At 63.8% G+C, this 226,734-nt stretch carries 219 protein-coding genes, 2 tRNA genes and 2 pseudogenes (2 of these 223 only partly in view); 63 read left to right on the forward strand and 160 right to left on the reverse strand.

Annotation, left to right across the window (positions count from 1 at the left end):
* Nucleotides 1–731: the 3' portion of an aminoglycoside 3'-phosphotransferase gene (locus DVO78_RS01035; protein ID WP_120002949.1), read on the forward strand. Its footprint begins 1 nt before the window's first position; 731 of the gene's 732 nt are visible here — the last part of the coding sequence; the start codon is cut by the window's left edge — 2 of its three bases fall inside, at nt 1–2; the stop codon is at nt 729–731.
* 13 nt (nt 732–744) lie between these two features.
* On the opposite strand, the gene DVO78_RS01040 is transcribed toward DVO78_RS01035, so the two are convergent.
* The 3 genes from DVO78_RS01040 to DVO78_RS01050 form a co-directional block, all read right to left on the reverse strand.
* On the reverse strand, nt 745–1,089 hold the full coding sequence (locus DVO78_RS01040; protein ID WP_238385069.1) for a type II toxin-antitoxin system PemK/MazF family toxin: 345 nt from the start codon (nt 1,087–1,089) through the stop codon (nt 745–747).
* Complete coding sequence (locus DVO78_RS01045; RefSeq protein ID WP_120002950.1) at nt 1,082–1,309, reverse strand: ribbon-helix-helix domain-containing protein; 228 nt, start codon at nt 1,307–1,309, stop codon at nt 1,082–1,084. The genes DVO78_RS01040 and DVO78_RS01045 overlap by 8 nt, the downstream gene beginning before the upstream one ends.
* Before the next feature lie 287 nt (nt 1,310–1,596).
* Complete coding sequence (locus DVO78_RS01050) at nt 1,597–1,818, reverse strand: hypothetical protein (protein WP_120002951.1); 222 nt, start codon at nt 1,816–1,818, stop codon at nt 1,597–1,599.
* A gap of 148 nt (nt 1,819–1,966) precedes the next feature.
* Here DVO78_RS01050 and DVO78_RS01055 point away from each other — a divergent pair, with 148 nt between their 5' ends.
* Together DVO78_RS01055 and DVO78_RS01060 are read left to right on the forward strand one after the other, a co-directional pair.
* Complete coding sequence (locus tag DVO78_RS01055; protein WP_120003155.1) at nt 1,967–2,212, forward strand: hypothetical protein; 246 nt, start codon at nt 1,967–1,969, stop codon at nt 2,210–2,212.
* A 41-nt stretch (nt 2,213–2,253) separates the two neighbouring features.
* Nucleotides 2,254–2,655: a VOC family protein gene (locus tag DVO78_RS01060; RefSeq protein WP_157983791.1), complete on the forward strand. Its 402-nt coding sequence runs from the start codon at nt 2,254–2,256 to the stop codon at nt 2,653–2,655.
* 2 nt (nt 2,656–2,657) lie between these two features.
* On the opposite strand, the gene DVO78_RS01065 is transcribed toward DVO78_RS01060, so the two are convergent.
* Together DVO78_RS01065 and DVO78_RS01070 are read right to left on the reverse strand one after the other, a co-directional pair.
* On the reverse strand, nt 2,658–3,671 hold the full coding sequence (locus DVO78_RS01065) for a GNAT family N-acetyltransferase (protein ID WP_120002953.1): 1,014 nt from the start codon (nt 3,669–3,671) through the stop codon (nt 2,658–2,660).
* Nucleotides 3,672–3,764: 93 nt separating this feature from the next.
* Nucleotides 3,765–4,076 carry an MTH1187 family thiamine-binding protein gene (locus DVO78_RS01070; protein ID WP_120002954.1) on the reverse strand — a complete coding sequence of 104 codons (312 nt, stop codon included), beginning with the start codon at nt 4,074–4,076 and terminating at the stop codon, nt 3,765–3,767.
* Nucleotides 4,077–4,181: 105 nt separating this feature from the next.
* Here DVO78_RS01070 and DVO78_RS01075 point away from each other — a divergent pair, with 105 nt between their 5' ends.
* Together DVO78_RS01075 and DVO78_RS01080 are read left to right on the forward strand one after the other, a co-directional pair.
* Nucleotides 4,182–4,910, forward strand: a complete 729-nt coding sequence (locus tag DVO78_RS01075) for a PIG-L deacetylase family protein (RefSeq protein WP_120002955.1) — start codon at nt 4,182–4,184, stop codon at nt 4,908–4,910.
* Between the two features lie 64 nt (nt 4,911–4,974).
* The gene (locus tag DVO78_RS01080) at nt 4,975–5,349 is read left to right on the forward strand and encodes a helix-turn-helix domain-containing protein (protein WP_120002956.1); all 375 of its coding nucleotides are present in this window, start codon (nt 4,975–4,977) and stop codon (nt 5,347–5,349) included.
* On the opposite strand, the gene DVO78_RS01085 is transcribed toward DVO78_RS01080, so the two are convergent.
* The 3 genes from DVO78_RS01085 to DVO78_RS01095 form a co-directional block, all read right to left on the reverse strand.
* Nucleotides 5,328–5,960 carry a ClpP family protease gene (locus tag DVO78_RS01085; protein WP_120002957.1) on the reverse strand — a complete coding sequence of 211 codons (633 nt, stop codon included), beginning with the start codon at nt 5,958–5,960 and terminating at the stop codon, nt 5,328–5,330. The two genes, DVO78_RS01080 and DVO78_RS01085, sit on opposite strands and share 22 nt — an antisense overlap.
* Nucleotides 5,957–6,610: a ClpP family protease gene (locus tag DVO78_RS01090; RefSeq protein WP_120002958.1), complete on the reverse strand. Its 654-nt coding sequence runs from the start codon at nt 6,608–6,610 to the stop codon at nt 5,957–5,959. The genes DVO78_RS01085 and DVO78_RS01090 overlap by 4 nt, the downstream gene beginning before the upstream one ends.
* A 212-nt stretch (nt 6,611–6,822) precedes the next feature.
* Complete coding sequence (locus DVO78_RS01095; RefSeq protein ID WP_157983792.1) at nt 6,823–8,094, reverse strand: serpin family protein; 1,272 nt, start codon at nt 8,092–8,094, stop codon at nt 6,823–6,825.
* A gap of 81 nt (nt 8,095–8,175) precedes the next feature.
* Here DVO78_RS01095 and DVO78_RS01100 point away from each other — a divergent pair, with 81 nt between their 5' ends.
* On the forward strand, nt 8,176–8,679 hold the full coding sequence (locus DVO78_RS01100; RefSeq protein ID WP_157983793.1) for a DUF2505 domain-containing protein: 504 nt from the start codon (nt 8,176–8,178) through the stop codon (nt 8,677–8,679).
* 188 nt (nt 8,680–8,867) lie between these two features.
* Here DVO78_RS01100 and pth read toward each other — a convergent pair whose 3' ends face one another.
* From pth to DVO78_RS01150, 10 genes are all read right to left on the reverse strand, one after another.
* Nucleotides 8,868–9,446: an aminoacyl-tRNA hydrolase gene (gene pth, locus DVO78_RS01105; protein WP_120002960.1), complete on the reverse strand. Its 579-nt coding sequence runs from the start codon at nt 9,444–9,446 to the stop codon at nt 8,868–8,870.
* A gap of 29 nt (nt 9,447–9,475) precedes the next feature.
* Nucleotides 9,476–10,111 carry a 50S ribosomal protein L25/general stress protein Ctc gene (locus tag DVO78_RS01110; protein WP_120002961.1) on the reverse strand — a complete coding sequence of 212 codons (636 nt, stop codon included), beginning with the start codon at nt 10,109–10,111 and terminating at the stop codon, nt 9,476–9,478.
* Between the two features lie 153 nt (nt 10,112–10,264).
* Nucleotides 10,265–12,256: an acetoacetate--CoA ligase gene (locus DVO78_RS01115; protein ID WP_120002962.1), complete on the reverse strand. Its 1,992-nt coding sequence runs from the start codon at nt 12,254–12,256 to the stop codon at nt 10,265–10,267.
* A gap of 78 nt (nt 12,257–12,334) precedes the next feature.
* Nucleotides 12,335–14,143, reverse strand: a complete 1,809-nt coding sequence (locus tag DVO78_RS01120) for a helix-turn-helix domain-containing protein (protein WP_120002963.1) — start codon at nt 14,141–14,143, stop codon at nt 12,335–12,337.
* A 21-nt stretch (nt 14,144–14,164) separates the two neighbouring features.
* Entirely contained in the window at nt 14,165–14,581 is a 417-nt protein-coding gene (locus tag DVO78_RS01125) for a Zn-ribbon domain-containing OB-fold protein (protein WP_120002964.1), read from the reverse strand.
* A gap of 50 nt (nt 14,582–14,631) precedes the next feature.
* Nucleotides 14,632–15,798: a thiolase C-terminal domain-containing protein gene (locus tag DVO78_RS01130; protein ID WP_120002965.1), complete on the reverse strand. Its 1,167-nt coding sequence runs from the start codon at nt 15,796–15,798 to the stop codon at nt 14,632–14,634.
* Complete coding sequence (locus DVO78_RS01135) at nt 15,795–16,934, reverse strand: CoA transferase (RefSeq protein WP_120002966.1); 1,140 nt, start codon at nt 16,932–16,934, stop codon at nt 15,795–15,797. The genes DVO78_RS01130 and DVO78_RS01135 overlap by 4 nt, the downstream gene beginning before the upstream one ends.
* Nucleotides 16,928–18,274 carry a CaiB/BaiF CoA transferase family protein gene (locus DVO78_RS01140; protein WP_120002967.1) on the reverse strand — a complete coding sequence of 449 codons (1,347 nt, stop codon included), beginning with the start codon at nt 18,272–18,274 and terminating at the stop codon, nt 16,928–16,930. Before DVO78_RS01140 ends, DVO78_RS01135 begins: the two co-directional genes overlap by 7 nt.
* Nucleotides 18,271–18,711 (reverse strand): hypothetical protein, encoded by a 441-nt coding sequence (locus tag DVO78_RS01145; protein WP_120002968.1) that lies wholly within the window; start codon nt 18,709–18,711, stop codon nt 18,271–18,273. The genes DVO78_RS01140 and DVO78_RS01145 overlap by 4 nt, the downstream gene beginning before the upstream one ends.
* Nucleotides 18,708–20,261 carry a sodium:solute symporter family transporter gene (locus DVO78_RS01150; RefSeq protein ID WP_157983795.1) on the reverse strand — a complete coding sequence of 518 codons (1,554 nt, stop codon included), beginning with the start codon at nt 20,259–20,261 and terminating at the stop codon, nt 18,708–18,710. The genes DVO78_RS01145 and DVO78_RS01150 overlap by 4 nt, the downstream gene beginning before the upstream one ends.
* Before the next feature lie 300 nt (nt 20,262–20,561).
* Between DVO78_RS01150 and DVO78_RS01155 the strand changes: the two genes are divergently transcribed.
* The 3 genes from DVO78_RS01155 to DVO78_RS01165 are packed head-to-tail and all read left to right on the forward strand — an operon-like array spanning nt 20,562 to nt 22,844.
* Nucleotides 20,562–21,707, forward strand: coding sequence for a thiolase family protein (locus tag DVO78_RS01155; protein WP_120002970.1), 1,146 nt, complete (start codon nt 20,562–20,564; stop codon nt 21,705–21,707).
* Nucleotides 21,704–22,543 carry an RsbRD N-terminal domain-containing protein gene (locus DVO78_RS01160; protein ID WP_120002971.1) on the forward strand — a complete coding sequence of 280 codons (840 nt, stop codon included), beginning with the start codon at nt 21,704–21,706 and terminating at the stop codon, nt 22,541–22,543. The genes DVO78_RS01155 and DVO78_RS01160 overlap by 4 nt, the downstream gene beginning before the upstream one ends.
* Complete coding sequence (locus tag DVO78_RS01165) at nt 22,512–22,844, forward strand: helix-turn-helix domain-containing protein (RefSeq protein ID WP_120002972.1); 333 nt, start codon at nt 22,512–22,514, stop codon at nt 22,842–22,844. Before DVO78_RS01160 ends, DVO78_RS01165 begins: the two co-directional genes overlap by 32 nt.
* A 7-nt stretch (nt 22,845–22,851) precedes the next feature.
* Here the strand turns inward: DVO78_RS01165 and DVO78_RS01170 are convergent, their stop codons facing one another.
* The 4 genes from DVO78_RS01170 to DVO78_RS01185 all read right to left on the reverse strand — a co-directional run bounded on the left by DVO78_RS01170 (nt 22,852) and on the right by DVO78_RS01185 (nt 26,281).
* Nucleotides 22,852–23,832 carry a ribose-phosphate diphosphokinase gene (locus DVO78_RS01170; RefSeq protein WP_120002973.1) on the reverse strand — a complete coding sequence of 327 codons (981 nt, stop codon included), beginning with the start codon at nt 23,830–23,832 and terminating at the stop codon, nt 22,852–22,854.
* Between the two features lie 38 nt (nt 23,833–23,870).
* Complete coding sequence (glmU, locus tag DVO78_RS01175; RefSeq protein WP_120002974.1) at nt 23,871–25,337, reverse strand: bifunctional UDP-N-acetylglucosamine diphosphorylase/glucosamine-1-phosphate N-acetyltransferase GlmU; 1,467 nt, start codon at nt 25,335–25,337, stop codon at nt 23,871–23,873.
* Nucleotides 25,338–25,368: 31 nt separating this feature from the next.
* Nucleotides 25,369–25,439 (reverse strand) — tRNA-Gln (locus DVO78_RS01180).
* A 311-nt stretch (nt 25,440–25,750) separates the two neighbouring features.
* Complete coding sequence (locus DVO78_RS01185; RefSeq protein ID WP_120002975.1) at nt 25,751–26,281, reverse strand: threonine/serine exporter family protein; 531 nt, start codon at nt 26,279–26,281, stop codon at nt 25,751–25,753.
* A 292-nt stretch (nt 26,282–26,573) separates the two neighbouring features.
* On the opposite strand from DVO78_RS01185, the gene DVO78_RS01190 reads away from it, so the two are divergent.
* Nucleotides 26,574–28,799 carry a vWA domain-containing protein gene (locus tag DVO78_RS01190; RefSeq protein WP_120002976.1) on the forward strand — a complete coding sequence of 742 codons (2,226 nt, stop codon included), beginning with the start codon at nt 26,574–26,576 and terminating at the stop codon, nt 28,797–28,799.
* A gap of 26 nt (nt 28,800–28,825) precedes the next feature.
* Entirely contained in the window at nt 28,826–30,202 is a 1,377-nt protein-coding gene (locus tag DVO78_RS01195; protein ID WP_120002977.1) for a hypothetical protein, read from the forward strand.
* A 24-nt stretch (nt 30,203–30,226) separates the two neighbouring features.
* Here the strand turns inward: DVO78_RS01195 and DVO78_RS01200 are convergent, their stop codons facing one another.
* The 15 genes and pseudogenes from DVO78_RS01200 to DVO78_RS01250 all read right to left on the reverse strand — a co-directional run bounded on the left by DVO78_RS01200 (nt 30,227) and on the right by DVO78_RS01250 (nt 41,029).
* Nucleotides 30,227–31,591, reverse strand: coding sequence for a serine/threonine-protein kinase (locus DVO78_RS01200; RefSeq protein WP_120002978.1), 1,365 nt, complete (start codon nt 31,589–31,591; stop codon nt 30,227–30,229).
* A gap of 470 nt (nt 31,592–32,061) precedes the next feature.
* Nucleotides 32,062–32,340: a hypothetical protein gene (locus DVO78_RS17855; RefSeq protein WP_238385070.1), complete on the reverse strand. Its 279-nt coding sequence runs from the start codon at nt 32,338–32,340 to the stop codon at nt 32,062–32,064.
* Nucleotides 32,268–32,642 (reverse strand): annotated as a pseudogene (locus tag DVO78_RS17860) (Gfo/Idh/MocA family protein); the annotation flags it as partial. The pseudogene DVO78_RS17860 and the gene DVO78_RS17855, both read right to left, overlap by 73 nt.
* A gap of 202 nt (nt 32,643–32,844) precedes the next feature.
* On the reverse strand, nt 32,845–33,393 hold the full coding sequence (locus DVO78_RS17865) for a Gfo/Idh/MocA family protein (RefSeq protein ID WP_238385071.1): 549 nt from the start codon (nt 33,391–33,393) through the stop codon (nt 32,845–32,847).
* Complete coding sequence (locus tag DVO78_RS17870; RefSeq protein ID WP_238385072.1) at nt 33,348–33,833, reverse strand: Gfo/Idh/MocA family protein; 486 nt, start codon at nt 33,831–33,833, stop codon at nt 33,348–33,350. Before DVO78_RS17870 ends, DVO78_RS17865 begins: the two co-directional genes overlap by 46 nt.
* A 190-nt stretch (nt 33,834–34,023) precedes the next feature.
* Nucleotides 34,024–34,647, reverse strand: a complete 624-nt coding sequence (locus tag DVO78_RS01215) for a TIM barrel protein (protein ID WP_120002979.1) — start codon at nt 34,645–34,647, stop codon at nt 34,024–34,026.
* The gene (locus DVO78_RS17385; protein ID WP_157983796.1) at nt 34,644–34,808 is read right to left on the reverse strand and encodes a hypothetical protein; all 165 of its coding nucleotides are present in this window, start codon (nt 34,806–34,808) and stop codon (nt 34,644–34,646) included. Before DVO78_RS17385 ends, DVO78_RS01215 begins: the two co-directional genes overlap by 4 nt.
* Before the next feature lie 149 nt (nt 34,809–34,957).
* Nucleotides 34,958–35,392: a Gfo/Idh/MocA family protein gene (locus tag DVO78_RS17875; RefSeq protein WP_238385073.1), complete on the reverse strand. Its 435-nt coding sequence runs from the start codon at nt 35,390–35,392 to the stop codon at nt 34,958–34,960.
* Nucleotides 35,277–35,810 carry a Gfo/Idh/MocA family oxidoreductase gene (locus DVO78_RS17880; RefSeq protein WP_338016548.1) on the reverse strand — a complete coding sequence of 178 codons (534 nt, stop codon included), beginning with the start codon at nt 35,808–35,810 and terminating at the stop codon, nt 35,277–35,279. The genes DVO78_RS17875 and DVO78_RS17880 overlap by 116 nt, the downstream gene beginning before the upstream one ends.
* A gap of 67 nt (nt 35,811–35,877) precedes the next feature.
* Nucleotides 35,878–36,435, reverse strand: a complete 558-nt coding sequence (locus tag DVO78_RS18275) for a LacI family DNA-binding transcriptional regulator (RefSeq protein ID WP_120002980.1) — start codon at nt 36,433–36,435, stop codon at nt 35,878–35,880.
* A gap of 244 nt (nt 36,436–36,679) precedes the next feature.
* Nucleotides 36,680–36,943: a LacI family DNA-binding transcriptional regulator gene (locus tag DVO78_RS01230; RefSeq protein ID WP_120002981.1), complete on the reverse strand. Its 264-nt coding sequence runs from the start codon at nt 36,941–36,943 to the stop codon at nt 36,680–36,682.
* 33 nt (nt 36,944–36,976) lie between these two features.
* Entirely contained in the window at nt 36,977–37,819 is an 843-nt protein-coding gene (locus tag DVO78_RS01235) for an SDR family oxidoreductase (RefSeq protein ID WP_120002982.1), read from the reverse strand.
* 11 nt (nt 37,820–37,830) lie between these two features.
* Complete coding sequence (locus tag DVO78_RS01240; RefSeq protein WP_120002983.1) at nt 37,831–38,892, reverse strand: Gfo/Idh/MocA family protein; 1,062 nt, start codon at nt 38,890–38,892, stop codon at nt 37,831–37,833.
* On the reverse strand, nt 38,889–39,773 hold the full coding sequence (locus tag DVO78_RS01245) for a sugar phosphate isomerase/epimerase family protein (protein WP_120002984.1): 885 nt from the start codon (nt 39,771–39,773) through the stop codon (nt 38,889–38,891). The genes DVO78_RS01240 and DVO78_RS01245 overlap by 4 nt, the downstream gene beginning before the upstream one ends.
* Before the next feature lie 32 nt (nt 39,774–39,805).
* Nucleotides 39,806–41,029, reverse strand: coding sequence for a Gfo/Idh/MocA family protein (locus DVO78_RS01250; RefSeq protein ID WP_120002985.1), 1,224 nt, complete (start codon nt 41,027–41,029; stop codon nt 39,806–39,808).
* A gap of 160 nt (nt 41,030–41,189) precedes the next feature.
* Here DVO78_RS01250 and DVO78_RS01255 point away from each other — a divergent pair, with 160 nt between their 5' ends.
* Nucleotides 41,190–41,393, forward strand: a complete 204-nt coding sequence (locus DVO78_RS01255; RefSeq protein WP_120002986.1) for a hypothetical protein — start codon at nt 41,190–41,192, stop codon at nt 41,391–41,393.
* A 601-nt stretch (nt 41,394–41,994) separates the two neighbouring features.
* Here the strand turns inward: DVO78_RS01255 and DVO78_RS17390 are convergent.
* From DVO78_RS17390 to DVO78_RS01310, 12 genes are all read right to left on the reverse strand, one after another.
* A complete protein-coding gene (locus tag DVO78_RS17390; protein WP_157983798.1) occupies nt 41,995–42,171 on the reverse strand; it encodes a hypothetical protein in 177 nt (58 codons plus the stop codon).
* Between the two features lie 453 nt (nt 42,172–42,624).
* Nucleotides 42,625–43,572, reverse strand: a complete 948-nt coding sequence (locus tag DVO78_RS01260; protein WP_120002987.1) for an ATP-binding cassette domain-containing protein — start codon at nt 43,570–43,572, stop codon at nt 42,625–42,627.
* The gene (locus DVO78_RS01265; RefSeq protein WP_120002988.1) at nt 43,569–44,627 is read right to left on the reverse strand and encodes an ABC transporter permease; all 1,059 of its coding nucleotides are present in this window, start codon (nt 44,625–44,627) and stop codon (nt 43,569–43,571) included. The genes DVO78_RS01260 and DVO78_RS01265 overlap by 4 nt, the downstream gene beginning before the upstream one ends.
* A 33-nt stretch (nt 44,628–44,660) precedes the next feature.
* Entirely contained in the window at nt 44,661–45,563 is a 903-nt protein-coding gene (locus DVO78_RS01270) for a substrate-binding domain-containing protein (RefSeq protein ID WP_338016549.1), read from the reverse strand.
* Between the two features lie 562 nt (nt 45,564–46,125).
* Nucleotides 46,126–47,088, reverse strand: a complete 963-nt coding sequence (locus tag DVO78_RS01275) for an NAD(P)-dependent oxidoreductase (RefSeq protein ID WP_120002990.1) — start codon at nt 47,086–47,088, stop codon at nt 46,126–46,128.
* On the reverse strand, nt 47,075–47,893 hold the full coding sequence (locus DVO78_RS01280) for an HpcH/HpaI aldolase family protein (protein ID WP_120002991.1): 819 nt from the start codon (nt 47,891–47,893) through the stop codon (nt 47,075–47,077). The genes DVO78_RS01275 and DVO78_RS01280 overlap by 14 nt, the downstream gene beginning before the upstream one ends.
* Nucleotides 47,890–49,884: a thiamine pyrophosphate-dependent enzyme gene (locus DVO78_RS01285; RefSeq protein ID WP_120002992.1), complete on the reverse strand. Its 1,995-nt coding sequence runs from the start codon at nt 49,882–49,884 to the stop codon at nt 47,890–47,892. Before DVO78_RS01285 ends, DVO78_RS01280 begins: the two co-directional genes overlap by 4 nt.
* A 78-nt stretch (nt 49,885–49,962) precedes the next feature.
* Complete coding sequence (locus DVO78_RS01290; RefSeq protein ID WP_120002993.1) at nt 49,963–51,426, reverse strand: aldehyde dehydrogenase family protein; 1,464 nt, start codon at nt 51,424–51,426, stop codon at nt 49,963–49,965.
* Nucleotides 51,427–51,514: 88 nt separating this feature from the next.
* A complete protein-coding gene (locus DVO78_RS01295; RefSeq protein WP_120003157.1) occupies nt 51,515–52,570 on the reverse strand; it encodes a LacI family DNA-binding transcriptional regulator in 1,056 nt (351 codons plus the stop codon).
* A gap of 5 nt (nt 52,571–52,575) precedes the next feature.
* A complete protein-coding gene (locus DVO78_RS01300; RefSeq protein ID WP_120002994.1) occupies nt 52,576–52,773 on the reverse strand; it encodes a hypothetical protein in 198 nt (65 codons plus the stop codon).
* Between the two features lie 40 nt (nt 52,774–52,813).
* A complete protein-coding gene (gene iolG, locus DVO78_RS01305) occupies nt 52,814–53,821 on the reverse strand; it encodes an inositol 2-dehydrogenase (RefSeq protein WP_120002995.1) in 1,008 nt (335 codons plus the stop codon).
* A gap of 114 nt (nt 53,822–53,935) precedes the next feature.
* Nucleotides 53,936–54,952, reverse strand: coding sequence for a LacI family DNA-binding transcriptional regulator (locus DVO78_RS01310; protein WP_120002996.1), 1,017 nt, complete (start codon nt 54,950–54,952; stop codon nt 53,936–53,938).
* 161 nt (nt 54,953–55,113) lie between these two features.
* Between DVO78_RS01310 and DVO78_RS01315 the strand changes: the two genes are divergently transcribed.
* The 5 genes from DVO78_RS01315 to DVO78_RS01340 all read left to right on the forward strand — a co-directional run bounded on the left by DVO78_RS01315 (nt 55,114) and on the right by DVO78_RS01340 (nt 59,772).
* Nucleotides 55,114–56,316: a Gfo/Idh/MocA family protein gene (locus DVO78_RS01315; RefSeq protein ID WP_120002997.1), complete on the forward strand. Its 1,203-nt coding sequence runs from the start codon at nt 55,114–55,116 to the stop codon at nt 56,314–56,316.
* Between the two features lie 32 nt (nt 56,317–56,348).
* A complete protein-coding gene (locus DVO78_RS01320; protein WP_120002998.1) occupies nt 56,349–57,353 on the forward strand; it encodes a sugar phosphate isomerase/epimerase family protein in 1,005 nt (334 codons plus the stop codon).
* Nucleotides 57,354–57,884: 531 nt separating this feature from the next.
* A complete protein-coding gene (locus DVO78_RS01335; protein WP_420799039.1) occupies nt 57,885–58,379 on the forward strand; it encodes a sulfite exporter TauE/SafE family protein in 495 nt (164 codons plus the stop codon).
* A gap of 82 nt (nt 58,380–58,461) precedes the next feature.
* On the forward strand, nt 58,462–58,584 hold the full coding sequence (locus tag DVO78_RS18280) for a hypothetical protein (RefSeq protein ID WP_420799040.1): 123 nt from the start codon (nt 58,462–58,464) through the stop codon (nt 58,582–58,584).
* 102 nt (nt 58,585–58,686) lie between these two features.
* Entirely contained in the window at nt 58,687–59,772 is a 1,086-nt protein-coding gene (locus DVO78_RS01340; protein ID WP_238385074.1) for a transaldolase family protein, read from the forward strand.
* Nucleotides 59,773–59,785: 13 nt separating this feature from the next.
* Here DVO78_RS01340 and DVO78_RS01345 read toward each other — a convergent pair whose 3' ends face one another.
* The 8 genes from DVO78_RS01345 to iolC form a co-directional block, all read right to left on the reverse strand.
* The gene (locus tag DVO78_RS01345) at nt 59,786–60,658 is read right to left on the reverse strand and encodes a sugar phosphate isomerase/epimerase family protein (RefSeq protein ID WP_120003001.1); all 873 of its coding nucleotides are present in this window, start codon (nt 60,656–60,658) and stop codon (nt 59,786–59,788) included.
* Between the two features lie 29 nt (nt 60,659–60,687).
* Entirely contained in the window at nt 60,688–61,704 is a 1,017-nt protein-coding gene (locus DVO78_RS01350) for a Gfo/Idh/MocA family protein (RefSeq protein WP_120003002.1), read from the reverse strand.
* A 14-nt stretch (nt 61,705–61,718) separates the two neighbouring features.
* Nucleotides 61,719–62,645, reverse strand: a complete 927-nt coding sequence (locus tag DVO78_RS01355; protein WP_120003003.1) for a sugar phosphate isomerase/epimerase family protein — start codon at nt 62,643–62,645, stop codon at nt 61,719–61,721.
* A 132-nt stretch (nt 62,646–62,777) separates the two neighbouring features.
* The gene (gene iolD, locus DVO78_RS01360) at nt 62,778–64,703 is read right to left on the reverse strand and encodes a 3D-(3,5/4)-trihydroxycyclohexane-1,2-dione acylhydrolase (decyclizing) (RefSeq protein WP_120003004.1); all 1,926 of its coding nucleotides are present in this window, start codon (nt 64,701–64,703) and stop codon (nt 62,778–62,780) included.
* Between the two features lie 13 nt (nt 64,704–64,716).
* Nucleotides 64,717–65,658 carry a 5-deoxy-glucuronate isomerase gene (gene iolB / locus DVO78_RS01365; protein ID WP_120003005.1) on the reverse strand — a complete coding sequence of 314 codons (942 nt, stop codon included), beginning with the start codon at nt 65,656–65,658 and terminating at the stop codon, nt 64,717–64,719.
* 81 nt (nt 65,659–65,739) lie between these two features.
* On the reverse strand, nt 65,740–67,248 hold the full coding sequence (locus DVO78_RS01370; protein ID WP_120003006.1) for a CoA-acylating methylmalonate-semialdehyde dehydrogenase: 1,509 nt from the start codon (nt 67,246–67,248) through the stop codon (nt 65,740–65,742).
* A gap of 79 nt (nt 67,249–67,327) precedes the next feature.
* Nucleotides 67,328–68,236: a class I fructose-bisphosphate aldolase gene (locus DVO78_RS01375; protein ID WP_162301550.1), complete on the reverse strand. Its 909-nt coding sequence runs from the start codon at nt 68,234–68,236 to the stop codon at nt 67,328–67,330.
* 2 nt (nt 68,237–68,238) lie between these two features.
* Nucleotides 68,239–69,192 carry a 5-dehydro-2-deoxygluconokinase gene (gene iolC / locus DVO78_RS01380; protein WP_120003007.1) on the reverse strand — a complete coding sequence of 318 codons (954 nt, stop codon included), beginning with the start codon at nt 69,190–69,192 and terminating at the stop codon, nt 68,239–68,241.
* A 183-nt stretch (nt 69,193–69,375) separates the two neighbouring features.
* On the opposite strand from iolC, the gene DVO78_RS01385 reads away from it, so the two are divergent.
* A complete protein-coding gene (locus DVO78_RS01385; protein WP_120003008.1) occupies nt 69,376–70,134 on the forward strand; it encodes a GntR family transcriptional regulator in 759 nt (252 codons plus the stop codon).
* A 39-nt stretch (nt 70,135–70,173) separates the two neighbouring features.
* Here the strand turns inward: DVO78_RS01385 and DVO78_RS01390 are convergent, their stop codons facing one another.
* Entirely contained in the window at nt 70,174–72,045 is a 1,872-nt protein-coding gene (locus tag DVO78_RS01390; RefSeq protein ID WP_120003009.1) for an ABC-F family ATP-binding cassette domain-containing protein, read from the reverse strand.
* Between the two features lie 106 nt (nt 72,046–72,151).
* Between DVO78_RS01390 and DVO78_RS01395 the strand changes: the two genes are divergently transcribed.
* Nucleotides 72,152–72,913 (forward strand): sulfite exporter TauE/SafE family protein, encoded by a 762-nt coding sequence (locus DVO78_RS01395; RefSeq protein ID WP_120003010.1) that lies wholly within the window; start codon nt 72,152–72,154, stop codon nt 72,911–72,913.
* A 14-nt stretch (nt 72,914–72,927) separates the two neighbouring features.
* Here the strand turns inward: DVO78_RS01395 and DVO78_RS01400 are convergent, their stop codons facing one another.
* From DVO78_RS01400 to rsmI, 5 genes are read right to left on the reverse strand one after another with little or no spacing between them, the layout of a single operon-like run.
* Nucleotides 72,928–74,007, reverse strand: a complete 1,080-nt coding sequence (locus DVO78_RS01400) for a 4-(cytidine 5'-diphospho)-2-C-methyl-D-erythritol kinase (protein ID WP_476638903.1) — start codon at nt 74,005–74,007, stop codon at nt 72,928–72,930.
* Nucleotides 73,973–74,980 (reverse strand): 16S rRNA (adenine(1518)-N(6)/adenine(1519)-N(6))-dimethyltransferase RsmA, encoded by a 1,008-nt coding sequence (gene rsmA / locus DVO78_RS01405; protein WP_120003160.1) that lies wholly within the window; start codon nt 74,978–74,980, stop codon nt 73,973–73,975. The genes DVO78_RS01400 and rsmA overlap by 35 nt, the downstream gene beginning before the upstream one ends.
* Nucleotides 74,977–75,951 carry a TatD family hydrolase gene (locus DVO78_RS01410; RefSeq protein ID WP_420799041.1) on the reverse strand — a complete coding sequence of 325 codons (975 nt, stop codon included), beginning with the start codon at nt 75,949–75,951 and terminating at the stop codon, nt 74,977–74,979. Before DVO78_RS01410 ends, rsmA begins: the two co-directional genes overlap by 4 nt.
* A gap of 52 nt (nt 75,952–76,003) precedes the next feature.
* The gene (locus tag DVO78_RS01415; RefSeq protein ID WP_238385076.1) at nt 76,004–77,860 is read right to left on the reverse strand and encodes an AMP-dependent synthetase/ligase; all 1,857 of its coding nucleotides are present in this window, start codon (nt 77,858–77,860) and stop codon (nt 76,004–76,006) included.
* Nucleotides 77,861–77,916: 56 nt separating this feature from the next.
* Nucleotides 77,917–78,840, reverse strand: coding sequence for a 16S rRNA (cytidine(1402)-2'-O)-methyltransferase (gene rsmI / locus DVO78_RS01420; protein ID WP_238385077.1), 924 nt, complete (start codon nt 78,838–78,840; stop codon nt 77,917–77,919).
* 34 nt (nt 78,841–78,874) lie between these two features.
* On the opposite strand from rsmI, the gene DVO78_RS01425 reads away from it, so the two are divergent.
* From DVO78_RS01425 to DVO78_RS01435, 3 genes are all read left to right on the forward strand, one after another.
* Nucleotides 78,875–80,545 carry a dolichyl-phosphate-mannose--protein mannosyltransferase gene (locus tag DVO78_RS01425; RefSeq protein WP_238385078.1) on the forward strand — a complete coding sequence of 557 codons (1,671 nt, stop codon included), beginning with the start codon at nt 78,875–78,877 and terminating at the stop codon, nt 80,543–80,545.
* A 1-nt stretch (nt 80,546) separates the two neighbouring features.
* Nucleotides 80,547–81,233 carry a 5-formyltetrahydrofolate cyclo-ligase gene (locus DVO78_RS01430; RefSeq protein ID WP_120003011.1) on the forward strand — a complete coding sequence of 229 codons (687 nt, stop codon included), beginning with the start codon at nt 80,547–80,549 and terminating at the stop codon, nt 81,231–81,233.
* 71 nt (nt 81,234–81,304) lie between these two features.
* On the forward strand, nt 81,305–81,640 hold the full coding sequence (locus DVO78_RS01435; protein WP_120003012.1) for an FmdB family zinc ribbon protein: 336 nt from the start codon (nt 81,305–81,307) through the stop codon (nt 81,638–81,640).
* A gap of 26 nt (nt 81,641–81,666) precedes the next feature.
* Here DVO78_RS01435 and cpaB read toward each other — a convergent pair whose 3' ends face one another.
* The 6 genes from cpaB to DVO78_RS01465 all read right to left on the reverse strand — a co-directional run bounded on the left by cpaB (nt 81,667) and on the right by DVO78_RS01465 (nt 90,175).
* Nucleotides 81,667–82,260 carry a Flp pilus assembly protein CpaB gene (cpaB, locus tag DVO78_RS01440; protein ID WP_157983799.1) on the reverse strand — a complete coding sequence of 198 codons (594 nt, stop codon included), beginning with the start codon at nt 82,258–82,260 and terminating at the stop codon, nt 81,667–81,669.
* A 399-nt stretch (nt 82,261–82,659) separates the two neighbouring features.
* Complete coding sequence (locus tag DVO78_RS01445; RefSeq protein WP_120003014.1) at nt 82,660–82,902, reverse strand: hypothetical protein; 243 nt, start codon at nt 82,900–82,902, stop codon at nt 82,660–82,662.
* The gene (locus DVO78_RS01450) at nt 82,869–86,798 is read right to left on the reverse strand and encodes a DUF4011 domain-containing protein (protein ID WP_120003015.1); all 3,930 of its coding nucleotides are present in this window, start codon (nt 86,796–86,798) and stop codon (nt 82,869–82,871) included. The genes DVO78_RS01445 and DVO78_RS01450 overlap by 34 nt, the downstream gene beginning before the upstream one ends.
* 42 nt (nt 86,799–86,840) lie before the next feature.
* Nucleotides 86,841–88,391: a glutamine-hydrolyzing GMP synthase gene (guaA, locus tag DVO78_RS01455; RefSeq protein WP_120003166.1), complete on the reverse strand. Its 1,551-nt coding sequence runs from the start codon at nt 88,389–88,391 to the stop codon at nt 86,841–86,843.
* 312 nt (nt 88,392–88,703) lie between these two features.
* Nucleotides 88,704–89,231: a DUF3817 domain-containing protein gene (locus DVO78_RS01460; RefSeq protein WP_120003016.1), complete on the reverse strand. Its 528-nt coding sequence runs from the start codon at nt 89,229–89,231 to the stop codon at nt 88,704–88,706.
* Nucleotides 89,228–90,175 (reverse strand): SURF1 family protein, encoded by a 948-nt coding sequence (locus DVO78_RS01465; protein ID WP_120003017.1) that lies wholly within the window; start codon nt 90,173–90,175, stop codon nt 89,228–89,230. Before DVO78_RS01465 ends, DVO78_RS01460 begins: the two co-directional genes overlap by 4 nt.
* A gap of 103 nt (nt 90,176–90,278) precedes the next feature.
* On the opposite strand from DVO78_RS01465, the gene DVO78_RS01470 reads away from it, so the two are divergent.
* Nucleotides 90,279–90,923, forward strand: coding sequence for a VOC family protein (locus DVO78_RS01470; RefSeq protein ID WP_120003018.1), 645 nt, complete (start codon nt 90,279–90,281; stop codon nt 90,921–90,923).
* Here DVO78_RS01470 and DVO78_RS01475 read toward each other — a convergent pair.
* The 4 genes from DVO78_RS01475 to DVO78_RS01490 all read right to left on the reverse strand — a co-directional run bounded on the left by DVO78_RS01475 (nt 90,913) and on the right by DVO78_RS01490 (nt 94,535).
* Nucleotides 90,913–91,701: a hypothetical protein gene (locus DVO78_RS01475; RefSeq protein WP_120003019.1), complete on the reverse strand. Its 789-nt coding sequence runs from the start codon at nt 91,699–91,701 to the stop codon at nt 90,913–90,915. The two genes, DVO78_RS01470 and DVO78_RS01475, sit on opposite strands and share 11 nt — an antisense overlap.
* On the reverse strand, nt 91,698–92,051 hold the full coding sequence (locus DVO78_RS01480; protein ID WP_120003020.1) for a PadR family transcriptional regulator: 354 nt from the start codon (nt 92,049–92,051) through the stop codon (nt 91,698–91,700). Before DVO78_RS01480 ends, DVO78_RS01475 begins: the two co-directional genes overlap by 4 nt.
* 151 nt (nt 92,052–92,202) lie before the next feature.
* The gene (locus DVO78_RS01485) at nt 92,203–93,447 is read right to left on the reverse strand and encodes a DUF1461 domain-containing protein (RefSeq protein ID WP_120003021.1); all 1,245 of its coding nucleotides are present in this window, start codon (nt 93,445–93,447) and stop codon (nt 92,203–92,205) included.
* Between the two features lie 98 nt (nt 93,448–93,545).
* Entirely contained in the window at nt 93,546–94,535 is a 990-nt protein-coding gene (locus tag DVO78_RS01490; RefSeq protein WP_202912047.1) for a stage II sporulation protein M, read from the reverse strand.
* 80 nt (nt 94,536–94,615) lie between these two features.
* Here DVO78_RS01490 and DVO78_RS01495 point away from each other — a divergent pair, with 80 nt between their 5' ends.
* Nucleotides 94,616–95,428, forward strand: a complete 813-nt coding sequence (locus DVO78_RS01495; protein ID WP_120003022.1) for an RDD family protein — start codon at nt 94,616–94,618, stop codon at nt 95,426–95,428.
* Between the two features lie 187 nt (nt 95,429–95,615).
* Here DVO78_RS01495 and ahcY read toward each other — a convergent pair whose 3' ends face one another.
* Complete coding sequence (gene ahcY / locus DVO78_RS01500) at nt 95,616–97,097, reverse strand: adenosylhomocysteinase (protein WP_120003023.1); 1,482 nt, start codon at nt 97,095–97,097, stop codon at nt 95,616–95,618.
* On the reverse strand, nt 97,097–97,261 hold the full coding sequence (locus DVO78_RS17680) for a Trm112 family protein (protein ID WP_202912048.1): 165 nt from the start codon (nt 97,259–97,261) through the stop codon (nt 97,097–97,099). Before DVO78_RS17680 ends, ahcY begins: the two co-directional genes overlap by 1 nt.
* 233 nt (nt 97,262–97,494) lie before the next feature.
* Between DVO78_RS17680 and DVO78_RS01505 the strand changes: the two genes are divergently transcribed.
* Nucleotides 97,495–97,863 (forward strand): DUF3499 domain-containing protein, encoded by a 369-nt coding sequence (locus tag DVO78_RS01505; RefSeq protein WP_120003024.1) that lies wholly within the window; start codon nt 97,495–97,497, stop codon nt 97,861–97,863.
* 32 nt (nt 97,864–97,895) lie between these two features.
* Here DVO78_RS01505 and DVO78_RS01510 read toward each other — a convergent pair whose 3' ends face one another.
* Genes DVO78_RS01510 through DVO78_RS18115 form a run of 3 tightly spaced genes read right to left on the reverse strand, consistent with a single transcriptional unit; the run spans nt 97,896 to nt 103,944 of the window.
* The gene (locus tag DVO78_RS01510; RefSeq protein ID WP_202912049.1) at nt 97,896–99,740 is read right to left on the reverse strand and encodes a DUF5719 family protein; all 1,845 of its coding nucleotides are present in this window, start codon (nt 99,738–99,740) and stop codon (nt 97,896–97,898) included.
* The gene (locus DVO78_RS17685) at nt 99,737–103,357 is read right to left on the reverse strand and encodes a glycosyltransferase family 2 protein (RefSeq protein ID WP_202912050.1); all 3,621 of its coding nucleotides are present in this window, start codon (nt 103,355–103,357) and stop codon (nt 99,737–99,739) included. The genes DVO78_RS01510 and DVO78_RS17685 overlap by 4 nt, the downstream gene beginning before the upstream one ends.
* Nucleotides 103,358–103,389: 32 nt before the next feature.
* The gene (locus DVO78_RS18115; RefSeq protein WP_120003026.1) at nt 103,390–103,944 is read right to left on the reverse strand and encodes a WhiB family transcriptional regulator; all 555 of its coding nucleotides are present in this window, start codon (nt 103,942–103,944) and stop codon (nt 103,390–103,392) included.
* 179 nt (nt 103,945–104,123) lie between these two features.
* On the opposite strand from DVO78_RS18115, the gene DVO78_RS01520 reads away from it, so the two are divergent.
* On the forward strand, nt 104,124–104,948 hold the full coding sequence (locus DVO78_RS01520; RefSeq protein WP_120003027.1) for a TIGR03089 family protein: 825 nt from the start codon (nt 104,124–104,126) through the stop codon (nt 104,946–104,948).
* Here DVO78_RS01520 and DVO78_RS01525 read toward each other — a convergent pair.
* From DVO78_RS01525 to DVO78_RS01540, 4 genes are all read right to left on the reverse strand, one after another.
* Nucleotides 104,941–105,468 carry a GtrA family protein gene (locus DVO78_RS01525; RefSeq protein WP_120003168.1) on the reverse strand — a complete coding sequence of 176 codons (528 nt, stop codon included), beginning with the start codon at nt 105,466–105,468 and terminating at the stop codon, nt 104,941–104,943. The two genes, DVO78_RS01520 and DVO78_RS01525, sit on opposite strands and share 8 nt — an antisense overlap.
* 96 nt (nt 105,469–105,564) lie before the next feature.
* Nucleotides 105,565–107,226, reverse strand: coding sequence for an LCP family glycopolymer transferase (locus DVO78_RS01530; protein ID WP_120003028.1), 1,662 nt, complete (start codon nt 107,224–107,226; stop codon nt 105,565–105,567).
* Entirely contained in the window at nt 107,223–107,840 is a 618-nt protein-coding gene (gene purE / locus DVO78_RS01535; RefSeq protein ID WP_120003029.1) for a 5-(carboxyamino)imidazole ribonucleotide mutase, read from the reverse strand. The genes DVO78_RS01530 and purE overlap by 4 nt, the downstream gene beginning before the upstream one ends.
* Nucleotides 107,837–109,042, reverse strand: coding sequence for a 5-(carboxyamino)imidazole ribonucleotide synthase (locus tag DVO78_RS01540; RefSeq protein WP_420799046.1), 1,206 nt, complete (start codon nt 109,040–109,042; stop codon nt 107,837–107,839). Before DVO78_RS01540 ends, purE begins: the two co-directional genes overlap by 4 nt.
* Before the next feature lie 228 nt (nt 109,043–109,270).
* Between DVO78_RS01540 and DVO78_RS01545 the strand changes: the two genes are divergently transcribed.
* Together DVO78_RS01545 and DVO78_RS01550 are read left to right on the forward strand one after the other, a co-directional pair.
* Nucleotides 109,271–110,395, forward strand: coding sequence for a S8 family serine peptidase (locus DVO78_RS01545; RefSeq protein ID WP_120003031.1), 1,125 nt, complete (start codon nt 109,271–109,273; stop codon nt 110,393–110,395).
* Nucleotides 110,396–110,416: 21 nt separating this feature from the next.
* Entirely contained in the window at nt 110,417–110,689 is a 273-nt protein-coding gene (locus DVO78_RS01550) for a hypothetical protein (RefSeq protein WP_120003032.1), read from the forward strand.
* On the opposite strand, the gene DVO78_RS01555 is transcribed toward DVO78_RS01550, so the two are convergent.
* The 3 genes from DVO78_RS01555 to DVO78_RS01565 form a co-directional block, all read right to left on the reverse strand.
* Entirely contained in the window at nt 110,633–110,923 is a 291-nt protein-coding gene (locus DVO78_RS01555) for a hypothetical protein (protein ID WP_120003033.1), read from the reverse strand. The genes DVO78_RS01550 and DVO78_RS01555 overlap by 57 nt on opposite strands.
* Nucleotides 110,924–110,971: 48 nt before the next feature.
* Entirely contained in the window at nt 110,972–111,331 is a 360-nt protein-coding gene (locus tag DVO78_RS01560) for a hypothetical protein (protein ID WP_120003034.1), read from the reverse strand.
* A 73-nt stretch (nt 111,332–111,404) separates the two neighbouring features.
* A complete protein-coding gene (locus tag DVO78_RS01565) occupies nt 111,405–112,010 on the reverse strand; it encodes a TetR/AcrR family transcriptional regulator (protein WP_120003035.1) in 606 nt (201 codons plus the stop codon).
* Nucleotides 112,011–112,133: 123 nt separating this feature from the next.
* Here DVO78_RS01565 and DVO78_RS01570 point away from each other — a divergent pair, with 123 nt between their 5' ends.
* From DVO78_RS01570 to DVO78_RS01595, 7 genes are all read left to right on the forward strand, one after another.
* Nucleotides 112,134–112,820, forward strand: a complete 687-nt coding sequence (locus tag DVO78_RS01570) for a YqeB family protein (RefSeq protein WP_120003036.1) — start codon at nt 112,134–112,136, stop codon at nt 112,818–112,820.
* A 19-nt stretch (nt 112,821–112,839) separates the two neighbouring features.
* Nucleotides 112,840–113,007 carry a hypothetical protein gene (locus tag DVO78_RS17395; RefSeq protein WP_157983800.1) on the forward strand — a complete coding sequence of 56 codons (168 nt, stop codon included), beginning with the start codon at nt 112,840–112,842 and terminating at the stop codon, nt 113,005–113,007.
* Between the two features lie 446 nt (nt 113,008–113,453).
* On the forward strand, nt 113,454–114,002 hold the full coding sequence (locus DVO78_RS01575) for a dimethylamine monooxygenase subunit DmmA family protein (protein WP_120003037.1): 549 nt from the start codon (nt 113,454–113,456) through the stop codon (nt 114,000–114,002).
* On the forward strand, nt 113,999–114,940 hold the full coding sequence (locus DVO78_RS01580) for a PDR/VanB family oxidoreductase (protein ID WP_120003038.1): 942 nt from the start codon (nt 113,999–114,001) through the stop codon (nt 114,938–114,940). Before DVO78_RS01575 ends, DVO78_RS01580 begins: the two co-directional genes overlap by 4 nt.
* Nucleotides 114,937–115,950, forward strand: a complete 1,014-nt coding sequence (locus tag DVO78_RS01585; RefSeq protein ID WP_120003039.1) for a heme-dependent oxidative N-demethylase family protein — start codon at nt 114,937–114,939, stop codon at nt 115,948–115,950. Before DVO78_RS01580 ends, DVO78_RS01585 begins: the two co-directional genes overlap by 4 nt.
* A gap of 57 nt (nt 115,951–116,007) precedes the next feature.
* Complete coding sequence (locus DVO78_RS01590) at nt 116,008–117,237, forward strand: ammonium transporter (protein ID WP_238385079.1); 1,230 nt, start codon at nt 116,008–116,010, stop codon at nt 117,235–117,237.
* Nucleotides 117,238–117,248: 11 nt separating this feature from the next.
* The gene (locus DVO78_RS01595; RefSeq protein ID WP_120003040.1) at nt 117,249–117,587 is read left to right on the forward strand and encodes a P-II family nitrogen regulator; all 339 of its coding nucleotides are present in this window, start codon (nt 117,249–117,251) and stop codon (nt 117,585–117,587) included.
* Between the two features lie 103 nt (nt 117,588–117,690).
* Here DVO78_RS01595 and DVO78_RS01600 read toward each other — a convergent pair whose 3' ends face one another.
* From DVO78_RS01600 to DVO78_RS01655, 12 genes are all read right to left on the reverse strand, one after another.
* A complete protein-coding gene (locus DVO78_RS01600) occupies nt 117,691–118,368 on the reverse strand; it encodes a helix-turn-helix domain-containing protein (RefSeq protein ID WP_120003041.1) in 678 nt (225 codons plus the stop codon).
* A 62-nt stretch (nt 118,369–118,430) separates the two neighbouring features.
* Nucleotides 118,431–119,564 (reverse strand): FAD-dependent oxidoreductase, encoded by a 1,134-nt coding sequence (locus tag DVO78_RS01605; protein ID WP_120003042.1) that lies wholly within the window; start codon nt 119,562–119,564, stop codon nt 118,431–118,433.
* Entirely contained in the window at nt 119,551–120,894 is a 1,344-nt protein-coding gene (locus tag DVO78_RS01610) for an FMN-binding glutamate synthase family protein (RefSeq protein WP_120003043.1), read from the reverse strand. The genes DVO78_RS01605 and DVO78_RS01610 overlap by 14 nt, the downstream gene beginning before the upstream one ends.
* 13 nt (nt 120,895–120,907) lie before the next feature.
* Nucleotides 120,908–121,603 (reverse strand): GltB/FmdC/FwdC-like GXGXG domain-containing protein, encoded by a 696-nt coding sequence (locus tag DVO78_RS01615; protein ID WP_120003044.1) that lies wholly within the window; start codon nt 121,601–121,603, stop codon nt 120,908–120,910.
* The gene (locus DVO78_RS01620) at nt 121,600–122,529 is read right to left on the reverse strand and encodes a class II glutamine amidotransferase domain-containing protein (RefSeq protein ID WP_120003045.1); all 930 of its coding nucleotides are present in this window, start codon (nt 122,527–122,529) and stop codon (nt 121,600–121,602) included. The genes DVO78_RS01615 and DVO78_RS01620 overlap by 4 nt, the downstream gene beginning before the upstream one ends.
* 15 nt (nt 122,530–122,544) lie before the next feature.
* Entirely contained in the window at nt 122,545–123,861 is a 1,317-nt protein-coding gene (gene glnT / locus DVO78_RS01625) for a type III glutamate--ammonia ligase (RefSeq protein ID WP_120003046.1), read from the reverse strand.
* Nucleotides 123,862–124,009: 148 nt separating this feature from the next.
* Nucleotides 124,010–125,368: an NAD(P)-binding domain-containing protein gene (locus DVO78_RS01630; protein ID WP_120003047.1), complete on the reverse strand. Its 1,359-nt coding sequence runs from the start codon at nt 125,366–125,368 to the stop codon at nt 124,010–124,012.
* A 6-nt stretch (nt 125,369–125,374) separates the two neighbouring features.
* Entirely contained in the window at nt 125,375–125,755 is a 381-nt protein-coding gene (locus DVO78_RS01635) for a cupin domain-containing protein (RefSeq protein ID WP_120003048.1), read from the reverse strand.
* Between the two features lie 44 nt (nt 125,756–125,799).
* A complete protein-coding gene (locus DVO78_RS01640) occupies nt 125,800–126,651 on the reverse strand; it encodes a hypothetical protein (protein WP_120003049.1) in 852 nt (283 codons plus the stop codon).
* Nucleotides 126,652–126,817: 166 nt separating this feature from the next.
* Nucleotides 126,818–127,591: a 3-oxoacyl-ACP reductase FabG gene (fabG, locus tag DVO78_RS01645; protein ID WP_120003050.1), complete on the reverse strand. Its 774-nt coding sequence runs from the start codon at nt 127,589–127,591 to the stop codon at nt 126,818–126,820.
* A gap of 13 nt (nt 127,592–127,604) precedes the next feature.
* The gene (locus tag DVO78_RS01650; RefSeq protein ID WP_120003051.1) at nt 127,605–129,614 is read right to left on the reverse strand and encodes a primary-amine oxidase; all 2,010 of its coding nucleotides are present in this window, start codon (nt 129,612–129,614) and stop codon (nt 127,605–127,607) included.
* Between the two features lie 15 nt (nt 129,615–129,629).
* Nucleotides 129,630–130,691: a phosphotransferase enzyme family protein gene (locus tag DVO78_RS01655; RefSeq protein WP_120003052.1), complete on the reverse strand. Its 1,062-nt coding sequence runs from the start codon at nt 130,689–130,691 to the stop codon at nt 129,630–129,632.
* A 141-nt stretch (nt 130,692–130,832) separates the two neighbouring features.
* On the opposite strand from DVO78_RS01655, the gene DVO78_RS01660 reads away from it, so the two are divergent.
* Together DVO78_RS01660 and DVO78_RS01665 are read left to right on the forward strand one after the other, a co-directional pair.
* The gene (locus DVO78_RS01660) at nt 130,833–132,176 is read left to right on the forward strand and encodes an aspartate aminotransferase family protein (protein ID WP_120003053.1); all 1,344 of its coding nucleotides are present in this window, start codon (nt 130,833–130,835) and stop codon (nt 132,174–132,176) included.
* 345 nt (nt 132,177–132,521) lie between these two features.
* A complete protein-coding gene (locus DVO78_RS01665; protein WP_120003054.1) occupies nt 132,522–133,391 on the forward strand; it encodes a putative RNA methyltransferase in 870 nt (289 codons plus the stop codon).
* A 144-nt stretch (nt 133,392–133,535) separates the two neighbouring features.
* Here DVO78_RS01665 and DVO78_RS01670 read toward each other — a convergent pair whose 3' ends face one another.
* Nucleotides 133,536–134,492 carry a winged helix-turn-helix domain-containing protein gene (locus DVO78_RS01670; RefSeq protein ID WP_157983801.1) on the reverse strand — a complete coding sequence of 319 codons (957 nt, stop codon included), beginning with the start codon at nt 134,490–134,492 and terminating at the stop codon, nt 133,536–133,538.
* Between the two features lie 56 nt (nt 134,493–134,548).
* Here DVO78_RS01670 and DVO78_RS01675 point away from each other — a divergent pair, with 56 nt between their 5' ends.
* The 5 genes and pseudogenes from DVO78_RS01675 to DVO78_RS01690 form a co-directional block, all read left to right on the forward strand.
* Nucleotides 134,549–135,499 carry an ABC transporter ATP-binding protein gene (locus DVO78_RS01675; RefSeq protein ID WP_120003056.1) on the forward strand — a complete coding sequence of 317 codons (951 nt, stop codon included), beginning with the start codon at nt 134,549–134,551 and terminating at the stop codon, nt 135,497–135,499.
* Complete coding sequence (locus DVO78_RS01680; protein WP_120003057.1) at nt 135,496–136,257, forward strand: ABC transporter permease; 762 nt, start codon at nt 135,496–135,498, stop codon at nt 136,255–136,257. Before DVO78_RS01675 ends, DVO78_RS01680 begins: the two co-directional genes overlap by 4 nt.
* Nucleotides 136,244–137,020 carry an ABC transporter permease gene (locus DVO78_RS01685; RefSeq protein WP_120003058.1) on the forward strand — a complete coding sequence of 259 codons (777 nt, stop codon included), beginning with the start codon at nt 136,244–136,246 and terminating at the stop codon, nt 137,018–137,020. Before DVO78_RS01680 ends, DVO78_RS01685 begins: the two co-directional genes overlap by 14 nt.
* A 718-nt stretch (nt 137,021–137,738) precedes the next feature.
* The gene (locus DVO78_RS17400; protein ID WP_157983802.1) at nt 137,739–138,239 is read left to right on the forward strand and encodes a hypothetical protein; all 501 of its coding nucleotides are present in this window, start codon (nt 137,739–137,741) and stop codon (nt 138,237–138,239) included.
* A 355-nt stretch (nt 138,240–138,594) separates the two neighbouring features.
* Nucleotides 138,595–139,668: pseudogene (locus DVO78_RS01690) on the forward strand (ISL3 family transposase); the annotation flags it as partial.
* A 16-nt stretch (nt 139,669–139,684) separates the two neighbouring features.
* Here DVO78_RS01690 and glpX read toward each other — a convergent pair.
* A complete protein-coding gene (gene glpX, locus DVO78_RS01695) occupies nt 139,685–140,725 on the reverse strand; it encodes a class II fructose-bisphosphatase (RefSeq protein WP_120003059.1) in 1,041 nt (346 codons plus the stop codon).
* 102 nt (nt 140,726–140,827) lie between these two features.
* Here glpX and DVO78_RS01700 point away from each other — a divergent pair, with 102 nt between their 5' ends.
* The 4 genes from DVO78_RS01700 to DVO78_RS01715 all read left to right on the forward strand — a co-directional run bounded on the left by DVO78_RS01700 (nt 140,828) and on the right by DVO78_RS01715 (nt 143,926).
* Complete coding sequence (locus DVO78_RS01700) at nt 140,828–141,451, forward strand: DUF4245 domain-containing protein (protein WP_157983803.1); 624 nt, start codon at nt 140,828–140,830, stop codon at nt 141,449–141,451.
* The gene (locus DVO78_RS01705; RefSeq protein WP_120003061.1) at nt 141,444–142,070 is read left to right on the forward strand and encodes a carbonic anhydrase; all 627 of its coding nucleotides are present in this window, start codon (nt 141,444–141,446) and stop codon (nt 142,068–142,070) included. Before DVO78_RS01700 ends, DVO78_RS01705 begins: the two co-directional genes overlap by 8 nt.
* A 4-nt stretch (nt 142,071–142,074) precedes the next feature.
* Nucleotides 142,075–142,590, forward strand: a complete 516-nt coding sequence (locus DVO78_RS01710) for a prepilin peptidase (protein ID WP_120003062.1) — start codon at nt 142,075–142,077, stop codon at nt 142,588–142,590.
* A gap of 91 nt (nt 142,591–142,681) precedes the next feature.
* Complete coding sequence (locus DVO78_RS01715) at nt 142,682–143,926, forward strand: ATP-binding protein (protein ID WP_120003063.1); 1,245 nt, start codon at nt 142,682–142,684, stop codon at nt 143,924–143,926.
* Between the two features lie 28 nt (nt 143,927–143,954).
* On the opposite strand, the gene galE is transcribed toward DVO78_RS01715, so the two are convergent.
* On the reverse strand, nt 143,955–144,896 hold the full coding sequence (galE, locus tag DVO78_RS01720) for a UDP-glucose 4-epimerase GalE (RefSeq protein WP_120003064.1): 942 nt from the start codon (nt 144,894–144,896) through the stop codon (nt 143,955–143,957).
* 53 nt (nt 144,897–144,949) lie between these two features.
* Nucleotides 144,950–145,801, reverse strand: a complete 852-nt coding sequence (locus DVO78_RS01725) for a hypothetical protein (RefSeq protein ID WP_157983804.1) — start codon at nt 145,799–145,801, stop codon at nt 144,950–144,952.
* 306 nt (nt 145,802–146,107) lie between these two features.
* Here DVO78_RS01725 and DVO78_RS01730 point away from each other — a divergent pair, with 306 nt between their 5' ends.
* The gene (locus tag DVO78_RS01730) at nt 146,108–146,557 is read left to right on the forward strand and encodes a Rossmann-fold NAD(P)-binding domain-containing protein (RefSeq protein WP_162301551.1); all 450 of its coding nucleotides are present in this window, start codon (nt 146,108–146,110) and stop codon (nt 146,555–146,557) included.
* 26 nt (nt 146,558–146,583) lie between these two features.
* The gene (locus DVO78_RS01735) at nt 146,584–147,084 is read left to right on the forward strand and encodes an NUDIX hydrolase (protein WP_120003067.1); all 501 of its coding nucleotides are present in this window, start codon (nt 146,584–146,586) and stop codon (nt 147,082–147,084) included.
* On the opposite strand, the gene DVO78_RS01740 is transcribed toward DVO78_RS01735, so the two are convergent.
* Genes DVO78_RS01740 through DVO78_RS01760 form a run of 5 tightly spaced genes read right to left on the reverse strand, consistent with a single transcriptional unit; the run spans nt 147,077 to nt 153,349 of the window.
* Entirely contained in the window at nt 147,077–147,934 is an 858-nt protein-coding gene (locus tag DVO78_RS01740; protein ID WP_120003068.1) for an HpcH/HpaI aldolase/citrate lyase family protein, read from the reverse strand. The two genes, DVO78_RS01735 and DVO78_RS01740, sit on opposite strands and share 8 nt — an antisense overlap.
* 2 nt (nt 147,935–147,936) lie before the next feature.
* Nucleotides 147,937–148,461 carry a MaoC family dehydratase gene (locus DVO78_RS01745; protein WP_238385080.1) on the reverse strand — a complete coding sequence of 175 codons (525 nt, stop codon included), beginning with the start codon at nt 148,459–148,461 and terminating at the stop codon, nt 147,937–147,939.
* Nucleotides 148,462–148,477: 16 nt separating this feature from the next.
* Complete coding sequence (locus DVO78_RS01750) at nt 148,478–149,641, reverse strand: acyl-CoA dehydrogenase family protein (protein ID WP_120003069.1); 1,164 nt, start codon at nt 149,639–149,641, stop codon at nt 148,478–148,480.
* A gap of 1 nt (nt 149,642) precedes the next feature.
* Nucleotides 149,643–151,745, reverse strand: a complete 2,103-nt coding sequence (locus DVO78_RS01755; protein ID WP_120003170.1) for an acetyl/propionyl/methylcrotonyl-CoA carboxylase subunit alpha — start codon at nt 151,743–151,745, stop codon at nt 149,643–149,645.
* Nucleotides 151,746–151,753: 8 nt separating this feature from the next.
* Nucleotides 151,754–153,349 (reverse strand): carboxyl transferase domain-containing protein, encoded by a 1,596-nt coding sequence (locus DVO78_RS01760; protein WP_420799047.1) that lies wholly within the window; start codon nt 153,347–153,349, stop codon nt 151,754–151,756.
* 100 nt (nt 153,350–153,449) lie between these two features.
* Between DVO78_RS01760 and DVO78_RS01765 the strand changes: the two genes are divergently transcribed.
* Both DVO78_RS01765 and DVO78_RS01770 read left to right on the forward strand, forming a co-directional pair.
* Nucleotides 153,450–154,094 (forward strand): TetR/AcrR family transcriptional regulator, encoded by a 645-nt coding sequence (locus DVO78_RS01765; protein ID WP_120003071.1) that lies wholly within the window; start codon nt 153,450–153,452, stop codon nt 154,092–154,094.
* 95 nt (nt 154,095–154,189) lie between these two features.
* Nucleotides 154,190–155,875, forward strand: coding sequence for an AMP-binding protein (locus DVO78_RS01770; protein ID WP_120003072.1), 1,686 nt, complete (start codon nt 154,190–154,192; stop codon nt 155,873–155,875).
* Here the strand turns inward: DVO78_RS01770 and DVO78_RS01775 are convergent.
* The gene (locus DVO78_RS01775) at nt 155,863–157,236 is read right to left on the reverse strand and encodes a class II fumarate hydratase (protein ID WP_238385098.1); all 1,374 of its coding nucleotides are present in this window, start codon (nt 157,234–157,236) and stop codon (nt 155,863–155,865) included. The two genes, DVO78_RS01770 and DVO78_RS01775, sit on opposite strands and share 13 nt — an antisense overlap.
* Before the next feature lie 190 nt (nt 157,237–157,426).
* On the opposite strand from DVO78_RS01775, the gene DVO78_RS01780 reads away from it, so the two are divergent.
* Nucleotides 157,427–158,203: a rhomboid family intramembrane serine protease gene (locus tag DVO78_RS01780; RefSeq protein WP_120003074.1), complete on the forward strand. Its 777-nt coding sequence runs from the start codon at nt 157,427–157,429 to the stop codon at nt 158,201–158,203.
* A 539-nt stretch (nt 158,204–158,742) separates the two neighbouring features.
* Here the strand turns inward: DVO78_RS01780 and DVO78_RS01790 are convergent.
* Nucleotides 158,743–160,077 carry a PhoH family protein gene (locus DVO78_RS01790; protein WP_238385099.1) on the reverse strand — a complete coding sequence of 445 codons (1,335 nt, stop codon included), beginning with the start codon at nt 160,075–160,077 and terminating at the stop codon, nt 158,743–158,745.
* A gap of 463 nt (nt 160,078–160,540) precedes the next feature.
* Nucleotides 160,541–161,401 carry a polyprenyl diphosphate synthase gene (gene uppS / locus DVO78_RS01795; RefSeq protein WP_420799042.1) on the reverse strand — a complete coding sequence of 287 codons (861 nt, stop codon included), beginning with the start codon at nt 161,399–161,401 and terminating at the stop codon, nt 160,541–160,543.
* A gap of 291 nt (nt 161,402–161,692) precedes the next feature.
* On the opposite strand from uppS, the gene DVO78_RS01800 reads away from it, so the two are divergent.
* Both DVO78_RS01800 and trhA read left to right on the forward strand, forming a co-directional pair.
* Entirely contained in the window at nt 161,693–163,543 is a 1,851-nt protein-coding gene (locus DVO78_RS01800) for an OmpA family protein (protein ID WP_157983806.1), read from the forward strand.
* 56 nt (nt 163,544–163,599) lie between these two features.
* A complete protein-coding gene (gene trhA / locus DVO78_RS01805) occupies nt 163,600–164,319 on the forward strand; it encodes a PAQR family membrane homeostasis protein TrhA (protein ID WP_120003079.1) in 720 nt (239 codons plus the stop codon).
* A 123-nt stretch (nt 164,320–164,442) separates the two neighbouring features.
* Here the strand turns inward: trhA and DVO78_RS01810 are convergent, their stop codons facing one another.
* The 6 genes from DVO78_RS01810 to mca all read right to left on the reverse strand — a co-directional run bounded on the left by DVO78_RS01810 (nt 164,443) and on the right by mca (nt 171,715).
* The gene (locus DVO78_RS01810) at nt 164,443–166,833 is read right to left on the reverse strand and encodes a thioredoxin domain-containing protein (protein ID WP_120003080.1); all 2,391 of its coding nucleotides are present in this window, start codon (nt 166,831–166,833) and stop codon (nt 164,443–164,445) included.
* A gap of 116 nt (nt 166,834–166,949) precedes the next feature.
* On the reverse strand, nt 166,950–167,348 hold the full coding sequence (locus DVO78_RS01815) for an endonuclease domain-containing protein (RefSeq protein WP_120003081.1): 399 nt from the start codon (nt 167,346–167,348) through the stop codon (nt 166,950–166,952).
* Nucleotides 167,349–167,400: 52 nt separating this feature from the next.
* Nucleotides 167,401–167,847 (reverse strand): hypothetical protein, encoded by a 447-nt coding sequence (locus DVO78_RS01820; RefSeq protein ID WP_120003082.1) that lies wholly within the window; start codon nt 167,845–167,847, stop codon nt 167,401–167,403.
* 251 nt (nt 167,848–168,098) lie between these two features.
* Entirely contained in the window at nt 168,099–170,162 is a 2,064-nt protein-coding gene (locus tag DVO78_RS01825; RefSeq protein ID WP_120003083.1) for a prolyl oligopeptidase family serine peptidase, read from the reverse strand.
* Nucleotides 170,163–170,259: 97 nt separating this feature from the next.
* On the reverse strand, nt 170,260–170,631 hold the full coding sequence (locus DVO78_RS01830; RefSeq protein WP_120003084.1) for a hypothetical protein: 372 nt from the start codon (nt 170,629–170,631) through the stop codon (nt 170,260–170,262).
* Nucleotides 170,632–170,704: 73 nt separating this feature from the next.
* Nucleotides 170,705–171,715: a mycothiol conjugate amidase Mca gene (gene mca, locus DVO78_RS01835; RefSeq protein WP_120003171.1), complete on the reverse strand. Its 1,011-nt coding sequence runs from the start codon at nt 171,713–171,715 to the stop codon at nt 170,705–170,707.
* Nucleotides 171,716–171,736: 21 nt separating this feature from the next.
* Between mca and DVO78_RS01840 the strand changes: the two genes are divergently transcribed.
* Nucleotides 171,737–172,174, forward strand: a complete 438-nt coding sequence (locus tag DVO78_RS01840) for a DUF4307 domain-containing protein (RefSeq protein WP_120003085.1) — start codon at nt 171,737–171,739, stop codon at nt 172,172–172,174.
* Nucleotides 172,175–172,302: 128 nt separating this feature from the next.
* On the forward strand, nt 172,303–172,809 hold the full coding sequence (greA, locus tag DVO78_RS01845) for a transcription elongation factor GreA (RefSeq protein ID WP_120003172.1): 507 nt from the start codon (nt 172,303–172,305) through the stop codon (nt 172,807–172,809).
* Nucleotides 172,810–172,908: 99 nt separating this feature from the next.
* Here greA and ilvA read toward each other — a convergent pair whose 3' ends face one another.
* From ilvA to DVO78_RS01990, 29 genes are all read right to left on the reverse strand, one after another.
* Nucleotides 172,909–174,180: a threonine ammonia-lyase gene (gene ilvA / locus DVO78_RS01850; protein ID WP_420799043.1), complete on the reverse strand. Its 1,272-nt coding sequence runs from the start codon at nt 174,178–174,180 to the stop codon at nt 172,909–172,911.
* Nucleotides 174,173–175,666: an AI-2E family transporter gene (locus DVO78_RS01855; protein ID WP_120003086.1), complete on the reverse strand. Its 1,494-nt coding sequence runs from the start codon at nt 175,664–175,666 to the stop codon at nt 174,173–174,175. The genes ilvA and DVO78_RS01855 overlap by 8 nt, the downstream gene beginning before the upstream one ends.
* A 97-nt stretch (nt 175,667–175,763) precedes the next feature.
* A complete protein-coding gene (locus tag DVO78_RS01860; RefSeq protein ID WP_120003174.1) occupies nt 175,764–176,663 on the reverse strand; it encodes a Bax inhibitor-1/YccA family protein in 900 nt (299 codons plus the stop codon).
* A gap of 107 nt (nt 176,664–176,770) precedes the next feature.
* Nucleotides 176,771–177,415, reverse strand: coding sequence for an energy-coupling factor transporter transmembrane component T family protein (locus DVO78_RS01865; protein WP_120003087.1), 645 nt, complete (start codon nt 177,413–177,415; stop codon nt 176,771–176,773).
* A complete protein-coding gene (locus DVO78_RS01870) occupies nt 177,412–178,140 on the reverse strand; it encodes an energy-coupling factor ABC transporter ATP-binding protein (protein ID WP_120003088.1) in 729 nt (242 codons plus the stop codon). Before DVO78_RS01870 ends, DVO78_RS01865 begins: the two co-directional genes overlap by 4 nt.
* Nucleotides 178,137–178,757: a biotin transporter BioY gene (locus tag DVO78_RS01875; RefSeq protein ID WP_120003089.1), complete on the reverse strand. Its 621-nt coding sequence runs from the start codon at nt 178,755–178,757 to the stop codon at nt 178,137–178,139. The genes DVO78_RS01870 and DVO78_RS01875 overlap by 4 nt, the downstream gene beginning before the upstream one ends.
* Before the next feature lie 46 nt (nt 178,758–178,803).
* Nucleotides 178,804–179,325, reverse strand: a complete 522-nt coding sequence (locus DVO78_RS01880; protein WP_120003090.1) for a TetR/AcrR family transcriptional regulator — start codon at nt 179,323–179,325, stop codon at nt 178,804–178,806.
* A 91-nt stretch (nt 179,326–179,416) separates the two neighbouring features.
* Nucleotides 179,417–180,088, reverse strand: coding sequence for a TetR/AcrR family transcriptional regulator (locus DVO78_RS01885; protein WP_274380724.1), 672 nt, complete (start codon nt 180,086–180,088; stop codon nt 179,417–179,419).
* On the reverse strand, nt 180,085–182,304 hold the full coding sequence (locus tag DVO78_RS01890) for a YhgE/Pip domain-containing protein (RefSeq protein ID WP_120003092.1): 2,220 nt from the start codon (nt 182,302–182,304) through the stop codon (nt 180,085–180,087). Before DVO78_RS01890 ends, DVO78_RS01885 begins: the two co-directional genes overlap by 4 nt.
* Nucleotides 182,301–183,083, reverse strand: coding sequence for a hypothetical protein (locus DVO78_RS01895; RefSeq protein ID WP_120003093.1), 783 nt, complete (start codon nt 183,081–183,083; stop codon nt 182,301–182,303). The genes DVO78_RS01890 and DVO78_RS01895 overlap by 4 nt, the downstream gene beginning before the upstream one ends.
* A gap of 149 nt (nt 183,084–183,232) precedes the next feature.
* Nucleotides 183,233–183,538 (reverse strand): hypothetical protein, encoded by a 306-nt coding sequence (locus tag DVO78_RS17405; RefSeq protein WP_157983807.1) that lies wholly within the window; start codon nt 183,536–183,538, stop codon nt 183,233–183,235.
* Nucleotides 183,539–183,605: 67 nt separating this feature from the next.
* Nucleotides 183,606–183,679 (reverse strand) — tRNA-Leu (locus DVO78_RS01900).
* A 58-nt stretch (nt 183,680–183,737) separates the two neighbouring features.
* Nucleotides 183,738–185,132 carry an NAD(P)/FAD-dependent oxidoreductase gene (locus tag DVO78_RS01905; protein ID WP_120003094.1) on the reverse strand — a complete coding sequence of 465 codons (1,395 nt, stop codon included), beginning with the start codon at nt 185,130–185,132 and terminating at the stop codon, nt 183,738–183,740.
* Between the two features lie 86 nt (nt 185,133–185,218).
* On the reverse strand, nt 185,219–186,694 hold the full coding sequence (locus DVO78_RS01910) for a S8 family peptidase (RefSeq protein WP_238385081.1): 1,476 nt from the start codon (nt 186,692–186,694) through the stop codon (nt 185,219–185,221).
* Entirely contained in the window at nt 186,694–187,683 is a 990-nt protein-coding gene (locus tag DVO78_RS01920; protein WP_202912051.1) for a Ppx/GppA phosphatase family protein, read from the reverse strand. Before DVO78_RS01920 ends, DVO78_RS01910 begins: the two co-directional genes overlap by 1 nt.
* Nucleotides 187,680–188,291, reverse strand: a complete 612-nt coding sequence (locus tag DVO78_RS01925) for a DUF501 domain-containing protein (protein ID WP_120003096.1) — start codon at nt 188,289–188,291, stop codon at nt 187,680–187,682. The genes DVO78_RS01920 and DVO78_RS01925 overlap by 4 nt, the downstream gene beginning before the upstream one ends.
* Nucleotides 188,292–188,302: 11 nt before the next feature.
* The gene (locus DVO78_RS01930) at nt 188,303–188,929 is read right to left on the reverse strand and encodes an FtsB family cell division protein (RefSeq protein WP_157983808.1); all 627 of its coding nucleotides are present in this window, start codon (nt 188,927–188,929) and stop codon (nt 188,303–188,305) included.
* A gap of 362 nt (nt 188,930–189,291) precedes the next feature.
* A complete protein-coding gene (gene eno / locus DVO78_RS01935) occupies nt 189,292–190,572 on the reverse strand; it encodes a phosphopyruvate hydratase (protein ID WP_120003098.1) in 1,281 nt (426 codons plus the stop codon).
* A gap of 103 nt (nt 190,573–190,675) precedes the next feature.
* Nucleotides 190,676–191,083, reverse strand: a complete 408-nt coding sequence (locus DVO78_RS01940) for a MazG nucleotide pyrophosphohydrolase domain-containing protein (RefSeq protein WP_120003099.1) — start codon at nt 191,081–191,083, stop codon at nt 190,676–190,678.
* Nucleotides 191,080–192,219: an adenosine deaminase gene (locus DVO78_RS01945; protein WP_120003100.1), complete on the reverse strand. Its 1,140-nt coding sequence runs from the start codon at nt 192,217–192,219 to the stop codon at nt 191,080–191,082. Before DVO78_RS01945 ends, DVO78_RS01940 begins: the two co-directional genes overlap by 4 nt.
* Before the next feature lie 10 nt (nt 192,220–192,229).
* Nucleotides 192,230–193,132 carry an N-acetylglucosamine-6-phosphate deacetylase gene (locus DVO78_RS01950; protein ID WP_238385082.1) on the reverse strand — a complete coding sequence of 301 codons (903 nt, stop codon included), beginning with the start codon at nt 193,130–193,132 and terminating at the stop codon, nt 192,230–192,232.
* Nucleotides 193,132–193,902 (reverse strand): glucosamine-6-phosphate deaminase, encoded by a 771-nt coding sequence (locus DVO78_RS01955; RefSeq protein WP_120003102.1) that lies wholly within the window; start codon nt 193,900–193,902, stop codon nt 193,132–193,134. The genes DVO78_RS01950 and DVO78_RS01955 overlap by 1 nt, the downstream gene beginning before the upstream one ends.
* Nucleotides 193,899–195,536: an ABC transporter ATP-binding protein gene (locus DVO78_RS01960; protein WP_120003103.1), complete on the reverse strand. Its 1,638-nt coding sequence runs from the start codon at nt 195,534–195,536 to the stop codon at nt 193,899–193,901. Before DVO78_RS01960 ends, DVO78_RS01955 begins: the two co-directional genes overlap by 4 nt.
* Nucleotides 195,533–196,669, reverse strand: coding sequence for a serine hydrolase domain-containing protein (locus DVO78_RS01965; protein WP_157983809.1), 1,137 nt, complete (start codon nt 196,667–196,669; stop codon nt 195,533–195,535). Before DVO78_RS01965 ends, DVO78_RS01960 begins: the two co-directional genes overlap by 4 nt.
* Nucleotides 196,666–198,384, reverse strand: coding sequence for an anhydro-N-acetylmuramic acid kinase (locus tag DVO78_RS01970; protein ID WP_120003105.1), 1,719 nt, complete (start codon nt 198,382–198,384; stop codon nt 196,666–196,668). Before DVO78_RS01970 ends, DVO78_RS01965 begins: the two co-directional genes overlap by 4 nt.
* The gene (gene murQ / locus DVO78_RS01975; RefSeq protein ID WP_202912052.1) at nt 198,381–199,301 is read right to left on the reverse strand and encodes an N-acetylmuramic acid 6-phosphate etherase; all 921 of its coding nucleotides are present in this window, start codon (nt 199,299–199,301) and stop codon (nt 198,381–198,383) included. Before murQ ends, DVO78_RS01970 begins: the two co-directional genes overlap by 4 nt.
* 2 nt (nt 199,302–199,303) lie before the next feature.
* The gene (locus DVO78_RS01980) at nt 199,304–200,206 is read right to left on the reverse strand and encodes an ABC transporter permease (protein ID WP_238385083.1); all 903 of its coding nucleotides are present in this window, start codon (nt 200,204–200,206) and stop codon (nt 199,304–199,306) included.
* On the reverse strand, nt 200,203–201,195 hold the full coding sequence (locus tag DVO78_RS01985) for an ABC transporter permease (protein WP_120003178.1): 993 nt from the start codon (nt 201,193–201,195) through the stop codon (nt 200,203–200,205). The genes DVO78_RS01980 and DVO78_RS01985 overlap by 4 nt, the downstream gene beginning before the upstream one ends.
* 39 nt (nt 201,196–201,234) lie before the next feature.
* Nucleotides 201,235–202,839: an ABC transporter substrate-binding protein gene (locus DVO78_RS01990; protein ID WP_120003106.1), complete on the reverse strand. Its 1,605-nt coding sequence runs from the start codon at nt 202,837–202,839 to the stop codon at nt 201,235–201,237.
* Between the two features lie 169 nt (nt 202,840–203,008).
* Here DVO78_RS01990 and DVO78_RS01995 point away from each other — a divergent pair, with 169 nt between their 5' ends.
* Together DVO78_RS01995 and DVO78_RS02000 are read left to right on the forward strand one after the other, a co-directional pair.
* On the forward strand, nt 203,009–203,908 hold the full coding sequence (locus DVO78_RS01995) for a MurR/RpiR family transcriptional regulator (protein WP_202912053.1): 900 nt from the start codon (nt 203,009–203,011) through the stop codon (nt 203,906–203,908).
* A gap of 13 nt (nt 203,909–203,921) precedes the next feature.
* Nucleotides 203,922–204,929 (forward strand): dipeptidase, encoded by a 1,008-nt coding sequence (locus tag DVO78_RS02000; RefSeq protein ID WP_120003107.1) that lies wholly within the window; start codon nt 203,922–203,924, stop codon nt 204,927–204,929.
* An 89-nt stretch (nt 204,930–205,018) separates the two neighbouring features.
* Here DVO78_RS02000 and DVO78_RS02005 read toward each other — a convergent pair whose 3' ends face one another.
* The 6 genes from DVO78_RS02005 to DVO78_RS02030 form a co-directional block, all read right to left on the reverse strand.
* The gene (locus DVO78_RS02005; protein ID WP_120003108.1) at nt 205,019–206,014 is read right to left on the reverse strand and encodes a phosphotriesterase family protein; all 996 of its coding nucleotides are present in this window, start codon (nt 206,012–206,014) and stop codon (nt 205,019–205,021) included.
* A gap of 161 nt (nt 206,015–206,175) precedes the next feature.
* Nucleotides 206,176–206,916 carry a DedA family protein gene (locus tag DVO78_RS02010; protein ID WP_120003109.1) on the reverse strand — a complete coding sequence of 247 codons (741 nt, stop codon included), beginning with the start codon at nt 206,914–206,916 and terminating at the stop codon, nt 206,176–206,178.
* A gap of 10 nt (nt 206,917–206,926) precedes the next feature.
* A complete protein-coding gene (locus DVO78_RS02015; RefSeq protein ID WP_120003110.1) occupies nt 206,927–208,243 on the reverse strand; it encodes a thymidine phosphorylase in 1,317 nt (438 codons plus the stop codon).
* A complete protein-coding gene (locus DVO78_RS02020) occupies nt 208,240–208,641 on the reverse strand; it encodes a cytidine deaminase (protein WP_120003111.1) in 402 nt (133 codons plus the stop codon). Before DVO78_RS02020 ends, DVO78_RS02015 begins: the two co-directional genes overlap by 4 nt.
* A gap of 54 nt (nt 208,642–208,695) precedes the next feature.
* Nucleotides 208,696–209,964 (reverse strand): amidohydrolase, encoded by a 1,269-nt coding sequence (locus DVO78_RS02025; RefSeq protein ID WP_120003112.1) that lies wholly within the window; start codon nt 209,962–209,964, stop codon nt 208,696–208,698.
* Complete coding sequence (locus DVO78_RS02030; protein ID WP_238385084.1) at nt 209,954–211,123, reverse strand: mannose-1-phosphate guanylyltransferase; 1,170 nt, start codon at nt 211,121–211,123, stop codon at nt 209,954–209,956. The genes DVO78_RS02025 and DVO78_RS02030 overlap by 11 nt, the downstream gene beginning before the upstream one ends.
* 164 nt (nt 211,124–211,287) lie before the next feature.
* Here DVO78_RS02030 and sdhC point away from each other — a divergent pair, with 164 nt between their 5' ends.
* The 4 genes from sdhC (at nt 211,288) to DVO78_RS02050 (ending at nt 214,843) form a co-directional block, all read left to right on the forward strand.
* Nucleotides 211,288–211,692 (forward strand): succinate dehydrogenase, cytochrome b556 subunit, encoded by a 405-nt coding sequence (gene sdhC / locus DVO78_RS02035; protein WP_274380725.1) that lies wholly within the window; start codon nt 211,288–211,290, stop codon nt 211,690–211,692.
* A gap of 1 nt (nt 211,693) precedes the next feature.
* Entirely contained in the window at nt 211,694–212,203 is a 510-nt protein-coding gene (locus tag DVO78_RS02040; RefSeq protein ID WP_120003115.1) for a succinate dehydrogenase hydrophobic membrane anchor subunit, read from the forward strand.
* 64 nt (nt 212,204–212,267) lie between these two features.
* Complete coding sequence (sdhA, locus tag DVO78_RS02045; protein WP_120003116.1) at nt 212,268–214,055, forward strand: succinate dehydrogenase flavoprotein subunit; 1,788 nt, start codon at nt 212,268–212,270, stop codon at nt 214,053–214,055.
* Complete coding sequence (locus tag DVO78_RS02050) at nt 214,055–214,843, forward strand: succinate dehydrogenase iron-sulfur subunit (protein WP_120003117.1); 789 nt, start codon at nt 214,055–214,057, stop codon at nt 214,841–214,843. The genes sdhA and DVO78_RS02050 overlap by 1 nt, the downstream gene beginning before the upstream one ends.
* 108 nt (nt 214,844–214,951) lie before the next feature.
* Here the strand turns inward: DVO78_RS02050 and DVO78_RS02055 are convergent, their stop codons facing one another.
* The 6 genes from DVO78_RS02055 to DVO78_RS02080 all read right to left on the reverse strand — a co-directional run bounded on the left by DVO78_RS02055 (nt 214,952) and on the right by DVO78_RS02080 (nt 221,249).
* Nucleotides 214,952–216,079: a YihY/virulence factor BrkB family protein gene (locus tag DVO78_RS02055; RefSeq protein ID WP_120003118.1), complete on the reverse strand. Its 1,128-nt coding sequence runs from the start codon at nt 216,077–216,079 to the stop codon at nt 214,952–214,954.
* 4 nt (nt 216,080–216,083) lie between these two features.
* Nucleotides 216,084–217,133, reverse strand: coding sequence for a tryptophan--tRNA ligase (gene trpS / locus DVO78_RS02060; RefSeq protein WP_120003119.1), 1,050 nt, complete (start codon nt 217,131–217,133; stop codon nt 216,084–216,086).
* 88 nt (nt 217,134–217,221) lie between these two features.
* Complete coding sequence (gene ald, locus DVO78_RS02065; protein ID WP_120003120.1) at nt 217,222–218,334, reverse strand: alanine dehydrogenase; 1,113 nt, start codon at nt 218,332–218,334, stop codon at nt 217,222–217,224.
* Nucleotides 218,335–218,485: 151 nt separating this feature from the next.
* A complete protein-coding gene (gene menC, locus DVO78_RS02070) occupies nt 218,486–219,628 on the reverse strand; it encodes an o-succinylbenzoate synthase (protein ID WP_120003121.1) in 1,143 nt (380 codons plus the stop codon).
* Nucleotides 219,629–219,634: 6 nt separating this feature from the next.
* Nucleotides 219,635–220,546 carry an exodeoxyribonuclease III gene (locus tag DVO78_RS02075; RefSeq protein WP_120003122.1) on the reverse strand — a complete coding sequence of 304 codons (912 nt, stop codon included), beginning with the start codon at nt 220,544–220,546 and terminating at the stop codon, nt 219,635–219,637.
* A gap of 127 nt (nt 220,547–220,673) precedes the next feature.
* Nucleotides 220,674–221,249, reverse strand: coding sequence for a hypothetical protein (locus tag DVO78_RS02080; protein WP_202912054.1), 576 nt, complete (start codon nt 221,247–221,249; stop codon nt 220,674–220,676).
* Between DVO78_RS02080 and DVO78_RS02085 the strand changes: the two genes are divergently transcribed.
* Nucleotides 221,242–221,667 (forward strand): hypothetical protein, encoded by a 426-nt coding sequence (locus tag DVO78_RS02085; RefSeq protein ID WP_120003123.1) that lies wholly within the window; start codon nt 221,242–221,244, stop codon nt 221,665–221,667. The genes DVO78_RS02080 and DVO78_RS02085 overlap by 8 nt on opposite strands.
* Nucleotides 221,668–221,718: 51 nt before the next feature.
* Here the strand turns inward: DVO78_RS02085 and DVO78_RS02090 are convergent, their stop codons facing one another.
* The 4 genes from DVO78_RS02090 to DVO78_RS02105 form a co-directional block, all read right to left on the reverse strand.
* Entirely contained in the window at nt 221,719–223,158 is a 1,440-nt protein-coding gene (locus DVO78_RS02090) for an MFS transporter (protein WP_157983810.1), read from the reverse strand.
* Nucleotides 223,159–223,305: 147 nt separating this feature from the next.
* A complete protein-coding gene (locus tag DVO78_RS02095) occupies nt 223,306–223,953 on the reverse strand; it encodes a hypothetical protein (RefSeq protein ID WP_120003125.1) in 648 nt (215 codons plus the stop codon).
* 72 nt (nt 223,954–224,025) lie between these two features.
* Nucleotides 224,026–225,336, reverse strand: coding sequence for an ABC transporter permease (locus DVO78_RS02100; RefSeq protein ID WP_120003126.1), 1,311 nt, complete (start codon nt 225,334–225,336; stop codon nt 224,026–224,028).
* Complete coding sequence (locus DVO78_RS02105; RefSeq protein WP_120003127.1) at nt 225,333–226,127, reverse strand: ABC transporter ATP-binding protein; 795 nt, start codon at nt 226,125–226,127, stop codon at nt 225,333–225,335. The genes DVO78_RS02100 and DVO78_RS02105 overlap by 4 nt, the downstream gene beginning before the upstream one ends.
* A gap of 188 nt (nt 226,128–226,315) precedes the next feature.
* Between DVO78_RS02105 and DVO78_RS02110 the strand changes: the two genes are divergently transcribed.
* Nucleotides 226,316–226,734 carry the start of an ATP-binding cassette domain-containing protein gene (locus DVO78_RS02110; RefSeq protein ID WP_120003128.1) on the forward strand. The gene runs 580 nt beyond the window's last position, so the window shows 419 of its 999 coding nt (coding positions 1–419); it begins with the start codon at nt 226,316–226,318; the stop codon falls past the right edge of the window.

The raw sequence follows: 226,734 nt of genomic DNA on the forward strand, positions 1-226,734 counted from the left end.
TGAACCAGCCGTCCGCATCTGTTCCCCAGGGTGAGGTGGAAGTACCTGAGCGTGTGCTCGAACGTGCCGCCGGGGACTCGATCAAACCGATCTGGCGCAATGAACTTGGCGGTATGACCTTCAGGCTCGCCGGAGCACACGGCACCAGGTACCTGAAGTGGCAGGACTACACCGGACTGGGCGCTGACCGACACGCAGAGGTGGACCTGGGCACGGAGGCGGAGAAGCTGGCTTGGGCCAACCGGTTCGTGACCGTCCCACAGGTGCTGGACAGTGGAGTAGACGGACAGGAGGCCTGGCTGCTCACTGCTGGAATCGATGCGTCGGCGGCATATCACCCGCGCTGGCGCGCTGAACCGGAGACTGCGGTGCGTGCGATCGCCTCAGGTCTGCGGCACCTGCATGATTCACTCCCAGTGGCGAACTGCCCGTTCACTGTGCCCTGGGCACATCCAGAGCAGGCGCCGGCGCCGGAGCGGCTGGTGGTCTGCCACGGTGACCCCTGCGTGCCCAACACCCTGCTCGATGATGAGGGCAATTTTGCGGCACATGTCGACCTCGGTGCGCTGGGAGTCGCTGACCGTTGGGCTGATCTGGCGATCGCCACCTACAGCATCAGCTGGGAAGTCAATTTCGGCCGCAACTACGATGACCTGTTCTTCTCCGTCTACGGGGTGGAGCCTGACCAGGACCGCATCGCCTTCTACCGGAACCTCTGGGATGACGGCTGAGGTCTGCCCACGGTCATAGCAGCGCCAGGAAGTCGCGGAGCCAGCGATCCACCTCGTGCATAGTCGCCGAGTCCACCACTCCGGTCTCACCGACGAACCGGTCACGCGTCACCGTCCGCGGCTGTTCGGTCATCGCGAAGGTCGGTTGCCGCAGGTCGAGCTGCGGACCGCGTAAGAGCACATGATTCGGCCACCCACGATCGTTGGTTGTCGCGGGCAGCACAATTGCCAAGGTATCGGCCTGCTCCAGGTACAGGTCGCTCGCAACCACCAGCACAGGTCTGCGCCCAGCCTGCTCGCGTCCTCGTACAGGATCAAGCTCCGCCCAGGCCACCGAGCCTCGGCGAAGCTCACTCACCGTTTCGGCCGTCGCGGAGCGTCACATCCCACGAGCGGAACTCGTCCCAGTAGCTTGCATCAGCGCCCTGGAACGCTCGTCCGAAGTCCTCCATGCGCCGCCTCCGCTCATAGGCGTCAAGCAGACCTTCAATGAGCCCAGCCGCGGTCACGCCACGCTCCCTCGCATCACGATTGATGCGGTCTCTCAATTCCTCGGGCACCTTGATCGTCGTCGCCATAAAATAAGTATACCGATAGGTATTCCAAGATGATCTACGCACCTCGATATATCCTGGCCTGTCCATCACTGCAGTCGACGTAGTCCAGCAGGCGTGGCCCGGAATCCTAGGGGTGGGGGGTCCTATCTCAGGCGAAGTCGCCACCCATCAAATAGTTGATGATCCGGCGGACTTCCCCGACGTCATAGCCTGTCCTCTCAATCTTGATGACACGCTCCAGGGAGACACTCAGAGGCTGCTCGCACATCGCCTGTGAGTTCGAACCAATGGGAACCCTCGTGGGCCATTCACGTCTCGCGGTAGTCAGGGGAACGGTGATCGCCATCTTCCTTGACGGCGGACTCGTAGTCCTCAGCGCTCACCTCAGCCATACGCCTCCAAAACTCTTTTTCCTCGGCTTCCTGGAGAAGCTGATCAAGATAGGCATGCTGAGACATCCGCTGCTGCTGAGCGAGCCGGCTGACCTGGTCGCGCAGTTCCTTGGACACTTTGATGCTCGTGAGAGCCATACCACTATGGTATAACCCTCAAGGTTTATGAAGGTTGTGGTCGATCGCCCAGACACTCCCGAAACACTATGCGGTGCTCTCCAGAGAGCTACATCGACGCGAACTTCCTTCGCCCCAACCACTACGATTTTCTTGAGAGGTGATCACCATGACTGAACAACCCACCCGAAGCGATATCGACGACTTCATCGACAGTATCGATCCTGCGAAAATGCGTGACGCCAAGAATCCGCGTGAGATCGCAGCCGCCCGCAAAGCTGTCGAAGAATCTCAGGCACACCTCCAGCGGGCCGTCGAGCATGCTCGCGAAGCAGGAGACTCATGGACAGCCATCGGCATGGCACTGCGCACCTCCAAGCAGAACGCTTACCGCAAGTTCAGCCAGAATGGCTGACCGGGCTCCCATACTCACAGAATTTGGGAAGGTGTTACTTTATGAGCGGCCGAGCTGTTATGAGCCAACCAAGCGTCGTGATGGATGTCAGGGACCTCACTGCGAGCGCCGCTTTTTGGGGCCGACTTCTCGGAGTCGAGCCTGGCAAACCTCGCAGCAATGGCGACTATCTCACGGTCGGCCCATTAGCCTCTGGGGTCGCCTTGGTTCTGCAGCGAGTGGATGATCCGCGCCAGGTGAAGAACCGCGTGCACCTCGATTTCACGGTGGACGATATCGAGTCAGCCGTGCAGTTGATCCTCGAACTCGGCGGGAGCCGACTCGAGAAACAGTTCACGGTAAGCGGCGAGACAATGGCAGACCCCGACGGCAACGAATTCTGCATCGCCGCCTACACCCGAGACGCTCAAGGCGAGCGGGTAGAGCCAACGTCAGGTCCATAGCCTCAGCCCAAAGCCTCGCCTGCCATGTCCACAGCCACCGGGGAGAAGCCGCGCCGGTTCCAGAACTCCTTGGAGAGCACATTGGACTCCACGTAGAAGAGGAAGGCATAGGGCACATCCCGGTCGGCGAACACACGCAGTGCTTCGCTGAGCAGGGCTGACCCGGCACCGCGCCCACGCCAGGACTCTGTGACTGACGTGAGCCCGATGAATCCGCGGCGGCGCGGCATGAACATTCCGATGGCCGAGTCCCGCGGCTGCTCATTGATGCGCAGAAACAGGCAGCCCACCAACTGTCCAGTGTCCGGGTCCTCCGCGACCAGACAGCGGGGGTGCACGACATCGTCGAACCCGCCGCTGACGTACCGGCGTGTGGGCTCCACTGCCTGATTCCGGCGGTGCGGAGCAGTCGTATGAAGGGCGTGGTACTCGTACTCCTCCATACACAGGGCGATCAGCTGCTCCTCATCCTCCGGCACTGCAGGACGGACAGTCACGGCATAGTCGGACTCCGGGATCTCTGCGGGAACCCGGCGCCCGGCCATGAGCTTCTCCGGCTGCAGCCCGTGGCTGCGCCAGAAGGAGCCCATGATCCAGTCGTGCGGACGCACCGAGACCATGAGCCGGCTGATGGAGTGCGCCGCGGCGTCGTCCCTGATCCGCTGCAGCAGTGCATCGAGATGCTCGATGGCTGCCTCATCCCGCGCTGCAGCATGGCCCAGGCCGATCTGGGCGAAGCGTTCGGGCAGGAAGCTGTATCCGGGATGGTCCTCATCGGTAATCACCAGAGAGGCCCCGAGCAGGGCAACCGCCGAGCCGCCCTCGTCCAGAGCAAGCCATCCACTGGCCATCTCCGTCTGCTCCGCATAGGGCTTGAGCAGCTTCTGCGCCGCTGTTGCGGGGTCAACCGGAGAGGTGTCGGCGACCAGCGGGGTACCGTGCTGGTCGGCGATCGACTCCGTAACAAGCTGCAGGGCGGCGTCGGGCGCCTGGTGGATAGGGAGAACAGTCACCATCTAGTCACGTTAGCATCCTGGCGACGTGACGATTCGGCTGCTGCGTCACATCATCCCAGCTGAGCCGATCGTCTCAACTTGCCGACACCGTGATCACTGGGTGCTGCCCAGATGCTCCTGGATCCGCTGGACCTTCTCGGTGAGCTGATTGGTGTGCCCGGGTCGGATATCGGCCTTGACCGAGAGACTCACCCGGGAGCTGGTGGTAAGGACCGACTCGGTGGCGCGCTTAATCACGCCGAAGACCTCATCCCATTCACCTTCGACGATGGTGAACATCGAGTTCAGCTCATACGGCAGACCAGAGTCTCTGACGACCTTGACCGCCTCGGCCACAGCAGCGGCAACCGAACCGTCGTCGTCCTCACGAGCGGTGGTCGGGGCAACGGAAAATGCGACTAACATGATGTGCTCCTTTCCCAGCGTTTCCGCTGATTCACCCAGGCTACGTGCCACAGCGTCCGCTTTGAACCCCTGGTGCGCTTCGGCTGGGGTACATACGCTGGAGCAATGACTACCCTGCCATTCTTCGACGACAGCGGGATCAGCCGGGTGCTGTGCATCGTGGCGCATCCCGACGATATGGAGTACGGCGGTTCAGCCGCTGTGGCCCGCTGGACCGCCATGGGCATCGAGGTCTCCTACCTGCTGCTGACCGCCGGTGAGGCCGGTATGCGCAGCCGAGACCCCGAGGAGGTCGGCCCGCTGCGCACCCAGGAGCAGCGTCAGGCGTGCCGCGAGGTCGGGGTCGAGGACCTCCTGGTACTGGACTTCCCCGACGGCGCGCTCGAGCCCACCCTGGAGACCCGCAAGCAGATCGCACGGCGGATCCGACAGTTCCGGCCCGACGCCGTGGTCACCCAGCCCTGGGACCTCGAGGTGGAGTGGGGGCTGAACCACGCTGACCACCGTGCGGCCGGGATCGCCACTGTCGACGCGATCCGTGACGCGGACAACCCCTGGGTCTTCCGCGAGTTGCGCGAGGACGAAGGGCTCGAGGCGTGGGGAACCCAGTGGCTGCTGGTGGCCGGGGCCGGGCCCACACATCTGATCGATGTCTCCGGTGCACCGGTGGAACACGCCGTGCGCTCCCTCCAGGCGCACAAGGCCTATCTGAAGGAATTGGGCGACCACATGGACCCCCAGGATGTGGTCGAGTCCATCACTGGTGAAGCCGCCCAGCTCGCAAAGGCAGGATCAGCCACCCACGCCCTGGGTGTGAGGGTCTACCAGATGTGAGGGGTCTCTGCTGTGGGCAGAAAGGGGTCCTCAAGCACTCCGATGCCTGGGTAATGTGTGAGCCATGGATGAGCTCGCACAGCATAGGCAAGCACGCAGGCAACATCAGTCCGCCCAGCCACTGTGGCGGGAGGTGCTGGGCGCCCGGCTGCGCAGGCTGCGGAAGCTACGTGGGCTCACACTGACTGACCTTGCCGCTGCGGCTGGAGTCTCCCCGCAGTACCTCTCTGAGGTGGAGCGCGGACGGAAGGAACCGTCCTCGGAGATGATCGCGGCGATCTCAGGAGCTTTGGGACTCACCTTGGTGCAACTGACCTCTCATGTGGCCGATGAACTGCAGCGGACCTCGTTCACCTCGCAGCTCTCCTCGACTCAGTCCCTGTATTCACCGGCCTCGCACAGCTTCAGCGGCTCGCCTCAGCTCTCCCTGGTGGCCTGAGGCCGTCCGCCCAGAAGCTCTGGTCTGCTCCGCAGCACCTCGTCGGCCAGGCCGTACGCTACTGCCGCCTCAGCAGTGAACACCCGGTCGCGGGAGGTGTCTGCGCGCAGTGTCTCCGGGCTCTGGCCGGTGTGCTCGGCAAGCACCTGCTCGATCTCCCCACGCACCCGCACCAGCTCATCGGCGTGCAGGATCAGGTCCGGGATCGGCGCCCTGCCGGCGTTCATGGCCGGCTGGTGCAGCACGATTCTGGTGTGCGGCAGCACTGAGCGGCTGCCTGGGGAACCCCCGGCCAACAGCACCGCCCCGGCCGCGAAGGCCTGCCCCACACAGGTGGTGGCCACCGGTGCCTTGATGTACTGCATGGTGTCGTAGATGGCCATCATCGCCGATGGATCGCCGCCTTCGCAGTTGATGTAGAGGTTCACCGGACTCTCCACCGAGGCAGCCTCCAGGTGCAGCAGCTGGGCGATCACCGTATTGGCCACTCCGGAGTCGATCGCGGTGCCTAAGTAGATGATCCGCTCGGCCAACAGCTGGGAGTAGACGTCCATCACGCGCTCGCCGCGGGAGTCACGGGTAATGACATTGGGAATGGTGTAGCTGCTCATCGCGACTCTCCTTGACTGGTCGAATCGGTGTGCTCCACTGCGGCGGTCAGACCCACCGGGTGCCTGCTCGGTGTAGGTGAGATCTCCGCGAAGCTGGAGACGATGTGATCGATGAAACCGTACTCCTTAGCCTGTCCGGCGGTGTACCACCGGTCGCGCAGCGAGTCATCGAAGATCCGCTCGATCGGCTGGCCGGTGTCTGAGGCGATGATGCCCAGGACTGTATCGCGCATATCGCGCAGCTCCTCGGCAGCCAGTTCGACGTCGGCCGCGGTGCCGCCGATGCCGGAGGAGCCCTGGTGCAGCAGCACCTTGGCATGCGGCAGGGCAAATCGCCGGCCGGGAGTTCCCCCGGAGAGCAGAAACTGCCCGGCGCTGGCGGCCATGCCCAGCGCCAGGGTGGAGACCTGGTTGGGGATGGTGCGCATGATGTCGCGGATCGCCAGCATCGCCGGGACCGAGCCACCGGGCGAGTTGATCCACAGCCATATCCCCCGGCCCGAGTCATCGGCGGCCATGGTCAGCAGCCTGGTCATCAGCCAGGCGCCGTTGTCATCCTCCAAGGCGGAGTCCAGCACCAGCACCCGCCGGTGTGCCAGCTCCTCCCGCATCTGACCGGTCACGTACCGGCCCGGGCTTTCTTCACTCATACGGTGTTCTTCACTCATGGACACCACCCTCACCCGGGCGGTTCAGCAGCAGCGTCTTTCTCTGCCCCCAGCGGCACTGCTCTGAGGTGATCCGCCCTGGGCAGATCGGCGCTGGGCTCACCGGCATCAGCGCCGAGTTCGTCTCATCCGTACCGCCCTAATGCGCGCAGTTCTGCTCTTCTGTGCTGAGCAGGAGGCTGAATCGACGAACCCTAGCCTGCGGTGGGGTCGTTGATGACCGCCATGAACAGCGGCCAGTTGGTCTCCTGGTGCACGATCCGCAGTGTGTAGGGCCGGTCCACGGTCATCTTCACGGTCTCCGGCGGGTCGACCGGCGCGGAGGTCACTCCCGCGATCTCGGTCACCGCAGCAGCCACAGTCCCCTGCTCATCGACGGTGAGCACCGCTTGATGCGCAACCTGGCTGATCTCTACCGCTGAGCCGATCACTGAGAAGTCGTTGCCGGCGATCACCTCCGCATACCCCATCTGCTCCAGCAGCGGCACCAGCTCCTGGCTGGTCTCCAGGTCCAGGGTCGGCAGGGCGAGCTCGACGGGGATGCGGTCACCACCGGCGAGGGCATCGTCGACCGCAGCCCAATCTTCAGCTGTGAAGTCCTCCGGTGCTGATCCGGCGGCGGGCAGCACCACGTCCATGGCAAATCCGTCAGTGTAGGGCAGCCGGATGACCTGGGCCTCGTCGTGCTCGGTGTAGGCCGTCTCCAGAGTCCGCTGCATCATCTCTGCCTGCACGCTGCCGCCGTCTGCAGTGGTGAAGTCGCGGTCCGAGGTGCTGGAGGGATCGAACTGGGTCTGCCACTGCGCAGCCATGAGGATCGCATTCTGCAGCACGAAGACCAGTGCGGCGTCGGGAGCCTGCACGGCGGATTGTTCGATCAGTCCACCGGTATGCTCCTGCACCCAGGCATCCAGCAGGTTCTTCGAGTCCTGGCTGCCGAAGTCGGTGGTCACCACACCGGCGTCGAAGTGCGCGGCCAGCGCGTCCAGGAAATCCTCCTCCGGAGTGGCCGACTCGTTGAGCACCAGCTGGTTGGCCAGGTGCAGCACGGGGGTATCTGGCAATTCGTCTTCCTGGACCACGGCAGGGTCGCCGTCGTATTCCAGCGCTGCGGCCCGCAGCGCATTAAACGCCGTACTGCGCTCGGCACCTTCAGCGCCCAGGAGTTCCTCCAGTTCTTCGGCCGCCGGTCCGCTGGCCCCTTCGGCGAGCATGGCCAAGGCCACGGTGATCGAGGCCGGGGACAGCACCAGGTTCTCCCCCTGGGCAAGCTCAGCCAGGGACTCTGCGCCGAACTCGGTCGAGGCCGCCACCACCTGGGCGATCGCATCGGCTTCGGCCAGGGAGGCAGGTTCGTATTCGACGTCCGAACGGAGGTCACCGTCTTGCTCGCCGCCGCAGGCTACCGAGCCGAGAAGAACGACGGCGCCCAGTGCTGAGTTCCGGAGCCACAGGTTAGGTTCCATGCCCCGATGATATGTGCAGACGCTGAGCAACAGTAGGATGACAGGACAGCCAGACCCAATGTCTACGCCGAGGAGCAAATAGTGGCAATTGAAGCCGAGAAGGTCATCCCCCAGCCGGTCGAGAAGATCGTTGAGGCCTACAGCGCTGAGGCCTTCCATGAGCATCTGGCTGCCAAGGTCGGTTCCGAGCTGAAGAGCTTTGAGGTCACCCGGTCAAATGATGGGTCATTGGTGATCAGCTCAGTGCAGGTCATGGGTGCTGAGAAGCTGCCCGAGCTGGCCCGGAAGGTCATCAAAGGCACCGTCACCGTCAATATCACCGACACGTGGGGCGCCCCGGACGCTGGAGGTTCGCGCCGCTCGGACACCCTGATCAATGTCAACGGCGCACCGGTCAAGGCATTGGCTTCGCAGAACCTCCACGCCCGCACAGACTCAGAGACGCTGGCCACCATCCGCGGCGAGGTGGATGTCAAGGTTCCGCTGATCGGCAACAAGCTCAAGGCCCAGGCTGAGCCCTACATGGCCAGGTTCGTGGAGCTGCAGGCCAAAGAGGTGCACAAGTTCATCACCTCCCAGGGCTGACCCGCCAAGACTCTCCCGCCTCAGGGCCTGCCCGGCCGTTCCTTCCTTCCTTCCACATCGAAACTCCCCAGCTGCATAGCGTGGGGACTTCTCAATGCGCGGAGAAGGAGAGCATATGAGGCGGGCACAGAGCCCTGACTGCGCCGGTGCAGAGACAGGGCCAGCAGCCCCTGGGCAACCTCTACGCGTCAGTGGAAGCGGTTCTGCGCGGTGGTCAGTCCCTCCAACAGGACTGATTCGACGGCGTCGGCGGCACGGTCGATGACTCCTGGGAGTTCCTTCTGCTCCTCTGCGGAGAACTTCTGCAGCACGTGGGCCGAAGTGTCCATTTGCCCGGGAGGCCGGCCGACCCCCACCCGCAAGCGGAGGTAGTCACGGTTGCCGTCCAGGTGCTCGCTGATGGACTTCAATCCGTTGTGGCCGCCTTCCGATCCGCCGCGCTTGAGTTTGAGCCGGCCGAAGTCCAGGTCAACCTCATCGTGGACCACCAGCAGCGTCTCCGGCGGGACATTGAAGTAGTCCATGACTTTGCGAATGGGCTTGCCGGAGACGTTCATGTACCCCTCGGAGATCGCGAAGATCGCCTTGGGACCGCCCTCCCCCAGCCTGGCGCCGACCGCTTTGGCTCCGACTTTGGTGCGAGTGTAACTCGCCCCCATCCGGTCCAACAGCTCGTCGAGGACCATCTGGCCAATATTGTGCCGGGTATGTTGATAGCGGGCCCCGGGATTCCCGAGACCCGCTATCAGCCATGCGTTGTCTGCCATGGGGACCAGTCTACTGATCCTCGGTGGACCTACTCGCTGCCGTCGCCCTCAGACTCTTCGTCTTCTGCGGCCTCGCCCTCGGTCGCTTCGCCCTCTGCGGCCTCGTCCTCTTCAGACTCCAGCGGCTGCTCCTGCGGCTCGTAGATGGATACGACCGGGGACTCCAGGTCGGTCAGGGCCAGCTCGGTGCCTTCAGGCAGGATGATGTGCTCGGGCAGAGCGTTCTCGTCGCGGCCTTCGATGTCCACCGAGACCGAATCGGGAAGGTTCAGCGCATCGGCCTCCACCGGCACGGTGGGCTGGTCCAGCATGTACTCGAAGCCCTCAGCGGGCTCACCAGTGACCTCGACGGGCACGTCCACCACGATCTTCTCACCCTTGCGCACGGCCAGCAGGTCCAGGTGCACAATGAAGGGCTTGATCGGGTCGCGCTGGATGTCCTTGGGCACCACCAGCTGCTCATCGCCCTCGATGTCCAGGGTGATCAGCGCGTTGGGGTTGCGCACGGCCAGCGAGGTCTGGTGGCCGGGCAGCAGCACGTGGCGAGGGTCATCACCGTGGCCGTAGATGACCGCGGGGATCAGATCAGCGCGGCGGGCGCGGCGGGCCGATCCCTTGCCGAACTCGGTGCGGGTCTCAGCAGAGATCAGAATCTTGTCAGCCATTGGGTTCCTTCTTCAGTAGGTGGTTTTCGCCAAGCTGATCAGAAGGAGAGAAGAACGACGACGCCGGATCCGGCCGTCAGAAACAGCTCCCTGTCGATCACGGGGCTGACATCAGATCAGATGCAAGCCCCCTCGCCTGGGCACAGCTAGCCACTATACCGCACTATCCTGGCGGTGGGCGAAGTCTTGGGCGTAGTAGAGGAACCATTCGAGGGTGCCGGGGTCGGCGGCGGCTTCACGGTCGACGGTGGCGGGATCCTTGCCCTGGAAGACCTTCTTGATCGGCACCTCCATCAGTTTGCCGGTGCGAGTGCGCGGCAGGTCGGGGGCCTGGACGATGGCGTCCGGGACGTAGCGGGGTGAAAGCTCAGTGCGGATGCGTTGGATGATGGCCGCTTGGAGCTGTTCGTCCAGGGTGCGGTCGGGCTGTGGGAGCACGAACAGCGGCATGTAGTAGCCCCCGTCTGCGAGTTCCACGCCCAGCACCATCGAAGCCTGGACCCCCGGGGTCTCGTCGACTACCTGGCAGATATCGGCTGAGCCCATCCGGATGCCGCCACGGTTGATGGTGGAGTCCGAGCGGCCATGGATGATCAGTGACCCGCCCGGAAGCTGGGTGGCCCAGTCACCATGGCACCAGACGCCTTCAAAGACGTCGAAGTAGGCCTCCTTGAACCTGACCAGCTCCGGGTCATTCCACAGGTACAGCGGCATCGAGGGCAGCGGCTTGGTGATCACCAGCTCCCCCACCTCTCCGGCGACCGGCTCCCCAGCCTCATTGAAGGTATCCGCGGCGACTCCCAAATAGGGGCCCATTAGCTCACCCCGGTAGACCGGGTCGAAGGGGTTGGACCCCACAAAGGCGGAGGCCACATCAGTACCCCCGGACTCCGAGCCCAGACGGAAATCAGGATGGACCTCCCGGTACATCCATTCCCAGCCGGCATCGGGCAGTGGGGAGCCCGAGCAGAAGACAAACCGCAGAGCAGAGAGGTCGTGGCGCTGGCCCGGGGAGAGCCCGGACTTCTGGATCATGGTCAGCACCGCAGCACCGGTCCCGAAGTAGCTGACCCCCTCCTGGGCGCAGATCGCCAGCTGCTTATCCGGGGCACCGTAGGCCGGGGCACCGTCGTAGGTGATCACCGTGGCTCCGCAGAACATGGCATCGACCATGATGTTCCACATCACCCAGGTGGTGGCCGCAGTGAAATAGACCCGGTCCCCCGGTCGGACATCGTACTGCAGCCCGTTGGCGCGCAGTGACTCCAGCACCACTCCTCCGTGAGAATGCACAATGCCTTTGGGTTTGCCCGTAGTGCCTGAGGAGTAGAGCACCCACAGCGGATGGCTGAACTCCACCCGAGTGAACTCAGGCAGCTGCGGGATGGCGACGATCTCTGTGAACCGGTGCGAAGGCACTCTGATCTCCGGCAGGGCTGCGGTCCTCGGGTTCTGCTCAACCAGGATGTGCTGCTGCACAGTGGGCAGAGCTTCCAGCAACTCGGGCAGCGCTGTGCCCTGATCATAGTACTTGCCGTTGAACTGGTAGCCGTCCACAGTGAGCAGCACTGTGGGCTCGATCTGTTCGAACCTGTCTCGAATGCCTTTGATACCGAAGTCCGTGCTGACCACGGACCAGACCGCGCCCACTGCCGCTGTGGCCAGCAGAGCCACCACAGTCTGCGGAATATTCGGCATCACCGCACAGACCCGGTCCCCGGGCCGGACTCCGAGACTGTGCAGCTTGGCTGATAGGGCGCCCACCTGCCCGACCAGCTGGTTCCAAGTCAGCGATTCGCGATGGCCCTCCTCGTGCAGGCCCACCAGGGCTTCCTCATCACCATGTTCGGCGGCGAAGCGCAGGAGGTTCTCAGCATAGTTGAGGTCAGCACCCGGATACCAGCGCACCCCGGGCATGGTCTCCCCGGCCCGCACTAGACCGGAACCGCGGTTCCCGATGACCTCGAAGTACTTCCACACCGCATCCCAGAACCGGTCGATGTCCTCAACCGACCAACGCCACAGCTCCTGATAGCTGGAGGCCCGCACATCATGCCGCTGCGCCACCCACTCCCGGAATCGCCACAGCTCGGAGCCCTCAGCCTGCTCCACCGAGGGCTGCCACAGCTTCACCCGCTCGGCCACTGCACTGCCTTTCGCCCATGATGTCAATCACAGGCTAGAGTACACTGGAAGAACCTTTAACTGTACGTCTCGCATATCTTAAGGATTGGTGGTTTTCCCGACCGCCCGGGAACTCTCAGCCAATGTCTGCGAGATCTCGTACAGATAGATTGCGGAGCCCACCTGGAGCGCACGGGGCATTCGGCTCCAACCTTCCCCTATGATACTGTCAACCCGTTGCAACCGTTGAGTCACCGTCTTCGGGTGAATTATTAATTCCTCTGCAGTTCGTTTGATATGCATATCGGAATCAAAATAAGCCTTCAATGTTCTCACTAAATCGGTTCTATGCTCGCTGTCATATCTAATAATTCCGCCGATCTCAGATTCAATAATACGATGAGGATCCTTTTCTCCTGAGCCAAGATGCAAGCCAATTAAACCGAATGATCGATTGTCAACAATACGACCATTAATATTTAATGATCGGGCAGCTGTAGCATAAACAGTTGCTTCTTCAATGAGGTGTGAGTAATGGAGGAATGAGCTACCTGGGCCAGCTTTTCCCGCATAGCCCCGACCGCCTTCCTGAAAGAATTCAGTGGCGATGGTATCCAATGTCTCATCGCTCGTCCACGAGGGAAGAAGCACGATCACACGGTCGCCCCGGTCTAGCATAAGCCCATGATGAGATCGGATATTTCTCATGACCTTGAGCCGGTACGGATTCCTCTGCTGAACCATAAGGGGGAGGATGACTAATGCAATGGCGCCCTCTGCTAAGCAACCCGCCCCTACTCGCTTTACTCGTTCTGGAAAGGACCGAAGAGCCCGACGAAGCATCACATCCTCGAGAAGCTCACCGCGCACCTGCTCGTGTGAGGCCGCCTGCGCTTCATCCCTGACCCGAGACCACGCCAGTACCAGTGCACCACGTTCGCATAGCTCATGCTCCCAGGGATGGAGCGGCTCGTCCCGACACACCATCAGAGAAGCGATCTGCTGACCGCCTGCGCCAATGGGTATAAAGACAGCTGACTCATCGGAGCAATCCGATTCCGAGTCCACCACCTTCACCATCGCGGAGAGGATAGTTCCTAGCCGTTGAGATATCTCCTCCACACCAGCCCCATCCAGGACAAGAACTGATAACTCGCGGTGAATCTCGGAGATGTACTTTGCTCGAGCGCGCTCCTCTTGCAGGGTGTCTGTCACTTCGGCCAAATGGTCATGCGCCCGGGAGAGCTTCTCCTTAGAGAGTGCCCGCGCAAACGCCGGGCCTGCGTGCATGGACAGGGCGCCGAGGATAGCTAGCTCTTTCTGAGTAAAGATGCGCAGCGACCTGGAAGCTACGAAGAGCACCCCAAGTATGTCGCCATCGACAATCATGGGCGCTGCGGCAATGGTGACAAACCCTTCCCTGCGTACCACTTCGTCCACCGAGGGGTCGTGCTGGATGTTCTTGTCTCTCCAATAGTCCGCCGTTGCGTATGGCCGGCCGGTTGCCATGACTTTTCCCCCGACGCCCATCCCATGGGAGAACTGGACAGCGGAGAATTGCACCTCAGCATCTCCTACGCTCGTTCGCGTGTAACTGATACCAGAAACGTCATCAAAGATGCTGATGTAGGAAACCTCACAGGAAAACGTCCGCCGAACCTGCTCACAGATGAACCGAAGCACGTCCTCAGGGTCGTCGAGCTTCGAGAGCTCCGTGACTGTATCGTAAAGAAGCTGCCGGTCGGTAGCCTGGGCTCTCAGTGCTTCCCATTTGGTCTGGAGCGTACGCAGTAAGTGATGAGTCCTGTCACTGGCGTCGGATTCGACCAAGGCAGAGGTAGCTTCATGCACAGCCTGGTGATCGCCCTGCACGAGACTCTCCACGAGTGTGAGCCACTGCTCATGCATCCCTAGGATGCCCTCTCCTCTCTACCGCGCCACCCAGGCCAGGCTCGAACCTGTCAGTGCTTGCTCGTCGAACTCCGCCTTGACAGTGATACCGCATTCAATGTCTTCAGCATGACCGAGAAAACGCCCTGGAAGCCGTACTGGACCCACATCAACAACAACGACTCCACAGGGAAGCTTGTCCGTATAGTATTCGCTAAAAGCCCTGTACATCACTGTATAGGTGTATACCGTGCCGTGGTCGGGGACCTCCTCCCACTTGAATTCAGTACTCTGGCATTCACGACAGAATGGCCGCGGGGGCCACTGCCATGCTGCGCAGGAACAACATTTTCTTGCATACAGTTTTTTCTCCTTCATAGCTCGGAAGAAGCCGCCATAAAGTTCTCCCTCGGCCTCCCACGGCAGCGGATATTCAACACCTGCTGTTGTCTGCATTTCCTTTACTCCTAGAAGTCTCCTGTTAGCACTTGTCAATAAAAAGAAGCTCAGCGCCCCATCACCAGCACAGATCCGTCGCCGAAGTCTCCGTATCCGGTCACCAGCCCGAGCCCGGCACCGTGAACCTGCCGTTCACCGGCTTCACCGCGAAGCTGCCGAACTGCCTCTACAACATGATTCATGCCAGCTACATGTGCCTCAGAGAGGAGGCCGCCATGGGTGTTTAGCGGCAGATCCCCACCAAGCTCTATTCGCCCATTGGCAACAAAGTCACTGGACTCCCCGCGCTGGCAGAACCCAAGCTCTTCTAGCTGGCGCAGAACGATGAAAGTGAAACAGTCATAGATCTGTGCAAAGTCAAAGTCATCTGGCTTCACTCCCGCCAGTTCCAAGGCACGAGGTCCGGCCTTGGTGATGCCCATATTCAACACGTCCGGGCGGGCCAGAATGTCATCGGGAGCATCCGCATGGCCCTCTGATCCGCTCAGAATAGAGACCCCGCGAGAGCTCTCAGAGTCTACTGCGGCCGCAGAGACAATGACAGCGGCTGCTCCGTCTGTCTCCAACGAGATGTCGAAGAGCCGAAAAGGTTTGACCAAGTACTTGGAAGCTTGGTAATCATCCGAGGTCAGGGTCCTGCCGCCCATATACGCATTGGGATTTAGGTTCGCATGTTTACGAGTGGCCAGCGCCACAGTTTCCATACCTTTTGGATCTGCCTCATATTCGTAGAACCAGCGGTTAGCATGAAAGCTGTACCACTGCATCGGCGCAAACAACCCCAATGGATACTCGATGTTCTGCCGAATCTCCTTACCAGGCATATTCGTCACGTTGGAGGATTCTTGAGCGCCGGAGCTGAGTCGGACAGGGGTGGAGTATGCATTCCATCCGGTGGCCACCAGCACCCGCGTAGCCACCCCAGTGGTGACGGCCATTGCCGCTTGGAGAACAGCTGCCGCTGGAGAGGCCCCGCCAATGTGAACATGGGCGTGGTACTTGAGGTCTTCGATGCCGAAGGTGTTAACCACATCTTCATTGGTGGGCGAATCCTTCCATGCCATCACTACCCCGTCGATAGCTTTGGGCTCTATCCCAGCATCTGCGCAAGCAGTCAAGGAAGCATCCAGAATTTGATCACGTTCGGAGCGGTCGGTGCCGCGAGTGTAGGCAGTCTCCCCGACCCCAGTGATCTGGGCTTTCAGCTGAGTCATTCTTCATGTCCTTTCTCTGCCGTCGCGCCGCTGATGAGGAACGGCAGACGAACTCTTCGGATTGTTCTCTCTCCCTCAGAAATTTCTTCAATGGTGGTACGATGACGAGTGAAATGACTGTCTTCCACACATTCGAAGGGCGTGTTGACCGGGGCCCAGGGAAGCTTTCGCTTCTGAGCTTCGATGAACATCCAACCGGAATCGTTGAGGGAGGCGAATCTGCGAATAGCATCAACGACGTCGAACATATGCAGTTCTCGTGTCTGGCTTCGTTGATACTTCTCGTCGTCGAGCCCATGGTCAAAACCCTCAGACTCCATCCACTCCTTCAACGCAGCAAAACGTCGATCGTCGATGTAGAGAGGCAGTGCCAACAGATGCTTGCCGTCTCCGCAGGGGTGCTGCCATCGAGGTGTCTGGCGTGGCATAGCATGACGCCCGGTGTGTCGGATGACCTCCTGACCGGTGTAGTCCCAGTAGGGAATGGCCATCTCAGTAGAGACTGCCAAGGCATGCTGCGCTGAGATGTCCAAAACCCGTCCGGAGGCTCTCGGCTGCTGCCCCTGCTGGAGTAGAGCCCCCAAGATAGCGATCGCGGCAATCATCCCCGTGACGTGATTGACCTGACCACCGGTCGCGGCAACAGGCAGACCGGCTTCCACACCGTCGTCGTAGCCGCAGGAGCCCATGAAACCTCCTGCGGCCAGCAAAGTGAGATCTGAAGCCGGACGGCCAGCCCACGGACCGTTCAGGCCATAGGGTGTGATGTGACATATCAAAACCTCGGGGTTCTTCTCCCGGAGCGCTGTGGCCTGTTGCGCACTTAGCACAGGAACCGAGGAGCCTCCTTCACATGCATTAATGACCACCTCGTGCTGAGACAGCAACTCGATGAGCGCAGTTGATTCTTCAACAGTTGTCCTCGTCTCGGCTCCAGCGGTGTAATGGGCCTGCCGTATTGCGCTATGGGCCTCCTCGGTGCGGCTATCAGTGCTCGGCTTCTCAGGCTGTACTGTGACAATCCGGGCTCCTAGGTCACCAAGGATGCGCACTGTGAACTCACTCAGATTTCCTCCGAGATGTGCTACTGAGATGCCCTTGAGGACCTCTGCTAAAGGATGCTGATGACTCACCACAACGACCTCTCAATCTTCATCTCACGGGGAACTCCTTCAGGCCAGAGAATGCCATGTGACTCAAGATGATCGATCTTCTCCTGGCTATAACCGAGCACTTCTCTGAGGACGGTACTGGTATCGGCCCCGAGGAGCGGAAACTGTGATTTCAGCTGCCATTCATCCTGTCCGTCAGCGGCAAGCACCGGAAGTGCCTGCACGCGGAAGTCGCCCAATGCCGGGTGCTCTGTGTTCTGCAGCAGTCCACGTTCAGCCAGTTGCGGATCGTTCTCCACTCTGTCCATACCTGCTTGCACCGGAGCTGCCGGCACTCCCGCCGTAGCAAGCAGTTCTGTAGCCTCATATTTCTCATACTCCAGGAAATACTCAGAGAGGGAGCTCTCAATCGCCTCAACCTGTTCGTGCAAAGCAGAGAAAGCCAGCTCCGCGTACTCGTCCAATGCCGGCGTAAGAGCCTTGAGCAGACCTTCCCACTGCTCCGGAGTCTCCACGGTGAGCGCTACCCAGTCGTTGTCCCCCTGACCTTTGGTGCGGAAAACATTGCTCAGTGGCGCACGATCACCCCGATACCCCACATCCCGTCCATAGGGATCAACGGAACGATTGCCCTCTGGGAAAGTCTCCGGTGGGGCTGCTCCAGTCGTGAGGTACTCGGTAAGAGCCGGCCCGATCAGCGAAAGCCCGGTTTCGACCTGGGAAAGGTCGAGCCTCGTGCCTTCACCGGTGCTCTGAGCACGCTTGAGCGCTCCCAGCACTCCGATCGCGCCCATATAGCCGGCTGTCACATCGAGGTATGAATAGCCCCAACCTGCTGGATCGCGTCCCGGCACACCCGAGATGGCTGTCATGCCGCTCATAGCTTGGGCGGTGGGGCCCCATGTGTTCTTCGGAGCATGCGGCCCGTTGTGACCGAATCCCGAAATGCTGGCGTAAACGATCGATGGGTTGAGTTCCTTCATCACCTTGAAAGACAGTCCCCAGCTCTTCATCACAGAGGACGAGAACGACTCAGTCACCACATCTACTTCACGGATCAGGTCCTTGATGACTTCTAGCCCCTCATCCGATTTCACGTTGATCGTGACCGATTCTTTGCCGACATTGAGGTTTGAGAAGAATGCTCCGTTGTTGTAGGTCATCTCCTTGGTGTCCTTGTGAAACATTGCCGTACGCATAGGATCTGGACCCTTGGGCCATTCAATTTTGATAATCCGTGCCCCCAGCCCTCCCAGATACCTGGTCATCGTGGGTCCTGCCACACTCCAGGTGAAATCGAGGACAGTTACTCCCTGCAGCGGTAACCCGGTCAGTTCAAAATGTTCGGAATGCTCAGCACTCATGACACCACCACATTAGGCTCGCCTTCAGAATGTTCTTCTTGCAGTTTCAAAATCCCGGAGATACTGGCGATATATGCGTACATCACACCTCCGACAACGCTGTAGAAGGGCCATCCGAACAAGAACAGCACAGCAGTACTGGCGGGAAGGCCAGCGAGCCATTGGTCAGTGTTATCTAGCGTCAGCAAGGCAATCAGCCACAAGGCCACCGAGATGACGTTGAAGGTATGCAGCGCCCCCATGATGGTTCTTCTGCGTGTGGTATCGGGAATGTCGCTGACCGAGAGGTAAAGAAGCACCGCAATAATCGCCGGCAGCGCTAGGAAAATCAGGAACGGAATGTTGGCCATCATCCCGATGAATCCCAGGATCATGACGATAGTGAGCGAATAGACCAACGCGTCGATCCGCCGGTGAGTGGCGACTGAGACACTCATTGGTCCTCCTTCTGAGTGGTTGAGCGGCTTGTACGATCAGCTCCAGCGCTGGGTATGTGCTCAGCAATAGCAGCAGCGGAAGCCGAGACAGGGGCGGGAGTGCGGTAAAGGTTCTCGTACTTCTCCTGATCCGCCGCGCTTTGCGTGAGAAGAGAGACCACCACATAGAGGACGACGCCGGAAACTATCACACTGAACCCCGGAAAGAACTGAGCTGGAGGCTGCCACCAGTCGAATATTCGGGGAGCCACAGTGATAAAGACATTCAGCCCGAGACTGCCAATGATGGCGGCCAATGCCCCGGTACTGGTTCCTTTGCGCCAGTAGAGACCCAACACGATTGGGCCCATAATGGCTCCAGCAAAAGCTGCCCACCCGATGGCACCGAGAAGATAGATGATCTGATCCAAGAAGAGCGCCACGGCCACGGCGGCAAAAGTGACTACAGCGCTTGCGATGCGGTTCCAGGTCAGTTCACGCTTCAAGGTGATACCGAGCCCACCCATAAGATCCCGAGTCGCAGCGCTTGCACCAATAGTAATGAAGCTACTTGCACTAGACATAATTGCCGCCAGCAACGCAGTCAAGGCAAAGGCCGCCAGCAGCGGCGTGGTGAACTCCACCAGGAAGAGCGGCGCCGTGTTATCCGGATCGCTGTATTCTTCCACCCCACCAATCTCTATTTGATTCCGGGCAGCAAGGCCGACGCCCAGGGAGAACAGTGTAGTAATACCGTAGCCAATCGCCGCCACTGTCGCACCCCACTTGAGCTCCCGCGGGGACCTGAGCATCAGGAACTTATGCACCAGCTGGGGCTGCCCTATCATTCCCACACCGATCATGATCGTGTTAGCCACGACCCACACTGCAGGTTGCACCCCGTCCAGAGCAATAAAATCACTATCCGCTTGCCAGAGAGTGTCGATCGTAGCGTTCCAGCCCCCACCAAGGTTCATGGCTACGAAGAAGACCACGATCGACATCGCGATCATGATCAGTCCCTGAATGAGATCGGTCCAGATAGCAGCGAGCATTCCGCCGGCTACCGTATAGGCGGCAACGATCCCTGCCCCGATGACTAAGGAAAGCTCGAAAGGCAGGCCAAGCAGGAGCATAGTGATAAATCCTGCGGCAACCACCTGAGCCGTCATGTAGCCGATGGAGCCGATGATCATGGCAATGGCCATCCAGAGCTGTGCAGATTTCTTCTGGTAGCGCACCCGAACCAGGTCCGGCACACTGTAAGCCTGGTGCCGGTGGGCAATTACTCGCAGTTTCCCTCCGAGCAGAAACCACGTCAGGGCAAAGCCAAAAGGAGCTAGGAAAGCACCGGCGAGAATGGCGCCGATACCCCATGTAGACGTCGAACCAGCCATCCCCATCATCCCCCATCCACTTTGGATGGAGGAGAAGGAGGCAATGGCCATCACGAAGAACCCCAGTGATTGGCCAGCAACTAGAAATTCCTTGGAGGATTTCATGCGTTTGTTGGCCCAATATCCGATCCCAAGCATTAACCCGAGATAGATCACCGCAATAGTGATGATCATAATCTGAGCGTCCATCATCGACACCCCGAATCTGTTGCTGTGTGCAATAAGGCTTGACGGTGTATCACCGGCACCTCCTCAGACATGTACATAGTGGACAAGGGGACGAGTTTCCTTCTCCACCATGGTCACCGTAATGTGCGTCACATTCATATAGCTCGCAGTGCTATAAAACCTTGATGTGAATATCTGAACTAGATATCCCCTCTGTGACCACGAGCACGTAGCCTTTACGGCATCGAGACTCAGTAGTTTGATTGTCCACATTGAAACTCAGTCGATACATGAAGAGGTGCTGTGATGAGAGAAGTGGTTATTGTGTCTGCCCAGCGAAGCCCAGTCGGACGGCGCAAGGGCGCACTGTCGGGCCTTCATCCAGCAGACTTGGCCGCCCAGGTGCTCAACGGCCTGATGGACAGCGTGGGCTTGGCCCCGAGCGTGGTGGACGATGTGATCTTCGGCTGTGTGACCCAGGCTGGAGAGCAGACCGGGAACATTGCCCGTACTGCTGTGCTGGCAGCGGGATGGCCCATTGAGGTCCCCGGGGTGACCGTGGACAGGCAGTGCGGCTCGTCCCAGCAGGCGATCAGCTTCGCCGCTGCTGTGATCGCCTCCGGACAGGCTGAAGTGGTGATCGCCGGTGGCGTGGAGTCCATGACACGCAACCCTCTGGGCTCATCCGCTCAGGATAAGGATCCGTTGGGCTCCCAGTTCCGCGAGCGCTTCGGTGTAGCTCCACATCAGGGCATCGGTGCGGAGATGATCGCTGAACAGTGGGGGTTCTCCCGTACTGCGCTGGATGAGTACTCACTGCGCTCACATTCCCGAGCCGCTGAAGCCTGGGATTCCGGACAGATCGGTGAGCAGATTGTGCCGATCACCCTGCCAGATGGAAGCCAATTCACACGGGATGAGGGGATCCGAGCTGGTGGAACCTTGGAGAAGCTCTCACTTTTGGATCCGGCATTCAAGGAAGACGGGGTGATCACTGCTGGGAACTCCTCGCAGATCTCTGACGGGGCGGCCTCGCTGCTGCTGATGTCGGAGCAAAAGGCGGCAGAGCTCGGTGTGAGACCGCTGGCCAGAGTACACACTTCAGTGGTGTCTGGCAGTGATCCAGTCATTATGCTCACCGGCCCCATTCCCGCCACCAAGAAGGTCCTCTCCCGCGCCGGCCTCTCCCTGGAGAGGATCGGAACCTTTGAGGTCAACGAGGCCTTTGCCCCGGTGGTCCTGGCCTGGCAGAAGGAGACCGGAGCCGATTGGGACATGGTGAACCCGCACGGCGGGGCGATCGCCCTAGGCCACCCCCTAGGCGCATCAGGTGCCCGGCTGATGACCGACATGCTGCACCGAATGCGCACCAAGAACATTGAGTACGGCCTGCAGACCATGTGCGAGGGCGGCGGGCAGGCCAACGCCACCATCATCCAACTCAGCGAATGACCTGGGCAGCACCACAGGCTCGGCAGATTCCCGAGGTTGTCTTCGAACGACTCCGGGAATCGGAGGACACGCTGATGACCGACGTGGTCTGTCACGTGCGCACCACGTATCAGACCTACTCCCTGGTGACTGATCAGGAGCTGCGATCCTCATTTCGGCAGAACCTGGATATCTCGATTCAAACCGTTCGAAGGGCGGCCCCGCCGGAGGCTGCCACCCTGGAACGCTATGCTCAGATTTCACGCAGTCGATTCGAAAAAGGTGTCCTAGTCGATGAGCTCATTCGAGCTTTCCGGTGGAGCATTGGAGTGATCGCGGATCAGCTGACTGTTATTCTCAAAGATCTGGGCGTCTCCGCGGAGTCAGGGGTGCACGCCTATCGACTGATCTGGCGAGCCAGTGACGACTACACCTCTCAGCTGGTCAGTGAGTACCGGCGTCACCAGATCCGGCTGGATTCGCAGAACCGTGAGATGAAGGCAGATATCCTCAGCCGCCTACAGTCCGGAACTGTGGATAAGGAGACGCTCCGGGTGCTCAGCTCTCGGTTCAACCTCTTGCAGGAGCAGTCGGTGTGTGCGTTTCGGGCCAAACCCACCGACTCCGCCTTAGACGTCCTGGATGTGATGGTCCAGGCAGACACTGCCCTGGTAAGAAGTCGTGGGTTCGCCGCGATCAAGGGAGACCACGTCGTCGGAGTCTGTACTGACCCGATCTCGATCAGCGGCCCAGTGGCCATCCCACACCTCGCTCACCGAGTTGCCGACCTCGTTCGCCAGTGCCAAGGCGGTGCTGTCTACCTCCATGGGCCAGGAGCCAGGCAACTACAGCCTTGAGGATGTCACCTGGCGCGCTGTTGTCGATCCAGCTGATCCTCTGATGCCGCATCTGGCCCGGATATTCCTGGAGCCGCTGATGGATCGGGTGAGCGATCCCCAGATTCTGCTCCACACAGTCCAGGCATATCTGGAGGCCGACCGCTCATACAACCAGGCGGCCAAACACCTCCACTGTCATGCCAATACCGTGCGCTACCGAATCGGTAGGTTTCAGGAGCTTACCGGAGTCGATGTGGACTCAACGGAGGTGATGACCTCGCTGATGTGGTTCTTGGAGGCCCGAGCTCGCACAAGCTGACTAGACGCTATGCCGAGCCGTCGAACAGGGTGGTCACCGACCCGTCAGTGAAGACCTCCTTGATGGCGCGGGCCAGGATCGGGGCGATGGAGAGCACGGTGAGCTGCTCGAAGCGCTTCTCCGGTGGGATCGGCAGGGTGTTGGTCACCACCACCTCGCGCGCTCCGCAGTTGGACAGTTTCTCGGTGGCCGGCGGGGAGAGGATCGCATGGGTGGCTGCGATGATCACTGAGGTGGCTCCGGCCTCCTTGAGGATGCTCACTGCCCCGGCGATGGTGCCTCCGGTGTCGATCATGTCGTCGATCAGCACACAGGTCCGGCCTTCGATCTCGCCGACCACCTGCTTGGACTCTGCCTTGTTCGGCTTGGTCAGGTCGCGGGTCTTGTGCACGAAGGCAAGGGGCACACCGCCGAGCCGGTCGGCCCACCGTTCGGCCACTCGCACGCGTCCGGTGTCAGGGGAGACCACGGTGACCTCCTCCCCTGCCACCTGCTCGCGGATGTAGTCAGCCAGCAGCGGAATGCCGAAGAGGTGGTCCACCGGACCGTCGAAGAACCCCTGGATCTGGTCGGTGTGCAGGTCCACACTCATGATCCTGTCCGCGCCGGAGGCCTTGTACAGATCTGCCACCAGGCGGGCGGAGATGGGTTCGCGGCCGCGGCCCTTCTTATCCTGGCGCGAGTAGGGGTAGAAGGGGCTGACCACAGTGATCCGCTTAGCAGAGGCCCGCTTCATGGAGTCGATCATCAGCAGCTGCTCCATGAGCCAGTTGTTCAGCGGTGCGGGATGCGACTGCAGCAGAAACACGTCCTTACCGCGCACCGATTCGGAGGAACGGACATAGATTTCCCCGTTGGCGAAGTCATAGGCGCTCATCGGCAGCAGCTCGGTGCCGATCTCGGTGACGATCTCCTGCGCCAGCTCCGGGTGGGCCCGCCCGGAGGCGATAACCATGGTCTTCTCGGTGCTCTGCCTGATTTCGTCCATGCGGCGTGTGTCCCTGTTCTTTCGGTCCTTGGCGGGGGTTATTCGGCGGTGGGGGTGTTGGTGTTGTTCTGGGCGTCGTCGGCAGCCTGGGCAGCAGCCGAATCAGGCCGTTTGGCCTGTACCCAGCCTTCGGCGTTTCGCTGCGGGGCGACTGTCAGGGCGAGCGCACCGGGGGGCACGTCTTTACGCACCACGGCACCGGCACCGGTGTAGGCGCCGTCGCCGATCTCCACCGGGGCGACGAACACAGTGTTGGAGCTGGTGCGCACATGGGAGCCGATGATGGTGCGGTGCTTGTTCTCACCGTCGTAGTTGGCGGTGATGTTGCCGCAGCCGATGTTGCTGTACTCACCGATGGTGGTGTCACCGGCATAGCCGAGGTGGGAGAGCTTGGAGCCGCGGCCCACGGTGACGTTCTTGGTCTCGTAAAAGGCACCGATCTTGCCGTCCTCGCCCAGGACTGTGCCCGGGCGCAAGTAGCTGTAGGGGCCGACGACGCCGCCGGCACCGATCACTGCCCCGGTGCCGTGGGCGCGGGTCACTGTGGCGCCCTGGCCCACGGTGACATCGGTGAGCGTGCTGTCAGGGCCGACCACGGCGTCGCGGGCAATGTGGGTGTCCCCGTGCAGCTGGGTGCCCGGCAGGATGGTGGTGTCCTCCTCCAGGGTCACGGTGGCATCGATCCATGTGCTGGCGGGATCGATCACGGTGGTGCCGGCACGCATGGCGGCGGTGACGGTGCGGCGGTTGAGCTCGGCGCCCAACGCCTGGAGCTGGACCCGGTCATTGGCGCCTTCGACCTGCCAGCGGTCCTCAGTGATCAGCGCAGAGACACGGCGCCCGGAGTCTCTGGCGATGGAGAGCACATCGGTCAGGTACTTCTCGCCCTGGGCGTTGTCGGCTGAGACTCTGCTGAGAGCCTCGGTGAGCGCTGCGGCCTCGAAGGCGTAGATACCCGAGTTGATCTCAGGGATCCTGCGCTGCAGGTCGGTGGCGTCCTTGTGCTCGACAATGCCGGTGACCTCATCGCCTTGGCGCAGGATCCGGCCGTAGCCTGTAGGGTCCTCAAGCTCGGTGGTCAGTACGGTGACGGCGTTGCCGGAGGATTGGTGCTCAGCGACCAGCTCCTGGAGCAGGTCTGAGGTGAGCAGCGGGACATCGCCGTAGGTCACCACCACGGTGCCGGAGCCTGTGTCAGCTCCTGCCTGGCGCAGAGCGTCCAGCCCGCACTCCACGGCCCGGCCGGTGCCGGGGACTTCGTCCTGGTCGGCCAGGAGCACGCCGGGGTCCTGCTGGTGAATATGCGCAGCGACCTGCTCGCGCTGGTGGCGCACGACGGCCACCAGGTGCTCCGGGTCCAGGGCGCGGGCTGCGGTGAGGGCATGGCCGACCATGGAGACCCCGCCCAGGGTGTGAAGGATCTTGGGGGTTCGTGACTTCATACGCGTTCCGGCCCCTGCTGCCAGTACGATGACGGCGGTGGGACGGACGGCGATCTCTGACACGTGGGCTCTCCTGGGGTCAGTTCTGGACAAGCTCCGCCACTAGGACTCGAACCTAGACTCTCGGTACCAAAAACCGGTGTGCTGCCTTTACACCATGGCGGAATATGCAGCCCCACTAGGGTACCGCAGGAGACACGACACTTCGGTGCGAGGAACCCCGACACTGCTGGCGGCTTAGCGAAGAGCGGGGCGTGAGCGCCGCAAGCGCGAACCAGTTCCTTAGGCGTGAAGGCGAGCGCACGCTCGCCGAGGCGGACCCCTGACGTCAGGGACCCGTGCAAACGCATGGCGTTTGTGCGGGCCACGTCAGGGACCGAGCGCGGCACACGCGCCGCCGGGACCAACTTCAGGCGCGAAGGCCCGCGCAAGCGGGCCGAGAGGCGGCGCGACCTGCGCGCGTCGCCGGGACCAGCTCAGAACAGGTCCTTGTGCTTGGCGTAATGCTCCACCGCCGGGTGCGCGGGGCCGGTGCCGTAGATGTGCAGCACCTCGGCAAGTTGGGGGTGGGCGCCCTGCAGGGCTTCGGCGGCGTCGCGGATCTCCGATCCGGAGGCCACCGCGCGCAGCAGATTTCGCATTCCCGCCACAATGGCGGCATCCGGTGCCTGATCGGCCATCACCTTGGTGGTCCGGCCCAGTGAACCCTTGGAGCTCTTGACCTGGTCCAAACGGTGAGGCACCTCTTCGGCGTCCACCTGACCTGCGGCAAGCTGGTCGACCAGCTCATTGAGCTGGTGTACACGCGAGAGCACGGCGGGGTTTCCGATCTTGACACGCTGAGCGCTGTTAAGCTGGGAGAGCATCGGTGCAGAGAGCCCGAGAATACCGGCCAGACCCGCCTGGTTGAGCCCGAAGGCCTGACGGATCCGGTCGAACGTCTCGTTCAGCGGTTCACCATAGGCCGCACGCTGGGCTTCGCGATTCGTCTGAGTCGTTGCACTCATCAGCCACACACTCCTTTGCCTGAAATTTGCTCTAGTAAAGTCTACGGCATGAGAGCGTAAAACTGGCCAGAACCGCGCACCCTACGGCCTCCGACCGCCAAGCCGTCGGACATGAGGGCGTCAGCATCCGCCATACTGGAAGGCACGTGATGACGAACGGGAGAGCAACATCGCATGTCATCAAGGACACAACACTTGACTTTGCGATAGCAACTCTATAAATTTGCTTACGCAAACATAGACGCGATGCCTGGAGGGACAGGCATCACTACGAGACTAAGGAACGGCAATCATGGAAATGCACAGCACCTCCAGTAATGAATCCAGCCGTACCGGGACCAGGCTCTCTGCTCCGCTACGCACCCTGACCGGCATGAGCCTGGCCGCCATCATGGTCGGAGCCTTCGCCCCCTCATCATTCGCCTCCCCGGCAGCCACAGCCTCTTACAGCTCTCACGAGCTGCTGCCGGCGTCGTCATCCTCCTCAGGTCAAGACGACGATCAGGACCAGGAGGACAGCGAAAACCACACAGGCGAAGACGGTGCCCCTGAGATCGAGATGGAAGGCACCGAGATGATCCTGGTGATGGACGCCTCGGGCTCTATGAACGCCGAGGACGCCGGAGACCAGACGCGGATCGCCGCGGCAAAAGACGCCCTGTCCAATGTGGTCGACTCCCTGGAGGACCACCAGAATGTCGGGCTGCGGGTCTTCGCCGGGGAGGTGACCGACAGCGAGGCGCCGGAGGCCTGCGAGGACTCCGAGCTGGTGGTCGAAATCGGCGATGACAACCGTGACGAGCTGAGGAGCGCGATTGACGACTACGAGGCCGTAGGTGCCCGGACCCCCTTGGCCTATGCCCTGGAGCAGGCCGCAGCCGACCTCGGCGATGAGGGCAACCGCACGATCGTGCTGGTCTCCGACGGAGAGGAGAACTGCGCGCCAGATCCCTGCGAGGCAGCTGAGACCATCGCTGAACAGGGCATTGACGTGGCCATCCACACTGTCGGTTTCCAGATCGAGGATGAGGAGGCCGCTGAGGCCCGCGAGCAGCTGCAGTGCATTGCCGAGACCGGCGGCGGCGACTACTACGACGCCTCCGACGCCGAGACCCTGACCCACACCCTGGAGCGGATCAGCCATCGGGCGTTCATGCCCTTCAGCCTGCACGGTGAAGAGGTCGAGCCCGGCTCCAACCAGGACAATGCCCCGGTGCTGGAGCCCGGAGCCCAGTACGTGGGCGCCTTCGAGTACGAGACCATGTACTACAGGATCCCGCGCAGTATGGAGAATTCCACCCTGCACGTGGGCATCGCCACCTACAACGATTCCGGTGACCACTACGAGAACGCCGAGATCGAGCTGACCACCATGGGCGACAACCGCACCTGCGGGCGCCAGCGCGTGCGCTGGTGGGGCACCACGGCCTCGAACCTCTTCCGCACCGCCCAGGTCGCGGCCGCACCGGTCTACGACTCCGAGGACAACGACGCCGGCTGCGGGGAGAACGACGAGCTGCTTCTGGCCATCCACTCCGGCGGCCGCTTCGGCGAGGGCGACGATATCCTCGGCCAGCCCTTCGAACTGCTCGTGGAGGAGGAGCCCGACCCGGTCAACGGCCAGGACTACTACAACGACTACCAGAGCAACGGGCTGCCCTGGGACGGCGATGACTTCGGCTGGATCGAGATGGAGCGCGACCGCGACTCGGAGGAGCAGACCATCGCCGGCTCATCGCTGAACAACGCACCCAAGCTGGAGGCAGGCACCACCTATGACACCGACATCCTCCCCGGGGAGATCCAGGTCTACCGGATCGACGCCGAATGGGGCCAGCAGCTTCAGGCCGAGGCGTTCTTCCCCGAACCCGACAGCAGGCTGAGTGACGAACTGCTCTCCAACTACACCAATGTGCATATGGATATCCTCAGCCCTTACCGTGGCGCTGCCACCCCTAGCCGCAACAGCGGCGGCTCAGACGTCGGCACCGGCCGCGAGCGCATCAGTCCGCAGAACGCCACCACGCTGCACCGCTACTCCCACCCGGTCTGGTGGCCCAACCGCTACAGCACCACCGGCAGCGACAGCGAGCACAGCGCCACTATCGACGGCGAGTACTACCTGGTGATCAGCGCCGATCCGGCTGACGAGAACACCAGCTTCTCCATGCCCTACCGATTGACTGCAGACACTTTCGAGGTCATCGACTCCGAGACTCCTCAGTACTCGCAGACCTCGTCCGATATCCAGGAGGAAGGTACCGCCGAGGAGGATCAGCCCGAAGATGTCAGCACGGAGACTGCCGCAGCCTCATTCGAAGGCCAGAATGACGACGCGGGGGTCGAGGAGCCCGGCGGCGAAGACAACGGTGAGCCGGTGGCCGCTGAGCAGACCGGGTTCTTCTCCGGCACCACCGGAGTCCTGGTGGGACTGGGCGCTTTCGCGCTGCTGCTGATGGCCGCTGGAGGGCTCTTCCTGGCCAGGGTCATCAAGACTGGTGGAAACGAGCAGGTCTGAGCCGGAGCGCGAAAAGGAGTCTGATCATGAAACAGAGTCGAGCGTCCAGCACATCGGCTGGATTCGGTCTGGCAGCGGTGCTGGCCCTGACGCTGGCAGTGCCGGCCACGGCGGAGACCTCCGATCAGGACGCCCCCCTGCAGGGTGAGCATGTCGAACCAGGTACGCATCAGGACAACGCCCCAGTGGTGGAGCCCGGCGACTACTACACCGGCAGCTTCGGCCCCGAGACGCTGTACTACCGGGTCGCCCGGACGATGGAGGAGTCCACCCTCCATGTGGGGCTGACCACCTACGACCAGGAAGGCCAGGCCACCGACGACGCTGAGATCGCACTGGGCACCTTCGACGGCAGCTCCTGCGACTCAGACAGGCTGGGCTGGGAGTCCGGCAGCGCGGGCAACCTGCTGCGCGGGGCTCAGATCCGGGCTACCGCCCCGCGTGACCCCGAGCACCACAGCGCTGTGCCGGAATGCGGCAGCAGCCAGGAACTGCTGCTGACCGTGGAGACTCTCGGAGATGAACTCACCGGGGAGGACTTCGAGCTGGTGATCGCCGAGGAACCTGATCCGGTCAACGGCGACGAGCTGCGCACATCCTTCGAGGATGACGCCGACCACTGGGGCCCTGACGGGCTGACCTGGCAGGAGCTGCAGCGGGATCGTGACGCGGACAACCCGATCGATCCCGGTGGTTCCCTGCACAGCGCACCGCAGGTGGAACCCGGGACCACCTACGACGCCGCCCTGGAACCCGGGGGTATCCACGTCTACCGGATCAGCGCAGACTGGAACGAGCAGATTCAGGCAGAGGTGTTCTTCCCGGAGCCGGACAGCCAGCTCTCCGAGCACCTGGGCCGCTGGTCCGAGGCTGAGGTCTCCATCATCAGCCCCTACCGCGGTGCCACAACGCCCAGTGGAAACCGCGCGCCGAATGAGCAGAACACCTCCAACCGGGTGGATGACACCGCTGCCACCACCCTGCGTGCTCAGTCCTACCCGGTCACCTGGACAGGGCGGTTCGCCGGCAACCAGGTGGGCGGGAATGCCCGTCATGCCACCGTCGCGGGTGACTACTATCTGGTGGTGACCATGGATCCTGCCGAGGAAGGGGCCGACGAAGAGGAGACCTCCTTTGAGGTCCCGTACCGGCTCACCGCTGGTGTGCACCCGGCCTTCGACGAGACCGCACCAGAGTACAGCCAGCCTGCGGTCACCCCGGCCGGCAGCAGCGATGCGGACACCGGCGATGAGCAGAGCGACACCGTTGCCACGCCTGATGAGCAGACCTCAGGAATCAGCGCCGGTCAGGGGCTGGCCATCGGTTTAGGGCTCCTCGGGCTGCTATTGATCGCTGGCGGCGGGCTCTTCCTGGCCCGGGTGATGCGCCAGCAGCGGCCCTAGTGCCGGCCCCTCAGCCGGTGCCGATCAGCTGAGCGCCAGAAACAGCGCTGCCGCCATCACCACCAGCCCCAGGCCGAAGAGGATCAGCGCGATCGCCAGCGCCTGTCCCCGGTTGGCGCGGGTTGTGCTTTGGGCCGCACGGCTCTTCTCTTCGCCGGAGGCATCAGTGTCGGAAGCTGCGTCCATCCGCGGTTGGACTGGAAATCCCGGTCGCTGCGGGGCAGCAGCGGCAGTCCCCACCGGTGCAGCGTGCTCAGGCGGGGCGTGAAACACATTTCCTGGTTCAGTATTGCGGTCTCGCATGCCCAGCTGAGGCACCGGCATCTGCCGCTGCGGCGGGAGATCCTGCCGCTGAGTAGGCTCAGCCATCGCGCCCGGGCCTGAGACGTCCAGCAGCTCTGTGGGCGGATCAGCCGGTGGCGCTTGTGAGCTCGCAGGGTCCGGTGTGTGTGGGGAGGGTCCGCCCGCCGGTACCTCAGAAGGTGCCGGCTGAGCTGCGGCGACGGCGCCCAGCGGCCCATGCTCACCCCACCCGTCGGGCAGCTCAGGGATGTGGTTGAACACCTCGACCTCGCCGAGGAGCTCCTCCGGGGAGGAGTGTTCCAGCAGCCCGGTCGCTTCCAGTGCGCCGCGGGCCTGGGCTGCTGAGGCATAGCGTTCGGTGATCACAGCATTCCCGAGCCGGGCGATGACCCTGATCAGCTCAGTGGGCACGTCCTCGGCCCGTCCTGAGGCAGAGAACGCCTGCAGGACATGAGTATCGGCCTCCGGGGCAACTCCGGTGAGCATCTCCATAGCGCACATTCCGGCGGCGAAGAGGTCTGCCCGGGCTTCGGGCTGCCAGCCGTGGTGGAGGCATTCAGGGGCTACGTAGCCGGGCGTGCCCATGGCGAACGGCCCCTGGGTCAGCCGTGGGGCGTCGTCGCCGGCAGCGATGCCGAAGTCGCCCAGCCACAATCTGGGAGTGCCGCGGCCGGTGGCGTCCAGCATCAGGTTGGCAGGCTTGACATCGCGGTGGACGATGCCTTCGGCGTGGATCGCTTCCAAAGCCGCCAGCAGCTGGTCCAGCAGCACCGCGGCCAGTTGCGGGGGCAGCGGCCCGAAGTCGTTGATCAGGGTGGAGACCGACCCTCCGCGCATCATCGGCATGGTGAACAGGACTTTGTCATCCTCTCCGGCCCAGCCGGTGGGCGCGAGCACATGGGGGTGGTCCAGGCGCATGGACTGCTCGCGCATGAACCGCAGCAGTGAGGCAGCGTCCACCTGGCGGAGCACTTTGGCCGCTGTGTAGTGCTGGCGCTTGCGGTCCCAGGCACGCCACACCACGCCGGCTCCCCCTTCGCCCAGAGGGTCCACCAGCTCATAGCGTCCTGCGAATACGTCACCCACTGGATGTCACCCTATACGCTATGCACCGTATGAACAGGTGAGCACAGGCCACACTGTGCGGCATCAGTACGGCTTAGGATCCGGCAACTGCGGAGAGCGCGCCGAAGCCTGCCCCGAGAATCAGCAGTGCAGCCAGCAGCAGGGCGATGATGCGCGTAACGGTTGTGACCTTCATGGTCTCCAGCCTACCCGCCGTGCCGAATGCGGGCACAAGCTGTCCCTCAACCCCGGCCCTGCTTCATGAGCGCGATCGTCGCAACGGTCTGGTCGAGCGTGCGCAACGGGGACTGCGAGAGACCCGCGTTGATTCAGCGCGCCACCTCGAGCGCCTCCCAGAAGAGCTGTGTGTGCGGCTTCGTCGGGTCCTCCTCATAGCGAATCTCCTCGCCGGTATCGTGAAACCGCACGGATACGGGGCCACCGTGGTAGAACGGGGCCTCGAGCGAAAGGGTCGACTCGGTTCCAACGATCTAGGCGGTGGTCGGGGTATCCGCCAGCATGGAGGCGCTGACGGTTGCTTGGCGATTCGCCGCATCGGCGAGCAGTGCGTTGAACTGTCCGATCGTACCCGGCCCCTCCACGCCGTCGACCGGGTGCCGCTGCCCGCAGGATGCGGTGACTCTCAACCCGGGCAGCACCTCGTTGGCGAACATCATGACGTATGTTCCGATGTCGTTCATCGCCCCACCACCCTGTGCCGGATCCATGGCACGGTGGTGGTCCACGAGACGCTCACCGAGCGTTCGCATACACCTCGACAACCTCGCCGAGCATGCCGCTGGCGAGCACCTGGCGCACTACAAGAGTAGCGAGGCAGCGCGAGCGACGACACTGCCTCCATCGCGAACAGCCCCTTTTCCCGTGCATAAGCGGTGAGTGCCCGGGCCTCGGAAAGCCGCGGTGTCATGGGTTTCTCGATGAGAACAGGCTTGCCCGCCTCCAGCCCAAGCCGGGCATGCTCGAAGTGATCGAGGTGACCGGTGGCAATGTAGACAACATCGACGTCGCTCGCGACAAGGTCGTTGTACGAGCCGTATGCGCGCTCAATACTGTGCTCGGCCCCAAACTCGTCCGCACGCCCCTGGCTTCTGGAGCCGACCGCGACAACCTGTTACTAATGAGTGCGTAAGTTGCCTGAAAGAACCAGCACATCCCTCCAGGTCAGCTCAGTGCAGATTTGGGGATGGTGTGCGGATCGGGTACGTCCGGGCGCGGAATGCGGCCGGTGACCGAATTGTGCTGAAACTGCTCGGTCATGCACTCGCCTCCACTGACACAAAGGCTCCGCCCGAGTGCATCGACTTGACGGCAGCGGCCGCAGCTCGCGTAGCGTCCCGCCCATCCTCAACGGTGGCCAAGCCTGGTGTGTGCCCCTCGTTCAGTGCATTCACCCACTTCTGCAGCTCAACGCGGTAGGACTCGGCGGAACGAGGGCGGAAATCAGCCAGGATACCGGTGCTGGTCGCAAGCTCGGAGGAAACAGCGACGCGGTGCGGCTCGGCAATCTCGATGGCACCGGTCTCGCAGACGACTTTGCAGCGCATGTCGTAGCCGTAACGGGCATTGAGGAAGATCTCGACGGTCGAGAGCACCCCATCGGCAGTACGTAGCTGGAGGAAAAACGGGTCACGCAGGTCGGTGTTCGAGCTCGTTGTCTCGGGGGCGTGCCAGCTGACCTCGGTGACGGGCGAACCAAGCAGCCACGGCACGAGGTCGAGATCATGGATCGCGGAGTTGAAGATGACCGTCTCGTCAGTTACGGCGGGACCGGAGGCGACGCCGCGGCCGGTTGAGTGGACCATGAGCGGGCGGCCGGAGGTGCCCGAATCGAGGAGGCGCTTCTGCTCAATTCGGGATCAAAGCAGCGCATGAATCCTACATGCACCAGCGGTGTGCCGTCGCCGACCGCAACGCGGTGGGCTGTGACGACCTGCTCGGCCTCTTCGACCGAGTAGAATAGCGGCTTCTCGCACAGCGTCGGCTTGCCTGCGGTAAGGCAGGCGAGCGTCTGCGCTGCATGCCGGAAATCAGGTGAGGCGATGACCACCGCATTGACGTCGGTGTGATCTATGAGCTCCAACGGCTCGGCGAAGGCTGTTGCCCCCACCGCCGCAGCGGCGTCCTTTGCCCTTTTGGGATCGGGGTCGGCGACTGCGGTGACCGTCGCGCCCGAGACTTCACGGTGCAGGCACTGGGCGTGAAATGCTCCCATCACGCCGGTTCCGATGATGCCGATTCTCATAGCCAACCCATTTGTTCTAACAAATAAGTCAGATCGAGTCTGGTCGAAGGCAAGGCCGGTGTCGATCCGTCAGCGGAATATCTCACCGGCCTAACAAGTTCACTGCGACACTTCCACACCTCCGCCTTGGTTCTCGACAGCAGTTCACGCACTTGCAGCTACAGCTGAGTAGATGAGGATGTAGATGAGCTCAGGCCTGCGCAGCCCCTTGAAACGCTTCGCGAAATCGATCCAGCGCGGCGTCGGGATCCCCCGAGGCCCACGCTTCGAGTGCAATAATGCCCTCATAGTCGGCCCCATGGAACGCGCGGGCAATTGCCGGGTAATTAATCTCGCCTGTGCCGGGTTCCTGCCGCCCGGGTACATCCGCAACCTGTATCTCTACCACCCACGGCAAGAGGCCAAGGATGCGCTCGATGAGGTTTCCTTCATCGATCTGTGCGTGGTAGATGTCATAGTTGAGGCGAAGAGCCGAGCTGCCGACCTCCCGCACGAGCCGAGCTGTGTCCTCGGAGCGCGCGAACGGGGTGCCGGGATGATCGACCCGTATTGAGATTCTCCAGGGTGAATACCTTCCCAGCCCGCTCACCGAGACGCGCCAACTTGCTGAGCGTCTTAAACGCTGCGATCCAATCGGAGCCAGAGATCGACTGGCGCGGATACACCGGCGACCCCCGTTGTCGAGGCCGGTTCCGTGCACATTCAGACGTGGGCAGTTGAGCAGGTGCGCCACCTCGAGCGACTGCTCAGCCGAGGAGAGAAACGCTACGCTCCCCTCATCGGTAGTAAGGTCTCCGGAAACATAGCCGGTCATTGATGAGAAACTGCACCCGTGCCGCGCAGTTCTTTGATGTCCTTCGCCGTCCAGTCCCAGATCTCCACCTGAAATCCTTGGTCATGAATGCGGGCAACGCGCTCCACGAAGAGTCGGTCGTGGTAAAGCATCTCGGCATCGGCTGCAAGCGTGAAAGTCATGATCGTGTCCGTTCACTCGTTTTTTGCGGTTGCCGCTCAGGCCACGGCACCGGCCTTGTCAAAGGAAACAGGGGCACTGCGGGTCACCGATTCGATACAAGCGAGGGCGATGGACAGGGCAGCTCGCGCGTCCTCTCCCTGAGCACCGGTCACCTCAGCACCACTACGCACCGCTTCGGCGAAGGAGATGAGCTCGCCAACACCTCACCACGCACGTCGTACCCGTAGGCAGCGGAGAAACTCGCCTCGGCGTCCGCGATCGCGCCGTTGTCATAACGAATCGTCACCATAGCAGTGTCAAGCAGGCCCGACTGTTTGAAATCGAGGTAGGCGAGTGCATCGGCCGCGGCGAACACCTCCACCGGACACGCGCCCGAGTTGAACCAGTTCAGCGTATCGAAATCGTGGGTTAGGGTTTCGAGGAAGATCGTCCACGGCCGCACCGCACCCGGATCCGGGATGCCGGGGTCACGGGTGAGGGAGCGCATGAGCTGCGGGGCGCCGATGCCGCCATCCGCAACCACAGCACGAGCTGCAGCGAAGTCGGTTGAAAAGCGACGATTGAATCCAGTCTGCAACACCACACCGGCAGCGCGCGTCGCCTCGATTGCGCGGTCCGTATCCTCGATGCGTGAGTGCCATCGGCTTCTCGACGAAAACCGCCTTCCCTGCCCCAGCAGCGGCGACTACGATCTCCGCGTGGGTGAATGCGGGTGAGGAGATCACAACACCGTCGACCTGGTCATCGGCAAGCAGATCAGCCGCGTCGAGGTAGGTCTTAGTCACTCCCAACGGTGCAGCCACCCGGTCAGCGGCGCCCGGTGTCGGGTCGGCTACGGCCTCAAGCACGGCACCCGGAACACGATTTGAAATCGTCTCGGCATGGAAAGCACCGATCCACCCCGAACCAATCAGGCCGAGGCGCACAGGCGATGCATGGCTGTGATGAGTCACGGATGGCTCCTTCGATCCGAAGACATGATCGTCGAACCCTAATAGCACGTTCTAGTTTCGGGCTGACACTTCAACAGTGACGCCGACGACAGCAGGTAAAACTAGAACGTGCTAGTTACCGCTTCAAGTTCCCACCTCGCAGTGCGGCCCCCGTGCTGCTTCGCACGGCGAGTGATACCATCACTCGGTGTTCCGTCACAGGGGAGGCAGGGTCTTCGATACGCCTCTCGGCAGCGTCTATCGCGAGCGCGGCCATGCGCCGCGGATCGGGCCGCACACTTGTGAGATCGAGAAACGGAAAGCGTGCAACGCTGCTGTCGTCGAATCCAATCACAGAGATATTACCGGGCACTTGGACTCCGGCGCGCACTAGCGTTTCGACGAGTCCGAAGGCACAGCGGTCGTTTGCGCACACCACGGCAGTTGGGCGCGGGTCAAGGTCGAGGAGTTTATGGGCCGCAGCGTGACCACCCGCCTCTGTGTATTCGGTTGAGATCATCACAGTCCGGTCCCCGATCCCATGTCCCTGCATGGCAAAGAGATACCCTTTCGTAGCGTTCGCCTGCATTCGGCCCTGCTTCAGGCCCGGCATACGCAATACTCTGATGTCCGAGTCCGACGAGGTGATCAACGGAAAGGCCAATGCCTGCCGCGTTTTCGACCCGCACCTCATCGAAGGAATCTGAGTCCGCCCGCGGACCGCCGAGCAGCACCACAGGTACGGTTTCGGGCAGATCGGAAATCAATCCAAACCCTTTCTCCGCGGCGAGCACGATGAGGGCCTCGATGCGTTGCCGCATCAGCTCGTCAAGCGCGGTCTGCTGTGTGCGCCCCGGCCCCATATGACTGAGCACAAGGCTGTACCCTCGAATCGCAGCCTCTGCGTAGAGGGCATCGACGAGATCGGCTTCGAACGGCTATCGCATAGTGAACAGCACACCGAGCAGCCGCGTCCGTCGCTGCCGAAGCAGACGAGCAGATGCATCCGGGTAATAACCAATCTCTCGGGCGGCTCTGAGCACGCGCTCCCGGGATTCGTCCGAAGCACCGGGCACCCCTCGCAGCACAATCGAGACAAGAGGGGGCGACAGCCCCACCCGGTCGGCCACATCCTGCATGGTGGGCCGGCGTGCTGCAGGGCCGACCTTGTCGCGGCCTATGGGGGTGTCAGGCTGCCTCATGCTCCTATATTCCCACGCGGGGAGGAGTCTGCCTCATCCGTCGTAGGCACCGGGCACATTCTGATCCCAGTCGATGATCGAGCCAGTGACCACACCACTTCGGTCACTGAGCAGGAACACCACCGCATCGGCAATTTCATCGGGCTGCCCAAGCTTACCCATCGGCTGAGCCACCTCAGCCGCAGCGAGCCAATCAGAATCGGCGTTGTGAAACGTCTGCTGTGTCACCGACTCCCCTGGTGTTGCCGTCCACCCGATGTTCAGCCCATTGATGCGCACACGGTCGAAGCGGTGGGCAAATGCAGCATTCCGAATCAGACCCGCGAGTCCCGCCTTCGAGGCCGCATAGGGAGCCAGATACGGCTGTCCGCCGTGCATCGACATCGACAGGATATTGACAATCGTCCCGGGAGCACTGCGCGAGGTCATGTCAGCAACAGCGGCCTGCATGGTCATGAACGGCGCAACGAGGTTCACCGCGAGGTGCTCGTCGAGCAGCTCGCGCGTCGTGTCAAGCAACGCGCCACGGCTAGTGGAGCCAGCAGCGTTCACGAGGCTGTCGATGCGTCCAAAACGCTCGATAGTCTCAGCGACAGTACGCTCAGCTTCGCCCGGCTTGCCCAGGTCAGCGATAATCGCCAGCACGCGACTGTCTGGAGTGCCGTCAGTGCCGCCGAAAGGAGCCCCATCCGCAAGTTCCTCACCGTTGAGAATGCGGTGGATCGCCGCCGTGGCACGCTCCGCTTTCTCTCGACTGCGGCCAACGATTGCGATGCCCTCAGCACCCTCACGCGCCGCGGCTTCGGCAACCGCTAGACCGAGCCCCTGTGTGCCACCGGTGACAAGCAGAACCTTTCCGGTCATCAATTGCTGCATAGTAACTCCTCTCAGTTGAGTCGGCCCGGACGCAGGGGGAGGCCGCAAGTCTCATAGACCTGGTCGATGAGCGCCATGGTGCGGCGAGAGCGCTCGAGTTCTACAGTGCTGCAGTCCCCCCTGCGCACCGCCTTTCGAATACGCTGCAGCTGGTAGGTGTATGAGGAGATCTTACCCATGTGTTCGACCCGTTCTTCCCAGTCGTCCGCGTTGACTGAACCGGTACCCCCTCGCACGATGAGCCGATCATCCTCCTGCGGCTTCACGAAGTTCGGCGCAAACACTGAACCGCGGGTTCCTTGGACTTCGAAGCTGAAGTCCCATTCAGGACTCTGCATATCTGTCCACATCTCAACCGGCACCGCACCAAGCGTGAACTCAGCACGCACTGCGGCATCGACACGGGCATCAGTCGCGTAGAGATCTGCTTGTGCAGAAATCAGCTGCAGGGGCGCGTCAAGTGCCTCACCTACTAACAGCAGAGCATTGATCGCATAGCAGCCGAGGTCCATGATGGCACCGCCGGCAAGGTCGAAGCTCCAGCGAGGATCCGTTGGGGGTGGTCCCGGCATGGTCATGGCCACCCGCACTCGGCCGACAGCGCCGATCTCGCCGTTGCGCACGATCTCGATCAGACGGGACATGAGTGGATGGTCGGCGTAGTGGAACGCCTCCCATGCCCAACCTGCCGCAGTCCCGGCCGCATCAGCGGCAGCAATCTCAGCCGTCAGCTTCGCAGCCATACGGTCGAACTCTGGCAGGTTCGAGGCGAGTGGTTTCTCGACAAGCACCGAGCGTCCCGCTTCGAGGGCTCGCACGGTCCACTCGGCGTGCAGTCCGTTGGGCAGGCCGATGTAGATGAGATCGAGTGAGTCATCCGCGATGAGTTCCGCATAGCTGTCGCGGATGCCGTGATAACCGTGCTCAGCCGCATAGGCGCGGGCGCGCTCAGGATCACGAGCGGCGACTGCGGCTCGCTCGTCACCGGTCTCCCGAGCGGCTTCGGTGATCGCCAATTCCGCGATGCGTGATGCACCAAGCAGGCCAATGCGCAACGGGTCCGAGCTGGTCATGCCGCCACTGCCTCGCGAATGAATTCGACGCTCAGGCGTGCGTTCTCGAAGGCACGTTTCGCATCGTCTTCGTTCTCGACGACGGTATCCTGCTCAAGCACATACCATCCGTCGTAGCCTGAGTCGCGCAGTGCCGTGATGATCTCGGCCACACGCGCGTCACCGACACCGAGCGCCTGATACATGCCCTGGCGCACGCCCTCACGGTAATCAATCTCTCCTGCGCGCACGCGTGCTGCAATGTCGAGGCTGACATCTTTCAGATGCGCGTGCACAATCCTCTCAGCGTGCTGCTGCACCAGTGCGAAGGGGTCGCCTCCGCCGAGGGTGTAGTGACCAGTATCGATGCAGAGGCCAATCCGTGAACCCTCGACGACTCGGGCCGTGGCCTGAGGAGTCTCGACGACAGTGCCCAAATGCGGATGCAGCGTCGCCACGACGCCAACGGCCGCAGCGGCATCGAGTGCGCGGTCAAGATTTGCGAGCAGGGTTCGCCATTCCTCTTCGCAAAGTTCGGCCGTGCCGTCATAGCCGACTTCCCCCGTCACAGCCGAGAGCACCATCGTGCCAGCTCCAGCAGCGACATAGGCCTCCAGTTCGCGCTCGATGATGGGCAGCGGATCCCCCTCCCTTCCGGGCTCCGCTGTCTTGTGCAGCACCACTGGGAAAAATCCACCGACGGCCTGAAGTCCGGCATCAGCGAGTGCGACGGCCCGGTCGGCTGGGTTGTCGGGGAGAAAGCCCTCGGGACCGAATTCGGTTGCGGTAATCCCTAGCGAGACCATCTCACCGAGCACACGCTCACGGTCAAGCTGCAGTCCCCAGTCCGGGACTTCGATGACACCCCAGCTGATGGGCGCGGATGCGATGCGTGCGTTCATGCTTACTCCCTGGTGCGTAGTTCTGATGTCGGCTAAGACTTGATCGCGGCGGTAGTGCCGGAGACTGCTGCGCTCGGCTCCCAAGCCCGGGTCTCAGCTGATCGTTCCGCAGCGGTGACAACTTGTGCGGCGGAGAGCGCATCCTGAATATTCGAGTTGAACGACTCGCGTCCCAACACCGACTGAACAAACTTTTTCGCCTCAATCACCTTGAGGTCGTCATAGCCCATCGACGTTCCTGAACCTGGCTGGAAACGACCGAAATCGCCCATACCCGGGTGCGCCATCACGCGGGTATAGCCCTGGTCTTGCGTCCCAAGTCCGCCGGAGATGTGCAGTTCGTTCATGCGCTCGAAGTCCCAGTGCGCCGAGCCCTCGGTGCCGTAGATCTCGATGCCGTAGCTGGAGCGCGGCCCCACAGAGACGCGCGAAGCCTCGAGGGTGCCTACTGCCTCTGGTGCGACCGCCTCGCCTGAGAGACGCACGAGCATCGCCGCGTAGTCCTCATTCTCAACAGGCTTCATCTCGCCGTCCTCTATGACAGCGAAGTGGGTGCCACTTCCCATAGGTAGCTCAGGGCGCTGCGTGTATACGGTCGAGGTCACAGCAGTCACCTCGGCAATGGGCCCCAACGCGTACTGAACAAGGTCGACCAGATGGCCCATGAGGTCCCCAAGAACACCGTTGCCGGCCAGAGCCTTCACGAAGCGCCACGAGAGTGCTCCGTTGGGGTTGGAGGAGTAATCAGCGAACATATGGCCGCGGATATTGGTGATGCGGCCGAGTTTTCCTGCAGCGATAATCTCGCGCAGATACTCAACCACAGGAGCGTGGCGGTAGTTAAACCCAATCGAGCTCACAACCCCGGCCGCGGCCGCGGCCTCGGCGACTGCGCGAGTTTCCTCCTTACCGCGGCCCACAGGCTTTTCGATCCAGAAGTGCTTGCCAGCCTTAGCTGCGGCGATGCCGATCTCGGCATGAAGAAAATTCGGGGCGCAGATCGAGACGACGTCGACCTCGGGATCGTTCAGCACATCGTGATAGTCCGCGGATGCCTTCTCGTAGCCGAGCACCTCAACGGCATCCTCAGCTCGCGCCGCGGCCGGATCAGCAGCGCGTACCAACCGCGGCTTGACCTTGAGGTCAGGGTAAACATAGCGCAGATTCGAGTAGGCGCGGCTGTGCAGTTGGCCCATCCACCCCACACTGATAAGCCCGACTCCGATCGTCGTGGTCCCGTCTTCATTGGTCTGCATAAACGATGCTTCTTTCCGGTCGAGGTGCGGCGCACCTATACGTCATTGTGGGCCAGTCTGCGAGCCGTTCAACCCCTTGAAACCCTGAGAATGGACCGGTCCAAATTCTAGAGATCAGCGCTGACAGGTGTCAACACACCACCAAATGAGAGAACTCTTTATGCCGAAGATCATTCGCGTCGCAGTTGTCGGAGCCGGCTTGGCCGGTCAAGCTCATGCGTTCGGATACCGCAACGCTGCGATGGCCGATGTCCTGAGCCGCGTGCGAGTCGAGCTCGACACTATCGTCGACCCGAACAGCGCACTCGCCGATGAAGTCGCAACGCGCTATGGATTCGCACGCACTCCCGCATCGATCGACTAGATCCTCGATGATACGCGCAGAGAAGCCAGTCGGCGCCACTGCCACAGAGGCCGCAGAAATGGCAGAGATCGCGGCAACACGGCCGGACCAGATCGCGGCGGTCGGATTCTCTTCCTACCGGCATATCCCTGCTACGGCTGCCGAGCGGTGGCCGAGGGTCGCATCGGCCGCCCATACTTCGGCCGCGCCCACTACTTCGCCGACTATACACTCGACCCACACAGTGCCCGCACCTGGCCTTTCGTCCAGCAGGCCAGCGGAGGAGGCACACTCATCGAGTACCCCATGCCGACCGGGGAGCATGGGGCGCTCTGCGACTGTCTCAGAGACCGAGTTCGGCGAAGCCAGCAACGATGACACGGCACTGCTCACTGTTCTCTTCGAATCAGGGGCAGTCACCTCATACGATGCGCGTGGTGCCGGCGGACCTGGACAGCTCAGCAGAGCGCCGTCCAGTGATCGTGGCACCGTATGATCAGTAGTTCTATGACTACCATCCCGCGCACCGTCACCATGGACTCCGTAGCCGAGGAGGCCGGGGTCTAGCGAGCCACTATGCCCTGGCTTATCACGGGGTAAAGGGACTGAGCCAGGCATCGATTCAGTGGCCACCGATGACCGTCTTGGCGGCATCATCGCCACGCAGCATTTGCTTGAGCTTGGCCACCGCAGCGTCACCCACCTCTCCCCTCCGAACGGCGACCTCGATCATGCACGCCGCGATGGGTACCGCGAGACGATACTCCAGGCCGGTATCGCCCCCGGACGAGATTGACACCGGGTTTTCGATCGATGACGCTACGACTACTGCCGTCGGGTTGCTGCACAGGGCAGACCGCCCGACTGCGATCTTCGCCGATAACGACGTAGCTGCTCCTGGGGGTGCTCACCGCAGCTGCCGACTTGGGTATCAGGGTTCCGCAGCAACTGTAGGTCGTAAGCTACAACAATACACAGGCTGCTTGACTTCCCGGCATCGGGCTCACACCCATCGACCAGCATGCGCTACGTCTCGGGCAGCTTGGAGCGGAGTATGCTCTCGAGGCACTGGGCTTGGGCAGCTCTGCGCGACCCGACGCCCCGAGACAGACTCTGCTGACTCCCTCGCCTTGCCATCGTTCTTCGATGGCACCGCCTCCATGAGGCAGCGCATCACGCCTATGGCCGGGGCACCTGCTTAACCTGTCCGGTTGAGCAGGTGCCCCGGTCACAACTCACCTCGATTGCGGAGTTAGCGTTCTTGTTCGGGTAGGTCCACGATCTTCACAGCCTCCGTGAGGGGCACTTTTCCGACCCCGGCTGCGGAGTCGTGCTGTACCTCATCGCGGATCGCGCGCACCTCGCTGGTGTCCGTACCCGCGTCACGCAGCTCGTGCACCAGCTGCTCAAGTTCGGCTCCACCAGCCATGAGCCCGGTGAGCTCTTCGAGCGTGATCTCGTCCTTCTCGTAGTAGCCGATGTTCTGGCCACGTTTGAGGAGCAAGAACCGGTTGCCCACCGGATAGGCATGGTGCGGGTTGTGCGTAATGAACACCACGCCCAGGCCGCGTTCACGAGCCTGGATGACGTACTTGAGCACCACACCCGACTGCTTCACCCCCAATGCTGCGGTCGGCTCGTCCAGGATGAGGACCTTGGCGCCGAAATACACCGCCCGGGCAATCGCCACGCACTGACGCTCACCACCGGAGAGGGTGCCGATCGGCTGCTCAACATCACGCAGGTCAATGCCCATGTCGAGCAGTTCCTTCTTCGCAGTCTCTTTCATGAAGGGGATATCCAGCCGCCTAAACGGACCCCATCCCTTCGTGGTCTCAGATCCAAGAAAGAAATTGCGCCACACCGGCATGAGCGGCGCCACCGCGAGATCCTGGTACACGGTCGCGATGCCGTAATTGAGCGCCTCACGCGGTGAGCCGAGCTTCACCGGCTCGCCCTCGATCTCAAATACACCTCCGTCGTGCTGGTGCAGGCCCGCGATGATCTTGATGAGGGTGGACTTGCCGGCGCCATTGTCGCCGAGCACGCACATCACCTCACCAGCGCCTACCTTCAAACTCACGTCACGCAGGGCGATGATGTTGCCATACCGCTTCTCGGCTTCACGAAGTTCAACAAGGGGTGGGTCAGCATCCCCGGCCTGCCTCGCAGACGTCACCTGTTCAGCTTGGGCGTTCATGTTTTCCTCCTGCCTCCTCCCTTGGCCGCTCGCCTCTGGAGCGAGAAGTTCAATACGGTAGCGCCCAGCAGCATCGCGCCAAGGAAGAACCGCAGCCAATCCGGGTTCCACTCCGCATACACCACACCGCTCAGCGCCATGCCATAGATCAGGGCACCAATGGCGCCACCGATGGCCGAACCATAACCACCAGTGAGCAAACACCCACCGACCACCGCGGCAACAATATAGAGGAACTCGTTACCGATACCCTCACCCGACTGCACAGTCCGGAAAGCGAACAGGTTGTGCATGCCCAACAGCCACGCGCAGAACCCGACACCCATGTACAGGCCAATCTTGGTGCGCCACACGGGCACGCCGACCGCACGGGCCGACTCGGGAGCGCCGCCAGACGCGTAGATCCAGTTGCCGACCTTTGTGCGGCGCAGAATCCACGTCGCAAGGATCACCAGCGCAATCCAATAGATCACCGTGATGCGCAGGTTCACCCCGAAAATCGGGACGCTGGAGGCAAAGACCGCCGCGGCCGAGTCAAACCCTGGCCACTGTGCAATCGAGGGCGAGGCCACCCCACCAGTGATCATTCTCGTGACCCCCAGGTTCAACCCTGTGAGCATGAAGAATGTGGACAGGGTAACGATGAAGCTCGCCAGCCTCGTCTTCATCAACAACCAACCATTGATGAAGCCCACGCCGAGTGAGAACACCAGGCCGAGAAGTACGCCGACCCACACGTTCGTGCCGAACCAGTACACGAACAACGACGCCGACAGCGCACTGGATATCACCGCGACGCCAGTCGAGAGATCGAACTCCCCACCGATCATCAGCAGTGACACACCCAGCGCCATGATGCCGACCGTCGAGGCACCATACAATATTGTTGCCATGGAAGATGGCTGGGTGAACTGCGGCGCAGTGATCGCGAAAATTGCGAACACCACTACCGCACCGGCTACTGCGCCGGCCTCGGGCTTCGTGAAGAACTTCGTAAACCAGTTCCCCGAAGCAACACGCTCATCTTTCGGTACAGTCTTAGCTGTGCTATTCATCAGCTGCCACTCTCTTTCAGCCTGGTATCCCGTCTAGCCCTCGTCCTCATCATCGGGTGCCTGCTCGTCCTCATCAGAATCCGAGTCAGCACCGTCCTCGAACTGGGCGGCGACCGTGTCCAAGTTCTCAGGAGTGATGACCGCCGGGCCGGTAAGCACGGCCTGGCCACCGCCAAGTATGTATCCCCCGGAGTCGTAGAGCCGGACCGCCTCGATACTGGAGTAACCCTGCAGCCAGGGCTGCTGGTCCGAGGCGAAAGCCATATCTCCGTCCCTAATGGCGTTATACACATCGCCGCTCACATCCGTGGTGGCAACTTGAGCATCGCTTCCAGCATCGGCAACCGAGTCGATTGCGGTCATGCCGAAAGGCGCGCCGAGGGCAACCACAAAGTCGATGTCGGAGTTTGTCTGCAGGCTTGAAGTGATCGTCGAGGCAACATTGGTCATGTCCTGACCATTGACATACACAACTTCGGACTGCCCGTCATAGGTATCGGCGAGACCCTCGCAGCGGGCTTCCAGTCCAACGTGGCCCTGCTCCTGGATCACGCAGATCGCGCGGTCCGATCCCTCTTCGTTGAGCTGCTCACCGACTGCCTGGCCGGCGATGTACTCATTCTGTCCAAAGTGCGCCAGGACTCCCATCTCAGCGTATTCATCTTCGCCAGCATTAATGCTGTACACAGGGATATCTGCGGCAAGCGCGTCCTGCACAGCACTTGACATAGCCTCTGGCGTAGCAAGAGTGACCACGATTCCGTCTACGTTCTGCTCGATTGCCTGGCTCACGAGCAGGGCCTGCCCCGAGGCCTCTGGGTCACTCGAGTACAGCAGATCGATATTATTGCGCTCTGCCGAGGCCTCGGCACCACTGCGAACAATATCCCAGAAGGTGTCACCAGGAGCCTGGTGGGTAATGAGGGCGACGCGCAAATCGTCTTCCTCGACGCCACCATCGCCTGCGCCACCTCCAGCACCTGCCGGACCACCGCCACACGCAGCGAGCGTCAAAGCTGCTACCGCGGCGATTCCTGCGAATCCAAATTTTGTCCAGCGCCGTTGATCTGACGTCGACATAGATTTCACTCCCTCATCTATTTGAACTTATGGCGTTCAAAGCGTTCGCCCTCAGTTTCGCGTTATCACAACATCGCTGCCTTTGGGGTAGGCCCAGTGATGCTTTGATAACACCCAGTGCTTGACGGCGGCTGATATGCGCTGATCGGCAACGCTACAGCCAGAACGCTGGCCAATGCTGCCGTCCAACGCCCGGTTCCACACTTCCGGTCAGCCGTCCTGACAACATGGTCTACATAATGTCCTGACAAACTTGAACCGGTCCAAATTGTGACATGGCTCTCAGTCAATTGTCAATACATGACTTGCCGACACGGTTCACCAGCTTGAGATGTGGTTGACGGTCTGCCAGTCACTCATGAAAAACCGCATGTACAGCACTGTCACGCTCCATCCAGATCACGTGCTGGACTGGGCCTCAGCACTGGGCGGCAAAGGCGGGGGACCCTCCCTCGAGGGTGGCAGTGACTGCTTCGGCGGCCATGCGAAACGTGGCCACCATCGCCCCCTCCGACAAGCCCGTGGTATGCGGACTCAGCAGCACGCGCGGATCGCCCGCCAACGGATGCCCCTGCACCGGCTCAGCCGCAAACACATCGAGGCCTACTCCGCCCAGCACACCCTCGTCGAGCGCGACGCGCAGGGTTTCAGCGTCGACCAGATCAGCACGAGCGCAGTTCACGAGCACCAACCCGGGCCGCGCGCTGCGCAGAAGCTCGATCGGCAGCAATTCCCCGCCACCGCCTGGCAGATGCAGCGTGATCGCGTCGGCCTCGCGCGCTGCGTCTGTCAGTGAGACATTCTCATGAGTCTCAGACTGCACATAGGGGTCATGCACTATCACTCGCATCCCGAAGGCCTCACCGAATCCAGAAATGATGCGGCCGATGCGACCGTAGCCGAGCACCGCCAGCGTCTTGCCGTACAGATCTCCCGGTACCGGCACCGCCTCAAAGCCCCACCGGCCAGAGGCGACGAAGGCGTTCGACTCGCCAACCCGCTTCACCAGTGAGGCGATCATCCCAAATGCGCCCTCGGCGACCGCACGGCTGTTGCTTCCCGGTGTCACCGCTACGGCGATGCCGCCTTCCGCACACGCTTCGACATCGACGCGATCCACACCGACACCCGTGCGGGCAACGACCCGCAGGTTCGGCATCCGCGCAAGCAGCGCTCGGCCCACGTCATATGCCGCACGCACAATCGCGCCGTCGGCCTGAGCAAGGTCATTCGCAGACGGCTCGACGACGAACACCACGTTCTCAGGCAGATGCGGCAGAACCAAAGCCGGATCGACTGGTCCCAGACCGACGACCACTGGGGCCCTTGCCGAAGATGTCCCATCCCGATCGAGTCCTGCTAGCCTCTCACCCTGTGGCATGCTTCACCCCGAGTCCCTCGGGAATCGAGGCGCGAACAGTTGAGGCGAGCAGCGTCGCGTCAGAACCGAGCGCGAGAAACCCAAAGCCACGGGCACGATACCGATCGATCGTGGCGCGGTCGTTGGCTAGAATCCCGGCAACTTTGCCGTGCCGCCGGCACACATCGACCACTCGGTCGAGTACCTCCTGAAACCCGGGGTCATCGAACTGGCGCGGCACTCCGAGCGCGTAGCTCAGGTCCTGCGGACCGACAAAGAGAACGTCGGCTCCGGGGGTCGCAGTGATGGCCTCGAGATCATCGACTGCGCCCCGAGTTTCTATTTGCACGATGCCGATGGCCTGCTCATTCGACCGGTCTAATGCCGCCGTGTCCAGGGTCCAACGGGCTGCACGGTTGTAGCTCGCGACCCCGCGTCCGCCTTCGGGCGGGTACAGCTGGTGACTGCGTGCCTCTGCCGCCTCGGCAGCACTGGATATGCGCGGAAACATCACGCCTGCGGCACCCGAATCAAGGGCACGGCCGATGCGAATCCGCTCCGGCTGCTCAACGCGCACCAGCGTGGCAGTCCCGTAAGCTCCAACGGCGGCGACAATGGCACCGACCTGATCCTCATCGCCGCCACCGTGCTCGAGGTCGACCAGCACCCAGTCAAGTCCTGCCGCAGCGCACACCTCGGCCGCGCTCACCGAACCGAGCCCCAGAAATGTGCCGATAGTTGTCTCACCCGCGAGAAAACGCTCACGAAGGGTGCGCCCGGCGACCAGCGGCCCCCCTGCGTGGCGTGCTCCCCCTGCACAGCTCATCCGTGCCACCGCTGCAGCGTAAGGCCCTCACTGTATTCGCCGAGCTTTTCGGAGGTGTCAACATGTTCCCAGACTTCAGCAGGTGAAACATCCCACCATGCTCCTGCAGAGGGCAAGTCGGCGTGCGGAATCGTGGGCACCACGATGACGACCGGGCCGCGCACATCGCGAGTCTCATCGAGCGCTGCGCGCACCTCTTGGCTGGTGGTTGCCTTCCGCACCTCAGCCCCAAGTCCTCCGGCGATCTGCGCGAGATCGATCTTCAGATAGTCGCCTTCCAGACGATTCTCCCGCGCAGCAGCCATTTCAGCCTTGTGGACAGCACCGACCAATGCCCCTGCAGCAGCTTCCGCGCCGGGGCCTTCGCGATAGCGGAACTCATTGCCGAAGTGCTCTCCTGTGCGCCACATCTGCAGTCGGCGGATCACCTGGTAGCCGTGATTCTCGGAGATGACAAGGGTGAACGGGATGCTTTCCTGGGCCGCGGTAACGATTTCGGTGGGCATCATGATGAAGGTGCCATCGCCGATGAACGCAGTCACCCGGTGCGCGGGATCGGGATCGGCAACCCGCACGCCCATCGCCGCGGGCAGCTCGTAACCCATGCAGGAGAAGCCGAACTCAAGATGCGCCGTACGCCCCTGAGTCGCGTCCCACACCTTTTGCAGGTCACCAGGAGGCCCACCAGCGGCTGCCACGATCGTGTCACCCGCCTGGGCGTGCTCGTGCAGCAGCCCGATGAGCTGTCCCTGAGTCAGCACGGCATCGGTGTCAGGCAGCTCCGAGTGCTCCTCCTTCGGGAATCGCGTATCAGGGTCCAGCGCAGCAGCACGAGCGGGAAGCCACTCAGCCCGAGCTGCTTCGACCCTTTCGCCCCAGACTGCCGGCACACGGTAATTCTCCAGCTCCGCGGTGAGCCCCTCGAGTGCGAGTCGGGCATCGGCGATGGCTGCAGTGGCACCCTGTTTCACGGCGTCGTGCTCGACGATGTTGATGGATGCGAAGCGCACTGCGGGGTTTGCGAACAGCGACTGCGATCCGGTGGCGAAGTCGGTGAGCCTGGTGCCGATATGCACGATGAGGTCGGCTTCGGCGGCCAGCGCGTTCGTGGTCGGCGATCCCTCAAGGCCGATGCCGAAGGCTCCCCACGGCCCGTCTTCGGTAAGCGCGCCTTTGCCGCCAAAGGTCTCAGTGATGGGCAGCCGAGTCTGCTTGCCGAGATCGGTCAGTGTCTGCTGCGCTTCGGAGTAGATGACACCTCCACCTGCAATGACCAAAGGTTTCTCGGCCTGTTTGATCAGCGAAGCGACCTGGGCGACTTCATTGGTGTCCGGCACACGACGGCGGATCACCCACTCACACTCCTCAAAGAACTCCACGGGGAAGTCGCAGGCGTGCGACTGAACGTCTTGTGGCAATGCCACCACGGCAGCTCCGGTTTCCTCGGGGTTGGCGAGCAAGCGGAACGCCTGCGGCAGCGCGGTGAGCAGCTGCTCTGGGCGGGCAATGCGGTCGAAGAAACGCGAAACGGGGCGGAATGCATCATTCGCAGTCACATCTGGGGTACCCGGCAGATCGAGCTGCTGAAGCACCGGGCCCTGGCGTCGAGTGGCGTAGGTATCCCCGGGGAAAAGTAGCAGCGGAATGCGGTTGACCGTCGCCAGCGCTGCAGCGGTCACAAGATTTGTCGCGCCAGGACCGATCGAGGCGGTGACAGCGAGTGTCTGGCGCCGCTTGGTTGCCTTCGCGAAGCCGGTGGCCATGTGGCCCAGTGCCTGCTCGTTGCGCCCTTGCACGAATGGCAGGCGGTCTGCGTGTTCAGCCAACGCCTGTGCGAAACCGGCGACGTTGCCGTGGCCGAAAATGCCGAGCGCTGCGGGCACGAAACGTCGGGCCTGGCCATCAGCGACCGAATACTGGGCCGAGACGTAGCGCACAATGGCTTGTGCGGCGGTGAGGCGTACTGTCTGCCCCGAGATTCCCTGAACCATGATGAATAGCTCCCTTGTTGCTGTTTGCCTGAAGATTGTTCAGCTGTGCGGGTCAACCAGGTCTGCGAGCCGTCAGCCCTACCCGTGCATGATGACGGTCTTTACCTCCGTCATTTCCTCAACCGCCGAGCGCACGCCCTCCTTGCCGTAGCCGCTGGCCTTGAGACCCCCGTACGGCATGAGGTCGGCACGCCAGAAAGGAGTCCACCCGAGGTGGATGCTGCCGGCGTCGATCTCGCGCATAGCACACAACCCCTCGCTGAGGGTGCCCCCGAAAACTCCCGCTGCCAGCCCATAAGCAGTGCCGTTGGCAGCGTCAATCCCGGCGTCGAAGTCATCAACGGTGGTGACTGCGACGGCGGGACCGAACAGCTCATCCTGCGCGAGCTTCTGGCGGGTGTCGACACCGGTCACCACGGCTGGTGAGACGAAAGTCGCGTCACGCTCGCCACCTGTGAGCAGACGCGCTCCCTCTGAGACGGCCTGCTCAATGCTCTTCTCGACACGAGTCGCCTCCTTCTCGGTGATCAGCGGGCCGAGTGTCGTGCCCTCAGCAGACGGGTCACCCATGCGGATCTCTGCGACCTTAGGCAGCAACGCGTCCAGGAAGTCAGTCTCAATGCCTCGGTGCACGATCACCCGCTGCACCGAGATGCAGACCTGCCCTGCATTGACGTAGCCGCCAGCAGCCACTGCAGCAGATGCCTTTTCGATGTCGGCACCGGGAAGGATGAGCGTGGGTGAGGAAGCACCAAGCTCGAGCGACAGCTTCTTCACGCCCGCGATAGAGGCGATCCGCTCCCCCACTCCGGTCGAGCCGGTAAACGAAATCTTGCGCACCCGCGGATCGGTGACCAGCGCGTCGCCGAGCAGTCCACCTGGTCCGGTGAGCACTGAGAGCACGCCTTCCGGAACGCCGGCATCGATGAACGCTTCTGCAAGAGCCAGCGCTGTAAGCGGCGTGGTGGTGGCGGGCTTGAGAATGACCGCGTTGCCCGATGCCAGAGCCGGAGCCACCTTGTGCAGCACCAGTAGAGCAGGGTAGTTGAATGGAGTGATGGCGGCGACGATACCCACAGGCTGGCGCAGCGTGAACCCGGCCTTGTCCTGTCCGGTACCCGGGTTCGCGTCGAGCGGGAGACTATCCCCGTAGAGCTGGGTGCCCTCGTAGGCAGAGAGGCGAATGATTGCCCCCGAACGACGAGCCTCTCCGTAGGCCTCTCCAAGCGGCTTGCCGTTCTCGGCCGAGATGATCGCAGCGATGTGGTCTGCGCGCTGCTCGGCAATATCAGCAGCGCGGTTCAGGATCACTGCGCGCTCATGGGCAGGTGTGCGTCGCCAGATAGCAGCACCGGCTTCTGCGGCATCGACTGCGACCATCACATCGAGGGTCGAGGCGACCGCGACTTCGCCGACGGTGCGGCCGTCGAAAGGCGATCGCACCTCTGTGCGCTTACCGTCCGCAGCCTCCCGCCATTCGCACCCAATGACCAGGCCAAAGCTCACTCTGTCGCTGCTGACGGAGGTGCTTTCTACGCTCATCGCTGCCCTTTCATCCTGCATCACCATTGATTTTGGACCGGTCCAAATTCTAGACACATGGCGAGTTTCGCGTCAAGATCGTCACAATTTACTGGGACGAGCCTCGCACCACAAGGCGCGGTGGTATCAGCACCTCGCGAGGTGCTGTATGAACAGGGCCGACCGCAGATTCTTCCGCGCCTGCACGCTCCATGGCAGCAAGCAGCTCATCGGCTGACTCGCGACCGATACGGCGGTTCATCGGGTCCACTGTTGTCAGTGAGATACGAGGAATCGCCGCCAGGGTCGAGTCATCGTATCCCGTGACTTTGCAATCCTGCGGTACGGAAATTCCGGCTGCCTCAAGGGCGCTGATGACACCTATGGCAACGAGGTCGTTGACCGCAACGACAGCTTCAGGGGATTCTCCCTCGGAAAGGCTTCGTTCGATTGCTCGCCGGGCATCCTGCTCCGTCAGCCCAGTCCGTTCTACTTTTCCTGAGGCTTCGAGACCACGCCGACGCAGCGCCGCATGGAAGGCGCGCTCGCGGGTCGCCGAGACCGTCCCACCGCTGCCACCGACGAAGACGATATGACGCATCCCTTGGTCGACCAGATGATCGACCACAAGCGAAATTCCTGCCTCATCATCTGTGCGCACTGTGGCAATGGTGTCATCGGTGGCATCGATCGCACTGGCAACGACGGTCGGCATGGCTGCTGTGAACTCAGCGAGCTCAGCGAATTGGGGAACAGTCCCCACAGTGATGAGCCCGGCTGGGCGGAGGTCGCGCAGCATGGCGAGGTTGTCCTGGTCGAGCAGGGACTCGCCTTTGTCGCGGTCGTTGTCGACCTGGGCAGTGACGATCATCGTGGGCTTGCCTGCATCGCTGAGCCGGGCCTTCACCGCGCCCACAATCTCTGCGAAGATCGGGTTCGACAGGTTCGAGACGAGGATTGCGACGATATTTCGCCGACCTGCAGACAGCGACTGCGCGACGAGATTGGGCCGATAACCAAGCGTCTCCGCAGCCTTGAGGACTCGATCACGGCGCTCATAGCTCACGTTGCTGCTGCCTTTGAAGACGAGCGAGACCAAGGACTTCGAGACTCCTGCCTCACGAGCGACATCCCGGATCGTGGGAGCACGCGACTGATCCTCCATGGTCACTACACCCCCTCGAACTGCTGAGCACGGATACTCATGACAACTGATTTACCCGATGACTCCGGAAAGAACCGGAAGACTCCCTGATCGCTGACATCAATGTACCCCTGAGTCAGCAGCCAGAGCAGGCCGAATGCGCCGACCACCACGATCACGATAATGACCGCTCGGTAGATATTGCGCTCGCCTCCACCAGACATGAAACGCCTCCTCCATCACCTGGCCAATCCCCGATCCGTCCTACTCCTCCACCGAGACCTCGATACCCTCAGTCGCTGAGCACTGCGCGGCGTCGGCAAGGATCAGGGCCGCGCGACCATCCTCGAAGGTGGGGCTCACCGACGTATCGCCCCGCACGACCTTGACGAACTCGGCAAGTTCCTCGGCATATGCCTGCATGTACCTCTCAACGAAGAATTCGCCGAAAGCGGGCTTCGCATCCACCGCTGCAGCTGTCGAGCAACTCACCAGGCTGGTCGGGGCATTCGCCACCTGCAGCATGCCTCCTGCACCGAAAGCCTCGAGGCGCTGGTCGTATCCGATCGCACTGTGGCGAGAGTTGATAACTGTGGCCACCGCCCCCGAGGCGGCACGCAGTGTGGTCACCGCAGTATCGAAATCTCCATGGCGCTGCGCTCCTGCGTCAAAAGCCCGGGTCCCGATAGCGTTGACTGAGACGATGTCTTCAAGGAAGAAACGCACCATGTCGAAGTCATGGATGGTCATATCGCGGAAGATGCCGCCGGAAACCGCAATGTACTCTGCTGGCGGAGGAGCAGGATCGCGGCTGATAATGATGAGCTGCTCAAGATCACCGATCTCGCCGGCTGCGATGCGCGCTCGAGTAGCTGCGAAGTCGCGGTCAAAGCGGCGGTTGAATCCGAGCGTGACGGGCACCCCGCTCGATTGCACCAGCGGGCGCAACGCATCGACGCGAGCAATGTCAAGATCGATGGGTTTTTCGCAGAGGGTCGGCAGCCCTGCCCGGACAGATGCCTCGATGAGATCAACGTGCGTGGGTGTTGGTGAGGCAATGAGTACCGCATCGATTTCGCCCGAAGCGATGAGCTCTTCGGGCGACTCGGTAGCAGTGCCGCCGAACCGCTCAGTCACACTGCGTGCACCTTCGATGAAAGGGTCAGCAACCCAGGACAGCCGCGTCTCGGGACTCGCCGCAATGCTCGCGGCGTGCACCTGGCCGATACGCCCAGTGCCGATGAGTCCGATCCGAACCGGGGTCTGCGTCATTGCTGCTCCTTTGCGTGCAGGGGTGGGACGACCGCGCCCACGCACTCCCTCATGTCATATCAGTCGAAAAGAGTATACGGGCTTTGGACCGGTCCAGTTCAATCCTTCCAATGGTCAGCGCATCAACGGTGCCGTCGAACTGCGCACAACCATGCGCGGCTCAACAAGCTCTGGCGCGCGGCTACTCGATTCAGCGCCAGCACTCCCTTCAATAAGCTCGGCCAAAGTGCGGCCGGCGGCCCTGCCAAGTTCTCGCATGTCACCGTTCACTGACGTGAGTGCGATGAGCTCGTATGCTGCGAGTGGCGAATTATCGTAGCCGACAACTGACAGATCCTGCGGCACCCTGAGTCCTCGGTCCTGCGCCGCACCGATCACCCCGACTGCCATGGGGTCATTGACAGCGAACACCGCAGTGGGCCGAGGAGCCGCAGATCCTTCTGCCGTGAATACCTGGGAGATTGCAGTGTGCGCCGCCGCCTCGCTCGTCTGCTCTGCGCGCAGCACTTGTGGTGCGAGCTTCCGTTCGCGCATCTCCGTCAGATAGCCGGCCTCTCTGGCCGCGGCGCTCGCGCCTGAAGCGCTGACGCAGGCGATATTTCGATGCCCGAGGTCGGCGAGATGCCTTACGGCGAGACAACCTCCCGCCGTCTCATCACTAGCGATCACAGGAGCAGCTCCTGCGCTGATCGCCCGGGTGCCAAGAATGACTGTCGGCGCGGTGAACCGCTCCACAGCCGCACGCGGCACTTCTCCGGCAAGCACCAGCCCGTCGACGCGCAGAGACCGGAACACCTCGAGGGGGTTGAGGCTGAGGTGCGCGTTCAACGCGATGTCAGCAACGCTCAGACTGTAACCGCCACCGGCAAACGATTCGCGCAGCCCCGCAAGAGCGGTCGCGAACCACAGGTTTTCGAAGTCATCGATCACTACGCCGATGCTCCGAGTCCGGGTTCCGGCAAGTCCGGCCGCGAGCCGGCTCGGCGTGTAGTCCAGGTCTGCTACAGCCGCCAGCACCGCCTCACGCTTCTCCGCGCTCACCTGAGGAGAATCGCGCAGGACAAGTGAAACGAGGGATTTGGAGACACCCGCGCGCTCGGCGACATCGTAGATCGTCGGCGTTTTTCGCATCGGCAGCTTCTCCCAGGATGACACATTGACAGGTCGACCTGATCAAGATTAGCGTAAGCACTATTGGAGCGCTCCAATTCTCGACGCAGACCATACTCGTGACCCATTCCGTGCATCGGGGCCTACATTCCCCGCCCCTACAATCTCCCGAAAGGCCCCACATGACTCAGTCACTCGGCGTCGCCGTCATCGGCGCAGGCATGGCAGGAAAAGCCCATGCCGCCGCCTACCGCGCAGCTTCGACTATCTACAAGCCGACGCTCCCCGAGATCCACCTGATCTCGATCGCTGACATCAACGTCGAACTCGGCACGGAGGCTGCCGCGCGCTATGGGTTCCAGCGTCACGATGTCGAGTGGCGTGCCATCGTCGACGATCCCGCAGTCGATGTTGTCAGCGTCGTGGTCGCGAATTTCCTGCACCGTGAAATCGTCGAGGCATTGCTCGCCGCAGGCAAGCACGTGCTCTGCGAGAAACCGCTCAGCGATACACTCGATGACGCACGCGCGATGGCAGAAGCCGCCCACAGCGCCGAGGAGAAAGAGATCCTCGCCCGCATCGGCTACAGCTATCTGCGCGCTCCGGGCATTACGTTCCTCGGCAGTCTCATTGACGACGGCAGACTCGGTGAAATGCTGCACTTCTCGGGGCGGTACTGGACAGACTACGGCTGCCACCCTGACGCACCGATGAGCTGGCGCTACCAGGGTCCGGCGGGTTCAGGCGCACTTGGTGACGTAGGCAGTCATCTCTCCTACATCGCGGAATACCTCTGCGGCGAGGTACAGGAAATTTCAGGGGGCCGTTTGTCGACCGCGATCAATGAGCGTCCTCAACCACTGGGCAATGTGGTCGGACACAGCCGTGGCAATGTCAGCAACGAGTTCTCTCCCGTAGAGAACGATGATTATGCAAGCTTTAACGCGAAGTTCGCGCGCTGTGTCGGCACACTCGAAGTATCACGGGTTGCGGCAGGCCACCCCAATGACCTGTACCTTGAGGTTTTCGGCTCCAAGGGTGCAGCCCGCTGGTCGCAGACCAATCCCTCCCAGGTCGAGGTACTTCTGCACGACGAGCAGGCCGACGTTGCCGGGTACCGGGTGGTGCCGCTCGGCCCGGCACATCCGCGCTACGCCGGCGGCTGGGCTATGGACGCTCCGGGGGTCGGCATCGGCCAGAACGATCTGTTCGTACACCAAGCGCGCGCCTTCCTCGAGGAGATCGCGGGCATTCCCGAGGCAGAGTCACTGCCGCGCTGCCGCACCTTCGTCGATGGTGTGCACAACATGGAATTCCTGGCCGCAGTCGCGGATTCGGCAGCCGCCGGTGGATCTGCCATCCCCATTTCCTCAGAAATTAATTGACCGCAGATACCTCATCCAATCAAGGAGCACTCATGAAGCTTGGCGTCTACAACGCAATCCTCCACGATCGGACACTGCCCGAGGCGATCGACGTCGTCCAGAGCATCGGTCTCACCGGCATCGAACTCAACACGGGTGGCTTTCTCCCTCCGGCGCATATTCCAAACCGTGAAGAGATTCTGACTTCTGATGCCGCCCGCGACGAGTTCCTCGGCCAATTCGAAGGCACCGGCATCTCGCTGGCGGGACTGAACTGCAATGGCAACCCCCTACATCCGAAGTCACTGATCGGAGATGCCCACGCAGCAGACGTGCGCCGCTCTATCGAACTGGCCGCACGTCTTGGCCAGGATCGTGTCGTGACCATGTCAGGCCTTCCCGGTGGTGAGTCCGGCGCTACCGTCACCAACTGGATCGTCAACGCCTGGAACTCTGCAGCCCTCGACGTTCTCGACTATCAGTGGGACATTGCTGCGGAATTCTGGCGTGAGATGGATCGCTTCGCCGCCGACCACGGAGTGAAGGTCGCCCTCGAGCTGCACCCGCAGAACCTCGTGTTCAACTCCGCCGACGTGCACAAGCTCATCGAGCTGACCGGCGCAACCCACGTCGGTGTCGAGCTCGATGCCTCACACCTCTTCTGGCAGCAGATGGATCCGGTCGCCGTTGTACGTCACCTCAGTGAGCTCGTCATCCACGCAGCGGCGAAGGATGTACGGGTGAACCCCGAATGGGCAAACCTCAACGGAGTACTCGACAATTCATTCCGCCGCCTCTCCCCCGGCGAACCGCGAACTCACCTCGGAGGAGACGAATGGGCAAACGCGTGGCCCAAGGAGTCGGCCTGGGACTTCGTTGCGCTCGGTAAGGGCCACGACACCGCATTCTGGACGGAGTTCTTGCGCGCCCTACGTGACGTCGACCCCGACATGTGGGTGAACATAGAACACGAGGATGTGTCTCTCAGCCGTATCGAGGGCCTCGAGGTATCGGCAACGGTGTTGTGCGAGGCGAACGCCGCGGCGGAGCGCAGATGATGGAGCTAGGTGAGCCCCTCGCACAGCACCGCTGCAGCTTCGGCAGCCCCTTCGGCCCCGCCCTGGATGTCTTCGTGCTCGATGGAGAGCGGACCGATCTCCTCGGGGTGCCATTGTCAAGTCCCCGGGAAGTTCTCCCTCGTTGTGCTCCTCCTCCGCCACATGTTCGACATCAGCAAGTTCGGCTTTCGCACGGTCTTCCGAGCGGATCGTCTTGAGCACGGCGAGAGCGTCATCACGACGCCCCATCTCAGCCTGCAGAGGGCGCTCCGCGCCGTTGGCCACACCCGTGTCCTAGCCGAACAGCAGACAACCGATGGTAGCAACGGTGGCGACCAATCCGAGTCGCTGACAGTACGGTGCGGGCGTGAAGGGTGGGAGCTCAACGCTTCCATTGGCTATTGGCGCAGGGCCTCCAGACATGACAAACTCCTTCGTCTCACTCGTGTTGCCTGAATCACAGTACGGCTCTCGCGAGTGTAATTATGTATCGACATTTTGACAAACTTGCCTCTCATGTACAGTGCGCTTGTGACGCTGCTGCTCTCCGAAATCACGGCCTACACCTGGGCGCTTTTAGTCCTTGCGGCCCTGCTGGTCGGGGTGTCGAAAACTGCGATGCCCGACATCAACACGCTTTCTATCGCTATCTTCGCAGCCGTCCTGCCCGTCAAAGCGTCGACCGGAGCATTACTGCTTCTGCTCATCGTCGGCGACGTTTTCGCGCTCAGCGCGTATCGCCGCCACGCTCACTGGCCGACACTCATCCGCCTCATCCCTGCAGTGATAGCGGGCCTCGCATTCGGTGCTGTCTTTCTGGCCATCGCCAACGATGCCTCCGTGCAGCGGGTGATCGCCCTGATTCTCCTGTGCATCATCGGCTTCACGCTATGGCAGCGGCGACAGGGCCAAGTCCGCCCTACGCAGGATAACCCGCCGATCCTTCCACTGCCCCCCATCACGACGCCGGGGACATCAACGTCGGCGAGGCGGAGACCGATGTCACCACGCGCACCGCATCCATAGCACTCACCGGCTACGGTTCTTCTCGGCGGATTCACCACGATGGTGGCAAACGCCGGCGGTCCTATGGCTCGACCTAGCGTTGGTGCCCGCGGTCATCGCTGGTGCAGTCCTTGGACGGTGGATCGCTGACCGCATTGCCCGAAGAGTCTTCGACCGGCTCGTCATCGGCTGCACGATCCTCGGTGCGCTGTATCTGTTCATGTGAAGGACCTTTCGCCTGACGCTGGTCATGACCAGGGAGCACAGGTTATCTTTGTTCTTACAAACTAGTTTTCAGGCGGGGTGCCCGCTGTCTCTGGAGGTAAACGTGACCGCAGCCAACTCTTCGAACTCTTCGGCACCGCTGGCCCGTGCCGTTGCCGAAACTCCGACCTCCCTGTGGAATGACTCCGCCGACCCCCACGAGCTCAAAGCCTCCATCGAGTTCGGTGCCGTGGGTGCCACCTGCAACCCGGTGATCGCATTCACTGCGATCAACAAATATCCTGAAGCGTGGGGGCCGCGCCTGCGCGATCTCGCCGATGAGCACCCCACTTGGAGCGAATCAGAGCTCGGCTGGGAGGCCGTACGCGAACTCTCAATCGACGCGGCGCAGCAGTTGCTTCCAATCTTTCAGGAAACCGGCGGCCGCAACGGGCGCCTCTCGATTCAGACGGATCCACGGCTCTACCGCAATGCCGAAGCTCTGGTGCAGCAGGCCGTGGAGTTCTCCCGGCTGGCAGAGAACATCATCGTGAAGATCCCCGCCACAGAGACCGGCATCGCCGCCATCGAAGAAGCCGCATACCAAGGTGTGAGCATCAACGCCACCTGCAGCTTCACCGTGCCACAGGCGCTAGCTGTCGGAGAGGCGCTCGAACGAGCGCTCGAACGTCGCGCAGCCGACCGACTGTCTGAACAGGAGTTCGGGCACGTTGTCACCATCATGGGCGGCCGTCTCGACGACTGGCTCAAAAAGTGGGCCGGCCAGAACCGGATCCTCACTACTCCAGGCGTCCTCGACTGGGCCGGAGTCGCGGCTCTCAAGCGCGCGCACTCCATCTTCATCGAGCGAGGCTATCGCAGCCGCATCCTCTCGGCGGCGTTCCGCAACGCGCTGCAGTGGTCGGAACTCGTCGGCGGCGACCTGGTAATCTCCCCGCCGTTCGACTGGCAAGCCCGCATCAATGAGAACAACATCCCGGCAGAGAACCGCATCGATGTGCCGGTTGCGCCTGCGATTCTTGACGAGCTCATGGAGCTCAGTGAATTCCGCAAAGCCTACGAGCCAGACGGCATGAGCATCGAGGAGTTCATCACCTTCGGGGCTGCGCGCAATACGCTGCGCCAGTTCCTCGACGCCACCGCGCAGCTCGATGCACTCGTACGAGACGCAATCCTCCCCGGAGCCTAAGACCGGGTATCAGCTAGGCCGCGGCGATGAGCTTTTTGATCTTCGCCAGCTGGAACCGCGAACTTTCGTCAGCGTTCTCGTCCTCTGCGAAGACGTTAGAGACGATGAGCGCGTCATCGCGGTCGAGGTAGCCGGTCCGTTTCAGGGTGCCGAACAATTCGGTCCAGTTGACATCACCGTCGCCGATGTTCAGATGCTGGTGTACTCGCACCGCGTTGCCGGGAGGGTTGGTGATATACCGCAGACCGTTTGATCGGTGGTGGTCGAAGGTGTCCGCCGTGTAGACGGCGCCCAGACGGTCGCCGATCTCTGGAAGGAGGGTGCTGGCGCGATCACCGAGGTGGAACGTATGCGATCCGACGTAGACGAATCCCACCTGATCTGTGTTCAAGCCGCGAATGATGCGCCACGCTTCGAGTCCATCCTCCACAAAATCATCGGGGTGCGGATCAAAGTTCAGCTGCACCCCCTCACGCTCGAGCACCGGGATGAGTACCTCCATAGCGCGGTAGAAGGCGAACTCCGACTCTTCCTCTCGCTCTGGGCGACCCGAGAATTCGGTGTTCACGACCGGAGCCTCGAGCTCGGCTGCGATCTGGATGTACCGCGTGGTATTGAAGATCGCAGCCTGCACGTGGTGTTCTTCGGGGCCACCAAAGCGCTGCACAGGCAGCACCGAGGTGATGGTCACGCCTGCATCCTTCGCCCGCTTCTTGAGCTTGGCGATCATGTCACTGTCGACCTTCGGATAATGGAAGTGGCGTCCGAAATCGGGGTTAGGGGTGAGCTGCAGGTATTCATAGCCGAGCCTCGCGACGAGGTCCGGGAAGTCGAGCAGATGCACAGTGTTGTTGTACGGCGTCGGGTCAAGTGCAATGCGAACCATGATGCTCCTTTGCTGAGGTCGGAGGTGGATTATGCGTAGAACGCGGGGCGTTCCGGAGCCTCCACCGGCACGACGCCGCCTTCATTCAGCGCCCTCACCCCTGCTTCGCAGGAAAGGGCTACGAGGTAGCCGTCCCACGCATTCGGGCCGTCGATGAGCTCACCGCGGCGCACCGCATCGGCCCAGCGCTGAATCTGCGCGTCGTAGGCGTCGGCGAACCGCGTCACGAAGCTCTCGTGATCCTTCACCCGGAAGAAGCCCTCGTCCCATCGCTGCAGCCCCGTGGGCTGACCGATACGGCCGATGCCTTTTTCAAACACAGCCTCGGTGGCCACCTGGTAGCCGAACTGTACGCTGACGTTCATCTCAACATCAACCAGCACGCCGTTCTCGAGTTCCATTATCACCAGAATCGGCTCACGCAGACGCTCGGGGGCCAGCGAGTTGCGCCGAGAGTGCTTCACCTCTACGCTCACAATGCGTGAGCCGGCAAGCCAGGGCACCACATCGAACTCATGCACCACCGAGTCGGTGATCAGCATGTTCTGCACATAGGATTCCGGCACCGACGGGTTCCGGTGCAGGGCACGCACCATCAACAGTTCTCCACTCTCGCCGGAAACCACGAGCTCGCGCAGCTGCTGATAGTCCTTGTCGAAGCGGCGCATGAAGCCGAGCTGAATATGCGGACGATCCAGTTGCTGCTCGAGCCTCAGTATCTCGAGAGAGGACTCCGAATCCTGGGTGAGCGGTTTCTCGCAAAGGATGGGCAGCCCAGCGGCGAGCGCGGGCTTGAGCACCGGCGCATGAAACTGCCCCGGCGTCGCGATAAGCACCGCATCCATCGCCGCGTCCTCGAGCGGATCGTCGATACGTGTGTATGTCATCGATCCTGGTGCATCCTCGGCAGCGGCAGCCGCACGGCTGGCATCCGGCTCAACGATGGCAGAGACACGGGCACCTGCGATGCGGTGGGTGATGCGCTTAATGTGGTCGGCACCCATCACGCCGGCACCGACCACTGCCACACGGAGGTCTTCAGTCATGAGCTCTAGTCTCCTCAAGAAATTCGTGCCAGGTGCGTGCAGCCAAAGATGTGCTCGCGGGTGCGCTTGGCAATTGGGAATGGGTAATCGAGGGCACAGCCGTACATGTCCTGCTCGACGATCGCGAAAATCTCGGGGTCGATCTTCGCCACGGCTTCGATGATCGGAGCAAGGTCGGGGACACCGCCACGCGGCTCGATCATGATTCCCTTAGCGACAGCATCGACGAAGGACGTGTCATTCTTCAGCACATCAAAGAGGAGGGTAGGGTCAACCTGCTTGAGGTGCAAATAGCCGATGCGCTCGGGCCGCTCTTCGATGAGCTTGACGTTGTCGCCGCCGTAATAGGCGAAATGGCCGGTGTCGAGGCAAAGATTGGTGTATTTTTCGTCAGTTTCGTCAAGAAATCGGACCACTTCGCTGGTGGTGCCGATGTGGCTGTCGGCGTGCGAGTGGAACTGCTGCTTCATGCCGAATTCTTCCAGCAGTGCCTTGCCGAGGCGATCGTGACCGGCAGCGAGCTTCTTCCACTGCTCATCGGTGAGCGTGCGAGGTTCGAGATTCTCGCCGGTGACATCGCTGCGCCACAGATCTGGGATCACCACGAGGTGCTCAGCGCCGAGCTTCGACGCAAGTCCGGCAACGGCGAGAGCCTGGTCCCAGGCACGCTGCCACTGTTCCTCGCCCTTGTGAAAGCCGGTGAAGACGGTGCCCGCTGAAAGCTGGAGTGCTCGTTTGCCAAGTTCGTCCGCAAGCTGATGCGGATCGGTCGGCAGGTATCCGTACGGGCCGAGTTCTATCCACTCATACCCCGACTGCACCACTTCATCCAGGAATCGCTGCCAGGGCACCTGCCCTGGATCGTCTGCATGCCATACGCCCCATGAATCGGGAGCCGTGCCAATGCGCAGGCCAGGATTCTCGATTGCTTCGTTGGTCATCTGCTGATGCTTCCTTCTCGTGACAACATCGTCTAGAGGCCGGCCTACTTACCCAGCCACTATTTGACGGGACATTATGCCAAATTCAGGTCTCGGGCCATCTATATTCACCCACCTAGAATGGTCGGCAGATCAGCCGAGCAGCGGCTTCTGGTATGTCGCCTGCTCCTCGTACTCAGCACGGGCGCGCTGTGTGGCCTCCAGTGTGGCGACCTGTGGTACGGGCACGTCCCACCAACCTGCCCCGTCAGGCGAATAGATGAGCGGGTCGCTGTTGATGTGGATGAACGTGGGGCGGTCCGAGGCTTTCGCGGTGGCGATAGCAGCACCGAGGTCATCGATGGCCGAGGCTCCCGGCTCCACCTCAATAACGTCCATACCGTAGCTCCGGGCGTTCATAGCGAGGTCAACGGGCAACACCTGTTCTCCCTGGAAGTTCTTCGCCTCGGTATCATACGTCCGGTACCAGGTGCCGAACCGCTCCGAGCCGACTGTTTCGGAGAGGTGCCCGATCGAGGCATAGCCGTGATTCTGGATGAGCACCACAATGATCTTGATGCCTTCGGCCACCGCGGTGACAAGCTCAGTGTTGAGCATGAGGTATGAACCGTCTCCGATCATCACGATCACATCGCGGTCATCACCTGCAGCGTCCAGGCCGCGCTTTGCTCCGAGACCACCAGCGATCTCGTAGCCCATGCATGAGTAGGCATACTCGACGTGGTAGCCGAGCGGATCGCGGACCCGCCACAGCTTCTGCAAATCACCCGGCAGTGAACCTGCCGCCTGCACCACCACGTCACCCGGGGCCGAAGCCTGCTGCACCGCCCCGATGATCTCGGGCTGACCGGGCAGCTCGAAGCCGGAGGGCGCGAACGCCTGGTCGACCATCGCGTCCCACTCGGCGTTCTCGGCCGAGATCCGCTCAGCGTACTCCGCTTCAATGCGCAGGTCGGAGAGCTGCTCGTGAAGTTCAATGAGCGTCTCGCGCGCATCGGCGATGACCGGAACCGGACTGCCATGCTTATAAGCGTCGAATGCGGCCACGTTGATGTTGACGAATTTCACATCTGGGTTCTGGAACACGGTACGTGAGGCTGTCGTGAAATCGCTGTAGCGCGTGCCGATGCCGATGATCACATCTGCCTCAGCGGCAAGGCGGTTTGCAGCGAGAGTCCCGGTCGCGCCGACACCGCCAGTGTACTGCGGGTGGGCCCAGTCAAGCACCCCACCGCCGGCCTGCGAGGTGCCCACCGGAATGCCGGTGGCCTCGACGAACTTCCGCAGCTGCTGCTCAGCCTCCGAGTACAGCACCCCGCCGCCGGCCACAATAAGTGGTCGCTTGGCACCACGGATAGTCTCCAGTGCTGCGGCAAGCGCGTCCCGTTCGGGGCGGGGCCGGCGAATGCGCCACTCACGCGGCTGCAGGAATTCCACCGGCACGTCCATGGCCTCGGCCTGCACATCCTCGGGCAGCGCGATCGTCACGGCACCGGTCTCGGCAGGATCGGTGAGCACACGCATGGCGGCCAGCGCGATCGAGAAGAGCTGCTCAGGTCGTTGCACACGGTCAAAGAATCTCGAAACCGGGCGGAAGGCGTCATTGACGGTCAGGCCAATGTCATGCGGCTGCTCCAGCTGCTGCAACACCGGGTCTGCAACGCGGGTCGCGAAAGTGTCGCTGGGCAGAAGCAGCGCAGGCAGCCGGTTGGTCGTGGCCAGAGCGGCGCCGGTAAGCAGGTTCGTGGCCCCCGGCCCCACAGAGGCTGCAGAGGCGTAGGTACCGCGCCGGCGGTGCATACGCGCATAGCCGACGGACTGGTGCACCATAGCCTGCTCGTTGCGAGCCTGATAGTAGGGCATGAGGTCAGGGTTCTCAACATTGAACTGCTTGAGCGCCTGCCCCACACCCGCGACATTGCCGTGCCCGAAGATTCCAAACATTCCTGGCACTGTGCGCTCGCGGATCTCTGTGCCGTCCGCGGCGCAGTCGAGAGTCCATTGGTTGGCGAGGAACTCGACGAGGGCCTGGCTCACAGTCATGCGACGGATAGTCATGGTGCTGTCCTTCTTAATGGTGTCTCTGGTGAGCCGATTGCTCTGCGGTGAAGGGCAGACGCGAATCGAGTTCTTGGCCCTCCCATGTCTCGCGCACCCACCCATGTGCGGGATCGTCGCTGATGAGCCAGCTCCGCTCGGGGTCGGGGCCTGCCATCACATTGAGGTAGTACATGTCGTACCCGGGGGCTGCCACTGCTGGACCGTGGTAACCGTAGGGGACCAGGGCGACGTCGCCGGTCTTGACCTGCGAGTCGATCTCGATCTCACCCGCGGGTGAAGAGTAGGTGCTGAACATGCCGAATGCCTGCTCTTCACTGACTCCCTCGGGTGCACCCTTGGTCGGAGCGACCTCGAAGTAATAGATCTCCTCCAGCTCAGACTCGTGGCCCACTATGTGCTCATCATGCTTATGCGGCGGATAGGACGACCAGTTCTCGGCAGGGGTGATGACCTCGACGACGATGAACCTTGCGGCGTCGAGCGCCTCCTTACGGCCAAAGTTGTGCACCTGTCGGCTTGAGGCACCTGCACCTCGCAGTTCAACCGGCACGTCCTCTACTGGCATGTAGGCCGTGGGACGAACGATGCCAGTGGGCGAGGTGGCCACCAGGAAGCGCGACTCACCGGACGAGGTCGCGGTGACCATGGCCGTCGCGTCCGAGGAGAGGTAGAGCACATCGGTGGGACCGGAAAACACCGAGGAACGTCCAGCCAGCTCGGTGGTGGTCTCTTCCTCATTCTCGGTGTGCGTGACAGTGAACGAGCCCGCCAGTGGCACGATCAGTCGCTCTAAACCAGTGCCCTCGAGCGCGATGCCCTCGCCCTCGTTCAGACGTGCGACACGCACACCCGTGTGCTCCCACCCGGGAGTTCTCTCGTCGACGACGCTTTCCCAATCGCCCTCGGCGAGTTCGCCGCGGCGGTGGAACCAACGCTCAGCCTGCTCAGTCATGCTCTATCTACCTTTCATCTGTTCGGACGTCAGCTCCTCCAATGAGCGTGGAGGTGACGCCTGAGTCGAAACCAGCGAACTTCAGTCGTTCTGCGGGAAGCCGAGGTTGATGCCGCCGTGCTTGGCCGGATCAAGCCAGCGGCTGGTGACAGCCTTCTCACGGGTGAAGAACTCAAAGCCCTGCACCCCATATGCCTTCGAGTCGCCGAACAACGAAGCCTTCCAGCCACCGAAGGAGTGGTACGCCACGGGCACGGGAATCGGCACGTTAATGCCGATCATGCCGACCTGGATCTCGTGCTGGAAACGGCGGGCTGCACCGCCGTCATTGGTGAAGATCGCGGTGCCGTTGCCGAACGCACCCGAGTTGATCAGCTCCACACCCTCTTCGAAGCTCTGGACGCGAACAATCTCCAGCACCGGGCCAAAGATCTCCTCAGTGTAGGCCCGGGAAGTGGTCGGAATGTTGTCGATGAGAGTCGGGCCGACGAAGAAGCCGCTCTCGTGGCCCTCGACCGTGAAGTCGCGGCCGTCGACGACGATGGTGGCACCATCCTGCTCGGCGATGTCAATGTAGCCGGTGACCTTGTCGCGGTGCGCATCAGTGATGAGGGGACCCATATCGGGCTCAGGGGTGTGTGCCCCGTTGCCGATCTTGAGGTTGGCGATCCGCTGTTTGATCTTCTCGATCAGCTCATCAGCGACTGGCTCGACTGCGAGCACCACCGAGATGGCCATGCAGCGCTCACCAGCAGCACCGTATCCGGCGTTGATCGCTTGATCAGCCACTAGGTCTAGATCGGCATCAGGCAGTGCGAGCATGTGGTTCTTCGCACCACCGAGCGCCTGGACCCGCTTGCCGTTCTTTGCAGAGGTTTCGTAGATGTACTGGGCGATCGGAGTCGAGCCCACGAACGAGATCGAGTCCACGTCCGGGGAATTCAGCAGACCGTCGACGGCGACCTTGTCACCATTAAGCACGGTGAACACGCCGTCAGGAAGGCCTGCTTCCTTCCATAGCTCCGCCATCCACAGCGAGGCAGAGGGGTCCTTCTCACTCGGCTTGACGATGACTGCGTTGCCTGCGGCGATCGCGATAGGGAAGAACCACATCGGCACCATGGCAGGGAAGTTGAACGGCGAAATGATGCCGGCCACGCCGATCGGCTGCTTCAGCGAATATACGTCGATGCCAGTCGAGGCGTTCTCGGAGAACGCGCCCTTGATCAAATGTGGGAAACCGGTAGCGAGCTCCACGACTTCTTGGCCGCGGAGGATCTCTCCCATTGCGTCAGAAAGCACTTTGCCATGTTCGGCGGTGATGATCTTGGCGAGTTCGGACTTGCGCTCATTGAGCAACTCGCGGAATGTGAAGATGGCGGTCTGACGCTTCGCCATTGAGGTCTCGCTCCACACCTCGTAGCCGGCACGAGCCGACTCGATCGCCTTCTGGATCAGCGCTTCATCTGCGAGGGCGACGTGGGCCTGGACCGCACCGGTCGCCGGATTATGCACCGGCGCAGTGTTTCCTGCAGACTCGACGCGCTGTCCATCAATCCAGTGCGGAATCACGGGTACATCGTTGCTCATGGGGTTCCTTTCGATGGTGAAGGTCTTCTTTGAATGGCTCTGCGGAAAATCACGGATCTCGCCGACCTGTCGTGCCCGCTCAGGCTCCGGGATTGGCTCCGGCGGCAGGGAGGTCGCGATGCACAAGGCGAGCCGCCGTGTCGACTGCGGCGGCAACGTCGTCGTCGTGCGGGTAAAGGAGCGTACGGCCGACGGTGAGACCGCGCACGCCCGGAAGCGAAAGAGCGTGCTCCCACGAGCTGAAAATCTCTTCCGGATCCCCGCCATTGTCCCCGCCAAGCAGCAGTGTCGGCATAGTGGTTGCCTCCATGACGCGTTCCATCTCGGGCACGACGGGAAGCTTCATCCAGGTATAGGCACTCGAGTTGCCGAGACCCGAAGCAATCGCCGTGGCAAGTATCGACGCATCAGCCGACAGATCGTTCACAACCTTCCCTCCAACCCGGCTGCTCATGAACGGCTCAAGCATGATCGGCAATTCGTGGGCCGCGGCGGCATCGACTGCGCGAGCGGTTGTCTCCAAAGTGGCCAAAGTTCCGGGATCTTCGAGATCGACGCGAATCAGCGTCTTCGCAAAGTCGATTCCCTGCAGTTTCATCGCCGGCACATCGTAGGCAGTGTAGCGATCATCCAACTCGAATGAGGCTCCGCGCAGTCCGCCGCGGTTCATGGAACCCACCACGATCTTGTCATCAAGCAGACTGAGGGCAGCCAGGTCATCAATGATGTCAGGTGTCCCGAGCACGCCGTCAACACCGGGTCGTGATACCGCCAACGCCATACGCTCGAGGAGTTCGTACCGGTTCGCCATAGCGGTAGGGTTCGATCCGACGGCGATCGCGCCGCGAGCCGGGTGGTCTGCCGCCACGATGAACAGTCGACCATCTCCGCGGGTCACTTTGCGACGTTTGCGTTCTGAAAGTGCCCGACCGATCGCTGCGGGGTCAGCCGCGCGGAGGTCACGTAAGCATTGAAAATCCAGTGACATGATCAGGCTCCTTTCGCTAAAATCTCTTCGATCTCGTCTGCACCTGGCATTGCCGTGGAGCACTCAAGCCGAGTGGCTACGATCGCGCCTGCGACGTTCGCGAAACGGAGTATTTGTTCAAGGCCCCAGCCTTGCAGCAGACCGTGGCATAGGGCACCACCGAACGCGTCGCCCGAGCCAAGACCGTTGATGACATTCACAAAGTGCGGTGCCACCTCCACGCGCTCGTCGCGCGTCTTCGCGAGTACGCCCTTCGGCCCCTGCTTGACGATCGCCAGTTCGATACCTCGTTCGAGCAGCGCGTCGGCTGCACGGTCTGGCACGGTTTCGCCGACCGCAACCTCGCACTCTTCCTTATTTCCGACCGCTACGGTCGTGTTGCCGAGCGCACGATCCACTTCAGCAGTCGCATCAGCTGGGTTGGTCCAGAACATTGGCCGGTAGTCGAGGTCGAAGACGGTGTGCTGCCGACCTGCGCGTTGCTCGAGTGCCGCGTGGTGTGCGGCACGGCTCGGCTCCTCGCTCAGCCCGGTTGCCGTGAACCAGAAGATCTTCGCCTCACGAAGGGCGGCAAAGTCGAGGTCTGCCGCTTCGATCTGCAGGTCCGGGGCTTTGGGCTGACGATAGAAGTACAGCGGAAAGTCATCGGGGGGAAAGATCTCACAGAAGGTGACCGGAGTGGGATACTGCGGATCAATTGTCACCTCGCGCGGGTCGGTGCCGAGCCGGCCGAGCTCGCGAATGAGATACCGGCCGAAAGGGTCATCTCCCACGCGAGAGATCAGGGCGCTGCGGTTGCCATACTTGGCTGCGGCCACCGAGACGTTGGCTGCACTGCCACCGAGAAACTTTCCGAATGTCTCGACATCCTCGAGGGGTCCCTGCTGTTGCGGATAGATATCGACGCCGAGACGCCCAATCACCAAAACGTCATCAGGCCGCCGTTGTTCCACCATTCGCTACCCGCCTCTCGGTTCCGCGCGCACGACACTTCCCGCGCCCTTTATTTGTCCTAACAATATCATGCAAGCCGGTGAATAGCATGACTTTGCAGCAAGAAGGTAATATTGTCCACACATTAGTGTCATCCACTGCCGGTTGAGGTGCAGATCACTCGACGGCCTAAGGAGGAACCCGGATTGAGCAACGACCCCGTGTGGCCGGACGAGCTGTTCACCGACCTCGATCGAACCGGCCCGGTACCCCTCTACTTCCAGATATCGAGCCGCCTGGAACGGGCAATCCGCGAGGGCATCATTCCAGCTGGCGCGCGCCTGGTGAACGAGATCGAGATCAGTAAGCGCCTCGGCCTGTCACGGCCCACGGTTCGACGCGCGATCCAGGAACTGGTCGATAAGGGACTGCTCGTGCGCAGGCGTGGCATCGGGACCCAGGTGGTGCAGGCGCGGGTGAGCCGTCCGGTCGAACTCACCAGCCTTCACGAGGATCTCAGCCGTGGGGGCCACAACCCGTCCACCAAAGTGCTGTCATTCGAACACATCCCAGCAGACTGCGAAATCGCCGATCACCTGGGTGTCCCGGTGGACACCCAGGTGACCCGTATACGGCGGGTGCGGTACGCCGACGGCACTCCGATGGCGATTCTCGTCAATCTACTTCCACCCGAATTCTCGGACATCACCATCGAAGACCTCACCAGCCAAGGACTCTACGAACTGTTGCGCTCGCGTGGGGTCACTATGAAGGTCGCGAACCAGGCCATCGGTGCACGCCGCGCCCACGGTGACGAGCATGAACTACTCGACGTGCCGAAAGGAAGTCCTGTGCTCACCATGGACCGCGTCGCCTTCGATCAGGGCGGCAAGCCCGTCGAGGCCGGCCATCACTGCTACCAGCCGGATCTCTACTCGTTCCAGACAACCCTCGTCTCCCGCTGAGAGCGGCAACCCCGGAGACGCGCACGACGACGCCACACGTCACTCTTCCGCAGTTTCGCTGGCCTGGAGCCAAGCCTCCTCAGCCTCAGCAAGCTCGCTCTCAGCCTCATCGAGCTCGCTCTGAAGACGGCCGAGAACCTCAAAGTCCGTCGAGTCCGAGGCGGCGGCCATCTGTTCATGCAACGCTGCTTGGCGTGCTGAGAGTCTGTCCATCTGTTTCTCAATGCGCTGCATATCCTTGCGCGCCTGCCGACGATCAGCCTCCGAGGGGCCCAGAGTCTGCTGAGAGGGGCGCACTTCGGCTGCGGCAGTGGGCTCTGCCTGAGGTACGGGGGCCGGTGTGGCCGCAGAGGAAGACTGTCCACGGTATGTCCGCCCATCGACGGCCGGGGCCGGCTCGGAGCCCTCCCGAATGCGCAGATACTGCTCCACTCCTCCGGGCAGGGCGCGCAGCTTGCCGTCGTCCAGCAGCGCGACCTGGTGATCGGTGACTCGCTCCAGCAGGTACCGGTCGTGGGAAACCACGATCAGGGTCCCCGGCCAGCCGTCGAGCAGGTCTTCCATCGCAGCGAGAGTGTCGGTGTCCAGATCGTTGGTGGGCTCGTCGAGCATCAGTACGTTGGGCTCGCCAGTGAGCAGCTTCAGCAGCTGCAGACGGCGGCGCTCTCCGCCGGAGAGATCACTGACCGGCGTCCACTGCCGTGACCTGCTGAATCCCAGAGTCTCCAGCAGCTGCCCTCCGGAGAGTTCCCTGCCCCCGACCTCGAAGACTGACTTGTCCTCGGTCATCACCTCATGAACACGCATATGCTCACGTTCACCCAGCTCCCGAACCTCCTGGGTGAGGATCGCCGTCTGGACGGTCTTGCCACGCCTGACCCGCCCGGCATCGGGTTCGATGTGACCATCCAGCAGCCGCAGCAGAGTGGATTTGCCCGCACCGTTGACACCGACGACGCCGACCCGCTCACCGGGGCCGAGACGGAACGTGACGTCGTCGAACAGCAGCGGACCCGATCCGCCGGCACGATAGGTGACTCCCTCCAGGTCCAGCACGTCCTTGCCCAGCCGGGCGGTTGCCATCTTCTTCAGCTGCACCTCATCCCGGTGGGCGGGGACGTCGTTGATCAAGGCGTTGGCCGCGTCGACCCGGAACTTGGCCTTCGTGGTCCGGGCCGGGGCGCCGCGGCGCAGCCAGGCCAGCTCCTTCTTGACCAGCTGCTGGCGCTTCTGCTCCTCCACCGCAGCCGCCCGGTCGCGTTCTGCGCGGGCCAGGGTGTAGGCGGCGTATCCGCCGTCGAAGGAGTCCACCGCAGCGTCATGGACTTCCCAGGTAAGAGTGCAGACCTCGTCGAGGAACCAGCGGTCGTGGGTGACCACCAAAAAGGCACCCTCATCGGACTTCCACCGGGTCTTCAGGTGATGGGCCAGCCAGGCGACACCTTCGACATCCAGGTGGTTGGTGGGCTCATCGAGCATGATCACCTCATGCTCTGCCATCAGCAGCGCAGCCAGTGCCACTCGCCTTCTCTGACCGCCAGAGAGCGTCCCGACACTGGTCTCCCAGTCCAGCTCTCCGAGCAGCCCCTGGGCGACGTCGCGCTTGCTGGGGTCGGTGGCCCACTGGTGATCTGCGGCGTCGCCGAGCACGGCGGTGCGGATGGTCTGGGAGTCCTCCAGGACATCCTGCTGGTCGAGGAATCCCACAGAGACCCCGCCGCGCCAGGTGACCCGCCCTGAGTCGGACTCTGCGCTCTTGCCCAGGATCCGCATCAGGGTGGACTTTCCGTCACCGTTGCGTCCCACGATGCCTATCCTGTCACCGGCGTTGATGCCCAGGGTGATGCCGTTGAGTACGGTGCGCGTGCCGAAGGTGATCGAGACCCCTTCAGCTCCTAAAAGATGAGCCACAGGCGTTAACCCTATCTGCCTGCGCCAGTGCCGAGGCGAAGGTAATGTGGGGAGCCGGGGCATCTCCGCGACCGGGGCGTGCTGAACATCAAGGTGAAGAGGTGGGATGACAGTAGGGCTGCCGGTGGCGCTGGCCATCATTGGTCTGGTGGTTCTGGCGGCGGCGCTGCAGCGCCTCACCGGCATCGGGTTCGCGATGATGATGTCCCCGTTCCTGGTGGTGATGATCGGCCCGCACGGCGGGGTGATGCTGACCAATCTGCTGAGCTTCCTGGCGCCGGCGCTGATGATTCCCCTTGTGTGGAAGGACATCGAGTGGCGGAAGCTGGCGGTCATCGGCCCGGCGGCTGTGCTGGTGATGCCGGCCTTCGGCTGGCTGGCTGCGGCCTCACCGCAGGGGCCGCTCTACATTGCGGTGGCCTCCCTGGTGATCCTGGGGCTGAGCCTGTCGCTGATCATCAGCAGGATCAGCACCGACGTCGACGGTTTCGCCACCCGCGCACTGACCGGCATCGGCGCTGGAGGCGGAGTCATCCTTGCCGGGGTGGGCGGGCCGGCCATGACGGTCTACGCGGTGCTCTCACGGTGGGATGTCCGCGCCTTCACCGCCACCCTGCAGCCGCTGTGGGTGCTGCTGTCGGTCGGCGGGTTTCTCACCAAGCTGACCTTCAGCGGCAATGAGATCCCAGGGTTCCCCTGGTGGTTCTGGGCCGGGAGCCTGGCCGCGATTCTGGTGGGGATGACGTTCGGCACGATGGTCCGCACCTGGATCAGTGATGTGGCGGCCCGCAGAACGGTGATCGTGCTGGCGTTCCTGGGCGCCGGACTGTCCCTCCTGACCGGCATCCGCGAAACCATGGGGATATGACCGCCAGCAGTCTGTCAGAGCAGGCGCGCCCCGTGCGCCGGACCGGTGACCGGCAACGCCCAGACATCCAGGCTCTCCTCCAGGCCGGTGGACAGCTGATTGGCCGCCGAGGCGTCGCGTGCCAAAAAGACCACGGTGGGCCCGGAGCCGGAGACCATGCCCTGAAGCGCTCCTTCGGCGAGGCCGGCGTCCATCATCTCGTCCAGCTCAGGCAGCATCGACACCGCCGGGGCCTGCAGGTCATTGGCCATCAGGGTAGCCACCAGCTCGGCCTCGCCGGTGCAGGCCGCACGCACCAGATCCTGGTCCAGTTCTGGTTCCTCCGCAAAGAGCCCGGCCTGATGGCGCATCGCATCCAGCTTGCGGTAGACCTCCGGGGTGGAGAGCCCGGTGGTGGCCGGCACTATCACCAGGTGCAGCTCTCCGCGAGTCAGCAGCGGGGAGAGGTTCTCCCCCGCTCCCTGACCCACCGCGGCTCCGCCCAGGATGGCGAAGGGAACGTCTGCCCCGAGCTGGGATCCCAGCTCAGCCAGCTGCTCCTTGGTGAGCCCGGCCTCCCAGAGTGCTGAGCAGGCCACCAGTGCGGCGGCGGCATCGGCTGATCCGCCGCCCATCCCCCCGGCGATCGGCACATTCTTGGTGATGGTCAGATCCACCCCGTAGGTGGACCTCTCTGCGCCCGGAAAGCTCAGAGTCACCGCGTCGCGCTCCTGGAGGGTCTCGCGCAGCAGCACTGCCGCCCGGTGCGCCAGGTTTCGCTCATCCAGCGGGATCTGGGCGGTGACCTTCTCACCGGATTCCGGGTCGGTGTGCTCCACTGCGGTAAACGCCGAACGCTCAGAGAGCTGGACAGTAATCGCACCGTCCTGGCGCGGAGTGGCAACGACCTCCTCATAGAGGGAGACTGCGTAGTACAGCGTGGCCACGTTGTGATATCCATCGGCGCGCAGCGGCCCGACCCTCAGGCTCAGATTGACCTTGCCCGGGGCCACTGCGGTCACGTGGCCGAAGAACTCGCTGTCTCGCATGTTCTCCACAGTATCTCCGCGCCCGGAGATCTCAGCGCAGGGCGGCGGCGATGCGCGCGAAGGCATGGATGTCCAGCGTCTCGCCGCGGGCCTGCGGGTCCACTCCTGCCGCCTGCAGGGCCTGTTCTGCTGCCGCGCCGGAGCCCGCCAGTGTGCTCAGGGCCGCACGAAGGGTCTTGCGCCGCTGGGCGAAAGCTGCATCCACCACGGCAAACACCTTGTGGCGGGGGACCGACGACGAGGCCGGCTCGCCCCGGTCGATGCGCACCAGTCCTGAGGAGACCCGCGGCTCAGGCCAAAAGACCTTCTTGCCCACCACGCCTACTTTCCGGGCGTGGGCGTCCCAGGCGATCTTGGCGCTGGGCACCCCGTAGATCTTGGAGCCTGGTGCAGCCGCCAGCCGGTCAGCGACCTCCTCCTGGACCATGACCAGGGCCTTGGTGAGGCTGGGCAGCACCTGCAGCAGGTGCAGGACCACAGGCACCGCCACGTTGTAGGGCAGGTTGGCGACCAGGACGCTGGGCTCACCCAGCTGCGGGGGGTCCTCACCGGTCCTCGCCGCTGGATCTCCCCGGGAGCTGTCGGCCCCGATCACCCGTCCGGAGAGCTCCCCGGGTGTGAGCCTCAGAGCGTCATGGCGGACTACTGTGAGGCTCTGCTCCTTCTCCGGCCGCATCAGCTGAACGGTCTCAGGCAACTGGGCGGCCAGCTGAGGGTCGATCTCCACGGCCGTGACCTGGGCGGCCTCGTCCAGCAGACCGATGGTGAGCGAACCCAGCCCCGGACCGACCTCCAGCACATGTTCGCTGCCGTCCAACTCGGCCAGGCCGACGATCCGCCGGATCGTGTTGGGGTCGATCACGAAGTTCTGCCCCCACTGCTTGGTGGGCCGGATGCCCAGGGTCTCGGCGAGGTCCCGGATGTGTGTTGCCGTCAGCAGTGATCTGCTCTCAGCGGGGCCTTGCTCCACCGCTCCGGCAGAATCCTGCGTAGGGTCCTCTCCACTGGGCTCAACCGCTCGTGCGGCCCGGTGATTCATGTCCACACCCCGTAAGCCTGGTGGGTGTTGAACATGACCTGCTGGCACAGCCGGCTCAGCTCAGACTCACGCACCTGAGCCATCAGCCGCATGGTCTGTGGCACCATATACGGGGCATTCGGCTGTCCGCGGTGGGGATGTGGGGTCAGAAACGGCGAATCGGTCTCCACCAGCAGCAGCTGCGGATCGGCCACCGCCAATGCCTCGCGGAGGTTTCTGGCGTTGTTGAACGTCACGGTGCCGGCAAAGCTCATGTACCAGCCGTTGGCATTGCAGATCCGCGCCAGCTCGGCATCCCCGGAGAAGCAGTGGAAGACCACCGAACCCGGAAGTGCGGGGGCGTCCTTGAGCACCGCCACCACATCTTCGTGAGCCTGGCGATCATGGATCTGCACCGCGAGGCCCCGCTGGACCGCCAGCGCGATATGGTCGAAGAAGCTCCTGCGCTGGGAGCCTCTTCCCCCTTCCTCGGTACGGAAGTAGTCCAGGCCGGTCTCGCCCACTGCCACCACCTCAGGCTCCGCGGCGAGCTCGCAGATCCGGTCAAAGGCTCCGTCGTAGGCACCCTCAGCAACCAGCAGAGGAGCATCATTGGGGTGGAGTGCGACTGCCGCCTTCGCCCGCTGGTGCCCCCGGGCGGCCTGGACGGAGAACTCAGAGCTGGCGACGTCGTACCCCACCAGAACGGCCCCGGAGACTCCCACCTGGTGGGCAGCCTCGAGGTGCTCAGCTACGGTGACCTGGACCTGACCGTCGCGGAAGTCCAGATGCGCATGGTTGTCGATGACTGGCACCGGCAACGGCTCAGGTGCTGGCGGGTACTCCAGCCGGCGCTTCTTCTGAGACTTCTCCTCCGTCTGGCTGCGCGCCGGGCCCCTGGCGCTCTCGGCCTCAGCACTCTCAGTGGTGGGAGTCTTCTGCGGTAGATAGACCGGTGGAACCTGCCCCGGGGTCACAGTTGCCTCACTCACAGCGGTTCAGTCTATCCTCTGCCCCGCTGCGCAAAGAGCGAGTGGCTCGGCCTCAGGAGGAGTAGAGGGACTCCACCTCGTCGGAGAAGTCCTTGGCAACTTTGGCCCGGATGAGCTTCAGCGAGGGGGTGAGGTGACCGGAGCCCTGGTTGAGCTCAGTGCCGATGAGTCCGAAAGCGCGGATCGATTCAGCCCGGGACACCTGCGCATTGGCCTGATCGACTGCCGTCTGGATCTCAGCCTGCAGGGCCTCGGCGGCGGACTCGTCATCCAGGACTTCGGTGACCGAGAGCTCGCCGAAGCCGCTGCGCCGGGCCCAGCCGGGAACCGTCTCGTGATCTGGGAAGACCAGCGCGCTGACGAATGGCTTATCATCACCGACCACCACCACCTGCCCGACCAGGGCATGACTGCGCACTGCTTCCTCCAATGCAGCGGGGTAGACGTTCTTGCCCCCGGCGGTGACGATGATCTCTTTCTTTCGCCCGGTGATGGTGAGGAAGCCGTCTGCATCCAGGGAGCCGAGGTCGCCGGAGCGGAAGAAGCCCTCGGCGTCGAATGCTTCGGCGGTCTCCTCAGGGCGCTCATGGTAGCCGTCGAAGATCACCGAGCCTTTGAGCAGAATCTCACCGTCCTCAGCGATCCTGACGGTCGACCCGGGCACCGGGATTCCCACGCTGCCGAGGCGGGTGGCTCCGGGGATGTTCAGAGTGATCGGAGCCGTAGACTCGGTCAGTCCGTAGCCTTCCTGGACCGGGATCCCGGCTCCGGTGAAGAAGTGCCCGATCTCCGGGTTCAGCGATGACGCCCCGGAGACCATGTGGGTGACTTCGCCGCCGAGCTTGGCTCTCAGCTTGGAGTAGACCAGCTGGGAGAACAGCGCGTGCTTGGCCCGCAGCGCAAGCGAAGGTCCGGAGCCGGTGCCGCTGCTGGCAGCCTGCAGAGCCTTGGAGTAGTCGACTGCGGTGGCCCGGGCAGCCTCGAAAATCTTGCCCTTGCCCTCCTCCTGGGCCTTGGCCGCCGCCGAGTGGTAGACCTTTTCGAAGACCCGCGGCACCGCGAGGAGCCAGGTGGGCCGGAAGGTTCCCAGATCCTCCAGCAGCGTGGAGGTGCTCCCGGCGTGGGCCACCTGAATGCCCCGGTGCAGGCAGATCAGCTGTACAGCCCGGGCCAGCACATGCGACAGCGGCAGAAACAGTAGGGTGCGGGACTCATCGCCGGCGAGGATCTCAGAGGCGAAGGGAACAATATTGACAGCGCCCTCAGCCAGATTGCGGTGAGTGATGCGCACACCTTTGGGCTTTCCGGTAGTGCCGGAGGTGTAGACGAGGGTGGCGAGATCGTCGGCTCCGGCGGTGCTGCGGGCGGCCTCCAGCTGACTGTTGGTGACATTCGTGGCGCTGGCGGAGATCTCATGGATGTCCGCATCGGTCTCAATCGGATAGATCTCCACCCCGGAGTTCTTTCCGCCGGCCATATTGGCCCCGGACTGGACTTTGGCGCGCAGCTCTTCGCTGCCGATCAGCACCAGTTTGGCCCCGGAGTCAGCCAGCAGATGGGCCACCTGGTGGGCTGAGCTGGTCTCATAGATGGGCACGGAGATCCCCCCGGCGAACCAGATGGCCTGATCCACCACCGCCCAGGAATAGCTGGTCGCTGACATCACGGCGACTTTGTCCCCGGGTTCAACTCCCAGCCCGATCAGTCCCTTGGCCACACCCCGGACCTGCTCCAGAAAGCTCGCGATGGTCACATCCAGCCATCCGCCGGCGCCGTTGCGGACCGCATACACCGGACAGCCGGGCTGGGCTTCGGCCAGTGCCAGCACCCCGTCAGTGACGTTGAGGTGGTCTGCCACCCGGGCGATCGGCTCTGTGGTGGTCTCGCGAATGTGCTCAGCAGTAGTCACGGCACCAGTCTAAGCAGTAGGGACCAGTCTCAGCTGTGCTGCGGCAGCCGAGGAGTTCACTGCTGCCGTCGGAGCCGGTTGGCGGCATCGTAGAGTCCGCTGGCGTTGAGCCGGTTCTCAGCGGCGATCTGCTTGGCGGCGGTCTTCATCCGCTGGCCCGAAGCAGCCTGTTCCAGCACCAGCTGAGCAGCCTCCTGCAGGGTCAGCGGCTCCTGACCCTGCAGGTCACCACCTGATACTCCGGCGACCAGGAGCACGAATTCGCCTTTCAGCCCCGGCCCGCCCTGGCGTTCCGCCAGACTCTGGGTCAAGTGATCGAGATCACCGCGGAGGACCTCCTCGTACCTCTTGGTCAGTTCCCTGGCCACCGCGGCCCGCCGGTGACCGCCCAGCGCCTCAGCGAACTCGGCCACCGTGGCAGCAATGCGGTGCGGGGACTCGAACAGCACCGTGGTCCATTCCTCCCTGCCCAGCCGGTCCAGCAGGGCACGGCGATCCGACTGCTTGCGCGGAACGAATCCGGCGAAGCAAAACCGGTCAGTGGCCAGACCGGAGAGTGCCAGCGCGGTGGGCACCGCCGAAGCACCCGGGGCTGCGGTGACGGCCACCCCGGCGTGAACCGCGGCAGCCACCAGACGCTGTCCCGGGTCGGAAACCGCGGGCATGCCGGCATCGGAGACCACAAGCACCCTGGTTCCGGCCCCTGCCTGCTCCACCAGCTCGGCCGAGCGGGCAGCCTCATTGTGCTCGTGCAGGCTCACCAGCCTGGCGCTGGTCTGCTCGCCCAAGGCCCGAATAAGATGACGGGTGCTGCGGGTATCCTCACAGGCGATCACCTCGGCACTGCGGATCAGCCTCCGCAGCCGGTCAGTGGCATCAGCCAGATTACCGATCGGGGTGGCTGCCAGCACCAATGGAGACTCCCACAGCCAGGCATCAGCCTCTTCCACCATCACCACTGCTGCCACACTCCGCTCCATCGGCTGAACACCTCTGGCGAGTAGCATATCCAGGGTGAACAGCGCCGACCCCCTCACCGCGCGGGCCGCCCCCGGGGCCGCTCCGGACACGCGCGGACAGGCGCGGCTGCGGACCGCTCGCCTGGAGCTGGTGCTGGGTGCTGAGCGCTTCTACGCCGGGGTCTGGGGCTGGATTGTCCCGCTGACGGCCTTCGTGTGTGCGCTCGGGCTGCGGCTGAGCGGGCTGAACAACCCGCATGCGCTGATCTTCGACGAGACCTACTACGCCAAGGACGCCTACGCCCTGCTGCAGGCAGGCTATGAGCTGGAATGGCCTGAAGACGCTGATGACCAGTGGCTGGCCGGTGCCCCGCAGCCGACGCAGAACGGTTCCTATGTGGTGCACCCTCCCCTAGGCAAATGGCTGATCGCCCTGGGGATCGCTCGGTTCGGGATCGAGGAACCCTTCGGTTGGCGGTTCTCCTCCGCGGTAGCCGGCGCCCTGGGGGTCCTGCTGATCGCGTTGATCGCCCAACGGATGTTCAGGTCGGTGTTCTTAGGCGGTGTGGCTGCGGTGCTGACCGCTGTGGAGGGCCACCATCTGGTGATGTCCCGGGTAGCGCTGTTGGACATCTTCCTGATGCTCTTTGCGCTTGCCGCCTTCGGCGCGCTGCTGATCGACAGATACAGCGGACGACGACGTATGGCAGCCTGGGCGGCCCACAGCCCGCCAGATTCGCCGGCCTGGGAACATGGCCCACTGCTGCTGTGGCGTCCGTGGCGGCTGGCCGCAGGCGTCCTGCTGGGCTGTGCGGTGGCCGTGAAGCTCTCCGCCCTGGCGTTCATCGCCGTCTTCGGAATCATGGTGGTGCTCTGGGACCTTCAGGCGCGGCGCGCCGTGGGGGTGCGCAGATGGGTCAGCTCTGGGCTGCTCCGGGACGGCCTGCCCGCGGTGGTGACGGTGGTGCCCGCTGCTGCGGTCACCTATCTGGCCTCCTGGACGGGGTGGCTGGTCAGCAGCGGAGGCTGGGGCAGGCAAGACTATGACCAGGATGCCTCAGGTGTGGCCGCAGTGATTCCCAGCCCCCTGCGCGCGCTGTGGAACTATCACAGTTCCGCCACGGACTTTCACACTGGCCTGGACTCCGGACACGAGTATGCCTCCCACCCGTGGACCTGGCTGTTCATGGGGCGGCCGGTGTCCATGCACTATCAGGGACGCGACCAGGGGGAGGTCGACGAGTACACCGGGGAGCTCTGCGAAGCAGGCTCCTGCTCCTCGGCGATCGTCGACCTGGCCAATCCGCTGATCTGGTGGGCAGGGGTCATCGGGCTGCTGGTGGTGCTGCTGCTGTGGATCGGCCGCCGCGACTGGCGCTATGGGGCCATCCTCTCCGGCTTTGTGGCAGGCTTCGGGGTCTGGCTGCTGTTCCCCGACCGGACCATGTTCTTCTTCTACACGATCAGCTATCAGCCGTTTCTGATCCTCACCCTCGTGGTGCTGGCCTCGTTGGTGCTGCGGATCGGCACTGGAACTCTCAGCCTGTCCGGGAAGCGGCGCAGCAGCACCCAGATTGTCTATGCCCAGCAGCGAAATACGGTGCTGGTGCTGTGCTTCGTGCTGCTGGCTGTGGCCGTGTCGGTGTTCTTCTGGCCGGTCTGGACCGCGGAGTTCATCCCCTACGATCAGTGGCGGCTTCGCATGTGGCTGCAGTCATGGATCTGAGATGAACGCCCCGACCAAGGCAGAGGTGAGGCGCAGTATTCGCGCTGGCCGGGCAGCATTGAGCCGGCAGGAGCTGACCCGCCGGGCAGAGTCACTGGCCTCCGCGCTGGCACGGCATATCCCTCCGCAAGCAGTGGTGGCCGGATACCTTCCTATGCCGGGGGAACCTGATCTTCTGCCGTTTCTGGAACTGCATACGGCTCGGAGGGGGCCGGTCTACCTCCCTGTGGTCCCACCCACGGGCAAGCACCTGGAATGGTCCGCCTGGGCCCCTGGAGCTCCCGTCCGGCAGCACCCCCGGTTGCCGGTCACTGAACCGGACCCGGAGCTGACCGGTTCTGTATGCCTGGAGGTGGTGATCGGCAGGGTTGCTAAAGCCCGCAAGGATGCGCAGGGAGTTGAGGAGCCGCCGGCTGAGCAGGCCTCTCAGGGCCCCGCGCATCTGGTGTTCTTGGTACCGGCTCTTGCCGTGGACACCTCAGGAGCCCGACTGGGCCAGGGCGGCGGCTACTACGACACCTCCTTGGCGCCGCTCACCGGGCTCTTGGAGCAGCATCCGGGCCTGCGGTGTGAGGTGATCGCCGTCGTCCACTCCCACGAAGTGCTGGAGCCTGGCTCGTTTCCGGTGCAGCCGCATGACCTGCGGGCACCCCGAGTTGCCACCGAGTACCGCGTCGTCGGTATGTGATCGTATAATTGGCACTCGATACTGCCGAGTGCCAAACCCTCAACGTCACGATTCACCCAGGAGCGCACCAGATGCCTACTTATGCCTATGCTTGCAAGGACTGCAGCCACGCCTTCGACATTGTGCAGTCCTTCTCCGACGATGCGCTCACCGAATGTCCGCAGTGCCAGGGCCGGCTGCGCAAGAAGTTCGGCAATGTGGGTGTGACGTTCAAGGGGTCAGGCTTCTACCGCACCGATTCACGCGGTTCCTCCTCATCGAGCACGGACTCCGCCAAGGACAGCTCCTCCAGTGCCGGCGATTCAGCCTCGAAGAGTTCTGAAAGCTCGGGCAAGTCCTCTGAGTCTTCTTCACGCTCCGGCGGGTCGAGCTCCGCACCTAAGACCCCGGCGGCAAGCGCCAGCTGAACCTGAGTAATCGCTCCGGTCTGACGTCAGTCCGTGGCACCGACCAACGTCAGGTGCAGACGGCCGGAATGACTTGCCTCTGCGATCTGCTCGGCTGTGGGCGCATCCACCGCAAGCATCACCACGTCCGTAGACTCGCTGGCCGCACCCAGCCAATTCTCTGACTCCTCCTGCGGGACCCACAGCACAGGCACCGCCTCGGCCACCCGCCCGGTCCCACCGCCGCGCTCGGGGGCGTCTGAGGAGGCGGTCACGTCCACCCGCTGCCCTGGAGAGAGCAATCCAATGATCGCTGTGTCTGATGGCCTCACAGGGACCGCGACAGTACCGGAGTCATAGCCTGCCAACAGTCCTGGTCCCACCAGCTGGGTCTGGTGCACCAGGGCCCCGGCAGGCAGCGCCACCGCCACCGTTTCGCCCAGCAGCGCCTCCAGGCCGGGGGTGTGGCCGGCCGGTACTGCCGCGGCATCGACCTCAACTTCCTCCACCACTGCGGCGCTGAGCACCTCACCTGCGACCAGGTCTGAGGTTGCCCGCACAGCAGTGGTGGTTTCAGCCCCAGCGTGCTCACGGGCCAGCAGCGCTGCCAGTGCTGCGCAGAGCCCCAGAAGCACAGCCACCGGAATTCTGAAGCGACGCACCCAGCGGTAAAGGCCGCCGGGTTTGAGCCGCCTGCGCACCCGCGGCGGGCGGGGCCGTGGTGGAGCCGCCTTCAGTTTATGAGCTCTGACCATCCGGGCAGGGGGTGAAGATGGTGGCCCCGTCCGGCGACGCCTGTGGCGTGGTTTCTCCGGGACAAACGGCACTGAGGAACCACTCTCAGCCCCCGAGCCTGACGAATCCGTGAGCTGGAGCCACGGCGGCCGGCGCGCTCTGCGCCTCCCAGTGCGGGAAAAACTCTGACTGCTCATACCTCCAGCATGGAGTCTCTTGAGACTTTGACGCAGCTGATCTGGCTCCGCTGTGGAGTATCCGGCGTGCCGGGAGCCAGCGGTTCCTCTCTGGGGAAAACTCCGGGCTCATCCCCAGTGCGGCGGCTTCTCCGCCTTCAGCCACTCCGCCCGGGAGTCTCGGTCTTCATCGGCATGCTCAGACTCCTCACCCGACGGCGCGTAGACCTGGGACTCGACCTCCTCAGACTGGCCAGAAGTCGCCGGGGCGATGACCCGCCGGTGGCCGTGGCGCCTGCCGGGACGTGACCGCCTCTCCTCTTCCGGGTCAGGGACCACTAGGAGAACCTGCGCTGCTGCGGTGCCGGCCACTGCTTATTCCTGCGGTGGGCGTCCTCATCCTCGATGTCAGCGGCTCCGCCGAATCTGACCTGACCGGTGTGCTGGGAGAGCATCCCCCGCCCGTGCTCAGCGAATTCCGGGCCGGCGCCGAGCCCGACCGCCTCAGCCACCTTCTCGGTGGCCGAACCCGGGTCGGTGAAGACTTCGATGGTCCACAGCACCATGTAGTGCCAGCCCAGTGATTCGAACGTGTCAGGGCGCAGCCGTGATCGTTCGCGCACGGGAAGCTCAGCATAGGCCGAGGTGCCGTCAGAGACCATCGCCACCGGTGTGACCGGTGTTTCCGCGGTGATCCGGCGCGGACATGCCGCAAGGTCCAGCGACCCGCGGAATCCGTCTTCGACACGGCCGCCGCGAGCGCGGATCCGGTCCACCAGGTCCAGAACCAGCGGATCGGTCAGTTCGGCGGAGCCGGAGGGGTTGGAGTGCTCGTCAGCGCCGAGCCTCAGCAGGTCGTGCACCAGCACGGCTCCTTCTTTCAGCTCGCTGCGGTCCAGGTCCTCGAAGGCGATCGAACTGACCACCGTAAGCCGCCCCCTGGCCCGGGTCACCGCCTGTCCGAAGTACTCCGGTCCGCGCGGGCCGGAGAGTTCGCCGAGCTCATGGGCAGGCTCCCCTTTGAGGGTGCGGCCGAAGCCGATGGAGAAGATCACATCGTCACGGACCACTCCGTGGGCGCGTTCCACCGGTGTCACCACGAACTTCTCACCGGTGCCGGTCCCCGCCGCGCCGGCGCCCGAGCCGCCGGGTATTCCGGCCGCGCCCTGTTCGAAGAACGGCACTGCCCACTGATGGTTGGCCAGGTGTAACCGGATGGCATCGGCGACCCGCTTGGCGTGCCATTCAGAGCCAGTGACCACAGCCAACGACCGGTTGCGGTGAGCCCGCACATGCTCAAAAACCAGGTCCACCACACGGTTGACCTCCGCGGTCGGCGACTCCACCGGCTCACGCCCCACGCTGCCGGTGATCTGCTCCACCTGCAGTCTGCGTCCCTGACCGGTCAGCTGTGCGGCATCGGGAAGCCGGATGAGCCCACTGCCGTACAAGGAGTCGGAGAGCAGCCCGGTCAGCTCCTGGTCCACACCGCGGTGCACCTGGCAGAGCCGATATTCCGGAAGGATGCGTGCCAGCTCAACGTAGATGGAATCTGGCACCTGGGCCTCGGCCTCACGGGCGATCGGGTCTGCGGAGACCACCATCGGCTTCGGCGCACCGGTGGCCGGATCGCCGAAGGCCACCACCTGCTCAGCGCGGGAGATCGCGCCCAGTGCTGCGGGAACGGCGAGTGTCTCGGCGTCCAGAAGCACGACGACGTCGAAGCGCGGCTTCTCAGCCGAAGGCGGGAAGTGGGCGGACAGTCCCAGCGGTGAGGTGGCCCAGATCGGGACCAACGGCTGGGTCAGCTCGGGAGAGACCGACTCCATCGCCTCCACCGTGGGCGCAGCCTCGCGCAGCAGGCTGCGCAGGTGGGCAGCTGCTTCGGGGTGCGATTCCACCGCCGACTTCCAGCGCACCGCCAGCTCGGAGTTCAGCCGCTGTGCCCCAGAGGCGATATGTGCGGCGTCGGCTGCCCGGAATTCAGCTTCGACGGTGCGCAGGTTCTCCCCGGTGGTCATGGCCAGATATTCGTCCCCGGAGATCATCGCCTCCAGGGCTGATTGCCACCACGCCAGCTCCAGCTCATCGGCCACTTGAGCTGCCGGGATCTTACGGTCAGCAAGATCGGTCAGCAGCTCTTCGAATCCCTGCTCGCGCAGCTGTTCGGCCAGCAGGGTGCGCTCAGGGAGGGTCTGCAGGGAACGTTCATCCGAGGTCAGCGCTTCCACCGCGGTGAAGAGATGGTCGGCGGAGACGTCGAACAGCGTGGTTTCGCCCACAGGTGCCAGGACTGCCACCAGTTTCTCCAGCCGGGACTGCACCTGTCCCACACGGTCCACCAGCGCATCGAGGTTCTTCGGCACTTTCGGTAAGGAGGTGTCGCCGCGGCCGTTCTTCACCGCCGTGGCGACCCATTCCTCGCGCTCGGACTGCACGTCCACCAGCGAGGAGTGCAGGTCATTGATCGAGACTCCGGAGCGGATGTATTCTTTGGCCACCCTGCGCAGCCGCGAACGCGCCATGGAGCTCATCTCCACGTTGTTCTGCCGGCGCCACCAGCCGGGTGCGGTGGCCGCAATGAGGTCGTCAACGTCCCGGGCGTAGATGTCGTGGCTGAAGCGCCCCAACGATTCTTGGACCCGTTGGAAGAGCAGCACCTGGGAGTGCCAGTCGGCGAAGCTGTCCCCCGGGGTGACCTCCACCGACTGGCAGGCCGATTCGATCTGCTCCCGCAGTCCGGGCAGTTCGGCGTGCAGCTGGGCGACCAGCGCCTGGGCGTCCCGAGTCTCCTGCCGGTTAGAGAGTTTGGCGCCGAACCACGGGCTGGTGCGGGTCTCGGCGGAGAATTCACCCAGCTCTGCGATGCGCTTGAGCTTCACCGCCACCGGCGAGCGGTCCACCGTGTTGTCCAGCACTGAACGTCTCAGCCGCACCGCAGTTCCCGGCGCCGGGCTGAGACTGGTCAGGGCAGCCAGAGCCTGCATGGCCTGATACGGTGAGCAGCTCCACCGTTCGCGGACCTTGTGCAGGCTCGCCACATGGTCTCGCAGCTGATGGCGGCGCTCCGAGAGCCTGCGGTGCAGCTCGGCCAGCCGGGGAGGCTCGGCCCGCTCGGCCCGTTTGATCGCCCGGATCACCTGGGCTTTGAGGTCCTCAGGGGGGGAGGACGCAGCCACATGCACTGCTAAGGTTCCGGCTTTGGCCGCCGAGAGCCGGTGAGCGAACTCGCTGAGCGTGTCAGTCCGCTCCGCCACCACCAGCACCCGTTTGCCGGACCAGGCAAGCCCTGCTGCGGCGTTGACTGCCGTTTGGGTCTGACCGGTGCCCGGCGGGGCATTGATCACCGCTGAGACCCCTGAGAGCACGGCATCGAGCGCCTTCTGCTGGTCTTGGTCTGCATCGCAGAGCAAGCGCTCGGAGGATGGCGGCCGTTCATCCAGGGACTCGAGGCCGGCTACCGCGGCCAGCGGCTCAGGCTGGTCAAGCCGCTCGCCTGAGCTCAGCTGCTGCAGCAGAGAATGGTCCAGGTTCAGGGTGGAGGGATCGCCGAGGTCAGCGATGTCCGCAAAGGTCGAGACATAGAGTTGATTCCACACCTGCAGGCTGGACAATGGGGCTCTTTCCGCCTCCCCGGCCGCTGAGGAGGCGATCCGTCCCAGCAGATCGGAGGTCCGGGAAGGATCGAACCGTGCGGTGACGTAGCCTGTCTCGTAGAACTCATGGGGGTCCAGCCGCAGCCCGTGGGCCTGTTCCAGGTGGCGGATAAGTGCGGGGTTGAGCCCGGCAGCGGAGGTGAACTGCAGCTCGTAGTCGGCGGAGCCGGCACGGGCCCCGGACCGGCTGCGCAGACTGATCGGCACCAGCATGACCGGTGCGGTGAAGGACTCGGTGCCGGCCGGGGTGGATTCGGTCCAGGAGGCGATCCCGGCGGCGAGGTAGCCGACCTCGATGCCTCGCTCCTCGGACATCTCCCGGATCTTGGCACGGATGCTCGCTGCCGCTTTGACCCCAGGGTCGAATACGCTCGGGTCGTTGAGCAGGGTGGAGAGCCGGGTGCGGCGCCCGCCCAGAAGCTGCATCAGACCGGAGGCATTGGCCTCGGTGAGATCGATCGAGTTGTGCTGGCTGGGTGTGAAGCGCAGCATGGTGTCGTTCTCAGTGCCGGTGCCGTGAGATTCGATCCATCGCAGAATCGGCGCGGTCTCATGCGCGGAATCCTCCGGGGCAGGGCTCTCTGCGGAAGCAGCGGACTTCTCTTCGGACACCGATTCCCTCCAACGCGTACAGGTCTGGAGGTCAGGGTACCCCTACTCCCACTCGATGGTCCCCGGTGGTTTCGAGGTCACGTCGAGGGTTACCCGGTTGATCTCCTCGACCTCGTTGGTGATCCGGCTGGAGATGGTGGCCAGCACCTCATAGGGCAGCCTGGACCAGTCGGCGGTCATCGCGTCCTCTGAGCTGACCGGACGCAGCACCACCGGATGCCCATAGGTGCGGCCGTCACCCTGGACACCTACGCTGCGGACCTCGGCGAGCAGCACCACCGGCATCTGCCACACCTCGGCGTCGAGCCCGGATGCGGTGAGCTCCTCGCGAGCGATGGCGTCAGCTGCGCGCAGGATCTCCAGGCGCTCCTCGGTGACCTCACCGATGATCCGGATGCCCAGACCGGGACCGGGGAACGGATGGCGCTGGACGATTTCTGCCGGCAGGCCCAACTCGGCTCCTACGGCGCGGACTTCATCCTTGAACAGGGCGCGCAGCGGCTCCACGAGCTTGAACTCAAGATCCTCAGGCAGCCCGCCGACGTTGTGGTGGGACTTGATGTTGGCAGCTCCCTCTCCGCCGCCGGATTCGACGACATCGGGGTAGAGGGTGCCCTGGACCAGGAACTCGACCTTGGCGCCCTCAGCCTCGGCCTCCTCCAGAATGTTGCGCTCTGCCTCCTCGAAGGCGCGGATGAACTCACGGCCGATGACTTTTCGCTTCTCTTCGGGGTCGCTCACCCCGGCCAGTGCGGAGAGGAAGCGCTTTTTCTCATCGGCGATGTACAGCTTGGCTCCGGTGGCGGCGACGAAATCGCGCTCTACCTGCCCGGCCTCTCCCTGCCGCATCAGCCCGTGGTCGACGAACACACAGGTCAGCTGGGAGCCGATGGCTTTCTGCACCAGGGCCGCGGCCACTGCCGAGTCCACACCGCCGGAGAGGCCGCAGATGGCCCGGGCCCCGCCGACCTGCTCGCGGATGGCTGCGACCTGCTCCTCGACAATGTTGCCCGTGGTCCACTCAGGTGCCAGGCCGGCCCCGGCGTAGAGGAAGTTCTCGATGATTCGCTGGCCCTGGGGAGAGTGTTTGACCTCGGGGTGCCACTGGACCCCGTAGAGTCTGCGGGCCTCATCGGCGAAACAGGCCACCGGGGCGGCGTCGGATGCGGCAAGAACCTCAAAGCCCTCCGGCGCGGCGGTGACGGCGTCGCCATGGCTCATCCAGGTGGTCTGGACCGGGTCGGTGCCGTCGAGCAGGCCGTGCGGGGCCGTGGTGGTGCGGACCTCGGTCTTGCCGTACTCACGCTGTCCGGTGCGGGCCACCTCGCCGCCGAGGGCGTGGGCCATGGCTTGGAAACCGTAGCAGATCCCCAGCACGGGGATACCGGCTTCGAACAGGTCGCGCTCCACTGCGGGTGCGCCTTGTGCGTAGACGCTGGCCGGTCCGCCGGAGAGGATGACCGCGGCGGGGCGCCGGGCGATGATCTCGTCTGCGGGGAGGGTGTGCGGCACCACCTCGGAGTAGACCCGGGCCTCGCGGACCCGGCGGGCGATGAGCTGGGCGTACTGGGCGCCGTAGTCGACCACTAGCACGGTCTGCGCGGTCGAGTCGGGGCGTTCGGCTGCTGGTGCGGAAGTAGTCACTGCCTCATCCTAAACGGGGTGAGGCGCAGGCGTAGCAATCCACCGACTTCAGGCACGATGGCCACGGCACCGCGGCCGAGACCCGATTGAGCCGAGCGAAGACCCGAGCTTGCTCGGTGTCTTCCGAGGCGATTGAGGGTTGCGCACCGCAGGTGCGCAGAGCTGTGCGGGCTCTGCCCGCCAGCGGGACCACCTTCAGGCGCGATGGCGAGCGCAAACTCGCCGAGAGCTGAGCGGGCTCTGCCCGCCAGCGGGACCAACTCAGTAACGCGAGGCGGCCTCGGGGTTCGCCTCCAGGTCACGGCGGACGAAACCGACCACTTTGCGTTCAACGAAGAAGCTGAAGAACGGCACCAGACCGCCGGAGATGATCAGGGCCATGCGCGCTGCACCCCAGCGGATCATGTACCAAAGCCGGAACCCGGCCACCAGATAGACGATGTAGGCCACCCCATGGGCCTGGGCGATCATCGTGGAGGTGGAGCGGGCATCCTGCAGAGAGTCCGCAGGGTAGAAGCCGATGGCGTTGGACTCCCCCTCCACAGTGGTGCCGCCCACGTAGAGCTCGTAGCCGTCCCAGAAAGTCCAGCCGAACAGGGAGCCGCTGATGAGGATCTTGGCGACCATGATCAGCAGGAAGGCCCCGGTGATGAAGGCCATCACCCGGTAGAAGCCCAGTGCGCTGCGGATCTGTGCCGAGGTGCCGTAGAACCGGCGGGACTTCCCACGGGGCCGCGGCGGCGGTGTGCCGATGGCGGCTCCGGTCTCGGTGCTGTTCTGCTCGGTCATCTTCTCTCCTCCACCACATCTTGGTCCGGCGGTGTTCCTGTCCGCTCCGGATCCGTTGCGGTCTGCTTGGCCAACTGCTCTGCTCTCCACTGCTCTGCCCATTCTCGGTCCAGCCGCTCCTCCTCCAGCTCACGCTCGTGAGCATCCTTCACCAGACGCCACCACAGGTAGAACGCGAAACCTGCGAAGACCACCCACTCCACCGCGTAGAAGAGGTTGAGCCAGTTGATGTCGTTGCGCTCCGGCTGAGGACCTACCCAGACCGGCTCCAGGCCGAGGTTCTGCTGGCTGACCGGAACCCCTGACTCATGCTCGAGGTCGAATGCCACCACAAACCCTGAGTAGGAATCCTCCTCCCAGAGATTGATGAGCTCAGCTGCTGAAAGCGTCGGCAGCACGCCGTCGGGAAGGTCGCGGGGGCCAGGGCCGGGAGCTTCGGTGGGCAGGAGCCTGCCCTGAATGGCCATGTCGCTGAACAGGTCCGGCTGGGGAGTATCAGCGTCGGCCTCATCCTGAAAGCTGAGCGGGCCGGAAAAGAGCGACCCGCCCTCGTCGAGCCATCCTGGGTCATCGGTCCAGCCCAGCACCACCGGGATCACCTCACCACCAGGAGCATCTTCGACGCGAAACGCCGCCACCGCCCAGTACCCGTCCTCACCGTCCTGAAGCCGGGAATCCACCAGCAGGTGCGTACCGGGTATGAACTCGCCGGTGACGTCCACGATGCGGTCGGCTTCCTGGATGCTGATGGAGCGTGCGGGTTCGTAGATCTCGGTGAGCTCCACCGCGGTTTCGGTGTCCTCTGCGTAGCTGTGCTCAGTGCGGGACTGCTCGAACTGCCATGCTGAGAGCACCACGAAGACGGTGGCCAGTGCCAGTGCGAGGACCAGCATGGCGATCCATTTGGGTTGGCGGGCGGTGGCCCAGAAGGAGGATGAGGACACTGCACCAGAATACGCGGGCCCCGGCGCGAGTTCTACATGGGGTAGAAGATGTTCTGTCCCGCGCCGATTTCGGCTATCCCGATCCCGGTGTCAGGATAGTGGCATGATGCGACTGGACCACGTCTCCTTTGCTGTCGGCCCGGATGGAATGGACGCCACCGTAGACCGGATCACGGAAGCTTTGGGGGTTGACCGCGTCAAAGGCGGCATCCACCCGAGGTTCGGCACCGCCAATGCGATTATCCCTTTGGCCGGTAAGCAGTACCTGGAAGTTGTTGAGGTTCTGGACCATCCCAGCGCGGATAAGGCCCCTTTCGGGCAGGCGGTGCGCAACCGTTCCCAGATCGGCGGCGGGTGGATGGGCTGGTGCGTCACCGTTGATGACCTGGCCCCTTTCGAGGAGCGGCTGGGCCGGCGCAGCGTGCCGGGCAACCGCAAGTTCCCCGACGGCCAGGAGCTGACCTGGCAGCAGATCGGTATCAAAGGGCTGATCGCTGATCCGCAGGTGCCGTATCTGCTGCGCTGGGACTTGGGAACTGAGCACCTGCACCCCTCCCGCGCCTATGAGCCGCAGGCGCGGCTGACCAAGCTGTCGATCGCCGGCTCACCACAGCGGGTGGCCGACTGGCTGGGCTCCCCGGAGGCAGACCCGTTCGACGACGTTGACGTCGACTGGATCGCCCCGTCAGGAACTCCCGGGATTATGAGCGTGACGTTCTCCACGCCTAAGGGCGAGGTCACGATATAGCCGCAGTGATCGCCAGCGCCGCCGTCATGGCAACGGCGAAGGCAGGCATCATGAAGATGCGCAGATAGTCGGCCCGGCGCACAGCACGACGACGCCGGGAAATTTTTTGCTGCTCCTCCAGTGGGGCGGCAAGAACATCATCGGTGTAGCGGTTGCGTGAAGATCGCAGGAACTCCAGCACAGTGGCCGCCGCTAACACCCCCGCACCGATGATCAGGAGCATGGGCGCTAACAGTTCAACGGCGGGCTCCTGCAGGACGAACGCCGGCAGCAGCAGCGAGGCGAGGACGACCACAAAGATGACGATGCTGGCTGTCCGGTGACGCGCCACGAACCCCATGACCGCGGCGGCCTTCCAATTCACCGCCACGATGATGAGTCCGATGAAGAGGAAAATCAACAGCATGCCGGCTGAGACGCTTGCTGGTTCCCCGGCTCCCACCCCGGGAGCGGACCAGATCATCAGCATCATCCCGAGCAGTTGTCCCATAGTAGGAAGCGTGTCACTGACGAAACTACGTGATTCCTGATCAGGGTTGACCGGGAGGTTCAGGCTTGCCGCGTAGGCCCGGGCGGGCCCGAAAACCTCCTCAGCAGTATCCCCTGACTCCGCACAGTGCGAATTCACCTCTGCCAGGGCGGCGCCGATGTCATCACCGGCGGCTCCTTTGAGTCGGAGTTCGAGCACGAACTCCTCGGCCCATGCAGGGTTCACATCGGGAGCAAATTCTTGTCCCAGAGCGTACTTCTTGTTTCTCTGCTGTCGAATCCCGTTCATCGGTCCTCCTCGGGGCCGGTTTCGTCAAGAATCTGATGGGTTGTCAAGGTGAAGGCTCGCCATCTCTGGGTGAGGTCATCCAGCGCGGCGTGGCCCTGACTGGTGAGGGCGTAGTACTTGCGTCCTGGGCCGCCTTCGCCTGGCCGCCACTCGATCTCCACACGGCCGGACTGCTCAAAGCGTTTCAGCAGCGGGTAGAGCGTGCCGCCTTTGACAGGGCCGAGGCCCCCAGCGGCCAATCGCGCCGATATCTCATAGCCGTAGGTGGGACCATCGGCAAGGACCCGCAGCACACAGAGTTCGAGCACACCGCGCATCCACTCTCCGGGCCACTCATGCTCTGAACTCATATCTAGATCATATCCTTAACTAGATAGACAAGCACTATAGATGAACATGCCGAGGGTTTGAGAGCAGCTGCATGGATCGGAGCACAACTAAGCCGGCCCCACACCACTTTCTGGTGCGGGGCCGGCGTCGTTCGGCGATGGAGTCGGGCGGTCAGCTGGCGGCAGCGGCCTGGTTGAGCTCCTCCTCCAGCTTGGCGCGCCTGCGCTCATGAATCTCTGCCAGGCGCTCGGCGCGTCGGGCACGGCGGCGCTTGGTGGGCCAGGTGATCAGCAGGACGATGAGGCTCATCAGCAGCAGGAGCACTCCCAGCCAGATGCCAGCGTCGATCCAGAACTGCTCCGGGTAGAGCCTGATGAGCGCGGAGTCCGAGGCGAAGCTCCAGTTGCCCTGGGGGAAGAACAGATGGTGGAACTCAGTGAAGAACCGCTCCCAGCCGATGAGGAGCGGAGTCACCACACCGGCGACCATCAGCCCGAGGGTCACCCAGGCACCGGCGAACAGACCCCGGGCAAACCCGCCCGGACGCCACCTGCGCAGCAGTAGAGCCAGCAGCAGGCTGATCACCACGAGCCCTGCAGCGATGATCATGGCGTACCAGATCAGGATCTTGACATCGGCCATATGGGAGACCTCTGCCTCGGTGAACAGCGGCTCTCCGCCGGGGGCCAGCTGATTCAAGTATCGAGAGTCGGCGGCGTTGAGCAGGAAGTCAGTGCCGTATGAGCCGTAGAGCAGCCGCTCCCGCAAGTCCCACCCTCCAGGATCCTGCGGGAAGCCCGGGCGCCAATAGGTGAACATGAGGAACAGCGGGCTCGCCACTACGCGGATAGCCAGCACAGCGAGGACCAGCGGGGTGAAGATCGCGATCAGCACGGTGAAGAATCGGGAGATGCCTCGTCTGCTCTTCTCCACCTCCTCCTGCAGCTCGTCCTCATTCGGCGGCGCGGGCACTCGCTGAGCCGGTGGCGCGGTGACCGGCTGTTCGGAGGGGCGCTGCTGAGGCAGATGCTCTTGGGGCGGGGCCGCTGCCGTAGCAGGAGAGGCTGCCGGGGCGGCAGCACCCACCGGCTGCTGCTCACGCGGCAGCACGGTGGTGGTCTGATCACCGGTCGAAGGCGGAACGACCTCGGTAGCCTGCTCATCCTCCTCCGGTGAGACCGCTGCTGGAGGCGCCGGAATGCCCGCCGCAGGCGCGGTGGAGGGCTCAGGTGCCGGTTCCGAGGGCTGTTCCTGTTCGGCGGAGGCGTCGTCGTTGTCTGCACTCGGCTCGGTCTCGAAATGGTCCTCGGGGAAGTCAGGTTCCTCGGAGACGAAGGCACCGTAGTCCAGCCCGGACTCGTAGTCCTTGTCATCCGCAGGGCTTTCGCGGGGTTCCTCAGGGTTCTGGCTCATCATTCGCCTCTCCACGCATTACTGGCCATCATCAACCAACAGTAGAGCCCGGCGGTGGAACTGCGCCGGAACACGCCCGGCAAGTTGCGGATTACTTCGGCTCAGGCCGTCAGCTCGTGGCTTCCTGAGTCGTATCGTCCCAGGTCACCGGTGACTCCAGCAGCCGCGGCCCGGGAACCCAGAACCAGAGCGTAGACCCAGTATGCCGCCAGCACCGCCGCGCCGATGCCGATGCGCAGCCAGTCTGGCCAGGGGGCAGGGGTGACGAAGCCTTCCACAATGCCAGAGACCAGAAGCACCAGGCATAAGCCCAGCGCCACGGTGATGAGCCTGCGGGCCTCCTCCGCCACCGAGGTCAGACGCTTTCTCTGCCCAGGCGCCACCCATGCCCAGAAGATCCGCAGTCCGGCCGCCGCGGCGATGAAGATGGCGGTCAGCTCCATCAGCCCGTGCGGGAGGATGTTGAGCCAGAAGTCTGCGGCGGCACCCTGTTCGTGCATGACTCCACCGGCGATGCCGATGCTGACCGCGTTGATCCCTAAGATCCACACCGGCCAGATCCCGGTGACCCCGAAGATCACCGACTGAGCTGCGATCCAGGCATTATTGGTCCAGACCTGGGAGGCGAAGGCCGAGCTGGGGTGTTCGGAGTAGTAGTTGACGAAGTCCTCGTCCGCGTAGGCCTGGCGGGCGGGCTCAGGCATGATCAGGTCGATCTGGGGGTGGTGATAGGTCCACCATCCAGCCACTGCGCCCACCGTGAGGAAGGCGGCCCCGATGATCACCGTCAGCCACCGCAGCCGGTAGAACGCCACCGGCAGTGACTGAGTGAAGAAGTAGGCAAAGGAGACCAATGCGTTCTCCCCGGTGCCGGTGAGATGGGCACGCGCCCGGCCGATGCTGGCCGAGAGCTTCGCCGCCACCGGTGAGTCCGGCTCCACCGCCTGAATCATCGACAGGTGTGTGGAAGCCCGCTGATAGAGCAGGAGCATCTCATCAGCCTCGGCCGCGGTCAGCCGACTGCGGGAGGCAAGCTCGTAGAGCCGGTCCCACTGCGGCTTGTGTACGGCGATGAACGCGTCGATGTCCACGACCTCCACACTATATGGTGGCAGGTGGGCGAGTCTGAACGCGACTCGGCACGAAACGACCGACGGGAAGTGAGCCGATCATGCGCCATGTGATCACCGGTGAGGCAGTCGCCCTGGAGCTGCCCTCAGTATCGCTGATCACCCGAGGGGCCTCCCTGCTGCTGGATCTGGTCATCTACTGGACAGCGATGGCCCTAGCGTTTCTTGCCCTGGGGCTGACTGGCCAGAGCATCGGCTTCAACGACGCCGCCGCCGCGGCCATCGGCCTGTCCACCATGGTCGGGTTCTTGGTCATCGCCCCGATCACCGTGGAGACCCTGACCCGGGGGCGCTCTGTGGGGAAACTCGCCTTCGGCATCCGCGTGGTGCGCGATGACGGAGGCGCCGTTCGCTTCCGACACTGTCTGATCCGGGGGTTGGCCGGTTTCCCGGAGGTCTACCTGACCTTGGGCCTGCTGCCGCTGCTGATCGGCATGTTCACCGAACGTGGTAAGCGTCTCGGGGATGTGATGGCAGGAACCTATGCCATCAGAGTCCGTCACCCCCTGGTGCGGCCGATGATGCTGCCGGTGCCGGCGACCATGGCGGCCTGGGCGCAGATCGCAGACATCGGCAGGGTTCCGGAGGACCTGGCGGCACGCGCGGGCCGGCTGCTGCGGACCGTAGAAGCTGGAAAACGTAGGGTGGATATGGACGCCATCACCACAGTCAGCGACCGGCTGGCCTCAGAGATCATCAGGTACGTGGCTCCGGCTCCACCTGCCACATCCTCGCTGGAGTTCCTCTCCGCGGTGATGGCAGAGCGGCGCAACCGCGAGTATCAGCGGCTGCGTGTCCAGCAGGAGCGCACCGAGAGCCTCCACCGGCGTATCCACTCCCTGCCGTACTCCTGAGGCTCGAGCGCAAAGGCGACGGGGAAGATCCAGCGCCAGAGCCCGAATACGGCTAGCAGGATCACCGCGATCCACAACGTTCCGTACGACACTCCCGACAGCAGACCCATCCGCTTTCCGATGAGAGCATGGCAAGTGCGAACCCACGCGCCATCGTCTCAGTTCTGCATGGACCGCCGGGACCAACTCAGTACCGGTAGTGGTCTGGCTTATACGGCCCGGCGACGTCGACGCCTAAGTACTCCGCCTGTCCCTTGGTGAGTTCGGTGAGCTTCACACCCAGCGCGTCCAGGTGCAGGCGGGCGACCTTCTCGTCGAGCAGCTTGGGCAGCACATACACATCAGTCCGGTAGGCATCGTGGCCCTCATAGCCGGTCTTATGCGACTTGGCGAAGAGCTCGATCTGCGCCATGACCTGGTTGGTGAAGCTCGATGACATCACGAAGCTGGGATGTCCGGTGGCGTTGCCGAGATTGAGCAGCCGGCCTTCGGAGAGCACGATGATCGACTTGCCCTCAGCGTCTGGGAACACCCATTCGTGCACCTGGGGCTTGATCTCGATCTTCTCGATCCCGGGGATCGCAGCAAGTCCGGACATGTCGATCTCATTGTCGAAGTGACCCACATTGCCCACGATGGCCTTGTCCTTCATCCGCTGCATCTGCTCCGCACTGATGATGTCCTTGCCCCCGGTGGTGGTGACGAAGATATCGCCCTGGTCCACCACCTGGTCGAGTGCGGCGACCTGGTAGCCGTCCATGGCCGCCTGCAGCGCGTTGATGGGGTCGATCTCTGTGACCACGACCCGTGCACCCTGGCCGCGCAGCGCCTCGGCCGAGCCTTTGCCGACGTCGCCGTATCCGCAGACCACAGCAGTCTTTCCTGCCAGCAGCACATCGGTGGCCCTCATGATCCCGTCCGGCAGCGAGTGGCGGATGCCGTACTTGTTGTCGAACTTGGACTTGGTGACCGCATCGTTGACGTTGATCGCAGGGAACAGCAGGCGGTCCTCCTTGGCCAGCTGGTAGAGCCGGTTGACCCCGGTGGTGGTCTCTTCGGTGACGCCCTTGAGCTGGCCGGCGAGCCCGGTCCACCGCTGGGGGTTCTCCTGCAGAGACTTCCGCAGGGTCTCCAGGATGATCGCGTACTCCTCCGGGTCGCTCGGGTCGGGGGACGGCACTGCTCCGGCGGCTTCGAACTCCACACCCTTATGGACCAGCAGGGTGGCGTCGCCGCCGTCGTCGAGGATCATATTGGCGCCCTTGGCAGGATCCTGATCAGCCCCGGGCCAGGCAAAGATCTGTGAGGCGGTCCACCAGTATTCCTCCAGCGTCTCGTTCTTCCAGGCGAAGACCGGGACGCCCTTCGGGGCATCGGCGCTGCCGTGGGGACCGACGACCACGGCAGCCGCGGCCTCATCCTGGGTGGAGAAGATATTACAGGAGGCCCAGCGCACCTCTGCTCCGAGGGCCACCAGAGTCTCGATCAGCACCGCGGTCTGCACCGTCATGTGCAGGGAACCGGCGATCCGAGCGCCCTTCAGCGGCTGCTCGTGGGCATACTCCTCACGCAGAGCGATCAGGCCCGGCATTTCGTGCTCGGCCAGCCGGATCTGGTGCCGTCCGGATTCGTGCAGGGAGATATCGGCAATCTTGTAGTCAAAGCTCATCAGTTGTCCTTCAGCAGTCTGGGCACACCGGATTCGATCGGATAGCGGCGAGTCTCATCATTGATGGCGATAAGTTCCTCACCGTCCTGCCGCAGCGGGCTGCCGGTGACCGGGCACCGCAGAATTCGGAGAACGGCAGGATCGAGCGCGGGCGTGGCGGGCATGGCCTCCAGCGTACCTCTCCGCAGGCACGACGACGTTTCGCCACGTCATATCCCGACGTGTTGGCTCCGCTGGTGGGCTGAGCCCGTACAGTCCCTGACGTCTGGGGTGCCTCGGCCGTGCCACCGCCGCCTTCACACCTGAAGAGTGGCTTCGCAGCAGCGCTGCCAGCAGTAAGACACGGGGTGGGGCCAATCCCGCATTGTCAGGGCAATGGTCGGTAGGCTCAGGCACTGTGGATTCCAAACGCCGCTGCACCAAGCACAGCTGTGAGACTCCGGCTGTGGCGACCCTGACCTATTCCTATGCCGACTCCACCGTGGTGGTCGGTCCGATCAGCGTCTACGCCGAGCCGCACACCTATGACCTCTGTTCCCTCCATGCCGATGCTGTCAGCGTCCCACGCGGCTGGGAGGTCCTCCGCGTGGGCTACGCCAGGGCCGAGGAGAGCGGGGACGACCTCCTGGCGCTGGCCGATGCGGTGCGCGAGCCCCGCCGGGCCCCGGCGGAGGCCGTCCCTGCCCGCCAGGCCCCACCGCCGCTTTCTGCACCCGAGGGGGATTCAGGAATCGCTCGCCATCACCTCCGCCTGGTCCGCGACTAGAGTCAAGGACTGCTCACCAGGCTGCCACCAGCTCAGCTGTCAATGCGCAGCAGGATGTGCTGACCTCCGGGACTGATCGGCTCCAGCTGTCCAGTGGTGAACCGGCCTTCCTCATCCCTGGTGACGGTGCCCCCGTATGCCTGGCCCTGGACATCGAGGATGAGCACTGCATAAAGGTCATCCAGACCTGCAGCGCCGGCATAGTCTTCAAGGTCCTCGCCACGGATCTCAGCGGAGGCGCCGGGGTCAACCTCTTCGACCAGATCATCGGTGGACCGGCCCTCACTGTCAAAGAGCCGGTAGGTGACCTGCACCTGCTCCTGAGCCGGTGGCGCCAAGAACCGCAGCTCCGGCTGGTAGCCGGTGGGCAGCAGCGCCCCAGACCCGGCGGCCAGCGGTGGCGCTGAGGCGGACCAGCTGAAGTCCGCGGCCGGGTCGGTCTCCTGCTCCTCCGTTTCAGGCTCGAGCTCCAGACCGGTAAAAGGATCGGTCTCCGGCTCCAGTTCCACCTCAACGGTGACCGGCTGGCCGTCCCCGGTGCTGCGGACCGCCGCCAGAGTCGGATGGTCGGTGCTCAGCACCACATCATAGGTGCCGGGCTCAAGTCCGTGGAGTCCGGCGACGGAGACCCTGCCCGGCTCCAGGCTGAACACACCTGGGGTGCCGGTCTCCAGCTGACCCTCGGGCCCGAAGACCTGCAGCTCAACAGTGACGTGCTCAGTCCCCGGGGCGTAGAACCACAGCTGGGGATCCTCGTCATCACCGGCGGGAACGCCGAGGGCATAGTGCTGCTGCTGCGGCCCTGGGAGCGCATCCAGCTGCTCGAGACCCTGCCCAGTGCCACCTGTGGCCAGAGCTGACTGCAGGTGGGCGGCTACCGGCGCGCCCTGGGACCGGACCTGCACGGCCAGCTGCGACTCGCCCTCGCTGAGTCCAGCCAGGTTCACGCTGCGCACGGTGTTGCCCGGGACCAGCAGTGTGGTCGATCCGAGGGTACCGGTCTCGCCCTCGGCATCGAAGGTGATGACCTCCACAGTGGCGTCACGGCTCTGCGGGTTGGCCAGTGTCAGCAGCGAGTTCGCCCCGGTTCCGCTCTCCGGTCCCAGAAACCACTGGCTTCGCTGCGGCGTGCTGCATCTGCCCGCCGCCAGCCCGGTCACCGGGCCGGAGTCCGCCTGGTAGATGAAGCTCGCCGCGGCAGCGGCGTCCTGGGCGGGGCTCACCCCCTCCACCGGCTGGATCTCCAGCAGTGCAGAGTCCTCACCGGCCTCGAACTCTCCGGTGATCAGGGCACGCTCGGCCAGACTCGTCTCCGAGGCCTCTGCGGTCTGGTCCGGCTCAATGAACACTTCAGCCTCTCCTGGGCCATCGTGGTCCACCAACCGCCAGTCAGCGGCCGGCAGCCGGCCGTCGGATGCGGCGAACACTGCTGCGTCCCGGCTGATCGCCGCTGAATCATCCCGCTGCTGGTACTGCAGCAGGCCATCGTCGGAGAGGCTGTCCGGCTGACCCGGCACTGGCGGGCAGGAGAGCCTTTCGGTCACCGCCGGTGCCGGCACCATATGGGACTGCTGGAGAAGCGGCTGCTCGGTGTCCTCGAGGGCGAACTGCAGGCCCGCCGAACCGCCTGCCGCAGCGACCAGACCCAGCCCGGCCAGCACGGCCGCGAGCCGTCCTCCCCTGCCGGCAGATCCCGACGACGCCCGCTGGGGGGCCGGTGACGAAGGTGCGCGCTCTTCGCTCACCGCTGGGGAGGCTGGCGGCTGCTCCGGAAGCCCCTGGGCATGCCTGGCAGCGGCACGCTGCTGGTCTCTCTGCGCCTGTTTCTGGGCTTTGCGCTGGGCCTTGATGTACTTTTTGACCTTCTTGGAGCTCATCGGTGCACCTCCACACCGCCGTCGAGCCGCGAGTCGGAGACCACAGGGAGAATGCGCCAGCTGCGCGGTAGCGGCAGCGCTAGTAGCACAAAGATCAGCAGCAGAGAGCCTGTGGTAAGCAGAATGGGGTACTGCAGCTGGGAGCTGTGACTGAGCACCAGCTGGCCCTGCGGGTTCTCCGCGAAGTCGCCGGGCAGATGGAACTGCCGGATCCAGGCCATCTCGTCGGGTTCGATGTCCAAGCTGTTGGCGGTCACCGGCCTCAGCTGCTGCTCGTCCAGGGAAACGTGCCAGCCTGCAGCACGCTCGGCGGCGATTTCCACGTAGTACTCGGTGTCCTCATCCAGGACCAGCGGGGTCCCGTCGGGCTCCTGGACCTCGCCCAGATCAACGCTGATGCGGTGATAGGCACTGGGCAGCAGCGCCACCGGTTCCCCCTGCTCGGTGACGATCCGTGCCCATGCTGTCGATGTCCCCCTGAGCCCGGGGGTGGCGGCGAGCTCTGGGGCAGCGTCGTTCTCCACCCGCCACAGGGCGCCGAATTCGGTCTCGCCCACTGGGATCAGCCCCTCTGCTGTGTCAGCGGCCTCACGCAGAGCGGTCCCCTCCCTGATGAGCACATAGCCGATGCCCAGCTCATGGGCGGTCTCGGTGATGCCCTCTGAGCCGGAGGCGATGACACCGGCGACCAGCTCGCCGAGACGCTGCTGAGAATCGCTGAGGCTGCCGAACTCCCGGTGATCATCAGCAGGTGAGCCCGCGCCGAACCAGGAGGCGGGAGCACCGGAGGTCGCCCAGAGCGGAAGGCCCTGTACCGCCGCTGCGGTGCGGTGTTTGTCCAAAGTGGCACCATCGCGGGAGCGGATTTGGGCATTCACGCCCTCTTGGGATGAGGAAAGCACAAGGGTACGCACTGCGGCGGGACCGGTTCCGAGATCTGCAGCGGTGGCCGGCACCGTGCGCTCGGTGCCCGGGCCGATGAGCGTCTGTTCGGTGTTGACTGCTGTGATGGTCTTCTCGGACAACTCGGTGGCAGGCATCAGCCGGGGTGCTGCCCAGAAGACACCAGCGGCGAAGATGGCAAGCACCAGCAGCGTGGAGGCCACTGGGGAGAAGACCCCGCCGAGGGCAGAGTCCGCGGTCTGGGAGGTCCTCAGGCCACTGATGGCCGCGGCGATCAGGCACAGCATGAGCGCTGAGACCAGAGGCCCGGTGTATCCGCCGACGACTTCACCACCTGATGTGCCTGCCGCCAGCCGGCTGATCAGGGCGGAGTACCCGATCAGGCCGATGCCGATCAGTCCGCAGGCCAGCACCACCACCCTGCGACCGGCCGCCAGCAGGGCCAGCACGGAGATCAGCAGCAGTGGCGCTCCGATGAGCAGGGCAAGGCGAAGTGCCCAAAAATCGCCGGCGAGCAGATCCGGCAGCCAGGCCATGCCCCCAGCCCTGATCGCTCCCGGAAGGCCCTCGCTGGGGTCGAACCCTTGGGAGAAGCCCAGCATCTGCTGCCAGACCGGGGCCGCGCTTCCCGCCTCGGAGACCGGGAGTGCGGCACCACCGGGTTCGGCGACCAGGGCCGCGACAAGGTTCCCTCTGCGGTCCAGAACTGAGAGCAGCATGGGGGCGAAGACTGCGAGGGCGGGCACCGGCAGCAGCCACAGCACCCTGCCGGCCCTGCGCAAAACCAGGGCGGCGATCACACAGGTCAGCACTGCGGGAACCAGCAGCACCGGCGCGGCGGAGGTGACAACGGCCATCAGCAGAGCCGCGGCGGCAGCGGTCTCCCAGCCTGCGGTCAGCCGCAGTGCCGCCACCTTCGCCCCTGTGCTGCTTCGGTGTCCGTGGGCACGCACTGCACGGACTGCGGTGAGCACCAGCACCGGCAGCAGAATGTGTGCGATCACCGCACCGATGCGGCCCTGACCGGAGGCGGTGTGCAGCGCCGGCAGCAGTGCCCAGATCAGAGCTGCGATGACCCGGTGGAAGGCCCTGGTGCTCCACAGCCCGGCGGCCCACCACGCGGTCAGTGCGCTCAGCGGCGCGGACAGGATCACCACCCAGAGCAGCACTGCCGAGGCATGTCCCAGGCTGAGTGCAGAGAGCATGAGCAGCACCGCGTTGAAGGGATCCGCCGCGGCACGCTCACCCAGAGAATCAGCCGCCAGGAAGGATATGGTGTGATGCCACACCTCAAGAACCGATCCGGAGACCGGAACAGCGGCCCCGCCACCGAGCGCGCTGGCGGTGAGCAGGTCGCGGAAACCGACCAGGGACACCCCGGTCAGTGCGATGAGCACCAGGAATAGGCCGAGCCTGTCCTCAGAGCGCCGTGCTGGCATCTGATCGAACTCACCGCCTCCGGCACCGACATCCAGCAGTGCGCGCTCGTCTTCGGAAGCGCCCTCGGCCCCGGCGGTGCGCTCACCACTGACTCCCACCGTCTCCGCAGAGGTGTCCCGGCGCCGCTGCTCACGCAGCCTGCTGCTGCTCAGCCGGTTCTGCCGCACCGCAGTGCGCCCCTGGGTCAGGGTGTGTTTGGCGTCCTCCCCGCTGCGCTCGGGGCGGGAGAGCGCGGCCCTGCGGCCGGCGGCCCCGTGCCGGCGCAGACGGCCCAACGCGGAGAGGTTCAGCAGGGCCGCTGCGGAGTGGCCCAGCTGGGTAATTCCGGCGTCGGGGGCTTTGCACACCAACAGCGCCACTGTCCGCAGCACCGCGGCAAGCCACATGGTCCCCCAGAGAAACGGCACCGCCACAGCATGGGCTCCGGTGAGCCGGGTCCTCACCTGACTGCGCCGCTGCCTGCCGGGCAGCAGCAGGGCACCGGCCATCCGGTGAACCATTTCCCTCTGGTCAGGCTGAACACGCCGCACTGCTGCGCCGGATTCGATCACCGTACGGGCTCCGACCTCCCTGGCGCGGGCACAGAAGTCGGCTCCCGCGTAGTCAGCCTCCAGCTCGGGACTGAATCCACCGAGGTCACCGAACAGTCTGGCCCGCACGAGCATGCCGTGGGCGGAGACCGCCGGGACCTCGTCGCGCCCGTCGTACTGCCCCTGATCGAGCTCCTTGGGCTCAGTCAGGCTGACCACTTCCCCGGAACGCGCGGTCCACAGTCCGGCGTTGACCAGCCGGGGGTCCTCAATCCCGGCGATCCACTGTTTGGCCCCGACGATCTCCACCGACCGGTGGGTCGCCTCATCCTTGACGGTGAAGACCCGCTCCTCCAAGTGCTGAAGAACCTCTGGCTCGGGCACGGCATCGGCCGGGAGTATCCACAGCCATTGGTACCGAGGGGTGAAACCGTCGCCGAGCTGGCGCTCCAGACTCCGCCACAGCGGAGTGGACTTCACTCCAGCGGGCCCGTTGGTCAGTGTTTGCCTAGCCTGGCGCCGGTCGGTCACCAGCCGGGAACTGAGCGAGCGGGAGAGATCCTGCGGCCCTGCATAGCCAGGTGAGCTGAGTTCGATCACGCTGTCCGGCTGACGAGTCTGCCATTCGAGCCCGGCGGAGAGGTTCAGCGCCCGGCCGTGGGTGTCCCACTGCGGGGATGCAAAACCGCCGCCGTCATGGACGACGACAGCGGCGATATGGAGCCGAGCAGCCGGACCGCTCACCGGATGGTTCCCCTCTGTTCGGCTGGGATCACCTAGCGGGCCCGCTTCTTCAGCTTCCGGCGCTCACGTTCGGACAGCCCTCCCCAGATTCCGAAGCGCTCGTCATTGGCCAGAGCATAGTCCAGACATTCCTGTTTCACATGGCAGGCTCCGCATACCTTCTTGGCATCACGGGTGGATCCGCCCTTCTCCGGGAAAAACGCCTCCGGATCGGTCTGCGCACAGAGGGCATCGACCTGCCACGCCAGCTCGCCTTCGACCTGCTCGGCCGGGATCAGGGTGGGGATGCCCAGCCAGATTGAGTCGAGGGCTTTCGCCTCGGAGCCGGTGGTGTCAGGCTCAGCGCGGCGGGAAGGCGCCTCGCTCAGTGCCGTGACAGTGCCGTCTGCGCCGGCCTCAGCCTCCTCGGCGGCGGCCAGGAATGCGGTGGCCTGATCGTCCAGGGTCTTGCCGTGCTCGAGATTCTCGGCCGCAGCGGGATCGGCCGGGTCCACGAACCAGTCAGAAGGCACATCCAGACCGCTGCTGCGGACAGATGGCTCGCCCTGCTCGGGACTGATCTGTCTCAGCCGCTGTGCATTCCCCATACTGCGGGCCTCCCTGGCGCTTTCCTCACGATACGATCACGGTCAATGTGTTGCCCCTAATTACACTGGTGTGAGTAAACATTCGTCAAGTGCTCCCGGCGAGTCGCTTCTGCCCCGCCGAGCACCGGATGCACAAAGCACGATGCCGTGATCAGCAGTTTTCCATAGGAGGTCCAGACATGAGTCCACTGACGCTGGGGAGCCCGGCACGGAGGGTTCCGACCGAGTTCGCAGAGCTGCTGCAGCTGCTGGGCTCGCGGCCTCAGCCGGCGGTGGTTCACTACAGTGCTGGTCCCGCCGGCGGGGAAACCCCGCACGGCTCTCGGCCGCGTGCAGAGGCCGCGGCCATCACACCTGAAGCTGTTGGCGTGCCTCAAGGCACACCATCCTCAGTCGCCTCGGAAGAGCCCGAACGAATCGAGCTCTCCGGCCGGGTGCTGGCCAATTGGGCCACCAAAATGATCGGTCTCTTCGCCGAAGAGCACGACCTCTCCCCGGATGACACGGTGCTGGTGGATATGCAGCTGCACTGGAAGACTGCTGCGGTCGTCCTGGCCGCCGGGACCATGGGGACTGAGGTCCGGCTGGCAGCACCCGGCGCCCCAGGGGCAGAGACGGCAGCCAAGCTGGTGGTGACAGACCGCCCCCTGGAGGTGATCGACAGCGGCGCGCTGGGGGAGGCCGAACTGGCCGCTGTCTCCCCCGGGCTGTTGGACGTGTCTTTCGCGGAGGCAACAGGTCAGCAGATTCCAGCCTGGGTCACCGATGTCTCCGCCGAGGTGCGGCAGCACCCCGACCACTTGCTGGCCCCGCTGCCTGCTGTGGCGCTGCCGGACGCCGCAGACGCCCCGGAGGACGGGCCTCTGGTGCTGACCGAATGGGGCCCTGAGAGCTATCCTCAGATGCTGGGCACATGGAGCTCCGGCGGCGTCGTCGTCCTGTTCGCCGGGACGCCCGGCGGAGAGCGCTGGGAGCAGATGCGCCGCAACGAAGGACTTACCTAGCGGTATGGTCGCCCACCCGGGGAACCTCACCGGTGTAGGGGGCGGCATAGGCGGCCGCGCGGGCCGTGTCAGCATCGCTGCTGCCGGTGAAGACCCAGAGCTTATACGCCACGAACCGGAAGCACATAGCCACCCCCATACCGATGATCGAACCGGAGATGAATGACGCCAGCTCGCTGCGCAGCCCCAGGACGTAGTAGGAGAACGCCACACACCCGGACATGATCAGCAGCCCGATGGCGTTCATCAACACGAACATCATCAGCTCACGCAGCCGGGTGCGGGTGCGCTGGTGCCGGAAGGTCCAGTAGCGGTTGCCGAGCCAGGAGAACAGCGTTGCAACGGCCACAGAGATGGCTTTGGCCTTCACATGTGAATCGTTCATGGTGCCGGTGATCAGCCAGAGGAAGACTGCGGAGTCGATGACGAACGCTACGGCGCCGACGGTGCCGAATTTGGCGAGTTCCCGCCAGAGCAGCTTGAAGAGTCCGACGGCGCGGCTCCACAGAGAGGTGATCATGCTGGACACCGCAGAGACTCTACCAGCGCTGATGTCGTGCCCGCGGCACGCCAACCCTCCATCACCCGTCCGAAAGTCACAGTGCTCGCACCTCAACTACCCTGCGGGGCTGCAGTCGCCGTTGGTGTTGGCAGCCTGCTCCAGGAGACCGAGCTCGCCACGGGCCTGCGCTTCGATGAGGTAGACCTCGGTAAGGGCCGAACCATCAGCCTGTGTCAGCTCTGCCGGATCAGCAGTCTCCTGGTCCGCGGGCTCATCGCCGGCCACCGCGTCATCGGTCTGGTCCGGGGTGGGGCCAGGGGCGTCCCCATCTGGTTCAGCGGCGTCCTCTGGCGAATCCGGCTCGGTCTGCGCCTCGTCCTGATCCTCAGCCACCGCGTCGTCGTCGGCTCCCTCATTGGCGATCAGCTCATCGACCCGGGCGTGGATCTGATCAAAGTCGGGATAGGTGGAGAACAGATCACCGGCGGTGCCGAAATCGGGGGCGCCGAGGGTCAGCCGCTGCGGCTGGTTCCTCTGGGCGTCGGCGGCCAGGTCCAGCAGACTGCCCAGCTGTGACTGCGGCAGATTCGTCTCCACCAGGTTCTCTCCAGCGGCCATGATCTCGGTGAACCTGGTCAGCAGGGTCTGGGGGGAGAATTGTCCGATCATCGCCTGCTGGACGCACTGCTGGCGCTGGATGCGGTTGAAATCGTTGCTGAAGTCGCGGGAGCGGGCGAAGGAGAGCGCGTCGTCGCCGTCGAGCTCCAGGGTGCCGGGCTCGAACCAGCGGTCCCCCCACTGGTTGGTCTCAGGGTGGCGGCCCCGGTAGGGAACCCAGCCGCCGGAATCTACGGTGATTCCGCCCATGGCGTCGATCAGCTCGGCGAACCCGCCCATATCAACCATCACATAGCCGTGGATCCGCAGATCCAGGGTGCCTGAGGCGGCGTCCATCATGGCTTCGACCCCGGGATCCCGGGCCTCTGGGTAGAGGTGGCTGTAGTTGTTGTGCACCTCGGTGTAGAGGAAGTTGATGATGCAGTCGTTTCCGCAGTTGTAGCCGTTGGGGTAGACCTCCAGCATCGGGGAGTCCTCGCTGAACCGGGCATTCTGGAAATTGCGCGGGATCGAGAAGATGATCGTCTCGGCGGTGGACTGGCTGACGGAGACCACATGGATGGAGTCGGGGCGCAGACCCTCACGGCCCTCCCCGGCATCGGCGCCGAGCAGCAGGAAGTTGTAGCGGCCGTCCTCGGCGGGGATCGCCGCGCCGGAGGAGAAGATCCCGGCCAGGGCCTGGCGCCCTTCATTGACCAGGTGCGCGGCGTAGCCAAGGCCCCCGGAGGTCAGAGTGGTGAGCAGGATCAGCACCACGGCGATGATCGGTTTGAAGCCCGGCGCCAGCTGACCGAACCGGATCAGCCGGAAGGTGTCCAGCCACAGGATGAGCCATCCTACGGCCAGGGCTGCCAGCAGGAGGGAGCCCAGCCACATGACGAACGGCTGGGTCAGGGCGGTGAGCAGGACTGAGCGCATGGTGAAGTACATGGCCGCCCCTAGCAGGAGGGTGAACCAGCAGGCGACGGTGACGGCGAGCGCGAACCGGCCCAGGGAGCGTGACCCGGCAACGATCTGGGCGCCGCCGGGGACGAACAGGGTCAACGCCGACAGCAGGGTGGCGCGTGTGGTCCGGTCACGGTCGCTGGCGGCCCGCGGGTTGCGCAGGAGGTCGTTCTGCCCGCTGAATTCGTGGTAAGTGATGGTGGGGGTGATCACGCCGTCGGCTCGCTTCCCCCCGCACCTGGCGATGCGGCGGGTTTGCTGCTCTCGCTCGTGCCGTCGTCCCGTGCCCGGAAGCTGCTCAGCTGTGCCGCCTCCGTCCGCAGCGCCTGCCCCTTGGCGTGGGCCTGGGCGGCCAGCTCGCTCTGAAAGTCGAGGAGTCTCTCCCGCAGGGCTGCCGCCTGCGCATCGGCGCCGGCAGCCAAGGTGCGCACCGCCAGCAGTCCGGCGTTGCGCGCCCCACCCACCGAGACGGTGGCCACCGGCACCCCGGCCGGCATCTGAACGATGGAGAGCAGGGAGTCCATGCCGTCGAGGTGCTTCAGCGGGACAGGGACCCCGATCACCGGCAGAGGGGTCACCGAGGCGAGCATGCCCGGAAGGTGGGCTGCTCCCCCGGCGCCGGCGATGATCACCCGCAGGCCGCGGGCGTGGGCCTGCTGGCCATAGTCGATCATCTCGGCAGCCATCCGGTGGGCGGAGACCACGTCGGCTTCGAAGGGGATGCCGAACTCTTCGAGAGCCTCGGCTGCAGCTTTCATCACCGGCCAGTCGGAGTTGGACCCCATGACCAGGCCGACGAGTGCCGTTGTGGACTCCGTGGTGGTCATATTGTTCCCTCCTCTGGTCCTTCGATCAGGATCCGCGCGGTGTCGGCCGCTGTGTGCCGGGCCCGGTCCAGACGTTTGATGGTGGCCTCGTAATCCTCATTCGGCCGGGTGGTCTGGCTCAGGAGATTGATGTGGCCGATCTTCCGGCCTGGGCGCTGCTCTTTGCCGTAGAGGTGGATCTTCGAATGCGGGGAGCGGCGCATCGCCGCATGCACTGAGGGGTGAACCCCTTGTTCGGCACGTCCGGGGTCAGCCGAGCCGAGCAGGTTCTTCATCACCACGTAGCCGCGGGCACCGCCGGTGACCGAGGTGTTTCCCAGCGGCAGGTCGAGCACTGCGCGCAGGTGCTGCTCGAACTGGCTGGTGACCGAGCCGTCCATGCTCCAGTGCCCGGAGTTGTGCGGCCGCATGGCAAGTTCGTTGATGTAGATCCCGGGAGACAGATCAGTGGCGGTGTCAGTTTCGGAGATCTCGAACAGCTCCACGGCCAGCATCCCGGTGACGCCGAGCTTCTCGGCAATGGTCCGGGCGATGCGCTCAGCTTCTGCCATGTGGTGCTCAGAGGTCCTCGGTGCCGGGGCGATGACCTCATCGCAGACCCCGTCGGTCTGGTTGGATTCCACCACCGGGTAGGCGACCACAGCGCCGGAGGCTCGGCGGGCGACCTGCGCGGAGAGCTCCCGGGTGAAGGGGATCCTCTGTTCAGCCAGCAGCCCGGTCTTCTCCGCTGCGGCACGGTCGAACCAATCCTGCGCTGACGGGGTGGACTCGGCGCTGTCGATGATGCGCACGCCCTTGCCGTCGTAGCCGCCTCGCGGGGTCTTCAGCACCACCGGCCAGCCGACGGCGTTGCCGAAACTGACCAGTTCCGCAGCGGTGCCCACCTCGGCCCAGTGCGGGGTGGGCAGACCGAGTTCCTGCACCGCCCGCCGCATGGCGAGTTTGTCCTGGGCGTAGACCAGCGCACCGGGTGAGGGGTTCATCGCGACCCCTGCCTGATCGAGCGCTGCGAGTACGTCGGCGGGCACATGTTCATGGTCGAAGGTGATAGCGTCCAGGCCTTCGGCGAAGGCCAGCACGTCAGCACTGCTGCGGTAATCACCGAGAGTGGTGTGTGGGATGACCTGTGCCGCGGAGGCGCTCGGGCTGCCGGCCAGCAGGTGCAGCTCGATGCCGAGCTCAACCGCCGCCGGTGCCATCATGCGGGCCAGCTGCCCGTCTCCGAGCACCCCGATCTTAGGTACAGAAGTAGTCACAGTTCCCCATTATGCGCGCTATCGCCGATCATCGGCTCCGCGCAACACCGCAAGGGCCAGCACCTGGGCAGAGAATCCAGTGGGCTGTAGCGCAGAGACTCCCGGCGAATACGCAGGGTACGGCCCTACTCTGGTGTGGACCGGTACGCTTCGCGATGAAAGGAACACTGAGCCATGGCACGGTACGTGGTGACATTTGACACCTCTGACTCTGCAGTGCTGCAGGATGACGCTCCCGGACTCCTCAGCTCCCAGGGGTTCTCCACCGAGACCTACTTTCCCCGCTTGGGAATCGGGGTGGTCGAGGGTGAGCCGGATCAGCTGGAGTCCTTGAGCAGCCGGTGCCGTGAGCAGAACCGCCCCATGAGCTACACCCCGGAGCTGACCTACTACGCCATCACCGACACTGCCGAGCCGGGGTTCGAGGACACCTCAGAACTTACCTGGGGGCTGCAGGCCATCGGCATCGCCTCCGCCCAGCAGCTGGGGCAGGCCGGGGCCGGTGTGCGCGTGGCCGTGCTCGATACCGGGTTCGACGCTGCGCACCCGGATTTCGCCGCACGCACCATCGTCACCGAGTCCTTCATTGACGGTGAAGGGCCCGACGACGCCCACGGCCATGGCACTCACTGCATCGGCACCGCCTGCGGCCCGTGGCAGCCGGAGACGGGCCCGGGGTACGGGGTGGCACCGGAATCAGAGATCTATTCAGGCAAAGTGCTCGGCGACGACGGCACCGGCTCGGACACTTCGATCCTGGCCGGTATCGACTGGGCCCTGCAGAATGACTGCCAGGTCATTTCCATGTCCCTGGGTGCGGATGTGCGCGAGGTGCACCCCCCGTATGTGGCTGCCGGGCGCCGCGCCCTGGAGAGCGGATCGCTGATCATCGCTGCGGCCGGAAACAACGCTCAGCGCAGCGAAGGGGATCCCGGGTTCGTCGGTGCCCCGGCGAACAGCCCGCACATCATGGCTGTCGCCGCTGTGGACTCGCAGCTGCGCACCGCAGATTTCTCCGCCAGGTCCGCACCCCACGACGGCGGGGAGATCGACCTCACCGCCCCCGGAGTGGATGTCTACTCCGCCTGGCTGGGAGAAGAGCGGCACCGGTCCATCAGCGGCACCTCCATGGCCACCCCGCATGTCTCCGGGATCGCCGCGCTGATCTGCGGAGTCAGCGAGACCCGTGGTGAGCAGCTCTGGCAGGAGCTGGTCACCCATGCCGCAGCACTTGAGGACGAAGACCCTGAGGATGTCGGTGCCGGCCTAGCCACCGTCCCCGAGCCGCAGGACCGGTAAAGCCCAGGGAGTGCTGTGAGCATGTCAGAGAAGGAATGGATCGTCACGGTCGACGATCAGGATCTCCACCGGCTCGATGAGATCGTTGCCGAGCTCGAATCCGCCGGGCTGGAGGTCATCCGCGTGCTTCGCAGCCTAGGTCAGGTCACCGGCCGCACCCAGACGAAGGACGCGGTCGGAGGCAGCGCTGCTGAGGATTCGGCTCCTGAACCGCTTGCCGCGGTCTCAGGGGTTGTCTCAGTAGATGCTGTGCAGCAGTACAGCATCAAGCCCCCGGATGCCGAGGTTCAGTAGCCCCTGATTCAGCGATGACCCCTTCTCCGTGAAGGAGGTTTTCGGTTCCTCTTCCAGGGGGACGTCACCGAACTCCTCACGGTCGTGAACGACCTCCAACCATCGGGCCAATGCCGCGTCCTTATCCCCGGCATAGGCCTTGGAGGCACCGGCCTCGTCGAGCAGCTTGACCCAGTCGTCCCAGGCAATGCCGCTGGTTTCTTCGATCCCCGCCGTACTATGCGCCTTGACCATGCGCCTAAGAATAATAGCCGCTGGCCTGCTCAGACCAGAGATGCGATGCTAATGGGCCGTGACCTGGCGCAGCGTATCCGGGGCTGGGAACGGAAGACTGTGGTCCTGCACATCAGCTCCCACAGCGGCGGCAGCACCGAAGTCATCTTCACGGACTCGAATGCCGCTAGGGCTCAGTTCGGTGATGCGCACGCGGACCGTGGTGCCGTCGGCGCGCTGAAACAGCCACGGCTCAGCCAGGAACGACAAGCCCATCGCATCAAGGGTTTCCTCGGCTTCGAGCCAATCGACCTCGCCGGTGACCTCGCGGCCGAGGATGTCGACAGCCACGAACTGCTCTCCTGCCATGCATATCCAGCCGATGCGTTCGCCGTCTTCGCGCCTGTGTTCGATCCAGTCATCTTTCACAGCTCCAGGATATCCCCGGCCCGCTACGCAGAAAGCCCGACCATGCTCAAGGCGACTTAGGCTCTGTGCCCACCTACAGTTCCGCTTCCAGATACGCACGAACCGTCACACTCAGATGGGGCAGCTGCTGTGCTGGATCAAACCCCGGGTTCAGCGCGGCCCCCAGGTACATGGCGCCGATCATGGCACTGATCCACGCCACCGCCTGATCAACATTCTGGGTGCTATGGATCTGGCCGGAGTCCACCGCCCTGCGCAGCAGAACCCGAATGCCTTCCTGCTCATCGCGATCGACCCGCTCCATTTCTGCGCTGATCTCGGGGTCGCGGTAGGCCTGGAGCATCGCCTCCAGCACCAGCTGCGCCACCATTGGGTGCGCTGCGGCAGGCTCAGCCAGATGGGATACATACCTCAGCAGCGCCTGAAGCGGATCTGGTTCTGCCACGAGCCTCTCCAGCAGTGAATGGGTATCCTGCTCGTCCTGGGTGAGCACCGCCAGAAACACCTCTTTCTTGCCTGTGAAGTAGTGGTAGAGGTTGCCCGGGCTGATTCCTGCCTGTGTGCAGAGCTGTGCGGTGGTGGTGCGTTCGTACCCCTGTTCGGCGAAGAGGACCGCAGCGCAGTCGAGGATGTGCTGGCGCTTAGCGGCGTATTGTTCAGGATCGACTGTTCGCGCCATACACGCCCTTTCTCCTTATGCATCGATTAATAGAGTGATCGCTCGGTTTTAGGATACTCTGGTTTCTGGTCGCCGCGCAGAACGTCGCGGAGGGACAGCACGTCCACCAGAAGGAGCACCCCTGTGTCCGGACCCAGAATCACAGTGACCGTCGATTCGAAAATGGCACCAGCCTTCGCCGCCGCCGGTGCAGTCATCGGGTTGGTGGCCTCACTGCTGGTGGGCCCTGCGGTGTCGTGGCTGCTCGAGAGGATCGATACCGCACCAGCGCCGCTGCGTCTGATCGATCAACTGCCGCTGATCTGGTCGATGCCCCTGCTGACACTGCTCGGCGCTTTCGGCGGGTGGGTTGTCTTCAGCATCTGGAACGACGAAGTGGGGCGCGTGGTGGTCGATCAGGAGTCAGTGCGCCTGGAGTCGAAGAAGTCCTCCAGCATCTTTTCCCGCCAAGAGATCGCAGAGATATTTCTTGACAAGGATGAACTCGTCATAGTCGATGACCGCCTCGGGGAGCTCTCCCGGACAGTATCGGACAACGGCCTGGCGGAGAAGCTCACCCAAGCCTTCACCAGCTATGAATACCCCTGGGCAGGCACGAAGGATCCGCGCGATGACGCCTTCACCGACTGGGTGGACCGCAGTCCAGGGCTCGACAGCGCCGCCCACTCTCTGCTGAGGGCACGCCGTCGTGCCCTCACCGATGGAAAGACCGGGGAGGCAGAGTCCCTGCGCGATGAACTGGCCGAGCGAGGCGTCGTCGTCCGTGATCGGGGTGAGAAGCAGCAGTACCGGCTCCTCCCCCAGCCCTGACCGCCACAGCTGAGTCAACGTGCTGGTGGTCTTCGAAGCCGGCCTGGGAGCCAGCGGCCGCTACTGGGTCCCTGTGCAGAACGAGGTCAGCAGCTTCGCGACTGCTGTGGCCTATGACCGGGCAGGCTACGGCAAGAGCGAACCCGCTCCGTTTCCCCTACCCTGGATCGGCTGGCCGGCGATCTGATCACGGTTGTTGAGTCAGTTCCGCACCGGCACCTGGTGCTGGTCGGTCACAGTTGGGGAGGCCCGATAGTCCGCAGACTCGCTCAGCAGCGAGCTGCGCGTGGGGCACGGTCGAGGAGGACAGGCGCCCTGTCACAGGACTCGAAGCCATGCGCTCACGGACCGGTGAACCAGCAGACATTCCCGTCCACGTGCTCGCCCTCCCCGGCTCGCAGCACGACTGACTGCGGCTGCGGCAGCCTCCTCGACTCTTTCCTCGAACTGTGTGGCGTTCTCCGTCAGCTCGGGCTGCAAGCCCGCTCACCTTGATCACCCGCACGAGTGCAGTGGTGATGTTCACGTGTCTTTTTCGCTCGCGATACGTGCCTGAAACACAAAACTGTTTACTGTGGGAAAACAACGTTTATCAGCTATTGACGGCAGCTTGCCTGTCAGGAGACGCACGGAATGCCCACACTTGAGCAGACCTCAGTACCAGCCTGGGCCGTCGCGACTGCTGGCATGCCCCTCGACCGTGTCGCCGCGCGCGCAGCCCTGGTCACTTTCGCTTCGGACCAGGAGCCGCGCAGGACCTGGGGGCAGGAACTGGACCACGCAGGCATCCCCTACGATCTGATTGATCTCTCAGAAGCCTCCAAAGCTGATATCCGCCAAGCGGTGGGCCTCCTCATCGATTCAGCCTCGGTGGGTTTCCGGCTGATGCTCCACGGACCCCTGGCTCCAGTCCTGGCCGCCCGAGCCGCCGCCCTGGAGCATTCTCTGCTGGACGAAGAGATCATCGTCTGCACCACAGAGGTGTCAGAGATACCGCTGTACTGCGTCCACTGCACCGGAGAGTCAGTGGTCAGGGCCGCGATCGACGACGTCGTCACCTGTCTGCACTGCGGGACCGACCTGCTGGTCTATTACCACGTATCCCGCAGACAGGGCAGCTTCCTGGGATTCAAGCATGACGCTGAAGCCTACGAACTGACGGGTGCGGGAGAAGCCGCATGAGCGCGCCGACCCTGGAGTTGGAGATCGCAGACATCACTGAGTCAGCACCTGAAGTGAGCACCCTGACGCTGAAGCACCCAGAAGGCCGAGTACTGCCCTCCTTCACCCCGGGCTCCCACTTGGTGCTCGAATGCTCAGGAAAAGCCAACGCCTACTCGCTGATCTCAGACCCGGTCATGCCCACCAGCTACCAGATCTCCGTTCTGCGGATCCATGAAGGCAGCGGCGGCAGCCGCTGGCTTCACGAGCGACAGCCGGGGGAACGCCTGACAGCCCGTCCGCCCCGCTCCGCCTTCGCACCACAGCTGAAAGCCCGCAAGCAGCTGCTGATCGCCGGAGGCATCGGAGTTACCCCGATCTTCTCGCACCTGCGCGCTGCCGCCGCGTGGGGCATCCCCGTCGAAGTCCTCTACGCCCACCGGCCCGGTCACGGTGCCCACTGCGACGAGCTGAAGACCCTGGCCCCGGGCCGGGTCAGGTGTCTGGACTCGCGGGCGGAGTTCGCCGCCGCCTTCGCAGAGGCCGTGATCCGCCAGCCGATCGGTACGCATCTGTACTGCTGCGGCCCGGAGCCGTTCATGGACATTGTGGTCGGCACCGCCAGGGGGGCAGGCTGGCCGCCCGGACGGATTCACACTGAACGCTTCGGCATCGACGCCCTGGATCCCGGTGACCCCTTCGAGGTGGTGCTGACCGAGTCGAACCAGAAGTTCACCGTCCCGTCCGGGATCTCCCTGCTGGAGGCACTGGAGAAGAAGGGCTTCGACATCCCGAATCTCTGCCGCCAGGGTGTGTGTGGTGAATGCGTGCTCCCAGTCAGGACCGGGGCGGTCCTGCATCGCGACCACTTCCTCACCGAGGAGGAGAAAGAGTCCGACGAACAGATGATGTGCTGCGTCTCCCGGGCGCGGGAGGAAGAACTGGAGATTGCCCTATGACCACCACCGCACCGCCGCTGGAGAGGGACCTGGTGGAGACCTTCCCCTTTCCCTTCCCGCAGGACACCTACCGGTACTCCACCAATGTGGAGCCGGCAGGCAAGCTGGTACCCACACCCGCCGGACAGTGGGGTGCGTCCATGCTCCACGTGGACAGCGAGTACCACCATGAGCTGGACGAACGTGCTGCGATCCTCCAGCGGGATCCTTCCCGCCAGCAAGTGCTGCCTCATATGCGTCCGGCCGCATGGGACGCCATGCTGACCCTGATGCAGGAGCTGGGGACGGCCTACCCGCGGGAGTTCACACTCACCCGCGACGATGACGGCACCTTCACCTGGATCAACCGCAAGCAAGGCATCGAACAGCGGTTCACCTACGCCGATGAGACCACCCTGCCGGAGCCCGAGACCGGCCCGCTGGGATTCATCGGATCCCAAGTGCAGGAGGACATCGCCCTGCTGGACCAGCGGGAGGGGCAGCTGTTCGTCGACGCCGGAATCATTACCTTTGCCGCCGACTGGAGTTTCGGCTTCGACGTCGGCATGAGCTTCCTGGAGATCCACGGCCCGGTCCCCCGGGTTCACGACATGGGGGTGATCGCCCGCGCCCAGACCTTCCTGATGCGGCTGCAGCCCTCGACGCCTTACCGGCGTACCAACTGGACCCTGACCATCGGGCGGCGACTGGACGTCTCCACCGAGGTCTACCACGAATGGGGTCCTGATCGCGGGTGGATTCAGACCACCGATGACCAGACCTTCGGCGCAAGCGTCCATCTCCGCGTGGAGGTCCAGCACCTGGTGCGCCTGCCGGACTCCGGTGCGGTGATGTTCCTGATCCGCACCTACATGCTCCCTCTCGAACAGCTTGCCCGCATCGAGCCGTGGCGAGCCCGCACCCACGCGGTACTCCAAGAGCTCCCGGAGGATATGGCCGACTACAAAGGCTTCATCTCCTACCGGGATCGCGCCGTCGCCTGGCTCGAAAGCCAGGCGCCGTCGTCGTAGTCCCTGTCCCCTCACCAATGATCACTTCGCACTAGTAATGAATGGAGGTCTGCGCCGATGGACGTCGAGATGATGCAGGAATTCGCAGACGTAGCGTGGATATTGGCGGCCATGACGGTCGTCCTGCTGATGTTCCCCGGATTGGCGCTGTTCTACGGCGGCATGTCCGGGTCCAAGAATGTGCTCAATATGTTCGCCATGGCGATGACCACCCTGGGCACGGTCTCAATCATCTATGTGTTCTACGGACACGGGATGGTGCTCGGCGAATCGCTGGGAGGTGTGATCGGCAATCCGACCGACTACTTCGGAATCATCGGCCATGAAGAGGTCGGGGTCGACGGAGGCTTCACCGAAATCATCGACCTGGCGTTCTTCACCCTCTTCGCCTGCATCACGGTGTCGATCATCGCCTCCGGCGCACTGGGCCGGATGAAGTTCTCGGCCTGGTTGGTGTTCTCGGTGGTCTGGGCCACCCTGGTGTACTTCCCCCTGGGCCACTGGGTCTTCGGCGACGGCTGGATGGCTGAGTACATCAACTTCCACGACTACGCCGGCGGCACCGCAGTGCATATGGCCTCAGGGTTCGGCGCTCTGGCGCTTGCCCTGGTGCTGGGGCCGCGCAAGAACACTGGGACCAGGCCGCACAGCCTGCCTCTGGTGCTGCTCGGTGCAGGCATCCTGTGGATGGGCTGGTTCGGCTTCAACGGCGGCACAGCGGCAGGAGCCAATTACCTCGCCCAGTACACCATCATGACCACGCTCTACGCCGGTGGCACCGGCATGCTCGGGTTCATGTTCTATGAGAAGATCAGGACCGGGAAGGCTACGGTTCTGGGCATGGCCTCGGGCATCATCGCCGGTCTGGTGGCCATCACGCCTGCGGCCGATGCCGTGGACCCCTTCGGTGCTCTCGCGCTGGGCTTCATCGCCGGCGCCTTCGTCGCCTGGGCATGCACCTGGAAGACCAGACTCGGAATCGATGAATCCCTGGACGCCTTCGCGGTGCACGGTATCGGGGGTATTGTCGGCGCGATGTTCGTGGTCTTCTTCGGCTGGGCCACCTACACCAACGACGAACCGATCCGCGGTGTGCTCTTCGGCGGCGACATCGGCCTGCTCGGTGGAGAGCTGATCGCAATCGGCGTGACCTGTGCCTATGCCTTCGGCATGACATGGATCATCGTGAAGATCATGGACAAGACCATGGGCATCCGCGTCAGCGAGGAGGACGAGGACGACCTCGACTTCACCCTCCACGGCCAGACCGCCTACGACAACAAATAGGGAGAGCCGCCATGAAACTCGTCACCGCAGTCATCCAGCGCAAGAAGCTCGACGCTGTCACCGAAGCGCTGGCCACCAAGGGAATCGGCGGTCTGACCGTCACCGATGTGCTCGGCTATGGCACCCAGGGGGGCCGCAAAGAGGTCTTCCGCGGCAAGGAGTTCTCCGTGGACTTCCTGCCCAAGACCAAGATTGAGGTGGTGGTACCCGGCGAAATCGTCGAGGAGATCATCGACGCCATAGTCGCCGCAGCACGCACCGGAGAGATCGGCGACGGCAAAGTCTGGGCCACTGAAATCACCGGCGTGGTGCGTGTGCGCACCGGCGAACACGGCGCCGACGCCATCTAGTCCCCCACTTCCATGTGGGCCCTCCCGAAGGTGGGGGTGTCTGTCACCGACAGCAGACACCCCCACCTTCTCCTGCGCGGACCACCGCCGCGGCGCCTGAGGATCAGTGATAGGTGTTGTCCGGAAACGCGATGATAGAGAGGAACCGGATAGGAAGCTCCAGCAGCCCGGTCGGCCCATGCGGTGCTTCGCCGTCGAACTGCAGGGTGTCTCCGGGAGCAAGCCGGTAGGTGGAGATGCCGTGGCCGTACTCCATCACACCTTCAAGCAAGTAGATGAACTCGGTGCCGGGGTGCTGAAAGAGGGGATAGGCATCTGAGTCCTGGCTCAGGGTGACAAGGAGGGACTCCAGGCGCTTGTGCTGGCCGCGAAGCGCGCCCAACAGCTCGTAGGCGTGCCCGGCCTTGGTTCCGTTGCGAGTGATCATGGGTCCGTTTCCGGCAGCGGTGTAGACCGCTTCCCGCTCCGTATCGGCACCCCGGAACAGGCTGGTCACAGGAACGTCAAGCCCGCGTGCCAACAGCCCCAGCGTGGACAGTGAGGAGGAGGTCTGGGCATTCTCAACCTTGGAGAGCATCGCCTTGGAGAGGCCGATCCGCTCAGCCATCTCTGAGACCGAGAGCCCGTGCTGCTGCCTCAGTGCACGAACGTTGAAGCCAATGGTCTCGGCAAGGCTATCCGTTGACAGCGGTTCATCGGCAGCGCGTTCGCGCGCTTGTCCAGCCACATTGCGAAGCAGCTGCTCGTCGCCGTCGGTGGGTTCAGGGTTCTCTGCAGTCATCACTCTAGGGTAATTGACGTTTCCCCGGAGGAGACAACAATTCGTCGACTCTTGTCTGGCTCTCAGCTGCGGAAAGCGAACCGGGGCAGGACCGACCTGCTCTCCACAGCGTCAGCAATGAGTCTGCCCAGCAGCGGTGCGAACTTGGCACCGTGCCCGGAGCAGGGCGAGGCCACCGTGATGGGCCCCACCGTGTCGATCAGAAAGTCCTGATCGCCGGTCATGGTGAACAGGCAACTGGCCGCCGCCACCGGATCATGTTCGAGTCCGGGGAAGTGCTGCTCCAGGTATCGCCCGACGTCGCGCCTGGCACGCGGGTCGATCACCTTGTCCCGTCCACTGGCCGTCGTCGGAAAAGCACTGTTGAACTGGCCGATCTTCATCGCCGGCTCAGCCCCTCCGTCAGCACCCGAGGGCAATGTGTAGAACTCGCCGTCGCCCTCCCGGGAACGCCCTTTGTGCACCACAGTGGGGTAATGCACCGTCGCATCGCGCTGACGGAAGTAAAAGACCTCCTGCTGCTTGACGGTGAACTGCGGCAGCTCGGGCTTGAGTCCCAGCTCGCGCAGGAATCCCGGCAACTGCTCCGGCAGCCACGCCCCCATGGAGAGCACCACATGTGATGCTGACCATGAGGCCCCGGTCTCCGCGTGAACCATGATTCCGCTCTCCATAGCCTCGATCGACTCCACCGTCACGCCTGTGCTGACCTCGGCGCCGTGCCGCTCGGCCAGGCGCACCATCGCTGCCACTGAGGTGTCGGCGTTGAGCCATCCGGCGTCTGGATGGAACATCGTAGGTTCGTCAACCCTGATTCCGGGCCAGCGCTCTGCGATCTCCTGGGCAGTCATCATCTGCGCCGAAACGCCGCTGGAACGCAGCACCTCCAACAGTCCCGCCGGATCGCGCGCTCCTCCGGTGTCCAGGCCGCCGGTGAAGGTTCTCAGCGGCTGACCGGACTCAGCTTCCAACTGGTCCCAGTAGCGCTCCGCTATGCCGGTGAGTTCGACATAGAAGGGGTCTGCATATGCTCGCCGGAAGATGCGGGAAGTGCCGTGGCTGGAACCGTGGGGGTGTCCGATGCGGAACCGCTCGAGCAGCGCCACGCCGCACCCCGACGCCGCAAGATGCCAGGCCGCAGATGCACCGGCCAGCCCGGCCCCGATGACGACGACATCTGCCTCAGTGGTGACCAACAGCGCCCCCGGGAATCCAGTCGGTACCCGCCAGCGGCACCTTCGCCATGGCCGCGGACTCCACGGTAAGAGCGACCAGATCCTCCGGCTCCAGATGGTTCACATGAGACTTGCCGCAGGCCCGGGCGATGGTCTGCGCCTCCATCGTCATCACCTGAAGGTAGTTGGCCAGCCTGCGTCCGGCGGTCTCAGGGTCCAAGCGCTTCTGGAGTTCAGGGTCCTGGGTGGTGATGCCCGTAGGGTCCCTGCCGTCCTGGTAATCGTCGAAGAACCCGGCGGCGGAGCCGAGCTGCTCATATTCCTCGGCATAATCGGGGTCGTTGTCGCCCAGTGCGATCAGCGCCGCCGAACCGATCGCTACCGCGTCCGCACCCAGCGCCAAGGCCTTGGCGACGTCGGCTCCGGTGCGGATACCTCCAGAGACGATGAGCTGGACCTCCCGCTCCACTCCGAGCTCGCGCAGGGCGCAGGCTGCCTGCGGTACCGCAGCAAGGGTGGGGATGCCCACATGTTCGATGAAGACCTCCTGGGTAGCCGCCGTAGACCCTTGCATTCCGTCGACGACCACGACGTCGGCTCCGGCGTGGACTGCCAGCTTGACGTCGTAGTAGGTGCGGGACGCTCCGACTTTGATGTATACCGGCACCTTCCAGTCGGTAATCTCACGCAGCTCCTGAATTTTGATGGTCAGGTCGTCAGGCCCGGTCCAGTCCGGATGCCTGCAGGCCGAGCGCTGGTCGATGCCCACTGGAAGGGTGCGCATTTCAGCGACTCGCTCCGTGATCTTCTGCCCCAGCAGCATTCCGCCTCCGCCGGGCTTGGCACCCTGGCCGAGGACCACCTCAATGGCATCGGCCATGCGCAGGTGGTCGGGGTTCATTCCGTAGCGGGAGGGCAGGTACTGATAGACCAGGGTCTTGGACTGCCGTCGCTCCTCATTGGTCATCCCGCCGTCTCCGGTGGTGGTGGAGGTGCCCACCGCGGAGGCTCCGCGGCCCAATGCTTCTTTGGCACGCCCGGAGAGCGCACCGAAGCTCATCCCGGCGATGGTGACCGGGATGTCCAGATGAAGAGGGTTTTCCGCGTAGCGGGCACCGAGGACCACATCGGTGCCGCAGCGCTCACGATAGCCCTCGAGCGGGTATCGGGACATGGAGGCGCCCAGGAAGAGCAGATCGTCGAAATGGGGCAGACGCCGCTTGGAACCGCCACCGCGGATGTCGTAAACGCCGGTCTCTGCAGCTCGGCGGATATCAGCGATGGTGGCACGGTCAAAGGTGGCGGACTCGCGCAGTCCACGTGCGGCGCGCATATCGGATCGTGTGGTCACTGATGGTCCTCTCTCAGTAGCTGGCCGCGTTGTCTACCCTGAAGTGGTAGAGCCGGCGCGCTGAGCCGTAACGGGTGTAGTCGCGGGTGTCGTCGTCGGAGTATCCGGCGGCGTCGAGGAGCTCCCTCAACTCCGAGTGATGCTCTTGGCTCATGGGCTTGGGGATGCAGTCAGCACCGAGCGAGGAGACCTCGCCCCTGACGAAGAGGCGGGCCTCATAGATGGAGTCGCCGAGTGCCTCACCGGCGTCCCCACGCACGACGAGCCTGCCGGATTGAGCCATGAAGGCGCTCATATGGCCGATGCTTCCGCCGACGATGATGTCCACGCCCTTCATGGAGATGCCGCAGCGAGCTGCGGCATCCCCGTCGATCACCAGCATGCCTCCGTGGGCAGTGGCGCCGGCGGACTGGCTGGCGTTTCCCTGGACATGCACCCGGCCGCTCATCATGTTCTCGGCGACACCGACCCCGGCATTGCCGGTGATGGTGATGGCAGCATGCTTGTTCATGCCGGCGGCGTAGTACCCGACGTGTCCCTCTACGGTGATCTGGACCTCGGCGTCGACCCCTGCTGCCACTGCGTGGGCTCCGCGAGGATTGGTGATCAGGACCTCCCCTGTCAGATCCTCTGCATGCAGCGCCTGGTTCGCCTCTCGCAAGGTGGTGGTGGAGAGGTCAAAGATGAGGGTATCGATTGCGGTGCTCATGCAATTGCCACCTCCTTCAGCTCGGCCTGCTTCCGCGACCATGCGTAGATCCTGTTCGGCTCGGGCTCATAGAGGATCGCGTCCTCCACCCCGGGCAGTTCGGCCAATGCGCGGTATTCACTGGCCATGGCGACCCAGTCCTCGGTTTCGGCGATGATCGCAGGCTTACAGGCGATGGCATCGCGGACCACGGCGAAGGAGTCCCGGTCTGAGACCAGCAGAGTGTAGAAGCCGTCGAAATTCTCGGCGAGCGCGTCGACGGCCTGCTCCAAGCCGCTGCCCTCGATCATCCGGTCAGCGATGAACCGGGCCCCGACTTCGGTGTCGTTCTCCGAGTCGAACTCCACGCCTTTGCGCCTCAGCTCCCGGCGGATGGTGGCGTGGTTGGAGAAGCTGCCGTTGTGCACCATGCACTGCCCGTCACCTACCGCATAGGGATGACAGCCTCCTGGGGTCACCGCGGACTCGGTGGCCATCCGGGTATGGCCGACCCCCTGCCAGCCCTCGGCGCTGCGGAGGCCGTAGGCCTCGGCAAGGTCACGCGGGTGGCCGACCCCCTTGAGCACTGCGAGGTCCTGCCCGAAGCCGCAGATGAGCGCCTCCGGGGCGATCTCCGCCACAGCTGTCTTCAACTCTTCAACGTCGGTGACGGCGCTGGCCAGCTGGGTGGCGTCGGCCTGATGCACGCTCACCTCGGTGCCAAGCTGCGCGGTCAGCGCCTCGGAGAGCTCCCCGGCTGTGAGACCGGATTCCAGCACTGAGACGGTGACAGTTCCCGGTGGTGACCAGGTGGGGTCGCCGTAGACGGCCACACCTGCCGAATCGGCGCCGCGCTCCTCCATCTCACAGAGCATGGAGGTCAGCAATTTTCCCAGTCTCGGGTAGAGCTCGGGATTGCGCAGGTGCAATCCGACGATTCCGCACATGTTTGCGTGTCCTTTCTAGAAGGCGGTCAGGTAGCGTGTCAGCTCCCATTCGGTGACCTGGGCGTGGTAGTCGTAGAACTCTTGGCGTTTGATCTTGGCGTAGTAACCGCCGACATCCGGATTGACGGTTCCGAGGACATCCAGAATGGTCTTGTCGGTCTCAAAGGATTCGACGGCGTCCATGAGCGTCAGCGGCAGCCTGGGAGCATCCTCTCGCTTCCCGCCGGGGGTTCCCGGGCTGGTCTTCTTGGCAATGCCGTCCAGCCCGGCGCCGATGAGCGCGGCCGCGGCAAGGTAGGGGTTGGCGGAGCCGTCGCCGCCGCGCAGCTCGACGCGCTGCTCGTCGGGCACGCGAATATAGTGAGTGCGGTCGTTGCCGCCGTATGTGGCGGTGCGCGGGGCCCAGGACGCACCGGAGGTGGTCGACACGGCACCGGTGCGCTTATAGGAGTTGACGGTGGGAGCCAGCAGGGCCTGTAGGGCGCAGGCATGTTCCAGCAGCCCGCCGACGAAGTGGTAGGCGGTCTCGGAGAGTCCCAGTCCATGGAGATCCTTGTTCTCACCGGGAAAGACCGGCTTGCCCTGTGAGGTCAGAGAGATGTGGAAGTGCAGGCCTGAGCCGGTGCGGTCGGCAAAAGGCTTGGGCATAAAGGTGGCGATCATGCCGCGTTTCTCTGCGACCATGGTGATGAGGTAGCGCAGGGTGACCACTCGGTCGGCAGTGGTGAGGGCGTCGGCGTAGCGGAAGTTCTGCTCGAACTGACCGTTGCCGTCCTCATGGTCGTTGGCGTAGTTTCCCCAGCCCAGGGCGTTCATGGCCTGCGAGATCTCGGAGAGGTGCCCGAACATGCGGGTGACGCCGCGGGCGTCGTAGCAGGGCTGGGCGTGGTTGTCGCCATCGTCGGCGGTGACGAGCTTGCCGTTCTCGTCCCTCTTCAGCAGGAAGTACTCCACTTCAGCGCCCAGATGCGGCTCGAAGCCGCTCTCGGCGGCGCGGGCGATCAGGTCTTTGAGGATCACGCGCGGCGAGTAGCCCCAGCGTTCGCCCTCCACATGCGGGTCGCAGTGGACGATGGCCAGGCCCTCGCGGATGAACGGCACCGGAGTGAAGCTGGAGGCGTCGGGCAAAGCCATGATGTCGGGGTCCTTCGGCTCCTGGCCCATGGCCCCGGCGGCGTAGCCGGCAAAGCCGACGCCCTCCTCAATGAGCGTATCGAGGGCTTCGACGGGCACCAGTTTGGCGCAGGGCTTGCCGTGGAGGTCGACGAAGAGCGCCAGGATGAATGTGGTGCCGTGCTCTGCGACGAGGTCTTTGAGATCCGGGGAGGACATGGACGTACCTTTCACTGCCAGGAATCAGTGTACACCTCAAGTAAACACATGATGTGTTTCAGAGGTGTGAACGGAGGGTCTCAGCAGCGAAACAAGGAGGCGGCAGCACTGCGCAGTGCTGCCGCCTCGCATGGTCCGCGCCGTGCAGTCAGGGAGCCGCGGCCTTGGCAGCGGCTGAGGTCAGATACGCCTCCAGGCTGTCGTCCAGAGCCTGCATCCAGGACGTATGGTGCGGCACCGCCACGGTTCCAGTCATCACTGAGCGGTAGCACCGGTCACGGTAAGTGAGGATGTCCTCCTTCTTATCGTGCTTCCACTCCAGGAAGGTCTCAACCACAGTGTCCAGGTCGAAGGCAGGATAGTCAGTAGCCTCGATGAGGTCCTTGATGTAGTCGGCCTGGAACTGCACATCATCACGCACTGTGGCGGCCGCCTCCATGCGGGAGAGCCACCTGTTGACATCATTCCGCCGCTGCTCAGCCTGCGGCAACCCTATCCGGCCCAGAATCACATCTCGAACGAACCAGGCCTGTGCGTCGAACATGTTGAAAGTGAACCACTGATCCTGCATGCCCAGGTAGTAGAAGCCCGGAGCACCTTCATAGACGACCCCTTTGTAGAGGTTGTCCGGGTACAAGGTGTTCGCGGTGCGAAGCTTCAGCTCCTCGGATAGGAATGGGAAGTGGTGACGGTACCCGGTGGCCAGGACCACCGCGTCGAAATCGCGGGAGCGTCCGTCGGCGAAGTGCACCGCTGTCCCTTCGAAACGTTCCACCAGGGGCCATTCCTGAAGGCTCTGCGGCCAGCCGAAGCCCATGGGAGCGCTGCGATAGCTGAAGGTCACAGAGGCCGCCCCCAGCTTATGGGACTGGATGCCGATATCCTCCGCCGAGTAGCTTCCCCCAATGACCAGCAGGTGCTTGCCCGCCAGATGCTCCGCGCCACGGAAGTCGTGGGCGTGGACGACTGGACCCGGGAAGGTTTCGATGCCGGAGAAGGACGGCACATTCGGGTAGGAGAAGTGCCCGGAGGCGACGATGACCTCGTCGAACTGCTCGGTGGTCTCGGTCTGGCTGGGCAGGTGCTCCGCTGTGACCAGATAGCCGCCGCTCCGGTGGGCCTCCACACGACGCACCGAGGTGGAGAGCCTCACCCAATTCTTCAGCCCGGCGCCGGCCACACGGCCGTTGATGTAGTCCCACAGCACCGCCCGGGGCGGATAGGAGGAGATGGGGCGGCCGAAGTGGTCGTCAAAGGTGTAGTCAGCGAACTCCAAGCACTCCTTGGGCCCGTTGGACCACAGGTGACGGTACATGCTGGAGTGGACAGGCTCGCTGTACTCATCCACACCAGTGCGCCAGGTATAGTTCCACTGCCCGCCCCAGTCGGACTGCTTCTCGTAGCAGACGATCTCAGGGATTTCCGCTCCCTGGGCGGCCGCGGAGGCAAAGGCTCGCAGCTGGGCCATGCCGGACGGGCCGGCTCCGATGATGGCAACGCGCGTCATGGCTGATCAGGCAGCGAAGTCGCGGTCGCCGGCGAAGAAGCCCAGGGCGTAGTCGTCGGTCTCGAACCGAACCGGGGTGCCTTTCGGGAAGAAGAGGATGTCTCCTTTGTTGGCGATCACCTGCTCGCCGGTGTTGAGCTCGGTGAGCTTGAACTGACCCTCGACGACGAGCTTCATCTCGTCGTATGTGTAGGTGTAGTCCAGGGGGCTTCCGGCTTTGAGCTCGAAGAAGCCGCTGCACATGCGGGCACCTTCGGGGTTCATGTAGGCATCGCCGATGAATGCCTCCACACCGGGCTCGTTCATTGAGGGGATGCCGCTCTTGGCGCCCTCCACCTTGTGGATGGCACCACCTTTGGTCATCGTGCCGAGCAGTTGCTGTTCCATAGTTCCTCTTATTCCTTTCTGGATTGTTCAGGACATTGGCAGGCTCAGGCCGCGTGCTTCATGCGGGTATCGCAGTTTTCAGCCACGGCTCCGATGGCGGTCAGAGTCTGATCTACGGTCAGGGTGCGGTAGCCCTGGGTGATGCGGGTGCCGTCACGCTGGGAGTGACGCCGCTCCAGCAGGGCTGCGCGAGTGCTTGCGTCGACCTCGTCGAGCCTCTGCCCGAAAATCTCCAGCCAGAGGCGCAGGTCCCTGACGCTGCTGGGTCCTGCACCCATGGCCAGCAGCGTCTCATCGTCGGCGTCGTTGAACTGCTTGTGAAGCCGTTGCGGATCCAGGACGTCCTCGACCATGGATTCGCAGTCGGCGTCGTCGGTGCGGACCCAGGTGTCGGCGCCCTCGGCGCTCCCACCCGGCGAGTAGGCGTAGGCCGAGGCGAGCTGCTCGCGGAAGCTGGCGGCATCGGTCCAGCCGCTGGGCGCTTCGCGCACCCAGTCCTGATCATCGGCACTGACGGCAGGGCGGTCGGGCACCAGCAGGCGGGTGATAGCGCGGTCCCGGACAGCCCCAAGGACCTCGTAGGCGTCGGCGGGGAGAAAGACCTCACGCCGCGGCGGCCAGACATCCATCGGTGAGAAATCACCGTGGTGGCCACCAACGTGGAAGAGGAACAGTGGAGGGTACTGATCCCGGCGGCGACTGGGCAGGGCAGCGTAGAAGAGGGCCACAGCGGACTGAATCATCGCACTGGCGCCGACCGCACCCATCGGTTCGTCGACGACGACGCCAATGCGGTCCCACAGTGCCCACCGGGGAAGCACCTCCTGCAGTGTGCAAGGATGTCCGGACCGCTGTGCGGTGAACAGCTCTGGCCAGCACTGCACGGAGACATGCATACAGGTGACCCCTCCTTCAGGCGATGAGGATGGAGAGTCTCCAGAGTGAAACAGAGGACAATATGTGTCACTTCAGGAAACGTTGTATCACCACAGTACACATAGGATTATTTCATCGATGTATCAGCCCGGTGACAATACGATAGCCATTCCCTCTCATCGCCTATCACATCTCCTCAAGAGCTCCGGGGTCCTCCGGCAGAACCTGGCCACCGTCGACCACCAGCGTCTGGCCGGTGACATAGCCGGCCTGCGGCGAGGCGAAGTAGAGCGCGGCGTAGCCGATGTCCTCCACCGCGCCGAGCCGCTTCTGCGGGATCGCCGCGGCCATACCGTCCAGATACTCCTGACCGAGATCAGCCAGCCCCTCGGTCATGATGTTGCCCGGCAGCACGGCGTTGATGGTCACCCCGCGCGGGGCCAGCTCCATCGCGGCGGTGCGCACATAGCCGAGCTGGGCGGCCTTGCTCGCCCCGTAGTGCGCCCACCCGGGGTAGCCGGTGATCGGGCCGGTGATCGACGAGGTCACCACCACCCGTCCGAGTGCCGAAGCCGCCAGATGATCCAGGCAGGCCGCCACGCAGAAAGCCGTGCCGTAGAAGTTGGTGCCGATCACCTCATCCAGGGCCGCCCGGTCCAGATTCTCCAGCCGGGCGGAGGGGAAAATCCCCGCATTGGTGCACAGCGCATCGATGCCGCCGAAGGCCTCCACGGTCGCAGCGGCCAGCTCACGGCAGGACTCCTCGCTGGTCACATCGGTGACCTGGGTGGCCACCGGCGCATTGCCCAGGCTCTGTGCCGCCGCGTCCAGCGACACCTGGCTGCGCCCGGCGATCATCACGTTCGCCCCGGCGGAGGTGAAGACCCGTGCGATCCCTAAGCCGATCCCCTTGCTGCCGCCGGTGATGACCACCGTGCGACCCTCAAAAGTGCTAAACACAGCTCATTCCTCCTCAGTGGCAGTGGCAGACGCCGCCGCAGCAGCCGGCGGCAGGCGTCTCTGCCGGGTAGTCGAGCATGGGGTTGCCGTCAAAGAAGCCAGCGGGTTTTAGGTGGAATCCAACTCTTGCCACGGGCATGACCGGCCAGTCCTCGGGGCGTGGGGCGTGGTGGGCGCAGAGGATCGGCCAGACCACCAGGTCAGCGCCCTCCAGCGGGCGGTCGGCGGCGGCGTATCTCGGCAGTCCGTCACCGCCGGGGTTCTGTGGAACGTACTCCCCTGCGGCGTAACGCTCCCGCTCCTTGAAAGCGGTCACCCAAAGGTGCTTCCGGGTGAATCCGCCGCGGTTGTACTGCTGGGAGCCGGGTTGGGCCAGCGGCAGCGCCATGGACCCGCCGAGCTCCAGCTTGTATCCGACGTTGTTGCCGGTAGCCGGGTTCACCTTCTCCGCATTGGCGATGATCCAGCTGCGTCCGCGCAGCGGATCCGCCACCCGTTGACCCTCGGCCTCTGTTCTGAGCAGGGTCTTGGACTCGTACCAGGCATTTCCCCAGACGTTCTCCGCCGACGGTGCGACCTCCGCCTGGACCTCGTAGACGCTGTTGTTCGGCCCGTCGACGTTCATATCCAGCCGCATGCCGAAGAAGTGCTGATGATTGGGGCCGTAGAGACCGGGGGCCAGCACCGTGCCATATTGGGGCCGCTCGCCGTCGAAGGCGCCGGTGGACAGAATGCCTGTGAGTTTGGCCTCGAACTCGATCGAACCGTCCAGATAGAGGTACCAGTAGAAGCCGTAGTCGTAGTTGCCCACCGTAGTGAATATGCTGATCACCAGGCGCCGATTGCGCCGCACCTCGGCCTCACCGGTGCGGTAGTCAGTGTGCTTCCAGCCGATCCCGGCGTCCTCCTCATGGATGCAGATGGCATTGTCGATGGTCACCGGTTCGCCATCCTGATTGCAGACGTGGGCGTCCAGGTAGGTGATCTCACCGAGGCAGTCGCAGCCCAGGACCAGGGAATTGGCCATACCGCCGAGTCCGTACTCGCCCTCATCGAAGACGTTCTTGTTCCAGTGGGTGTGCCCGGGGTCTCCGTAGGGCACGTACATCTCAGACAGCGAGGCGCGGTAGAGCACCGGGCGTTCGGTGCCGCGGTCGGTGTAGGTGATGTTGTGCAGCACCAGGCCCTCACGAGGGGTGAAACCGATGCGGAGCTTCCAGTTGGCCCAGGCGATTCCGTGGTCATCCATGATGAACGAGGGCCCTTGGGACTGGCTGATCTCGATGGGCTTCATCGGCTCGCGAACTTGGTCGAAATGCGGCGAGTTCTCCGGGTCGATGATGGTCTCCACGGAGTAGTTGCCCTTCTTCGGCGGCAGCTCGACGACGCCGTAGTCGTCGACCGCGAGGATCTCCCGCTTGTCCAGATCCACGGTGATGATCAGATTCTCCACCGGCTTGGCGTATCCATTGGGATCGTCCTGATCTGCGCAGATGAACAGAAGGGGACGTGAGATTCGGCGGGCGGAGGGATCATCCTCAAGCATCGTGTAGCCGGCAGCCCATTTGTCCACGATGGCGTGCGAAGGGTCAGTGACTCCGCGCTTGACCAATGCCTCCTGAACTCTGGGATCGGCGCGGATCAGCTCCTCGCAGAAGAGGAACTCCTCCTCAGCCATGGGCGGCTGCACATCAGGCACCTCGCTCAGACTGACCACGGAGCTCTGAGTAAGGTCGACGACGGCCTCCAGAGTCCGCTGCTGCCGGCGGTCTCTGAGCAGCAGGAATGCTTCTCTGCTGACCGGTGTGCCCTCGGCGTCGAAAGCTTGCACCGCGCTCTTGGTGGGTTCTTTGAGCTCGATGAACACGAACCGGCACTCATCGTGCACCTCGGGATGCTGTTTCAGGAGCGACGACGCGGTCCCGATCTCCTCTGCAGCCAGCGGCTCCAGCGGATGCACCGGAGCCGCTGGCTCGGCTGCGGCACCTGCTCCGACTTCGGCGGTGGTCGATTCAGTTGTCATGACAGGGTTGTCCTTTCAGTCGAGGAGCCAGGTGGCGGAGGTCAGATAATTCTGGGCTATCCGAGCAGTGCCAGGGACTTGCTGAGCCCAAATCGCCGGCGGCAGGGCGTCCTCACGGTGGGTGGTGGTCCAGCCGACCATCTGCAGGCGGCGGATCATACTCAGCGCGCAGGCATAGCTGATCTGGTCCTGGTTCAGCGGCCGCACCGAGGTGTAGCCGGCGATCCAGTCCTTGGCGATCGCCGGAGTGTAGGTCTCATGTTCGATGAAAGTGAAGGCCGAGGCGAAGTCGTAGAGGAACCAGCTGAAGCCGCAGTCGTCGAAGTCGATGACGGTGAGTTCCCCGCCTGCGCTCATGATGTTGGAGGGCCGCAGATCGGCATGGATCAGCCCGAGGCCCTGCCCCGACTGCGTCAGTGGCGCGACCTCCTGCAGTGCTTTGGCCTCAGCGGCCGCCATGAGGCTCTGCTGCTCAGGCGTCAGTTCGGCATTGCGCCAGTCGCCCCAGCGCGAGCCTTCTCCCAGCATGTCCTCGATGTTCCAGGTGAACCGGTCGAAGTCCTCCGGCCGGCTCCACCGCTGGGACTGATCGTGGAACTGAGCGGTGATCTCACCGATCCGTCGGTAGTACGGGCGCGGGTCTGTCATGTCCTCGAGCACCTCGCCCTCGATGAAGGCGAAAGCCACCACATACCAGGGCCCGTCTGCGGTCTTAGGCGGTTCAGCCGGCTGATCGACCGCGAGCATCAGCGAGCCGTCGGGCAGCGGCAGCACCTCCGGGACCGGCACATCTGTCTCGGCCGCCAGCGCCTGCACCCAGGTCAGCTCCGAGGCGATCTGCTGGGGATCCACATAGGCGGGTCGGTGTACCCGCAGTACTGCGCGGGGGCGGCCGTCCACCTCAAGGCGGAACGTGGCGTTCTCGGATACCGCGATGAGCTTGATCGTTGTGCTCATCGAGTCCAGGCCCCAGCCGGCGGTCACGGCCTCAGCGAGCCAGGCGGGGGCGTCGTCGTTCTTCTGCAGGGCGGCGAAGACGGCGAACGGGTCAGCGGCGGCAACGGTGGAATCAGTCACAGTTCCATAGTGCGTCGTCCATGTCACATCAAATGTTTCCTAATACACCCAATCGTTTACACACATGAAACACTGGGGGAAGCGGCTAGGGGTCCTCGCCTGTCAGGATGGGAGCAGTGCAGATTCATCAGGAGGATCACTATGGCCACCCGTTCCACGATCATGGACAGCAACAGCTTCCGTGCCGAACATGCCAAAGGTCTGGATCAGGAGACGCGTAAGCTCACCCAACGCCGCGAGGAACTGCTCGGGGGCTCTTACCGTCTGTTCTACCGGAAACCGGTGCATCTGGTGCGCGGCGAGGGACAGTACCTCTGGGACGCCGCGGGGAAGAAGTACCTGGACATGTATAACAATGTGGCCAGCATCGGGCATGCGCATCCAGCAGTGGTGGCGGCCGTGCTCGAACAGATGCAGGCGCTGAACACCCATACCCGCTACCTGCACGAGCGCATCCTCGACTACACCGATGCCTTCGGCACCACACTGCCCGGCTACCTTGACCCCGGAGACTACAAGGCGATGTACATGTGCACCGGCTCGGAGGCCAACGACCTGGCTCTGCGCATTGCCAAGACCTCTTCCGGGGGCACTGGGCTGATTGCGACCACAGAGGCCTACCACGGCAACTCCGAGCTGAGTTCCTCGGTCTCCCCGGCCCTGGGCTCCGGACAGCCGATCGGGGAGAACGTCTGGCTGCTGCCGGCTCCGGACAGTTACCGCACCGGTGTGGCGGACATCGGCCCCTGGTTCGCTCAGCAGCTGCGCGAGGCGATTGCCGATATGGAGTCACAGGGCGTGAAGCTGGCCGGGTTCATCGCCGACTCGATCTTCTCCTCCGACGGCGTACTTCCCGGCAGCTATCTGAGCGAGGCCGTCGAGGTGGTGCACCAGGCCGGTGGTGTGTTCATCGCCGATGAGGTCCAGCCCGGCTTCGCCCGGACCGGGGAGAACTTCTGGGGCTTCGCCGCCCACGGGGTGGCCCCAGACATCATCACCACCGGCAAACCGATGGGCAACGGGATTCCAGTCTCCGGGCTGTTCGCCCGTGCCGAGGTGCTGGCCAGCTTCAGCGACAGCATCCCCTATTTCAACACTTTCGGCGGTAACCCGGTGTCGATGGCTGCCGCCCAGGCGGTGCTCGACGTGATCCGCAGTGAGGGCCTGCAGGAACATGCCAGAACCGTCGGCGCCAAGACGCTGGAGGCCTTCCGGCAGGTCGGCGCGAACCATGAGAGCGTCGGCGATGTGCGCGGCGCGGGCCTGTTCATCGGCTTCGAGCTGGTCAAGGACAGGGCGACCCGTGAGCCGCACCGCGAACTGGCCCTGGAGATGCTGGAGGAACTCCGCGGCCGTGGTGTGCTGACCTCTGTGGCAGGGCCGCACGGCAATGTGCTGAAGCTGCGTCCGCCGCTGCCGTTCAGCGAGCAAGACATCCCCTGGGCCGCCGACGCCCTGGACGATTCGCTGAGCGCACTGGAATAGGTGTGAGGCGGAGGACCTGAGCCTCACAGGCTGCACTGAAGATCAATGAGTGATGGTGGTCTGCTGGTCGAGCGTCAGCCGAAGCTGGCCGCCGACACGGCGGTAGACGCTGCGCTGGTCATCAGGACATCAAATGGTTCTGCGAGATCCGCACGTGATACTGAGACTGGGTACACCAGAGCAGCAGCATCCTCTCCGACCTCGACTACACGGGCATCTGTGATCTCGTCGCCGTCCCAGCCCGGCACGTCGTTCAGAGCTCGCGACGGCGTCGCGGTCCATCACATAGGCTACGCAGATGCCCTGGAGCGTATTGTCAATGATGCGAACGACAGAAGAGACGGTATGAGCGAGAAATCACCGCCGGCGGACATCCCTGGCCCAATACTGCATGCGCTGCGGTGTCCGCTCTGCGGTCAGCAGCTCGAGCAAGATGCCGCCCGGCTCCACTGCCCGAGCGGGCACAGCTTCGACCGCGCCAAACAGGGGCACATCACGCTGCGGCGCGGCGGTCCCACGCCGAAGAACGCCGACACACCAGCGATGGTCGCCGCTCGCGAGGCCTTGCTGGACACCAGCCTGTATGAGCCGATCAAAGATCAGCTCAGTGCGGCGGTTGCCGCACAGCTCGACGCCGTCCGCGCGCCGTTGGTGGCCGACCTCGGCGGCGGCACCGGCTACTACCTTGCCGGGGTCCTGGACCGGTTGCCCAATGCCCACGGCGTGTGCATCGACCTCTCAGCAGCCGCGTTGAAGCGCGCCGCACGGTGCCATCTGCGCGCTGCGGCCATCGGGAGCAACCTTCTGGCCGATCCTCTCCCGCTGGCGACGGGGTCGGTAGCAGTAGCCACGAGCATCTTCGGCCCGCGCAATGTGCCCGAGATTCAACGAGTCCTCGGCACCGGTGGCCTACTGGTGGTGGCCACCCCCACCAAGGAGCACTTGGCGGAGCTGGTGGAGCCACTGGGGATGCTGCAGGTCGATCAGCGCAAGGATGAACGCCTCGCGGCCAGCCTCACCGCGTTCACACAGATCGCAGCCGAGCACCTCACCTACCGTGTTCCGGTGAGCTCTGAGCAGGCCGGGGCGCTTGTCAGGATGGGGCCGAGCGCTCATCACATCACCGCGGACGACCTCGACGCCCGCCTTCGCCACCTACCAGATGACCTGACCATCACGGTATCGGTGAACCTGGGCCTCTACACCATGAGATAAGCCCAACCAAAATTCTCCGGAGCCACTATTCACAGTAAGGCGTCCCGGATCAGCGCTTCTTTTCCGGCCACGTCAAGTCCTTCGGATACCTGCGTTGGGCACTCTGGCACTGTGAGGGGCGAACCTGCAGGACCCCTGCAGCGCTCAGCCAGCCGCGATGAGCTGATCAGCTAGTTCCGTGCGCTCGTAGAGGACGTACCTTCCGAATCGGTTCGTCTGAAGAAGCCCCGCACGGGCCAGAGCCCGCAGGTGCTGATTCACTGCAGCAGTCGTGACGCCCATGAAGAGGGCGATCGCAGTAGACGACGCGGGCTCGTCGAGAGAGACGAGCAATTCGGTGCGCGTGCGCCCGAGGATCCCCACCAGCCCGAGGCGCGAATCGACCTCCGATGCCGCGAGACGACCCCGTCCGCGCGCGCGGTAGGTGAAGATAAGGTCGCTGTGCGAAAGATTGGGGAGATTCGTCCCCCACTTCACGAGCGTCGGCAGGAACGTCACCCCTCGGTGGTCCGTCGACACGTCGAAGCCGTTGCCAGAGCGGGCGCGAAGGGGGAGCACGAGATCGTTTCCCCGCACCATGAAGGCTGGTATTGCGCTGCCGATCGCCGCGGCGACCCCGTTAGCTGCCAGCTCCGCACCACGGTAAGTCACGTCCGCTTCGAGAACCCGCTTGAACGCTGGCCAATGCGCCGCGAAGCAGGCGTGCCAATAGTCCTCAACGGTCTCGAGCACGAACTCCTTGAGCGCACTGTCAGTACGCCCCATGATCTCAGGCGGAGAACCCCACACGCGCTCCGCATCCCTGCGGAAGATCGTCGCTGGGACCTCCGCCAACGCCGCAAGTTCCTGCGCGAAGGAGGATCCACGCCGAACCGGATGCTGCATGAGTGTGTCGAGGATCCACTTGTCTGGATTGATCAGGCTGAGGACCCGCTCCTTCCCGACCTTCTCGCGTGCGGCAGCAGTCTCTTCGAACCACTTCTCATGGAAGGGGTGGCGCTCCGGATAACGCACGATCATCGTGCTCAACGCCAGTTCGCACAGCGGGCTCGGGGCAAACCTCAGTCTCCCCACAGCATTCCGCACGATCACCTGGTCCATGAAGCAATACGCTATATCCATTGCGGGCGCGAGTCATCCTCCCCTAGGTTCGCGACATGAACCATCCCGCCGCGATCGAACTGGATTCGCTAACCCGGCGCTACCACACTCCGCGCGGCGAGGTCGTCGCTCTCGATGACGTCTCGCTCACGGTCACCCCCGGTCAGATCGTCGCAGTACTCGGCGAGAACGGCGCGGGCAAGACCACCCTCGCGAAGATCCTCTCGACCCTGCTACATCCCTCCGCCGGGGCGGCGCGTGTCTTCGGGCACGACGTCGTCACGGATGCACGACGCGCACGCGCCCTCACCACCGCGGTGTTCGGCGGAGATCGCGGCCTCTACCCGATGCTCAGCGGACGGGAGAACCTCCGCTACTTCGGTGTGGTCCACGGCGTTGCCTCCCGCGAACTGCGTCGTCAGATGCCACGGCTCCTGGAGGAGGCCGGTCTCACCGAGGCGGCGAACCGGCGCGTGGAGACGTACTCGAAGGGGATGCGTCAGCGCCTGCACCTCTGCATCGGCCTTCTCACCCGCCCCCGCGTACTGCTGTTAGACGAGCCTACGGTCGGTCTCGACCCCAAGGAGAGTGCCCGTCTGCGCGAGACGATCGCGGAGTTTCCCAGCGAGGGCACGACCGTACTGCTGACCAGCCACAATCTCCTAGACGTCGAGCGTCTCGCCGAGCGCGTGGTGATGCTCAGCTCCGGGCGCATCAGCCACGACTTGCCCCTCGACGAATTCCGCCGTCTGGCGGGTCATGATGCAGTGGTCAAGCTGCGGCTGCCAGCTGGTGCTCGGCTCACGCCCGAACTTGAAGCCCTAGGAGCGGACATTCAGACCGGCGGGGACGGCACTGTCATCACGCTGTCGATCCGCCGCTGGTCTCCCGCCGTGCTGGGCGAGATCTCCGCCGCGCTGCGTGGGCAGAACATCCTTGATCTTGACGTGCGCCCCGCGACCCTCGACGAGGCCTTCGCCAACGCGGCGGAAGGGCGCTGGCGATGATGCGGACCCTTTACGAACTCACCCGGAACCAGGCTCTGATTGTCGCCACCCGTCCGGTGAACATCGCCACCGGCGTTGTCACGCCGCTGATGTTCATGTCGCTGCTCACGCTGCCCAGGCTCGATGATATGACTCCGACGGAGGCGACCCGAGTCTTCACCGGCGTGCTACTCGCCGCCTTCTGGAGCGCCTCGCTCTGGAGCGGGGCCGGAATCCTCCGCCGGGAGAGGTGGTTCGGCACCCTGGCACCGAGCTTCACCGGACGCCCCGGACCGGTGGCCGTCATGACGGGCAAGACGCTCGGCGGAGTCGTCTACGACGTGGCACTGATCTTCTTGAGCAATACCGTCTTCGTCCTGGTCTTCGGTATCCGGCTGGAGATCGGCGCACCCGGTGCCTTCGCTCTCGGGATCGCTGCGGTCATCGCCTGCGGGGTCGCATCGAGCCTCTTAATCGGTGCCGTACTCATCCTGTCGCGGCATGCTTTCCAGCTCACGACCGCCTTCGGCACCCCGATCCTCCTGCTCGGGGGCACGATCATCCCGCACGAGGTACTGCCCTCCTGGGTGGCGGCGATCGGTCAGGTGATCAATCTCGCCTGGCTGCAGCGTTTCCTCGCCTCCACCGCCGACCGGCCCGACTGGGCAGCGCTGGGAGCCGCCCTCGCGATCTCCGCCTGCTACGCCGCCGTCGGAGTATGGTGCCTTCACCTCACGCTTCGCCGCGCCAGGAAGGAGGGGACTCTTGAACTGGCGTGAACTGCTCCTTGCGAACATCCGCCTCGGCGGGCTGCTCCACCGCGCACGCTGGCCGCTCAGCGTCTGGGTAGTGGGCGCACTGCTGCCCGAGATCTTCCGCATGCTGGTCTACGTCCTGATCGGCTACATCGTCGGTGACACAGCCGGGCTGCAGTTCGCCCTGGTCGGCTGCTTCGCGTTGGGGATGATTTCCTCGACCGTATCCGCCATCTCCGACGTCCCGGTCGACGATGTGCAGGCGGGAACCTACCGTACGGTGCTGCTGGGCAGCCTATCGCCGTTCACGCAGTACCTCGGCCGTGCCCTCGTCATCGCTGCCAACGGGCTGGTCCTCACGGTCATCGCGACGAGCGTCGTCGCCCTTGTCACGGGCCAGGGCACACTGCTGCTGTCGCTGCTGCCGCACACATGGATGCTCGTGCCCGCCGCATTCAGTACCTCGATGCTAGGGCTGTTGGTCATTGCCCCGGCCATCGGGAGCAATTGGGAGGGCATCACCTACAACACCGCCACCGGTGTACTGGTGGTGATGTCCGGCGCGGTCTTCTCCCTGACGAACCCGGCGGCATCCGCGATCGGGCAAGCGCTGCCGCTCACGCACGTAATCCAGGCGCTGCGGCTCGCCCTCGAAGGACAGCCCTATGGGGAACGCCTCGTCCTCGAGGTACTGACCGGCCTCGTATGGGGGCTCGCCGCCTATGTGCTCTTTCGCTGGCAGGGCGCGCGCGGCAAACGCACCGCCCGCGGGGCCTTCGCCGCCTGATCACGCGCTCAACCGGCCCCCGGCGGGCTGCCCCCGAAGGCTCACCAGCCGGCCCCTGGCTCTGTACGGATTATGTCCGGGTACTGGTGCCATTCCACCCGTCCATCCATCCGGGGTGCCTCTCTAATGGGTAGTGGCTGGCCTGGTGCTGGCTGGTTAGGTTGGTGACTGGCTGCTGGGGATGTGGCTCCTGGTGCCTCTGACCCCGGGCTCCGGGGATGTCTATCTGGTGGGCAGGTCAGGCTAGGTCTAACACTGGGTCACTGACCTAGTCCACTGGTTCACCTGAATCGCGTCGCTCCAGATGGAACGTGAGGCACGAGCAAGCTGCTCTCAAGCTTCGCAATCTGCCGCTGTCGCAAGCAACATCTCGATAACAAACCCTGCTCACCATTGACACTCGGTGGTTGCGACAGAAGGGTAGAAGCAAGAAATACGTTAGCCATGGAACATACGCAATAAATATATAAAGGATACGTAACATGAGACCCGCTTTACTTCTTAGCGAAGAAAAACTCACTCTGCAACTTCATCGCCCTCGCGTCATTTCCGCTTTCCAATCGTCCTTCTGATAGTGGCGGGCCTGTTAGGGCTGGGTTTTGCACCAGCACAAGCTGCAGAACAGGCACCTAATACCCATGTGACACCAGCATCAGGTCCAGTTGCCGAAGAGACTATAAGTGTTCATGCCTCTGCAGAAGCGCTCGAGGCGGAGCCGATGGAGTCTCTAGAGATCGAGTTGACTGATGACGAGTTATCTAATTTATCCGCCATCGAAGAGCACATCGATTCGGATGGACAGCTTAGTCTGACGGCCGCCGAAGACGATTCCAGGATCGATCAAGCATTCTTAGAAGAGTTTGCTGAAGGCTACGCAAGCTTGGGTAATGGCAGTGGGATCAGCGGACAAACAGTACAGCCGTCCGAGGCAACTACTTCGTCGAACGGCGTTGGCATCAATACCGTCATAGGTTCAGCGATGTATCTCGACAGTGGCAATGCGAGTGCGCTGTCTGCCTCGATGGCAACAGGAGTTACGGTGGCTGGAATTGTTGGATTTCTCACGGCGAAGACTGGAATCGGCCCAGTTGCCGCAGCAACTACGGCGGGAGCTCTAGGACTAATAGGCGGTCTTAGCGCCCTGTGTAACTCATGGGGACGTGGCATCGTTATGAGTACTGGCCCCACCCCGGTCTGCTGGTCACAACCTGAATGGTGATCATGAATACAAAACTACTTACTGTCATCGGGATCTTACTGGCCCTTAGCGGGATGATCCTCGGCATCGCAGGGGTAGCTACTGCGTGGTCCGAAACCAGCATTTCGCCAGTCTGGGCATTACTGCTGGGATCAGGTGCAATATTCATCCTGCTAATCATCCAACGCCGCAAAGTAATGCCCCCTAGAGTGGTATAACCATCCCGGTACCGGTGGTTGGTATCCGGGGTCGATGCCTGCTTCTTTGAGCTGTTCGGCGACGGTCTTGGACCGCTGCTCATATCCCTCATCTGGGGGAATAGGGTATTGGGTGTTTCCTGCTGGTTAGCGTCCGAGGTCGGGCCCGGTGTCCCGAGGCGTGGGTGCCGTGGGCGCGCCACGATGCCGGTCACACGCTGCCGTTCGACGACCAAGTTGCGTGGCTGGCAACGAAATCGTCGAAGTCCACGGTGACGGAGCTGATGCGTGTGGCGTGGCGCACGGTCGGATCGATCATCGACCGCGTCTGGGCCGACGCCGAGAAGATCCAGGACCGATTCAACGGGCTGCGCCGGATCGGGATCGATGAGATCAGTTACAAGAAGGGCCACAAGTACCTGATAGTCGTCGTCAACCACACACCAAGCAGCTCGTGTGGGCAGCGCCGGGACGCAGCAAGGACACGCTGCGGTAGTTCTTCGACCTCCTCGGCCCCGACAGGTGCGAGCAGATCACGCATGTTTCCGCCGACGGGGCGGACTGCATCGCCGATGTCGTCGCGGAGAAGGGCCCGGCCGCGGTTCGTGGCGCCGATCCGTTCCACATCGTGCAGTGGGCGACCGAGGCGCTCAACGACCTACGGCGCGAGTCGTGGAACGAGGCCCGAAAACTCGCGCGGAAGGAACCGTCCAGGCCGCGTGGCAGACCCGCAGCCGACGCGCCAGAGCGGCCACAATCCGACCGCGCTAAAAGGCTGAAAGGGGCCCGGTTCGCGTTGCTGAAAAATCCCGAGGACCTCACCGAGAAGCAAACCACGAAGCTCGCATAGATCGTGAAAGCCGACCCGAAACTGTACCGCGCCTACCTCCTCAAAGAGGGCCTCCGGCAGGTGTTCAAGCTCCCCCTCTACGACGCGAGGACCGCGCTTGAGGGATGGGTTCAGTGGGCACCCCGATCCCGCATCCCGGCTTTTGTGAAGCTGCAACGCTCGATCGTGAAACACCGCGACCGGACCCTCGCCGCGATCGAGCACGGTCTCTCTAACGGGCTGATCGAGTCAACCAACACTAAGATCAGACTCATCACAAGGATGGCATTCGGGTTCCGGTCAGCCGAGGCTCTGATCGCTCTGGCGATACTCTCCCTCGGACCCCACCGACCCGCCCTCCCCGGACGAACATGACCCACAGGTACGTCAGGAGAGCCGGAAAACAAAGCTGATAGCCCACTGATCTGGGGCGATATGCTCTACCGCGTGTAGGACTCCCACTTGCGGCGGGGATGTTCAGCCTCGACCACCCGCACGGTCCCCGACTTCGAGCGCATGACGATCGACTGGGTGGTCACGTAGTTGCCGCTGTAGCGCACCCCGCGGAGCAGATCACCGTCGGTGATGCCGGTGGCGGCGAAGTAGCAGTTGTCCGAGGCGACCAGATCCTCGGTGGTGAGGATGGTATCAACGTCGTGCCCGGCGTCGATGGCTTTCTGCTTCTCCTCATCGTCCTTGGGCGCGAGCCGGCCCTGGATCACACCACCGATCGCCTTGATCGCACAGGCGGTGACGATGCCTTCCGGTGTACCGCCAGTGCCCATGAGCACGTCCACGCCGGTGCCCGGCCTGGCCGCAGCGATGCCGCCGGCCACATCACCGTCCATGATGAACCGGGTGCGCGCGCCGGCCTCACGGATCTCTTCGACCAGCTTGGAATGCCGTGGACGGTCCAGCACGCACACATTGAGCTGATCCACACCTTTTCCGGTGGCTTTGGCCACCAGATGCAGATTCTGCTTCACCGGCAGCCGCAGATCGACCATATCGGCTGCCTCCGGGCCGGTGACCAGCTTATCCATGTAGAACACCGCTGAAGGATCAAACATCGACCCGCGCTCTGCCACGGCCAGCACCGAGAGCGCATTGTCATAGCCCAGAGCCGTCAGCCGGGTTCCGTCGATGGGGTCCACAGCCACATCGGCCTCCGGCCCTGAACCGTTGCCCACGTGCTCGCCGTTGAACAGCATGGGCGCCTCGTCCTTCTCACCCTCACCGATCACCACCACGCCATTGAGGTTGACGGTGTCCAGCAGCGAGCGCATGGCATCGACTGCCGCGCCGTCGGCACCGTTCTTATCCCCTTTGCCGACCCAGGCTCCGCCGGAGATGGCCGCAGCCTCAGTGACCCGCACCAACTCCAGCGCCAAGTTGCGGTCAGGCGCGTCATCGCCGACGGCCAGTTTTGGGTTCAGGTGCGAGAAGTCCTCGTCCTTCTGGCCTGCTTTCCTTGCGGTCACTGTGGTCTACCTCCGCGTGTTGGGATGGGCCTGACCTCCACGTCAGGCCTCAGCTCCAGCATATCGGTTGGTGTTGCCTGCGCTAATGAGACAATGAGGGGCGTGAGTGAAGACAGACCGGTGCAGATCACCCAATCCCAGGCTCAGCGCCTGCGCACCCCCATGATGGGCATGATCATCACCATGGCGGTTCTGGTGGGGATCCTGGCCCTGATGTGGTTCATGAATCCAGAGCCGGATGTCACCTATACCCGTGACGAGGATGTGCCGGAGGCCGCCGGCTGGGCCGACGAGGTCGCCGGCTACTCCCCCATAGCCCCCGATGTTCCCGCAGGCTGGACGGCCAACTACGCCCGGTGGGAGACCCGCGCCGAGCATGGTGTGGAGGTCTGGGAGGTCGGCTACACCACTGATGCGGTGAACTTCCTGGGCTTTGCTCAGACCGACAATGCCAACCCTGCCTGGGTCAATGACGAGACCGAGCAGGCACAGGCCACCGGAACCACCAATGTGGGAGGTCTGAGCTTTGAAACCCGGGAACGAGGCGATCGGCACTACTATGTGCTGGCCGCCGAAGACAACCATATCGACGGCACCACGGTGGTCATCAGCTCCGATGCAGGCGCTGAGGAGGCCCAGGCCGGCCTGGAGGCTATTGTCGACTCCATCGGCCGTGAGGTTCCGGACAGTGAACGCAACGACGGCGTGGAGGAGAACGATGAGTGACGAGGCGGCGAAGCAACCCACACCGGCCGAGGCGTGGCAGCTGCTCACCGAAGGCAATCAGCGCTTTGTCAGCGGCAACGTCCACCACCCCAACCAGAATGCGGCGCGGCGATCTTCGCTGACTGATTCGCAGCACCCGATGGCGGTGATCTTCGGCTGCTCAGATTCCCGCCTGGCCGCTGAGATCATCTTCGATGTGGGCTTGGGCGATGTGTTTGTGGTCCGCACCGCCGGCCAGGTGATCGATGATGCGGTGATGGGTTCCCTGGAGTTCAGTGTGGACGTGCTGCAGGTGCCGCTGATCGTGGTGCTGGGCCACGATTCCTGCGGCGCGGTCTCGGCGGCGATCACTGCCGCGGAGACCGGCACCCTGCCCACTGGGCATGTGCGCAACCTGGTGGAGCGGATCTTCCCGTCAGTGCTGGCGGCCAACAGGTCTGGTGCTCAAAACATCAACGAAACAGTGGAGGAGCATGTGAAGCAGACTGCCATCCGCATCGTCGACCATTCCCGTGTCCTCCACGATGCCGTCTCAGAGGGCCGCACCGGGGTCGTCGGGGTGACCTACCGGCTCGCCGAGGGCAACGCAGACCTGGTCTCACAAATCGGAGCCCTGTGAGTCAGTGATATCACTGGTCGGCGAGCTGATCACCTCGGGGAACGCGGCACACCTTGTCGCAGGGCTCCTGCTGCTGATCGGAGGGGGAGCCTTCGCAGTCTGCGGCATCGCCCTGGCGTTCATCGACATCCAGCAGCACCGCCTGCCCAACAGGATCGTCTACCCTTGGGCCGGTTTCACCCTCAGCCTGCTGGTGCTGATCACCTTCCTGCTCGGCGATCTCCCCGGGTTGGGCCGGGCGATCGCCGCGGGCCTGGCGTGGGGGCTGCTGTTCCTGGCCGTTCGGCTGATTCACCCACCGTCGATCGGCATGGGCGACGTGAAGCTCACCGTGGTGCTGGGCATGTATGCCGGCTTCCTGGGCTGGGAGGTGCTCTTGGCCGCCGTCGCACTGTCTTTCCTGATTGGTGGCCTGGTCTCGCTGTGGCTGCTGGTCACCAAACGGGCCAGTTCATCCAGCAGGATCGCCTTCGGCCCGTTCCTGATCCTGGGCGCAGCGGGGGCCCTGATCCTCAGCTGAGGAGGCGACGCGTCGTGTAGCCCTGCTAGATTGCAACTTTGCTTCCTGCTAAAGTTCAAGTACCCAACCTGCTAGATTGAAACTAAGGATCATGTCTCAGCAGAACTACCTCAGGCGCTTCGTCGATGATTTCCTCGATGAAACAATGCCCCACCTGCCGGCCTTCATGATCACCGGCCCACGCGCGAGCGGCAAAACGACCACAGCCTTGGAACGCGCCGCCTCAGTGTTGCGATTGGATGAGCCAGCTGTCGCAGACATCTTCCGGGACGAGCTCGACCGCTACCTGACACGCTTAGATGCGCCGATTCTGATCGATGAGTGGCAGTACGTCCCAGAGAGTCTCGGTGCAGTCAAGCGTGCAGTGGACACCCACACAGGTTCAGGCCGCTTCCTTATCACCGGCAGTGTTCGTGCGCGGCACATGCAAAACACGTGGCCCGGGACTGGACGCTTCACACCGGTGAAGATGTACGGTCTTACTCAGGCTGAGCGGACAGGACACCTCGACGCGGTGTCTTTCATTGACCATCTTTTCGCGGGCGATCTTCCCCATCAGACGTTTGACAGCGCCCCATCCACTCGTGACTACCTCAACCTGGCAGCCCAGGGCGGATTCCCAGAGTCCGCCGTGCTGCCACCATCCCTCCTCTCCCGTTGGCACGAAGGCTATATTGATGAACTCATCACTCGTGATGTCGCTGAACTTGCGGAAATCAAACAACCCCGGCAGATGCTAGACGTCCTCAAAGCAGCAGCGCTGAACACCGCAGGCCTACCCCAGACCACGACACTGATGGAAGCATCCGGAGCCAGTAGGTACGTAGCAGAGAAGTACTTGTCACTGCTGGAAGAGCTCTTCATCATCGAGCAAGTCCCAGCGTGGCAGAAGAACAGACTGACACGCATGGTCAAAACACCAAAACTCCACATGGTTGACACCGGATTGGCCATGTGGTTGACAGAGACCTCACCTGAAGCGGTCGAGTTCGACTCTGGACTGCGAGGACGAATCTTAGAAAGCTTCGTCCTCGCCCAGCTGCGACCCTTAATGGCGCTGAGCAGCCAAAGTGTACGTGCCCTCCACTTTCGCGACACCAACGGTGACAGGGAGATTGACCTCATTCTGGAATCCCGAGGCGGAGTCACAGTCGGTATTGAAGTAAAAGCGTCTCGCCGAGTCTCTCGCCGAGACGCCCGCCACCTTGAATGGTTCCGCGACCGGATGGGAACCAGTTTCAAGGCAGGGGTGATATTCCACACTGGGGACTACGCCGGAGAAATCGCAGAGCGAATCTGGTTGCTTCCCATATGCGCCATCTGGGACACCCTCTGAAATATGGCGGTGCCGCTATCCCGGCCCCTTACTGCAGGGCGGCCCAGGCATCGGCCACCATCTCACGGATGTCCCGTTGAGGCTTCCAGCCCAGCTCGGCTGCGGCAAGGTCGCCTGATGCCACCAGTACCGCGGGGTCGCCGGGGCGGCGGGGTTGCTCCGCGGCCGGAACGTCTTCTCCGGTGACCTCGCGCACCGCCTCGATTACCTCCCGAACGGAGGTCCCGGTCCCCGTGCCGAGGTTGTAGATGGCGTGCCGTCCCGCTTCCGCAGCCTCAAGCGCCCTGACATGCGCATCAGCCAGGTCCACCACGTGGATGTAGTCACGAATGGCGGTGCCGTCACGGGTGGGATAGTCAGTGCCGAAGATCTTGGCCTCCGCAGCCTCGCCCCGTGCGACCTTGAGCAGATTCGGGATCAGATGCGTCTCCGGGTCGTGCCGCTCCCGCAGCGCGCCGGAGGCTCCGGCCACATTGAAGTACCTCAGACTCACCGCGGCCAGACCGTGGGCAGCCGCCTCGGCGGTGAGCATATGGTCGATGGCGAGCTTGGAGGCACCATAGGGGTTGGTGGGCCGGGTGGGGATGTCCTCAGTGATCTTCTCCACGCCGGGCTCGCCGTAGACCGCCGCGGTGGAGGAGAACACCAGCCGTTCCACCCCAGCGGCGCGGATCGCATCGATCAGCTGCAGTGAGGCGACGATGTTTCCGTGCCAGTACCGCTCCGGGTGCTGAACCGACTCACCCACCAGAGACTTCGCCGCCAGGTGGACCACACCGTCGAAGCTGGAATCCAGCACCTGGCCGGCATCAGCGATTTCCCCGCGGTGCCATACCGCGCCCGGCAGATCCATATTCGCGTGCCCGGTGGTCAGGTTGTCCAGAATCTCCACGGTGTGGCCGTCGGCCAGCAGCCGCTGGGCCACCACTGCCCCGATGTAACCGGCTCCCCCGGTGACCAGAAGTTTCATACCCGACAGCCTACTGGGCGTTGATGACAGCATGGTGGCTATAGACCCGCAGGTCAGGTGTCCCGCTTCCTGATGAGGTCATTCCTCACGTTTGCCAACGACGTGCCGAACTCATTCTCAGCCAGATCGAGCGTCGTCAATAACAGAGCCTCGGCATGAGTGAGAGCGACCTCCAGGTCGTGGTGCCACAGCCCTTCGAGCCGAGGCGCAAACTCTGGCGGAAGCAGCCGACACTGGTCGAACAGCGAGTGCTGCCACTTGACCAGTCGATGGGATCGGTAGATCCGGTTGATGGCGAGAACTGCGTCGAAGACTCCCTCCCCCACTGCGGCCAGCAGTGATCGGACAGCAATGGCGTCACCTCGTGCCACCAATACCTCTCGGTGACGCCAACCAGGGAACTGACCCGGGGTCAAAGACCGCTCCACCAGGGAATGGACCAGCCTATCGGGAAAAACTGCCGCTCGCTGCCGCCACTCCGCCAGCATCTGACTGCCCCGCAGCGCATAGGAACTGCGCAGTGCGGCTAAACGAAAATGCTTGACTGTGTCGAGATTCCCCTCGATCAGGACAGCATCAAGGAAAGCGTCCACTGTGTTGACTCTAAAGTTGCTGACGGTTACCGGGAGTCCATCGAAGCGATAGTCCTCGCTCCACTCCTGGTCGTCCTCGTCGTAGTCCCACAGTGTGGTCAGCTCGGCGCCAAGGTGCTTGATGGGCGCCAAACGTTCTTCCGTCGTCGGTGATTCATACCAGTAGCAGTCGATCTCAAGGTCAGACCAACGATCCGCCAGCCCAGCACCCACGGAACCTGCGACGGCCACCATCGAGAGGTTCGGCGCGGAGCCATATGCTTCGGCAATGCGCCTTGCTGCCCTTGAGCGCAGCTCCACTTGATGGTTCATCGGCAATGTCCGTTTCGATGTGCTGTCCCAGCACTGGTCGCCGGGGCAACTTCGCGCAACCACTCAAGCCTCGCAGGAGCTGCTGTCGACTCGAGTTCACTCTCGTTCATCATCTTCAGTCTCACTAGCTTCATATCACCACCCACACCCACGCCATTATGCTGGTGTCGCCCGGATTCCGACAGGGGAAGGCAAATGCGAGACGTCAGATCTGAGAGCTCCCAGTATGCCGTGGTCATCGGCGGGACAGGCATGCTCCGACCCGCAGTTCATGCGTTGCTGAAACGCAGACTGAAAGTCGTGGTCGTGGCACGCCGGCCTCATCGCGCGGCACCGACTGGTGATCATCACGACCAATTCCTCCCGGTGGTGAGCGACTGGAGCGACCCCGAGACGCTGGTCGAAGACGTCCTGGCAGCAACAGGACAACATCTCGCCAAGTACCTGATCATCTGGGCGCATTCCCCGCACCGGGAGGCGCTGATGCACGAACTGGAACGCGTTGTTGCCCAGGACGCCCTCGTGTTACCGGTATGGGGCAGTGCGGGGAGGGACCCGCGCGAGGCGCTTACTGAGCAAGCGGATTCATTCGCTGGTCATCGAGTCCGCCACGTCATCCTTGGTTACCTCAGCGGCGTCAACGGTTCACGCTGGCTGACCCACACCGAAATTTCGACCGGAGTTCTCAACGCTATGGAGAGCACACGTGAGATCCACGTTGTCGGACGACTCGACCCCTGGGACAGACACCCCTGAGGCTGCGATGTGGGTAAGGTTTCCCTATGCCAACACCGGAGTACATCAAGGACCTGCGCCAGGACATCGGGCACAAGGAGCTCTTCCTGCCGGGGGTGACAGCGGTGGTACTGCGCCGCAGTGACGATGACGGCATCCCCTTACGGGTTCCCGAGGTGCTGTTGGTGAAGCGCTCGGACAACGGTCAGTGGAGTGCCACCTCCGGCATCCTCGAACCCGGTGAGGAGCCCGGGGTGGCCGCATCCCGCGAGGTAGAGGAGGAGACTCGCGTCGTCGCGCGTCCGGTCCGTATCACCGGAGTCTCTGATCATGGACCTGTGACCTATCCCAATGCGGATAGGTGCTGGTTTCTCGATATTGCCTTTGAGATGGAATACCTATCCGGTGAGCCGGGAATCGGCGACGACGAGTCAACCGAGGTCAGCTGGTTCCCCACCGACGCTCTGCCGCATCCCTTCACCGAGCAGCACCGGGAGCGCATCGAGTGGGCACTCGACGCCGGGGCACCGGCGAGGTTTGTCAGCTGAGGCTCTCTGCCCGCTTGACGACCAGTTCGGCGTGGCGGATCAGCGGGCCGTCGATCATAGAGCCGCGGAACTGGAAGACACCGCCGTGGTGGGGAACTTCTGAAAGCAGCGCCCGGGCGTACTCCAGCTGCTCCTCGGTGGGCCGGTAGGCCTGCCGGATGACCTCCACCTGGCCGGGATGGATGCAGGCCTTGGCGGTGAATCCGCTGCCGACCGCATCGGCCGCCTCCTCGGCCAGCCCTTCGGCATCGGCGATGTCTGCATAGATGGCATCGATCGCCCCCTTCCCATGGGCAGCAGCTGAGAGCAGAACTGTGCTGCGCACATGGCGAGCGATGTCCCGGTAAGTGCCGCCGGGCAGCCGGGATGAGGTTCCCCCGATGGAGGCGATGAGGTCCTCTGCTCCCCACATCATCGCCGCAGTGGCAGGATGAGCAGCAATCAGTGGGGCAGCAGCCGCTCCGGCAGCGGTCTCGCACAGCGCAATGACCTGAGCTTCCGGCAACCTGCGGTGCAGCGCCTCCACGTCGTCTGCACTCTCCGCCTTGGCGAGCATCACATACTGCGGCGCAGCTTCCGCCAGCACTGTCACATCAGCCTGAAAATCCTCGGATCCAGCCGGGTTGACCCGGAACACATTACGGGCCCGGCGCTCAGCGCTCATCCCGGAGAGGTGTTCGACAGCCGCGATCCGCGCAGCAGGCTTATCAGCAGGGGCCACCGCGTCCTCTAGGTCCAGGATGACGGCGTCGGACCGCTCAGCGGCCTTCTGGTAGCGGTCGGGGCGGTCAGCCGGGCAGAACAGGATGGCCGGTCCCAGGGTAAAGCTGGCTGGCTGGCTGGACGTCATGGTCACTCTCCGGCTGTGGCGGCGTCGTCGTTCTGGTGGTGGTCCTTGAGCCAGAGCATCACACTGCGCACGCACTCGGCCACCACGGTTCCGTGCTGGTTGCGTCCGATATGCTTCACGGTCACGATTCCCTGCCCCGGGCGGGAGGAGGACTCGCGCATGCTGAGGATCTCGGACTCCGAGTATAGGGTGTCACCGTGGTAGAGCGGATGCGGGAAGGTCACCGATTCGAAGCCGAGGTTCGCCACGATGGTGCCCTGGCTCAGCTGCGCCACTGAGGCCCCCACCAGGGTGGCGAGGGTGAACATCGAATTCACCAGCGGCTGACCGAATGGCTGGCCGGCCGCCCAATGCGCGTCCAGGTGCAGCGACTGGGTGTTCATGGTCATCGTGGTGAACAGAACGTTGTCGGCCTCGGTGACCGTGCGCCCGGGGGCGTGCTTGAACACGGTGCCGACCTCGAGCTCATCGAAGTACCGTCCGCGCTGCTGCACCACTGGTGGCTCGGATCTCTGCCGGTCAGTCACGATTCCCCTCCCCTGCTCAGTCCAACCCCAGCGAACGGGCAATGAGCATCAGCTGGACCTCGGTGGTGCCCTCACCGACCTCGAGGATCTTCGAATCCCGGTAGTGGCGGGCCACAGTGTACTCATTGATGAACCCGTAGCCGCCGAAGACCTGGGTAGCATCGCGCGCATTGTCCATGGCGGCCTCGCCGGCCACCAGCTTGGCGATGGAGGCCTCAGTCTTGAAGGGTTTGCCGGCGGCCATCAGCAGCGCAGCCTGGTAATAGGCCTGCCTGGCGGTGTGGGCGCGGGCCTGCATCCGGGCGATCTTAAAGGAAATCCCCTGGTAGGAGCTGATCTCTGAGCCGAAGGCCCGGCGCTCCTTGGCATACTGCACCGCCTGGTCCACACAGCCCTGCGCGGCACCGGTGGCCAAAGCCGCAATGGCGATACGTCCTTCGTCGAGGATCCCTAAGAAGTTCGCGTAGCCGCGGCCGCGCTGACCCAACAGGTTCTCCTCCGGGACCCGGCAGTCGGTGAAGGACAGCGGGTGGGTGTCCGAGGAGTTCCAGCCGACCTTGTCGTATCCGGAGCCGACAGAGAACCCTGGGGTGCCGCTAGGCACGATGATGGTGGAGATCTCTTTCTTGATGCTGCCCCCGGGCTGCTGGAGCGTATCGGTGACCGCGGTGACGGTCACCAGCGAGGTGATGTCAGTACCGGAATTGGTGATGAACTCCTTGGTGCCGTCAATCACCCATTGGCCGCCCTCCACGGAGGCCGTGGTCTTGGTTCCAGAGGCATCGGAGCCGGCATCGGCCTCGGTGAGGCCGAATCCGGCCAGCTTCTTGCCAGCCAGCAGATCAGGCAGCCAGGTCTGCTTCTGGGCCTCGTTGCCGTAGCGGTAGAGCGGCATGGCACCGAGCCCGACGCCGGCCTCTAGAGTGATCGCCACCGACTGGTCGATCTTGGCGATCTCCTCCAGTGCCAGGCAGAACGCCAGATAGTCCCCTCCCTCTCCCCCGTACTCCTCGTCGAAGGGCAGGCCGAACAATCCCATGCTGCCCATCTGGGAGATGACCTCGTAGGGAAAGCTGTGCTCGGCGTCGTGCTTGGCCGAGACCGGCGCGATGACCTGTTCGGCGAAGTCGCGCACGGATTCGGCGAGTGCCTGGTGGTCTTCGGATAGCAACTGGGTCATCTCAGGTCTCCTTACTCTCGGGGTCTGCCAGGGCGGCCTCGGGATCTGCTTCCACTGCTGCCACCACCTGTCCCAGGCGGACGGTGTCCCCCTGGCTGACATGGATTCGGGCTCGGCCCTCCAGCGGGGCGGTGAGCTGGTGCTCCATCTTCATCGCTTCGATGGTGACCAGGACGTCTCCGGCGCTCACCTGGTCGCCGGTGACGACGCCGAGCGCCACCACGGTGCCCGGCATAGGTGCCCTGACCTCGGGGACGGCTTCGGTGAGCTCAGCGTCGATCTCCGCCAGCTGGCGCAGGGTCTGGGCCTGGTGGTCCAGGACCGTCAGTGCGCCGGTGAAGTCCTCGGCGTGGATCCACACCGTGGTGCCCTCTGGCCGGCGTTCACCACATCTCAGGCGCACCGGCAGGGTCCGGCCCCCACTGCGCAAGAGGTACCGTCCGCTGCCCGCAGTGGGCTCCAGGGTGATTCTGCCCTGGAATGTCACCTGGAAGGGTGCGGCGGCGTCGTCGTGCTGCGCGAGGACCTGGTACTGGGCAGGCTCTGCTGCGCCGGACCGCCAGCCATCCAGCCGCCAGGCGCTCGGAGTGTCTGCGAGATCAGCACTCGGCATGGCAAACCGCGCGGCAGCCTCAGCGTGGTGCTGCTGCGGCACCGGGAAGGACATGGCCGGCAGCTTCCGCTCGATCATCGTGGTGTCCATACGCCCGCTACGGACATCCGGGTCCTGGACCAGCTGCTGGAGGTATCCGGTGTTGGTGGTCACCCCCAGCACCACCATCTGTCCCAGTGCCCGGTCAAGCCGGGCCAGTGCCTGCTCACGGCAGCCGCCGGTGGCAATGATCTTGGCCAGCATAGGGTCATACTCGGTGCCGATCCGCTGGCCCTCCAGGAGTCCCGAGTCGACTCGTACGCCCACGCCCTGGGGCTCCTCCAGGGTCAGAATCTCTCCGGTGCTGGGCATAAAGCCCGCCTGCGCGTCCTCTGCGTAGACCCGGGCCTCGACCGAATGTCCGGTGAGCCGGACCTCGCCCTGCTCCAGTCCCAGCGGCTGTCCTGCCGCGATGCGGATCTGCTGCTCCACCAGGTCGATCCCGGTGACCTCTTCGGTGACCGGATGCTCGACCTGCAGCCGGGTGTTCATCTCCATGAAGTAGAACGTCGACGGGTCCTTGTCCGAGACCAGGAACTCCACCGTTCCGGCTCCGCGGTAGCCGACGCTGCGGGCCACACTGCAGGCGGCTTCACCGATGCGCTGCCGGGTCTGCTCATCCAGAAGCGTTGATGGCGCCTCCTCAATCACCTTCTGGTGGCGCCGCTGCAGCGAGCATTCACGCTCACCCAGGTGGATGACCCCGCCGTGGGCATCGGCGAGGACTTGAACCTCGATATGCCGGGGTGAGCTGATGAGCTGCTCAATGAACAGCGTGTCGTCGCCGAAGGCGGCCTGAGCCACCCGCCGAGCCGTCGTCAGCGTCTCGGCCAGATCCTGGTGGCGTTGGACAACATGCATTCCCTTGCCGCCACCGCCGGCTGAGGGTTTGATCAGCACTGGAAAAGTCATCTCCGCGGCTGCGGACACCAGCTGGTCATCGCTGAGTCCCGGTTCGCTGATTCCCTGCACCAACGGCACGCCTGCCCGGGCCACGTGGTTCTTGGAACGGATCTTGTCGCCCATGACCTCCAGGGCATGTGCGCCCGGTCCGATGAAGGTGATGCCTGCCTCAGCACAAGCCTGAGCGAACGCGACGTTCTCCGAGAGGAACCCGTAGCCGGGGTGAATGGCCTCAGCACCGGTTGCCTTGGCGGCCCCGATGACTGCCTCAATATTCAAGTACGACGCCGTGGCCGCGGCCGGCCCCAGGCACACAGCCCTGTCTGCCAACGCGACGTGCTTGGCTGCGGCGTCCGCTTCTGAATACACCGCCACCGAGCTGATCGCCAAGCTGTGCAGGGTACGGATCACCCGGCAGGCGATCTCCCCGCGGTTGGCCACCAACACCGTGGTGAAGAGCGCGTCAGTGCTGGTCCCAGCGGAGGGCGCATGTTCCGCCGCCTCTCGGCCTTCTGCGGTGGCGCCTGCTTTCAGGTCTGAGAGTGCCATATCGATCATCACATCCTGAACAGGCCGAAACTGGTCTGAGGCAGCGGCGCTCGCGCACAGGTCTCCAGTGCCATGCCCAGCACCCGGCGGGTGTCAGCGGGGTCGATGATGCCATCGTCCCAGAGCCTGGCAGTGGAGTAGTAGGGCTGGCCCTGCGACTCGTACTTCTCCTTGATGGGAGCCTTGAAGGCGTCCTCCTCATCCTGCGGCCAGTGTTCTCCGACCGCCTCCATCTGGTCCCGCTTGACGGTGGCCAGGACAGAGGCAGCCTGGGTCCCGCCCATCACCGAGATCCGGGCGTTGGGCCACATGAACAGGAACCGCGGGGAGTAGGCTCGTCCGCACATGGAGTAGTTTCCGGCACCGAAGGACCCTCCGATGATCACCGTGATCTTCGGCACCCGGGTGGTGGCCACAGCGGTCACCATCTTGGCCCCGTGCTTGGCGATCCCGCCGGCCTCGTAGTCCCGGCCGACCATGAACCCTGAGATGTTCTGCAGGAAGACCAGGGGGATGCCGCGCTGGTCGCAGAGCTCGATGAAGTGCGCTCCTTTCAGCGATGACTCCGAGAACAGAATGCCGTTATTGGCCACGATTCCCACCGGATGCCCGTCAATGCGAGCGAACCCGGTGACCAGCGTGGTGCCGTAGTCGCGCTTGAACTCGTGGAATAGGCTACCGTCGACGATCCGGGCGATCACCTCACGGACCTCGAAGGGCTGGTTCACATCCTGCGGGATCAGCCCGTAGAGCTCTTCGGCCCGATGCTCCGGTGGGGCGACGGGCTCAATTCCCCAGGCTCGCGGCACCGGTGGCGGGAGAGTGGCGACGATGTCGCGGAGGATCTGCAGTGCGTGGTCATCGTTCTCAGCAATATGGTCAGCAACCCCGGATTCCGCGGTATGGACTGTGGCACCACCCAGATCCTCGGCAGTGACCACCTCACCGGTGGCAGCTTTCACCAACGGCGGCCCGCCCAGAAAGATGGTGCCCTGGTTGCGTACGATGACCGACTCATCACTCATCGCCGGGACATAGGCACCGCCGGCGGTGCAGGCGCCAAGGACTGCGGCGATCTGCGGGATCTTCTTGGCCGAAAGGTTCGACTGGTTGTAGAAGATCCGGCCGAAGTGGTCTTTGTCGGGGAAGACCTCATCCTGCATCGGCAGGAACGCGCCCCCGGAGTCCACCAGGTAGAGGCAGGGCAGGTGGTTCTCCTCGGCGATCTCCTGAGCCCGCAGGTGCTTCTTGGCAGTCATCGGGAAGTACGTACCGCCCTTGACCGTGGAGTCGTTGCAGACGACCATCACCTGCCGGCCGTGCACCACGCCGATCCCGGTAATGATCCCCGCGCCCGGGGCGTCGTCGTCATACAGACCGTGTGCTGCCAATGCTCCGATCTCCAGGAACGGACTGCCCTCATCCAGGAGCCGCTTGACCCGCTGGCGGGGCAGCAGCCTGCCCCGGTCGAGATGACGCTGCCGAGATTTCTCAGACCCGCCCAGAGAGACTTTGTGCAGGTGCTCACGCAACTCTGCGGCCAGTTGCCGGTTCAGCTGCTCATTGCTGCGAAACTGCGCTGATTCAGGGGCCGCTTGGCTCAGGAGTGATTCCACAACATCCTCCTTACTGGTCTGAGCACGCCTAAACGAATTTGAGTTAATGTAGACTAACTGAAACTAAAGATAGTGGTGGTGATCACTTTTGTCCAGCTCAACAGTCGACTACACCGGCCAACGGCCCAGAACCCGGCGACAGGCCGAGAAGGAACAGCGCTACCGAAATCTCCTGGAAGCAGCGGGCCGGCTCTTCGGCACACATGGCTACGCCTCCGTGACTCTTGACGATATCGGGAGCAGCGTGGGGGTTTCCGGGCAGGCCATCTACCGGCACTTCAAGGGAAAGCAAGACCTTTTGGGCCACCTGCTGGTGGAGGTCAGCGCCGGGCTGCTCGAGGGCGCACAACAGATTCAGGCTGAGGAAGCTGACATCGAGCAGCGGATCGATAGGCTCGTGGCGTTCCACGTGGATTTCGCACTCAGCAGCCCGGAGATCATCCGCGTCCAGGAGCAGGAGATGCTCCAGCTGCTCGAAGCCGACCAGCGCAGAGTGCGGCGAATGCAGCGGGAGTACATCCGCATCTGGACTCAGGTTCTTGGCACCATTCACCCGCAGGCAAGCCGAATCCAGCTGCGCACCCGGATTCACGGGATTTTCGGCTTGATCAACTCCACAGCACATTCGTTGAAGCATTCCTACGGAGATCCCCCCTCCCCCGAGGAAGCCGCTGAGATCTCTTTCACGCTGACAAGCATGGCCCGGGCCACCATTGAGTGCACTGCCTTGTGAGCCTCATCACGCCGTGCTAGCTTGAGTTTAGGGTCATTAACTGGAATCTGGCGCAGTGACCCGCCCACGTGGTTCCTAGCCGTTGAGGAGATCATATGAACGCTGAGGACATATCCCCTCCGGACAATGACCGGCTCACCGGCGCGCACAGCACCGGTCCCACTGACACCCCCCTGCTGGAAACAACAATCGGTGCAGCTCTGCAACGCACCGCGGAGAGGTTCCCCGACCATGAGGCACTGGTGGATGTCCATGCGGGCAGGCGCTGGACCTATGCGCAGTTCCACCATGATGTCCGGCGCCTGGCGACCGGTCTGCACCGGGCAGGAGTGGTCAAGGGCCAACGGGTGGGGATCTGGGGGCCGAATAGCTGGGAATGGACGCTGACCCAGTTCGCCACCGCCGAGCTGGGCGTCATATTGGTCACCATCAATCCTGCCTACCGCCAGCGCGAGCTCAATTACGTGCTGGAGCAGGCCGGAATCACAACGGTGGTGGCATCAGGCGCGTTCAAGACGCAGGACTACCCCGCCATGCTCTCAGCGGCCCATGCTGAACTCGGCTCACTGGACCTGACGGTCATCATGGGTGATGACATCTGGAACGAGCTCGTCAGGACTGAGGCCGATGACGAGGCGTTGAACCGCATCGGCGCCGGACTGACCAATGAGGACCCGATCAACATCCAGTACACCTCCGGAACCACCGGGTTCCCAAAGGGTGCCACGCTGAGTCATCGCAACATTCTCAACAACGGGTTCTTCGTGGGCGAGATCAACCGCTACACCGAGGCCGACCGCATATGCATCCCGGTGCCGTTCTACCACTGCTTCGGCATGGTGATGGGAAACCTGGCGGCCATCACACATGCCTCAGCCGCAGTGATCCCCGCGCCGGCCTTCGACCCGGAAGCCACCCTGCGCACCGTAGAGAGCGAGCGCTGCACCAGCCTCTACGGGGTGCCGACCATGTTTATCGCCGAGATCGGACTGGAGAACTTCGCGGAGTTCGACCTCTCTTCCCTGCGCACGGGGATCATGGCTGGTTCGCCGTGCCCGGAGGAGATCATGCGCAAGGTGATCAACACCATGAACATGTCCGAGGTCACCATCTGCTACGGCATGACGGAGACCTCGCCGGTCTCGGCACAAACTCAGCCCGATGACCCTCTCGACCTTCGGGTCGGCACCGTCGGACGGGTGGGGCCGCACGTGGACATGAAGATCATCGACCCGGCCAGCGGCGAGACGCTGCCGGTCGACACCGATGGTGAGATCTGCACCCGTGGTTACCTGGTGATGAACGGCTACTGGGACAACGAGCAGAAGACTCGTGAGGCCATCGATGCCGACGGCTGGATGCATACCGGCGATCTTGGATGCATGGACGCCCAGGGGTATATCAGGGTCACCGGACGTATCAAGGACATGGTGCTGCGAGGTGGAGAGAACATCTACCCCAGGGAGATAGAGGAGTTTCTCTACACCCACCCGGACATCATCGATGCACAAGTGATCGGGGTCCCCGACGACACGTACGGCGAGGAGCTGATGGCCTGGGTGCGGGTGGATGACTCTGCCCCACCGCTCACCGCGCGCAGCCTCCAGGAGTTCTGTGCGGGCCAGCTGGCCAGGTACAAGATCCCCCGGTACCTGGTTGTCGTCGACGAGTTCCCGACCACTGTCACCGGGAAGGTGCGCAAAGTACAGATGCGTCAGCAGGCAGTGGACCTATTGGCCACTCCCGGAACTGTCGATGACGCACGGGCTCATCCCGGGTGAGTCATCGACATGACATCGAGCGCGCTGTCGAGCTGCTCCTCGGTCAGATCGCCGCGCTCCAGGTAGCCCAGCTCCACCACCGCCTCGCGCACGGTGACCTTGTTCTTCACCGCGTGCTTGGCGATCTCGGCGGCAGCCTCGTAGCCGATGTGCTTGTTCAGCGGGGTCACCACAGACGGTGAGGCGCCAGCCAGGAAGGTGCAGCGCTCGGCATTGGCGGTCAGACCCTTAATCATCTTGTCTGCCATCACCCGGGAGGTGTTGGAGAGCAGACGCACAGACTCCAGCAGGTTCGCAGCCATCACCGGAATACCCACATTGAGCTCAAAGGCCCCGTTGGTGGAGGACAGTGCCACTGTGGTGTCATTGCCGATGACCTGGGCGCAAACCTGGATGGCGGACTCACAGATCACCGGGTTGACCTTGCCGGGCATGATGGAGGATCCCGGCTGCAGATCCGGGATGGCCAGCTCACCCAGGCCGGTGTTGGGGCCAGAGCCCATCCAGCGCAGATCATTGTTGATCTTCATCAGCGAATAGGCGATGGTGCGCAGCTGCCCGGAGGCCTCCACCAGTCCGTCGCGGTTGGCCTGGGCCTCGAAGTGGTCCCGGGCCTCGGTCAGCGGCAGGCCGGAGTCTTCGGCGAGATTGGCGATGGCCTTCTCAGCAAAGCCCAGCGGGGTATTGATGCCGGTGCCCACTGCGGTGCCGCCCAGCGGAACCTCCGCCACCCGCGGCAGCGAGGAGTCAATACGCTCGATGCCGTAGCGGACCTGGGCTGCGTAGCCGGAGAACTCCTGGCCGAGGGTCACTGGGGTGGCGTCCATCAGATGGGTGCGGCCGGACTTCACGATCTCGGCGAACTCACCGGCTTTCTCCTCCAGCGCCTCAGCCAGGTAGGCCAGGGCTGGCTTGAGGTCGTTGATCAGCGCCGAGGTGGCGGCCACGTGAACGCTGGTGGGAAAGACGTCGTTGGAGGACTGGGAGGCGTTGACGTGGTCGTTGGGGTGGACTTCGGAGTCCGAGCCCTTATCGGCCAGGTACTTATTGGCCAGGCTGGCCAGGACCTCGTTGGTGTTCATGTTCGAGCTGGTGCCCGAGCCAGTCTGGAAGACATCCACTGGGAAGTGCTCGTCCAACTCCCCTGTGACCACCTGATCGGCGGCGGCCACAATCGCCTCCGCCAGGTCGGCATCCAGCACTCCGAGTTCGGCATTGGCCTGCGCGGCGGCCTTCTTCACCCGAGCCAGAGCCTCGATGTGGGCCGGCTCAAGAGTGCGCCCGGAGATCGGGAAGTTCTCGACTGCGCGCTGGGTCTGCGCACGGTAGAGGGCATGGGCTGGCACCTTCACCTCGCCCATGGTGTCGCGCTCAATACGGTACTCGGTCTCAGTGGAGGCAGTGCTCACGTTCGCTCGCTCCTTGCGTGGTAATCCTCGCGAACCGCGATCCGGCCCGCTGTCTTATCGAATTCATCCTAACCTCAGAACCAGGGTTGGATCAGGGCAGTCTCAGGGATGACGTCACCCTAGTCTTCCGTACCATGGGAGTATGAGCACACAGTTCCAATCCCCCGGCCACTCCGGCGACTCTGCACGCTCCATCGGCGGTGACCTTGTCGCCACGATGAAGCGAACCTTCATCCCGGTGATCCTGCCGCTGGTCGCGATGTGGGTGATGTTCATCCTCTCCTTGGTGCTGGGCAACTGGTTCAACCGGTCTTTGGCGCTGAACGCCCGGGACCTCAGCGGACTGATCGGGATTCTCTTCATGCCGTTGCTGCACGGAGGGTTCGCTCATCTGATCGGCAACACCATGTCCTGGCTGGTGCTGGGCGGAATGACCTCAATGCTCACCAAACGGTTCACCACGGTGATGGTCTCCCTCTGGCTGCTGTCCGGGGCTGTCCTGTGGCTCATCGGCACTCCGTGGGTCTGCCACGGCGGGAACTGCGTGGTGAACCACGTCGGCGCCTCCACGGTGATCTACGGTTTCGCCGCCTTCATCGTGACCTACGCGATCCTGGCTCGCAGGTTCCTGGCGATGCTGTTCGGCATTGTCGTAGCCTTCGTCTACGGGATCTCCATGCTGATCGGGATGCTGCCGATCACCCCGGGGGTCTCCTGGACCGGACACCTCGCCGGGGCGGTCGCAGGCGTGGCGGTAGCCTTCTTCTTCACCAAGGAGGCACGAGCCCAGCGGCAGGTGGGCACCTCCTCCGCCGCCGAGCTCGCCGCACCGCCCCAGACCACCGGCCGCTCCCGACGCCGCAACAAACCCGAGGATTCCGACGACGGCATGGAGATCGACTACAGCAAGTACCTCTGATCCGGAGGCCAGCTGATGGCGTGGATCTGGGCTCTGTGACCTGGGACTTTGGCAAGCGTGACATCAGTCGTGATGAGTGGAGCCTCAAGGTTCTCTGACATGGCCACGCACAACGCGTCGTAGGCGGAGAGGTTGCCTCTCAACTCCCATGCCCTGGGCAGCAGCGGGTAGTGCGGCACCGGCTCCATTGGGAGCGCAGCGAGAACGAACCTGACTTCGTCCGCTGGCCGGGTCTGCGCAAAGCCCGAGCAAGTTCCTCAGCAACGTAGTCAGAGAGTCTTTCCCGCCGGGCGGCACACGCCTTCAATCCCCGGTGAATCTCTTCAGACACATTGCGAAGCTGAATCATGGACATGCGCTCAGGATGCTTTCATCGAAATCACATGTTAAGTCCTCGCTGTGCACTCCACACCTGATCTTCAGCGCACCTGGCAGTCACCTACAACCACAGTCCATGGAGTAATCTGTCGCCGTCGCGGGGCGGATTAGCCCAAGCGCACGGAGGCTCACCACACGTGGGCGATGTGAAGATCTGCGGATCACCCCTCTTCGAGCAGCTCGGTGACCAGGGCGGCGATCCGCGAGCGCTCAGAGCGGGTCAGGGTGATGTGGCCGAAGAGCGGGTTGCCCTTGAGAATCTCGACCACGGCGGCCACGCCGTCGTGCCGGCCCACCCGCAGGTTGTCGCGCTGGGCGACGTCGTGGGTGAGCACGATCTTGGAGTTCTGGCCCATCCTGGACATCACCGTCAGCAGCACGTTCTTCTCCAACGACTGCGCCTCGTCGACAATCACCCAAGCATCATGGAGGGAACGGCCGCGGATATGGGTCAGCGGCAGCACCTCCAGCAGCCCGCGGGCCATGACCTCCTCGAGCACGTTCTCAGAGACAAGCGCCCCCAGGGTGTCGTAGACCGCCTGCCCCCAAGGATTCATCTTCTCAGCTTCTGTGCCAGGCAGGTATCCCAGCTCCTGTCCTCCCACTGCGTAGAGCGGCCGGAAGACGATGATCTTCTTGTGCTCGCGGCGCTCCAACACCGCCTCCAGCCCGGCGCAGAGCGCCAGGGCCGATTTGCCGGTGCCGGCACGGCCGCCCATGGACACGATCCCGATCTCGCGGTCCATCAGCATGTCGATGGCCAGCCGCTGCTCGGCAGACCGACCGTGGAGCCCGAAGACCTCTCTGTCCCCGCGGACGACCTGCACGTGCTTCTTCGAGGTGGCGTCGACCTTCACCCGGCCCAGTGCGGAGCCGTGGCCGGAGGAGATGACCAGGCCGGTATTGGTGGGAAGGTCGTCGGCGGCGTCGAGCTCAATCCGTTCTCCTTCGTAGAGTTCCGAGACCTGCTCCTCGGTGGCGGTGATCTGGGCAAGACCGGTCCATCCGGAATCGGCCACCCACTCATTGCGGTACTCATCGGCGTCCAGACCCATGGCAGAGGCCTTCACCCGCATCGGCAGGTCCTTGGAGACCACAGTGACATCGCGACCCTCGTCGGCGAAGCTCTTGGCCACCGCCAGGATGCGGGAGTCGTTGTCGCCCTGGCGGAATCCGGCCGGCAGCACGTTCTCATTGATGTGGTTGAGCTCCACCAGCAGGTGGCCGCCGCGCTCGTTGAGCGGGATCGGCTGGTTCAAGGCCCCGTGGTTGACCCGCAGTTCGTCCAGCAGCCGCAGGGCGGAGCGGGCGTAGTAGCCCAGCTCCGAGTCGTGGCGCTTCTTCTCCAGTTCGGAGATCACCACAATCGGGATGATGATCTCGTGCTCGGCGAAGCGCAGCACCGCCTTGGGGTCGGAGAGCAGCACCGAGGTGTCCAACACATAGGACTTCTGCGCCAGCTCAACCGCCACAGCGGTCTCAAGGTCCTCGGCAATATCAGGGGTGGTGTTCAAGGAGGCCACAGTTTCTCCAGACGGGGGTTTTCCGAGCGGAGTGCAGAAAAGGCCCCACAGCTGAGCAGTCCTCGGAGACCGCGTCGTCGAATTCCTCGGCGCAGTCATCCTCGTACTCGGCTGCAGGACCTTGTGCATCCCCGCAACGATTCTCGGATGGTGGTCGGCAGGCCCTCAGCCAGTTCGGCGGCCAGGGACCGAGCCGGCCCCCTCTGCCTTGTGGCGTCAAGCTATGGGCCTTCCGGTCAGTGTTCTGACAATCCCCAATCTAGACCCACAGATGCCGCAGACCGGGGCGAAACACCGAAGCGTATGTGACATCTGAGTAAACAATGGCTGACAGGGAGTACGACGACGCCGCGGGACAGCTTCAGACGTCAAGGCCGCGGCCAGTGCACTCGGGACAGGGGTGTCCCGGCGGTGCCGGCCCCGGGGCCAACACCGCTCAGGCGCCGAAACGGCGCTGCCGGTTGGCGTAGTCACGGAGGGCGCGCAGGAAGTCCACACGGCGGAAGTCGGGCCAGAGCGCCTCTGCGAAATAGAACTCAGAGTAGGCCGACTGCCACATCAGGAACCCGGAGAGGCGCTGCTCGCCGGAGGTGCGGATGATCAGGTCCGGATCTGGCTGGCCCCGGGTGTAGAGCCAGTCGCCAATCGCCCCTGGAGTGAGCTCCTCGGTCACCTCAGCGAGGGTCTTGCCGCGTTTACCAGCGTCCCGGAGCAGGTCTTTGACCGCATCCACAATTTCCTGGCGGCCGCCATATCCCACCGCCACGTTGACGTGGACGCAGGGCTCGTCACTGCTCGGCTGGTTCTCAGCGCTCAGATCCTCGGCATTGACCAGCGGGATCGCCCCGGTGGCGGTGGTGACGTCCCAGAGCTTGGTGGCCAGAGGTTCAGGCAGCAGCTCCGGCTGACCCACCGGATGCACCCGCACTGGACGCCCCCCTGGCTTGGACTCTGCGAGTCGGTCCAGGGTGTCGCCGATGATCTCCATCAGCTGCTCCAGCTCAGCCTCGGAGCGGTTCATATTGTCGGTGGAGAGCATGTAGAGGGTCACTGTGGGGATTCCGACCTCGGCACACCAGCCGATGAACTCCACGATCTTGTCAGCCCCGGCCCGGTGCCCGTCCGCCGTGGGGGTCCCGGCCAGCTTGGCCCACCGCCGGTTGCCGTCGACCATGACACCGATGTGCTGCGGGATTCGGTCGTCCTTGAGCTCGGCACGAAGTCTGCGCTCATAGACGGCATAGGCCACATCAGTCAGCCCGAGCAGCGAGCGTTTGAGGGGTCCGCGTCCGTTCACGTGCTCCACTGTAGGGGATGAACGCCAACGGTACCTCGATAAATCCGGCCCGATCATCAGGATCGGCTATCGCCGGCGAAAGGCGTTGACGTCATAAGGACGCTGTGCCAAGGTGCTGAACAGGGGAAGGGAAAGGATCTGCCCCCGGGAGAACGGCTCACCAGAACACCTTCGGTGGCCTCACCACACTTGTCACATTAAAGGACAGAAAAAGGTTGGGGCACTGTGCAACCAATCGCCATCCTCTGACGACTCACAGGTATCAATATCAGCGACACGATGAGGACAATCATGAGTACCACCACTGATCGGCCCACTCGCCACAGAATGGTGACAAGCCTGGGACTTGTGGCCGCACTGGCGCTGATTGCCTGCGCACCTGAGGAAGAGCAGGCCTCCTTCGAGGAGGTTGAGCCAACCGCCGCTGCCGGAGAAGGCAATACCGGTGCTGAGGAAGGATCCCAGGACGACGAGGATGAGGCGACTGATGACCACGGGAACAGCGACGCCGACGCCGGAAATCGCGAGGAGCCGGAGCGTGACCTGAGCGAACCCGTCGTGGTCCAGCAGAGAGTCTGGGACTTCGTCAATGAGCAGGACGTCGATATTGAAGTCACCATCGATCCCTTCATGCGGGACTCGTTCGAGGGGGATGACTACATCTCCGGACATATGACCTATGAGGTTGTCAGTGAGGACGGCGAGTTCGCTCTCGATCAGTACGGCACAGCTCCCGCTGAGGTGAGGCTCTTCGATCCGCGGGATCCCGAATTCCTGTACTACCCCAATGGAGTGGCCACTGAAACACTGGGGGAGATGGCGGCCGATGTCGAGGGTCCTATCGCCTCGGCCGGTGAGGGTCCGCTCCGTTGGGCAGCCATCTATACCGACCCCGGAACCGACAGCATCTCGGTACTGCTGCCCTATGTGGGGCTGGTCGAAGATGTGGGGATCGTGGACCGTGCGGAGGTCTCACCGCAGGATTACCTCACCTATGGACAGTCGGAGGAGCCATTTGAACTCATCCTCCACAACGAATTCCCGCTGGATATTTACCGCGAGCGCGCCGGCGGTGATATCAACATCCGCGAGGAGGGCGGGGAGTCCGTCATCACCTTGGACGCCGAGGTCCTCTTCGACTCTGATGAGTATACGATCCGCGACGACGCCGAGGAGGCGCTGGCCTCCGCAGCCGAAGAGCTCGAGCGCGCTTCGGGTGGTGAACTCCAGATTGTCGGTCACACGGACAATATCGACACCGAGGACTACAACCAGACGCTCTCGGAGAACCGGGCTGAGGCAGTTCATCAGCAGCTTGGTGAGCTGACCGATCTTTCAGCATTCGACGAGGTCTCGACCGAGGGCCGCAGTCTGCGCGAACCTATCGCCAGCAATGACACCGAGGAAGGTCGGCAGGCCAACCGCCGCGTAGAGCTCCACTTCACGCCCCCGGAGCCCGGGGAGTTCGAAGATCTGGAAGGTCCCGGAGACAGCGGAGACATGCCGGCTCCTCAAGGGCCAGTAGGTCAGGCCGACGAGCCGCTGACCGTCACTGCAGCCGATGGCCGCGCCTCCGAAATCACCGTGGAAGAGGTATACAGGACAGGTGAGGTTCTAGTGGGCCGGGTCAGCGTGGAGGTGACCGATCTGCCCGAGGAGACCGATGGCGCCGGCGCTCTGGCATGGCCGGTCAGTTTCGGCGAGACCGGCGCCCGGGAAGATCATGACAATGTCTTCAACCCGGGCACCCAGACCGACGCGCTGACCCTGCTGATTGGGAACCAGCGAATCTTCCCCTTAGAGTACGGCGCAACCGACTACGTAGAGATCGAAGGCGATGGAGAGGTCGTCGAAGGGGACCACCCGTGGTACATGCCGCTGACAGACCGCGGCTTCGGCTACGATGCGCCTGCCGGAGTTGGCACCCGAGCAACGGCGACAGTCATCTGGCCCAATATCCCCGGTGACACAGTGACCATCGACGTCCCCGGCGAGACAGAGCATGCCTACCGCCCCTACAGCGACCCGTTCCGCTTCACCGAAGTGCCCGTCGAGGACCTCAGCTCAGTGGAAGCTGATGATGAAGAAGATGACATCGACAGCGGCGCCGAGGATGACACTGTGGACGAGAACGAGGACTGAGCCCAAGCTCACGGCTCTTATTACTAGCTGGTCACTTGGCGTTTTACACTAGGAATATGGTCGAGAACACCACAGACGATCCCGCAGCGGCTGGCAGTGCACAGCCTACCGGCGGCGTCGCCCCGGCCGACCGACTCTTCGACTCTGAGGTTCCGCTGAAGCCGCGGCTGCGCGGCTGGCTGCACGCGGGTATGGTGCCGCTGGCGATTGCGGCCGGGATCGCCGTCGTCGCGCTCTCCCCCACCCTGCAGCTGCAGATCGCCTCGGCGGTCTACGCCATCACCGGGCTGCTGCTGTTCTCGGTCTCGGCCACCTATCACCTGGGCCGCTGGTCGCCACGGACAGCCAGGCTGCTCAAACGGCTGGACCACACCAACATCCTGCTGATCATCGCCGGGACCTACACGCCGCTGACTTTGGCCCTGCTGGAGGATCCGGCGCGCACCATCCTGCTCTCCGGGGTGTGGATCGGAGCGCTGGGCGGTGTGGCCTTCCGACTGTTCTGGACCGATGCGCCACGCTGGCTGTACACCATGTTCTACATTGTGCTGGGACTGGCCGCGGTCTGGTTCATCGGTGATTTCTTCTCCGCTGACGTCACCGCCGCAGTCCTGATCTGCGCAGGAGGAGCGGCCTACATCACCGGGGCGGTGTTCTACGCGCTGAAGCGGCCGAACATCTCACTGCACTGGTTCGGCTTCCACGAACTCTTCCACGCCTGCACCTTAGTCGGGTTCATCTGCCACTACATCGCGATTCTGTTCGGGATACTCTGAACGACACCCCCGCGCGATCACCGGCAAGTGCCCACTCGCCCGGTGAGGCGCCACGGGGCCGGTGCCTGCCGGAACGCCCCGTAATTTCTTAAGGGCCGGCGCGGGGATTCACGTTCGGGCTGCTCATCTGAGACCCTCCAGAGCGGCCCCGATTGACGGTGCTGGGGCCAGACACATCCCGCCGGACTCACCGTTGAGACAGATGCTCACCTGCAGCTGCTGGTCAGGGCCGACGACGGCGTCCTGCCCCAGCGGCTCCACGGCGATCCCGAGCAGGATGCCTGCACGCCTGACTTCTGCCAGGTCTTCGGCTTTCCCGCTCATGAACCGGAACGCCGGTGAGCCTTGAGCGGCGCGGCGCGCGGCCAGCAGCGATCCACCGACCGCTAATGGAGCCTGGGGACCGATCAGCGGCAGGTGACGGAGAAGGTCCCCGGGACGCAGCGGCTCCCATGCGTTCGGACGCTCCGGATGCCTGGGCGGCTTGACCCAGGGCAGGTCCATCATCAGGCCTGCGCCTTCGGCTTGCTGGAGCGCCTGAGCCAAGGTTGCGATGCCGCTGGGCTCGGGACCGTCGACAGGTGTGGCATGTGCATCGCCTCCCTGTGCATGGGTGAGCAGCCCATCGGTATCCAGCGAATCGAGCACGGTGATGCCCTCCGCGCTGGCGGTGATGAACTCGTTGAGCACGAATCGCAGCACACTGGCGGCACGGTCGAGCCATGTGTGTCCGTCGGCGCCGGCGCTGGCCAGTGCCACGCACATGCTGGTGACCTGCGCATGGTCGGCCAATGTCCCTGCTCCGTTCCCCCGGCGGCCACCATAGGAAGTCCGGTAGATGGTGGTCGAGACCCCTGACTGACCCTGGACGCTGCTGTATCCTGCGCGCAGCTCATTGACTGTGCCTCTAGCGTCCTTGGGCGGGTCTGATCGGTGGGTCTCTGCATGAACCTCCCAGAGCTGCTCGGCAACCGCCTCAGCGAAGTGCAGCAGCTGCGGATCGTTCCACAGGGCCGCGGCGTCGGCCAGGGACCGGACCGCTTGTGCGTTCCAGGCGGCGACCACTTTGTCATCCCTGCCCGGCTGGTGTCTGGCACTGCGGATTTCCCTCAGCCTCGGCAGCGCGGCCTCCCACAGCTGAAGATCAGTACCGGAGAGCGGCTCGTCGAAGTGCAGAGTGCGTGGCGTCTGCGCGGTGATGTTCAGCGGAGCCCCTGCCCGCAGCGCATGCTCATCAGCTGGCACTCCGCGGTTCAGCTCGGCCAGTCGCTGAGCCTCCGCCAGGCTGAGGCCCACGTCCTGGGCGGCTTCGGCGAGCTGCTCGTCACTGAACAGATAGGTGGCACCTTCGGTCCGGATGCCGTCCTCCCCCACCGTGTCGGCGTCCAACGAGGAGGCCAACAGTCCCTGCTCGGTCAGCATTCGGGCCCGCAGCCAGTCGATGGTCATCCGGGCTGTGCGTGCGGCGTTGTCCTGAGTCTCAGGATCTGCGGCCGGATGCACCGAGAGCCTGGCGTAGCTGCCCAGCAGCTGGGCGTTGTCGTAGAGCATCTTCTCGAAATGCGGCAGGCACCAGGCCCGGTCTGTGGCGTACCGGGCGAAACCGCCCTCCACCTGGTCCAACAGCGCGGAACGGGCCATCGACTCCATGGTGTGCACCGCGATTCCGCCAGCGCGGTCATCCTGCTGGTCCGGATCAGCGGCACGCCCCTCACCGCTCAGCACCCAAGCCGACTCCTCGAGCAGCCAGCCCAGCAGCGGCGAAGGCGGGAATTTCGGTGCCTGCCCGAAGCCACCATGCACCGAATCCTCTTGCGCTACGAGAGCAGCCAGCACCTGGCCGGTGAGCTCGGTGAGATCCACCGGGGTTCTGCCAGGTGCCGAGTCGTTCGCGCTAGCACCCGCACTGTCTTCAGCCGCCTCCGAGTGCTCCGGGGGAACTCGGCCCTTCGCTCGGCTCAATCGGTCGTCGTTCCCGGTCTGTACCGCTGTAGCGAGCTCGGCCTGCCGGCGCCGCTGCTGCCCCAGGGCTTGGGAGATTTTGCCGGCCTGTTCCTCCACCTGTTCGCGACGCTGGGTCCAAGCCTGATCCACGGCATGGAGCACCTCAGTGAAGGAAGGGACCTGGCCCGTACGCTGCGGCGGAAAGTAGGTGCCGGTGTGGAAGGCCCTGCCGTCAGGGAGTGTGAACACACTCATCGGCCAGCCCCCTTGGCCGGTCATGGCCTGAGTCACTGCCATATAGGCGTCGTCGACATCGGGATGCTCTTCGCGGTCCACCTTGATGCTGACGAAACGCTCATTGAGGAGGGCTGCGACGTCATAGTCCTCGAAGCTCTCATGAGCCATGACATGACACCAGTGGCAGGCGGCGTAGCCGATCGAGACGAACACCGGAACGTCCCGACGCTCCGCCTCGGCGAAGGCCTCGCTCCCCCAGGGCCACCAATCCACCGGGTTCTCGGCGTGCTGACGCAAGTAGGCCGATGGTGCGGTGCTCAGACGCTGTGCCATCACTCCACGCTAACAACTGCAGCTGGAACAGAGCATGACGGGTCAGGATGTCACCGAGTGCTGGATTATCGCCGCCTCCGTCTGTGCCAGGCGGAGAGAATCTGGCACTCGGCGGTTCAGGGGCACCATCCGCGGCTCAGTAATGCCACCTTGAGCTGCTGGATGGCCGTGGCGAATCCTTCACGGTCGTCCTCCACGTTGAACTTCAGCACCGTCCAGCCTGCAGCGACGAATTCGTTGTCCCGGCGCTGGTCAGCACGGGCACGGTCCGGAGTAAAGTGCGAGGAACCGTCGTACTGAATCGCAATTTTGTACTCGGGATACCCGGCGTCTGCCCGGCGGCCACCTGGCCGTCTGGGCTCAACTGGCACCTGAAGCTCCGGCTCCGGCAGTCCGGCGTCGATGACTGCCAAGCGGAAAGCGGTCTCCTTGGCCGAGTCGGCGCCCACGCGAATGAGCTCTAGAGCCTTCCGCGCTCTGCGCACACCACGCCTTCCGCCTGCATCGCGAAGCATCTCTTGGAGGTTCTCGACCGTGGTGTACGGTTCCTGGCGTCGTTCGGCCCAGTTAGTAGGGTTCTCTGACCAAAGAATCGCCAGCGGCCACGAGCTCCTCAAGACCGAGGGTGGACGCCATCTCCATCCACAGGCGTCCGGGTGAGCTGATGCGCAGCCATCTGATCAGCGGATGCTTCATCACATCCTCTCCCCCGCTCTGAACACGATGGCACCGCACCCCTGAGCGAGTAATCTCAGCACAACTGACCGGAACACTGATGTGGACCGGGGAGTCCCGCTGCACGCGGCGTGTCACGGGACAGTCAAGAAGCAGCAGAGCTGTGGAGTGAGAGAGCCAAGCGTGGCGGTACTCCCGCGCCAGGGCCAGGGCTCGCAGCCGATAGAGGTGGACTTCGCTGGCACCGGCGGCGATGTCACGGTGTGCATAAACTCCTGAGCCGAGCCGGACGATGTCGGTTCGCCACGCACGGCTGGGATGCTCACCGTGTACTTTCAACTGTCGCAGGTGAACCCTTGGTGCCGCAGGGGTTTTGGAAGCTCTCGGGCTCGTGCCATACCTTGTAATTTTCATTAAATAATGTTTGGACTCAATAGATAACTTTTCGTTGTGGAAAGGTTCCGCGGATTTTTGAGTCGACGTCACCGAATGGCAGAATCTCTCCGCCTCCGTCGGTGCTGGGCGGAGAGATTCCTGCACTCGGCGCTCAAGGGACGGCTAAGCGGGGATGCTGACAGTCGCGCCGGGGGTCATCTGTTCAGCTCAAGCCGCGGAATACCTGGGGTGTCGAAGCCGAAGACCTGGCCGTAGAAGCTCAGCGCAGCCTCGAAGCTGGCAATGATGTTCTCTGCCTTGCGAAAACCGTGTTGCTCCCCCTGGAACAGCAGGTAGGCATGGGGGATGCCCTTGGCCGCCATCGCATCGCGGAACGTCTCAGCTTGGTTCGGCGGCACGATCGGATCCTCATCGCCCTGGAGCAGCAGCACTGGGCAGGACAGTGAGTCCACATGGTTCAGCGGCGCCCGCTCACGGTAGATGTGCTCATCCTCCGGATAGCGGCCGATGAGCTGGTCCAGATAGCGGGATTCGAAGTCGTGGGTGTCCTGGGCCAGTGCGACGACGTCGGCCACGCCGAACTGTGAGACCCCGGCGCTGAAGGTCTCAGTGCGGGTCAGGCAGGCCAATGTGGTCCACCCGCCGGCGGAGCCGCCCTCGATTCCCAGCCGGTTCCCATCGGCGATCCCCTGCTCTACCAGGTGCTCCATCACCGCCACCGTGTCCTCCACGTCCACCACGCCCCACTGGCCTTTGAGCCGGTCACGGTAGGCGCGCCCGAATCCGGTGGACCCTCCATAGTTGATGTCCACCACGCCGATCCCACGGCTGGTGTAGTAGGCCACCGCCAGCGACAGCCCCACAGCGGCCTTGCCGGTGGGCCCGCCGTGCACCTGCGCGATGAACGGTGGCAGCTCTCCTGCGACCCCGGTGTATCCCTCTTGGTGGGGCCGGTACACCACTGCATGGACCTCCTGCCCGGCGCGGTCCACCACGGTGATCGGCTCGGGCGTGGGCAGCAGGCCGGGGTCCGGGACATCGCGGCGGGATGAGCGCACCGTGTTCAGCGGCCCCAGCACAGGGCCTGAGGGGTTTTGGCCGGTGGTCAGCTGTGCTGAGCTGATGGCAGCGAACTCATCAGCTTCCACTCCGTGGACGGCAAGCAGCCCGTCCTCCCTACAGGCGACTGAGGCAATGGCGGTATGCGGAAGACCGAGCTCAACCACACTGCCATCGGCAAGGTTCAAGACACCGAGCTTGTCCATGGCTGTGCCATGGACTGTGAGCATCCGCTCACCATCCAGCGGCTCCAGCCAACTCATCCCCAGTTGCCAGAGCGGCCCGGCATACTCCTGGTCATCGTTGAGCACCTGTTGCGGCGCTGCGCCCATTCGGAGCCTCCAGGGGTTCCACCAGCCGGACCGGTCGCAGAGATAGATCAGCTCCTGGCTGCTCAGCCACCGGGGGTTCAGCACCGAGGTGGAAAGGTCTCCTTCTGCCACGTGCTCATTGACCACGACGGCGCCCGCACCCCGGTCGGCCAGCTCGCCGATATGCAGTGCAGTCCCGTCCCAGGGCATCTGTGGATGCTCCCAGCTGATCCATGCCAGGCGGGACCCATCGGGTGAGATCTGGGGGTCTGCCACAAAACGGGAGGAGGGCGTGATGTGCCTCAGGGCGGCGGCGTCGTCGGCCGCGCTCCCGTCGATCGGCACCGAGACGATGTATCGCTCAATCAGAGGCGCGCCGTTGTCATCGGTGCTGTCATGGTGGCGTTCGCACACCCACCAGACCTCTTGGGTGTTGCCGGCCAGGGTCATCACCCGGGTCGGCTGGGCCCAACGCAGCGAGGGACCGTGGGCGGCAGCCTCTGGGCCGGCCGGGCTGATGGGTGTGGGCCCCTCGCCCTCATGGAAGCGGTAGATGCGTTGGTCGGCGAAATTGACGAACAGGATCAGGGGCGGGGCCGCGTCGTCTTGCGCTATGGCCGTCCAGGAGGCTCCGCCGTACTCGTGGACCCGGGAGCGGGCGTTGAAGGGCGCAGGCAGCACCGTGATGGTCTCTGGGGTTCCGGCCTGCTCGGCGACCGGGCCGGCAGTGCGCACGATAGCCTGCCTCCCACCTTCGGCGGCCAAGCCTTCGGTCCACCACAGCTGGTCACCGACCCACTGCGGACCGCCGAGCCGGTTGCCGCCGGTAGCCAGCTGCTCAGCGGAGATTAGGGAGGGCCAGGAACCGTAGGGAAGTGAGGTCACCATAGACCAAGCCTATAACTGCGCTCAGTGGCAGAAGCGCTCCGCCTGCTTCAAGCCCGCGGCCGGGATGACGCACATGATCCGGCAGTCCTGGTGGCTGCTAGGCGTCCTCACGAGATGCTGGCGTACCGAAGCGGGCTTCGGCCGCGGCAGTGCGGGCCCGCTGCTGCGCCTCGGAGATGCCCGCCGGGGCGATCTCGCTGGGCTGGACTTCGTGGGGGAAGTCCGGATCCTCGCCGGCCAGCTCGGCCTCCACCTGGGTGCGGTACTTCATCCGGCGCATGCGCTTGGCGAGATCCCGGACCACGAAGATGACCAGGACCACGATCAGCATGGTGAACAGGAATCCCTCGATCCCCGGGCTGATGTCCGATTCGGTCAGCCCCTCCCGCAGCGGCGGAGTCTCGCCACCACCACCGCCCGGCCACCACTGGGTCAGGGCGGGTGTCAGAGCATCGGAGAATAACGTCACAGGGCTATTCTACGCGGTCCCAGCTGTGCGACAGCCGCAGCCGACTCTTTCAAGGCGTGACGGTGGCCAGGGCTCACTCGCGCAGCCCGGCGAACAGGTCGTCTTCGGGAATGGAGGTCTCCACCACGGAGTCTGCCAGCACGAAGTCATCGTAGGGCCAGACCTCGCGCAGGAAGTCATTCGGGGTGGCGAAGAAGAATCCCTCAGGCTCAACCTGGGTCCGGTGAGCGCGGAGGGCAGCATCCCGGGCTTCGAGATAGTCACCCACAGGCACCTGTGTGGTGACCTCATGGGTGGTCAGCCAGTCGGGGCGCTCCTGCTCGTTGTCCCAGCGGGCCAGCCTGTCGCCGAAGGGGGACTCGATGCCTGCGGCGGTCAGCGCCTCATGCAGAGCCTTGAACCGGCCGGGGTTGAAGGCACGGTCGTAGTAGAGTTTCTGCGGCTGCCAGGGTTCACCGCATCCGGGGTACTTCGCCGCGTCGCCAGCGGTGTAGTAGGCCTCCAGACTGATCTTGTGACTCATGATGTGATCCGGGTGGGGGTAGCCGCCGGATTCGTCGTAGCAGGTGATCACATGCGGGCGGAAAGCGCGGACAAGCCTGACCAGCGGGGCTGTGGCCAGCTCCAGCGGCAGCGTGGCGAAGGACCCGAACGGCAGTGGCGGCGTCGGGTCGCCTTCTGGCAACCCCGAGTCAGCAAAGCCCAACCAGACATGCTGGATGCCCAGGGTCTCAGCGGCCGCCGCCATCTCCATGCGGCGCACACCGGGAAGGTCCCGGTGGCACTGATGAATCTCCGCCGCTGCGGGGTTCAGCAGGCTGCCGGCCTCACCCCCGGTTGCCGTGGCGACCATGACCTCGGCCCCGGCTTCCGCATAGGCGGCCATCATCGCCGCGCCCTTGGAGGACTCATCATCTGGATGGGCGTGCACCGCCAACAGCCGGAGGCCGGTGGAGTCAGGGACTGCCCCTGGCCCGTCAGGAGCCCGGCGCTGGAGTTCCTCGGCTGCGATCTCCGCCCGCGGATCATCTGCGGGCACACCTTGGGCCTGAGAATCAGCTTCTGGAAGCGTGGTCTGTCGCATGAACATCTAGGATAGTCCTTGATGACAGACACTGAATCCACTGCTTCACGTGAGCGCCAGGACCTCGGCCACCGCTACGGCTCCCCCCGCCGCGGTTTATCCCCCAGGCGGCAGAGGATCGCCATCATCGGTGCCTTGGTTGTGGCGGTGGGGACTGCGGTCTGGTTCACAGTGAACATGAATGTGGGCCGGCTGGAGTACAACGACGTCGGCTACACCATCGTTTCTGACACACGCGCCTCGGTGGACTTCGAGGTGACCAAAGATTTCGACGACACTGCCCAGTGCATGCTGCAGGTGCTCGACAGCTCCTATGCGATCGTCGGGTCGCGGATCGTGACCATCGATCCGCATGAGGGAAATACCTCAGCGGACCGTAGTGCGTACTACACCTCAGAGCTGCGCACTGAGTACCGCGGGGTCTCCGGAATCGTGGACTCCTGCTGGCTCGTTGATTGAGATTACGGGCCGTCGTCTCTAAGATGTTCCAATACGCAACAACCCCGCCAGGGAACTCCCGGGCGGGGTCTGTATTTAGATGGCCCTCCAGATCAGCCGGGGGTCATCTGCAAGTGGAAGAGGAGAGCATCGTGTCAACGAACACCGCCGAAGCCGAGGAAAACTCCCAATGGCTGTCCCAGGAGGCCTTCGACCGTCTGTCGGCTGAGCTGGAGCAGCTCAAGGGCCCTGGTCGCCAGGAGGTCGTTGACCGGATTGCCTCTGCCCGCGAAGAGGGCGATCTGAAAGAGAACGGCGGCTACCACGCGGCCAAGGAAGAGCAGGGAAAGATCGAGGCTCGCATCGCCTACCTCTCCCACCTGCTGGACCACGCCCGAGTGGGCGGGACTCCCCCGGACGATGGCGTGGTGGAGCCTGGCATGCTGGTCAAGGCCAAGGTGGCCGGCCGGGAGATGGAGTTCCTCTTCGGCAACCGAGAGGTCGCCGGAGACACCGAGCTCTCCGTCTATTCCGACGCTTCCCCTATGGGCGAAGCCATCAACGGTGCCAAGGAGGGCGACCAGGTCAGCTACGCTGCGCCCAACGGCAGCGATATCACCGTGGAGATCCTCTCCGCCCGCCCCTACGCCGGCTGACGACAGGCCAGCTGATGAGGCTCGGAGCGTAGCGACGCAGCCGACTTTAGGCGTGACGGCGAGCAGTTGGCTCGCCGAGAGCCGGGGGACCAGCACTGCCTAGTTCATCACCAGGGGTTCGTAGCCCTCAGCACGCAAGGAGTTGAGCACCAGGGCTGAGTGCTCGGAGCCTTTGGTCTCCATGTTGATCACGATGGAGACGTCCCCCATGGACAGTGCACCGCCGATGCGCGAATGGTCTACCCCGATGACGTTGGCATCCGTGTCAGCGATGATCCGGGAGATCACCGCGAGCTCTCCGGGCCTGTCCTTGAGCATCAGCTTCACCGTCAGGAACCGATCGGCAGCCGAGAGGCCGTGCTGGATGACCCGCAGCATCAGCATAGGGTCGATGTTCCCTCCGGAGAGCACCGCGACCACGCTTGCGGGTTCGATGCCGAGTTCGGCCAGTTTGCCTTCCATCAGCGCGGCCACGCTGACCGCTCCGGCCGGCTCCACCACCAGTTTGGAGCGCTCCATCAGGAAGATCAGCGCCTTAGCAATGGCGTCCTCGCTGACCGTGACCACATCGTCGACCAGTTCCTTGATGATCTCGAACGGGATCTCACCGGGCCTGCCCACAGCGATGCCGTCGGCGATGGTGCGCACTGCCTGCAGCGGCACCAGCGCATCAGCTGCCAGCGAGGGCGGATAGGCTGCGGCGTTCTCCGCCTGGACACCGATGAGTTTGATCTCCCGGCCCTGCCGGGCCGCCTCCTGCTTCAGGGCCACCGCCGCCCCAGCCAGCAGACCACCACCGCCGATGCCCATCAGCACCGTGTCAACGTCGGGCTGCTGCTCCAAGATCTCCAGCCCGATGGTTCCCTGCCCGGCCACCACATCGGTGTGGTTGAAGGGGTGGATAAACACCGCACCAGACTCGTCGGAGAACCGCTGGGCCTCAGCCAGCGCCTCATCCACATTGGAGCCGTACAGCACCACCTCCGCCCCATGGTCCCGAGTCGCGGCAAGCTTGGGCAGTGCGACCCCGCGCGGCATATAGATCGTTGCCCGGACGCCCAGCTTCTTGGCCGCCAGCGCCACACCCTGCGCGTGGTTGCCGGCAGAGGCTGCGACGACGCCAGAGGTCTTCTCCTCTTCGGTGAGCCGGGCCATGCGCACATATGCTCCGCGAACTTTGAAAGAGCCTGCGCGCTGCAGGTTCTCGGCCTTCAGGTGCACCGTGGCCCCAAGCATCCTGCCCAATGCCCGGGAGTGTTCCATGGGGGTATCCACGATGACCCCGCCCAGCAGCTCACGGGCTTCCTGGACGTCCTTGAGCTGGACGCTGAGCTGGTCTCCAGGAATCATGCGGCCTACAGTGTCAGTCATTCTTGGTGACGTCCTTGTCCTCGTCCTGCGGGCCGGAGTCTGGGTCCTTCCTGTCCTGCTCCATCGCCGGCACCGGGGCAGGTGTCTGCTCCGACGCTCCTTCGGTCTCATCGCTCCTGGGGCGTCCGAAGGAGCGCCTCTCTGGATTCAGTCCGGGGATGGTCTCGAAGAGTCGGTGCCTCAGAGACGCGATGCTGGCCTGCTCATCAGCCTCGATCTTCTCCTTGTGCGCGGCCCGGCGAAGAGCTTCCTCTTTGACGGTGCGCTCCATGTCCAAGGCTCGCTGATCGTTGCGCCACTCCTCCTTGTTCAGGTACTGGGTCACCCGGTTGATGAAGGCCAGCACAGGCACCGCGAACAATGCTCCCACGATCCCAAGCAGGGTAGTGCCCGCGGTCACCGCGATGACCACCGCCAGCGGATGCAGCTTGACCGCCTTACCCATCACAATGGGCTGCAGCACATTGGACTCCAACTGCTGGACCAAAAGCACCACTCCCAACATCAGCAGCGCGGTCAGGAAATCATGAGCGACCAGGGCAAGGAGCACAGCCACCGCGCCAGTGACCACGGCACCGACAATGGGGACGAAACCGCCGAAGAACACCAGCACCGCAATCGGAAGCGCCAACGGGATGTCCAGGATCCATGCGCCCAGGCCGATTCCGACGGCGTCCACGAAGGCCACGAACACCTGCACGCGCATATATGTGCCGACCGAGGTCCAACCCCTGCGGCCGGCACCGTGGATGGCCGGACGGTGCTTGGCCGGAACGAAGAGCACCAGGAAGTCCCAGATCTTCGGACCGTCGGAAAGGAAGAAGATGAGAGTGAACAGCACCAGAATGGAGCCGACGGCGATGTTTCCGGCGACCGACCCTACACCGACCGCACCGGACATGATGGCCTCGGAGTTATCCTCGACCCAGGTCACTACCTCATCGATCCACTGGTTGAACTCTTCGGTGGAGACCTCCAGCCCGAAGTTCCGTAGCGTCTGATCGGCCCAGTTGATGGTTTCGTAGATTCCGTCTTGCACATCCTCGGCCATCTCTGCGAAGCCGGAGACAATCTCATTGCCCACCAGGGTGAGGATGCCGACAACGACGGCCAGAAAGACGAGGATGGAGGTCATCGACGCCAGGATGCGGGGGAATTTGATCTTGCGGAAGAGAGCGAACAGCGGGCGCAGCAGGGTGGCCAGAAGTCCAGCGATCGCCAGTGAGATCAGGATGAGCATGATGTGGCTCAGCAGCCAGACCAGCACGCCGAGCGCGATCAGGATGATGATGATTCGCCAGGACCACTCGGCAGCGATCCGAACGCCCCACGGGATGTCCTCACGCAGACGCTGATCGTCCAGCTCCTTGGCCGAAGGCAGCAGCTGCTCCCCGCCTTCCGGCGCATATTCTTCCGCAGGTGCGGGATCCGCAACGTCGGTGGTGACGGACTCGCTGGTGTTCTCCGGTGTTGAACCAGTGCTCATGGGCTCCATCTTGTCACGGTATATACGGGGTCAGATGCAAAAGCGGTCCGCCGGAGAGAACCGACGGACCGCTTCGACAATAAAGACGATAAGGTGATCAGTCAGCCATCGACCGCAGAATGACGATGACCCTCAGAATCTCGATGTAGAGCCAGACCAGGGACACGGTGAGACCGAAGGCGGCGGCCCAACCGTACTTCTGCTCAACACCAGCCTTGACCCCCTCATCAATGTTGGTGAAGTCCAGCACCAGCGAGTAGGTGGCCAGCAGAATGGCGAAGGCACCGATAGCCACACCGAGCCAGCCGGCACGCATGCCGAACATCCCGATGTCGGTGAACATGACCAGTCCGAAGTTGATCAGGCTGAACACCACGTAGGCGATCAGCGCGGTGAAGAACATCTTGTTGAGTTTGGGAGTGGCCCGCACCTTGCCGGACTTGAACAGAGCCAGCACTGTGCCGAAGACCACCAGAGTCGCTGTCACCGCCTGGAAGGCCACACCCGGGTAGGCGATCTCCAGCACCCAGGTGAAAGCCCCTAGGAAGAAGCCCTGAGTTCCGGAGTAGGCCAGGATCAGCGCCGGGTTCGGTTCACGTCGGAAGGCATTGACCAGACCGAGCACCAGACCGCCGAGCACGGCAATCACAGCCAGGCCCATCACCGCACCGGGCATCATCGAGGCCAGTGTGACAGCCACACCCGCTCCGACCAGCAGGACCGCGAAGCTGGTCACCGTCTTGCGGATGACGTCGTCGTAGGTCATCGGGGTGCCCTGCGATCCAGCGTGGGCAGGCAGGTTGTACTGCTCTTCCAGCTTGTCGCTCGGCGGCAGCCCGTGCTGCTGAGCATAGGTCTGCTGCTGGCGCGTATCCTCGCGCACAGTGCCTGCGTTGGAGTCCATATAGAACCGGCGGCGCTTGTCCGCGTTGAACTGGTCAGGCATAGCACCCGATCTGAAAACCGGGTTGCTGGAGCTGCCGAATTGGTTGGCCATAGTGGTTCCGCTCTCCTTCATGGGGTTCGTCGTCAACGGCGAATCCGTAGCTTTCATCTAGTCTAAACCACACAGAGGGCACGAATTATGCCCGTGACACCGATCCCTCAGACTTCCTCGATCCCCCGTGCGCTCAGCGCCCGCCCGGTGTCCCGAGCATAGTCCACCGTTCCGAGCAGCAACGGCACGGTTCGGGCCCGCAGATCTCGCTCCAGTCCCCTGGCGCGCGCCTGCTGTCCGGCCAGGTGGAAACGGTCGGCCAGATAGGGGATGGACCGCAGCATAATCAATCCCGCCAGTGCGACCGCGCCGGGCCGGACCCCGATGATGCGGGCGGGGGTGAGGATTCTGCGCAGGACTCCCACCACATCGGTGGGCTCAGTGCTGAGCAGCAGCAGCTGGGCGGCCAGCAGACAGACCAGGATACGGCTGAGCACCTCTGCGGCAGTCTGAGGGTCATTGAAGATCAGCTGCACCGCCGCCAGGACCGCCAGCAGCACCCAGAGACGCCGCAGCAGCGACAGCAGCATCCCCAGAGGTACCCTCGCAGCAGTTGCGGTCACCAGGATCAGCACGCCGATGATGCCGTTCACCAGCGGCTCCCTGGTGAGCACCACCACCAGCGTCAGGATGGCCAGTCCGGCCACTTTGGCTCCCGCCGGCGCGGCGTGCAGGAACCCATCGCCGGGAGCCCTGCGGCCCAACACCTGCTCGCGCGGACGCAGGGGGCGGGGGCGCCGTCGTGCCCTCATGCTTGACTGCGCTGGCGGTAGCTGGCAATGACAGTCTCCGGATCCCCCTGGGCCACGATTCTGCCACTGTCCACCAGCAGACAATGCTCAGCTCGTCCAGCCAGGGTGAGGTCGTGGGTGGCCATGAGAGTTCGGATGCCGTATTGGACTCCCATCTGCTCCACCAGTGCGGTGAACCGCTGGGCATTGACCAGATCCAGCAGGGTGGTGGGCTCATCAAGCAGCAGCGTCCTCGGCTTGAGCACCACCACTGTCGCCAAGGCCACCAACTGCTGCTGCCCGCCGGAGAGCTCTTGGGAGCTGCGCTCAGCGAGATCTGCGATGCCGAGCGCGGCCAAAGACTCCATGGCAGCACTGCGTCGCTGGGCCGCATCGGAGATTCTGCGGCGCAGCGAGAGCTCCACGTCCTCCAAGGGGGTGGGCATCACCAGCTGTGCTGCCGGGTTGGAGAAGACCAGCCCGACGCGCTGACGGACCTCCCGGCCGCTTTCGACAGTGTCCAGACCTTCATGCCTGACGTATCCCTCAGTGGGCTCCACCAGACCGTTGACCAACTGCAGGAAGGTTGACTTGCCCCCGCCGTTGGGGCCGATCACGCTGATCCGCGCATGGTTCAGGCTCAGCTCAGGAACCTCCAGCAGCAGCCGGTCACCGGCGAAGACGCGAACGCGGCGGAACTCAACGTCACTGGGTGAATCGGTTCCGGCTGAACTGCTGAGGGTCATCGCCTCGCCAGCACTGCGGGATAGGCCCGGTGCACCAGGGTCGCGGCTGCCGCGGCCGCCGCTGACTTCACGACGTCGCCCGGCCAAAAAACGATGTCCAGGAAGAACGCTTCCCGCAGACTGATCTCTAAGTTGACGCTCATCCCGAGGATCCCGAATGGATGAGTCACCACTATGCTGCCGGTGATCGCCGCCAGGAAGAGCAGCGGCGCCCGCCATCGACCCTGTTTTCGGCGGACGACGGCGCGGGCCACCAGACCTGTCACCAATGCGGTGAGGGGGAAGGCAAGCAGATACCCCGCACTGGGACCGGCCAGCACACCCAGACCTCCGGAGAAGTTGGCAAGAATCGGAATCCCCAACAGCCCGAGCACCACGTAGAGCCCCGCGGCGGCGAAGCCGCGCCAAGGCCCCAGTACCAGGCCTGCGAGTGCAACACCCAGAGTCTGGAGGGTAATGGGCACACCGAAATTGCCCACCGGAATCGGCGGAACCAGGGCCAGCACTGCGATCAGTCCGGCGAAGACACCGATCAGGGCTGTGTCCTGGGCACGGCTCTGCCTCCGTGGCCGAGCAGCCTGAGCAGCGGGCAGTGGCTCAACTGTGGGCTGGGACATGGGGACACCTCCGGATGCGAACGGTTGTTGACATCACTATAAGAAGTTATTGAACGGTGTTCAAATTTTCAGTCGAGGTGGTCAGCAGCGCCACCGCACTTTCGTAGAGCAGCGAATCGTCCTCTGTCTGCGTGCCGAACATTCGAGCGTTCTGTTCGATTGCCACCGCACCCAATGCGTATCGCATGAGCACCGACGCCCGCTCTGCGGCCTGCGCCGGACTCTGCCCGGCATCCAGCAGAGCCGCCCGCAAGGCGGGGACCGGGGGAAGCTCCGGATCCAGCGCATAGGCGATGAGAGTGAGATCTCCGCTGTCCCGCAGCGGCAACAGAGTCTGGCGCAGCAGGCGCATCAGCTCCGAAGGCGCCCCCACGGCATCGCGCAACGGATCGAGCATGCGGTGAGCCACCTGACGCAGCATCTCCTGCTTATTGGGAAGGTGGTAGTAAAGGGCTCCTGGACGCACTCCGAGTTCTGCGGCCACCCGCCGCATCGACACATCCTGAAGCCCATACTGAGCGACCAGATCATGGGCGGTGGTCACGATCTGCCCCGCGGTCAACGCCATTCCACCAGCATACGGCGGCGGAGGCGTCTCACTCCAAGTACGGCCGTCAGCAGAGCAGGGACAGCCTCAGTGAGGATTCCTGGACTCAGAGTCAGGAGCGGATGGGCACTTCGGGCAAGGACATTCTCACCAGGGCCTCGACGCACTCTTCCACGGTCCGCTCAGGGTGGGAGGTGTGCCGTTCGATGCTCAGTGTCACTGCGGCCGAGAGCAGGCCTGTGGCGGTGATCTCCAGGCTGTTGGGCGGAGTGAGAACGTCCCGCAGGCCCACGGAGACCGCTGCCTTGTCAAGCCGTTCTAGACGGTTGGCGATCAGCGCGATCATCGCCTCCTTTCCGGCCCTGAGCTGCTCGCTCTCCTGCGCTTGGCTGCGGGCCATGGCGAATGCCACCAGACCGGTGAAAGAGGGGAAGGTGTTGAGGAATTCGAAGGCAGAGGTGACCTGCTGACGGTACTGGGTCCGCACGTCATCGGCACCCTCGGCCCCACCACTGTTCGCATCGAACTCCTCCATGATGTCCATGAGCTCGGAGGCCCCATAGATCAGCATTTCCTGCACCAGGCGTTCTTTGGAGCCGAAGTGGTAGTACACCGAGCCTTTGGCCACGTTCGCGGAGGCGGCGAGCTCGTCCACCGTATGTTCGTGCACACTGCGGTGGTCTTCCAGCGCCATGGCCGCTCGGAGAATCTTCGTCCTTGCTGAGAGCCGTGCGGAGCGTTCAGGTGCTCTCGCTCTTGCCGATGACGGCAGTATGCCGTTCACTGTGCCTCCTCAATCGCTGGGTGCAGGCGTTCCAAGTCCCACATCTTCTTCTTGTACACTGCCAGCACCAGCAGACCAAAGCCGATGAGGGCTGTAACCAGCAGAGCGCCGATCGTGGTGGAGAAGGCGCCGAGGTCGGCGCCGTAGATCACATGACGCAGCCCGTCCACGGCATAGCTCATGGGAAGCACATGGTGCAGCGCCTGCAGCGGTGCGGGCAGTGTCTGGGGCGGGAAGGTGCCGCCGGATGCCACCAGCTGGAGCACCAGCAGGAAGATGATGAGCATCTTGCCCGGGTTCCCCAGCAGCGTCACCACACCTTGGACCAGTGCGGAGAACGCCATGGAAGCCGCCAGCAGAATGGCGAGGGCGAACAACGGATGTGCTGGGGTGAGCCCTAGGCCCAGCACCACCGCCGCGTAGAGCAGTCCGCTCTGGGCCAGCGAGAGAAGTAGGAACGGGATCCACGAGCCCAATGCAATCGAGAACGGGTTGGCGTTGGAAGCCAGTGCTCGCGGAGAGGTCGGGCGGAGCACCTGGAGCATCACCAGGGCTCCGATCCACAATGAGAGGGCCAGGAAGAACGGGGCCATGCCGGCACCGTAATTGCCGGCCTCTGCCTGGGAGGTCTTGTTGACCTCCAGCGGGTTGCCGATCACATCACTGAGTTCGGCTCGCTCGCCTTCATCAGGGTTTGGCACATCGCCGGCACCGGAACTCAAGCCATCCACCAGTTCACCGGACCCGTCCAGGAGTTCACCAGCCCCATCCTGCGCATCACCGAGACCATGGCGAAGCCCGGCCGCACCATCACTGAGCTCCGATGTTCCCTCAGCGAGCTCAGCGGCTCCTGCGGAGAGCTGCCGGGCACCGCTGTAAGCGGTGTCGGCCCCGGTGGAGAGCTCGTCAGCAGCACTGTCCAAGGAGTCCGCCCCCTGTTTGGCATTAGTGACTCCCTCCGCCAGATCAGGGGCCTGAGAAGCCAGCTGGGACGCCCCAGTCGACAGTTCTGAGCTGCCGCTGTGCAGCTCCTGGGCGCCATCGGCGACGCTGCGTGCACCGGCAGCCAGCTGATCAACATCACTCTGCGCCTCCTGCAGCTGGGTGCGCGCACTTTGAGCTCGTTCAATCAACTGCGAGTCCTCACTCGCGTCTGCAAGGGCCGCATGAGCTTCCTCAGACTGCTCCTCGGTGATGAGACCCGCCGCGATCAGGTCGGTCACAGCCTGGTCAGCTCGCCCGGCGGCAGCATCTTCGAACTCCTGGAGGATTGCGGCCGCCTCCTGCCCTGACACTGCGAGCTGTTCATTGCCCTGGGCCACCTGCTCCGCGCCATCTCTGAGCCCAAGGAGCCCGCTGTTCAATGTGCTGGCACCCTCGGAGAGGCTCTCCGCGGCAGTGACCAGTGAGCCCGCCCCGTTCTGGAGGTCAGCCAGACCGCTGGAGAGCTCACCGGTACCGGTGGAGAACTGACCAGCCCCGTTTGAGAGATCTTCAAGCCCATTGGCGAGCTCACTCATATTCACCGAGATCTCACCCGCACCCTCGTCAAGACTGCGCGCACCTCGGGTGAGCTCCTGGGCGCCGGCACTCAAGGTCTCAAGCCCATGGTGGAGATCGCCGATACCGCCCTCGAGCTCACCAGCGCCGTCGGCGGCATCGAGAATTTCTTGGTGTATCCGTCCGAACCCGGTGAGCATCTGGTCAGCAGTCTCCCGGCCCACCTCCTCGGCGACCGAGCCGTGAATCTCATAGGCGAGGATGGTGACGATATTGCTCAGGAGGTAGTTGTTGGCTTCGTTGGTGATGATGTCGATCATCGCGCGGTCAGCACGCTCAAAGGAACTGGGCGATGCCAGTGCCTCCGAGAACTCCTCAGGGACGATGAGGGCGAACTGGTAATCACCGCTGGCCACGCCCGCTTCTGCCTTCTGCCGCGAGTCCACTTCCTCCCAGCCGAAAGAGGCTTCGTCAATGAGCTCTTCGGTAACGTCATCACCGATGGTGCGGAACTCGCCGTCGAAATCCTCCCCTTGGTCAAGGTTGACCAGGGCCGCACCGACATTGTCCAGATTCTCGTAGGGATCCCAATTGGCGTAGAGATAGATTCCTGAGTACAGGACCGGAACCATCGCGAGCCCAAGCACAGTGATCAGCGGAGTGAAGCTGCTGGTCATCCGCTCGAACTCGGAGCGCACCAGGCGGAGAAAGGTCATCGGTCCTCCTCCATCATGCGGCCCAGGGCGGCGAGGTCTTCGCGCTCTTCATCGTCGTCTGCCGGCTCATCTGCCGCTCCAGGCCTGCCACCTGCTTCGTTCGCGAAACTGATGGTGCCAGCCAGTGCCTCGGCACCCTCGGGAACTCGACCAAGAACGGCGAGGATGGCGCGCTGCCGATCTGCACCGGTGAGGCTCTTCAACAATCGCAGAAGCTCATGGGAGGCAATCCGGTGCCGGTCCGGGGAGTCAACGACGGCGCAGCGCACCGCAGGGTCCGCGAACGCCAGCTCGATCAGCAGCCGCAACCGGGTTTCGGCCTCCAGTGCCACGACTTTCTGCCGGGCCAGCTGGTTCAGCCCGTGGCTCTCGAGCCAGTCCATGGAACGGACCTGCGCTCGCAGTCTCCGGCGGCTCCCCGGCCTCCCGGGGGTCTGGGCGGTCATGGGGCGCAGCGCCAGAGACTCTGAGACCACCTGCCGGACCGTCATGTGGTGCTCAGGAGCAGTGATTCCCGGGGCATCCACCAGCGCTGTCCTGCGCCGCAGAAGCCCAGCTGCGCGGCGATCCTGGCCAGGATCGGCGTCGTCGTTCTCCTCGTAGCGGACCTCACCGCCGTCCGGCTTCATCCTCCCTGAGGCGATGAGGGCCAGTGAGGTCCGTGACATGGCCGTCGAGGCGTGCAGCAGGGAGAGCTCGCCGTCTGGTGCGGAGAAATCTGTGGATCCGATGAGCCGGAAGTGGTGCTCGTCGAAGGCCACCTTCTGGGCAAGAAGCATGCCACCAGTTTACTAAACTGACCAGTCAGTACAAACTCAGGAGTAATACTCTCCCGTATCGCATTAGACAGCGTCGGTTCTTTTCGCCCGAGACTGCGAGCTGACAGCGGTGACCGCACGGGCGGCGGCGCATCCGCTCGGCCCTGCCATCATGCGGCTACTGGGCCGGCGTCGACCAGGCTCAGCACCAGGATCTGGTGCCTGGTCACCTTCATCTGGAACTGTGGCCCGTCGAAAGGCGTGCTTTTGGCTCCGATGAAGGTGACGAACGCAAGGGAACCCTGCTCTGGCGCTCGGGTCCGCAGCACTGGGGCGAGATGTTCCTCAGAGCCGAGACCTTGGGTGTGGGACTGCCTCGGCCAGAGCATTTCTGCACCACGCTGATTCAGCGCCCGGCAGCACGCACGCACCTGGCGGACCCACAGATTCTGCAGGCAGTGGAGGCCCAGTGTCATGGCGCCGCCGCCTGCGCTGATGCAGAATGATCTCACAGCCCCCGAAGCCTGCGTCGCTCAGCAGCGGTCCCCCCACTGGGACTCGAACCCAGACTGGATCGATTTTAAGTCGACTGCCTCTGCCGATTGGGCTACAGGGGGTTGACAAAAGGGCCGTGCGGACACGGCCCTTTCATCGTACCGGGGTCGGCGCCGGGCTCTAGCCCTTGGCCTTCTCCTTCTTGTTGCCACCGGCAGCCTCGAAGAATGCTGCGGTGGGGTTCTCCAGGTCACGCAGCGGAGTCACGTCGCGGCCGAAGATCAGTTCGTTGACCCAGCCGCCAGCCACACGGGCCTTGCGCTCGAAAGTAGGAATGGCCATCCCGTGGTAGCCGCGGTGTGCCGCCCAGGCCAGAACGCCCTTGAGCTTGAGGCCCATGGGGTTGCCCACTCCCTTGTAGAGTCCGAGTCCAGCCACAGCCCCCAGGGACTCGTGTTTGTACTCGGTGACCTCCCCTGCCCCGTAGCGGACGGAGAACAGGTTCTTGGCCAGCACCTTGGCCTGGCGGGAGGCGTGCTGGGCGTTGGGCACGCAGAAGCCTCCGGGTCCGGCCCCGGTGAGGTCCGGAATCGCCGCGATGTCTCCGGCAGTCCAGGCTCCCTCGATCACGTCACCATCCTCATTGAGGATCTGCAGCGTCGCCGAGCCGGTGATCCGGCCGCGCTCATCGACCGGGAACGAGGAGCTCCGGGCCACGGCGTTGGCGGCCACACCGGCGGTCCATACCAGGGTATCGGCGCCGAACTTGTCGACCTCTGACTTATCCGCCATGGAGATCAGGGTCAGTTCACCGTCGACGGCCGAGCCCAGGGAGGTGTTCAGCAGCACCTCGATGCCGCGGCCGCGCAGATGCTCCACCACGCCTTCGGCCTGGTCTTCGGTGACCTCAGGCATGATCCTGCCCATGGCCTCGACCAGCACAATCCGCACATCGGACTGGGCAAGACGCGGATTCTGGCTCACCGAGGCACGGATGATGTCTTCGATCTCGGCAATGCATTCAATGCCGGCGAACCCTCCGCCGATCACCGAGAAGGTCAGTGCGCGCTTCTTGGCCTGCTCGTCGGTCATCACCGAGGCAGACTCCAGCCGCTCCAGGATGTGGTTGCGCAGGCCCAGGGCCTCTTCAATGGTCTTCAGGCCGATGCCGTTCTCCGCCAGGCCCTCGATCGGGAAGGTCCGGGTGGTGGCCCCGGCACCCATCACGATGTCCTGATAGGGCACCTCCACGCTCTCCACGCTCCCATCCTCGGCAGAGCCCAGACCCACCACCGCGACCTTCGCCTCATGGTCCACAGAAGTGACTTTGCCGGTGATCACCTCGGTGTCCTTCAGATGCCGCCGGTGCGGAACCACCGCGTGGCGTGCCTCGATGTGGCCGCCGACCACCTCAGGCAGGAAAGGCTGGTAGGTCATGTACGGCAGCGGATCCACCAGGGTGACGATCCCTCCTGCGGCCTTGACCTTCTTCTGCAGCTGCTGGGCAACCGTCAGGCCGACATAGCCGCCGCCGACGATCAGAACACGGGGTTTCTCTGAGAGCTTGAGTGCCATGGGCTCCATCCTATAGGGGTTTCGACTGTTGAAAATCAGGCGCTGGGCGTGCCACCGGTCCGGCCAGCAGCGTGGCCGGCCGCGCTTCAGGAGTTCTCACGGCGGGAGAGCAGGTGCACTGCGGCAAAGGTCAGCAGCAGCACCACAGCCAGTCCGCCCACGCCCAGAGTCGTCGCTCCGGCCCAGTCCTGGGAAGTTCTGGACTCAGCGGCCTGAGGCAGCTCTCGCGGCTCGCCCTCGGGCCCGGCGACCACACCTGAATCCTCAGGGATGCCTTCGTGCTGGTCCTCGTCAGTCTCGGCGCGGCGGTGGATCCGGATCCAGTCGGCGAGGGTGTCGTAGTCGTCCGCATTGAACTCCGGCAGGCTGCCGCTGACGGCCTCGTCAACATTGAGCACGCCATGGCCGTATTCCGGGTCGATGCCTTCGGCTCCGGCGGAGTCCGCCGAGGTCAGCAGCCGGTGCTTGACCTCTGGGGCCGAAAGCTCAGGATGGGCCGCCATGACCAGCGCTGCAGCCCCGGCAACGATCGGGGTGGCCCCGGATGTGCCGGTCCAGGTGGCGGATTCCCCGCCGGGCAGCGCCCCGACCAGCGGTTCGGAGGCTGCCGCGATATCCACTGCTATGCCCTGCGAGGAGGACTCTTCGCTGATATTGCGATCCTGGTCCACCCCCGCCACGGTGAGCACTCCCGGGATGGTTGCCGGGGCGCCCACTGAGAAGTGCCCGGCCGCCCGGTTGCCGGAGGCTGCGATGACCAGCACATCGTTCTCCTCGGCGTGCAGAAACGCCTCGTCCCAGGTCTCGGACCAGTCCTGGACCCCGGAGCCGATGGACATATTGATGATGTCGGCACCGTTGTCCACTGCCCAGGTCACTGCTTCGGCGATCTGGTCCTCGGTGCCGGGCCCGTAGGGGTTGGGGTCCTCCAGGACCAGCGAGATCGACAACAGATCTGCCTCAGGGGCGACCCCGACTACTCCCAGCGGCCGCTCCGGCCATGGAACAGCGGCCACGTCCTCTTCGGGTGCTTCCTCCTCGGCTTCCTCCATGCCGGGGAATTCGCGGGTCTCGTAGAACTCATCGAGCAGGTCCTGATCGACCTCGTCCTCCCAGTCCTCGCCATAGAGCTCCTCGAGATCAGCCAAGAACTCATCGAACCAGTCATCCCACTCATCCTCGGAGAGGTCATCGAAGTCCTCCGCCTCCACCTCGTCCGGCTCCGGGAGCTCTTCACCGCGTCCTGCTGCCAGGGAGGCGACCAGCGTGCCGTGTTCGGTGTTGACCTGCGACACCGGCCCTCCGGTGCCGTCGCCGCCCCCTGAGACGTCGGTGCCGCCGGCGATCGAGCCTTCCAGGGCCGGGTGGTCCCCGTCGACTCCGGTGTCGATGACCGCGATGGTGACCCCCTCCCCCTGGGTCGTCTCCCAGGCCTCGGTGACCCCGTAGTCTTCCAGCCAGAACTGCTGATCCCGTATCTGGAACGCTGAAGCGGGCGCAGCGGCCAGCGGTGCGGCCACCATAACGGCCAGACCCACACAGAGATAACGACGACGCCCCATCAGGTGCCTGCTCCTTTCGACTCATGATGCCTGTTCTCCGCCGCCGCATGGGCCACCGACATCGCCAGCCCGTCGAGAATGTCGTGCTCGGAGGCGATGGCGGTGCTCACCCGGCCACCGGTGACCTTGTTCAGATAGTCCAGTATGGTGCCCCAGATCAGGGCCCCGGCACCGATGACATCCACACGGCCAGGGTGCATGAACGGCATGGCCGCACGTTGGTCCCGGGTGGTGTGGACCAGCTGGTCCACTGACTGGTGGATGGCATCGAGGCTCAGTTCGGCACCGTTGATGGTTTCGGCGTCGTAATCTTCGAGCTTCAGGGCATGGGCAGTCACCGTGGTGACGGTGCCGGCCACTCCGATCACCGCCTCTGCCTCGTGCAGCGGGACCACCTGGGCAACATCCTCCAGGAAGCTGAGGGTTTCGAAAGCGGCCATGGAGCATTCGGTCTCCGCTGGGGGGTCAGAGCGCATATGCCGTTCGGTGAAGCGCACACAGCCCATATCCGTGGAGATGGCGTGCTCAGCCCCTGCAGAGGTGCCGAGCACGAATTCGGTCGACCCGCCGCCGAGGTCGATGACCAGGACTTTGCGTTCAACGTCCCAGTTCAGCACCGAGGCCGCCCCGGCGAAGGAGAGCCCGGCCTCCTCGGAACCGCGGATGACCTCCGGCTCCACGCTCAGCCGGGCTCTGACCCCGTCGATGAACTCGCCGCGGTTGCTCACATCCCGCGAGGCGGAGGTGGCGGCGAACCGCACCGCCTGGACCTTGTGCTTGCGGATGAGCTCGGCGTAGTCATCGACTGCTGAGAAGGTGCGCTGCAGCGCCGCCGCGGAGAACTCACCGGTCTGGTCAACGCCCTCGCCCAGACGCACCACCGTCATCCTGCGGACCACATCGGTGAGGGCACCGGACCCGGGCAGGTCGACATCGGCGATCAGCAGCCGGATGGAGTTGGTGCCACAGTCGATGGCGGCGACTCTCATGATGATTCTCTTTCCTCAAGGCCGCGCACATGGCGGGAGAGGTCTCTGGTGGGAACCTCGGCGCTGTGGTCCCAGGCCGTGCCGCACCGGCAGAGATCCGGGGTCCATTCGTCCCGGATCCGGTCCAGGGTCTCATCACCGAGCGGGTTGATCCCAGGGCCGGCGGCCAGCGCGTGTCCGGCCAGCACGTGCAGGCACTTGACCCGGTCGGGCATCCCCCCTGCTGTGATGCCCTCGATCTCCCAGACCGGTTCCAGCCCGGCCCTTATGCGGATCCGCTCACGCTCATCCAGATAGTGCTGGTGCGCCGCACGGTACAGTGCGGCCAGCTGCGGGTCCGCCTGAAGCCGCTCATTCATCTCAGCCATCGCTCCCACAGACTCCAGCCGGGAGACGGCGGCGGTCAGGATGGGGTGAGTGAGGTAGAAGGTGGTCGGGAAGGGAATTCCGTTGGAGAGACGCGGCGCGGTGGCAGCCACCAGCGGAGACCCGCATCGGCAGCGAGCAGGGATCTCGACGACGTCGCGCACCGGCCTGCCCAGCTGCAGGCTGAGCGTGTCGAGGTCACCCTGTGTGGGGACGGAGTGCGGCGCTGGGGCATCGGTCACGACACACCAGCTTACTGGTCAGCCGATTCGACCACCGAATCCCAGAGCTGATCCGTCCAGTCACTCTCCTCTTCGGCGTCCTCCACGGAGTCGGTCTCAACCTCTGCTTTGCTGAGGTCTCCGATCACGTGGTAGCGGCGCTCTCCGGGCATCACCAGGTTGATGCGCTCGCGGGCTTGCTGCTGAACGAACTGCGGATCGTCCCAGCGGGCCAGCTCCGAGTAGAGCTCCCTGTTGAGCTGTTCCTCCACAGCGATCTGCTCGGCGAGCTCGTTGATTTCAGCGCGCTGCTGGAGATAGGTGCGCACGGTGGGAACCAGGAAGGAGATCACCACCAATGTCACCACTGTCAGGACGATCATCCGCCCGGAGAAGGTGCGTTCCGGCACCAGCCTGCGCGCTGAGACTGGAGTCTTCTTCGACGGGGCCTGGGCGTGGTGGTGCGGTTTGTCCGCCCGACGAGCTCGCCTGGCAGTGATCTCGTCCGGAGTGCGGATTTGTCCTGAGACCTGTTCACGCTCTTCGAGCCGACGGCGCTGAGCCTTCTCAGCGCGGTGCTGAGCACGGCGGGTGCGGCCCTCGGCGGGGACGCCCTCGGCAGCGGCAGATTCCTTGGGATGGCGAGCATGTCGCACCACGGCAGTCACCGCCTTGGACTAGGCATGCCCGGCCGGTTCAGCGTCAGGGCCGAACCGGCGAGCACACCACTGATGGGAAGCGTTCAGTTACAGGACCTCAGCCTAGTGCCGCGGCAGTATAAGCCGACCCCCGGACACGCCCAGGATCCGTGATTTGATCCCTAACAGCGCTTGCTTCTTTCCGTGTTTTCGATCTCGGCGACTTGTGCTGACACGCGGCCTTCGCCGAAACCACTCGGTGCGGTCACTGGGCTTTAACTGCGCAAGCTATGAACTTGTGCGCGGGTTATTTCCCGCGCAGGTACGCAGAACGTGCGCACTTAGTTGTCATACGGTGCAGTGTGAGCGGCGAAGGCGCGATACTAGCTCCGGAAGCGCGGGAAGGCTGCGGCGCCGGCGTAGCGGGCGGCGTCGCCGAGCTCCTCCTCGATCCGCAGCAGCTGGTTGTACTTGGCCACGCGCTCGGAGCGGGCCGGAGCTCCGGTCTTGATCTGCCCGGCGTTGACCGCCACCGCGATGTCGGCGATGGTGGTGTCCTCGGTCTCGCCGGAGCGGTGGCTGATCATGGTGGTGTAGGTGCTGCGCTGGGCCAGGCTGATGGCGTCCAGAGTCTCGGTGAGCGAGCCGATCTGGTTGACCTTGACCAGCAGCGAATTGGCGGTGCCGGCGTCGATGCCCTTGGCCAGGCGGTCAGGATTGGTGACGAATAGATCGTCACCGACCAGTTGGACCTTGCCGCCGATGGCATCGGTGAGGGTCTTCCAGCCGTCCCAGTCGTCCTCATCCAGGGGGTCCTCGATACTGACCAGGGGGTAGGCCTCCACCAGTTCCCGGTAGTAGTCGCTCATCTGTTCCGGGGTCTTCTGCTCGCCCTCGAAGGTGTAGGCGCCGTCGGAGTAGAACTCGGTGGCGGCCACGTCCAGGGCCAGGGCAATGTCCGTACCGGGGGTGTACCCGGCACGGGTGATGGCCTCGGAGATCAGGTCCAGGGCCGCGCGGTTGGAGGGGAGGTCGGGGGCGAATCCACCCTCGTCGCCGAGCCCGGTGGAGAGCCCCTTCTCCTTCAGCAGGGCCTTGAGCGCATGGTAGACCTCCACCCCGGCGCGCAGCGCCTCGGAGAAGGTGGCGGCACCCACCGGGGCGATCATGAACTCCTGGATGTCCACATTGGAGTCGGCGTGCGAGCCGCCGTTGAGGATGTTCATCATCGGGACCGGCAGCAGGTGGGCGTTGGGGCCGCCGAGGTACTTGTACAGCGGCAGGTCGGAGGCGTCAGCGGCGGCCTTGGCCACAGCCAGTGAGACCCCCAGGATGGCATTGGCGCCGAGGCTGGCCTTGTTCTCGGTGCCGTCGAGGTCCAGCAGAACTTGGTCGACTGAACGCTGTTCGGTGGAGTCAAGGCCCTCCAGAGCAGGGGCGATGATCTCATTGACGGCCTTGACAGCCTCGGTCACGCCCTTGCCCAGGTAACGGTCTTTGTTGCCGTCGCGGCGTTCCACCGCTTCGAAGGCACCGGTGGAGGCGCCGGAGGGAACGGCGGCCTGGCCGAAGCTGCCGTCGTCGAGCAGCACATCGACCTCCACGGTCGGGTTGCCGCGGGAGTCGAGGATTTCGCGGCCGAAGACGCTGGCGATCAGGGACATGGATTCTCCTTGCCTAGGGGGGTGACACAACGGCGGTCTCCATTGACTGCCACCAGCCTAGTCGAGCAGATCAGAGTTGGCATCAGCACGACGACGCCTGCTCTCACTCCCCTGCCAGCTCGGCTTTCTCCTGATGCTTGATCCGGTTCCAGGCGGCGTCGATCTCCTCGATCGTTGACTCCTGGGGGTTCAGGGTGCCATCGGGCTCGAAGACATGCGGGTTGCGGCGGATGAGCTTGGCGCAGATCGCCTCGGCGACGCCGTCGAGATCGAAGTCCTCACGTTCCTGCGCGATGGCGGCGTGCAGCACCACTTGGAGCAGAATGTCGCCGAGCTCCTTCCGCAGCGGATCCCCGGTGATCCCGGCCTCGATCTCCTCGGCGACCTCCTGGGCCTCCTCCAGCAGATAAGGGGTCAGCGTCCGATGGGTCAGCTGCGCGGTCCAGGGACAGTGCTGGCGCAGATCGGCGATGATCTGCTTCAGCTGCTCCATATGGGGGAGCTGGGTCACTGCCAGGCCTCCAGGATGTGGGCGGCAAGCGCCTCGCGCTCCTCATAGCCTAAGAAGCTGGACTCGATCGCGTTGATCTGGAAGTCAGCGAGCTCGGCCAGGCCGTAGTCGAAGGCCGAGGCCAGCACGGCCAGCTCTCCGCTGAGGGTGACCCCGGAGACCAACCGGTTGTCGGTGTTAACGCCGACGTTGAAACCCAGCTGATAGAGCATGTCGAAGGGATGCTGGGCCAGCTCGGCGTCGGGCTCTCCGGTCAGTGCGCTCACCGCACCGGTCTGGAGGTTGGAGGTCGGAGAAGTTTCCAGGTGGATCTGCCGGTCGCGGACCCAGCGGGCCACCGGGCCCAGTTCGACCTCGACGAGCTCCTCCCCGCCGTCGCTGGTCTTTGAGCGGGAGGTCTCACCGGTGGTCAGGGTGATGTCTTCGGCGACCCGGATACCGTGCCCCAGGCGCTTGGCGCGGCCTTCGACCAAGGCTCCGCGCACCGACTCGATGCCGTCGGCCTCTCCGGCGTGCACTGTGGCCGGAAGCATTTCCTGGGCCAGGCGGGTGAAGGCTGGGGCGAACTTCGAGGGAGGGAATCCTGCCTCGGGGCCGGCGATGTCGAAGCCCACCACCCCATTCTCCCGGTGCCGGATGGCCAGGTTGACGATCTCATCGGCATGGTCGGCCTGGCGCATGGCGGAGAGCAGCTGCCCGACGACCATGACGCCCTCGTGATCGGCCACCGTCTCGGCACCTTCATTGAGCCCGGCCTGAACCGCTTCCACCGCTTCGTCCAGGGTGAGTCCGCCGGCGATGTGCTGCTCGGGCGCCCAGCGGACCTCGGCGTAGACCACACCGTCGGCCGCCAGATCCTCCACGTATTCACGGGCCACCCGGCGTAGGTTCTCAGAGGTCTGCATCACTGCGGTGGTGTGGGTGAAGGCCTCCAGGTATTTGAGCAGATCCCCGGAGTCCGCGTTGGTGCGGAAGATGTCCTGGAGCTCATCAGGGTCGGTGCTGGGCAGTTCATGGCCGATCACCGTGGCCAGCTCGATCAGCGTCGAGGGGCGCAGCGACCCGTCCAGGTGGTCGTGCAGGGATACTTTGGGCAGTGCTCGGATCTGGTCGTCTAACCCGGGATTCTCAGTCATGCCTTCCAGCCTAATGGTCGAAGCCGAGGAAGCGAGCCGGAACTGTGCTCGCCGCCGCCTTGGCCTGCTGTGCGGGCACACCGGCGGCGATGGCCGTCCCCACAGCCACGTCCATGGTCAGGGTGGAGCCGGCGAGAGTCCGCGCGTCGGCCAACAGCGGGATTCCATCGCGGACCTCCACGTCCAAACCGCCCAGCCGGTAGGTGCCATCGCCAAGTCCGGCGGCGGCCATAGAGTCGGTCACCAGAATCACCCTGTCGGGTGCCGCTGCAAAGAGGGTCCTGATCAGCACCCGATGGACGTGAACGCCGTCGGCGATGACCTCGATGCCCACGTGATCCCGGTCCAGCGCGGCTCCCAGCGGCCCCGGAGCGCGGTGTTCCAGACCCGGCATAGCGTTGAGGGCGTGGGTGAGCAGCGACGCGCCCCTGTCAAATGCCTCGGCGGTGATGTCATAGTCGGCCGCAGTGTGGCCCACTGCCACCAGGACTCCGGCCTCGCTAAACCGGTCGATGGCCTCCATGGCGCCAGGCAGCTCGGGGGCCAAGGTCACCTGGCGCAGGATTCCCTCGCCGGCCTCCAGCAGCGTCTCCACCGCCGATGGGGAGGGTTCACGCAACGCTTGGGGGGCATGCGCGCCGGCACGCGCCGGGGCTAGGAAGGGCCCCTCCACGTGGACGCCGTGGATGGCGACGCCGCTGATCACGTGGTGACCGGACAAGGTGCTCCGTAGTCTGCGCAGTCGAGCGGCAAGCTGCTCCGGCGGGGCGCTGACCAGGCTCAGCAGGGTGTCCGAGGTCCCGTGCTGATGGTGGAAGTCCAGGGCTGCGGCAACCTGTCCGTAGTCGGCAGAATCATAGGAGCAGCCGACCGCCCCGTGAGTATGTATGTCCGTGTACCCGCCGCCCGGCACTATAACCTCAGGGCGGAGTAATTGGCGGAGTGGACCAGCAGGGAGGCCGCACTGCGGTCAGCAACGACGACCACATCAGGATGCAGCTGGATTGCCGATGCCGGAACAGCGGCAGTAATAGGACCCTCCAGTGCTGCTGCCAGTGCCTCAGCCTTCGCCGTGCCGTAGGCTATCAGCAGCAGCTGGCGAGCTTGCATGATGGTGCCGATCCCCTGGGTGATGCAGTAGCGGGGCACCTCCTCCTGAGATGAGAAGAAGCGGGAGTTGTCCTGGCGGGTCTGCTCTGCCAGTGCCGCCACTCGGCAACGCGAGGCCAACGACGAGCCAGGTTCGTTGAAGGCGATATGTCCGTTACGGCCGATGCCCAGCACCTGCAGATCGATACCGCCGGCATCCCGAATAGCTTGCTCGTAGCGCTGCGGTGCCTGCAGATCTCTCCCATCATCCCCGGGGCAGCGCACCTTCTCAGGGTTCAGGCCCAACGGGAGGGTGATCTGCCTGCGGACTACTGCACGGTAGGATTCGGGGTGGTCGGCCTCGATGTCAAGGTACTCGTCGAGGGCGAAGGCCTGAATCCTGCCGGTGTCGACACTAGACTCCCCCAGGCGCCCTGCCAGGGCCCGCCAGGTGCTGCCGGGCGTGCTGCCTGTGGACACCCCTAGGACGAAATCCCCCTCCACGCGCTGGCACCGCACGGCTGCCTCCACAATTTCTTCAGCACCGATCTGACCGCCCTCGGCAAGGGTGTCAACCACATACAGGCTGGTCATGCAGCGTCCTCCAATGCGGCACCGGGAATCGCAGCGAGCAACTCCTTGGTGTAGTCCGATTCGGGGGAGGCGAAGAGCTGCTGCGGAGCACCTGATTCCACAATCTTCCCCTTCTGCATCACATGAACCTCATGGGCGATCATATTCACCACCGCGAGATCGTGACTGATGAACAGGTAGCTGAGGCCCAACCGCTGCTGAAGTTCCACAAGCAGCTCAAGGATCTGATTCTGCACCAGCACATCGAGGGCGGAGACGGCTTCGTCGAGGACCACGAGCTCGGGCTCCAGGGCAAGCGCCCGTGCGATGGCAACACGCTGCCGCTGTCCGCCTGAGAGCTCATGCGGAAGACGCTGCGCCACTGTGGCCGGCAGTGCTACCTGCTCAAGCAACTGATGGACCTTCTGCAATCGGCTGCGGCGAATACCGACCTTGTGGACGCGCAGCGGCTCTGCCACTGACTCCGCGACGGTGTAGCGCGGGTCAAGCGAGGCATAGGGGTTCTGGAAAACGGGCTGAATCTGCCGACGTACCGCCATCATCTCCCGTCCGCGCAGGCCGGCAAGCTCCCTGCCCGCGATGCGGATGGTTCCCTCGCTGATTGTCTCCAGGCCCAGGAGCATTTTTGCAGTGGTGGATTTGCCGGAACCGGATTCGCCGACGATGGCGACTGTACGGCCCTTCGGGATACCGAAGCTGATGTCCCGGGCGGCCCAGAACTGCTCACCTGCGGCCCTGCCGCGCAGCGTGTACTTCCGTCCCACCCCGATCACCTCGACCAGCGGAGCTGCAGCATCGGTCTGTGTCGCGCCTGGTCCGCCAACGGAGCCGACCAGGGGTTCTGTGACAAAGCTTGGGGCAGCGGCGACGAGCTTGCGTGTGTAACTGTGCTGAGGACTCTTCAAGATCTTTCGGGCGGGGCCGGATTCGACGAGTTCTCCCTTGTACATCACCAGCACTCTGTCGGCCCGCTCGGCGGCGAGGGCGAGATCGTGGGTAATGAGCACCACAGCGGTGTTCGTCTGCCCGGTGAGCTCCTCAAGCGTATCGAGAATTCTCCGCTGGACGGTGACGTCGAGGGCGCTGGTGGGCTCATCGGCGATGAGCAGACGCGGCTGGCAAGCCAGACTCATGGCGATGAGGGCGCGCTGGCGCATTCCACCGGAATATTCATGCGGGTACTGGTCATAGCGCTCCTGCGGCGAGGGTATGCCCACCATGTGCAGCAGTTCCAGCACCCGGCTCCGGCCCTGGGCGCCGCGTCCCCGGCCATGGACCTCCAGCGCCTCGAGAATTTGGCGCCCCACCGTGTGCACCGGGTTGAGGTTGGACATCGGATCCTGGGGAACCAGGCCGATCCCGGCACCGCGCAGGCGCAGCATCTCACGCTCAGAGGCGGAACTCAGCTCACGGCCCTCGAAGCGGATGCTGCCGCGGCTGATCCGGCCGTTGTCGGCGAGCAGTCGGTTGATGCACGCCGCCAGAGTCGACTTGCCCGAGCCTGACTCCCCGACGATGGCCACGGTTTCGCCGGGCATCACGTCGAGGCTGATGCCCCGAACGGCGTCGAACTCTCCGCCAGGGGTGGAGAAGGTGACCTTGAGGTCGGCGATGGAGAGGACTGGGTCGGTCATATCGGATCACCTGTTCGGCTCGGATGGAAACTGGCGTGGACACCCGCCATAGCGGTACGCCACATGGTGTCCACAGGCATCAGGTGGGCGCGGCCTGGCACCGGACTTCCGTGCAGCCGGTTGGTCAGCAACACGCTGAGCACTTGCGCATACTCGCCGACAGCGGGAGCAGCCGCGATGAAGGTACCGGTGAAGCCCGGGTGCCCGAGGAACACCCGCTGCTGACCTCGCCACTGCATCCGATAGGTGCGTACCCCTTGGCCCTGACCCTGGTCGTGGGCGACCTGGTCTTTCTCTGTACTGAGAGATGCAGAGGTTTCAGCGCGAATCCCGGCCTTCTGCGGGTTCGCCAGCACCTCGGCGATCCTCAGCAGACCAGCGGCATCGGCGAACCAGCCAGCGTGGCCTGCCGCTGTGCCGAAGGCGTGGAAGGCGTTGCAGTCGCCGATCTCACCGCGGATCAGGTGCCGCCGCCAGGGGAATCGCTCAGCAGCGGTTTGAGTCCCGGCGTCGACGGGATGCGGAGTGCTTGTGGTGACCATGTCACGCTCAATGGCGTCCCCGTATTGCCCGGAGGTGACCGGTGCCCCGGGCGGAGGGCTGCCGGGGGTCACAGTCTCGACTCCCAGGGGCTCGAGCAGCAGTTCGATGACGGCCTCGGCAAAGCCAAGGCCCGTGATACGGGAGATGACGGCTCCGACAGCCTGCATGCCCAGATCGGAATAGTGCCGCCCGCGGCCCCGGGGGTATCGCGGATCCAGCGAGAGCGCCGCAGCGACAGGATCTTCATGGGGCATCAGATACAGCGGCCACCACTCCCGGAACCCCGCACGGTGCCGCAGCAGATCATCCAGGGTCGCCTCCCCGTGCGTCCCGGCCTCGGGAAGGAACCTGCTCAGGGGGTCTCCCGGAGCCGCCGCGCCATCGCTGAAGAGACGCTGCAGGGTAAGGGTAGTGAGCACCTTGCTCACCGAGGCGAGGTCATGAAAATGCGCTTCGGTCATCGGTTCAGCGGTCTCGATATCGGCCAGACCCGTGACCGAGACAAACCTCTGATCACCCTCGATGACCACCAGCACCGCTCCGGGCGGCTGATGCTGCCCTGTGTTCTGCTCGGTGACGCCAGGTGTCATGGCAGGCTCCTCACCAGTCGAATCTGCGGTTCTCCGTAACGCGGATCCACGCTGCGCTGACCATCGGGAATCCATCCTTGACGCTCGTAGAAACGTCGGGAGGGGGTGTTGCTCTCAAAAACCCAGAGGGAGATCTCATCCGCTCCGCTGCTGCGCAGTGCATCGGTCGCCTCCTGCAGCAGTTTACGTCCGTATCCACCGCCCTGGGCTGCGGGATCCACGTAGAGCGAGCGGACGTGGCCGTTGCCCCTGTCCTGGGTGCCATAGCGCACCACACCGACCACCGCCCCGTCATGCTCTGCCACCAGGGTCTCGGTGGTGGTGTCCGCGAGTCCCACGCTCCATAGTTCGCGGGCCTGGTTCGGGTCCATGCGCTCTACCAGGTGCCTGGGCAGTACCGCCTGATAGCTGGTGTGCCAGCAGCTGAGGAAGACCTCGACGGCGGCGTCGAGGTCGGTGAGATCAGCCGCCCGTACCGTGACTGTGGCGAGGTCTGGGTGGACGCTGGCTACCCGTGCCGCCGACGGGGGGCTCGGTAGAGGTTCAGGGATCCGGAGGGGGCCGCCGCCGGGCGTGATGCTACCCAGGATGCGCGGGGATCGTGCTCCTGTGGCCGTTGTCGCAGCGCCCGCCAGACCGTGCAGGGAGAGCCACCCGATGAGTGCCATGAGCACCGCCTCCTTCTCGTCGGGGCCGATGCCCAGAGCGTCGATGCTCCGGACCGAGGTATCAGGCAGGCCCCGGATCAGGCCGTCCATCATCACCTGGTTGTGCACTCCCCCGCCGGAGACGAAGAGCTCGTCGGCCCCCTCGGCACTGAGGGCATCGACCACGGTGCGCACGGTCAGCTCAGTGAGGGTGGCTACCAAATCGGCATCGCTGAGCGGGTCGCCGCCTTCATCGGCGTGCCGCTGCAACGCCTGATTCACATAGCCGATGTGGAATAGCTCTTTGCCGGTGCTCTTCGGAGCGGGCTGCCGGTAGTACTTCTCTTCGAGCATCAGCTCCAACAAGGGCTGACAGACCCGGCCGGTGGCGGCGATGGCGCCGGCGTCGTCGTATCCGGCCGGATGCAGGTCCCGGTCAGCGACGACTGCGTCGATGAGCGCATTGGCGGGCCCGATATCCCAGGCGCGCACGGGCTGCTTCCCTACCACGGTGACATTGGATATCCCGCCGAGGTTCAGTGCCGCTGCAGTCCCAGGACGCCCGGCCAGCAGCAGTGCGTCCAGAGTTGAGGCAAGCGGGGCTCCCTGGCCGCCGGCAGCGATATCGCGGATACGCACATCGGAGAGCACCGGGGCCCCTGTTCGCTCGGCGATCCACGCCGGCTGACCGATCTGCAGGGTCCCCAGCACCTGGGTCGAATTCGGGGATTCGGCGACCCAGTGGTAGACCGTTTGGCCGTGGGAGACGATCAGGTCCACCGATTCGGCGCTCACCCAGGCTGACTCCAGGGCATCTGCGGAAGCTTGGGCGAACGCCTGGCCGATCTGGGTGTCCAGCTCCGCCACTGTCGCCAGGCTCGTGGGCTCCGGGGGAAGTGCTTTGAGCAGCTTCGCTCTCAGCTGCGGCAAGTACGGTGTCGCGCTGCGACTGATGATGTCGATGTCCAGCACCTCTGATCCGCAGGTGAAGTCGACGACGGCACCGTCGATCCCGTCATGCGAGGTTCCGGAGATCAGCCCGAGGATTCTCATCTTCGAGGAGCTCATGGGGCCGACTCCAGACTCTGAAGTGCTTCCCGGAGCCGCCCGTCAGCGTTGCCGAGCACCGTAGTTGCCTGATCCGAGTTCATGCCGCTGTGGAGCATGATGACCGCCGTCGGTACGGAGTAGCCGCACTGCTGCAGCGCCGCGCTGGCGTGTTCGACGGGGCTGCCGGTGATCTTCTGAACAATCCGCGCCGCCCGGTTTCTGAGCTTCTCATTGGAGGCGTGCACATCGACCATAAGGTTCCCATAGGTCTTCCCCAGCCGGATCATCGAGATGGTGGAGAACATATTGAGCACCAGCTTCTGGGCGGTGCCGGCCTTCAGCCGGGTGGAACCGCTGATGATTTCCGGGCCCACAATCACCTCAATGGGGTGTTCGGCTACCGCTGACAGTGGAGTCTCTGCGTTACAGGAAAGCCCGATGCCCAGGGCTCCGACCTCGCGGGCTCGGCCGACCGCACCCACCACGAATGGCGTACGTCCGCTGGCGGCTATGCCGATGACAGCATCCAGCGGCCCGACGCCGGCCTCATCGATGGCTGCCGCACCGGCAGCGTCGTCGTCCTCAGCGCCTTCGGAAGCGTGGAGGATCGCCCTGGGGCCTCCGGCGATGATGCCGATCACTCGATCCGAGGCGGAGAAGGTCGGTGGGATCTCCGAGGCGTCAAGGACTCCTATCCGCCCCGGGGTGCCGGCACCGACGTAGATCAGCCGGCCGCCGAGTGCCATGCGTTCGCTGACCGCTTCGATGGTGGGCACGATCTGGTCCATGGCGGCACGGACGGCCAGCGGCACGCTCTGGTCGGCCTCGTTCATCAGGTGCGCCAGCTGAGCAACGCTGAGTGTGTCGATCTGCTGGTACCTGGGGTCCGATGCTTCGGTGGTCAGAACCTCCAGATCCATAGAGTCAGTCGCCATTCCTACCGTCCCTTCCGATTCGGATCGAGGGCGTCGCGCAGCCCGTCTCCCAGCAGATTGAGCCCCACGATGAGCAGGATAAGCGCAGCTCCAGGTGCCCACAGCGTCCAGGGCGCAGCCACCACGAGGGTCTGCGCATCGTAGACCATTGACCCCAGCGACGCAGCCGGCGGCGGGGTCCCGAAGCCCAAGAAGCTCAACGAGGCTTCGGCCAGCACCGCCCAGGACAGGGTCAGGGTGACCTGGACGATGAGGATCCCGGTGATGTTCGGCAGGATGTGCCGGAGCATGATGCTTCCGGCGCGCATGCCGGTGGCCCGGGCCGCGCTGATGTAGTCCATCTCACGCAGTGTGAGCACCGGGCCACGTGCGGTGCGGACGAAGATCGGGGTGAAGCCCGCTGCGATGGCGACCGCCACGGTGAACCAGTTGCGGTCGAAGACCGAGGCGATGGTCAGCGCCAGCAGCAGCGAGGGAAAGGCGAAGAGCACATTGGTCACCGCACCGACGGCGGCGTCAGTGGAGCCCCGCAGGTAACCGGAGACCGTCCCCGCTACGGTTCCGAGGGTGCCGGAGATCAGCGTAGCCACGATGGCGACTAGCACGGAGTTTCCGATGCCGGAGGCAACCCGGGAGAACACGTCTCGGCCAAACTGGTCAGTCCCCATCCAGTGGGTGCCCGAGGGCGCCTGCAGACGGGATGCGGCGTCCTGCTCGGCTGGGCCATAGGGCAGCAGCCCTGCGGCGGCGACCAGCGAGATGACGGCGAATACCACCACGATGGCCAGTCCGATGAGCCCGCTCGGACTGGCCATCAGCGCGAAGAAGGTTCTGCGGCCGACTCGGCCGGTCGGCACCTGGGCCGCGGCGAGTTCTGTACTGAGTGTGTCAGCTGGTGTGGTCAATCGGCACGCACCCTCGGGTCGATCTTTCGGTAGAGCAGGTCAGTGAGCAGGTTGACGATGACGAACAGCAGCGCGATGACCAGCACAGTGCTCTGCACCACGGCGTACTCCTGCTGGTTCATGCCCAGCAGGACTTGGCGCCCCAGGCCGGGCAGCGAGAAGATCTGCTCCATCACTACCGCCCCGCCCAGCAGGAAACCGAACTGCATGCCGGTCATGGTGACCACCGGCACCAGGGCGTTGCGCAGGATGTGGCTCCAGCGGAGCCGGCGAGGGGGCACCCCCTTAGCCTTGGCAGTGCGGATGAAGTCGAGGCTGCGCACCTCGAGCACCGCGGTCCGCGTGGTGCGCATCACCGGGGCCGCCACGGCGAAGCCCAGCACCAGCGAGGGCATCATCATCTGCTGCAGGTTCAGCCACAGGTTCTCCCACGGGCTGGCGTACCCTAAGCCGTTGGGGTTGAATCCCCACACCTGCGCAGCTAAGCCCAACAGGAAGGTCGCCAGCAGGAAGTTCGGCACCCCGAGTCCGGCCAGGCCGATTCCCTGGCCCAGCCAGTCCCGGGCGGCATTGGGCCGCGAAGCCGAGAGCATCCCCAAGGGTATGCCGATCAGCAACGCCACCAGGATAGAGAGCACGGCAAGCTGCAGGGTCACCGGCAGGGACAGCAGGGTCATCTCCAGCACGCTCTGGTTGGTGCGCGAGGAGTAGCCGAGGTTGCCGGTGACCACATTGCCCAACCAGGTGAAGAACTGGACGATGAGCGGTTGGTCGAGCCCATAGTAGGCACGCAGGGTCTCCCGCTGCTCCTCGGTGAGCCCCGCCGCTTCGATTCCGTAGGCAGCGGTGATCTGGTCTCCAGGCAGTGCCCGGAGCATCACGAAGACGGTGATGGCGACGCCGAAGAGGGTCCCGAGAGCGCCCACCAGGCGACGCACCGTCGGTGAGCTGCGCAGCGAGTGCAGTACAGCCCCCTTTTTCTGCGGCATGCGGTGGTTCTTGGTCACGTGAGCCATCAGGTCCGTTGGTCAGTGGTCCACCAGCACAGCTTCACGCAGGCCCTGCATGGAGCTGTTGGCCATGGCGGTGTATCCGCTGACGCCCTCGGTCAGAGCGGTGTACTCGTAGCCGGCGAAAAGCCAGATCCAGACCGCCTGCTCCTCGAGGTAGTCGGAGATCTCCTCGTAGATCTCCGCACGGGCCTCTTCGTCGGTCTCCGCCAGGCCCTGCTCGAAGAGCTCGTCGAGGGCGTCAGAGCGATAGCCGGCGACCTCGTTGAAGTTGCCGTCGGAGCGGAAGTAGCGGCCGTAGGTGACATCCGGATCGGGGTTGCCGGCGTTGCGGGCCACCGCGAGCGTGAAATCAGCGTCCACCCAGCGGTCCACGTAGGAGCCGGACTCCAGAACTTCGAGGCTGAGATCGATGCCGACCTGAGCGAGCTGAGCCTGGATGGTCTCGCCTTCGGCCACCGCGGTGGAGTACCCGTCGGACATGACGATGGCGCTAAGCTCCAGGCCGTCCTCGTAGCCGGCCTCGGCGAGATACTCCTCGGCACGGTCGAGGTCGGGTTCCGGACAGGGCCGGGAGCCGGGGTCACTGAGATGGGCCGGGGATGTGAAGGGGCCCACGACTTCCCCGGCGCCCATGGCCGCGGAGTCCAGCACCTCCTGACGGTCGATGGTGCATGCCAGAGCACGTCGCACATTGACGTCGTCCAGCGGCTCCTCATCGGCGCGCAGCTGCAGTACGTGATAGGTCAGCTGCGGCGTTTCGAGGATCTCGACGCCGGCACCGATGGTGTCGGCGACCAACGGGTCATCGAAAGTGGCCATGTGCACGCTGCCGGCCTGCAGGGCGGAGACGATCGCCGACTCGTCGGGGATCACCCGGAATTCGACGGTGTCCAGCTGCGGACCCTCGCCCCAGTAGTCGGGATTGGCCTCCAGAGTCAGCGAATCGTTGGCGACCCGCTCGCTCAGGCTGAAGGGGCCTGTGCCGTTGGGTTCTGTCTCCAGCTCCTCGAGATCGGCATCAGCCGGGAGAATCGCGGCGTTGCCCAGTGCCACCTTGGAGAACAGTGCAGTGTCCGGGGTGCTCAGGTTCATCGTGACGGTGTGGTCATCGGTGGCCTCTATGGACTCGACGCTGGCCAGGTTGGTGGCGGCAGCCGCAGCGGTGTCGGGATCCTGGATGGCTTCGAAGGAGGCCACCACATCCTCGGCGGTGAGCTCGGTGCCGTCGAAGAAGGTGACGCCCTCGCGCAGGTGGAAAGTGGCGGTCAGGCCGTCGTCACTGATCTCCCAATCCTCGGCCAGGCCGGGCACCACCTCGAGATCGTGATCCAGCTCGGTGAGCGTGCCGTAGATATTGCGTAGCACATTGGTGGCCTGGAACTGGGTGGCGGTCCAGGGCAACAGGTTATCGACATCAGTGGTGAGGGCTACCACCAGATCCTGGTCTTCCGCGACGGCAGCCTCCGGGACCTCATCCCCAGACTCGGCTGGCTCGCTCGAACCGCCGCAGGAGGCCAGGGCCAGCGCTGCGACGGAAAAGACCGCGCAGGCTCTCAGAGCCGCTCCCCTCGGCGAGCGCAGTCGTGACCCTGGGCGAGGGGTATGGGGTGTGCTGGTCATGTCGATTCCTCCTGGTGCGGGCGGTGAATGGCGAGAGCACTTATGGTGATGTTAATTATTTACCTTCAATATTGCAAGTAGGTAAAAAATTTCTTACGTCGATGTTTCGCCGTCTGGGCGGGCACTTATCGTCTCCGACGGCCCAGCTTCGACCGCTAAGGTAGCCGTCATGGAAATAAATTCCGCACCTACGCCTCAGCCCCGCACCGACGTCACACTGGTGCTGCGCGGGATGATGGACAGCCTGAGGCCTGCTGAGCGGCGTATTGCCGAGAGCCTGCTCTCGGACCCAGAGAGCTTCTCCCGTTCCTCCATCAAGGAGGTTGCCTCCCGTGCCGGGACCTCCACCACCACAGTGGTGCGCTTCTACAAACGCATCGGGTTCACACGGTTCAAGGACCTCTTGCATGACGTGGCCGAGCAGGCGGCACGGGAACGGATGGCATCCAGCGAGTTCCCCGCACAGGCCAGCGACATCGACCGTCACGACAGTCTGGGTCAGGTAGTGGCGAAGGTGGCCCGCGATGAGACCCTCTCCATCAGTGACACTGCCAAGGTCCTCGATCTTGACGAACTCTCACAAGCGGTCCAGCTGCTGGCCCAGGCGGACCGCATCCACATCTTCGGCATCGGCAGCAGCGCGGTGATCGGTGAGGACCTCCAGCGCAAGATCAGCCGCATCGGGCGCACCGCCATCGACTGGACTGAGGCGCACACCGCATGGACCGCAGCAGCGGTGGCAGGGCCGCTGGCAACTGCGGTGGCGATCTCCCACTCAGGTCGCACCTCCGACACAGTGGAGTTCCTTCGGCTGGCCCGAGCCTCCGGGGCCGCAACCGTCGCCATCACCAATGCGCCGGATTCTCCGCTGGCAGCAGTGGCCGATGCCGTACTGCGCACCGCCGCCCGTGAGACGGAGTTCCGCTCCGGGGCACTAGGGAGCCGAATCGCCCAGCTCATGGTGATCGACTGCCTGTTCATCGGACTGGTGCAGACCGACTATGACGCCTCGGTCGACGCCCTGCGCGCCACCTACCAAGCAGTCCGGACCCGCGCCGCCCGCTCCTGAGTAAGCTTGATTCATGACGAATGCTGTTCACGTGGCCGCAGAGGTTCTCGCCCATGCCCCAGTGCTCGACGGACACAATGATCTTCCCTGGGCGCTGCGGGAGAACTGGAACTATGACATCGCCCAGGCACGGCTTGACACCGGGAATTCTGCACTGCACACAGATATTCCGGCCCTGCGCGCCGGCGGGGTTGGTGCCCAATTCTGGTCTGTATACGTCTCCTCCTCGCTGGAGAAATCTGCCGCCGTGGCAGCCACCCTGGAACAGATCGACTGTGTGCACCGGCTCATTGCGGCGTTCCCCGAGGACCTGCAGTTGGCGACCAGCGCAGCTGATGTCGATACGGCGTTGAGAACCGGGCGCATCGCCTCTCTGCTGGGCGCCGAGGGCGGGCACAGCATCGCCGAATCACTCGCAGTGCTGCGGATGCTGCGGCGCCTGGGGGTGACTTACATGACTCTGACCCATAATGACAACACTTCCTGGGCGGCCTCCGCGACCGGAGAGCCGACCGAAGGCGGACTGACCGACTTCGGGCGCGAGGTGGTCACAGAGATGAATCGTATAGGCATGCTCGTGGACCTCTCCCACGTTCATGAGCAAACCATGCAGGATGCTCTGGACACCTCCACAGTGCCAGTGATCTTCTCCCACTCATCCTGCCGCGGCGTGCACGAGCACCCGCGCAATGTACCCGATACGGTTCTTGAGCGCCTGTCGGCCAACGGAGGGATACAGATGCTCACGTTTGTGCCGAGGTTCCTCAGCTCCGAGCCTCAGACGGCGGGGATCGACGACGTCGTGGCCCATATCGAACATGCTCGTGAGGTGGCCGGAGTGAACCATATCGGTCTGGGCGGGGACTTCGACGGCATCCCTGAAGGGCCGGCCGGACTCCGACGAGTCAGTGACTACCCCGCGATGCTCACCGCCCTGGCCGAACGGAACTGGTCGGCAGCGGATCTTGCCAAGCTGACCTCGCAGAACGCGGTTCGTGTGCTGCACGACGCCGGGGTGTGAGGCCTGTCTGATCGGCTGAGGCGCCGACGGCTGGGATGCAGTATCGGCAGTCAAAGGGCAGATGGGGTCCGGTCACTACGCATGCCAGTTTAGGTGCGAACGGTGAGCAGGCGTGCAGGGTTTTCCCGGGTCATCACCTCGACCTGCTCATCGGTGACACCGCGCTGACGAAGCATGGGAAGTACACCGTCAGCAAAGTAGGAGTATCCGAACCTACCGTGGGTGTCAACGTTCAGATAGGTCTCCCGCCCGGTCATGTCCAAAGAGATCACCAACTGCCTGGCCCAGCCTCGTCGGACAAGCTCAGCAAGGGCGTCGGCGCGATCATCGTCCCGCCGTGTATAGAGACGTTTAAGTTCGTTCCCAGGCTCATAGTTCTCCTCCTCGCGAAGCACGTAGTCGAAGTTCTGCTTGCCGAAGGTGTCGAAGGCAAGCGTGACTCCAGATCGTAAGAGCGGTTCGAGACCGTCGGCGTCGGGACGTAAATCGACATGTCCCAGGATGACCTGCTCGAGATCGGCCCCAGCCTCAGCCAAGATGTCCACCTGTTCAGCAACCATCGTGCCGAGCGAGCAGTGGGTATAGATCGGAAGCCCAGTGATCCGGTGAGCTTCCGCAACAGCCTTCAGCTGGCGCTCCTCACCGTCGGTGATCAGATCGAGGCTCGTGCCGATCTCACCGTATATCCCGGCCGGTACGTTCGTGCCAGGTATGGCTTCAGCAGCGCTCACGAACGTCTCGACGAGTTGATCGAGGGACCATGTACGCACTTCCTCGGGCCACCGCCGTTCGGTGTAGTATCCGAAACCGGCGATCACGTGCAGTCCGGTCGCTTCGGCAATCCGCGCTACCACGTCCCAGGCCGAGGCAGGCATGTAATGTCCGGAGAGACTGACCAGGCCGCACACGCCCTGACTGCGCAATGTGGATGTCGCACGAACACCAAGATCGAAAGTGTCGTCGCCTTCGCCGCCGCTGAGATACGCACCCGGCAGCAAAGAGCTGAGATGCTCGTGCATGAGGACTCGGCCGAGGTCGCCAGTCAACACAGGACCGGAAACAGTAGAGACGGTGGAGAGGTTCATCGATTTCCTTTCATCAAGCTACCTCAACTTACCGCCTCGCATAGATTCATCTACCCAGCAATGACGAACCATATAGGGCGCCCCACCACGCACTGAGCAGTAGAGGATTTCCTCCGGATGCTGAACCACTCCCGAGAAGCGCTGAGCAAGGCTCTGCGGCCCTACTCGGACTCAGCCGGGTCTGCGCCGTCGTCGGGTTTTTCCCGGCGTCGGCGCAGATGGATAGGAAGCTCCACCTCGATGGTGGAGGTGTCCAGATAACCCTCGGGATCGATGTCGTAGCCTCTGCGGTCCAGCCAGGCGGTAAACAGCCGGAACAGCCGTTCACAGACCCAGCCCAGCACTATGGCCACCGCGATGCCCACAGCCATGGCGATGAGCATGTTCCCGAAGATCGCCTCCCCGATCATGCCCAGGCCGACCAGCCATGAGGCCCACAGCAGGGATGCCGCGGCGTCGATCAGCAGGAACCGGCGCAGGGAGAACTGGGTGGACCCGGCCACGAAGTTGATCGCCACCCGGGCACCGGGGATGAACCGGCCCACGAAGATCACCAGAACCCCGCGCTTGTCGAGCTCGTGCCGGGCCCAGAGCAGCGAGCTCTGCATGGTCGGTCTGCGCATCCATCGGAAACGGTGGGTGCCGATCCAGCGCCCGAGGTTCCAGGCGATGAAATCCCCGGCCAGCGCACCACCGGCGGCTACCAGGATCACCCACGGCCAGTTCGGGGTCCCCGGTGAGTCCTGGACGGAGCCCAGCCCGACGATCAGCGCATCAGAGGGCAGCACCGGGAAGAAGCCATCACCCATGCTGAAGCCGAAGAGCCCAATCAGCGTCCACCAGCCCGAGGCAGCTGTGAGGATCAGCTCGCCGAGCTGATCGAAAAACTCACCGATTCCCATTGCTGTGCGGTCAGAGGTCCTCGGCGGCGACCCGGGCCTTGATCAATCCGGCGTTTTCCACCACGGCGCCGTCGATGACCTCCACTGCTCCGGACAAAGCCTCCTGCGCCCGAGGCAGGCGTGACTGGTCATCGGTGCACAGGGTGATCAGCGGCTGACCGGCGGTCACCGTGTCACCGGGCTTGGCATGCAGCCGAACCCCGGCCGCGGCCTGGACCGGGTCCTCCTTGCGGGCCCGCCCGGCCCCCAGGCGCCACGCGGCAATGCCCACACCGTAGGCGTCCAACCGGGCGAGGGTACCGGAGTCTTCTGCGGTGATGGTGTGCTCATGCTGAGGCTTCGGCAAAGGCGCGTCTGGGTCTCCGCCCTGGGCGGCGATCATGGCCCGCCAGGTGTCCATCGCCTTGCCGTTGCGCAGGTTCTCGACCGGGTCCACATCGGTGATGCCCACCCCGGCCAGCATCTCGCGGGCCAGCTCGACAGTGAGTTCGACGACGTCGGCCGGGCCGCCCCCGGCCAGCACCTCCATCGATTCCTCGACCTCCACGGCATTGCCGGAGGTCAGTCCCAGCGGAGTGTTCATCTCGGTGAGCAGCGCAGTGGTCCTCACCCCGGCGTCGGTGCCCAGGGCGACCATGGTCCGGGCGAGTTCGGCGGCGTCGTCGTCGGTCCTCATGAACGCACCGGTGCCGACCTTGACATCAAGGACCAGGGCGTCAGTGCCCTCCGCGATCTTCTTGGACATGATGGAGCTGGCGATCAGCGGGATGGACTCCACGGTCCCGGTGACATCTCGCAGGGCGTAGAGCTTCTTATCCGCCGGGGCCAGTCCGGAGCCGGCGGCACAGATCACCGCACCGACGGTGTCCAGCTGGTGCAGGATCTCCTGGTTGCTCAGTGCGGCGCGCCAGCCGGGGATGGACTCCAGCTTGTCCAGGGTGCCGCCGGTGTGGCCCAGCCCGCGGCCGGAGAGCTGCGGGACCGGCACGCAAAAGGAGGCCACCAGGGGCGCCAGCGGGAGGGTGATCTTGTCCCCCACTCCCCCGGTGGAGTGCTTATCAGCAGTCAGGCGGCGGCGGCCGTCGCTGCGGGTGAGTGCGCTGAAGTCCATGCGTTCGCCGCTGTTGATCATCGCGGTGGTCCACTGAGCGGTCTCGGCGCGGCTCATGCCGCGCAGCAGGATCGCCATGGCCAGTGCGCTCATCTGCTCATCAGCGACTGTGCCCTCCGTGTAGGCGCCGATGAGCCAGCTGATCTGCGCTGACGATAACGTGCCGCCGTCGCGCTTGGTGCGGATCAGGTCGACGACGTCGTATGACTGGGTCAAGAGGACACCTCTTCTAGATCTTGGGGGCCGAAGGCCTGGGGCAGGATTCCTGCCATGTCTGTGACCCCTTCCGGGGTGAGGATCTGGAAGTCGGCGGAGGCGAACTCGTTGAGCAGCTGCCGGCAGCGTCCGCAGGGCATGATGGTCTCACCTGCGGCGTTGACACAGGTGAAGGCCGCGATCTCTCCCCCGCCTGCCAGCTGCAGCTGCCCGACCAGAGTGTTCTCCGCGCACTGGCCCAGCCCGTAAGAAGCGTTCTCCACATTGCACCCGGTGATCAGCAGCCCCTGAGCAGTCAGTGCCGCAGCGCCCACCGGGAAGCGGGAGTAGGGTGCATAGGCGTGCCGCATCGCCTGGCGGGCAGCCTCAGTGAGCATCCCGAAGTCAACATCTGACATGGGTTCATCCTAATGCGCGGCGGGAGACCAAAGCGCGCAGTGGACAGAGACTGCTCACTGCTCCGCAATGCAGACCTGGGCTACCTCTGTCATGACTTTGACGCCCACGGTGATCGCGCGCTCATCAGGAATGTAGTCCCCGCGGTGCAGGTCGTACTGTTCCCCGCCCGGGGTCTTGGTGCCTAGGCGGAACATGGAGCCTGGAGCCTCCTGGGTCATCCACCCGAAGTCCTCCCCGCCCATGGACTGCTCCGCCAGGGTCAGCGAGGAGGGCCCCAGCGCACGCTTGACGGCGATGTCCAGGCGGCGGGTGGCATCCTCATCGTTGACCACCGGAGGCACGCCCCGGACATGGTCCAGGCTGACATCGACCCCGTAGGCGGAGGCTGCCTGCTGGACGATGGGCGCCAGCACGCCCCCGGCGTCCTTCCAGGCATCGGCGTCCAGGATGCGCATGGTCCCGTGAAGGGTGCCCTCTGAGGGGATCGCATTCGCCGCGTTGCCTGCGCTGATATGCCCCCAGACCAGAGAGACCCCGCTGCGCACATCGATCCGCCGGGCCAGGATCGCGGGCACGCTGGTGACGATGTGCCCCAGTGCGCCGATGACATCCTCGGTCAGGTGCGGGCGTGAGGTGTGCCCGCCGCGGCCGGCGACCTCCACCCGGACCAGGTCGGAGGCAGAGGTGATCGCCCCGATCCTGGTGCCCACTGCACCGACGGTGAGTTTGGGGTCGCAGTGCAGGGCGAAGATTCTGGGCACATCGCGCAGCACGCCCTGTCTGACCATCTCTTGGGCACCACCGGGAAACTGCTCCTCGGCCGGCTGGAAGATGATTCTGATCCGGGCGCTGAGCCCGCTCCCCTGGTCGTTGCCCCGTTGGGTGTTCAGGTGCTGGAGGGTCCATGCCAGCCCGAGCATCACGGTGGTGTGGATGTCGTGGCCGCAGGAGTGCGCCACCCCCATGTTCTCCGAGGCGTACTCCAGCCCGGTGGTCTCCACAATCGGCAGTGCGTCGATGTCTCCGCGGAAGGCCGCCGCGATAGGCGCCCCAGAGGGACCCACGTCCACGTAGCAGCCGGTGGTCTCCGGCAGCAGCACCGGCTCCAGCCCGGCCCTGCGCAGCTGTGCGGCGATCTGCTCGGTGGTGCGCACCTCCTGCCAGGACAACTCCGGGTGGGCGTGGAGATCACGGCGGAAATCGATCAGATCGTCCTCAAGCTCAGCGACGATCTCCGCTGCGGTCGCCGTCGGTGAGGTGGCCCGGGAGACCTCGGCATCGATCCGCACCGTGGTGTCAGCACCGCCATACTCAGAGGACATCGGAATCTCCCTTCTCCTTCAAGGCCTCCACCGCTTTCTTCACGCTCTGGGCGTGATCAGTGGTGGTCACCAAGAGTGCATCCTCCGTGTCTACCACAACGATGTTCTCCACGCCGATCAGGGCCACCACCCGCTGCGAATCTGAGACGACGACGCCGGAGGAGTCCTCGGAATACACCCTTGCCCTCTTGCCCAGCACCGTCATGCTCTCTTGCTGCGCGGCAGGGTTCAGCCGCGCCAGGGCGGCGAAGTCCCCCACATCGTCCCAGGTGAAGCGCCCGGGGATGACGGCGACATCGCCGGCGTCGGCCGCCGGTTCGGCGACCGCGTAGTCGATGGCGGTCTTGGGCAGGGTGGGCCACACCCGGTGCAGGGTGGCGTCCTCGCCATCGGTGCCCCAGGCGGCGGCGATCTCGGTGAGGCCGGCGTGCAGATCCGGCTCGGCCGCGGCCAGGTGGTCCAGCATCAGGGATACCGGGGCCACGAACATTCCGGCGTTCCACAGGTAGTTCCCGGAGTCGACGTATTCCTGGGCGGCCGCCTCGCCGGGCTTCTCCACGAATTCGACCACGTGGAGAGCATCTGGCGCGTCCGGGACCGTGTACCCAGCTCCGGTGCGGATGTAGCCGAAGCCGGTGGAGGGATGAGTCGGCTTGATCCCGATGGTCACGATCTTGTTCTCAGCGGCGGTGGCCACCGCCTGGCGCACGGCATCCTGGAAGACCGAGTCGGGGGCGATGACGTGGTCTGCGGCGAAGGAGCCCATGATGGTGCCCTCGGCTCCGGTGCGGCTGGCGGCCTGGTCCCGGGCGTGCAGGATGGCGGCCGCCAGGCCGATGGCAGCCGCGGAGTCCTTGGGCTCAGGCTCAAGCACCAGATCACCCTGGTCCAGCTCCGGAATCTGTCCGGTGACCGCTCCCCGGTGCGCCTCACCGGTGACAACCATCACATTTTTCTGAGCCAGGGGCAGCAGCCGTTCATAGGTCGAACGGATGAGCGTGCTGCCTGAACCGGTCAGGTCGTGGAGGAATTTTGGTGCATCGGCGCGGGACAGGGGCCATAGCCTGGTGCCGACGCCGCCGGCGGGAATCACCGCATGGAACCGGCCCAGGGCGCTGGCCAGGGAGCCCCTGCGCGGGGTGTCAGAGCTGGAAGTCACCCACCAAGAGTAGCCGCTGCCGAAAAGACGCCCACAGGATGGTGTGAGATAGACCGCGCCGCATGTGATCAACGAACTTCTACACCTTGTAGAAAACAAAGCGGTGCCAGTAAAGATTAGGATGGTCCCCAGTGCCATGCGACGACGCAGGAAAGGTAACTGACGTGACACAGACGAAAAGCACCCCTGGGGGCCGGGGGACGCTCTACAGGGGCCGCGAAGGTATGTGGTCCTGGGTCGGGCACCGGATCACCGGTGTCGGCATCTTCTTCTTCCTCCTCGTTCATGTGCTGGACACCTCGCTGGTGAGGGTCTCCCCGGAGGCGTACAACGCAGTCATCGGCGCGTATAAGCACCCGATCATGATTCTGGGCGAGATCGGCCTGGTGGGCGCGATCGTCTTCCACGCCTTCAACGGCCTTCGGATCATTCTGGTCGACTTCTGGAAGCAGGGCACCCGCTACCACCGCCAGATGCTGTGGGCGGTGCTCGTGCTGTGGTTCGTGACCATGGTGGCATTCTCCGTGCGCCACCTGATGATCTTCTTCGAAGGCTGGGAGGGTTTCTGAGATGACCGCCACCAACTCTGAGGCAACACTGCCCGCACAGGGCATCGAAGCCCCCCGATCCGGGCGCATCGACCCCAAGTACCTGCGCTCCAACCCGTCAAAAGGCTCCTTCGAGATGGTCGCCTGGGTCTTCATGCGCGTCTCCGGGGCCGCGCTGGTGGTGCTGATCTTTGTGCACCTGTGGACCAACCTGATGGTCGGCGACGGCATCCACCAGATCGACTTCGCCTTCGTGGCCGGCAAATGGGCCAACCCCGTGTGGCAGTTCTGGGACCTGACCATGCTGTGGCTGGCCATGCTGCACGGCACCAACGGCATGCGCACCATCATCAACGACTACGCGGAGAAGGACTCCACCAGGCTGTGGCTGAAGTCCATCCTCTACTTGGCGTCAACGGTCATCATCATCCTGGGCACCCTGGTGATCTTCACCTTCGAGCCCTGCCTGGTCGATGAGTCCGGAACACTGCTGGAGTATGCGCCGTCGTTCTGCCAGAACGTCGTGAACTGATCGCGACGGCGCCTGAGCACCCAAGCACCTGAACGCACCTAGGAAAAGAGAGCCGAAGAAGAACATGCAGGTTCATAAGTACGACGTTGTGATCGTCGGCGCCGGTGGCGCGGGAATGCGCGCCGCCATCGAATCCGGCCAACGCGCCCACACCGCGGTGCTGACCAAGCTCTATCCCACCCGTTCGCACACCGGGGCCGCGCAGGGCGGCATGTGCGCGGCCCTGGCCAATGTCGAAGAGGACAACTGGGAGTGGCACACCTTCGACACCGTCAAAGGCGGCGACTACCTGGTGGACCAGGACGCCGCCGAGGTGATGGCCAAGGAGGCCATCGACGCGGTGCTGGACCTGGAGAAGATGGGGCTTCCCTTCAACCGGACGCCTGAGGGCAAGATCGACCAGCGCCGGTTCGGCGGGCACACCCGCGACCACGGCAAGGCCGCGGTGCGCCGAGCCTGCTACGCCGCGGACCGCACCGGCCATATGATCCTGCAGACCCTCTACCAGAACTGTGTGAAGCACAACGTCGAGTTTTACAACGAGTACTACGTGCTGGACCTGATCACGGTGGAAGAGGACGCCACACGTGAGGACGGAAGCACCTACAAGCAGAAGCGGGTCGCCGGGGTGGTCTCCTATGACCTGGCCTCCGGTGAGTTGCACGTCTTCCAGGCCAAATCGGTGGTCTTCGCCTCCGGCGGCCTGGGCAAGATCTTCAAAACCACCTCCAACGCTCACACGCTGACCGGTGACGGTATGGCCATCGCCTACCGGGCCGGCATTCCGCTGGAGGATATGGAGTTCGTGCAGTTCCACCCCACCGGTCTGGCAGGACTCGGCGTCCTGCTCTCCGAGGCGGCACGCGGCGAGGGCGGCATCCTGCGCAACAGCGAGGGCGAGCGCTTCATGGAGCGCTACGCCCCCACCATCAAGGATCTCGCCCCACGTGACATCGTGGCCCGGTCCATGGCCCTGGAGGTCCGTGAGGGCCGCGGCTGCGGGCCCAATAAGGACTATGTGCTGCTGGACCTGACCCACCTGGAGCCTGAGCACATCGACGCCAAGCTTCCGGACATCACCGAGTTCGCCCGCACCTACCTGGCGGTGGAGCCGCACACCGAGCCGGTGCCGGTCTTCCCCACCTGCCACTACGCCATGGGCGGGATCCCCACCAACATCAAGGCGGAGGTGCTCCAGGACAACGACACGGTCGTCCCCGGCCTCTACGCCGCCGGCGAGGTGGCCTGCGTCTCGGTGCACGGCTCCAACCGTCTGGGCACCAACTCTCTGCTGGACATCAACGTCTTCGGCAAGCGCGCCGGCGCCTATGCCGCCGAATATGCCAATAGTGCCGATTTCGTCGAGCTTCCCGAGACTCCGGAGACCTTCGTGACCGAGCAGCTGTCCTCACTGCGCGATGCCACCGGCTCCGAGCGTGTTGGACAGATCCGCGCTGAGCTGCAGGACACCATGGACCTCAACATGCAGGTCTTCCGCTCCGAGGACACCATTAAGGAGACCCTGGAGAAGATCGCAGAGCTCAAAGAGCGGTACACCCAGATCACCGTCCAGGACAAGGGCAAGCGGTTCAACCTGGATCTGCTGGAGGCCCTGGAGCTGGGCTTCCTGCTGGACATGGCCGAGGTCATGACGGTCTCCGCACTGCACCGCCAGGAGTCCCGCGGCGGCCACTACCGCGAGGACTACCCGGACCGCGATGACGAGAACTTCATGCTGCACTCGATGCTGTACAAGGATCCCGACGCTGAGACCGAAGGTGTCTCAGGCATCCGCTTCGACACCAAGCCTGTCACCTTCACCCGCTACGAGCCGATGGAGCGTAAGTACTGATGAGCACCCCCACCCTTGAGCAAGAGCCTGCCTCCAAGATTGACCTGTCTGAGACCGGCGACGGCGGCGGTTCCATCCAGGAGTTCACCATCACCCTGAAGGTCCGCCGCTACGACCCCGAGCGCGCTGAGGACGCCTGGTGGGACGAATGGCAGCTGACCATGTTCGGCACCGACCGCGTGCTGGATGCCCTGCACAAGGTCAAGTGGGAGCTCGACGGCACCCTGACGTTCCGCCGCTCCTGCGCCCACGGCATCTGCGGCTCGGACGCGATGCGGATCAACGGCCGCAACCGGCTGGCCTGCAAGACCCTGCTGAAGGACCTGGACACCTCCAAGCCGATCCTGGTGGAAGCCATCAAGGGTCTGCCGGTGGAGAAGGACCTGATCGTGGACATGGAGCCGTTCTTCCAGTCCTACCGGGAGATCATGCCCTTCCTCATCGCCAACACCCCCGCGCCCACGGCGGAGCGGCTGCAGTCCCCGGAGGACCGGGCCCGGTTCGACGACACCACCAAGTGCATCCTGTGCGCCGCCTGCACCAGCTCTTGCCCGGTGTTCTGGACCGACGGCCAGTACTTCGGCCCGGCGGCCATCGTCAACGCCCACCGGTTCATCTTCGACTCCCGCGATGACGCCGGCGATCTGCGCCTGGAGGTCCTCAACGACAAGGAGGGAGTGTGGCGCTGCCGCACCACCTTCAACTGCACCGAGGCCTGCCCTCGCGGCATTGAGGTCACCAAGGCTATTCAAGAGGTCAAGACCGCGATTCTGACCCGGAGCCTCTGACCCCTCGAAAGACACATTCACCACTTGTCGTAGGGTTTTCGGTTTGTCGTAGGGCGATAGCCTAACGCAGAGTCGATAACCCTACGACAATCCAGTCCGTTGCGCTCCTCAGCGAGTCTTCTTGGCATGATCGCTGGCAGCGACGGCACCCCAACTGGCGGCAAAGAGGTAGATGAGGCTGAAGAGGAAGAAGTAGAAGAATATGCCCAGCACCGTTCCGAAGGTGCTCAGCAGCGGGTTCTGGCTGTCGGCGAAGTTGCTCAGCAGTGTCGTCGAGCCAAGGCGCAGCAGCGACGCGCCTATTCCTGCGATGAGCGCCGACTGCCAGAGCGCGGAGACGGGCATCACCAGCCGGGAGGCCACCCGCATCAGGATGACGGCGATCATCATATCCAGCCCGAAGGATATGAGGAACGAGGCCAGCTGCACCAGCACTCCGGCCGTTCCACCTGGCTCCCAGCCGATCAGGGCGGTGACTTCACGGATGAAGCCGGTGCTCAGGAAACCCAGAATGGCCGAGGACAGCGCGATCACGCCGAGCACAAGGAGCATGCCGAAGTCCTTGAGCTTGACGAGGACCACGTTCTCGGCCATCAGCGGGCGCTCCCAGATGCTTCGGATTCCCGAGCGCAGCCCGTGCATCCAGCTCAGAGAGGTGACCAGCGCCACCGCCACTGCGATGGCCAAGGAGAGGTTCAGCCCGTCGACGTCGAAGAGCTCCCGGGCTGCGCTCTCAGTGATCAGTCCGTCCTCATCAATCACGCCGGGCACCGCGTTCTGCACGGTGTCGATGATCAGGTTCTGGTACTCGGGGTTTCCCCCGATGACCATTCCTGCCACGGAGAATCCGGCCCAGAGCAGAGCGGCGACGGAGAAGAACATCATGTAGGCCGCACCGGCGGCCATGACCGTGCCGTAGTGGAAGAAGAACAGGTTCACCGGACGCATCAGGCGGGTGCGGTCCAGGCGGGTCAGAGCCCACCCGAGCATGGGACCGAGTAAGCCGATGCCGCGCTTGCCCGACCGTTTGGCACGGCCATAGGCCATTCTCGCCTGCAGCTCGTTCTGCAGAAGCTGCTCGATGTTCAAGGGGTTGCTCATGGCCTTGGCTTCACGGCGCTCATCGAGCTTCTCCACCCGGGCCCTGGCTGCCTCCAGGATGCCTCCGCTTTCTCCCCGGGGGTTCCCTGACCGTGCGCCTTGGGTATGCGGGCGCAGACGCGAAGGGTAGGTCATGGGATCATGTGCCGGGCAGGAAGCCGACCTTCTGGTAGGCCTCGGTCAGGGTCACGGTGGCGACGTCCCTGGCTTTGGCCGCGCCCTTGGCCAGCAGGGCGTCCAGTTCCGCCGGGTCATCCAGCAGTTCGGACGTGCGGTCCCTGACCGGGCCGAGGTGCTGCACGGCGATCTCTGCCAGGTCCACCTTCAGGTGACCGTACATCTTGCCCTGATACTCAGCGACGATGTCCCCCACAGTCTTGCCAGTCAGCACCGAGTAGATGGTCAGCAGGTTGGACACCCCGGGCTTGGCCTCACGGTCAAAGCGGATCTCAGTGCCGTCGTCGGTCACCGCCGACTTGATCTTCTTGGCGATCTGCTTGTCGGTGTCAGTGAGGTTAATCAGCCCATTCGGGGAGGAGGCCGACTTGCTCATCTTCGCTGCGGGCTCCTGCAGGTCCAGGATGCGCGCCCCAACCTCGGGGATGATCGGCTCAGGGATGCGGAACGTCTCACCGAACCGGTGGTTGAAGCGCTGAGCGAGGTCGCGGGTGAGTTCAATGTGCTGCTTCTGGTCCTCGCCCACCGGCACGCCGTGCGGCTGGTAGAGCAGGATGTCCGCGGCCTGCAGGATCGGATAGGTCAAGAGGCCGACTCCGGCAGAATCGGCGCCCCCCTTGGCGGACTTGTCCTTGAACTGGGTCATCCGACTGGCTTCACCCATACCGGTCTGACACATCAGCACCCAGGCCAGCTGCACGTGCTCAGGCACATGGGACTGCACAAACAGGGTGGAGCGCTCCGGGTCGATCCCTCCGGCGATGTACTGGGCCGCAGTGCGTCGGACAGCCTGCCGCAGCTGGGCAGGGTCCTGCGGAACGGTGATCGCATGCAGATCAGGGATGAAGAAGTATGCGTCGAACTGCTCTTGCGTCCGTACCCAGTTCAGCAGTGCTCCCATGTAGCTGCCCAAGTGGAGCGAATCCCCAGTGGGCTGCATACCGGACAATACTCGTGCTCCGGGCTCGGTCGCTGCCACCCCGAAGGCGGCGCTCTGGGTGCGGTCGGTCATGGTCTCCTCATCGGTGCTGCAGTGCCAGATTTCCTCCCCTCAATCTACACCGACAGGCGGTGGACAAGCGTGCTCCGGGAATCTCCTCTCAGCGTCCCAGAATCGTCTCCAGCGAAGGGGCGTCGACGCCGAGAGCTTCCGCCACTGGGGGATAGACAATCTCTCCGGCGTGAACGTTCAGGCCATTGGCCAGATGGGGGTCTTCGCGCAGGGCCTGCCTCCACCCTTTGTTGGCAAGGGCGAACACATGGGGCAGCGTGGCATTGGTCAGAGCGGATGTGGAGGTGTGCGGCACCGCTCCAGGCATATTGGCCACGCAGTAGTAGATCTGCTCGCCGACGCTGAACGTGGGTTCGGCGTGGGTGGTGGGCCGTGATCCTTCAAAGCAGCCGCCTTGGTCAATGGCGATATCGACCAGCACAGAACCGGGCCGCATCCGAGCCACCATCTCGCTGGTCACCAGCTTGGGCGCCGTCGCGCCGGGAACCAGAACGGAGCCGATGACAAGGTCTGCAGCGGCGACCTCGTCGGCAATGGTCAGAGTGTTCGAAGCCAGGGTGGTCACTCCCCCCGACGACATGACTGAGAGCTCGCGAAGCCGTTCGATGTTCAGATCGATCACGGTGACATCGGCGCCCATCCCCAGGGCGATCATCGCGGCCTGCTCCCCGGCTTTGCCGCCGCCGATGACCACCACCTTGGCTGCCCGGGTCCCCGGCACCCCGCCGATCAGCAGACCGGAGCCGCCCTGGGACTGCATCAGGTGGTAGGCCCCGACCTGCGGAGCCAACCGACCTGCCACCTCACTCATCGGTGCTAGCAGAGGCAGGCCCTTGGGGCCCGTCACGGTCTCGTACGCGATAGCGGTGACTGACCGCTCGCGCAGCTGCCGGGCACACTCGTGCTCTGCCGCCAGGTGCAGGTAGGTGAACAGCACCTGCTCGCCGCGCATCCGCTCGAACTCCTCGGTCAGCGGCTCCTTCACTTTGAGCACCATGTCCGCCGACCAGGCCTCCTCCGGTGACTCGACGATGCGTGCACCGGCCTGTGCATAGGCTTCGTCGAAGAATCCCGAGCCACGGCCGGCCCCGGCCTGGATCACCACCTGATGACCGCCTCCGGTCAGGTCCATCGCTCCAGCTGGAGTCAACGCCACCCGGAACTCGTTGTCCTTCACCTCAGCGGGAACACCGATCAGCATTGCCTGCCCCTGTCATAGTTAATAAAAGCCCACATGCCCATGCTGTGTGCTGCATCACATCAGCGTTGTCCTAGAGTTCTACCATGAAAGCGTCTCACCCGGCACACCCGGCTCAAAACTGCACGCGCCAGTCAGCGCAGCCCCCGGCAGGTCAGTGCTCCGCCTGGGCGGTCTCCGCGGGCTCAGTGAGATTGACGCTGAAAGATTCCTTGGTCAGCATCTCCAGCATCTCGGTCTTGACCTGGTAGCCCAAACCCGGACCGGTGGGAACCTGAATCTGCCCGTGCTCCATGACCACCTCGGGTTCGATGATGTCCTCGGCCCAGTAGCGTGCCGAGGGTGCGGTGTCACCGGGGAGGGTAAAGCCGGCCAGGCTGGCGATGGCCACGTTGTGGGCTCGGCCGATGCCGGTTTCGAGCATCCCTCCGCACCAGGCGTCCACCCCGGCCTCCCGGCAGAGCTTCTCGATCCTCTGGGACTCTGTGATGCCTCCGACGCGGCCGATTTTGATGTTGATGATCCGCCCTGAGCCCAGCTCGAGCGCTTTGCGCGCATCCTCGGCGGAGTGGATGGACTCATCCAGGCAGATCGGGGTCCGGACCGCCGCCTGCAGGTGCCGGTGGTCCACGATGTCGTCGTGGGCCAAGGGCTGCTCGAACATCATCAGATCGAGTTCATCCAGCGCCTGGAACAGCTCGAGGTCATCCAAGGTATAGGCAGAGTTTGCATCGGCCATGATGGCGGTATCCGGGAACTCTCGGCGCACTGCGCGCATCATCTCCAAGTCGCGCCCTGGTGCGATCTTGATCTTGATCCGCTTATAACCGGCGTCCACGGCAGCGCCAACACTCTCGATCAGTTCCGCATCGCTGGGCTTGATGCCGATGCTCAGCCCCACATCCACCCTCTCCTTGGTACCTCCTACCGCCTGCGCCAGGGAAAGACCCTGCTGTTTGGCCCAGAGGTCCCAGACTGCGCCCTCCAGTGCCGCCTTGGCCATGGTGTTTCGCTTGATGGGCGCCAACAGTCTGCTGATGTCCTCAGGATGTGCCACTACTGCACTGCGAATCCGGGGCAGCAGGTATTCGGCAATAGCCACCTGGCAGGTGCTGGTGGCCTCCTCAGAATAGGTAGGCTCGGCACCGGCTACGCATTCCCCGTATCCGGTGGTTCCGGCATCGTCGTGCACCTCCACGATGAGCAGGTCACGGTGGGTCTGGGTGCCAAAGCTGGTGGTGAACGGCGTGAGCATCTCCATGGTCAACCGGCGGACGGTGAGTGAGGTGAGTTTCACGCTGTTCTACTCCGGTAGCTGGTAGTCGATGACCAGCGGGGCGTGGTCGGACCAGCGCAGCGAATAGTCAGCGGCGCGGTCGACCGTGAGGTTGGTGGCGAGTCCGGCAAGGCCTGGGGTGGCTGCGTGGTAGTCGATGCGCCAGCCGGTGTCATTATCGAAGGCCTTACCGCGGTAAGACCACCAGGTGTAGGGGCCCTCCACCTCTCCGGCGAGCTTCCGGGCGACGTCGACGTATCCAGCATCGCCGAAGTACTTGTCGAAATAGGCACGCTCCTCAGGGAGGAAGCCGGAGTTCTTGACGTTGCCCTTCCAGTTTTTGATGTCCAGCTCGGTATGGCCCACATTGAGGTCACCGGTGATCAGCACATGGTCGGTGCGCTCAGCCAGCTGAGGCAGATAGTGGAGCATGTATTCCAGGAATCGCATCTTCTGCTCCTGTCGCACGGTGCCGACCTCCCCGGAGTGGACGTAGACACTGACCACGGTGAGGGTGCTTCCGTCGCCGAGTTCGTAGTCGGCCTCGATCCACCGGCCGTCGTCCTCCGGGTGGCCCTCGCCGATGCCGGTGCGGCTGGCGAGCGGGGCCTTCCGGGAGATGATGGCCACTCCGGCTCGGCCCTTCTGTGAGGCTTCGTGCTCGTGGATGAACCATTCGGAGGTGGGATCGGCCGCACCCGCCGCTGAAGCGAATTCGGTGATCAATGTGGCCAAGGTGTCGCCGTCGGCGCGGACCTCTTGCAGGGTCAGGATGTCGACCTCGCGCTCGGCCAGCCATTGGCCCATCCCCTTGCGGGCAGCAGCGCGGATACCGTTGACATTGACCGAGGCGATTCGGGTCAGGCGCTCCCCCTTGGGATCCACTACCCGGTGCGGAGACAGCTCGGACGGGCCGCTGCCAGTACTCGTTTCAACCATGACAGACTCTCTCTCCTGACAACTTTGCGTAGGGTTTTCGACTTTTCAGTAGGGAGTTCACTCTACGCACAGTCGAACGGCCTACAGCATCTGACGCATACGGGCAGGCGGACCAGCCCAGTGAGACTCAGCGCACGACGTCGCCCGCAATTGTCCCGTCATCGGGTCCGTCTTGATCTACCGGCGCGGCGTCGTCGTGCCGTTTTCGCCCCACATGCTCGGCGAGCATGTCCCGACCGTTGTGCGCGGTGATCTCCATGGTCTCCAGGGACCGGTCCACCATCTCAGCGTCAGCGTCCGCACCCTTGGCCAGCTCCTGTTTGATCACCTTGACCTGGACCTGGATGATCTTGAAGGAGTGGTCGAGCTTGAGGTTCCTGGCGTGGGTATCCTCGTCAACCACCGCGGTGCCGCCGGAGGAGGTGGCACGCTGGGCGGCAGCGTCTGCGCGGGCTGAGTCCACCGCGTGCCCCAGCTTTTTGGCACTGCGGGAGAAGGCGATGACCACCACTGAGGCGAGCAGCAGCCACCCTCCGGCGATCACCACCAGAATCCAGCCGATGACCTGGTTCTGGTTGGCTGCGAAGATCAGGGCCACCAGCAGGACGGTGACCATCACGGCGAAGACGATGCCGGTGCCTCGGCGCCCGGCTCTGCGCAGAGCTTCCTGCGCACGTTGAGGGGATGGAAGAGAATTGCTCACAGTTGTCATTCTTTCAGACGCCCCGGATAAGCTCGAACTGCCCAATGACGCCGTCGAGACCTATGAGGAGATCCCTGCTGTGACTGAACTGCCGGAGAGCATCGCCACCGATTCCGCTGAACGCACCACCTGGATGCGCCGCTACACTCTGGACCCGGCACGTGCCGAGGAGTTCGTGGAGTTCTTGACCAAGGAGGTGATCCCCGCTCGTGAGAGCCGCGGGTTCACCGTGGAGTCCATCTGGCTGGACGATGACAAGTCGCAGCTGACCTGGTTCGTCTCCCGGATGGGGGACTCTGCGGAGTTCGCCGCGGCCGAGCGCGACTGGGAAGAGTCGGATCAGCGTGCTGAGATATTTGCAGGGCGGCCACAATACGTGACGGGCAAGGACCTTCGCGAAGTCACCCGGCTGCGCTGAGCCCTCCTCGCGCCTGCGGCGCACAGTGCCTCATGCGCTCCGCTCGGAGCCTCACCTCTGCACCCTGCGGGCTGCGCCGATGGCAGCAACCACCGAGGTGAGCATGATGCCGGCGATGACCAGTGCGGAGACCAGGATCGCGGTCTGGTGGTCGGCGCGGGCCTGGACCAGGAAGTAGATCCCAGTGACCACAGCCAGACCGGTGGCCGTCACCACTCGCTGAGCGCTCTGGGCCACTCCCCCGGCGGCACCGGCCATCGGCTCAGGCACGTCCTGCATGGACAGGGTCTGGGCGCTGGGAATGATCAGCGCCTGAGAGAACCCGTTCACACCCAGGGCCAGCGCCACCCAGCCGATCGAGGCGAACTCGGTGGCCTCCAGCAGTGCCGCTGCGGCCAGCAGGAGCATCGAGACGAACGCTGCCACGCTGCCGATGATCAGCATCTGCGGGCCGATCCGGTCGACCCGCCTGCCCACCTGGCTCGCCAGCAGAATCACCATCACCGCACTGGGCAGGGTCACCAGCCCGGCGGCGAAGGCGCCGTGGCCCAGCCCCTGTTGGACATAGATGGCGACCACCGCCCAGATGCCCGGCATACCCGCGAAGTACAAAATGATCACCGCGGAGTTCCAGGTGTAGCTGGGAAGGGCGAACAATCTGAGGTTGACCATGGGGGCCTGGGCGTCGCGCTCCCCCAGGCGCTTCTCCCACCAGAGCCAGAGTCCCAGCAGCGCCAGTCCCGCGAGCCCGAACGCTGCGCCCAGCAGATTGGTGAACTGGATGAACGGCAGCATGATCAGCACTATCGCCGTGCACAGCAGTGCCGCACCCAGCGGGTCCAGGCGCATCAGTCCCCGGGAGGACGCGGTGGTCTCAGACGGCGCATCGTCGTCGTGCGGCTTGGGCAGCCAGAGGAAGGCCGCAATCAGCGCGATCACTGTGACCGGAACGTTGATGAGGAACACCAGCCGCCACCCGGTGCCCGACGGCGCGGCGTCGATGAGTGCGCCGCCGACCAGGGGGCCGATGGCCACCGCGACGCCGATCACAGTGGCCATCAGACCATAGGCCCGCCCCCGGGCCGGACCGGTGAACAGCCGCTGGATCATGCCGATGATCTGTGGGACCAGCAGAGCAGCGCCGAATCCCATGGCCACGCGCAGGACGTTCAGAGCCAGCGGGGTGGGGGCCAGGGCCGCGGCCAATGATGCCCCGGCGAAGGCGGCGGTCCCGATGAGGAAGATCAGCCGCCTGCCCCAGAGATCCCCGGCTCGTCCGGCGGGCACCAGGCCGACGCCGAAGGCCAGAGCGTATCCGGAGAGCACCCACTGCAGATCTGAGGAACTGGCCCCGAGTCCCTCCTCAATGGCCGGCAGGGCCACCATCACTGAGGAGATGCTCATCAGGGAGGCGAAGAGCGGGAGCAGCAGGGCCACCATGACCCGAGTGCTTGGCGGTGCTGCCTCAGGATCCTGCTGATTTTCACTCACTCAAGGCACTCTATACCCGCAGAAGGCGATAGTTGCCCCATGAAACGGTCTCTCCCTATGGGCCGGTATGGAAAAGCCCTCGAGCACCAACCGGGATGTTTCCGGAGGTGCTCGAGGGCTTTCCGCAGGATGGTGGTCAGCTGAGCGTCAGCGCTTGAACTGCTGGAGGTAACCGGTGACCTCGGAGTTGAACGCCAACACCAGCCAGTAGACGGTGGCCGCTGCCCAGGCGATGCTGATCACCAGTGCAACCATACCGATGGCCGAGCTGAACATTGCGGTGTCGAAGAGCAATCCGCCGATAGTCAGCAGCAGACCGATGATCGCCATCACGATACCGAGGACTCGGGCCCAACCCTTATTGCCCTTCAAACCGAAGTACACCAGCAGGTAGAGCACGATGCTGATCACCAGCGGAACCAGAATGAAGACCCAGCTGAAAGCCATTCCCATGGCAAGCGCATCGTCTACGCTCACACCGCCGAGGTCCTGACCCTCCAGCTGCTCGCGAGCGATATCCTCGGCTTCCCCGGTGAACATCGGAATCAGGCCGAAAATCCCGCTCACAAGATACAAGCCGAACGACACGAGTGTCATGGTCTTCAGCAACGAGTACTTCTGGGGCTCCTCCACAGGCCCCCCGTACGCATTGGCGCTGTAAGCCTCAGTGCCGAACTTGGACCCGCTCTGCTGGCCATAGGGGTTTGCCGCAGCGTCGTTCCCGGCTCCCTGACCAGGGGCCTCCCACTGCGGACTGCCGCCGGTGGGCGGGGTGTCATTGGGCGGGGTACTCATGGTTCCTCACTCCTCCACATATGTTGGTTCTTGATCAAGATTTCCAGCGCTCTCTGAAAATCAGCTGAACGCTCACTCATGCCGCAGCGCCTCAATCGGGTCCTTCTTGGCCGCCCTGGCCGCCGGAAGCGTCCCGGCGGCAAAGGCGATGACAAGAATCACCGCGGCGATCAGACCCAATGCGGCCGGGTCCAGGGCGAACAGTGTCAGACCTCCGACGCCGCCCAACGGGCCATCACCGCCGGTCAGCAGAGCATTGGCGGTGAAGCCCACAGCCAGGCCGGCGGCCAGGCCGATCACCGATCCGAGCAGCCCGATGACCACAGCTTCCATGGAGAACAGTCCGAAAATCTTTCCGCTGGACATCCCCAAGGCCTTCATCAGGCCGATCTCACGGGTTCGCTCCTGCACGCTCATCAGCAGAGTGTTGACGATGCCGAAGCTCGCTGCCAGTAGGGCGATCAGTGCGAATCCGTAGAGGACCCAGGCAATGGCGTCGATGACGCCCTGGATGATCCCCAAGAGATCCTCCAGGGTCAGACCCACCATGCCCTCATCCGCCAGAGCGTCCTTGATGTCCTGCTCATTGGCCTCGAGATCATCGACGTCGGCCACAGCCTGGATGAAAGCATCCGGCTGCTCCACATCCAGCCCAGAGATCTGAATCTCATACAGCTCGTCGTTCAGCGCATAGGACGGCATGGGCGATCCGCCGATTCCCGCCAGATTCTGAGCGCTCACTCCGACAATCTCGGCCTCGACAGTCTCCTGCTCGTAGACCAGATTGGAGATCCCGATCTCCACAGTCTCCCCCAGGGCAATCTGCGGGTCGACGTCCTCATAATCCTCGGCATCAGCATCGTAGATCGTCAGCCAGGTCTCCGGGATGGTGATCTCCATGGCTTCGCGCGCCGGCACGTCTCCGGCGACCAACTCCATGGCCGGGCCGTCTGCTGGCACGTCCAGAGTCTCCAGCGTGTACTGGTCCCCGCCGCTGGTCTCCAGGAAGTCAGGGCTGACAAAGAAGATCGGCTCCACATTGGTGACATTGTCGAGATCCGCAATGGTCTCGATGTCCTCTTCGCTGAGCATGGCCTGCCCGAACTCGGAGGACTGCTGGGCAACCTCAGGGTCATACTCCTGAGGACCAGGACCGGTCTCCTCCCCCATGCCCATCGCTGAGGCATGCATCACGAAGAGCTGATCCTCTTCACCGTAGCCGGCGAGCATGTCGTCAACGGTCTGGTTGATCCCCGCCGACAAACCAGAGGTGACCGTCAGAGTGAAGCCGCCGATGACGATGGCGATCACCGTCAGGAAGGTGCGCAGCTTGGAGCGCAGGGTGTTCCCGAACGCGGACTTGGCAACATCTACTGATCTCATTTGGCACCTCCTCGGCGGAAGGGGAGCCGGCGGCCCCGCCGCGTCTGATTTTCGGGCTGCTGCCGATCAGAGACCGCGGACGCCTGCGCTGGCCGCGGCGTCGCACCGGTCTGCTCTTCGACGATGAGGCCGTCCTGCATCATCAGGCGCCGCTGGCACTTAGCGGCCAGATCTTCGTCGTGGGTGACCACCACAAGGGTGATGCCCTGCTCCTGGTGCAAGGTGAAGAGAATGTCCTCAACCGTCTCGGACGTGGCGGAATCCAGATTGCCTGTGGGCTCATCGGCGAAGATCACATCGGGATTGTTGATCAGCGCCCGAGCGATGCAGGCCCTCTGCTTCTGACCGCCGGAGAGGTCAGTGGCCTTGTTCTTGGCCTTATCCGCCATCTCCAGCTGCTCCAGGGCGGCAATTCCGCGCTGGTTCCGCTCTGACTTGCCCACACCGGCGATCTTCAGCGGCAAGGTCACGTTGTCCAGCACGGTCTGGTTGGGGTTGAGGAAGAACTGCTGGAACACGAACCCGAAGGTGTCGTTGCGCAGGCTGGAGACCGCTTTGGGCTTCAGCCTGCTAACCGGCCGGCCGCCGAGGGCCACCACCCCTGAGGTGGGCTGGTCCAACAACGCCAGCAGGTGCATCAGTGTGGATTTGCCCGAGCCGGACTTGCCCACTATCGCCACCGATTCCCCTCGGTGGATCTCAAAGGTCAGCCCCTTCAGCGCATGGAACTGCGCGGGGCCCCGGCCATAGACCTTGACCAGGTTCTCCGTTTCTAGCACGGCGGTGCTCATGCTTGCCTCTCCGTTCTGAGTTTTTGTACTGATATCAGTCTTATGGATGAGGCGCTGATGCACATCACCCGCAAGGATGAATTGCGGGATGAGTAGGGGGTGAATCCGGGGAAGATCAGGGTGCTCCCTACCTCCACCGGAGCTAATTTGCTAGCAAGCTTACAGGTTTAGGGTGTAGGCTTTCTTGCATGTCCATTTCTTCTGCACTGGAGTCCAGTGCGCCCTCCGACACTGCGCCGGCACCCGCCATTGACGCCACCAGCCTGGTCAAAGAATACGGTGATTTCACCGCGGTGGACGGCATCACCTTCAGCGTGAGACGCGGCGAGTCCTTCGGCCTGCTGGGTCCCAACGGTGCAGGAAAGTCCACCACCATGCGGATGATCGCCGCGGTGGCCTCCCGCACCGAGGGGCAGATGCTGGTGGCCGGCCTGGACCCGGAGCAGCACGGCCCGGAGGTGCGCGCCCGGCTGGGGGTGATCCCCCAGCAGGACAACCTGGATGAGGAACTCACCGTCCGGGAGAACATCATCATGTACGGCCGGTATTTCGGCCTGCCCCGGCGCTACCTGCGGGCCAAGGCCGACGAGTTGCTGGAGTTCGCCCA

This window comes from Nesterenkonia muleiensis, assembly GCF_003600155.1.
Taxonomy (GTDB): Bacteria; Actinomycetota; Actinomycetes; order Actinomycetales; family Micrococcaceae; genus Nesterenkonia; species Nesterenkonia muleiensis.

Excerpts from the sequence above, each read along its gene's own strand:
- DVO78_RS01045 (WP_120002950.1), bottom strand. The coding sequence starts at position 1,309 with ATGGCGACGACGATCAAGGTGCCCGAGGAATTGAGAGACCGCATCAAT.
- DVO78_RS01050 (WP_120002951.1), bottom strand. The coding sequence starts at position 1,818 with ATGGCTCTCACGAGCATCAAAGTGTCCAAGGAACTGCGCGACCAGGTC.
- DVO78_RS01055 (WP_120003155.1), top strand. The coding sequence starts at position 1,967 with ATGACTGAACAACCCACCCGAAGCGATATCGACGACTTCATCGACAGT.
- DVO78_RS01060 (WP_157983791.1), top strand. The coding sequence starts at position 2,254 with ATGAGCGGCCGAGCTGTTATGAGCCAACCAAGCGTCGTGATGGATGTC.
- DVO78_RS01065 (WP_120002953.1), bottom strand. The coding sequence starts at position 3,671 with ATGGTGACTGTTCTCCCTATCCACCAGGCGCCCGACGCCGCCCTGCAG.
- DVO78_RS01070 (WP_120002954.1), bottom strand. The coding sequence starts at position 4,076 with ATGTTAGTCGCATTTTCCGTTGCCCCGACCACCGCTCGTGAGGACGAC.
- DVO78_RS01075 (WP_120002955.1), top strand. The coding sequence starts at position 4,182 with ATGACTACCCTGCCATTCTTCGACGACAGCGGGATCAGCCGGGTGCTG.
- DVO78_RS01080 (WP_120002956.1), top strand. The coding sequence starts at position 4,975 with ATGGATGAGCTCGCACAGCATAGGCAAGCACGCAGGCAACATCAGTCC.
- DVO78_RS01085 (WP_120002957.1), bottom strand. The coding sequence starts at position 5,960 with ATGAGCAGCTACACCATTCCCAATGTCATTACCCGTGACTCCCGCGGC.
- DVO78_RS01090 (WP_120002958.1), bottom strand. The coding sequence starts at position 6,610 with ATGAGTGAAGAAAGCCCGGGCCGGTACGTGACCGGTCAGATGCGGGAG.
- DVO78_RS01095 (WP_157983792.1), bottom strand. The coding sequence starts at position 8,094 with ATGGAACCTAACCTGTGGCTCCGGAACTCAGCACTGGGCGCCGTCGTT.
- pth (WP_120002960.1), bottom strand. The coding sequence starts at position 9,446 with ATGGCAGACAACGCATGGCTGATAGCGGGTCTCGGGAATCCCGGGGCC.
- DVO78_RS01110 (WP_120002961.1), bottom strand. The coding sequence starts at position 10,111 with ATGGCTGACAAGATTCTGATCTCTGCTGAGACCCGCACCGAGTTCGGC.
- DVO78_RS01120 (WP_120002963.1), bottom strand. The coding sequence starts at position 14,143 with ATGCATGAGCAGTGGCTCACACTCGTGGAGAGTCTCGTGCAGGGCGAT.
- DVO78_RS01125 (WP_120002964.1), bottom strand. The coding sequence starts at position 14,581 with ATGCAGACAACAGCAGGTGTTGAATATCCGCTGCCGTGGGAGGCCGAG.
- DVO78_RS01130 (WP_120002965.1), bottom strand. The coding sequence starts at position 15,798 with ATGACTCAGCTGAAAGCCCAGATCACTGGGGTCGGGGAGACTGCCTAC.
- DVO78_RS01140 (WP_120002967.1), bottom strand. The coding sequence starts at position 18,274 with ATGAGTGCTGAGCATTCCGAACATTTTGAACTGACCGGGTTACCGCTG.
- DVO78_RS01145 (WP_120002968.1), bottom strand. The coding sequence starts at position 18,711 with ATGAGTGTCTCAGTCGCCACTCACCGGCGGATCGACGCGTTGGTCTAT.
- DVO78_RS01150 (WP_157983795.1), bottom strand. The coding sequence starts at position 20,261 with ATGATCATCACTATTGCGGTGATCTATCTCGGGTTAATGCTTGGGATC.
- DVO78_RS01155 (WP_120002970.1), top strand. The coding sequence starts at position 20,562 with ATGAGAGAAGTGGTTATTGTGTCTGCCCAGCGAAGCCCAGTCGGACGG.
- DVO78_RS01160 (WP_120002971.1), top strand. The coding sequence starts at position 21,704 with ATGACCTGGGCAGCACCACAGGCTCGGCAGATTCCCGAGGTTGTCTTC.
- DVO78_RS01165 (WP_120002972.1), top strand. The coding sequence starts at position 22,512 with ATGGGCCAGGAGCCAGGCAACTACAGCCTTGAGGATGTCACCTGGCGC.
- DVO78_RS01170 (WP_120002973.1), bottom strand. The coding sequence starts at position 23,832 with ATGGACGAAATCAGGCAGAGCACCGAGAAGACCATGGTTATCGCCTCC.
- DVO78_RS01185 (WP_120002975.1), bottom strand. The coding sequence starts at position 26,281 with ATGAGTGCAACGACTCAGACGAATCGCGAAGCCCAGCGTGCGGCCTAT.
- DVO78_RS01190 (WP_120002976.1), top strand. The coding sequence starts at position 26,574 with ATGGAAATGCACAGCACCTCCAGTAATGAATCCAGCCGTACCGGGACC.
- DVO78_RS01195 (WP_120002977.1), top strand. The coding sequence starts at position 28,826 with ATGAAACAGAGTCGAGCGTCCAGCACATCGGCTGGATTCGGTCTGGCA.
- DVO78_RS17855 (WP_238385070.1), bottom strand. The coding sequence starts at position 32,340 with ATGCGAACGCTCGGTGAGCGTCTCGTGGACCACCACCGTGCCATGGAT.
- DVO78_RS17865 (WP_238385071.1), bottom strand. The coding sequence starts at position 33,393 with ATGGTCCACTCAACCGGCCGCGGCGTCGCCTCCGGTCCCGCCGTAACT.
- DVO78_RS17870 (WP_238385072.1), bottom strand. The coding sequence starts at position 33,833 with ATGAGAATCGGCATCATCGGAACCGGCGTGATGGGAGCATTTCACGCC.
- DVO78_RS01215 (WP_120002979.1), bottom strand. The coding sequence starts at position 34,647 with ATGACCGGCTATGTTTCCGGAGACCTTACTACCGATGAGGGGAGCGTA.
- DVO78_RS17385 (WP_157983796.1), bottom strand. The coding sequence starts at position 34,808 with ATGACTTTCACGCTTGCAGCCGATGCCGAGATGCTTTACCACGACCGA.
- DVO78_RS18275 (WP_120002980.1), bottom strand. The coding sequence starts at position 36,435 with ATGAGGTGCGGGTCGAAAACGCGGCAGGCATTGGCCTTTCCGTTGATC.
- DVO78_RS01230 (WP_120002981.1), bottom strand. The coding sequence starts at position 36,943 with ATGAGGCAGCCTGACACCCCCATAGGCCGCGACAAGGTCGGCCCTGCA.
- DVO78_RS01235 (WP_120002982.1), bottom strand. The coding sequence starts at position 37,819 with ATGCAGCAATTGATGACCGGAAAGGTTCTGCTTGTCACCGGTGGCACA.
- DVO78_RS01240 (WP_120002983.1), bottom strand. The coding sequence starts at position 38,892 with ATGACCAGCTCGGACCCGTTGCGCATTGGCCTGCTTGGTGCATCACGC.
- DVO78_RS01245 (WP_120002984.1), bottom strand. The coding sequence starts at position 39,773 with ATGAACGCACGCATCGCATCCGCGCCCATCAGCTGGGGTGTCATCGAA.
- DVO78_RS01250 (WP_120002985.1), bottom strand. The coding sequence starts at position 41,029 with ATGCAGACCAATGAAGACGGGACCACGACGATCGGAGTCGGGCTTATC.
- DVO78_RS01255 (WP_120002986.1), top strand. The coding sequence starts at position 41,190 with ATGCCGAAGATCATTCGCGTCGCAGTTGTCGGAGCCGGCTTGGCCGGT.
- DVO78_RS01260 (WP_120002987.1), bottom strand. The coding sequence starts at position 43,572 with ATGAACGCCCAAGCTGAACAGGTGACGTCTGCGAGGCAGGCCGGGGAT.
- DVO78_RS01265 (WP_120002988.1), bottom strand. The coding sequence starts at position 44,627 with ATGAATAGCACAGCTAAGACTGTACCGAAAGATGAGCGTGTTGCTTCG.
- DVO78_RS01275 (WP_120002990.1), bottom strand. The coding sequence starts at position 47,088 with ATGCCACAGGGTGAGAGGCTAGCAGGACTCGATCGGGATGGGACATCT.
- DVO78_RS01280 (WP_120002991.1), bottom strand. The coding sequence starts at position 47,893 with ATGAGCTGTGCAGGGGGAGCACGCCACGCAGGGGGGCCGCTGGTCGCC.
- DVO78_RS01285 (WP_120002992.1), bottom strand. The coding sequence starts at position 49,884 with ATGGTTCAGGGAATCTCGGGGCAGACAGTACGCCTCACCGCCGCACAA.
- DVO78_RS01290 (WP_120002993.1), bottom strand. The coding sequence starts at position 51,426 with ATGAGCGTAGAAAGCACCTCCGTCAGCAGCGACAGAGTGAGCTTTGGC.
- DVO78_RS01295 (WP_120003157.1), bottom strand. The coding sequence starts at position 52,570 with ATGGAGGATCAGTCGCGTGCTCCCACGATCCGGGATGTCGCTCGTGAG.
- DVO78_RS01300 (WP_120002994.1), bottom strand. The coding sequence starts at position 52,773 with ATGTCTGGTGGAGGCGAGCGCAATATCTACCGAGCGGTCATTATCGTG.
- iolG (WP_120002995.1), bottom strand. The coding sequence starts at position 53,821 with ATGACGCAGACCCCGGTTCGGATCGGACTCATCGGCACTGGGCGTATC.
- DVO78_RS01310 (WP_120002996.1), bottom strand. The coding sequence starts at position 54,952 with ATGCGAAAAACGCCGACGATCTACGATGTCGCCGAGCGCGCGGGTGTC.
- DVO78_RS01315 (WP_120002997.1), top strand. The coding sequence starts at position 55,114 with ATGACTCAGTCACTCGGCGTCGCCGTCATCGGCGCAGGCATGGCAGGA.
- DVO78_RS01320 (WP_120002998.1), top strand. The coding sequence starts at position 56,349 with ATGAAGCTTGGCGTCTACAACGCAATCCTCCACGATCGGACACTGCCC.
- DVO78_RS01345 (WP_120003001.1), bottom strand. The coding sequence starts at position 60,658 with ATGGTTCGCATTGCACTTGACCCGACGCCGTACAACAACACTGTGCAT.
- DVO78_RS01350 (WP_120003002.1), bottom strand. The coding sequence starts at position 61,704 with ATGACTGAAGACCTCCGTGTGGCAGTGGTCGGTGCCGGCGTGATGGGT.
- DVO78_RS01355 (WP_120003003.1), bottom strand. The coding sequence starts at position 62,645 with ATGACCAACGAAGCAATCGAGAATCCTGGCCTGCGCATTGGCACGGCT.
- iolD (WP_120003004.1), bottom strand. The coding sequence starts at position 64,703 with ATGACTATCCGTCGCATGACTGTGAGCCAGGCCCTCGTCGAGTTCCTC.
- iolB (WP_120003005.1), bottom strand. The coding sequence starts at position 65,658 with ATGACTGAGCAGGCTGAGCGTTGGTTCCACCGCCGCGGCGAACTCGCC.
- DVO78_RS01370 (WP_120003006.1), bottom strand. The coding sequence starts at position 67,248 with ATGAGCAACGATGTACCCGTGATTCCGCACTGGATTGATGGACAGCGC.
- DVO78_RS01375 (WP_162301550.1), bottom strand. The coding sequence starts at position 68,236 with ATGTCACTGGATTTTCAATGCTTACGTGACCTCCGCGCGGCTGACCCC.
- iolC (WP_120003007.1), bottom strand. The coding sequence starts at position 69,192 with ATGGTGGAACAACGGCGGCCTGATGACGTTTTGGTGATTGGGCGTCTC.
- DVO78_RS01395 (WP_120003010.1), top strand. The coding sequence starts at position 72,152 with ATGACAGTAGGGCTGCCGGTGGCGCTGGCCATCATTGGTCTGGTGGTT.
- DVO78_RS01400 (WP_476638903.1), bottom strand. The coding sequence starts at position 74,007 with ATGCCTTCGCGCGCATCGCCGCCGCCCTGCGCTGAGATCTCCGGGCGC.
- rsmA (WP_120003160.1), bottom strand. The coding sequence starts at position 74,980 with ATGAATCACCGGGCCGCACGAGCGGTTGAGCCCAGTGGAGAGGACCCT.
- rsmI (WP_238385077.1), bottom strand. The coding sequence starts at position 78,840 with ATGGAGCGGAGTGTGGCAGCAGTGGTGATGGTGGAAGAGGCTGATGCC.
- DVO78_RS01430 (WP_120003011.1), top strand. The coding sequence starts at position 80,547 with ATGAACGCCCCGACCAAGGCAGAGGTGAGGCGCAGTATTCGCGCTGGC.
- DVO78_RS01435 (WP_120003012.1), top strand. The coding sequence starts at position 81,305 with ATGCCTACTTATGCCTATGCTTGCAAGGACTGCAGCCACGCCTTCGAC.
- DVO78_RS01460 (WP_120003016.1), bottom strand. The coding sequence starts at position 89,231 with ATGACCGAGCAGAACAGCACCGAGACCGGAGCCGCCATCGGCACACCG.
- DVO78_RS01470 (WP_120003018.1), top strand. The coding sequence starts at position 90,279 with ATGATGCGACTGGACCACGTCTCCTTTGCTGTCGGCCCGGATGGAATG.
- DVO78_RS01475 (WP_120003019.1), bottom strand. The coding sequence starts at position 91,701 with ATGAACGGGATTCGACAGCAGAGAAACAAGAAGTACGCTCTGGGACAA.
- DVO78_RS01480 (WP_120003020.1), bottom strand. The coding sequence starts at position 92,051 with ATGAGTTCAGAGCATGAGTGGCCCGGAGAGTGGATGCGCGGTGTGCTC.
- DVO78_RS01485 (WP_120003021.1), bottom strand. The coding sequence starts at position 93,447 with ATGATGAGCCAGAACCCTGAGGAACCCCGCGAAAGCCCTGCGGATGAC.
- DVO78_RS01495 (WP_120003022.1), top strand. The coding sequence starts at position 94,616 with ATGCGCCATGTGATCACCGGTGAGGCAGTCGCCCTGGAGCTGCCCTCA.
- ahcY (WP_120003023.1), bottom strand. The coding sequence starts at position 97,097 with ATGAGCTTTGACTACAAGATTGCCGATATCTCCCTGCACGAATCCGGA.
- DVO78_RS17680 (WP_202912048.1), bottom strand. The coding sequence starts at position 97,261 with ATGCCCGCCACGCCCGCGCTCGATCCTGCCGTTCTCCGAATTCTGCGG.
- DVO78_RS01510 (WP_202912049.1), bottom strand. The coding sequence starts at position 99,740 with ATGAGCTCCAAGAAGGTCAAAAAGTACATCAAGGCCCAGCGCAAAGCC.
- DVO78_RS18115 (WP_120003026.1), bottom strand. The coding sequence starts at position 103,944 with ATGGGGAATGCACAGCGGCTGAGACAGATCAGTCCCGAGCAGGGCGAG.
- DVO78_RS01520 (WP_120003027.1), top strand. The coding sequence starts at position 104,124 with ATGAGTCCACTGACGCTGGGGAGCCCGGCACGGAGGGTTCCGACCGAG.
- DVO78_RS01525 (WP_120003168.1), bottom strand. The coding sequence starts at position 105,468 with ATGATCACCTCTCTGTGGAGCCGCGCCGTCGGACTCTTCAAGCTGCTC.
- purE (WP_120003029.1), bottom strand. The coding sequence starts at position 107,840 with ATGACCACCACGGAGTCCACAACGGCACTCGTCGGCCTGGTCATGGGG.
- DVO78_RS01540 (WP_420799046.1), bottom strand. The coding sequence starts at position 109,042 with ATGATGGCACCGGCGGCGGTTGAGCTCGGCATCGAGCTGCACCTGCTG.
- DVO78_RS01545 (WP_120003031.1), top strand. The coding sequence starts at position 109,271 with ATGGCACGGTACGTGGTGACATTTGACACCTCTGACTCTGCAGTGCTG.
- DVO78_RS01550 (WP_120003032.1), top strand. The coding sequence starts at position 110,417 with ATGTCAGAGAAGGAATGGATCGTCACGGTCGACGATCAGGATCTCCAC.
- DVO78_RS01555 (WP_120003033.1), bottom strand. The coding sequence starts at position 110,923 with ATGGTCAAGGCGCATAGTACGGCGGGGATCGAAGAAACCAGCGGCATT.
- DVO78_RS01565 (WP_120003035.1), bottom strand. The coding sequence starts at position 112,010 with ATGGCGCGAACAGTCGATCCTGAACAATACGCCGCTAAGCGCCAGCAC.
- DVO78_RS01575 (WP_120003037.1), top strand. The coding sequence starts at position 113,454 with ATGCCCACACTTGAGCAGACCTCAGTACCAGCCTGGGCCGTCGCGACT.
- DVO78_RS01580 (WP_120003038.1), top strand. The coding sequence starts at position 113,999 with ATGAGCGCGCCGACCCTGGAGTTGGAGATCGCAGACATCACTGAGTCA.
- DVO78_RS01585 (WP_120003039.1), top strand. The coding sequence starts at position 114,937 with ATGACCACCACCGCACCGCCGCTGGAGAGGGACCTGGTGGAGACCTTC.
- DVO78_RS01590 (WP_238385079.1), top strand. The coding sequence starts at position 116,008 with ATGGACGTCGAGATGATGCAGGAATTCGCAGACGTAGCGTGGATATTG.
- DVO78_RS01595 (WP_120003040.1), top strand. The coding sequence starts at position 117,249 with ATGAAACTCGTCACCGCAGTCATCCAGCGCAAGAAGCTCGACGCTGTC.
- DVO78_RS01600 (WP_120003041.1), bottom strand. The coding sequence starts at position 118,368 with ATGACTGCAGAGAACCCTGAACCCACCGACGGCGACGAGCAGCTGCTT.
- DVO78_RS01615 (WP_120003044.1), bottom strand. The coding sequence starts at position 121,603 with ATGAGCACCGCAATCGATACCCTCATCTTTGACCTCTCCACCACCACC.
- DVO78_RS01620 (WP_120003045.1), bottom strand. The coding sequence starts at position 122,529 with ATGTGCGGAATCGTCGGATTGCACCTGCGCAATCCCGAGCTCTACCCG.
- glnT (WP_120003046.1), bottom strand. The coding sequence starts at position 123,861 with ATGTCCTCCCCGGATCTCAAAGACCTCGTCGCAGAGCACGGCACCACA.
- DVO78_RS01630 (WP_120003047.1), bottom strand. The coding sequence starts at position 125,368 with ATGACGCGCGTTGCCATCATCGGAGCCGGCCCGTCCGGCATGGCCCAG.
- DVO78_RS01635 (WP_120003048.1), bottom strand. The coding sequence starts at position 125,755 with ATGGAACAGCAACTGCTCGGCACGATGACCAAAGGTGGTGCCATCCAC.
- DVO78_RS01640 (WP_120003049.1), bottom strand. The coding sequence starts at position 126,651 with ATGCATGTCTCCGTGCAGTGCTGGCCAGAGCTGTTCACCGCACAGCGG.
- DVO78_RS01650 (WP_120003051.1), bottom strand. The coding sequence starts at position 129,614 with ATGACAACTGAATCGACCACCGCCGAAGTCGGAGCAGGTGCCGCAGCC.
- DVO78_RS01660 (WP_120003053.1), top strand. The coding sequence starts at position 130,833 with ATGGCCACCCGTTCCACGATCATGGACAGCAACAGCTTCCGTGCCGAA.
- DVO78_RS01665 (WP_120003054.1), top strand. The coding sequence starts at position 132,522 with ATGAGCGAGAAATCACCGCCGGCGGACATCCCTGGCCCAATACTGCAT.
- DVO78_RS01670 (WP_157983801.1), bottom strand. The coding sequence starts at position 134,492 with ATGGACCAGGTGATCGTGCGGAATGCTGTGGGGAGACTGAGGTTTGCC.
- DVO78_RS01675 (WP_120003056.1), top strand. The coding sequence starts at position 134,549 with ATGAACCATCCCGCCGCGATCGAACTGGATTCGCTAACCCGGCGCTAC.
- DVO78_RS01680 (WP_120003057.1), top strand. The coding sequence starts at position 135,496 with ATGATGCGGACCCTTTACGAACTCACCCGGAACCAGGCTCTGATTGTC.
- DVO78_RS17400 (WP_157983802.1), top strand. The coding sequence starts at position 137,739 with ATGGAGTCTCTAGAGATCGAGTTGACTGATGACGAGTTATCTAATTTA.
- DVO78_RS01705 (WP_120003061.1), top strand. The coding sequence starts at position 141,444 with ATGAGTGACGAGGCGGCGAAGCAACCCACACCGGCCGAGGCGTGGCAG.
- DVO78_RS01715 (WP_120003063.1), top strand. The coding sequence starts at position 142,682 with ATGTCTCAGCAGAACTACCTCAGGCGCTTCGTCGATGATTTCCTCGAT.
- galE (WP_120003064.1), bottom strand. The coding sequence starts at position 144,896 with ATGAAACTTCTGGTCACCGGGGGAGCCGGTTACATCGGGGCAGTGGTG.
- DVO78_RS01725 (WP_157983804.1), bottom strand. The coding sequence starts at position 145,801 with ATGAACCATCAAGTGGAGCTGCGCTCAAGGGCAGCAAGGCGCATTGCC.
- DVO78_RS01735 (WP_120003067.1), top strand. The coding sequence starts at position 146,584 with ATGCCAACACCGGAGTACATCAAGGACCTGCGCCAGGACATCGGGCAC.
- DVO78_RS01740 (WP_120003068.1), bottom strand. The coding sequence starts at position 147,934 with ATGACGTCCAGCCAGCCAGCCAGCTTTACCCTGGGACCGGCCATCCTG.
- DVO78_RS01750 (WP_120003069.1), bottom strand. The coding sequence starts at position 149,641 with ATGACCCAGTTGCTATCCGAAGACCACCAGGCACTCGCCGAATCCGTG.
- DVO78_RS01755 (WP_120003170.1), bottom strand. The coding sequence starts at position 151,745 with ATGGCACTCTCAGACCTGAAAGCAGGCGCCACCGCAGAAGGCCGAGAG.
- DVO78_RS01770 (WP_120003072.1), top strand. The coding sequence starts at position 154,190 with ATGAACGCTGAGGACATATCCCCTCCGGACAATGACCGGCTCACCGGC.
- DVO78_RS01775 (WP_238385098.1), bottom strand. The coding sequence starts at position 157,236 with ATGGGCGAGGTGAAGGTGCCAGCCCATGCCCTCTACCGTGCGCAGACC.
- DVO78_RS01780 (WP_120003074.1), top strand. The coding sequence starts at position 157,427 with ATGAGCACACAGTTCCAATCCCCCGGCCACTCCGGCGACTCTGCACGC.
- DVO78_RS01800 (WP_157983806.1), top strand. The coding sequence starts at position 161,693 with ATGAGTACCACCACTGATCGGCCCACTCGCCACAGAATGGTGACAAGC.
- trhA (WP_120003079.1), top strand. The coding sequence starts at position 163,600 with ATGGTCGAGAACACCACAGACGATCCCGCAGCGGCTGGCAGTGCACAG.
- DVO78_RS01810 (WP_120003080.1), bottom strand. The coding sequence starts at position 166,833 with ATGGCACAGCGTCTGAGCACCGCACCATCGGCCTACTTGCGTCAGCAC.
- DVO78_RS01815 (WP_120003081.1), bottom strand. The coding sequence starts at position 167,348 with ATGCTTCGCGATGCAGGCGGAAGGCGTGGTGTGCGCAGAGCGCGGAAG.
- DVO78_RS01825 (WP_120003083.1), bottom strand. The coding sequence starts at position 170,162 with ATGGTGACCTCACTTCCCTACGGTTCCTGGCCCTCCCTAATCTCCGCT.
- mca (WP_120003171.1), bottom strand. The coding sequence starts at position 171,715 with ATGCGACAGACCACGCTTCCAGAAGCTGATTCTCAGGCCCAAGGTGTG.
- DVO78_RS01840 (WP_120003085.1), top strand. The coding sequence starts at position 171,737 with ATGACAGACACTGAATCCACTGCTTCACGTGAGCGCCAGGACCTCGGC.
- ilvA (WP_420799043.1), bottom strand. The coding sequence starts at position 174,180 with ATGACTGACACTGTAGGCCGCATGATTCCTGGAGACCAGCTCAGCGTC.
- DVO78_RS01855 (WP_120003086.1), bottom strand. The coding sequence starts at position 175,666 with ATGAGCACTGGTTCAACACCGGAGAACACCAGCGAGTCCGTCACCACC.
- DVO78_RS01860 (WP_120003174.1), bottom strand. The coding sequence starts at position 176,663 with ATGGCCAACCAATTCGGCAGCTCCAGCAACCCGGTTTTCAGATCGGGT.
- DVO78_RS01865 (WP_120003087.1), bottom strand. The coding sequence starts at position 177,415 with ATGAGGGCACGACGGCGCCCCCGCCCCCTGCGTCCGCGCGAGCAGGTG.
- DVO78_RS01870 (WP_120003088.1), bottom strand. The coding sequence starts at position 178,140 with ATGACCCTCAGCAGTTCAGCCGGAACCGATTCACCCAGTGACGTTGAG.
- DVO78_RS01875 (WP_120003089.1), bottom strand. The coding sequence starts at position 178,757 with ATGTCCCAGCCCACAGTTGAGCCACTGCCCGCTGCTCAGGCTGCTCGG.
- DVO78_RS01880 (WP_120003090.1), bottom strand. The coding sequence starts at position 179,325 with ATGGCGTTGACCGCGGGGCAGATCGTGACCACCGCCCATGATCTGGTC.
- DVO78_RS01890 (WP_120003092.1), bottom strand. The coding sequence starts at position 182,304 with ATGACCTTTCTCCGCCTGGTGCGCTCCGAGTTCGAGCGGATGACCAGC.
- DVO78_RS01895 (WP_120003093.1), bottom strand. The coding sequence starts at position 183,083 with ATGCTTCTTGCCCAGAAGGTGGCCTTCGACGAGCACCACTTCCGGCTC.
- DVO78_RS17405 (WP_157983807.1), bottom strand. The coding sequence starts at position 183,538 with ATGACACTGGGCCTCCACTGCCTGCAGAATCTGTGGGTCCGCCAGGTG.
- DVO78_RS01905 (WP_120003094.1), bottom strand. The coding sequence starts at position 185,132 with ATGGCACTCAAGCTCTCAGAGAAACCCCGTGTTCTGATCGTCGGCGGC.
- DVO78_RS01910 (WP_238385081.1), bottom strand. The coding sequence starts at position 186,694 with ATGGGGCGTCGTCGTTATCTCTGTGTGGGTCTGGCCGTTATGGTGGCC.
- DVO78_RS01920 (WP_202912051.1), bottom strand. The coding sequence starts at position 187,683 with ATGAGAGTCGCCGCCATCGACTGTGGCACCAACTCCATCCGGCTGCTG.
- eno (WP_120003098.1), bottom strand. The coding sequence starts at position 190,572 with ATGTCCCTGATCGCCAGCGTCTTCGGCCGCGAAATCCTCGACTCCCGC.
- DVO78_RS01945 (WP_120003100.1), bottom strand. The coding sequence starts at position 192,219 with ATGACTGAGAATCCCGGGTTAGACGACCAGATCCGAGCACTGCCCAAA.
- DVO78_RS01955 (WP_120003102.1), bottom strand. The coding sequence starts at position 193,902 with ATGACCAGCCTGTATGTGGTTGACACCCTTGCCGAGGGCGGTCAGATC.
- DVO78_RS01960 (WP_120003103.1), bottom strand. The coding sequence starts at position 195,536 with ATGACCGACCCAGTCCTCTCCATCGCCGACCTCAAGGTCACCTTCTCC.
- DVO78_RS01965 (WP_157983809.1), bottom strand. The coding sequence starts at position 196,669 with ATGACACCTGGCGTCACCGAGCAGAACACAGGGCAGCATCAGCCGCCC.
- DVO78_RS01970 (WP_120003105.1), bottom strand. The coding sequence starts at position 198,384 with ATGAGCTCCTCGAAGATGAGAATCCTCGGGCTGATCTCCGGAACCTCG.
- murQ (WP_202912052.1), bottom strand. The coding sequence starts at position 199,301 with ATGGCGACTGACTCTATGGATCTGGAGGTTCTGACCACCGAAGCATCG.
- DVO78_RS01985 (WP_120003178.1), bottom strand. The coding sequence starts at position 201,195 with ATGCCGCAGAAAAAGGGGGCTGTACTGCACTCGCTGCGCAGCTCACCG.
- DVO78_RS01990 (WP_120003106.1), bottom strand. The coding sequence starts at position 202,839 with ATGACCAGCACACCCCATACCCCTCGCCCAGGGTCACGACTGCGCTCG.
- DVO78_RS01995 (WP_202912053.1), top strand. The coding sequence starts at position 203,009 with ATGGAAATAAATTCCGCACCTACGCCTCAGCCCCGCACCGACGTCACA.
- DVO78_RS02000 (WP_120003107.1), top strand. The coding sequence starts at position 203,922 with ATGACGAATGCTGTTCACGTGGCCGCAGAGGTTCTCGCCCATGCCCCA.
- DVO78_RS02005 (WP_120003108.1), bottom strand. The coding sequence starts at position 206,014 with ATGAACCTCTCCACCGTCTCTACTGTTTCCGGTCCTGTGTTGACTGGC.
- DVO78_RS02010 (WP_120003109.1), bottom strand. The coding sequence starts at position 206,916 with ATGGGAATCGGTGAGTTTTTCGATCAGCTCGGCGAGCTGATCCTCACA.
- DVO78_RS02020 (WP_120003111.1), bottom strand. The coding sequence starts at position 208,641 with ATGTCAGATGTTGACTTCGGGATGCTCACTGAGGCTGCCCGCCAGGCG.
- DVO78_RS02025 (WP_120003112.1), bottom strand. The coding sequence starts at position 209,964 with ATGTCCTCTGAGTATGGCGGTGCTGACACCACGGTGCGGATCGATGCC.
- DVO78_RS02040 (WP_120003115.1), top strand. The coding sequence starts at position 211,694 with ATGACCGCCACCAACTCTGAGGCAACACTGCCCGCACAGGGCATCGAA.
- sdhA (WP_120003116.1), top strand. The coding sequence starts at position 212,268 with ATGCAGGTTCATAAGTACGACGTTGTGATCGTCGGCGCCGGTGGCGCG.
- DVO78_RS02050 (WP_120003117.1), top strand. The coding sequence starts at position 214,055 with ATGAGCACCCCCACCCTTGAGCAAGAGCCTGCCTCCAAGATTGACCTG.
- DVO78_RS02055 (WP_120003118.1), bottom strand. The coding sequence starts at position 216,079 with ATGACCTACCCTTCGCGTCTGCGCCCGCATACCCAAGGCGCACGGTCA.
- trpS (WP_120003119.1), bottom strand. The coding sequence starts at position 217,133 with ATGACCGACCGCACCCAGAGCGCCGCCTTCGGGGTGGCAGCGACCGAG.
- ald (WP_120003120.1), bottom strand. The coding sequence starts at position 218,334 with ATGCTGATCGGTGTTCCCGCTGAGGTGAAGGACAACGAGTTCCGGGTG.
- DVO78_RS02075 (WP_120003122.1), bottom strand. The coding sequence starts at position 220,546 with ATGGTTGAAACGAGTACTGGCAGCGGCCCGTCCGAGCTGTCTCCGCAC.
- DVO78_RS02095 (WP_120003125.1), bottom strand. The coding sequence starts at position 223,953 with ATGAGTACCCCGCCCAATGACACCCCGCCCACCGGCGGCAGTCCGCAG.
- DVO78_RS02100 (WP_120003126.1), bottom strand. The coding sequence starts at position 225,336 with ATGAGATCAGTAGATGTTGCCAAGTCCGCGTTCGGGAACACCCTGCGC.
- DVO78_RS02105 (WP_120003127.1), bottom strand. The coding sequence starts at position 226,127 with ATGAGCACCGCCGTGCTAGAAACGGAGAACCTGGTCAAGGTCTATGGC.